This window comes from Pseudomonas xionganensis (assembly GCF_009763245.1).
GTDB lineage: Bacteria > Pseudomonadota > Gammaproteobacteria > Pseudomonadales > Pseudomonadaceae > Aquipseudomonas > Aquipseudomonas xionganensis.
The window spans coordinates 114,845-341,531 of record NZ_WKJZ01000003.1 but is presented as its reverse complement, the minus strand read 5'-3'; the positions used below and the strand labels follow the sequence as shown (position 1 = coordinate 341,531).

The window sequence follows — 226,687 nt, the reverse complement described above, 5'->3', positions numbered from 1 at the left end:
CCGGACGGCGAGTTCAGCACCGTGCTGAGCCAGATGCAGCCGGGGGCGGGCCTGCTGGTGGAGCGCCAGGCCTATGGTTTTCTGACCCTGGACCGCTTTGCCGATGGCGAGGATCTCTGGCTGCTGGCCACCGGCACGGGGCTGGCGCCCTTTCTGTCGATGTTGCAGGACCCTGAGGTCTGGCAGCGGTTTGCCCGCATCAAGCTGGTCTACTCGGTGCGTCATGCCCGGGAGCTGGCCTATCTTGAGCTGATTCGGGGGCTGACGGCGCGGGACTATCTGGCCGAGTTTGCCGGGCGTCTGCAGTTTATTGCGCTGCTTAGCCGCGAGCAGGCGCCGGGTTGCCTGCACGGGCGCCTGACCACGCTGCTGGACAGCGGCGAACTGGAGCGCGCCGCCGGCCTGACGCTGGACCCGGCGCGCTCGCGACTGATGCTCTGCGGCAACCCGCAGATGATCGAGGACATGCAGGCGCGCCTGAAACACCGTGGCATGCAGCTCAGTCTGAGTCGGCGGCCGGGGCAGCTGGCGTTGGAGAACTACTGGTAGGGGGCACGTCGCCGGCGCCCTCCGGTTCGTCCATGGGCGCGCAGATCGGCAGGCGGATGGCAAAGCGCGCGCCCCAGCCGAGCTGGCTGGCCACCTCCACCTTGCCGCCGAGCACCCCGGTGACCAGGTTGTGCACGATATTCAGCCCCAGGCCGCTGCCTCCCTGGCCCATGCGGGTGGTGAAGAAGGGGTCGAAAATCCGCGGCAGGTGTTCCTCGGCAATGCCGCGGCCGTTGTCGGACAGGGCCAGCTCAATCCAGCCGGGCTCATAGGTAAAGGCATACAGGCCGATCTTGCCGTGGTCCATGCCCTGCAGACCATGGATCAGCGCATTATTGATCAGGTTGACCAGCACCTGGCCGAGGGCGCCGGGGTAGCTGTCCAGCTCGATGCTGTCATCGATATTGCTGTCGATCACAAAGGGCGTTTTCTTCAGGGTGGGCCCCAGGGTGATCAGGATTTCCTTGATCACCTCGCTGAGCTGGAAGCGTCGGCGCTGCGAGCCGGCCTGATCCACCGCCACCTGCTTGAAACTGTTGATCAGCTCGCTGGCCTTGCGCAGGTTGCGTACCAGGATGTCGGTGGCGGTCTTGTTGTCCTCGATAAACTGCTCCAGGGTCGAGCGTTTCAGGGTCCCGGCGCTAACGGCTGCGGCAATCTCGCGGCCGTGGTCTTCCAGGGTGCTGGCGGCCATCAGGCTGTTGCCGACCGGGGTGTTGAGCTCATGGGCGATACCGGCGACCAGCGCGCCCAGGGCTGCCAGCTTCTCGCTCTGCACCAGCTCGTCCTGGGCATGCTGCAGGGTGCCCATGGCCTTGTTCAGTTCTTCGTTGCTGCGGGTCAGGGCATCGGTGCGTTCGGCGACCCGTTGCTCCAGGCTGGCATTGAGCTCGCGGTAGGCGATTTCCGCCTTTTTCTGCTCGGTGACATCTACATCCATGCAGACAAACAACTGCTGCCCCTCACGGCTTGGCAGCGCAAAGGTGGTGGCCAGGACGAATAACTGTCGGTTGTCTGGAAGATGGATCTCGCTTAAGTAAGGGCCAATACCAGCACCGCTGGTCGTTTCTTTAAGCATGGCCCTGAAAAGTCGCTCCTGCTCGACAGAGTAGAACAGCTTGTCTAGGGTCTGGCCCATTGCCTGGTCGCGGCTTACGCCATAGAGCGTCTCACTGGCATGGTTCCACATTACAACCCTGCCTTCTGCATCGAACCACTGGATAGCCACATTGGGTGTATTTTCCAGGGTCGCAAGTAACCGGTCTTCACTTTCGCGCAGGCTCTGGGCTGTGGCGAGCAGGGCTTCCTCCCGCTCACGAATCGCCCCTACCATGCGCTTGAGGCTGACGCTCAGCGTATTCAGCTCGCTGATTGAAGTGCTCTGTACCGGTAGGTCGTATCTCCCGTTGGCAATCTGCTTAACCTGGCGGCTGAAGAGTGAGATTTTCTTGGCCAAGCTCCAACTGGTGAGTGCAGCAATGCCTAGCGCCATGGCTAAGGTAGCAGCCAGTGACAAGAACAGGCGTTGCCAGGTCGAACTCAGCAGGGCATAGGCTTGTTCGCTGGGTTGAACAACCAGCACTTGCCAATCGGGGCCGCTGACAGTTCGTGACAGGCCAACCATTTCCTGGTTATCGATTTGCAGGCGCTGCACGCGAGGGCTTGTATGCTGGAAAACCGGTAGATGGCCGAGGTTCAGTTGCTGACTTGCCTCGGGGTTTTGCGAGCTGGCGATCAGTTGGCGCTGACGGTCAACAATCAAAACCTGAAGGGCTCCATCCTGGCTGAGTTGCTTGGCCAGCTCTGGCAGAGGGCTGATGGCCACCTCGCCGATCAGCACACGTTGGCCGAGCGGTCTGGCCAGGGCTACCGCCAGTCGTGAACTGACGGTGGACAGAAAACTGTTGGACCAAGCCCCAACCTGCTCCGCCTGAGCTTTTCGCACAAAGTCCCGGGCGGAGATATCCAGGCCGTAGAGATTTTGCCGTAGTCCGCGTTTGGCTGAAGGCATGCCGATCGCGCGGATGCGTCCCTGTTCGTCACTCAGGTAGATGGCCTCGTAGAAGTCCGAAGTGTCGGCATAGGCGTCGAGTAGTGTCTGTATCTGTGCTTCGCTGAGGTCTGCGGAGCTGTCAAACAGATTGGCCAAAGAGCCCAGTTCACGGTCTGCAATGGCAAAGTGGCGCTCCAGTTGACGCGCAATGTTATCGGCTGCAAATCCCTGGCGGGTATCGATATCCTCGAGTAGCAGAGGTTCGTAATACAGGCGAAACAAAAGAGCCACAGCCAGAATCGGCAAGGCAGCCACAATGATAAAGCGGCCTGCCAGAGTCAGTAGAAGTGGACGCGCCTTGAGCAGGTTACTCAGGACTGATAAAGCGACCATGCCTGACCACTCTCAAATAGATAAGGTTGTAGTTGTCGCCGAAGTCGTCAAAGACGATCGGTTGCTGCAAGCCCTCGAAGCGACGAATGCGTAACAGGGTCTGCTTGAGGTGCTCGTCAGGTTGGCGAGACGCAAGGGCATGCAGCAGTACTTGAGTGGCGTTGTAACCTGTGACTGCAGCGGTATCGACGTCCTGACCAAAGCGTGCCTGGTATTGGTCGCGGAAACTCTGGAAAAGCGGGTTTTTGTCCTCGATGTCAAAAACCTGGGCAGTGATCAAACCTTCAACCGCTTGACCACCCATTTCCAGCAGAGTGTCAGCGGCTGCCCAGGCCGGTGTTGCCAGAACCATGTCTGGTTTTTTCTGCCGTAGGTGTGAGGCGAGCATGGCGGTATCGAGTGCGCTGCTGACCAGCACCACGGCCTGTGTTTCCTGCTTTAGGGCGGTTTGAGCCAGGTCGGCATATGGCGCTTCGGCGCTGCGTTGAAAGACAACTGGGTCTGCGATTTCCCCTCCAAGTCCGGTGTAGTAACGGGTGAAATCCGCCACCCAGGGTGTTGTGAAGGTCGCGTTGCTTTGTTCGACCAACAAGCTGACCCGGTTGATGCCAAGGCGTTTGTGCAGATGGCTCGCAATGTCACGGGCATCAGGGTTTTGGTGGCCAAGAGTGCGAAAGAACATGTCATCCCTGCCAGCGAGCAGGGGCGAAAGGGGGGTAATGCCCATAAGCAGGATATTGGCTTCTGTGAAGGTTGGAGCCAGGGCTTCGGCAATCACGCTGGTCATCGGGCCCAGCACAGCGTCGACCTTGATATCGATCAGCTTGCGGGCGGCTTGCTTGGCCTGTTGCGGATCAAAGCCGTCGTCGTATTGGTGTATTTCAATAGGGCGCCCCTTAATGCCTCCTTTCTGATTGTGCTGTTCAATGGCCAGTTGCACACCATTACGCCCCGATATGCCAAGACTGGCGCTAGCTCCAGAGCTGTCGACGATCACTCCCAGGCGCACCGGTTGCACAGGCGGTGGCGGTTCATTACAGGCCACCAGTGTTGCAGCGATGAACAGGCTGGCAAGCGGGTATTTAATCCGCATGCAGGTACTGTCCCTTGTGAATACGAGTGATGAAGGTCGGGCTCTGGGTGTCACCGTAGGCGTCAAACTCGATAGGCCCCTGCAAACCGTCAAACCGCTGCAGGCGCAGCAGGGTTTGTTTGAGCGATTCATCGTCGCGCTGCTCGGCCAGACCCTTCAGAACCACACGGGTGGCATTGAACCCCGTCAAGGCTGGAAACCCGGGCTCTTCTCCAAAGCGTCTTGTGTAGGCCTGGCGAAAGGCTATAAAGGCTGCTCCGTTGTCCTCAGTGTTCATGTATTGAGGCACCAATACGCCTTCGACGGCATTGCCACCCAGTTCTATCAGCTTGCCAGTGCCCGCCCATTCCGCAGTGGCAATAAGCAGATTAGGTTGCAGTTGGCGTAGCTGATTGGTCAGCAGGGCCGCATCGAGTGCGCTGGTAATAAGCAGTACTACCTGAGGCTCTGCAGCGACGGCCTGGCTAGCCAGTTGTACATAGTCGAGTTCGGTGGAGGACTCGAATGTCGTGGTTTGTACAACCTGACCGCCCAGCGATTTGAAGTGGGTGGAGAAGTGCTCTGCCCATGATTCGCTGTAGGCCTTGTTGTGGGTGTCAAGAATAAGGCTGACCTTGTCGATGCTGTGTCGTTGATGAAGGTGTTCGGCCATCACGCGAGCGTGCTGATCATTGCTGCCGATGGTGCGAAAGAACTGGTCATCGCGGTTGTTGAGCAGGCCAGTGCTGACCGGACCACCCATCAGCAACACACCAGCCTCAGTAGCCTGTGGCGCGATAGCGACGGCGACGGCGCTGGTCATCGGGCCAATGACGGCATCGACGTGTTGCTCCAGCAGCTCTGCCAGTGCTTTCTTACCCTTCTCCGGACTGAGCTCATCGTCGCGAATGATCAGTTGCACAGGGCGGCCCGTTTTCCCTGTGGCGGCATTATGCTGCTCAATAGCCAATTGGACGCCATTGCGCGCGGTCAGTCCGAGATCGGCGTTGGCCCCGGACAACCCACCAATAAAACCAAGGCGAATGGGTTCGGGGTCGCTACAGGCAGTGCTTAGCAGCGATAGCGCAACAAGCACCAGATGTGATAGTCGAAGGTGGGCCATGGCTTATTCACTCGGATGCGCGGCGATAAAAGCAAGCAGTTCGGTTATCGACATGGGTTTGGCGAACAGATAGCCCTGTCCCTCATGACAGCCCATTTCTTTGAGCAAGGTGGCCTGGCTTTGCTGCTCAATGCCCTCGGCAATGACGTCAAGGTCCAGGTTATGAGCCAGCTGGATAATGGTTTCGACAATGCGCTTACTGCCCTCGCTCTGTTCCAGCTGACGAACAAAACTCAGATCGATCTTCAGTCGATCCACGTTCAGGCTCTCCAGGTAGCTGAGAGAGGAGAAACCTGTTCCGAAGTCGTCTACCGCCAGCGTCAGTCCCTGCGCCTTGATCTGCTCAATCAGCACGCTCATAAGGTCAGCTTCCAGCATGGCCATCGATTCGGTGATCTCAAGCTCGATGAGGTTCGCCGGCACACTGCTTTCCCTAAGCGCACTGCTGAGCATGCTGATGAAGTTGGGGTGGCGCAGTTGTGCAACGGAGACATTGACCGCCATGCGGAGCGGCCGCTTGCTGTGCTGGTTGATTGCGTTTAGATCATGGCAAGCAACGCGCAGAACCCATTCGCCCAGCGCGACGATCAAGCCTGAGCTTTCGGCCAGAGGAATAAACTCGGCAGGGGAGACGTAGCGGTTATCTTCGGTGCGCCAACGCAGCAGCGCTTCGAGCCCGACCAGTTGATTGTTCTGCAGGTTGTACTGGGGCTGGTAGGCAACGAATAGGCGTTCGCGTTCGAAGGCCAGGCGCAGGTCTTGCAGGAGTTGCACGCGTGCGCGCGTCTCGAATTCCATTTCGCGGCTGAAGTGGCTGATGCTTCCGCGTTGCTGCTGTTTCCCGTGCTTGAGTGCGATGCTGGCGGCCTTCAGGGCGTCGCTACCTTTGCCATCCACCTGATCCAGGCGTGTAAGGCCAATGGTGGCAGTAAAATGCTGGCATAGATCGGCAAACTGCAATGGATCCTGCAGGAGGTCTTGCAGACGGGTCGGTTCAAGCGTGCCGTGATCGGCAAGGATAGCGAACACATCACCATCAACTCGTGCAATCAGGCTACTGCTGGGCAGTTTTGTCTGTAAGCGAGTGCTCAGGGCTTGCAGCATGGCATCGCCAAGCTTGTGCCCGAGGGTGTCGTTGAACGCTGAAAAGCCATCGATATCAATCAGCGCCAGTGTGTACTGGCTGGCAGCGTCTCCCCCAAGCGCTTGATCCAGCGCATGAACCAGCCCCAGGCGATTTGGGATGTGGAGCAGTTGGTCGTTGTAAGCATGATCCTTTAGCTGGCTGAGCAGCAGAACGTTGTCCAGGGTGACGATGATATTGCTGCAGAACACCTCCAGCAGCTGTTTGTCCAGTTCGCCCAGTGGGCGCTCGGTCTGTAGGTAGGCGGCCATATGGTTATGACCCTGGCCCGGGAAGAACAGTGTTGTAGAGCTGTCGGTGAAGAGGCTGCTGCGCTCAGCCAGAGCCTGCTTGAGTGCTTCCGCCACCCGGCGATCCTGCAGTTCACCCAATTGCTTGTCGATGCAGCCGGTCAGGTTTCCAGCAGCGGCCACAATCAGTGCGCTAGCAGGCGAGGCTTCATGGTCATAGGCGCAAACCAGCCCCTCGGGAGGCAAACCGAGCAGGCCGCAGATCTGGGTGATGATGCCAGCGGCGAATTCGCTGACACCCTGGCGTGCCAGCAACTGGCTGCTGGCGCGAATGACCATGCCCAGGCCACGGCGGCTGGCGTTGATGGTATGGATCTGGTCATAGGAGCGGATGGCCGTGGTCAGGGCGGTATACAGCCGGTTGCGAGTCAGTTCGGATTTGGTCTTGTAGTCGTTGATGTCGTAATCACGAATGGCCTCCAGTTCAGGGGCGTAGCCCGGCTGGCCGGTGCGCAGGATGATACGTGTCTCGCTGTTATCCAGTTCCTTGCGGATGCGTCGCACCAGATGGAGTCCGGCATGTTCGGATTCCATCACCACATCCAGCAAGATCACGGCTACATGTGCCTGTTTGGCCAGGAGATCAATAGCCTCGCTGGCTGAGTAAGCGTGCAGAAACTTCAGTGGCCGGCCAAGGATCTGGGTGTTGGCCATGGCGAAACAGGTCGATTGATGGACATCCTGATCGTCATCGACGATCAGGACATACCAGCCTTCCTGGGCTCGGTCATCGTGTTCTGCGCGACCTTCGTCGTCGAAAGAGAATAATTCGTCGTCAGCAGTTTGGCTCATGGCAGGCCTTCAACTGGGCATATGTTGTCTGGTTGGCTTGGTCCAAATCCTTAGGACATCCTTATTCAACTTAACGGGCGTGCTCCAAGCGCTCGACTTTGCATGCGCATCTTTCATTGGTACGGCAGTGCAACGATTTCTAGCAGTTTAGGTGAAAATGGCTGGCCTGCTGAGCTGGGGCTTGGTCCCATCCGGCCTTTGTGCGGTGGGCCGCACGCAGGCCGTTGCGCGATCATCTAGGACGGTGTCTGCTGGTTTTTCAGCAGGTCGCGGATTTCGCTCAGCAGTTCCTGTTCCTTGGTCGGCGCAGGCGGTGCGGCGGGAGCGGCTTCTTCTTCGCGCTTGAGACGATTGATCACCTTGACCCCCATAAAGATGGCAAAGGCGACAATCAGAAAATCAATCACGCTCTGGATGAACTTGCCATAGGACAGGGTCACGGCGGCGACATCACCCTCGGCGGCTTTCAGCACAATGGCCAGGTCGGAGAAATCCACCCCGCCGATCAGCACCCCCAGAGGCGGCATCACGACGTCGCCGACAAAGGACGAGACGATCTTGCCGAAGGCCGCGCCGATGATAATGCCCACGGCCATGTCGACCACGTTGCCCTTGACCGCGAAGGCTTTGAATTCACTCAGAATGCTCATGCTGCTGTCCCTGATGGATGATGGTCGGCTGAGTGTAATCCAGCCGTCTGCTCTTGCCAGCGTCTATCACTCGGGGAAGCGCACCTCGGGCAGGGACTCGAAGCCTGGCTTGGCCAGCAGGTAACCCTGGAACAGCTCGACCCCCATGTCACGCAGGGCCTGCAACTCCCCCGGGGTTTCCACGCCCTCGCCGATCACCCGGATATTCAGCTTGCGGCACATCTGCAAGGTGGCTTCCACCAGGATCTGCCGCACCGGGTCCTGGTCGATGTTGCGGATCAGCTGCATATCCAGCTTGATCAGGTCCGGCTGGAAGTCGGCGAGCAGATTGAGCCCGGCGTAACCGGCGCCAAAGTCATCGATGGCGGTCATAAAGCCCTGTTTGCGGTAGGCCCGCAGGATATTGGTGAGGTGGTCGATATCCAGCACCTGCTCCTGTTCGGTGACCTCGAAAATGATCCGCGACAGCGGAAACTTGACCCGTTCGGCCGCCTCCAGCGTGGCTCGGATGCAGGTTTCCGGCTTGTACACGGCATTGGGCATGAAGTTGATCGAGATCTTGCCCGGCATCTGCAGCCGCGCCGCCCACTCCAGAGCCGTGACCCGGCAGGCCTGATCGAAGGGGTAGAGATTGTCACGGTTGAGTCGATCCAGCAGGCTGCCGGCCGATTCGCCTTCAGCGCCGCGAACCAGAGCCTCATGGGCAAACACCTGGCGGGTATTGATATCGACAATCGGCTGGAAGGCCATGCTGATGGGGAAGTCCAGTCCCTTGCCGTCACGGCAGGCGGAACAACCTGTGGGTTTGCTCATGCGCAGTCTCTGTACAAAGTGGTTTTTTGATCTTTGCAAACACCATAGCAGATCACTCGCACGATGCCCCCGGGCGATCTGCGGCAGATTCCAGAGCCTTGGGCTAGGCTCAAAACAGGCCGTCAAGAGGATGCCGCCATGCCATTGCAACACCATCCGCTGTCACGGGAGTTTCCCGAACTGAAGGACGCGCTGCGTCGCCTGATCGGTGAGGACGGGCACTTTGCCCGCCTGGCCGAAGAGTATGAAGAACTCGACAAGCGCATTTACGAGGTGGAGAGCGGCCGCGTGGCCATGGACGAGCTGATGCTGGCCGGCCTGAAGATGCAGCGGGTGAGCCTCAAGGATGAGCTGGCCGACAGGATGCGTGCCGCTGGATAGCGGGGCGTTGATCCCGGTCAACTGCGCAGGGCTGCCGACGGCATAGGCTTGAGGCATCTCTAGTGAGGAGTTGCCCTATGCACGTTGAACACCATGCCCTGGTCAAGGATTTCCCCGAGCTGCGCGAAGAGCTGCACGAGCTGCGTCAGCAGGACAATGCCTTCGCCCGTCTGGCCGAGAACTACGAAGCGCTGGACAAGCGTATCTGCCGCATCGAAGACGGCATCGAACTGCTCGCCGAGGGTGCCCTGGGCCAGCTCAAGCAGGAGCGCGTGGCCCTCAAGGACGAAGTGGCACGCCGGCTGAAAAAGGCGGCTGGGCAGTGTTGTGGGTGTGGCAACGGCTGCGGCAGCTGAGAGAGGGTTGATGACAACTGCGCCCTGGGTGTTCTGCCCTGGCTGCGACTCAATGGTCTTCAGGCTGTAAATATATCCAGTTATTTCGTATGATCCGGGCTCCGTTTTCCGAGGAGTCCGGCATGGCCAAGGCCAAACGCATCTACGGCTGCACCGAGTGCGGCGCGACCTTTCCCAAGTGGGCCGGCCAGTGCGGCGAGTGCGGGGCCTGGAATACCCTGGTGGAAACCCTGATCGAAGCCAATGCCGCCGCCCCCAGCGGGCGTGCCGGCTGGGCTGGCGAGCAGGCGCAGATCAAGACCCTGGCCGAAGTCAGCGTCGAGGAAGTACCGCGCTTTTCCACCGCCTCCGGTGAACTGGACCGGGTGCTCGGCGGCGGCCTGGTGGATGGCTCGGTGGTGCTGATCGGTGGCGACCCGGGCATCGGCAAGTCGACCATCCTGCTGCAGACCCTGTGCAATATCGCCACGCGCTTCCCTGCGTTGTATGTCACCGGTGAGGAATCCCAGCAGCAGGTGGCCATGCGCGCCCGTCGCCTGGGCCTGCCGGAAGACAAGCTCAAGGTGATGACCGAAACCTGCATCGAAAGCATCATCGCCACCGCCCGGGTGGAAAAGCCCAAGGTCATGGTCATCGACTCGATCCAGACCATCTTTACCGAACAGCTGCAGTCCGCCCCCGGTGGCGTGGCCCAGGTGCGCGAGAGTGCGGCGCTGCTGGTGCGCTTTGCCAAGCAGAGCGGTACGGCGATCTTTCTGGTCGGCCATGTGACCAAGGAAGGCGCCCTGGCCGGGCCACGGGTGCTGGAGCACATGGTCGATACGGTTCTCTATTTCGAGGGCGAGTCGGACGGCCGCCTGCGCCTGCTGCGGGCGGTGAAGAACCGCTTTGGTGCGGTCAACGAGCTCGGCGTGTTCGGCATGACCGACAAGGGCCTCAAGGAAGTCACCAACCCCTCGGCGATCTTCCTCACCCGCGCCCAGGAGGAAGTGTCGGGCAGCGTGGTGATGGCCACCTGGGAAGGCACCCGGCCGATGCTGGTGGAGGTGCAGGCGCTGGTCGACACCAGCCATATGGCCAACCCGCGCCGGGTGACCCTGGGGCTGGACCAGAACCGTCTGGCCATGCTGCTGGCCGTGCTGCACCGCCACGGCGGCATCCCCACCTACGATCAGGATGTGTTTCTCAACGTGGTGGGCGGGGTCAAGGTGCTGGAAACCGCCTCCGACCTGGCGCTCATGGCGGCGGTGATTTCCAGCCTGCGCAATCGTCCGCTGGCCCATGATGTGCTGGTGTTTGGCGAGGTGGGGCTGTCCGGTGAGATCCGCCCGGTGCCCAGCGGCCAGGAGCGCCTGAAGGAGGCGGCCAAGCACGGCTTCAAGCGCGCCATCGTACCCAAGGGCAATGCGCCGAAAGATCCGCCGCCGGGTCTGCAGGTGATCGCGGTGACGCGCCTGGAGCAGGCCTTGGATGCACTGTTTGACTAGGGCGTTGGTTTAGAGGAGCGCCCCTGGGGCACTGGCTGCGGCGTTCTGCCGCGACCGGGCTCTGGGAAAAATTGACCTGGGTCAATGGTTAGCAAGCTATCGGAGAGCAGCATAAAAGCGTATCCACATTAAGGAGACGCCAGCATGTTCTTGTTCTTCGATTTCTTTTCCCGCGCGTTCAACTTCGATGTTCAGGCCGTGCAGACCCGTGAGGCGCGCCGTGACATGCAGCGCCAGCGCTCACGTCGTCAGTAGGTCGCGCCGGGGGCGCTTCAGTCCTCTTCGCCGAGGGCAGCCAACTCCCGCTCCAGCAGACTCTCGTCGCCCAGGTTGAGTTCAACCAGGCGGCGCAAGTGGCTGATGGAGTCCAGGTCGATATGCCGGCAGACAAAGCCGAGCAGCTCGCCCTGGGTGCGGGTCAGCACCACTTCCATCTGTACCTGGGCTTCGTCGTTGAGGGTAATACGTACCTCGAAGGGCTGGTGTGGGTCGCCGTTCCAGCCCTTGGGCTGCTTGACCAGTACACCCTTGAGCGAGACGTCGTGCAGCGCCACCCTCCAGGTGCGTTCACCCTGGCTGATTTCGGTGGGCGCGTCGAAGGCGATACGTTGAAAACGTCGACGCTCGTTGGCTGTTGCGCTCATGCAAAAACTCCTGCTGGGTTTAATCCACTATAGCCAAGGCTGGCCTGGCTGGCGTGTTTTTATGACGTCAGCTTTGGCGGCTGCGGGCACAGTTTGTAAGGTGGGCAAGTCTTCGGTATGTCGCGCTCTGCGATGATCAGAATAAGGATTCTTGGCGGAGTCTTGAGGTATTGCTGTTTGACACCGGACTGGCAAGCTTGTGTGCGGCGTTGCTCGCGCCGTGGCATAGCCGATTGTCGCGTGTACTGGGCGTTTGGGTTGCGCCCCTCACGGGCGCGTCACTTTCTCTTGCTTGCCCAAGAGAAAGTAACCAAAGAGAAGGGCACCCGACATCCGGGTTTCGCTGCGCGAAACTCCCCTCGCTCCGGTGCTGCTCCGGGGGCCGGCTTACGAGGGCCATCCCTGGCCCTTTAAGCCTCGACCGGCCATCCAGGCCGGTCGTCCCCCTACGCACCACCTCCACTCGGCCTCCTGACGGGACCGGGTCGCGAGCTTGCAAAATTCTCTCCAGCACACACTGAGTGGCGTCTGTAGTGCTGGCCCGAAGGGTGAGCGCAGCGAATCAAGTGAGTCGCCCGAAAGGGGCGAAACCCATCAGATCAAACAAGCCGGTAATGGATAATGCCGCTTCATCATCAGCACACACCTAGTTGCCAGTCCGGTATCTAAAGTACCTTCCCCGCCGCAATACAGAGAGCCACAAAAAAGCCCGCCGGATGGCGGGCTCGATTGCGCTGCTGCTAGGGCTTAGTTGCCGTATACCGGGAACTTGGCGCAGACCGCCTTGACCTGCTCGCGCACGCGGGCTTCGACGGCTTCGTCGCCCAGGTTGGCGAGGATTTCGCAGATCCAGCCGGCCAGCTGGCGGCATTCCTCTTCCTTGAAACCGCGGGTGGTCACGGCCGGGGTGCCGATGCGCAGGCCCGAGGTGACGAAGGGCGAGCGCGGGTCGTTCGGCACGCTGTTCTTGTTCACGGTGATAAAGGCGCGGCCCAGGGCGGCGTCCGCGTCCTTGCCGGTGATGTCCTGCTTGATCAGCGACAGCAGGAACAGGTGGTTCTCGGTACCGCCGGACACCACGTCATAGCCATTGTCGATAAACACGCTGGCCATGGTCTGGGCGTTCTTGATCACCTGCGCCTGGTAGGCCTTGAACTCGGGCTGCAGGGCTTCCTTGAAGCACACGGCCTTGGCGGCGATGACGTGCTCCAGCGGGCCACCCTGGCCACCCGGGAAGACCGCGGAGTTGAACTTCTTCTCCAGGGCTTCGTTGGCACGAGCGAGGATCAGGCCGCCGCGCGGGCCGCGCAGGGTCTTGTGGGTGGTGGTGGTGACCACGTCGGCGAACGGTACCGGGTTGGGGTACAGGCCAGCGGCAACCAGGCCGGCAACGTGGGCCATGTCGACAAACAGGTAGGCACCGACCTTGTCGGCGATGGCGCGGAAGCGGGCAAAGTCCAGCACCTGGGAGTAGGCGCTGAAGCCGGCGATGATCATTTTCGGCTTGTGCTCGACGGCCAGGCGCTCGACTTCGTCGTAGTCGATCAGGCCAGCGTCGGTGATGCCGTACTGCACGGCGTTGTAGATCTTGCCGGAGAAGCTGACGCTGGCGCCGTGGGTCAGGTGGCCGCCGTGGGCCAGGCTCATGCCCAGCACGGTGTCGCCGGCATTGAGCAGGGCCATGTACACGGCCGAGTTGGCTTGCGAGCCTGAGTGCGGCTGGACGTTGGCGTAATCGGCGCCGAACAGTTCCTTGGCGCGGTCGATGGCCAGCTGCTCGACGATATCGACATATTCGCAGCCGCCGTAGTAGCGCTTGCCCGGATAGCCTTCGGCGTACTTGTTGGTCAGCACGCTGCCCTGGGCTTCCATCACCGCCGGGCTGGTGTAGTTTTCCGAGGCGATCAGCTCGATATGGTGCTCCTGGCGCTGGGCTTCCTGCTCCATCGCGGCAAACAATTCGGCGTCATAACGGGCAAGAGTCAAATCACGGCTGAACATGGCATTCCCCTGAGAAAAATCAGCTGGGCGGTAGAAAGAGGGGGCGAATTCTAACCCATCCGGCGCCGGCAGGCATATGAGCGCTGATCATCTGGCGGACAAGTGGGACTCATGGGGCAGCCTCAAACCTCAAGCCTCAAGCCTCAAGTAAGAGCAAAGGCTTAAGGGTGTCCGGCTAGCACCACACTGACTCGCTTGCAGCTTGCAGCTTGCAGCTTGCAGCTTGCAGCTTGCAGCTTGCAGCTTGCAGCTTTAGCTGAGCATAAACAGCGCGGTGCCGCTGAACAGGGCGGTGAACTGGGCGGCGGTCATGGGGCGGCCGAGCAGGTAGCCCTGTACCTCGTCGCAGTCGTGGCCGCGCAGGAAGTCCAGCTGGGCCAGGGTTTCCACACCCTCGGCGATCACCGTCAGGTTGAGACTGTGGGCCATGGCGATAATGGCCCGGGCGATCTGGCCGTCCTGCTCACCGTGGGGCAGGCCGTCGACGAAGCTGCGGTCGATCTTCAGCACGTCGATGGGGAATTCCTTGAGGTAGTTCAGCGAGCTGTAGCCGGTGCCGAAGTCGTCGATGGCGATGCACAGGCCCAGGCGTTTGAAGCTGGCCAGGGTCTGCATGGCGCTGGCCACGTCTTCCATCAGGATGCTTTCGGTCAACTCCAGCTCCAGGCAGGCGGCGGGGATGCCGGTGTCCTGCAGGATGGACGCCAGGCGCTGTTCCAGGTCACCTTCGCTGAACTGGCGGGCCGAGAGGTTGACCGAGATCTTCGGGATGCGAATCTTCGCCGCATGCCAGTCGCGCAGCTGCACGCAGGCCTGGCGCAGTACCCATTCGCCGACGTCCACCACCAGGCCGAGCTCCTCCAGCACCGGGATAAAGTCGCCGGGCGGCACCAGGCCACGGGTCGGGTGTTGCCAGCGCAGCAGCACCTCGGCGCCGGTCAGGCGCTTGCCGTCGCCGGAGAACTGCGGCTGGTAGTAGAGCAGGAACTGATCCTGTTCCAGGGCATGGCGCAGGTCGCTTTCCAGCTCCAGGCGGGCCAGGGCGCTGGCGTTCATGTCGGCCTGGTAGAACTGGAAGTTGTTCTTGCCGCGCTCCTTGGCGTGATACATGGCGGTGTCGGCGTTTTTCATCAGCTGGCTCAGCTCGTTGCCGTCCTGGGGGCTCAGGGCGATGCCGACACTGGCGCTGACGAAGAACTCGCGGCCTTCGAGAATAAAGGCCTCGGCCAGCCGGGCGAGGATCTGTTCGCCGACATGGATGGCGCGCGTCATGGCCGCCTCGCGGCTGGCCTGGGGCTGCAGCAGCAGGGTGAACTCGTCACCGCCCATGCGCGCCACGGTGTCGTCCTCGTCCACGCAACACAGCAGGCGCTGGGCCACTTCCTTGAGCATGCGGTCGCCGGCTGCGTGGCCCAGGGAGTCGTTGATCGGCTTGAAACGATCGAGGTCGAGGAACATCAACGGCACCCATTCGCCATGCCGCTCGCCATGCTGCAGGGCGCTGTGCAGGCGATCCTGGAACAGGGTGCGGTTGGGCAGCTGGGTCAGGCCGTCGTAGTAGGCCAGGCGGTGGATGCGCTGCTCACTGGCCTTGCGCTCGCTGATATCGCTGAAGAAGCACACATAGCTGACCAGATCGCCTTCTTCGTCCTGCACCGCGGTGATGCCGACCCAAGCGGGGAACTTGTCGCCGTTGCGGCGTTTGAGCCACACCTCGCCTTCCCAGCTGCCATGCTGGTTGAGCTGACGGATCACATACTGCAGGTGGCTGGCCTGCTGGGTGTCGGCCGTGAGCATGGCCGGCAGCTGGTCCAGCACCTCGGCGGCGGTATAGCCGCTGACCCGGCTGAAGGTGGCGTTGACCTGGACGATATAGCCGGCCGGGTCGGTGACCAGAATGGCCGCGGTGGAGTGTTCGAACACCGTGGCGGCCATGCGCAGGTCCTTCTCGGCGCGGCGTTGCAGGCTGGTGTCGCGGCCGACGCCGAGCAGGCCTTCGAAGTTGCCACGCTCATCCCACATGGGCGTCAGGCGCAGCTCCACCGGAATCTTGCGACCGTCGGCGCGCATGCAGTCAAAGTTGAATAGCCTGGGCTGCAGGGTGCGGCGCAGTTCGTTCAGGCGCTGTGGGCTGGCCAGGGCCTGGCGCACGCTGTCCATCAGCTCATAGACACCGGCCAGCTGGCGGGGATTGGCGGCCAGGCTGTGGAAGCCCTGCTGCAGGGCCCAGTCGCTGTCGTAGCCGAGCACGCTCTGCACCGAGGGGCTGACGTAGTTGAGCTGCAGGTCGCTGCCGGTGGAGAAGATCACGTCGCTGATGCTCTCGGCCAGCAGGCGGTAGCGCTGTTCGCTGGCGCGCAGGGATTCGCTGCTGTTGATCTGCTCGGTAATGTCCTTGGCCACACCGATCAGGCGGCTGACCCGGCCCTGGCTGTCGTGGCTCAGGGCCTGCTCGCGAATATCGAAGCTGTGCCAGCTGCCGTCGCGATGGCGCCAGCGCAGGACGAACTGCATCAGCTGGCGCGCGCCCAGCACCTGCTGAATGCTGCGCATGCGCTGGTACAGCTCGACATCGTCCGGGTGCAGAATTTTCTCCCACAGGCGCTCACCCATGGCCCGCAGTTCGGCCTTGCTGTAGCCCAGCTCCGGGCCCAGGTGGTTGTTGCTGTACATCACCCGCTTGCCGGGGATGTCATGCACATAGATGGTGTCCGGTACGCTCTTGACCACATCGGACCAGAACCGCTCGCGTTCGATCAGCGACAGCTCGATGCGTTTGCGGCTGGTGATATCGCTGATGCTCAGGGTCACGGCGTCGAGGTCGCGGGGGTCTTCCGGCAGGCGCAGCAGGGCCCAGAGGTGACGCTCATGGCCCTGGGGGGTGACGATGCGGGTTTCCACCTCGACCTGGCCGTGACCGTCGAGCAGGGCCGTCAGCAGGCGCATCAGCAGGCTGTCGCCATGGGCACTCGCGCCGTGCAGCAAGAGCCCGGCCACCTGGGCACTGGTCTCGACGCCGAGCGTGCGCTGGGCCACCTGATTGGTTTCGGTGACCCGCAACAGATTGGCCAGCGATTCCCAGGCCAGGGGCTGCGTGTTCAGCCATGCCTGCAGCTGCGCGCTCTGGCGCAGGCCCTGGGCATGCAGGTAGGGCCGCACGGCGCTGAGGTCGAGGACGCAGAGGGCGGTGCCGGTGCCTTCGAAGATGTCCTGATAGCGTCGGCGGGCCTGCTCCAGTACCTGGGTGGCGTGCTGTTCCTCGGTGACATCGCGCAGCACCCAGACATAGCCCTGGTGGCCGCTGTGCTCTCCCAGATCGCTGCGGCTGATGTCGAACAGGCGGGGGCAGCCGTTCTGGCGGATTTCCACCAGGTCCGCATGGACTTCCTGGTTGGCCTGGGTGTGCAGCAGCAGCGGATCCAGGCGCGGCAACAGCTTGAGTAGATGCCACTGCTGGGCGTCCTGGCTGCTCAGGCCGAACAGGGCCTCGGCCTGAGGGTTGAGGTATTGCAGCTGGCCCTTGGCATCGGTCACCAGCACGCGCTCTTCAATGGCGCCCAGCACGCTGGCGGCCTGGCGCAGGGAGCCCCGGGACATGAGGTTGAGCTGACGCAGCTGGCGCTGTTCGCGCAGCAGACGATACAGCGCCAGCAGGGCAAACAGGGCGCACAGGGTAAACAGCAGGAACTTGCTGGCCAGGTGTGGCAGTTGCTGGGCGCGGACTTTCTGTGGGTTGAACAGGGCGCGCAGTTGCCAGTCGCTGCCGGGCAGGGGGCGGATGAAAATGGTCTGGGCCAGGTTTTCCGCCGTCACCGGCGGGTAATAGGGGCGTGGCGTGCTGCCGCCATCGTCCTGGCGCACGATGGCGCGGCGGCTCGGGCGATCTTCCAGCAGCCAGCGATAGGGGCTCTGATGGTGTTCGTCGAACCAGCTCTGCAAGGCCGCACTGGCCAGGCGCAGTACCCAGAAGCCCGTGCCATCGGGTTGTTGCAGCAACAGGTAGAACTGGCCGTTGCCGACGGTGCTGAAGGCATAGTGGTAGGGGCGTTCCTGCAGCCTGGTCGGCAGCTCGGCGAGAAAGGCGGTGTCACGACTGGTGCCGCGACTGTCGCTCAGCAGCAGGCCGTCCTGGTTGAGCCAGGCCAGGCTGCGCAGGTTGGGGAACAGTTCGCCCAGTTGCTGGTGCAATTGCTGGCGACCTGAGACGCCACCCGGCTTCTGGCTGTGGGCCGCCAGGATGACCAGGGCCGCCTTGGCCTTGAGGTCCATGTTCAGATCGATATGGTTGCCCAGCTGCTCGGTGTAGACATGGCTCAGCTGGCGTTGGGCCTGTTCCAGTTGCCGGGCTTCCTGGCGCAGCTGCCACAGCAGCAGGGCCAGCATGAGCAGGACCAGGGCCACCAGCACGCCACGGGCCGGTCCGCGCCAGGCGGGCAGCGATCCCGCGTCGGGCGTGGAGGGCAGCGATGGGGGCGTGACTGTAGACAAGGCCAGGGTCCTGGTGTGAGTGCGAGCCGTTTCGACAAGTGTAAGTGGCGGCTGGGGCGGATTTGGCAGCGCGCAAGAATGCCATAACTGTGGCGAAGTGCCAGTTGTGACTGCTGTGCGGTTTGCCCGGTCGTCGCCATTGGGGTAGTTTGCCCGCGATATCGCATGCGCTCGGCGGACAATCCCCTGGCCAGCAGGCAGCCTGACCGCAGTGCCTATATAATGTGCCCCCTGTGCAGGTCGGCGGCCAGCAGGCGCGCCCTCTACCTCTTTATTCAACGTCACCAGAACCCGGGATATCCATGGCTCAATACGTCTACACCATGCATCGGCTGAGCAAAGTAGTGCCGCCGAAGCGGGAAATCCTCAAGAACATCTCCCTGTCCTTCTTCCCCGGCGCCAAGATCGGCGTGCTGGGTCTGAACGGCGCCGGTAAGTCCACCCTGCTGCGCATCATGGCCGGGGTCGACACCGAGTTCGATGGCGAGGCGCGGCCGATGCCGGGCATCAATGTCGGCTACCTGCCCCAGGAGCCGCAGCTGGATCCGAACAAGACCGTGCGTGAAGTGGTGGAAGAGGCGGTGAGCGTTATCAAGGACGCCCAGGCGCGCCTGGATCAGGTGTACGCCGCCTACGCCGAGCCGGACGCCGACTTTGATGCCCTGGCCGCCGAGCAGGCCAAACTGGAGGCCATCCTCCAGGCCAGCGACGGGCATAACCTGGAGCGCCAGCTGGAAGTGGCCGCCGACGCGCTGCGCCTGCCGGCCTGGGACGCCAAGGTGGCCGTGCTCTCCGGTGGTGAGAAGCGCCGTGTGGCCCTGTGCCGCCTGCTGCTGTCGGCCCCGGACATGCTGCTGCTGGACGAACCGACCAACCACCTGGACGCCGACTCGGTGGCCTGGCTGGAGCGCTTCCTCCACGACTTCCCCGGCACCGTGGTGGCCATCACCCACGACCGCTACTTCCTCGACAACGTCGCCGGCTGGATCCTCGAACTGGACCGCGGCGCCGGAATTCCCTACGAGGGCAACTACTCCGGCTGGCTGGAAGCCAAGTCCGAGCGTCTGGCCCAGGAATCCAAGCAGCAGTCCGCCCATGAAAAGGCCATGAAGGACGAACTGGAGTGGGTGCGCAAGGGCGCCAAGGCCCGTCAGTCCAAGTCCAAGGCCCGTCTTGCGCGCTTCGAGGAGATGCAGTCGCAGGAATTCCAGAAACGCGCCGAGACTAACGAGATCTATATCCCGGCCGGCCCGCGCCTGGGCGACAAGGTCATCGAATTCAAGAATGTCTGCAAGGGCTACGGCGACCGCCTGCTGATCGACAACCTGAGCTTCAGCATGCCCAAGGGTGCCATCGTCGGCGTGATCGGCGGCAACGGCGCGGGCAAGTCGACCCTGTTCCGCATGCTGATGGGCAAGGAAACCCCGGATTCGGGCAGCATCGAGATCGGCGATACCGTGCAGCTGGCCTGCGTGGACCAGAGCCGCGACGACCTGGACGGCAGCAAGACCGTGTGGGAAGCGGTGTCCGACGGTTTCGACATGATCAAGATCGGCAACTATGAAGTGCCCTCGCGCGGCTATGTCGGGCGCTTCAACTTCAAGGGCGGCGACCAGCAGAAGTTCGTCAAGGACCTCTCCGGTGGTGAGCGTGGCCGCCTGCACCTGGCTCTGACCCTGAAGCAGGGCGCCAACGTGCTGCTGCTCGACGAACCCTCCAACGACCTTGATGTGGAAACCCTGCGCTCCCTGGAAGAGGCCCTGCTGGACTTCCCCGGCGCCGCCATCGTGATCTCCCACGACCGCTGGTTCCTCGACCGCGTGGCTACTCACATCCTCTCCTACGAGGACGATGGCAGCGTGGTGTTCTTCGAAGGCAACTACACCGAGTACGAAGCCGACCGCAAGAAACGCCTGGGCGACGCGGCCAGCCAGCCGCACCGGGTGCGCTACAAGAAGCTGGCGTAACTACACAGGACGGAGCCGCAAGGCTCCGTTTTTGTTGGTGCGCTCGGGCGGGCGGTGCAAGAAAAGTTACAGAATTACTGACCGGCATCAGTGTCAGAGTCCATATCAGGATCACACTTGTACTCGTTAATACGAGGATTGCCCCATGCCCGTTTTCGATCCCCACGCCGCGCTCTATGCGCTACTCAACGAATACAGCGCCCGCGCCAATGCCATTCGCCAGGACCTGGCGCGCAGCCATTCCCCGGACTTCGCCGAACAGGCCAGTCAGCGGCAGAACGATGAAGTGCTCGAAGCCCTGCTGGCCGAAGCCGAGGCCGGTATGCGCCAGGTGGGTCTGGCCAAGCTGCGTCTGGCCGAAGGGCAATACGGCCTGTGCCTGCGCTGCGGTGAGGCGATCAACCCTTCGCGGCTGGAGGCGATGCCGGCCGCCGAGTATTGCCTGGGCTGCGCCGATCTGATCGAGCAGGGCTGATCAGCTCTGCAGCATGGCCTTGAGTCTGCAAGTCAGTACCCGCGAATTTCCCCCAGCAGGCGCCTGGCCGCCGTTTCCGCCGCATCGCTATAGGGCCGCAGCACGCTGGCGGCGCCGGCGCTTTCCAGGGCTTCGGCATCGCCGGTGCGAAAGGCGCTGAGGGTGATCTTGCCCTTGAAGCCATTGCTGCGCAGGGCCCGCAGCAGGATGGCATTGACCTCGCGCTGGGGGATGGTGCTGATCATGGCGCGGGCCTGGGTCAGCGGCAGGTGTTCGAGAAAGTCGTTGTCCTCGGCATCGCCATAGCAGGCGCTAAGCCCAGCCTGGCGCGCCTCGGCCAGGGCGCCGGGGTCGAAGTCCACGCCCAGTACGCGTAACCCGCCGGCTTCCAGCTGGTGGGCCAGCTGGCGGCCATAGCGGCCCATACCATAGATGATGACCTCGGCGTGGCTGTCCTGCGGGTCGCTGTCGTTGGCATTTTCCCGGTGCGGGATCTGCCGCTCGAAGAGGCCCAGCCAGGGCGCCAGGCGGTCGAACAACGGTTGCGAGTAGAGAATCATGTAGGTCGACAGGGTGATGGTGATCAGCCCCACCAGGGTGGTCAGGCCCAGGGCGTCCTGGCCGACATGGCCCAGGCCAATGCCCATGGCGACGAAGATGATGGAGAACTCGCTGATCTGCGCCACGGTCAGCCCAGCCATAAAACCGGTGCGTTTGCGATAGCCCATCCAGCCCATGATCGCCATGACGATCAACGGGTTGCCGATCAGCACGAAGGCCGACAGCAGCAGGGCGCTGCCGATCTGCCCATGGATATGGGCAAAGTCCAGTTGCAGGCCCAGGTGCAGGAAGAAGAACAGCAGGAGAAAATCGCGCAGGCTGGTCAGGCGGCTGGCCACCGCCTCGCGCAGGGAAGTGGAGGCCAGGGAGAAGCCGGCCAGGAAGGCGCCGATTTCCTTGGACAGGCCCAGGCTATCCGCCCCTGCAGCCAGCAGGATGCCCCAGGCCACCGCCATCAGCATGAGCAGTTCCGGCGAGCGCGCCATGCTGTCCAGCAGCCTGGGCAGGACATAGCGCATCAGCATGAACAACACGACCAGGCTGCCTAGCAGGGTAGCGGCCAGCAGCAGCGGATGCATGCCAGTCTGTTCGCCGTTGCTCGGTTGATACAGGTTGAGGCCAAGCATGGCCAGCACCACGGCAATGTCCTGCACGATCAGAAAGCCCATGGCGATGCGCCCGTGCAGGGAGTCGATCTCGCCTTTGTCCGAGAGCAGCTTGACGATGATGATGGTGCTGGAAAAAGTCAGGGCCACTGCCACATAGAGCGCGGTCATCAGTTGCAGGCCCAGCAGGTAGCAGAGAATAAATCCGAAAACGATGGTAAAGGTCAGTTGCCCCAGACCCGTGGCCAGCGCCACCGGGCCCAGGGTGCGGACCAGGCGCATATCCAGCTTGAGCCCGACCACAAACAGCAGCACGGTGATGCCGATTTCGGCGAGCAGTTCCAGGGGCGCGTTCTCGCTGCTAAGGCTCAGTACGGCCGGTCCGGCGAGGATGCCGACCAGGATATAGGCGATGATCAGCGGTTGGCGCAGCCTAACTGCGATCGCGCCGACCAGAGCGGACAATGCCAGCAGTACGGCCACTTCCTGGAACAGGCTCATTAGGCAACTCCCTGAAACTATGCCGGCATTGTAAAAAAACCGAGGGTAGGGCGCTTGCGATAGATCAAGCATACCGCTTGTGGATGCCGGCCGATGGGGCGATCATTTCATCAGCCTTCCCGCCTAAGGATTACCAATGCCTGACTCCGTTGCAGCCCATCTGCGGCTGGCGCCCGATGCCCTGACCCGCCCCTTCTCCCCCGAACAGTTCAATTTCACCAGTACCGATGACCTGGAGCCCTTCCGCGGCGTACTGGGCCAGGCCCGTGCGGTGGAGGCTCTGCAGTTCGGCGTGGCCATGCCGCGCCCCGGCTATAACGTATTCGTTATGGGCGAGCCGGGCACCGGCCGCTTCTCCTTTGTCAAGCGCTACCTCAAGGCCGAGGCCAAGCGTCTGCACACCCCGGCCGACCGGGTTTACGTCAATCATTTCGACGAGCCCCGCGAGCCGCGCGCCCTGGAATTGCCGGCCGGTAGTGCCAGTGACTTTATCGCCGATATCAATGGCCTGATCGACAACCTGCTGGCCACCTTCCCGGCGGTGTTCGAGCACCCCTCGTTCCAGCAGAAGAAGAACGCCATCGACCGCGCCTTCAACAAGCGCTACGACCAGGCCCTGGACGTGATCGAGCGCTTGTGCCTGGAAAAGAGCGTGGCCCTGTACCGTGACAGCAGCAATATCGCCTTCACCCCCATGCTCGACGGCAAGGCCCTGGACGAGGCGGAATTCGCCCAGCTGCCGGAGGCCGAGCGCGAGCGTTTCCATGCCGATATCGCGGCCCTGGAAGAGCGCCTCAACGAGGAGCTGGCCAGCCTGCCGCAGTGGAAGCGTGAGTCGAGCAACCAGTTGCGCCAGCTCAACGAGGAAACCATCACCGTGGCCCTGCAGCCGCTCTTGGCGCCGCTCTCGGAAAAGTATGCGGAGAATGCCGGGGTCTGCGCCTACCTGCAGGCGGTGCAGGTCAACCTGCTGAAAACCGTGGTCGACCAGCTGGTAGAGGTGGAGAAGGCCGATGCGCAGACGCGCAAGATGCTCGAAGAGCAGTACTGCCCCAGCCTGGTGGTCGAACACCATGCCCAGGGCGGCGCGCCGGTGGTCTTCGAGCCGCATCCGACCTACGACAACCTGTTCGGCCGCATCGAATACAACACCGATCAGGGCGCGCTCTACACCAGTTACCGGCAGCTGCGCCCAGGCGCGCTGCATCGGGCCAATGGCGGCTTTCTGATTCTCGAAGCGGAAAAGCTGCTGGGCGAGCCCTTCGTCTGGGATGCCCTCAAGCGCGCCCTGCACTCACGCCAGCTGAAGATGGAATCGCCCCTGGGTGACCTGGGCCGCATCGCCACCGTGACGCTGAACCCCCAGGTCATTCCGCTGCAGCTGAAAGTGGTGATCATCGGCTCGCGCCAGCTGTATTACACCCTGCAGGACCTCGACCCGGACTTCCAGGAGATGTTCCGCGTGCTGGTGGACTTCGACGAGGACATTCCCCTGGTCGAAGACAGCCTGGAGCAGTTCGCCCAGCTGATGAAAACCCGCACCTCGGAAGAGGGCATGGCGCCCATGACCGCCGCCGCTGTGGCGCGGGTGGCCACCTACAGCGCGCGCCTGGCCGAGCATCAGGGGCGTCTGTCGGCACGCATCGGTGATCTGTTCCAGCTGGTCAGCGAGGCCGACTTTATCCGCCAGCTGGCTGGTGAGCCGATGACCGATGCCGGTCATATCGAGCGCGCACTCAAGGCCAAGGCCACCCGCACCGGCCGCGTGTCGGCGCGGATCATCGACGACATGCTGGCCGGCATCATCCTCATCGACACCGCCGGCGCCGCCGTGGGCAAGTGCAACGGCCTGACTGTGCTGGAGGTGGGCGACTCGGCCTTCGGCGTGCCGGCGCGGATTTCCGCCACGGTCTACCCGGGTGGCAGCGGCATCGTCGATATCGAGCGCGAGGTCAACCTGGGGCAGCCGATCCACTCCAAGGGGGTGATGATCCTCACCGGCTACCTGGGTAGCCGCTATGCCCAGGAGTTCCCCCTGGAGATCTCCGCCAGCATCGCCCTGGAACAGTCCTACGGCTATGTCGACGGCGATAGCGCTTCGCTCGGCGAGGTCTGCACCCTGATCTCGGCCCTGTCGCGTACACCGCTCAAGCAGTGCTTCGCCATCACCGGCTCGATCAACCAGTTCGGCGAGGTGCAGGCGGTCGGTGGGGTCAACGAGAAGATCGAAGGCTTCTTCCGCCTGTGCGAGGCCCGCGGTCTGACCGGTGAGCAGGGCGTGATCATCCCGCACTCCAATGTCACCACCCTGATGCTCGACGAGCGGGTGCTGCAGGCGGTGCGCGCCGAGCAGTTCCATATCTATGCGGTGCGTCAGGTGGATGAGGCCCTCAGCCTGCTGGTGGGCGAGGATGCCGGCTCGCCCAACGCGCAGGGCCAGTTCCCCGCCGGCAGCGTCAATGCCCGGGTGGTGGAGCGTCTGCGCGATATCGCCGCCATGGGCATGGACGATGGCCATCCGGACGAGGCGAAGAAGGAAGCCGAGGCGCCGGCCAAGGTGAAAAAGCCGCGGGTGAAAAAGCCCGAGGCTTGACCCTCGCCGCCCCTCTCCCGCAGGTGGGAGAGGGGCGCAGAGGCGGGGCCAAGTCGCCCGGTGGCTGATCAGTCACTGAGCGAATCCCGTTGCGCTCCAGCCAGCGCCTGGCGCAGCCGCTTTTCCAGGCGCCATCCACAGAGTTATCCACAGTCCATGGGGATAACGCCCGGCTTCCCAGCCAGGCAAGTGTGGGTGTAGGCTGAAAGCCTGACCACGAGAGGGACGCCACCATGTCGCGTAGCCTCAGCCTCACCCGTCACTGCCTGGGCCTGGATACCCGCATCGAGTGCCTGGTACTGCCGCTGGCCGGCGATGTCGGTCTCTGGACCCTGATCTGCGCCGCCGGCATGAGTGGTGCGCAACCCTCGGCCATTCGTGCCCAGGGCCCATTCCACGGGCCGTTGGTGGCTGAAGGAGTGCTCGCCGGGATCGCCGACAGCCTGCAGCTGATGGGCTATGAACCCTGTCGCGATGTGCCGATCTGGCGCCTGCATATCCAGGCCGAGCTGCGCCGTCTGAATGGCGAGCGGGGGCGCAGCCTGGGCTGCTTTCAGTTCAAGCCCGAGCTCTAGGCGCCTGCCTGGTCAGCCTTTAACCGGCCTCCAGCAGGGCCCATGGCCAGTGGCGCGGCGCCATTCATCCTGAGCCTGCCCACAAGGTTATCCACAGTTGCCGTGGATAAACCTATTTATGCGGCTTGGTTTGTTTGCCCCGGTGCGCTGGGTATACTCGCCGGCAGTTTTTCCACCCTGGTGAGTCTCTGATGGAACGCTTTATCGAAAACGCCATGTACGCCTCGCGCTGGTTGCTGGCGCCCATCTACTTTGGTCTGTCCCTGGCCCTGCTGGCGTTGGCGCTGAAATTTTTCCAGGAGGTGTTTCATATCCTGCCCAATGTCTTCGCCATGGCCGAGGCCGACCTGATTCTGGTGCTGCTGTCGCTGATCGACATGGCCCTGGTCGGCGGCCTGCTGGTGATGGTGATGATTTCCGGTTACGAGAACTTCGTCTCCCAACTGGATATCAAGGAAGGCACCGAAAAGCTCAACTGGCTGGGCAAGATGGACTCCAGCTCGCTGAAGATGAAAGTGGCGGCCTCCATCGTGGCCATCTCCTCCATTCATCTGCTCAAGGTGTTTATGGATGCCAAGAACATCCCGGATACCAAGCTGATGTGGTATGTGCTTATCCACCTGACCTTCGTCGGCTCGGCCTTTGCCATGGGTTATCTGGACAAGCTGACCAAGCACGACTGATTCGCTGCAACCTTCGCCCCCGAGCCGCCCGGCCGTGATAAACGGACGGGCGGTTTGCATTTGGGCTTGTGCTTTCCTTGAGTTGTACAAGAATTGTTTTTGTATAGGTTTTTGTATAAATTCACTCGCCGGAGGCACCTGCCATGAACCTGCACGATCTATCCCACCACGCCCATGCCGGGCATATCGACGCGCTCAATCTGATTTCCATCGAGGGTGGTATCTACCTGCTTGAGGTGCATATGGACGGGGCCCCACAGCCGCTGCATGACGACAACGGCAAGACCCTGCACCTGCGCTCCGTGGAGCATGCCCGGGATCTGTTGCAGTCTCTGCCGCAGGTGCCCTTCCATTTAGTGCATGCGGTGGTGCATGACGAAATGTGCGGCATGCAGGATGGCACCCAGGACTGCCTGCGGGTGCCGATTGCCATGCGTTCATCCTGGTAGCTGCGCTTGCCCTCGACCCTGCCCACGGCCCTGGCCGTGATCGATATCAAGACCACCGGCCTGCATCCGCTGCGCGATGGCATCTGGGAGATCGGCCTGCTGCTGGTGGATCAGGATCAGGTGGTGACCCGCCAGCACTGGTTGCTTGACCCGGGCATGGCCCTGCCTGCCGGTATTTCCCGGGTCAGCGGCGTGCTGGCGGCCGAATTGCAGGGCCAGCCGCGCTTTGCCGATATCGCCGAGGCACTGGCTGCAGCCCTGCAGGGGCGGGTATTGGTGGGGCATAACCTGCGTTTCGCCCATGCCTTTCTGCGCCGCGCCTTTGCTCGGCTTGGCCTGCGACCGCGCTGGCGTCAGCTCTGTACCTTGCAGCTGGCGCAGTCGCTGTCGCCGCAGTTGGCCGACTACGGACTGGATGCCCTCTGTGCCGCGCGGCAGATTCCACGCTTTATCCGCCAGCGCGCCTTGCCCGATGCCGAGGCCGTCTGGCAGCTGCTGCAACAGCTACAGCGCGCGGCTCCAGGGGCGCAGGTCCGTGCGCAGCTGCGCAAAGCAGCGGTGCCGCGCTATCTGAATGCCGAGCGCCTGCGCGCCCTGCCTGAGCGGCCTGGGGTCTACTACTTCCATGGCGAGAACCAGGCCCTGCTCTATGTGGGCAAGAGCCGCAATCTGCGTCAGCGCGTGCAGTCGCACTTCCAGAATGACCACAGCAGCCGCCGCGCCCTGCAGATGGCCCAGCAGGTGCGCGATATCCGCGTACGGCCCACCGCCGGCGAGCTGGGTGCTTTACTGCTGGAGGCCGCTGAGGTCAAGCGCCTGTTGCCGCTGTACAACCGTCAGCTGCGGCGCCAGCGCGAGCTGCTGACCTGGGCGCTGCCCGCCACCGAGGCAGGCATCGCGCCGCAGCTAAACGGGCTGGAACAGTTGCCGGCCGGCATGGCCCATACTGGGTTGTTTCGCTCGCGGCGCCAGGCCCAGAGCTGGCTGCGGCAGATGGCCCGGGAACGCCAGCTGTGCTTGCAGCTGCTGGGCCTTGAGTCCGGCCAGGGAGGCTGTTTTGCCGCGCAACTGGGCCAGTGTCGCGGCGCCTGCTGTGGTCGCGAGCCGCGTGACGAGCATGATGCGCGCCTGCTTGAAGGCTGCGAGCGCCTGCGTCTGGCCAGCTGGCCCTGGGCCGGCCCAGTGGCCCTGGTGGAACGCGATACCCGCCATGATTACTGCCAGTGGCATGTGCTGGACCAGTGGCGCCACCTGGCCACCCTGGATGATCCGGCGCAGCTGGAAACGGCCCTGCAGCAGCCGGCCCAGCCCTTTAGCCTGGACGCCTATCACATCCTGCTCGGCCATCTGCGCCGTCACCCCGATACCGAGGTTGTACTGTTATGAGTGTTCGCCGCCTGGCCCTGATCCTGGGCGATCAGCTGTCCTTCGACCTGGCCAGCCTGCAGGCCCTGGACCCGCAGCAGGATGCCGTGCTGCTGGCCGAGGTGGCGGCGGAAACCGACCATGTGCCGCATCACCCGCAGAAGATCGCCCTGATCTTCAGCTCCATGCGCCATTTTGCCGAGGCCCTGCGTGGGTGCGGCTGGCGGGTGCACTACGTCAAGCTGGATGACCCGCATAACAGCGGCTCGCTGCCCGCTGAGCTGCAGCGTTGGACGACAAAATTGCAGGCCAGCGAAGTGCATCTCACCGAATGCGGCGACTGGCGTGTGGAGGATCAGCTCAGGCGCTGTGGCCTGCCGCTTATCTGGCATGCCGACAGCCGCTTTATCTGTGGCCGTGACGAGTTCGCTCGCTGGGCCGAGGGGCGCAAGCAACTGCGTATGGAATTCTTCTACCGCGAGATGCGGCGCAAGACCGGCTTGTTGATCAATGGCGACGGCACGCCAGTGGGCGGCGCCTGGAACTTCGATGCAGAAAACCGCAAGGCCCTGCCCAAGCAGATCAAGGCGCCCATGGCCGCGCGCTTTCCCGCCGATGCCATCACCCAGGAGGTGCTGGAACTGGTGGCGGCGCGTTTCAGCCATCACTATGGCAGTCTTGCAGCATTTGATTACCCGGTGACTCATGCCGAGGCCGAGGCGCTGTGGCAGCACTTTCTCGGCTTCGCCCTGCCGGCCTTTGGCGACTATCAGGACGCCATGGCCATTGGTGAGCCCTTTCTGTTTCATGCACGGATCAGCGCGGCGCTCAATATCGGCCTGCTGGATGTGCGCCGCCTGTGCGCCGATGTCGAGGCCGCCTACTGGCGCGGCCAGGTGCCGCTGAACGCCGCCGAGGGCTTTATCCGCCAGCTGATCGGCTGGCGCGAATATGTGCGCGGTATCTACTGGCTGCATATGCCCGAGTACGCCATGCGCAATGCCTTCGGCAATACCCGGGCGCTGCCCGAGTTCTACTGGACCGGCAAAACGCGGATGAAGTGTATGAGCCAGGCCATCGGCCAGACCCTGGAGCATGCCTATGCCCACCATATCCAGCGCCTGATGGTTACCGGCAACTTCGCCCTGCTGGCCGGTATTGCGCCCAGCCAGGTCTGCGACTGGTACCTGGCGGTCTACATGGACGCCTTCGACTGGGTCGAGCTGCCCAACACCTTAGGCATGGTCATGCACGCCGATGGCGGCTACCTGGGCTCCAAGCCCTATTGCGCCAGCGGCCAGTACATCAAGCGCATGTCCAACTACTGCGGCGACTGCGCCTACAAGGTCAGCGAAAGCGTCGGTGAGCAGGCCTGCCCCTTCAATGCACTGTACTGGCATTTTCTGATGCGCCATCGTCCGCAGTTATCGGGCAACCATCGCCTGGGGATGATCTACCGCGGCCTGGACAAGATGAGCGAGGCCAAGCAGCAGGGTCTGTGGGATCGTGGCGAGCAGCTGCTGGCGCGGCTGGATGCGGGTGAAATACTGTGAAACGAGCCGGTCTGTGCAGACAATCACGGGTAGGGTGCGCCGTGCGCACCGCTGTTGCCTGGTCAGGATTGCTGCGCACGGCGCACCCTACGGCAGTGCTTGGCGCCTGGCCATGAAAAAGGCCGATCTGCCGGTCAAGACCTGCAGGGTCTGCGGGCTGCCCTTTGCCTGGCGCAAGAAGTGGGCACGCTGCTGGGACGAGGTGAAGTATTGCTCCGAACGCTGCCGCCGGCATCGCTAGCAGGCCGTTGAAAAACTACCTGCGTTGCCATCGCGGCGTTAAAAGCAGGCTCACAGCCAAAGGCTGAACGTGCTTTAGCACGGCCCCGAAGGGGTGAGCGAAGCGAATCAATTGCTCATTTACAGCTCGTAAACTCCGCTTTTTCACCTGCTTTTGCCTTGCGCTGGCTGCCTCGCCTACGTTTTTCAGCAGCCCACTCGGGGGCGCCCGGCGGTTAGAGCGCCAGGGTGCTTTGTGCTAGGCTGGCCGACCTTTTTCAAGCCAACTAGCGGAGCTGTGCAATGTCCGAACTCGAATTTTCGACCGATGAATCCCGTGTCAGCTATGGCATCGGTCTGCAACTGGGCGGCCAGCTGCGCGACAACCCACCACCGGGCGCCAGCCTGGAGGCGATCATCGCCGGCATCAGCGACGCCTTCAACGGCCAGCCGAGCCGAGTGAGCGAAGCCGAGCTGTCCGCCAGCTTCAAGGTGATCCGCGAGATCATGCAGGCCGAAGCCGCTGCCAAGGCCGAAGCGGCTGCCGGTGCCGGGCGCGCCTACCTGGAAGAAAATGCCAAGCGCGAAGGCGTCACCGTACTGGCCTCCGGCCTGCAGTACGAAGTGCTGACTGCCGGTGACGGTGCCAAGCCGTCCCGCGAAGACAGCGTGCGTACCCACTACCACGGCACCCTGATCGACGGCACCGTATTCGACAGCTCCTACGAGCGCGGCCAGCCGGCCGAGTTTCCGGTCGGGGGCGTGATCGCCGGCTGGACCGAAGCCCTGCAGCTGATGAACGCCGGCAGCAAGTGGCGCCTGTATGTGCCGAGCGAGCTGGCCTACGGTGCCCAGGGCGTCGGTAGCATCCCGCCGCATAGCGTGCTGGTATTTGACGTGGAGCTGCTGGACGTTCTGTAAGCGCGTCGGTCTTGTCGGGCTTCAGCTCGCCAGATCTTAAGTTGCAGACTCACCTATCGCGGGCATGGCCCGCTCCTACAGGCTGTAGGAGCGGGCCATGCCCGCGATGCGTTTAAGCCTGGCGTCAGGGGCGCAAGGCCCGGGCGTAGCAGTAGAGAAACAGGTTGCGCACCAGCTCCTTGAGCACCAGCGGTTCGCTGGAGTTCAGTTCGTGCAGATCCAGATCGCCCTGGTCCCGCAGCTCGTCCAGCGCTTCTTCTTCCAGCACCGCGCACACCGCGCCGGTGTCGCGATTGAGAATACGCAGATAGGGTTGTGGCCGGTCCAGCCAGGCGTCGATTAGATAGGTCATGTCTCATCTCCCTTGATTGGTGTTGATGAGAATAATTCTTATTTTATTTATAGCAAGTGATAATCGTTGCCATTTGTCGCCTATGGTGCTGCGGCTGGCTGAGCGGTCAGTACTCAGCGGTTTCCTGTACTAAAACTAAATAGACCGGCCAACTGACCTACTCCTGTGCCAGGGCCTGTCGATATCTGCCCGGGGAGATCTGCCATGGCGCTTATCCGCTCTGTGATTTTGCTGCTGTGCCTCTGTGTGCTGCCTGTCCAGGCCCTGGCCGCGGATTTTCCCGAGCGCCCGCTGACCATGGTGATCGGTTATGCCGCCGGGGGCAGTACCGATATCCAGGGCAGGGTTCTGGCCGAAGTTCTCGGTGAGCTGCTGGGGCAACCGGTGCGGGTCAGCAATATTCCGGGTGCCGGTGGTGCGGTGGCGGCGGCCATGCTGGCCAGCAGCACGGAGCAGGGCCATGTGTTCCAGTACGGCATTTCCTCCACCATCAGTATCTCGCCGTTGCTGGCACCGGCTTCCTATGACCTGGACAGCTTTATCTATGTGGCCGGCCTGTCTCTGGATCAATCGGCCTATGTCACCAGTGGTCAGAGTGGTTTCCAGGACTGGCCCAGCCTGCTGCAGTACCTGCGTGACAATCCGGGCCAGGTGTATGTCACCCAGACCGCCGAGGATCGTCTGCTGACCCGTGCCATCGCCAAGCGCGAGGGGCTGGATCTGCGCATCGTACCGACCTCGGGCGGCGCCGGTATGGCGCCTCTGGTGCTCTCCGGGGAGGTGTTCTTTGCCTACAGTGGGGGCACCCATACCGCTTACACCGACTCCGGTCAGATGCGTGTACTGGCCAGTCTGGCCGAGGAGCGCCTGGTGGGTTATCCGCAGGCACCAACCCTGCGTGAACTGGGGTACGACCTGGCCCTGCATGCCGTGCGCGTGGTGACGGTGCCGGCCGACACCCCGGTCGAGCAGGTTGAGGTCTTGACCAAGGCGTTGGTGGCGGCAGCCCGTGATCCGCGTTTTATCGAGGTGACCGAGACGCGTATCCGTCAGCCCATCCGCTTTATGACGGGCGCCGAGGTCAGAACCATGCTCGACACTCAGGTGCAGGACTATCGCCGGCTGATCGAGGAAATTGGTTTGCAATAGCCTGGGGCGGTTGCCGTGAATCGTACCTATGCTCAATAGCGGGATTGCTGGTTGAACGGCAGAGGACTATCGACTGCTCAGGGTCATATGCAGGCCGGATGTACCTGCAGTTATTGAGGCAAGCGGGCTGATGAGTCGAACGGCCAAGACAGGCAAGGCATTACCCGTACGGGCGGCGCGTTGGGAACTGAAGTTCTCCACCCGCATTGCCCTGCTGTTCGGCATGCTCGGCATGGTCGCCATCAGCGTGGTGATGGTCTATTCCCTGCGCACCGCCCAGGACAACCTGCAGAGCGAAATCAAGAACAGCCTGGCCCAGCACCAGCGCAGCATCGTCAGCCTGATCGAGACGCGCCTGCAGCTGCTGGAGGTCTACCTGCACAGCGCCTCGGCGCGGCGTACGGTAACCGCCCTGTCCGAGCAGGCCCAGCCGGTGGAGCAGATTGCCGCCGACGTGGCCTTTATGTTTCAGGATGCCAATATCGACTCCAAGCTGGAGGTGTTCTTCCTCCTCGATCCGGCCGGCAAACTGGTGATGGACGCCGGTCTGCCGCTATTCGATATCGTGCCATTGGTGGCCGCCCTGCGTGCGCCCATCCACTATGCCCACGGCTGGAACCTGGTGCTGGCGGGCGAACAGAGCGCCCTGCTCAAGGCCACGCCGATCTTCGATCCGGCCACCATTCAGTTGCGTGGCTATCTTTTCGTCGGCCTGGCCCTGGGGCAGAACCGTCGCCTGGTGGCTGATCTGCTGGCCGGCAGCAACCTGGATCTGCTGGTGCTGGGGCATGCCCAGACACCGCTGGTGTGGCAGGGTGAAAGCCCGTTGGCCCTGCAGCCCGAGCGGCCCCTGGCGATCCTGGAACAGGATGACGACGGGCTCTATATCAAGCGCGCCGCCATCAGCCTGGGCGGTACCAACGAGCCGTTCTGGCTGACGCTGGGGGTGTCGGATAACCGCTTCGCCTCCATCTACTCGGCCTATTTCAACTCGTTCCTGTTGCTCTCGGCGGGTTTTCTGCTGCTGCTGGTGGTGGCGGCCTGGCTGCTGCGCATCAGTCATGACCGGGCCATCGGCCAGCTGCTCGGCTTTATCGAGGCGATCCAGGCCGGCGATCGCGGTCGGGCCTTTCGCCCCACCGGCATCTACGAGTACAACCGGGTCGGTTTTGCCATGCAGCGCATGGTCGAGGACCTGCATGTGGCGGCGGCGGTGTTTGATTCGGCCGAGGGCATGGCGGTGACCGATGCCCGCCATCAGGTGCTGCGGGTCAATCAGGCCTTTACCCGCATCACCGGCTACAGCGCCGAGGACGTGGTGGGCCATAGCCTGGACTTTATGCTGGTACAGGCGGGTAACGACATGCTGCGCGGGGCCATCCTGGCAGCTCTCGGTCAGCAGGGGGCCTGGCAGGGCGAGTTGCTCGGGCGGCGCAAGAACGGCCAGCAGTACCCGCAATGGGTGAGCATCACCGAGGTGCGCGGCGGGGGCGAGCGGCAGGTGCTCAACTATGTGATCACCCTGATCGACACCACCCAGCGCAAGGCCGCCGAGCAGCGCATCGAACAGTTGGCCTATTACGACCCGCTGACCAATCTGCCCAACCGCCGTTTGCAGCGCGAGCGCCTGGAAAAGGCCCTGCTGGCCAGCGCCGAGAGCGGCCAGTATGGCGCCGTGCTGTTTATCGACCTGGACGACTTCAAGACCCTCAACGACGCCCGCGGCCATGATATTGGCGATCTGTTGCTGCAGCAGGTGGCGGTGCGCCTGAGCGGCTGCGTGCGCCACAGCGACAGTGTGGCGCGTATCGGCGGTGACGAATTCGTGGTGCTGCTGGAAGAGCTCGGCAGCAATGAGACAAGCGCCGCGCAGCAGGCCGAGAGCATTGCCGACAAGATCCTGTTCAGTCTGCGCCAGCCCTTTCGCATCGGCCAGATGGAGCACTTCAGCACCCTGAGCATCGGCATCTCGGTGTTCCAGGGCGGCGCCCAGCAGGTGGACGAACTGCTCAAGCAGGCCGACCTGGCCATGTACCAGGCCAAGGCTGCGGGGCGTAATCAGCACTGCTTCTTCGCGCCTGAAATGCAGGCCAGGGTGCTGCAGCGGGCCAGCTTGGAAAGCGATTTGCGCCAGGGCTTGCTGAAAGGCGAATTTGTCCTCTACTACCAGGCGCAGATCGATCAGCAGGCCGGCCTGTATGGTGCCGAGGTCCTGCTGCGCTGGCAGCATCCCGAGCGAGGTCTGCTGGCGCCGGGGGAAATCATTCCCGTGGCTGAGGGCAGCGGCCTGATCCTGCCGCTGGGCGAATGGGTGCTGGAAACCGCCTGTGCCACCCTGGCGCAGTGGCGCCAGCGGCCGCAAACCCAGCATCTGAGCCTGTCGGTCAATGTCAGTGCCAAGCAGTTGCAGCAACTCGATTTCGTCGAGCAGGTACTGCATATCGTCAAACGCAGCGGCTGTGACCCGCAGCGCCTGAAACTGGAGATTACCGAGAGCATGCTGCTCGATGGTCGCGAGGCGGTGATTGCCAAGATGGCCCGGCTCAAGACCCATGGCCTGCGCTTCTCCCTGGACGACTTCGGGACCGGTTACTCGTCGCTGTCCTACCTCAAGAGCCTGCCTTTGGATCAGCTTAAAATCGACCGCTCCTTCGTCAACGACCTGCTCACCGACCCCCAGGATGCGGATATCGCCCGCACCATCGTGTCCCTGGCCAAGGCCCTGAAACTGGAGGTGATCGCCGAGGGGGTGGAGAGCCTGGAACAGTGCGAGCGTTTGAGCAGCTTCGGCTGCACGCGCTTTCAGGGCTACTACTTCGGCCGCCCGGTGCCGCTGGAGCAGCTGCTGACGGGTGAGGTGGTGGAGAGTCGTTAGCCAGCGTCAGGGCCAGGCGCGCAAGACGTAGCCGGATAAGCCCTGGCGCAATCCGGGCGCTACCCGGACGGTGCTGCGCTTGTCCAGGCTACCGAACGTAGGAGCGGGCCATGCCCGCGATGGGGTTCGCGGGCATGGCCCGCTCCTACGGTTAGACACAAACCGACTGGTGCAGGGGTTAGTGCGTAGCCCGGATAAGCCTGGGCGTAATCCGGGGACTGCCTGCTGCCAAACCCGGCATCAGGGCTTAGCGCAGAATCAACAACGCCGTGGTGCTGGTGCGCAGCAGCGCCGTGGTGGTACTGCCGACCAGGAACTGACGAATGCGCGAGTGGCCGTAGGCGCCCATGGCCAGCAGGTCGATCCCGTGGTCGGTCTGGTACTGGTGCAGGGTCGGTTCCACTTCGCCGGCGCAGATGCTCAGGTGCACTTCGCTGGCTGAGCCTTGCAGCTGGCGTTCGGCGCTTTTCAGCTGTTCCCAGTGGTCGGCTGTGTCGGCGCCAACCATCACCAGATGCGCCGGCAGGCCCTTGAGCAGCGGGCTGTCGGCGATCATCTGCAGGCTTTTCTGTGCCGTGGGGCTGCCATCGTAGGCCAGCATATAGCTCTGCGGTGCCTTGAACTCGCCGCAGCTGACCAGGATCGGCCGGTGCAGGGTGCGGATGACGTTCTCCAGGTGGCTGCCCACCAACTGGCTGAGGCTGTCGCTGGTCTTGCCCTGGCGGCCGATTACCAGCAGGCGGATGTCCGTCTCCAGCTCGTGCAGGCAGTCCACCAGATCGCCATGGCGCTGGCGCAGCTGGGCCGGCTCGACGCCATCGGCATGCACCCGCTCGCGGGCCGCGTCCAGCATCAGGCGGCCCTGTTCCATGGCCAGTTTGTGCCGCTGCTGGTCGAGCTGGGCCAGCTCGTCGAGCAGGTGCTCGCGGCTGCCCAGGCCAATACTGCCGGACAGGTCGGTGGTGTTCGGGTACTGCAACTCATCCAGTACATGCAGCAAGGTCAAGGGCGCCTGCAGGCGCTGGCTGGCCCAGGCGGCGTAGTCGCAGACCGCCGTGGTGGACTGGGAACCGTCGATACAGGCCATTACCTGGGTCATTGCATGCTCCTTATCAGTGGCCGGACAGCAGATCGGTGGCGTTCTCTTTGTCATGCACACCAAAGCGGTCGACGATGGTAGCGCTGGCCTGGTTCAGGCCCAGCACCTCAACCTCGGTGCCTTCGCGGCGCAGTTTGATCACCACCTTGTCCAGGGCGGCGACTGCGGTGATGTCCCAGAAGTGTGCGCGGGACAGGTCGATAATCACCTTATCAATGGCTTCCTTGAAGTCAAAGGCGGCGACGAACTTGTCAGCGGAGGCGAAGAACACCTGGCCCACCACCTTGTAGGTACGCTGACGATCCTCACGGTCGGTTTCCGAATTGATGTAGAGGAAGTGACCGATCTTGTTGGCAAAGAACATCGCTGCCAGCAGCACGCCGACAAATACGCCATAGGCCAGGTTATGGGTATAGACGGTGACGGCCACGGTGGCCAGCATGACGATATTGGTCGACAGCGGGAACTGCTTGAGATTGCGGATCGAGTCCCAGCTGAAGGTGCCGATCGACACCATGATCATCACCGCCACCAGGGCGGCCATGGGGATCTGGCTGACCCAGTCGGACAGAAACACCACCATCAGCAGCAGCACGCTGCCGGCCACCAGGCAGGACAGACGACCGCGGCCGCCGGATTTCACGTTGATCACCGACTGGCCGATCATGGCGCAGCCGGCCATGCCGCCCATCAGACCGGAGGCGATATTGGCCACGCCCTGGCCCTTGCATTCGCGGTTCTTGTCGCTGCTGGTATCGGTCAGATCATCGACTATGGTGGCGGTCATCATCGATTCCAGCAGGCCGACCACGGCCAGGGCGGCGGCGTAGGGGAAGATGATCGCCAGGGTTTCCAGGGTCAGCGGCACGTCCGGCCAGAGGAAGATCGGCAGGGTGTCCGGCAGTTCGCCCATATCGCCAACAGTGCGGATATCCAGGCCGAAATACATGGCCACGGCGGTCATCGACAGGATGCACACCAGCGGCGAGGGGATGACCTTGCCCAGCTTCGGCACATAGGGGAACAGGTAGATGATGCCCAGGCCCGTGGCGCACATGGCGTAGACCTGCCAGGTGACATCGGTCAGCTCCGGCAGCTGAGCTATAAAGATCAGAATCGCCAGGGCGTTGACGAAGCCGGTAACCACCGAGCGCGAAACAAAGCGCATCAGGCTGCCCAGCTTGAGGTAGCCGGCACCGATCTGCAGCACTCCGGTGAGCAGGGTGGCGGCCAGCAGGTATTGCAGGCCGTGTTCTTTTACCAGGGTCACCATGACCAGGGCCATGGCCCCGGTAGCGGCGCTGATCATGCCCGGACGGCCACCGACAAAGGCGATCACCACGGCGATACAGAAGGAGGCGTAGAGGCCGACTTTGGGGTCGACCCCGGCGATGATCGAGAAGGCGATGGCTTCCGGGATCAGCGCCAGGGCCACCACCAGACCGGCGAGCACGTCGCCGCGGATATTGAAGAACCAGGTGTTTTTCAGGCTTTGCAGCATGGGGCGTTCCAGGGTTGTGGTCCGCCAATGCTCGCGAGCCGCGAGGCGGACAGGGTTGACGACAAGGCAGATAAACCGGGCGTGGCGCCATTCGCTGTGGCGGCACGCGGCAGCGCGCCCGCTCAGCCAGACGGCTGCGCAGGCGCGCAAAAAAGGGGGGCGAAAACTTATGGCGGCGTAGGCTGCCAGCGGTACGGTTGAGTCCGGGTCATGGCGACCTGTCTATCCGTCGATTGCGAAAAGGGCGCGTACCTTAGCATGCCAGGTCGTCTCTGGCACCCGGCAGGGGACTGGCGGGGCTGGTGTCGTCAGCTCGGCAGAGGGTGCGCCCTGCACGCACCCTCTGCCGGTTGCAGGCTCAAGGCCACTGCATCTCGCCCTTGAGCACCTTGGCGCTCAGTTCCAGGCTGCTGGCGTCGAGCAGCTGCGGGTAGCGGGCCTTCATCGCCGCGATCAGTGCCTGGCTGTTCTCGGCCTTTGGCAGTTCGGCTTCAAGGCTGTGCAGGTAGTCGCGGGTAAAGCGCAGGTCATCCAGCTCCAGCGTCGGCTGGCCCATAAAGTGCCCCGGCACCAGGGTTTTCGGCTGCAGCGCTTCCAGTTCATACAGGGACTTAAGCCAGCTCTGGCGCGCCTGGGGTGTTTGCGCATCGGCAATCCAGGGGTGGATATTGGCGTAGGTCAGCACACCACCGACCACCGCCTGGATGCTCGGAATCCACAGGCTGGTGTGCTTGGGATCATGGCCGATCAGTTCGATACGCTGGCCTTCCAGCAACAGATGATCGCCTTGCAGCACCTCCGGCACCAGGGTGCGGGCGGGTGCGCTGTCCTTGAGGATCGGGCCCCAGTAAGCCAGCTTCGGTTCGCGGCTTTTTTCGATATAGGCGATGGTCTCGGCCGTGGCCAACACCTTGGCCTTGGGGAAGGCGCGGGTCAGGCTGTCCAGGCCGAAGTAGAAGTCCGGGTCGCCATGGCTGATAAAGATGGTGGTCAGGGTCTTGCCGCTGGCCTGGATGCGCGCGATCAGTTCATTGGCTTCGCGGGTGGAGAACTGCGCATCGACCAGGATGGCCTCGCGTTCGCCGCTGATCAGCGTCGAGGTCACCGGGAAGATGGCCTTGTCGCCCGGGTTGTAGACATCCAGGGTCAGGGGTTGGGCGATGGCGCTGGTGGCCAGGGTCAGCAGGCTGGCGCTGGCGAGCAGGCGGCGGAGGTGGTTGAGAATCGACATGATGATCTCCTGTTGAGTAAGTGAGGCGATCTTAGTTGCTTCAAATCGATCAAAAAGCCCTGTAATCTGCGCATATTTGTTGCGCTAAATGGGCTAATCATGGATCGCCTGACGGCTATGCGGGTCTTTGTCGAGGTGGTGGAGCGGGGCAGTCAGACGGCAGCGGCCGATGCGCTGGAGATGTCGCGGGCGATGGTGTCGCGTTATCTGGGCGAGCTGGAGGCCTGGGTCGGCGCGCGCCTGCTGCACCGCACCACGCGCAAGCTGAGCCTGACCGGTGCCGGCGAGCTGCTGCTGGGGCAGTGTCGCGAGATGCTGGCCGTGGCCGAGACCATGCAGGGCGTCGGTCGCATGGGGCAGGCCGCGCCGCGCGGCACTCTACGCATCGCCTGCAGCCAGTCGCTGGCCCAGGCCTGGCTGGTGCATGCGCTGGATGAGTTCACCCGCCTGTATCCGCAGGTCAGCATCGAGCTGGTGGTGGGCAGCCAGGCGGTCAATCTGGTGGAGGCGCGTATCGACCTGGCCCTGCGCATCACCAACCAGCTCGACCCGAACCTGATTGCCCGCCAGCTGGCGGTTTGCCGCTCGGTGGTGTGCGCCACTCCGGCCTATCTGGCCAGGCATGGTACGCCGCAACGGCCCGAGGAGCTGGCCCAGCACAACTGCCTGAGCTATGCCTATTTCGGGCGCAGCATCTGGGAATTTTCCCGCGCCGGTGAGCCGCAGGCCGTGGCGGTCAGCGGCAACCTCAGCGCCAATGAGTCCATGGTGCTGCTGGAGGCCGCGCTGGCCGATAGCGGCATCAGCCTGCAACCGCGCTATTCGGTTGCAGCGCACCTGCGCAGCGGCGCGCTGGTGCAGCTATTGCCTGACTACGAGCCGCAGCAGCTGGGTATCCACGCCCTGTACGGCACACGCCGGCAGATGCCAGCGGCACTGCGGGCGCTGCTGGATTTTCTGATCGAACGGCTGGCGGATAAGCCGGACTGGGACCTGTAAACCGAGCTACAGGGGCTTGCTGAACTGGATCAGGGCGACGCGCTGGCCTTTGGGGTCGCGCCGTTCGACCACGCCGCTTGGGGCATAGCCGAGCTTGGGGGAGAGCAGCAGGCCGGCGCTGTTGGCGTTGAAGCACGAGGCCTGCATGCGCTTGGCGTGGTAGTGCTCGCGCGCCAGCTGCTCCATCACCGCTACCAGGTAATGGGCCACGCCATGGCCACGGGCCCAGAGCGCGACCATCAGGTTGCCGAGGGCGCAGTGGTCGTCGTAGTGCCACTGGTAGAAGTTGGCAAAGCCGGCCACCCGACTATCGAGCAGCACCACGGTGCTGTCGCGGCGCTCGGCCATGGCCGCAGCCAGCTGGCCGACACTCAGTGGCCAATCAGCCTTGGGGTAGCAGAAGAACAGCTCATCGGCGTTCTGCGGGAAGCCGACGATCTCGGTCAGGTCAGCCGCCGTCGCGGGGCGGTGGCTGAGGTGTGCGTTGGTCTGCATACAACCGCCCTGTAGGTTAGTGGGGTGGGTACTGGTTGAGAATCTGTGTCACCGTGCGGCGGATCGAGGCTTCGCGCTCGCTGGGGCTGGGCTGGCGACTGCGCAGCACCTGTTCGGCACTACCGCGCCAGACCAGCTTGCCGTCCTGGCCGTCGAACAGGTCGATCTGCAGGGTGCCGACCTGGTAGTCCAGGGTGCGGGTTTCCACGTAGCTCGGCCCGCCCCAGAAACCGCCGTGCCAGGGGTCACCCCAGCCGCCGCCAACGTGGGTGCTGACCTGCTGCTGGCGGTTGTCGACGATCAGCCACACCTGCACCTTGAGATCGCCCGGCGTGTGCGCCGCCGCCGGACGCAAGCCGCGCTGATCCAGTTGCTCGCTGACGGCGCTGCGGATGCGCTGGCCGGTGAGGTCGCTGTTGATGCGTGGGTCATCGGGTTTGTATTGCACGGCCGGCTCCTGCCAGCTCCAGCTGCGGTAGGCGGCAAAGTCCCGGGCGGGGTCGAAGTCGCGCTGCAGTTGTGGAGTCTGGCAGGCGCTGAGAATCAGCAGCAGGGGCAGGAACAGCAGTGATGCACGCATGGTGCTCTCCTCGGGTCGGGTGCCGCCATCAGTTCGGTGGGTAGGTGGACAGGGCTTGCTGCATGGCCGTGCGCAGGGCGGCGGCACGTTCACTCGGGCTGCCCGCGCTGGGTGCTTCGGCGCTGGCACTCCAGACCAGTTGGCCATCGCGGCTGTCGAACAGCTCAATGCGCACCCGCATGACCTCTTCGGTATAGCTGCGTACCAGCGGCGCGCTGCCCCACAGTCCGTATTCATGGCCATAACGGCTATGACCGTAATGGCTGCCGTAGTGCTCAGTAACCTGGCGCACGCGCTGTTCCAGGCGCAGTTCGACGCTGACTCGCAGATCGTTGTCAGTGCCGGTGCGGTGGGGGCGCAGGCCGCGCTGGTCGAGGGCGTTGCTCAGGGCTTCCTGCACCTGCTCGCTGCTGGCCCAGGCCGTGCCGGCTGGCAGCTGCTGCCAGCTCCAGCTCTGATAGCGGCCATAGTCTCGCGGCGGCGCCGGGTAGGCGCTGAGGTCGAGCTGCTGGGCGGCGTGGCCAGGGGCCGGCGGCAGCGGCTTGCTGTCGGCGATATAGGGGTTGTGCGTCTGACAGGCGGCGAGGGCGGTCAGGAGCACAAGTAGGCCAAGTCGTTTCATCGAATCTTCCGCCTCCATTAAGAGGGCTGTCAGCGTGGCCGGCAGATCCAGTGCAGATAACGCCCCAGCCCGGCAAAACTGGGGTGGCGGCGGTAGGCCAGCTCCATTTCCAGCAGGTCGAGCAGCTCGGCCTTGGCCTGGAAGGGCTGCGGCATATAGTCGTGAAACACCCGCACGCCACTCTGGCTTTCGACCCGCCAATGCGCCTCAAGTTGCGCCGCCAGCTCGCGGGGATCAAGAGGCATCTGCGGGGTCAGGCTCTGCTTCTCCCCGGCGAACTCGGCCTTGCGCAGTTTGCGAAAATGCCCCTTGAGAAGGTTGCGGTAGATCAGCGCATCCTTGTTGTAGAAAGCCAGGGACAGCCAGCCATCCGGCGCACACAGCTGGTGCAGCACCGGCAGGATGCGCGCAGGCTCGGCCAGCCATTCCAGCACCGCGTGGCACAGCACCAGGTCATAGGGCTGCTCCAGCTGGCCGAGCAGGTCCTGCCAGGGCGCCTGGATAAAGGTGGCCTCTTGTCCTGCATCGGCAAAGCGTTCGCGGGCACCCTGGAGCATGGGCTCGGCGGGTTCGGCCAGGGTCACCCGGTGGCCGCGCTGGGCCAGCCACAGGCTCATATGACCGAGGCCCGCGCCCACATCCAGCACCCGCAAGGGGCGCTCGGGCAGGGCTTCGGCCAGATCGGCCTGGAGCACGGCCAGGCGGATGGCGCCCTTGGCGCCGCCGTAGATCTTCTCGGCAAAGCGCGTGGCCAGTTCGTCGAAGTGCCGGTCCGTCATGGCGTGCCCCCGAGAAAGCGCCGCTCACTGTCCGCCAGCTTGGCCCGCACCACCTGTTCCATATCCAGGCCCAGTTCGCTGCACAGCAACAGCAGGTAGAGAACGATATCGCCCACCTCCTGGCCGGCATGGGCCAGTTGCTCGGCAGGCAGGGCGCGGGACTGGTCCTCGCTGAGCCACTGGAAGATTTCCACCAGCTCGGCCATTTCCACGCTGGCGGCCATGGCCAGGTTTTTCGGGCTATGGAATTGGCGCCAGTCATTCTGGTCACGAATGGCGTGCAGGCGGGCGGTCAGTTCGTCGAGGTTCATGCGTAGCTCCGGTCAGGCGCATAGCTTCGGGGCTGGCGCCTGCCGGTGCAAGAGGGATCAGAGTGCTCGCCAGCTGCCGCGCATATGCAGCAGACCCTCGCGGCCCTGCAGTTGGAACTGGCCCTGGCTGGCGGGGGCGCTGGCCAGCAGCTGCACTGTGCCGGGCAGGCGCACCGGCTTGTGAAACTGCACACGGACGGCATGGCCGGCTGCCGGCAGGTGCTCACCCAACTCGGCCAGGGCCCGGGCCTTGTTCCACAGACCATGGGCGATGGCGCTGGGGAAGCCGAACAGCCTGGCGCTGGCGGCATACAGGTGGATGGGGTTGTAGTCGCCGGCGATGCGCGCATAGCGGCGGCCGATATCGGCCGGTGCCTGCCACTGGGCCAGCTCGTGCAGGGGCAGGTCTTGCTCTGTCTCTTGGGTGGGCGGGGCGCTGTCCAGGCGCAGGGCGCGGCAGAGGATGCGGCTGTCACCCTCCCAGAGCAGGCCGAGCTGGTCATGCAGGCGGTTGATCAGGCTGAAGGTCACGCCTTTTTCATGGGCTTGCAGGCCCTGCACCTCAACGCTGACTGTGAAGGGCCCCATACCGCCCAAGGGACGCAGTACGCGGATATGGTTCTCCAGGTGCACCAGACCCAGCAGGGGGAAGGGAAAGCGCCGATTGGTGAGCAGGCGCATCTGCAGAGCGAAGGCGAGCAGATGGGGGTAGGTGGCTGGCAGCAGGCCGTCGTCGGTAAAGCCGCAGATCTGCCGGTAGCGGGCCAGATGCTTCGGGTCCACGCTGAGCGAGCTGCGCAGACCGATCTCAGGCAGCTGGCGACCGCTGACACGGCGGCGCAGGGCGGCGCGGGCAAACAGGCCGGGCAGGGCCGGCGGGGTGGGCAGATCGAGCCAGTCGATGGCCATGGCATGCTCCTCAAGACAGGTGGCAGCAGCTTAGTCGCTGCGCCTGTCGCTGCATTGGCCGCCCTGCCCGGCCGTGCGGCAGGCCAGTCAATTGTTGAGCGCAGGCGGTAAAGCCGCCTAAGATGGCCGCGCCTCGGCAATAACAAGAATCCAAGAACCCATGCGTGACCTTACAGATGACGTGGCGCTGATGCGCCCGGTGATCGACGCCTTGCGCGCCAGCGGCCATGACCCGGACCGGGTGCTGGCCCGCGTTGGCCTGCCGCCTGGCACCCTGCCGGCCGGGCGCTTCCCGCATGCCGCCCAGGCGCTGTTCTGGCAGGCGGCCATGGCCGAATGCGGCGAAGAGCATGTGGGCCTGTACCTGGCCCAGCACCTGCCCGCCTTCCACGGCCTGCTGCTGGAGTACCTGTTTCTTTCCAGCGAAACCTTTGGCGAGGGCCTGCGCCATGCCCTGCGCTATGTTCGCCTGTTGTCCGACAGCCTCAACGCCAAGCTGGACGTGCAGGGCGAGCGGGCGGTGCTGACCCTGGGCCTGCAGCCGGGTACACCGCGGCATTTCCCGGAGATGCTGGCCGGGGCGGTGATCCGCCTGTTCGGCGCCCTGACCGAGGGTGATTTCACCCCCTTCGAGGTGCACTTCATGCACGGCGAAGGCGCTCCCGCCGAGCGCTATCGTCAGGTCTACGGCTGCCCGGCGCTGCTCGGCGGCGAGCGCTACTGCCTGGTGTTCAATGCCGCAGTGCTGGACAAGACCTCGCGCCACGCCGCCCCCGAACTGCTGCGCATGCATGAGTCCCTGGCCCGTCGTCAGCTGGCCGAGGTGGAGCGCCTGGACCTGGTACGCCAGGTGCGCGAGCTGATCGCCGAGCTGCTGGTGGACAGTGGCGCCACCCTGGAACAGGTGGCGGCGCGGCTGAATATGCCGGCCCGGCGACTGCGCGAACGCCTGGCCATGGCCGGGGTGCGCTTCAATGATCTGGTCACCGACTACCGCTGTCGCCTGGCCAAGAACCTGCTGCTCAATACCGATGAGCGCATCGAGGTGATCGTCGAGCGCACCGGCTTCTCCGAACCCAGTACCTTCTACCGCGCCTTCAAGCGCTGGGTGGGAGAAACGCCGGTGGAGTTTCGCAAGCGTGGCAAGGGCTGAGAACCTATTCAAAGCCTGCTGCGCGTCGGCCCTGCTGCGTTGAAAGCAGGCTCGGAATGCTCATTTACAGCCCGTAAACTCCGCTTGATTCGCTGCGCTCACCCTTCGGGTCAGCCGTTGGCTGTTACTTCGCTTCGCTGCGTTTCTCGCCTGCTTTCGCCTTGCATGGCTCTAGCTCGCGAGCCCTTGAATAGGTTCTACGGTTTCAGTGGGCGAAATAGGTGACCCAGAAGTAATAGCCACTCATCCCCGTACCCACCGCCAGCACCAGAAAACGCAGCAGGGACGCAGGTAGGCGCTGGCCGAGGGCGCCGCCGGCATAGCCGCCGAGGGTGGCACCGATCAGCAGGATCACCAGCTCATACCAGCTGACCCGCCCGGCGAAGATAAAGGTCAGGCTGGCAACGCTGTAGATCACGGCGGAAATCAGGTTCTTCAGGGCATTGGCGCGGGCCAGCGGGTGGCCCTCGATGGCGAAGGCGGCCAGCTGCAATATGCCCATGCCGGCACCGAAATAACCGCCATACACCGATACGCCCAGATGCGCGCCCAACGACAGCGGGGTGTGTGGTGGCTGTGCGGCTTCGGCGCGGCGCGCGGCCAGCCAGCGGCTCAGCCAGGGGCTGGCGGCGAACAGCGCGGTGGCACTGAGCAGCAGCCAGGGAATCAGCTGGGCGAAGATGGCATCGCCGCCCAGCAGCAGGAGCAGCCCGCCGAGCAGCCCGCCGCCCAGGCCCGCCAGCAGCAGGGGCAGCAGGTAGCGACCCAGGGGGCGCAGGCTGGCCCGGGCGGCCCAGGCGCCGGCCAGGCTCGCCGGCCACAGGGCCACGGCATTGGTGGCGCCGGCGGTCACTGGCGCCAGGCCGACGCCCAGCAGGGCCGGGAAGGAGAAGAAAGTGCCGCCACCGGCCAGGGCATTCATGGCGCCGGCAGCGAAGCCGGCCAGGGCCAGCAGGGCGATATCGAAGAGGGGCATGCGCGATCAGTGATCCAGGGGCTTGAGGCTGTACAGCATGCCATCTGGGCGCCGGGCCTGGCACTGTTCGGCCGGCTGTGGGCGCGAATAGTGAAAGCCCTGCAGGCTGGGGCAGCCATTGAGGCGCAGAAAGGCCGCCTGGCGTTCGTTTTCCACCCCTTCGGCCACCACATGCAGGCCCAGCTGCTTGGCCATGGTCAGGATGCCGCGTACCAGAGCCACCGAGTGTTCGCTGTCGGGCAGGCCCGCGACGAACTGGCGGTCGATCTTGATGCCGTCGAAGGGAAAACGCTGCAGGTAGGTGAGCGAGGCATAACCGGTGCCGAAATCGTCCAGCAACAGGGGGAAACCGGCGCTCTTGAGGCGTGCCAGGCATTGCTGCACCTCATCGCCGCTCTCCAGCAGGGCGCTTTCGGTGATCTCCAGCTCCAGCCAGTCGGCGCTGGCGCCTTCCTCGGCGAGGATCTGCAACAGGCTGCCGGCCAGATCGGCCTGACGGAAATCCAGGGGCGAGAGGTTGATGGCGATGCGCAGGCCGCGATTCTCCCGTTGCCACTGCAGGGCCTGGCGGCAGGCCTGGCGGAACACCCAGCGGGTGGCTTCGATGATCATGCCGCTTTCTTCCAGGATCGGAATAAAGTCGGCGGGCGAGACCAGGCCGCGGGTGGGCGAGTGCCAGCGCAGCAGCGCCTCGACAGCCTGGGGCTGGCCCTGGTTGTCCACCTGTAACTGGTAGTACAGGGCAAATTCCTGCTGGTCGATGGCCCGACGCAATTCGCTCTCCAGCTGGCGGCGCAGTTCTGCGTTGCTGGAGAGTTCGGCGCTGAAGCGGGCGATGCAGTTGCGCCCACGATCCTTGGCCGCATACAGGGCCAGGTCGGCCTGCTTGAGCAGTTCGCTGGCGCTGCTGCCGTGACCGTTGCTGTGGGTCAGACCGATACTGGGGCTGATAAAGCACTCGTACTGGCGCACCTGGAAGGGCGCGGCGAAATCCTCCAGCAGCCGCTCGGCCAAGGCCTGGGTTTCGCCCAGGCCCGCGCCTTCCAGCAGCACGATAAACTCATCGCCCCCGCTGCGCGCCAGCATGGCCAGCTTGGGCAGGTGCAGTTCCAGGCGTCCGGCGATTTCCACCAGCAGCTGGTCGCCGATTTCGTGGCCGAGGGTGTCGTTGATCCGCTTGAAGTGATCCAGATCCAGGTACAGCAGGCCCAGGGAGCAGTTGGCGATCAGCAGCTGTTCCAGGCGCTGGACCAGGGAGTGGCGGTTGGCCAGGCGCGTCAGCGGATCGAAATGGGCGAGAAAGCGCAGGCGCTGCTCGGCCTTGAGGCGATCGCTGATATCTCGCAGCAAGACCAGCGAGTAGGGCTGGCCATGACGTATGAACGGCGTGCAGGTGATTTCCAGGGGCACGTGCTGTTCACCGCGCCGTCCGGTCAGTTCAATGGCGATATTGGCGGGGGTTTGCTGCAGGCGCCGAACCGCATTGCTTTCTATCAGACGATCCTCCGGCAGGTTGCCCAGCAAGGCCTCGGTGTCACAGCCAAACAACGCCGCCGCCGCGGGGTTGGCCTGCTCTACGCGCAGCTCGTGATCCACCACCAGCATGCCCACCGGGGCGCTGTCGATCAGGCTGCGAAACAGCGCTTCGCTCTCGCGCAGCTCGTCCTGGCGCTGGTTGAGCTGGGTCATCATCTGGGCAACGCTGGCTGCCAGCTGGCCGATCTCGTCATCACCCCGAACCCGCATGGTGGGGATTACCTGGTCCTCGGCGAACTGCTTGGCCGCTTGCTCGATACGCGCCAGGCGCCGGGTCAGCAGCCGGCCATAGAGGTGGTTGAGCAGCAGGCCGAGGAGCAGCAGCAGGCCCAGGGTCTGGGCCAGGTGCAGCCAGGCGTCGCGCTTGGTTTGCCACAGCAGCGGGGCAAAATCCATTTCCACCAGCAGTGCTTCATGGTCGATAAGGCCGCTCTGGCGCACCCGCTCCAGGGGGTAGATGGCCAGGTAGCGCTGCCCGCTCAGTTCGATCCAGCTGGGCTGGCCGCTGGCGACGCGCATGCTCAGCTCCTGGCTGTCGATGTGGCCCAGCTGCTCCGGGTGCAGGCCCAGTCGGCTGGTGGCAATCACCTGCTGATCCTGGTCGATCACCATGGCCCAGCTGACCCCGCGCAGGCTGGCCAGATCGGACAGTTCGCTGGAGAGTTCCTCGTGGCGGTTCTGGCGCAGGTGATCGCGCAGGCTGCTCTGCAGCAGCAGCAGAATCTGGCTGCTGTGGGTGCGCCAGTTGTGCAGGGCGTCGTCCAGGCTGCGCGGCAGGTACAGGGTGGTCTGCAGCAGCGTGAAGACCAGGGCGAACAGGCCCAGCAGCAGGGGCAGGGATTTGCGCAGGGACAGGCGGGTCAGCATCCGCGCCTCCGACATTCGGCTGGGAGCATGGCCTCGGGTTGGCCGGGCTGCTTGAGCAGTTGGTAGTCGAGCATGTATTGATGGACCAGTTGCATGCGTTGCAGCAAAAGGCCGTTCTTGAACAGATACTGGTTGAGGGCCTGGTCGCCCATCACCAGCCCTTCCAGGGTGACCTGCAGGCTGCGTGGTTCCAGGCCCAGGCGCTTGTGCAGATAGGGGTCGGTGCTGGCGCGGTTGTGCTGCCAGTTGCCCAGGGCGTCGTACCACAGGCGCTTGATGCGTTCGCGGGCCTTGGCGTCGACCCGGCTGCGCTCGACCACCAGTACGTCGATGATTTCCTCAGGCATTTCCCGGCTATCAAAAATGCGTTTGGCGCCCAGGGTTTCCAGGGCCGGGCCTTCCGAGGCGAAGGTGATCAGGGCATCGATGCGCCCATCGCGCAGGGCGCCGACATGCTCATGTACCGGCAGGTCGATCACCTGCAGGTCGCTGCGTTCAAGACCGGCCTTGTCCAGCACGCGAGACAGAATAAAGGCGCCCAGGGCGGTATTTTCCACGCCGATGCGCTGGTTTTTCAGGTCACTGATGTGCTTGATCGGCTCCCGGGCGTACAGCGCGTCGGCCCCTGCGGAAATGTCGGTGACCAGCAGCAGCTCCAGATCATGGCCGCTGCTCTGCAGGGCCAGGGCTTCATCCAGGGTGAGCAGGGCAGCGTCCAGCAAACCGTTGCGAAAGCCGCGCAGCACCCCGGTGGCATTGGGGTACTCCACCAGGCGCAACCCGCCCGGCTGCATCCACTGCAGTTCATCGGCCAGGTAGAACGGGGCGTAACCGAGCCAGCGGTTGCCGCCGATGCGCAGCTCTTCCTGCTCGCTCTGGCAGGCCAGCAAACTCAGGCAGACAACGAGTAGAAGAATTCGGCGCATCAAGCCGCTCCCATGGCGCGAAACCCGAGGGTAGCGCAGTGCCATCGCCCGGGGAATCCCCATAAAGGCTAAGGCTTTTGCCAGGGCTGGGTCACAGGCATAAAAAAACCGGCTTGTGGCCGGTTTTTAGGGGGTAGTCAGGACTTATTTTTGATAAGCCGCGACCGCCTTAAGAATCAGGCCGCGGGCTTCTTCAGCGCCGCCCCAGCCTTCAACCTTGACCCACTTGCCCTTCTCCAGATCCTTGTAGTTCTCGAAGAAGTGCTTGATCTGCTCGATCAGCAGCGCGGGCAGGTCGGTGTATTCCTGAACGTCCTTGTACAGCACGGTCAGCTTGTCATGGGGTACGGCCACCAGCTTGGCGTCGCCGCCGGCTTCGTCGCTCATGTGCAGCACGCCCACCGGGCGAGCGCGGATCACCGAGCCTGGGGCTACCGGGTAAGGGGTGACAACCAGCACGTCCAGGGGGTCGCCGTCGTCGGCCAGGGTGTGCGGGATAAAACCGTAGTTGGCCGGGTAGAACATCGGGGTGGCCATGAAGCGGTCGACCATCAGGCAATCGCTGTCGTGGTCGATTTCGTATTTGATCGGCGCATGGTTGGCCGGGATCTCGATGGCAACGTAGATGTCGTTCGGCAGGTCTTTACCGGCTGGGATCTTGCTGTAGCTCATGGGGCGACTCCCGGGGGGTAGGGCAAAAAAGTGGCGCGATTATAGGCATATTCCCCCGGCGTTGCTACGACGCTTTAGCTAGCCATTGGTCGCGTCTGTGCTGTCTTCGGCCTTGACCCGGTAGTCGGGGTGTTCGGCCTGCAGACGTTGCAGGCGGGCCAGCGGGTCCTGGCGGTAGAACAGCGCCAGCTGGGCATACACCGCCGGAAAGGCCTCGGCCAGCAGGTCGGGGGCGCTGAAGAAGTATTCGCTGGTGACGGCGAAGAATTCCGCCGGGTTTTCCGCCGCGTAAGGGTCGATGGCGGTTGCGGCATCGGGGTCGGCGTCCAGTTCGGCGTTGAGCCGGTCGAAGGCGCTCTGCATGGCCTCGGCCCAGTTCTTGATGGACATATTGCCGTGCAGCGGCGGCAGGCCATTGGCGTCGCCGTTAAGCATGTCCAGCTTGTGCGCCAGTTCGTGGATCACCAGGTTGTAGCCGTCCCACTGGCCGCTGGCCTGCACTCCGGGCCAGGCCAGGATCACCGGGCCCTGCTGCCAGGCCTCTCCGCTGTGCTCGGCCTGCCACTCATGCTCCACGCCACTGGCGTCGCGGTAGCGCTGGGGGCTGAGAAAGTCGTCCGGGTACAGGACGATTTCATGAAAGCCCTGGTACCAGTTGAGCTCGGCCAGGTGCAGCAACGGCAGTTCGGCCTGCAGCGCCAGCAGCAGGCGGGCGTCGTCGTCCAGCGCGACCCCGGGCAGGGCGGTCAGGCGTTTGTGATGAAGAAACAGCACGGCGCGTTCGTGCAGGCGCTGCTGCTCATCCGGGGTGAGGCCATCGAGGATCGGCAGGCGCTGGTGCAGCGCGCGCCAGTGCTCGGCGCTGATCGGGTGACGGGCGAGGATGCGCCGGCGGCGCCAGGCGCGCAGTGACCACATGTCAGAAGCTCGCTATTCGGGGGTGGCCAACCTTAGCAGGTCATGGCCGCTCGCAGGCAAGTCGGCACAAAGGCTGCAGTGGCCTGCTCAAACCCCAATGGGAGGGCTGCCCCATGTCGATTGAACGTCTGGATCATCCCATCGCCAACCTGCTCTATGCCCAGGGTCTGGACCTGCCAAACCAGGCGGCGCGGGGCCGCAGCATCGGGTTGCCTGCCCAGGCGGGACAGGCGCCGGCGCTGTTGTTGGCACTGCTCTGGGGGCGCGGTTGCACCGATATGGTGCGCATATTGGAGCAATGCCTGGATAACCTGCTGGCCGACCTGCATTGCACCCCGGCCGCCTGGACCCCCGCCCAGGCGGCGCGGCAGGGGTTGGCGGTGCTCAATCAGCAGCTGTATCGCCAGCGCCGCAGTGGGCAGCAGCTGGGCGAGGTGCATGCTGCCCTGCTGCTGGTGCAGGCGGGAGAAGCACAGCTGTTGCAGGCCGGGGCCGTCGGCCTGTTGCGTTATCAGGGCGGCAGCCTGGAGAACCTGGCCGGCCGTGCGGGGCTGCAGCTGGGCGCTCAGGCCGAGCTGGCGCTGTTGCAGCATCGCTTACCGCTGCAGCACGGGCAGTGCCTGCTGCTGGCGCCCCAGGCGCTGCTCGATGTGGCGGATATGCAGTCGGTGCGTGAGGCCTGTGGCGCCCTGTGCGAGGCGGGCCCGCAGCCGTTGCTGGCACCCCTGCTCCGGGCGCCTGGGGCGGTGGCGCTGGTGCTGCCTGGGACCCTGGTGGCGGATCCGGTCGCGGCTGAGTCTGCGCGCTGGCCGGCCGTCAGCGAGGCCCGGCCCGGACTGCAGCTGGATGGCTGGACCCTGCTTGCGGCTTGCGCCTACGGCCCGCCGGGCAGGCTGTTCCATGCCGAGGATGAGCAGGGGCGTCGGGCGCTGCTGTGCCTGGCCGCCCGTGATGCCGACGAGGCTTACTGGCAGCGTGAGTGGGCCATGCGTCGCAGTCCGGTGAGCAGCCTGGCCCGGGTGATGTCCTCGGCGCGGCCACGCCGGCATGCTTTCAGCCTGCTGGCGGCGCCGCCGACCGGTACGCGCAGCCTGCAGGATTGGGCGGCTGCCCATGGCCCGCTGGATGCTGCGAGCCTGTTGGCCCTGCTGGAGCAGCTGATCGTCGCTGTGCGTGCCTTGCAGCGTCGCGGCATGCAGGGGCTATGGCTGGATCCGCGCAATATTCTGGTGGATGAGGGCGGGCGCCTGCAGCTGTGGGTGGAGCATGCGGCCCTGCTGCCGGGGGTGCCCCGCCAACCCCTGCCTGCCGATGCCCAGCCCCTGGCCCCGGAACTGCGTGCGGGGCGGGCAGTGGACGGGCGGGCCGATCAGTTTGCCCTGGCGGCTCTGGCGTACTGGTTGTTTTGCGGGCGCTGGCCGGAGGTGGCCCTGGCCGATGCGCCAGCAGCCTGCAACTACCTGCCCCTGGCCCACTTCAGTGCCCAGGTGCCGGCCGGTTGGGATGGTGTGCTGGCTCGGGCCCTGGCGCCGCGAGCGGAGGCGCGGTTCGAGGCACTGTCGGAGTTTCAGCAGGCGTTGCACAAACCCTGGCAGCATCGTCTGTCCACCTCGCGGCGCAGCCCGCGGGCGCAGTGGGGCTGGCGTATGGGGCTGGTGGTGGTGCTGGGGTTGCAGCTGCTCTCGGCACTGTGGCTGAGCCTGCTGCTGGGCTGAACGCAGGAACCCCGGCCAGGCCGGGGTTCCTTGCAGCGTTGCAGGATCAGGTCGCGGTGGGGTCTTCGGTCACGGGCAGAACGAAGTTCTTGAACTCGGTGTCCTCGGTAAAGCCGATTGACTCGTAGAGCTTGTGCGCCACCTCGTTGTTGACGCTGGAGGCCACGCGCAGGCGCACGGCGTTAGTCTCCTTGGCCATCTGCTTGGCAGCCTGGATCAGGCGGTCGGCCACCAGCTGGCGACGGGCGTCCTGGCAGACGTAGATGTCGTTGAGCACCCAGACGCGCTTGAGCGACAGGGAGGAGAAGCTGGGGTAGAGCTGGCAGAAACCGAGAATCTTGTCTTCGTCATCGGCCATGGCCAGATAGATCACCGACTCTTTACGGCTGATGCGCTTTTCCAGAAAGCTGCGCGAGGAATCCGGGTAGGGCAGCTGGCCGAACAGTTCGCGGTAGTCGACGAACAAGGGGGTCAGCTGATCCAGATGTTCCAGGGTGGCTTGAACAATGCGCATGGTGAGCCTCGACTTGATCAGGTGGATGGCTTCGGCAGCTCATTGCACTGCCAGCAAACGAACCCGATGCTGCCTAAAGCTTTTGGAAAGTGCAATCCAAACAAGCGTTTGGTTACTGTGCCTCAATCCAGCAGGAAATTCGCCACTCGGCTTGTGCCGCTTAAGTGCGGCACTTGCGCTTCATCCTTAAGCTGCACACCCGACAACTGGCGACGCCAGGCCTCGCGCATCAGATACAGCAGGCGGTGGCTGGCCATGGCATAGCTCAGGCCCTCCAGGCGTATGTTGGAGATGCAGTTGCGGCTGGCGTCGGTCAGGCCGACCCGCGGTGCATAGGTGAAGTACAGGCCCAGGCTGTCCGGCGAGCTGAGCCCGGGGCGTTCACCGAGCAGGATCACCACCATGCGCGCGCCGAGGCGCTCGGCCACCTCGTCGGCCACTGCCACCCGGCCCTGGGTGACCAGGCAGGTGGGGGCCAGGCGCCAGCCTTCGGCGTCGGCCAGCTGTTCGATGCGCTGCAGCATGGGCAGGGCATGGCGCTCCACGGCCAGGGCGGACAGACCATCGGCCACCACCAGGGCCAGGTCATAGCCCTCGGGATTATTGGCCCGGTGTTGGTCCAGTCGCTCGGCGCACTGCTGGCTCAGGCATCGGCCCAGGTCCGGGCGCTGCAGGTAGGTGTCGCGGTCCACGGCGGCGCTGTGCAGCAGCAGGCTGGGACCGGGCAGGCGCTCGGCCAGCTCGGCGGCGGCGAAGGGCAGGTGCACGGCGTCCCGGGCCTGGGCGTGGGCCAGCTGGAAGTCCAGCTGGGCGCGGGTCGGCAGGCTGGTGCCGGCACGGCCCAGGGCGATCCGCGCCGGAGTCAGGCGACGCAGGGGTTGCCAGGCGTCTTCGCGGGTGCAGGCCAGGGTGTGGGGCTGATGCATGGGCAAGTCCTCCCGGAGGGTTTCGATCAGTTGGCCTGGGCCAGCGCCTGGCGGAAGGCGGGGGGCAGGCTGTCGCCCAGGTGTGGACGGCCCTGGGGCTGGGTCATGATGCCCATACGCTGTAGCCAGGCCTCGAACTCCGGGGCCGGGCGCAGGCCCAGGGTCTGGCGGGCATAGAGGGCGTCGTGGAAGGAGGTGGTCTGGTAGTTGAGCATCACGTCGTCGGAGCCCGGAATGCCCATGATAAAGGTGCAACCGGCCACCCCGAGCAGGGTCAGCAGGTTGTCCATATCGTCCTGATCGGCTTCGGCGTGGTTGGTGTAGCAGATGTCGCAGCCCATCGGCAGGCCCAAGAGCTTGCCGCAGAAGTGGTCTTCCAGGCCGGCGCGGATGATCTGCTTGCCGTTGTACAGGTACTCCGGGCCGATAAAACCGACCACGGTATTGACCAGAAAGGGCTTGAACTGCCGGGCTACTGCATAGGCGCGGGCTTCACAGGTCTGCTGATCGACACCATGGTGGGCGTTGGCCGACAGGGCACTGCCCTGGCCGGTTTCGAAATACATCAGGTTATGGCCCAGGCTGCCACGTCCGAGGCTCAGACCGGCCTCGTAGCCTTCCTGCAGCAGCTGCAGATTGATGCCGAAGCTGGCGTTGGCCGCCTGGGTGCCAGCGATGGACTGGAACATCAGGTCCAGCGGCACGCCGCGGTTGATCGCCTCGATGGCGCTGGTGATATGGGTCAGCACGCAGGCCTGGGTGGGGATCTCGTAGCGCTGGATGATGCCGTCGAGCATGCGCAGCAGCTCGCAGATGCTGGCCAGGCTGTCGGTGGCCGGGTTGATCCCGAGCATGGCATCGCCGTTGCCATACAGCAGCCCGTCGAACAGGCTGGCGGCGATGCCGGCGGCGTCATCCGTGGGATGGTTGGGCTGCAGGCGGGTGCCCATGCGCCCGGCCAGGCCCTGGGTGTTGCGAAAACGGCTGACCACGCGGACTTTCTGCGCCACCAGGATCAGGTCCTGCAGGCGCATGATCTTCGCGACAGCGGCCACCATTTCCGGGGTCAGGCCCGGGGCCAGGGCGCCCAGGCTGGCCTCGTCGGCCTGCTCGCCGAGCAGCCAGTCGCGCAGATCACCCACGCACAGGTGGCTGATTGGAGCGAAGGCCGCGGTATCGTGGCTGTCGATGATCAGCCGGGTGACCTCATCCTGCTCGTAGGGGATCAGCGCCTCGTCGAGAAAGCGCTTGAGCGGCACTTCGGCCAGGCACATCTGCGCCGCCACCCGCTCACTGGCGCTCCTGGCAGCGAGGCCGGCCAGGTAGTCGCCGGAGCGCGCCGGGCTGGCCTTGGCCAGCAGCTGGCGCAGGCTGTCGAAACGGTAGGTCTGGCCGCCGACGCTATGGCTGTAACTGGGCATCGTATCTCCAGGGTGACAAGGCGGTTGTGCGCCAAAGCAGTGCCGCGCTGACGGCCGCTGCACCGTATCGGCTGAACCTGCGGCGCGTATTGCGGCCAAACAGCCTGTTAGAGGCGTTTGCCACCTGCTAACGCAACCCCTGTGCCAAAACCTGACGCAATGGCCAGGCGCTGCCGCCGCCCAGGCGCTGTGCTAACCTGCGGCCACTGTTGAGGCAGCCGCTCGTGCGGCACTTTGAGGACAATCATGCATATCCATATTCTCGGCATCTGCGGCACCTTTATGGGTTCGCTGGCGGTGCTGGCCAAGGAACTGGGGCACCGCGTCACCGGCTCCGACGCCAATGTTTACCCGCCCATGAGCACTCAGCTGGAGGCCCAGGGCATCGAGCTGATCCAGGGCTATGATCCGGCCCAGCTCGATCCGGCGCCGGATCTGGTGGTGGTCGGCAATGCCATGAGCCGCGGCAACCCGGCGGTGGAATATGTGCTGAACAAGGGGCTGCCCTATGTCAGCGGCCCGCAGTGGCTGGCCGACCATGTGCTGCAGGGCCGTTGGGTCATGGCCGTGGCCGGTACCCACGGCAAGACCAGCAGCTCCAGCATGCTGGCCTGGGTGCTGGAACATGCCGGCATGAGCCCGGGCTTTCTGATTGGCGGGGTGCCGCAGAACTTTGGCATCTCCGCGCGCCTTGGCGACACGCCGTTCTTCGTGGTGGAGGCCGACGAGTACGACAGCGCCTTCTTCGACAAGCGCAGCAAGTTCGTGCACTACCGCCCGCGTACCGCCATCCTGAATAACCTGGAGTTCGATCACGCGGATATCTTCCCGGACCTGGCGGCCATCGAACGGCAGTTCCACCACCTGGTGCGCACCGTGCCGAGCGAAGGGCTGATCATTCACCCGGCCAGCGAAACGGCGCTCCAGCGGGTGATCGGGATGGGCTGCTGGACCCCGGTGCAGACCACCGGCGAAGGCGGCCAGTGGCAGGCGCGCCTGCTCAGTGCCGATGGCTCGCAGTTCGAGGTGCTGTTCGATGGCAAGGCCGAAGGCGTGGTGCAGTGGGAGCTGACCGGCCAGCACAATGTGGCCAACGCCCTGGCGGTGCTGGCGGCGGCGCGGCATGTCGGCGTGGTGCCGGCGCTGGGCATTGAGGCCCTGGGCCGTTTTATCAATGCCAAGCGGCGCATGGAGAAGGTCGCCGAGGTGAATGGCGTGACCATCTTCGATGACTTCGCCCACCACCCCACGGCCATTGCCACCACCCTGGACGGCCTGCGCAAGCGCATCGGCGATGCCAGGCTGATCGCCATTGTCGAGCCGCGCTCCAATTCCATGAAGCTGGGCGCGCACCGTGATGGGCTGCCGCAGTCCGTGGTGCAGGCCGATTCGGTGTACTGGTACGCGCCGCCGAATCTCGGCTGGGATCTGGCTGGTACCGTGGCGACCTCGACCGTACCGACGCAGGTCTGTGATTCTCTGGAAACGATCATTGCCGGGGTCAAGGCCGAAGCCGCGCCGGGCACCCAGATCGTGGTAATGAGCAACGGCGGCTTTGGCGGCCTGCATGGCAAGCTGGCGGCGGCGCTGACGAACTGAGGCAGTGGTGGAAAAGCCTGCGGCGTTTTCCACCCTACTGACCATGCAAGCCCTGTAGGGTGGAAAACCGCGCAGCGTTTTCCACCACAACCGAGGAATCTCGATGAGCGGACCCGAACGTATTACCCTGGCTATGACCGGCGCTTCGGGCGCCCAGTACGGCCTGCGCCTGCTCGACTGTCTGGTACAGGAGGAGCGCGAGGTGCACTTTCTGATCTCCAAGGCCGCGCAGTTGGTGATGGCCACCGAGACCGACGTGGCCCTGCCGGGCAAGCCCCAGGCCATGCAGGCGTTCCTGAGTGAATACACCGGCGCCGCGCCCGGGCAGATTCGCGTGTATGGCAAGGAGGACTGGATGGCCCCGGCGGCCTCCGGCTCCGGTGCACCGACGGCCATGGTGGTGGTGCCCTGCTCAACCGGGACCCTCTCGGCCATTGCCACGGGGGCCTGCAACAACCTGATCGAGCGCGCCGCCGATGTGGCCCTGAAGGAGCGGCGCCAGCTGATTCTGGTACCGCGCGAGGCACCGTTTTCCAGCATCCATCTGGAAAACATGCTCAAGCTGTCCAACCTCGGCGCGACCATCCTGCCCGCCGCGCCGGGTTTCTATCACCAGCCGCAGACCATCGATGACCTGATCGATTTCGTCGTGGCGCGCATCCTCAACTGCCTGAATATTCCCCAGGACATGCTGCCGCGCTGGGGTGAGCATCATCTGAGCAGCAATGAGTAAGCGCGCGCTGCTGGTGCTGGCGGCATGGTCGCTCACCGGCTGCGCCACGGTGGCCACCCTGGACGCCGCCAAGCCGGGCGCGCCGCTGGTGTATGCCGGCAGCCGCCTGGATCTCTATGCCCTGCAGGGCGGCTGCTGCGCGCGTGAGCGCTTCGGCGCCGAGGCGCCGCGCTATCCGGGGTTGGATCTGCCGGCCAGCCTGCTGCTGGATACGGTGCTCTTGCCCTTTTCCTGCGCCGCAGCGCTGGGGTTGAATCTGGGCGTTAGCGGCGGGCTTTAGCAGGCTTTTGAAAAACTACCTCGGCTTTGGCTCCCGGCGTTGCCCTACCTCCTGCATCCATGCAGTCGTGCGTTGCCATTGCAGCGTTAAAAACAGGCTCAGAATGCTCATTTACACTTCGTAAACTGCGCTTCTTCGCCTGTTTTTGCCTTGCGCTGACTGCCTCGTCTACGTTTTTCAACGGCCTGCTAGCCGGCCTGGTGCGCACGGCGCACCCTACCCGCTCCCGTAGGGTGCGCTGTGCGCACCGATTCGCAACCGAGTTATTCGGCCAGTCCACGCACCTCCGTCTGGGTCTGTTCCAGACCATAACGACCCTTGGCATCGCAGATCACCCGGCCCATGGCCACGTCCGGGTCGTGGGTAAACACCAGGCGCCCGCCACGGCCGATCAGGTCCGCCAGCAGGGCTTCCTTCTCCTCGATCAGGCCTTCGGGAAAACGGTCGTAACCCATGGTGATGGGCAGGTGCACCCAGGGCGCGCCGGGGATCAGGTCGCCGGGAAACACCACCGGGCCACCGGCCATGGCCACTTCCGGCAGCAGCTGGCCCGGGGTGTGGCCGTCACTCCAGTGCAGGCGCCAGTCGGGGCCTAGCAGCTCGCAATGCTCGCTTTCATCGATCAGGTGCAGACGGCCGCTGGCTTCCAGCAGCTGCAGCAGCTCCGGGATATAGGAGGCGCGATCCCGTGCATGGGGTGCACAGGCGCGCTGCCACTGGCGGCGGCCGGTGATGAACTGGGCATTGGGGAACAGCAGGCGCGCGGGTTTCTCCTCTTCCCAGGCGGCGAGCAGGCCGCCAGCGTGGTCGAAGTGCAGGTGGGTCAGCACCACGATATCGATATCGGTATCGCTCAGGCCCGCCGCCGCCAGGCTATCGAGCAGCACATGACGCTCTTCCTGCACACCGAAGCGCTGTTTCAGCTCCGGGCTGAAAAAGGCGCCGATGCCGGTCTCGATCAGGATATTGCGCCCGGGCTCCTGCACCAGCAGGGCGCGGCAGCCGAGGTCGATGCGGTTCAGCTCGTCCGGCGCCATCCAGCGCTGCCACAGGGCCTTGGGCGCGTTGCCGAACATGGCGCCGCCGTCGAGTTTCTGGCTGTTGCCGGTGAGGGTGGTGAGGGTTCGCATAGGCTTCTCTGGTTCTTGTCCGGGGTCGCAGGTTGGATCGGTAAAGCCTGACCCACTTCAGGGGAATATGGCCATTGGACCAAGGGGTGATGGGGATGTTGATACCCATCGATTCCGGCCTGGTGGATCGGTGCAGCGTGATCCACCCTACGTGATGCCCGCATCGGGCGTAGGGTGGATGTCGCTTTTTACATCCACCGGCTCCCATGTTCCAGGCTAGCGTTCGATGACCAGCGCCACGCCCTGGCCACCACCGATACACAGGGTGGCCAGACCGCGGCGGGCGTCGCGGCGGATCATCTCGTGGATCAGGCTGACCAGGATACGGCAGCCGGAGGCGCCGATGGGGTGGCCCAGGGCGATGGCGCCGCCGTTGACGTTGACCTTGGCGCTGTCCCAGTGCAGTTCGCGGCCGACCGCGATGGCCTGGGCGGCGAAGGCTTCGTTGGCTTCGATCAGATCCAGCTGCTCCAGGCTCCAGCCGGCCTTTTCCAGGGCGCGGCAGGTGGCGAACACCGGGCCGATGCCCATGATCGCCGGGTCGACGCCGGCACTGGCGTGGGCCTTGATCCGCGCCAGCATCGGCAGGCCCAGGGCGGTGGCCTTGTCGGCGCTCATCAGCAGCACGGCGGCGGCGCCGTCGTTGAGGGTGGAGGCGTTGCCGGCGGTCACCGTGCCGTCACGCTTGAAGGCCGGGCGCAGCTGGCCCAGTGTTTCCGCACGGGTGCCGGGGCGTGGCTGCTCGTCCTGAGCGACGCGCAGTGGCTCGCCCTTGCGCTGGGGGATGTCGATGGGCGTGATCTCGCCGTCGAAGCGCCCGGCCGCAATGGCGGCGCTGGCGCGCTGCTGGGAGCGGGCGGCAAAGGCATCCTGCTCGGCACGGCTGATGCCGTACTGCTCGGCCAGGTTCTCGGCGGTGATGCCCATGTGGTAATCGTTGAAGGCATCCCACAGGCCATCGTGGATCAGGCTGTCGAGCAGCTGGCCGTGGCCCAGGCGCTGGCCATTGCGTGAGCCATTGAGCACATGGGGCGCCTGGCTCATATTTTCCTGGCCGCCGGCGATCACCACCTCGGCATCGCCACAGGCGATGCTCTGGGCGCCGAGAATCACCGCCTTGAGACCGGAGCCGCAGACCTTGTTCAGGGTCATGGCCGGGACCGTATGGGGCAGTCCGGCCTTGAGCGTGCTCTGCCGGGCCGGGTTCTGCCCACAGCCGGCGCTGAGCACCTGGCCGAGTATCACTTCGTCCACCTGCTCGGCGGCCAGGCCGCTATCGGCCAGCAGGCTGCGGATCACGGCGGCGCCGAGGTCCACGGCGGGCACACTGCTCAATCCTCCACCAAAGGCGCCGATGGCGGTGCGACGGGCGGCGACAATCACGACTTCACGCATAAAGAGTCCTCGCCGGATGGGTATTGAGCCCTCCGGTGCTGTATTCGGTGTGCACAGCCTGGTCGGCCCCACGACACCTTGCTGAATAAAAAGGCGCGGCGCCTCGGTGGGGGACGCCGCGCAAACGCTCAACGTGTAGGAACCGGTTCATGGCCTTGCGAGCTAGAGCCATGCAAGGCACAAACAGACGAGGGCGCGGAGTTTGCTGGTGCAAATGAGCAGGCCGAGTCTGTTTGTAACGCAGCAGGGCCGACGCGCAGCTGGCCATGAGTCGGTTCTCAGAACTGCTCGGCGGCCAGCCCATACAACGACTGCGCACCGGCACGAATACTGGCCTCCAGCCCCAGGCTGCGCGGCAGCAGGCGGGCGAAGAAGAACTCGGCGGTGGCCAGCTTGGCGCCGTAGAAGGCCGGGTCTTCGCTCAGTCTGCTCTGCGCCACGGCGGCCATACGCGCCCACATCCAGGCATAGGCGGTGTAGCCAAACAGGTGCAGGTACTCCACCGAGGCCGCGCCGGTTTCATCGGGGTTGCCGGCGGCGACCTGCTGCAGCCAGGCGCTGGTGTCTTCCAGGCGCTCGACTGCGGCAAGCAGCTGCGCGGCGTAAGGCGTGTCGGGTTGCTCGGCAAAGCGGCGAATCTCAGCGGTGAACTGGCGCAGCGCCACGCCGCCATTGGCGATGACCTTGCGCCCGAGCAGGTCGAGGGCCTGGATGCCGTTGGTGCCTTCGTAGATCTGCGCGATACGTACATCGCGCACCAGCTGCTCCTGGCCCCATTCGCGGATATAACCGTGGCCGCCGAACACCTGCTGGCCGTGGATGCAGCTCTCCAGGCCGTTGTCGGTGAAGAAGGCCTTGGCCACCGGGGTGAGCAGGGCGACCAGGGCCTCGGCAGCCTGGCGCTCGGCGGTATCAGGGCTGAACTTGGCCAGGTCCAGCTGCTGCCCGACATAGCAGGCAAAGGCCCGGCCGCCTTCGGTCAGGGCCTTGCTGGTGAGCAGCATGCGGCGCACATCGGCGTGCACGATGATCGGGTCGGCGGCCTTGTCCTGCGCCTGCGGGCCGGTGGCGGCGCGGCTTTGCAGGCGTTCGCGGGCATAACCGACGGCGGCCTGATAGGAAGCCTCGGCGCAGCCGATGCCCTGGATGCCGATGGACAGGCGCTCGTAGTTCATCATGGTGAACATGGCGGCCAGGCCCTTGTTCGGTTCGCCGATCAGGTAGCCGCTGGCGCCGTCGAAGTTCATCACGCAGGTGGCGGAGGCCTTGATGCCCATCTTGTGCTCGATGGAGCCGCAGCTCACGGTGTTGCGCGCACCCAGGCTGCCATCGTCACCCACCAGCACCTTGGGCACCAGAAACAGCGAGATGCCGCGGGCGCCGGCCGGGGCATCGGGCAGCTTGGCCAGCACCAGATGGATGATGTTCTCGGTCAGGTCCTGTTCCCCGCCGGTGATAAAGATCTTGCTGCCGCTGATGCGGTAGCTGCCGTCGGCCTGGGGTTCGGCACGGGTGCGGATCAGTCCCAGGTCGGTGCCGGCATGGGCCTCGGTCAGGCACATGGAACCGGCCCAGCGACCCTCGTACATGGGCGGCAGGTAGGTGTTTTTCAGGTCGTCACTGGCATGGGCGTCGATGGCCAGGCAGGCCCCGGAGCTAAGCGCCGAGTAGAGGGCGAAGCTGGAGCCGGCGCCGTAGAGCATTTCCTCGAAGGCCACGGCGAGCATCTTGGGCATGCCCATGCCGCCGTACTGCGGGTTGCCAGACAGGCCCACCCAGCCACCCTGGATATAGGTGGCGTAAGCCTGCTTGAACCCGGCCGGCGTGCGTACCTCGCCATCCGCCCACTGCGCCCCTTCCTCGTCGCCGCTGCGGTTGAGCGGGGCGATCAGGGTGCCTGTGACCTTGGCGGCTTCTTCCAGAATGGCGTCGGCGGTGTCGGCATCGACGGTCTCGGCCAGGGCCGGCAGGCGCGCCCACAGTTCGGGGGCGGCAAAGACTTCATGCAGGACAAAGCGCAGGTCGCGCAGCGGGGCGTTGTACTCGGGCATCGACAGCTTCTCGCAGGCAGGGCCGCGCTAGGCGCGGCAGGTGATAAAAAGGGCCCGCCGGAGCGGGCCGCAGGGTCAATCGGCCTCGGCTTGGCCGTTGACGGAGGTTTTCGTGGTGAACCTGAGCAGGTGGGTACGCTCCACCAGGATGTACAGCGCCGCACCGGCCGCCAGGCCCCAGCCGGCGCCGTACACGGCCAGGACCACACCCATGGTGCCGGCCACGCCGCGCTCGGTGTTGTTGCCCAGCTGCTCGAAGCCCACCATCAGGCAGATATAGCCGGTGAGGATCAGGGTCAGGGACAGGGCGATCGGCAAGACCGGCTGGAAGAAACTCACCAGCGGCAGGGCGAACAGGGCGATAAAGCCGGTGATCCAGAAGGTGCCGGCGCCGCTGTAGATCGAGTCCATGGCCTTGCGCCCGTACTTGTAACGCTCGGCCATGGTCGCCGCCACGGCGGTCCACAGCGGCCCGGCCAGGCCCGGGTAAGGGGCGAAGAAGGCGTGCAGGGCGTTGCGGATGGCAGTCACCAGGTGCACGCGGTCGATATTGTTCTCGATCACCTCGTCGGTGCGCAGCTCGTCGGCGCGCTGCATCAGGGACTGGCCGACGATGATGTCGCCGAAGGCAATCACATAGGCGATCACGGCGGTGGGCACGGCCAGCAGAAACACATCCAGGCCGGGGAAGCCTACGTTGAACGGCAGGTAGTTCCACATCTCGGCGAAGGCCGGCGCGGTGATGCCGAACTTCACGTCGGGCATCTTGTACTCGCCCACACCGATGCCGATAAAGATGGCGATCAGCATGCCCGGCACCATGCCGTAGTTGACGATCTTGCGCGCGAAGGGCAGGCGCTCGGTCAGGCCCTTGAACGACACCGAGAACATCAGGTAAAGGCAGATCAGGCTGCCCAGCACCAGGGAAATCGGCGTATTGGCCAGGCGTCCGCCGGTGGAAATCTCGCCCATCAGCGCGGCGATACCGGCGCCGATGATGATGCCGCCCTTCATCGAGTTGGGGATCAGCCGTACCAGGGTGCTGCCCAAACGGGTCACGCCGAGAATCAGGAAGATCACGAACACCAGAAACTGCAGGGCGAACAGCGCCTGGATCGCCGCAGGACCCGGCTCGAAGTTGCCGAGAAAGAGCAAGACCACGGGAATCCCCGGGGTGATCCAGCCGGGCACGAAGGGCACGCCGAGCAGCGCCGGCAGCATAAAGCCGATGCCGCACACCACCACATAGGCCAGGGCCACGTCATAGGGCAGGCCGAGGTACTTTTCCAGCAGCGGGATCATCGCCAGGCTGACCACGAACATGATCAGGGCCTGGAGCATTTCCGCGGTTTCCCAGCGGTAGTGCACGAAGGGCAGGCGTACCTTGAACGGGCCCAGGGGCCAGTGCGGTTGTTCGGCCCCGTCGGGGCGCTTGAAGATTTGCATGGGGGTTCTCCGTCGGCCCGGAGGCCGGTTCTTGTTGTTGTGCAAACGGTGTTATTCACGTCCCTCCGCCATAGGCGGCAGAGGGTTGAGAGAGGGATGATTCAGAGCGCCTTGGCCATATCGCGCAGGACGAACTTCTGGATCTTGCCGGTGCTGGTCTTGGGCAGCTGGGTGAAGACCACGGTCTTGGGCACCTTGAAGCCGGCCAGGTGTTCGCGGCAGAAGGCGATGATGTCGGCCTCGCAGGTCGCCTGCTGATCCACCTTGAGGGTGATAAAGGCGCAGGGGGTTTCCCCCCACTTCTCGTCCGGGCGCGCCACCACGGCCGCTTCCAGCACCGCCGGGTGGCGGTAGAGCACGCCTTCCACCTCGATGGTGGAGATGTTCTCGCCACCGGAGATGATGATGTCCTTGAGCCGGTCGCGGATTTCCACATAACCGTCCGGGTGGCACACCGCCAGGTCGCCGGTATGGAACCAGCCACCCTCGAAGGCCTCGCTGGTGGCGCTGGGGTTCTTCAGGTAGCCCTTCATCACGGTGTTGCCGCGCATGAAGATCTCGCCGATGGTTTCGCCATCGCGGGGCACCGGCTCCAGGGTCTTGGGATCGCCCACCATCACCCCTTCCAGGGTCGGGTAGCGCACGCCCTGGCGCGACTTGATGCGCGCCCGTTCATCCAGTGGCAGTTCATCCCATGCGGCATGCCAGGCGCATACGGTGACCGGGCCATACACCTCGGTCAGGCCGTAGACGTGGGTAACCTTGATGCCCATTTCCTCCACCGCGCCGATGACCTTGGCCGGTGGTGCCGCGCCGGCCACCATGGCATTGACCGGATGTTCGATGGCGGCCTTGGCCGCAGCCGGCATATTGACCAGGGCGTTGAGCACGATGGGCGCGCCGCACATATGGCTGACCCGATGCTCGCGGATCAGGTGCAGGATCTTCTGCGGATCGACGCGACGGAGGAACACATGCACCCCGGCCAGGGCGGTGATGGTCCAGGGGTAGCACCAGCCGTTGCAGTGGAACATCGGCAGGGTCCACAGGTATACCGGATGGTTGCCCATGGCCCAGGTCATCTGGTTGCCCAGGGAATTGAGGTAGGCGCCGCGGTGGTGGTAGACCACGCCCTTGGGGTTGCCGGTGGTGCCGGAGGTGTAGTTGAGGCTGATCGCCTGCCACTCGTCATCCGGCCACTGCCAGGCAAAGTCCGGGTCGCCTTCGGCCAGCAGGGCTTCGTAGTCGAGGTCGCTGACCGCCTGGCCTTCGCCGTATTCCGGGTCGTCCACGTCGATCACCAGTGGCGGGTGGTCGAGCATGCCGACGGCGGCGCGGATCACCTCATGGAACTCGCGGTCGGTGATCAGCACCTTGGCCTCGCCGTGCTGCAGCATAAAGGCGATGGCCTCGGCGTCCAGGCGTACGTTGAGGGTGTTGAGCACCGCGCCGATCATCGGCACGCCGAAGTGCGCTTCGAGCATGGCCGGGATATTCGGCAGCATCACCGCCACCGTGTCGCCCTTGCCGATGCCGCGGCCGGCCAGGGCCGAGGCCAGGCGTCGGCAACGCGCGTAGGTCTCGGCCCAGTCGCGGCGGATCGAACCATGGATCACGGCCGGGTAGTGTGGGTAAACGCTGGCGGTGCGCTCGATAAAACTCAGGGGCGAGAGGGCGATATGGTTGACGGCGGCAGGCGCAAGGCCCTGTTCGTAGATCGACATGCGAGTACCCACGGCAGATTGAATGCTCGGGAGCCTGCGTGGCTCCGCTATTGTTCTGGGTGGATTTTATAGATCAATTCATATTTTTATGGAAGTTAAACCATAGTTGTATAGAATAACTACTATATTTTTAGCGCGAGTCAGGCCTTGGTCGAGTTGCATTCATCGCCAGGGCCGCCGATGCTGGTTCGCCCCATGGAAGCCGATCGATGAATGACCTCAATGTGCAGCTCAACAGCTGGCTGCTGCTGCAGCGCGAGTGCCTGCCCCTGGGGGTACGCGCCGATGCCCTGCTGCGCACCCTGCAGGCTTGCCCCGAGGTGCGTCAGGCCTTTTACCTGAGCTGGCAGCCGGGCACCGCCATCTACAGCCACGAGGGCGGCGCGCCGCACCTGCCGCCGGGCTTTGGCGACCCGCTGCAGGCCAGCGATCAGCAACTGTTCGAGCGTTTGCAGGGCGAGCCGAGCCTGGACCTGGGCGAACTGCGCCAGCTCTCCTGCTGGCTGGCCGGGCGCCTGCGCCGGGCCGGCCTGAGCCAGGGCCGGGCTCTGGCCCTGGAGCTGGACAAGGGGCGCAGCGGGCTGCTGATCATCGAATTGCAGGAAGGCGTCGGAGATGCCTGGCTGGCCCTGCTCCACGGCCTGTTGCTGGCGCTGCTGGAAAGCCTGCCGCAGCAGCCCCGGGGCAGCCTGCTGCTGGGCAGCGACCCACAACCGAGCCTGCTGCTGGATGCCCAGGCACGGCCGCTGCAGCTCAACGCCGCCCTGCTGGCGCTGCTCGGGCCGCAGCCGCTGACGACGCTCAGGCACTGGCTGCCGGTGAATGCCGAGCAGCTGGTGCGCGCCTGCCTGCAGCAGGGGCGGGCCATCGAGGAAGTGGAGGCGCAGCATCAGGGCCAGGTGCTGATCTGGCTGTTTATGCCGGACCTGGCCGAGCAGCGGGTGCTGGCCCGGGCACGCCTGGCCACCGTCCAGGTGCAGGCCGAGCGCGAGGCGGCCAAGGCCAGCCGGCTGTATCGCCTGATCACCGAAAACACCACCGACCTGATTTCCCGGCATACGCCGGACGGGCTGTTTCTCGATGCCTCGCCGGCCAGCGGCACCCTGCTTGGCTACTGGCCGGAGAGCCTGCGCGGCACCCCGGTGCAGGCCCTGTTCCATGAGCAGGACCGTCAACACCTGGTGGACAGCGCCCGCGAAGCCCTGGAGCAGGATGGCTACCACACCATGACCTATCGCATTCGCCACCGTGATGGCCATTACCTGTGGTTCGAAACGGCCAGCCGCGCCATTCGCGAAACCTATACCGGCGCGGTGGTGGAGGTGGTCAGCGTATCCCGCGATATCACCGCCCGGGTTCTGGCCGAGGAAAACAAGCGGCGCCTGGCCGAGGTGGTGGAGGCCAACACCGATCTGGTGCTGTTTATCGACCCGGGCGGGCGCCTGACCCACCTCAACCCCTCGGCCCGGCATGCCCTGCATATCGATGAGCGCAAGCCCCTGCCGACCCTGGATACCCTGCTGGCCACGGATGATCTGCGCCGCCTGCATGACACGGGCTGGGCCTGTGCCGATGCGGCCGGGGTGTGGAGCAGCGAGGCACGTCTGCTGCCGCTGGGCGGCCTCGCGCCGCTGCCGGTGTCCCTGGTGCTGCTGGCGCACCGGGGCCGCGATGGCGAGCACTACTACTCCCTGGTGGCCCGCGACATGACCGAGCGCGAGCTGCGTGAGGCCCAGCAGCGCCGCCATCAGGACGAGCTGGCGCACACCGCGCGGCTGGTCACCCTGGGCGAGCTGGCGTCGGGTATCGCCCACGAGATCAACCAGCCCCTGGCGGCGGTGGTCAACTACGCCAGCGCCAGCCAGCGTTACCTCAAGCATCTGGGCGACAACCCCCAGGCCGCAGACAAGGTGGCCCAGGGCCTGGCGCGCATCACCGAGCATGCCAACCACGCCTCGGAAGTGATCAAGCGTCTGCGCGCCTTTCTGCGCAAGGGCCAGCGGCGTATGCAGGCCCTGGATATGGCCGAGGTGGCGCGCGAGGCCGTGCGCCTGTGCCAGTGGGAGGCCAGCAGCTGGCAGGTGACCATCATTGAGCAGTTGGACGACAATCTGCCGGCGGTTTACGCCGACCGGGTGCTGCTGGAGCAGGTGCTGCTCAACCTGCTGCGCAACGCCATCGAAGCCAACCGCGAACGCCATCCCGGCGCGGCCTCGCAGATTCGCCTGCACAGCCGCGAGGTGGAGGGCAGCCTGGCGATCCGGGTGATCGACCAGGGCCCGGGGGCCAGTGCCGAACAGCTGGGCAAGCTGTTCACCCCCTTCTACACCAGCAAGGCGGAAGGGCTGGGCCTGGGCCTGTCCATGAGCCGCAGCATCATCGAGGGCTTTGGCGGCGCCCTGGAGGCCAGCCCCGACTCCGGCGGTGGCCTGTGCCTGGAGTGCCGCCTGCCCCTGGGCCGCGGCGAAGACAATGAATAAACCGACAAGGAGCCGGGCATGAGCCTGCAGCAACAACTGGTGTATGTGGTCGATGACGATCAGGGCATGCTCGATTCGACCCTCTGGCTGCTGGAGTCGGTGGGCCTCAAGGCGCTGCCCTTTACCAGCGGCCGGGCCTTTCTCGATGCCTGCGAGCCCCAGGCCAATGCCTGCGTGCTGCTGGATGTACGCATGCCCGGCATGGGCGGCTTGAACGTGCAGGAGGAAATGCGTGCGCGCGGCATCGAGCTGCCGGTGATCTTCGTCAGCGGCCATGCCGATGTGCCCATCGTCGTGCGCGCGTTCAAGGCCGGGGCGGTGGACTTTATCGAGAAGCCCTACAACGAGCAGCTGCTGCTCGACAGCGTGCAGCAGGCCCTCGATCGTCAGGCGCCCAGGCCCCAGGCCGATCCGCGCCTTGAGTCCGTGCAGCAGCGCCTGGCCAGCCTGACCCCGCGCGAGCGCGACGTGCTGCTGCCCCTGGTGCGCGGCTACACCAGCCGCGAAGTGGCCGAACAGCTGCAGATCAGCGTGAAGACCGTCGACCTGTACCGCTCGCGGGTGATGAAACGCATGCAGGCCGAGACCCTGGCCGATCTGGTGGGCATGGCGATTGCCGCCGAGCTGGTGGATGCGCTGCAGCTGCGCCAGGCGTAACGCCCGCACAGAGGCTGACGAGTTGTAGCCTGTCGCTCACAGGGAGCGTCCAGTCGGCGCTATTGAATTGCCATCTACACTGACTGGGGCCACAGGCATGCCCCATGCTGTATACGCGGATTACCGAATGGTTCTGGAACTGATCAAAAATGTCACCCTGCTGATCACCCTGTGCTGGCTGCACGGCATGCTGATGCGCGGCCTGGAGGCGCGGCCCCTGCTCGGCAAGCTGGCGGCCGGGGCGCTGTTCGGCGCGGTCTGTATCGGCGGCATGCTGATGCCGATGGTGCTGGAGGACGGCCTGATCTTCGATGGACGCACCGTGGTGCTGAGCATGGCGGCCTTCTTTGGCGGCCCCCTGGTCGGCCTGGTCGCCGGGGCCATGGCCGGCGCCTATCGCGGGTGGCTGGGCGGCGTGGGCGTGGTGCCCGGCCTGCTCAATGTGCTGATGCCGGTGCTGCTGGGTCTGCTGTTTGCTTACCTGCATCAGCGCCGGCGGGTGCCGTTCAACGTCTTCTCCCTGCTGGTCTTTGCCCTGTTGCTGCAGGTGGTGCAGGTACTCAACCTGTTGCTGCTGCCGGCCGAGCACTTCGCCACGTTTATCCAGCATGCGCTGTTGCCTCTGGTTGCCGTGCTGGTGCCCTCGACCCTGCTGCTGGGGCTGTTGCTCAGGGATACCGAACGCCAGAGGCAGGCCCGCGAGGCCCTGCGCCAGAGCGAAGCGCAGCTGCGTGCCATCACCGAGGCGGTGCCTGATCTGTCTCTGGTGCTGGATGAAGACGGCCGCTACCTGAAGGTCAAGTCCCCGGACAGCCGCCTGCTCTATGCCGGCGAGCAGGGCTTGCTGGGGCGGCGCCTGCACGATGTGCTGCCGCTCAGCCAGGCCGATCTGTTTATGCAGTTCATTACCCGTACCCTGGCCAGTGACGACGCCCAGAGCCTTGAGTACGGCATGCAGACGGCGCTTGGTCACCGCACTTTCGAAGCCCGCGCGCGGCGCCTGGATACGCTGATCGAGGGCAAGCGCGCCGTGGTGCTGATGGCGCGTGACATTACCGAACGGGTGGCCCTGGAGCTGGACAAACGCATTGCCTCGATTGCCTTCGAGTCCCAGCAGGGCATGCTGATCACCGATGCCAAGACCCGTATTCTCAAGGTCAATCGCGCCTTTACCCAGATCACCGGCTACAGCGCCGAGGATGTGGTGGGTCAGCCCACCCGCATGCTCGGTTCGGGCCGCCAGGGCCCTGAGTTCTACCAGGAACTGTGGCAGACCCTGGCGCGGGAAGGGGTCTGGCAGGGCGAGATCTGGAACCGGCGCAAGAATGGCGAGGTTTTCCCCGAATGGCTGGCCATCAGCGCGGTGCGAGACGAACAGGGGCGGGTGACCAACTATGTGGCCTCGCTCACCGATATCAGCGAACGCAAGAGTGCCGAGCAGCAGATTCAGCACCTGGCCTTCTACGATCCGCTGACCGGCCTGCCCAACCGCCGCCTGCTGCGTGATCGCCTGCAGCAGGCCATGATCCAGTGCGACCGCAAGGGGCAGTATGCGGCGCTGATCTTCCTCGATCTGGACGACTTCAAGAACGTCAACGACCTCTATGGCCATCAGGTCGGTGATGAGCTGCTGTGCCAGGTGGCCGAGCGCCTGCGCAACAACCTGCGTGAACTGGATACCGTGGCCCGCCTGGGGGGTGACGAGTTCGTCATCCTGCTGGAGGGGCTTGAGCCCTTTGCCGAGGAGGCCGGGGCCCAGGTCGAGCATATCGGCAGCGGGCTGTTGCTGGCCCTGCGCGAGCCCTATGAGGTCTATGGCCAGCGCTTTCACAACAGCGCCAGCCTGGGGGTGGTGCTGTTCAACGATGAACTGCAGACGGTGGATGAGCTGATGCAGCGCGCCGATCTGTCCATGTACAGCTCCAAGGCAGCAGGCAAGAACGCCCTGAGCTTCTATGACCCACAGATGCAGGCGGCCGTGAGCATGCGCCTGAAACTGGAAGAGGACATTCGCCGTGGCCTCGACGCCGGTGAGTTCGTGGCGTTCCTGCAGCCCCAGGCCAACTGGCAGGGCGTCTGGTCGGGGGCCGAGGCCCTGGTGCGTTGGCAGCACCCCGAGCGGGGCCTGCTCGGCCCCGGGGCCTTTATCGAGATTGCCGAGCGCAGCGGCCTGATTGAACAACTGGACCTGGCGACCCTGCGCCAGGGCTGCCAGCTACTGGCCCGTTGGGCGGTGCGGGCGCAGATGAGCCATCTGAGCCTGGCGGTGAATATCAGTGCCCGACTGCTCTACAAGGAGGACTTTGTCGAGCTGATCCAGCAGATCCTGCAGGACACCCAGGCCAATCCGCGGCACCTGAAACTGGAAATTACCGAGACCCTGCTGCTCACCGACAAGGACAAGGCGGTGCAGCGCATGCAGGCGCTACGGGCCATGGGTATCCGCTTCTCCATCGACGACTTCGGTACCGGCTACTCCTCCATGGCCTATCTGCAGCAGTTGCCGCTGGATCAGCTGAAGATCGACCAGTCCTTTGTCCGTGACCTGCCGGAAAACCCCGGCAGCCTGGCGATTGTACGGGCCATTCTGGCCATGGCCGTTGGCCTGGGGCTGGAGGTGATTGCCGAGGGCGTGGAGACTCCGGAGCAGCAGGCGTGCCTGCGCGATAACGGCTGTCAGCACTTCCAGGGCTACCTGTTTGGCAAGCCCCTGGCTGTCGAGGCTTTCGAGGCCGCGGTGCTGCCGGCAGTGGACCTCTTGTAGGCGGCAGGGTGGCGCTTGCCGCCCCAGGCGCCGGCCCTGTTTCAGGCCATGCTATGCCAGTGCTGGAGGATCTCCGCCGGCCCCGGTTGGGCGAACAGATAGCCCTGGAATTTCTGGCAACCCATGCGCAGCAGCGCGTCGCGTTGCTCCTGGGTTTCCACCCCTTCGGCAGTGACGGCCAGACCCAGGTTGCTGCCCAGGGCCAGGATGGTACGCACGATGGCGGCGTCGCTGGGGTGATCGAGCAATTCGCGGACGAAGCACTGGTCGATCTTCAGCTGATTCAGCGGCAGGCGCTTGAGGAAGTTGAGCGAGGAGTAGCCGGTGCCGAAGTCGTCCAGGGAGAAGCGCACGCCATGGGCCTTGAGCTGCAGCATCTTGCTGATCAGCCCCTCCACATCTTCTACCAGCTGGCTCTCGGTCAGCTCCAGTTCCAGGCGGCTCGGGTTGGCGCCGGTTTCGGCCAGGATCGCCAGCACCTCATCGACAAAATCCGGGTGATGGAACTGGCGCGCGCTGACATTGATGGCCAGGCTCAGGTGGCTCATCTGCGGCTGCCCGCCCCAGGCCACCAATTGCTCGCAAGCGGCCTGCAGAATCCAGCGGCCCAGGGGCAGAATCAGCCCGGTGCTTTCCGCCAGGGGGATAAACTCGCCCGGTGATACCAGGCCGCGCTCCGGGTGTTGCCAGCGCACCAGGGCTTCGGCGCCGAGCAACTGACCATGGGCCCCCACCTGGGGCTGGTAGTGCAGGACAAAGTGGCCGGCACCCAGGCTCTGGCGCAGATCGTTCTCCAGACGGGCGCGGGCGCTGACCTCGGCCTGCATGTTCGGGTCGAAGAAGCGCAGGGCGTTGCGTCCGGCCGCCTTGGCCTGGTACATGGCCAGGTCGGCGCGTTTGAGGATGTCATCCACATTACACTCGCCATCGGGAAACAGGGCGACGCCGATGCTGGCCGTGCTGATATGGCTGTGGCCCTTGAGGTCGTAGGGGGCCGCCAGGGCCTGCACCAGCTTGTTGCCGACCACCTCGACCTGGCGGGCGGTGCGCATCGGATCGCTGCTCAGGCCTTCGAGCATGACCACGAATTCGTCGCCACCCAGGCGCGCCAGGGTGTCCTGGCTGCGCACATGCTGGCTCAGGCGCGCCGCGGCCTGCAGCAGCAGCTGGTCGCCCATGTCGTGGCCCAGGGTGTCGTTGAGGTCCTTGAAGTTGTCCAGGTCGATAAACAGCAGGGCGCCCTGTTGCAGGCCGCGGTCATGCTTGGCCAGGGCCAGTTGCAGGCGGTCGAGCAGCAGGCGGCGGTTGGGCAGGCCGGTCAGCGGGTCGTAGAAGGCCAGCTGGTTGATCTTCTCCAGGTTGCGCTTGTGCTCGGTGATGTCGGTGGAAATGCCGCACAGGGCGTAGATCTGGCCCTGGGCGTTGCGCAGCGGCAGTTTGATCGAGATAAAGGCGTGCTCCTCGTCCCCGTCGAGGCTGCGGTTGATTTCTTCGGCTTCCACCCGTTCGCCCAGGCTCAGCACGCGGCGATCATTTTCGTGCAGCTTGGCCGCGGTATCGATGTCGAAGAAGTACTCGTCGGTCTTGCCGATCACCTGCTCGCGGGGCTGGCCGAACAGCTCGCAGACCTTGCGGTTGGCATACTGGTAACGCAGGTCGGGGTCCTTGATGTAGATGTAGGCTTCGACACTGTCGAGGATGGTGTTGAGGCGCCGTTCGCTGCTTTGCAGTTTGCGGGTCTTTTCCGCCACCTGGCGGCGCAGCAGCACGGCGCCGCTGACGGCCATCAGCAGCAGCAGGCTGAGGCTGCCCAGGGCCCACCAGACCCCTTGTGGAATCAGCAGGCGCGGCTGTTCGCCGCCCCAGCGCTGCAGGGTCTGGTAGTAGAGGGAGCCGGGCGTGTTCTGCCAGTCCTGCAGGTGGCGGTCGATGGCGTTGAGCAGCTCGGCGTTATGGCCCTTGCTCGTGGCATAGAACAGCTGGGCCGGCTGGAACATGATGGGGGTGGCGATCAGATCGAAGCGTGGTGCGTGGAAGTCGCCGAAGCGCTGATTGGCCACCACCACATCGGCCTGGCCCACCTGAACCAGCTCGAAGCCCTGCATCAGGCTGCTGACGCTGACCAGTTGCCCCTTGAGGCCGAAGCTGTCGAGCAGGTCGCGCAGATAGCTCTGCTGCACCGAGCCTTCCAGTACGGCAATACTGCGGCCGTCAAGATCCAGCATCGACTCCAGGCGAACCCCGGGCTGGCTGTAGAGCTGCGACCAGCTGTACAGCGAGGGCACCTTATGAAAGTCCAGGGTCTGGGCGCGGGCCTCGTTGTAGGCCACATCCGGCAGCAGGTCGATTTCGCCGGCCTGGAGCAGTTCCAGGCACTGTTGCCACTGGCAGCTGACTGCGGCCAGCGTCCAGCCTTCGCGGCGGGCGATTTCGTCGAGCAGGTCACCGAGAATGCCCGAAGGGCGGCTGTTCTGGTCGAGCAGCAGCTTGGGCTCGTTGGGGTAGATGCCCACGCGCACCTCATGCTCGGCCAGAGCCTGCGGGCATAGCCAGGCCGCTGCCAGCCATAGGCACAGGGCACCGTAATAGCGAAGGGCGAGGCGCTTCATGCGTGGGTCGGCTTCCATCCGATAATCCTTGGCTTAACGATAGCCAGTAAAACCCTGCCGCGCCGGTTCAAGCGGCGGAGAATTTCACTCGGCCCAGCCCTGATAGATATAGGTCATGGGCCTGGGGCCCTTGAGGTAGCGATTTTCCAGGGCGCCGATCCGAAAGCCGCCGGCTTGCAGCAGGGCGGGGATGTCGCGATTGAGGTGGCAACCACCGGCCAGGGGCTTCCACAGCGGCGTCAGGCGGTGCTGCCAGCGCACGACGGGGGCGTCCGGGGCCAGGCCGTGCTCACAGAACAGCAGACGGCCGCCAGGTTTGAGCACCCGGCGCATTTCCTTGAGGGCGGCAACGGCGTCGGGGATGGTGCACAGGGTGAAGGTGCAGACGATGCTGTCGAAGCTGGCGGCCTCGGTCTGGATCTGACCCAGCTCCAGGGCCACCATCTCGACCGGGATGGCAGTGGCGGCGGCGCGCTGCTGGGCCAGCTTCTGCATCTCGGCGCTGGGGTCGACGCCGACGATGACGCTGACGCTGGCCGGGTCATAGAAACTCAGGTTGAGGCCGCTGCCGATGCCGATCTCCAGCACCCGGCCGTGGGCCTGGGGAACGATCTGCGAACGGGCCTTCATTACCTCGCCCATACCGCAGGCAAAGTCGATCAGGTGGGGCAGCAGGTAGCGGTCGTAGAGGCCCATGGGGTTCTCGTTATTGGCTGTCGTTGGCGCTGTTGTCCGGCTCGTCCTGATTGTCGCCACTGATGGCGGCAAAGCAGCGCAGGTGATGGGCCTGGTCTGCGCCGTGCAACGTCCAGCTTTCAGTATCGGCCTGATACTGGGCGGCCTGCACCTCGGCCAGGCTGAACTGCCATTTGCGCAGGGCGCGGCCATCCATGCATTCGATCTGCAGAAAGACCGCGCTGCTCGGCGCTTGCAGCTGCGCCTCGTCGAGGCTGAACTGCCAGGCGTGCAGGTCGTCGATCTCCAGCATGTCGGCCTGTTGCAGGGCGCTGAGCAGGTTGTCGGGTTGGCTCATAAGTCGGTCCTGTCGGGGGATCAGCGGCCGAGGCGGCGCAGTTGGTCGGATTCAACGATACGGCAGCCGCTGCCCTCTTCCAGCGCCAGGCGCCAGAGGGCGCGCGCCAGTACGGTGGCCTTGATGCCGCGGTATTTGCCCGGCAGCCAGCGCATCAAGGGCGCGGCCAGGCGCTCGCCCAGACGAAACTCCTGGCGCGCACCGAGCAGCAGGGACGGCCGTACGATGGTCAGCTGTGGCCAGCCCTGGCCCTGCAGGGCCTGCTCCATCTCGCCCTTGACCCGGTTGTAGAACACCGAGGACTTGGGGTCGGCGCCCAGGGCGCTGATCACCAGCAGATGGCGCGCACCCAGCTCACGGGCGCGCTGGGCGAAAGCCAGCACCAGGTCATGGTCGATGGCGCGGAAGGCTGCCTCGGAACCGGCCTGTTTAATGGTGCTGCCCAGGCAGCAGAAGGCGGTGTCCACCGGCCCCTGCAGCTGGGGCAGCAGCTCGCTGAGCTCGCCCACTGGATTTTGCAGGTGACTATGTGCGGCCAGCGGCCGACGTGTCGGCGCCAGCACGCGGGCCACGGTCGGCTCACTGAGCAGGCGGTCCAGCAGGTGCTCGCCGGTCAGGCCGGTGGCGCCGGCGAAAAGGATGTGCTGGGGCGTCAGGTACATGGGGCAGGTTCTCCACAGGTCAATTCGGTTATGGGAGCCCTATGGGGCTTCTCGGTCTTGTTGGGCCAGGGCCGTGCCCGCCGGACGGGGCGGCTGGCCGGCGAGCCACTGGCGCCATTGGGCGAGTACCGCCGGGGCTGCCCAGAGTTGTGGCTGCGACGCCTCGAAACCGTCCTCTTCCTCGCGCCGGCTGACCGCCGCGCTGGCCAGTTTGAAGGCTTCTTCCAGGTCGTCGGTCTGCTGCAGGGCTTCGGCGAAGAGGGCGCGGCCGAAATAGGTGAAGTCGTTTTCCTCCGAACAACCGAAGGACACCCGGTCGGCGCTGGCGGCGGTCATGATCAGGGTCTTGTCGTCCTTTAACGGTTCGATAAAACCGCCGGAGTAGCAGGCGGAAATCACCAGCACCTTGTGCCGCTCCTTGAGTGGCGCCAGGGCGGTGGCCAGTTCCGTGGCGGGCAGGTCGTTCAGTTCCAGGCGCGGTGTGTCCAGGTGCAGCTCATGGCCGGCCGAACCGTGGCTGGTCAGGTAGATAAAGATCAAGTCTTCCGGCCCGCTGCGCTCGGCCAGGGCCTGGGCGGTGCGGGCCAGGCTTTCGCGGCTGGCAATGGGGCGGTCGGCCAGGTGGTCGCGGTGGTTGATCAGGCTGATCCGGCCATGGGCGGCGAAGCGTTCACCCATCAGCCGGGCGACATAGTCGGCCTCGCGCATAAACACGCTCTGCTTGCCATCACCGGCCAGGGTCAGGGCATAGAGTTCGATGGCCGGGGTCGAGGCGGGCAGCGCGTCGAGGGCCTCCTGCAGCAGGCGGCCCTGTTCCAGCAGGCCGACTTCCAGCGGATCGGGCAGGCTGTTGCCGGCTGCATCGCGGATACGCTGGCCGCTCTGCCAGGTGCCTTGCAGCGCCTGACCTGTGGCCAGGGTCAACTGGCCATCGCCATGGAAGCGACCATGGGCGAAACGTCCCTGGTAACGGCTGCCGTCAGCCAGGCGCAGTTGCCCTTCGCCATGAAAGCGCCAGTTGCGCAGCTGCCCCTGGTAATGGCTGCCATCGACGCCCTTGAATTCACCTTCGCCGCTGGCGGCGCCCTGTTTGAACTGGCCATTCCAGACATCGCCGTCACTGCTCTGGTAGCGCCCCTGGCCATGGAAGCGGTCGTGCTTGAATTCGCCGCTGTAGAGGTCGCCATCACTGCTCTGGAAGGTGCCCTGGCCATTCAGCTGGCCCTGCTCGAACGAACCACTGAACTGGGCACCGCTGCTGTCGATGCGCACACCCTGGCCGTGGGGCTGGCCCTGCTTGAACTGGCCCTGGAAGCTGGAGCCATCGGCCCACTGCAGCAGGCCCTGGCCCTCGAACAGGTCGTCGGCGAATTCGCCGCTGTAGTCCAGGCCGCCCTGGACCAGTCGACCGTCACCCTGCATACGCCCGTGGATAAAGCGTCCTTCGTAGTAACTGCCGTCGCGGTAGTCGAGGCGGCCCTGGCCATGGAAGTCCCCCAGGGCGAATTCGCCTTCATAGCGTTCGCCGGCAGCCCCCTGCCAGCGGCCCTGGCCATGGGCCTGGCCGTCCTTGAAGCGGCCCTCGAACCAGCTGCCGTTGGGATAGTCCAGACGTCCAGGACCCTGGAGCAGGCCATCGACCACCTCACCGCGGTAGCGGCTGCCATCGGGCAGGGTGGCATTGGCTGGCAGCAGGGATTGGGCCTCGCCACAGGCGGTCAGCAGCAGGGCCAGGCCGAGAGGGGCCAGATGGTTGAGGTGCATGGCAGCTATCCGGGCTGAAAGGGCATGTTCAAGAGTATGCCGCAAATGCAGGGCGATGCTCTGCGACGGGCCCTGCACGAAGCAAAAAAGGCGCGCTAGGCAAAGCCTGCGCGCCTTTTCGAGCGTGCGTTGAACTCAGACGAAGCAGAGGGTCAGGGGTTCGGCGATATAGGCCGGTTTTTCCGAGCCTTCGATCTCCAGCACGGCCTTGGCCTTGAGCAGCCACTGGCCGGGGTTCTTCTCGGTGGCGTCGGTCAGGGTCACGACCAGACGTACCTTGGAATTGACCTTGACCGGCTGGATAAAGCGCACGCTGTCCAGGCCGTAGTTGACGGCCATCTTCAAGCCCTGGGGCATGACCATGATGCCTTCCATCAGCTTGGGGACCAGGGAAAGGGAGAGAAAGCCGTGGGCGATGGTGGTGCCGAAGGGGGTGAGCTTGGCTTTTTCCGGATCGACGTGAATGAACTGGTGGTCGCCGGTGCATTCGGCGAACTGGTTGATGCGGTCCTGATCAATGGTCAGCCACTCGGAACGACCGAGTTCCTTGCCCACATAGTTCTGCAGTTCCGCGACGGGTACCTGAGGCATGCTTTCTCCTTGAAACGCTTATGTTGTTATTGGGTGGCGCTAAATCCTTTATAGCCGTAGATCACCACGGCAGGCAGCCTCGGTCAAGTGGCAGATTGCCTGCGTGTGCGACCATCGGACTCGCTCAAGCCCGGTCGCTGCGCGGCTCATCTGCTTATAATGGCCAGCATTGCGCGCCCCATCATAAGCAACGGAGATTGACCCCTATGCTGCTTCGCGGCCTTTCCTGGCTGGTGTTGTGCCAGTTGCTCGGCACGGCCCTCAATGTGCTGCTGTTGCCCATGCTGCCGGGGCCGATCATCGGCATGCTGCTGCTGTTCGGCTTTCTGCTGCTGCGCGGCGAGGTGGGCGAGCCCCTGCATCAGGCCTCCAGCAGCCTGCTCAAGTACCTGCCACTGTTGCTGGTGCCACCGGCGGTGGGGGTGATGGCCTATGCCGAGGCGATTGCCGCCGATTTCTGGGCGGTGGCCGGCGCCTTGCTGCTGTCGCTGCTGATCTCCATCGTGTTTGCCGGCTGGCTGATGCAGAAACTGATCGATCGCCAGCAGCGCCGGGAGGATGTATGAGCCTGGAATGGCAGGCCGCCTGGCAGGCGGTGACCCACCATCCGCTGTTCGGCGTGGGCATTACCCTGGGCGCCTATCAGCTGGCCATGGCCGCCTACGAGAAGACCCGCTGGGTGTTCCTGCAGCCGGTGCTGGTGTCCATGCTCACGGTGATCGGCATCCTCCTGCTGTGTGGCCTGAGCTATGCCGAGTACCAGGGCAGCGTGGCCGCCCTGACCCTGTTTCTCGGCCCGGTCACCGTGGCCCTGGCGGTGCCGCTGTTTCTCAACCTGCGGCGCATCCGCCAGCTGCTCTGGCCGATCCTGATCACCCTGGCCGTGGCCGGGGTGTTCGCCACCGTGCTGGGGGTGGGGCTGGCCTGGCTGCTGGGCGCCGAGCAGATCATGCTGATGAGCATGGCGCCCAAGTCGGTGACCTCGCCCATTGCCATGCTGGTGGCCAGCCAGATCGGTGGCATCGCCGCCCTGGCCGCGGTATTTGTGATGATCACCGGGATTATCGGCGCCATCTGCGGCCCGGCCCTGCTCAAGCGCTTTGGCGTGCGCCATCAGGCCGCCCTGGGTATGGCGTTGGGCCTGACCGCCCATGCCGTGGGCACGGCCCGTGCCCTGCAGGAGAGTGAGGAGTGCGGCGCCTTCGCCGCCCTGGCCATGAGCCTGATGGGGGTGGTGACTGCCGTGCTGCTGCCCCTGGCGATCCTGATGCTGCTGTGAGGACTGCGTTGTGAATTTGCCGCTGTTTCCGCTCAAGATCGTGTTGTTTCCCGGCTGCATGCTGGATTTGCAGATCTTCGAGGCGCGCTACCTGGATATGATCAGCCGCTGCATGAAGCAGGGGGAGGGCTTCGGTGTGGTCTGCATCCTCGACGGCGAGGAGGCCGGGGAGGCCGCCGGTGAGTTCTCTGCCATCGGCTGTGAGGCGCTGATCCGCGATTTCGAGCAGCGCCCCAATGGTCTGCTGGGCATTCGCGTGGAGGGCGCCCGGCGCTTTCGCGTGGAGCAGGCCCAGGTGTTGCCCGATCAGCTGACGCTGGGGCAGGTGCACTGGCTGGCCGAAGCCGACGAGCAGCCGCTGCAGGCCGAACATGCCGACCTGTTGGCCCTGCATGGCGCTTTGAGTGCGCATCCGCTGGTGGCCAGCCTGGGCATGCAGCTGGAGCCGACCGGGCAGCAGGCCCTGGCCAATCAGCTGGCCTACCTGTTGCCCCTGGCGGCCGAGGACAAGCTGCATCTGCTGGCCCTGCCCGAACCCCTGCAGCGTCTGGAATATCTGCAGCATGTCTTGGAGCAGTTGCAGGAGCAGTTGGGGGGCTGACGCCTGGTGGCATAAGCGCCTATGCTGCGGCCATCTCCCTCGATTGCAAGGCGCCCCTATGCTGCTGGCTCGGCTGATTCTTACCCTGCAACTCCTGGCCCTGGCGGGCCTGGGCCTGGCCTACTTCGTTCAGCCGCACCAGATGACCCATCTCAGCGGCATGCTGCTGATGGCCCCGGCGGCGGTGACCGATGTGCGCGCCTATTATGGTGGCCTGCAACTGGGCCTGGCGGCCTATCTGGCCCTGGCCTTGTTGCGGGTGGAGCTGATTCGCCCGGCCCTGACTCTGCTGGTGCTGCTTTACAGCGCGCTGGCCCTGGCGCGGATCGGCGGCCTGTATCTGGATGGCGGCGCCCAGCAGACCTTCAACCTCTATGCCCTGCTGCTGGAAGTGGTATCCGCCGGGCTGTGCTTCTGGGCGCTGCGCGGTTTGCCGCGGCACTGATCAGAGTCGGGTGGCCTTGAAGGTGTCGCAGCGGCCGACATTGCCTTGCTCGAAACCCAGGGTGAACCAGCGCACCCGCTGCGCCGAGCTGCCGTGGGTAAAGGAGTCCGGCACCACCTGACCGCGACTTTGCTGCTGCAGGCGGTCATCGCCGATGGCATTGGCGGCGTTCAAGGCCTCTTCCAGATCGCCCGGCTCCAGCCATTGCAGGCGCTTCTGCGCATGGTGGGCCCAGACCCCGGCCAGGCAGTCGGCCTGCAGCTCCTGACGCACCAGCAGGCCCTGTTCACCTTCCATGCGCTCGCCGCGCTGGCGCGCCGCATGCACCTTGGCCGAGATGCCCAGCAGGTTCTGCACGTGATGGCCGACTTCGTGGGCAATCACATAGGCCTGGGCAAAATCCCCGGCGGCGCCGAAGCGTTGTTCCAGTTCGCGAAAGAAACTCAGGTCGATATACACCCGCTGATCACCGGGGCAGTAGAAGGGGCCGACGGCGGCATTGGCGAAACCGCAGGCGGAATTGACGCTGCCGCGAAACAGCACCAGGGTCGGATCGCGGTACTGGCGCTGACCCGCCTGGAACAGCTCGCGCCAGGTGTCCTCGGTATCGCCGAGGATGGCGCGGACGAACTCGCTTTCGGGGTCGTTGGCCGCGGGCGCAGTCTGGCTGGGGGCGGGCGTCTGCAGGGCCTGACCGGCCAGCTGGGTGAGGATCTGCAGGGGCTCCTGGCCGCTGAGCAGGCCGATCACCACCACGATGGCGATGCCGCCCAGGGTCAGCTTGCCGCCGGTGCGCCGACCACCACTGCGGGCATCCACAACATTGTCGCTACGGCGCGCCCGTTTCCAGCGCATGAGGCAGCTCCTTGGCTCGGTTTAGTTGCCAGGGTAGTCGCTAATCACCCGTTCGCCACCTTCGCGCTGCAGACCGAGCACCTGATAGGCATCACGGCGGTCACCATACTCCATACCGGGGGAGCCGGCCGGCATGCCCGGTACGGCGGCGCCGAGCAGGTCGGGCTGCTGGCGCAGCTTGAGGATATCCGCCGCCGGCACATGGCCTTCGACAAACTGCCCGTCGATCACCCCGGTATGGCAGGAGCTTAGGCGCGGCGGCACGCCCAGGCGCTGCTTGACCGCACTCATGTCGTCTTCCACATGGTCGTTGACGACAAAGCCGTTGCTTTGCAGATGCTCGATCCAGGCCTTGCAGCAGCCGCAGTTGGCGTCGCGGTGTACGTCGATGCTGAGTGGTTCGGCGGCCTGGGCCAGGCCACTTAAGGCGGTAAGCAGAGTCAGTGTCAGTAAGCGCATGGTTGCTCTCCAGATAGGGGTCAGCGCCGCTGCAGCAGCACCCCGGCCTCCATATGGTGGGTGTAGGGGAACTGGTCGAACAGGGCGCAGCGGCTGATCCGATGGCTATCATGCAGCTGGGCGATATTGGCCGCCAGGGTTTCCGGGTTACAGGAGATATACAGGATATTGTCGAAGCGCCGGGTCAGCTCGCAGGTGTCCACATCCATGCCGGCGCGGGGCGGGTCGACGAAGACGCTGCCGAACTGATAACTCTTGAGGTCGATATCGGCCAGGCGGCGGAACGGGCGCACCTCGTTGAGCGCCTCTGTCAGCTCCTCGGCGGACAGGCGCACCAGCCTGACGTTATCCACGCCGTTATCGGCCAGGTTGGCCAGGGCGGCGTTGACCGAGGTCTTGCTGATCTCGGTGGCCAGCACCTGACGCACCCGGGTGGCCAGGGGCAGGGTGAAGTTGCCGTTGCCGCAGTAAAGCTCCAGCAGATCGTCGTCGCGCTGGCCCAGGGCCTCGTAGGCCCAGCCGAGCATCTTCTGACAGACCGCGCCATTGGGCTGGGTAAAGGCGCCTTCCGGCTGGCGGTAGCGGAAAAGACGGCCGGCCACCTGCAGTTCTTCCTCGACATAATCCTTGCCGATCACCAGGCGCTTGCCCCGCGAGCGCCCGACGATGCTCACCTGCAGTTCACTGGCCAGCTGCTCGGCGGCGGCCTGCCAGGCCGCGTCCAGGGGGCGGTGGTAGCACAGGGTGATCAGCGCATCGCCGCTCAGGGTGGTGAGAAATTCCACCTGGAACAGCTTGAAACCCAGGGCCGGCGAGGCCTGCCAGGCGGCCTTCAGGCGTGGCATCAGTTCGTTGATGCGGCGGCTGGCGATGGGGAATTGCTCGAAGAAGATCGGCGTATGTTTGTCGCCCGCCTCGAACATGGCGTAGTGACGATCTTCGCCCTCGCGCCACAGGCGGAACTCCGCGCGCAGGCGGTAATGCTCGCGGGGCGAATCGAATACCTCGGGCTCCGGGGCGGCGAAGGGGGCCAGCAGCTCGCGCAGGCGCTGGGTCTTCTCGGCGAGCTGGGCGGCATAGGTGCTGGGGTCGAACTGGGGACGGCTCATGGCGGACTCGGTAACGGGGCAGGGGGCTATTTTTTCATCTTGGGCCCTAAAAAACGAGCGCCCATATAGGGCGCTCGCGGTGGCACAGGGTGAGGCGGATAAGTCAGGCAAAGAACGCCAGCTTCACAACAAACAGCGCCGACAGCACCCAGAGTGCCGGATTGAGTTCCTGCCAGCGCCCGGCCAGCACCTTGACCACGGTCCAGGTGATAAAGCCGAAGGCGATGCCGTTGGCGATGGAGAAGGTCAGCGGCATGGCCAGGGCGGCGACCACCACCGGGGCGGCGACGGTCATGTCGTCCCAGTCGATCTTGGCCAGAGCACTCATCATCAGCACTGCCACGAACAGCAGGGCCGGGGCCGTGGCGTGGGCCGGTACGGCGCCTGCCAGGGGCGCGAAGAACAGGCTGAGGAGGAACAGCGCCGCCACCACGCAGGCGGTCAGGCCGGTGCGCCCGCCGGCGCTGATGCCGGCCGCCGACTCGATATAGCTGGTGGTGGTGCTGGTGCCCAGGGCGGCGCCGGCCATGGTGGCGCCGCTGTCGGCCATCAGGGCGCGGCCCAGGCGCGGCATCTTGCCGTCCTTGTCCAGCAGGTCGGCCTTCTGCGCCACCCCGACCAGGGTGCCGGAGGTGTCGAACAGGTCGACGAAGAGGAAGGCGAAGATCACGCTGAGCAGGCCGATATCCAGGGCGCCCATGATGTCCAGCTGCAGCAGGGTCGGCATCACCGAGGGCGGCATCGACACCACGCCGCTCAGGGTGGACAGGCCCAGCAGGATGGACAGGCCGGTGACCAGCAGGATGCCGATCATCACCGCGCCGGTGACCTGGCGGTAGGCCAGGGCGGCGATCACGAAGAAGCCCAGGCAGGCCAGCAGGGCGCCGCCCTGGGTCATGTCGCCGAGGGTCACCAGGGTGGCGGGGTGATCGACCACGATGCCGGCGTTCTTCAGGGCGATGATCGCCAGAAACAGGCCGATACCCGCGGCGATGCCGGCGCGCAAGGCCAGGGGAATGCTGTTGATGATCCACTCGCGGATCTTGAAGATCGACAGCAGAAAGAAGATCACCCCGGACAGGAATACCGCGCCCAGGGCCACCTGCCAGGTATGGCCCATGGTCATTACCACGGTGTAGGTGAAGAAGGCGTTGAGGCCCATGCCCGGCGCCAGGGCAATTGGGTAATTGGCCAGCAGGCCCATGATCAGCGAGCCGATGGCCGCGGCCAGGCAGGTGGCGACGAATACCGCGCCATGGTCCATGCCGGTCTTGGCCAGCATCTCCGGGTTGACGAAGAGGATATAGGCCATCGTCAGGAAGGTGGTCAGGCCGGCTATGACCTCGCGGCGAACCGTGGTGTTATGTGCTTCGAGTTGGAACAGTTTTTCCAGCATGTGGAACTCCCCGTAACGGCTTCTATACCGTATTTATGCGTGACAAAAGCAAAGCACATTCCGGCGACAATGCAGGATTAGCGCATGATCTGCACAAAGTCGCGGATCATAGCAGCTCGCCTTCGTGGGTTGAATTTATGACCGATTGGACAGCTAAATTTTTATAGCAAGAAGGAGACCAGCATGAGCAAACGAGCCCTGATCACGGTGGCCGATGGGGTCGAAGACCTGGAATGCGTGACCCTGATCGACGTGCTGCGCCGCGCCGAGGTGGAGGTGGTGGTGGCCAGCGTCGAAGGCCGACGCATGGTCACCTGCGCCCGCGGCACCCGGCTGACCGCCGATACCATGCTGGTGGACGTGCTGGCCCAGGATTTCGACCTGATCGTACTGCCTGGCGGCATGCCCGGGGCCCAGCGTCTGGCCGAGCATGAGCCTCTGGCCGAGCGGGTGCGTCAGCAGGCCAGGGCTGGTCAGCTGTTCGCCGCCATCTGCGCCGCCCCGGCTGTGGCCCTGCAGCACTACGGCGTGCTCAAGCAGCGGCGCATGACCTGCTACCCGGCCTTTAGCGACCGTTTGAGTGGCTGCAGCTTTGTCGACCAGGCGGTGGTGGTGGACGGCAACTGCATCACCAGCCAGGGCCCGGGCACGGCCCTGGAGTTTGCCCTGACCCTGGTCGAGCAGCTGGCCGGCAAGGCCGTGCGCCGTCAGGTGGCACAGGCCATGCTGGTGCCCTGAATGGGCGCGGCAAATAACCACAGCGGCAAGAACGCCACCGCCTTCTTTACTCGAGTCCGGTTTCCTCGGCGTCATGCTGTTTAGGTGAAACCGCGTCGGTCTGGGACTGGAGTTCTTCGCCACGCTGATGGTGGCGAACGTTAAAACCCGACTAAGCCATCTGTCGCGGGTCCTTTAGAACAGAAAATAGCGTTGGGCCATCGGCAGCACCTCGGCCGGCTCGCACCAGAGCAACTGGCCGTCGGCCTTGACCTGGTAGGTTTGTGGATCGACCTCGATGTTCGGCAGGTAGCCGTTGTGGATCAGGTCGGTCTTCTGCACCGTGCGGCAGCCTTTGACCACACCGATTTTCTTCTTCAGGCCGAGCTGTTCGGGCACGCCGGCGTCGAACGCGGCCTGGCTGATAAAGGTCAGGCTGGTGGCGTGTAGGCTGCCGCCGTAGCTGGCGAACATCGGCCGGTAGTGCACCGGTTGCGGCGTGGGGATCGATGCGTTGGCGTCGCCCATCAGGCTGGCGGCAATCGCCCCGCCCTTGAGAATCAGCGTCGGCTTGACCCCGAAAAAGGCCGGGCGCCAAAGCACCAGATCGGCCCACTTGCCCTCTTCGATGGAGCCCACCTCGTGGCTGATGCCGTGGGTGATGGCCGGGTTGATGGTGTACTTGGCGATATAGCGTTTGACCCGGAAGTTGCTGTTGCCGGGGCCGTCGCCGTCCAGCGGGCCGCGCTGCTTGTGCATCTTGTCGGCGGTCTGCCAGGTGCGGGTGATGACCTCGCCGACGCGGCCCATGGCCTGGCTGTCGGAGCTGATCATGCTGAAGGCGCCGAGGTCATGCAGGATGTCCTCGGCGGCGATGGTTTCCCGGCGAATACGGCTCTCGGCGAAGGCCACGTCCTCGGCGATGCTCGGGTCGAGGTGGTGGCAGACCATCAGCATGTCCAGATGCTCGTCGATGGTGTTCTTGGTGAACGGCCGGGTTGGGTTGGTCGAGCTGGGCAGCACATTGGGAAAGCCGCAGGCCTTGATAATGTCAGGCGCATGGCCGCCGCCGGCACCTTCGGTGTGATAGGTGTGAATGGTGCGGCCCTTGAAGGCACCGAGGGTGGTTTCGACAAAGCCGGACTCATTCAGCGTGTCGGTATGGATCGCCACCTGCACGTCGTACTGGTCGGCCACGCTCAGGCAATTGTCGATGGCGGCCGGGGTGGTGCCCCAGTCCTCGTGCAGCTTCAGACCGATGGCGCCGGCCCTGACCTGCTCGATCAAGGGTTCCGGCAGGCTGGCGTTGCCCTTGCCGGTAAAGCCCAGGTTCATCGGGAAGGCGTCGGCGGCCTGGAGCATACGCGCCATATGCCAGGGGCCGGGGGTGCAGGTGGTGGCGTTGGTGCCGGTGGCCGGTCCCGTGCCGCCGCCGATCATGGTGGTGACGCCGCTCATCAGCGCCTCTTCGATCTGCTGCGGGCAGATAAAGTGGATATGGCTGTCGATGCCGCCGGCTGTGAGGATCATGCCTTCGCCGGCGATCACCTCGGTGCCGGCGCCGATGGCGATGGTCACGTCCGGCTGGATATCCGGGTTGCCGGCCTTGCCGATGGCGTGGATGCGGCCGTCCTTCAAGCCGACGTCGGCCTTGACGATGCCCCAGTGGTCGATGATCAGCGCGTTGGTGATCAGGGTGTCGACCACGTCGGCTGAGCAGAGCTGGCTCTGACCCATGCCGTCGCGGATCACCTTGCCGCCGCCGAATTTCACTTCTTCGCCGTAGGTGGTGAAGTCCTGCTCCACTTCTATCCACAGCTCGGTATCGGCCAGGCGCACCTTGTCGCCGACGGTGGGGCCGAACATATCGGCGTAGGCTTGGCGGGAGATTTTCATAAGCTGATTTCCTGTAGGGTGCGCCGTGCGCACCAATGCTGTCTGGGTCGTTTCTGGTGCGCGCGGCGCACCCTACGGGTTACAGGTCGCCCATTACCCGCCCGGCAAAGCCGAATATCCGGCGCGCGCCGGCCAGTTCGACCAGCTCCACCTCGCGGCTCTGCCCCGGCTCGAAGCGCACGGCGGTGCCGGCTGGGATATTCAGGCGCATGCCACGGCTGCTGGCGCGGTCGAAGGTCAGGGCATCATTGGTTTCAAAGAAGTGGAAATGCGAGCCGACCTGAATCGGCCGGTCGCCGCTGTTGGCCACGGTTAGGGCCAGGGTGCGGCGGCCGGCATTGAGTTCGATCTCGCCGTCCTGGATCTGGTATTGGCCGGGAATCATCTGGGGTGCTCCTGTGTTTCGGGCAGGATGAGTTGCATAAAGGTCAGATCCAGCCAGCGCTCGAACTTGCGCCCGACCTGGGGCATCTGCCCGGTGGTGACGAAGCCCAGGCGCTGGTGCAGGCGGATCGAGGCGGTGTTCTGCGACTCGATGGCGGCGACCATCACATGCAGGCCGGCGGCGCGGGCGCGTTCGATCAATGCCTGCAGCAGTGCCGGGCCGAGACCCTGGCCGCGTTGGTCTGTGCGCACGTAGACCGAGTGCTCGACGCTGTGGCGAAAACCCTCGATGCTGCGCCAGGTGCCGTAGCTGGCGTAGCCGAGCACCTCGCCGCCAGCCTCTCGCGCCACCAGCACCGGAAAGCCCGCGGCGTTGCGCTCGGCCAGCCAGGCGCGGCGGTTGGCGAGATCCACCAGGGTCTCGTTCCAGATCGCCGTGGTGTTGAGCACCGCGTCGTTGTAGATGGCCAGGATGCCGGATAGATCGGCTTCACCGGCGTCGTGTATCGAATAGGTCATGGCTTGGAGCCTGTTTACGATCTCGCGAGCTAGAGCCATGCAAGGCGCTACGTAGTAACAGCCTCCGGCTGGTCAAAGCGGCGAGAAAGCGGAGTTTACGGGTTGTAAATAAGCATTTTGATCGGACTCGCGCCCGAGCCTGTTTTTAACGCAGCAGGGCCGACGCGCAGCAGGTCGTAGACAGGCTCCTTATGCGATTGGCTGGTGGACGGTCACCAATTTGGTACCGTCGGGAAAGGTGGCCTCGACCTGGATCTCCGGGATCATCTCCGCGATACCCTCCATCACCTGGTCGCGGCTCAGCAGGGTGGTGCCGTAGTGCATCAGCTCGGCGACGCTCTGGCCGTCGCGGGCGCCTTCGAGCAAGGCGGCGCTGATATAGGCCATGGCTTCCGGGTAGTTGAGCTTGAGGCCACGGGCCAGGCGCCGTTCGGCCAGCAGGCCGGCGGTGAAGATCAGCAGTTTGTCTTTCTCACGAGGGGTCAGATCCATCACTTGCTCCAATTCGTTGGGCGGATGTCGCTTTGCACATCCGCCGTTCACAGGTGGAAAACGCGCACGCTTTCCCACCCTGCGGTTGTTGTTCGTTCAGGTGCTCCAGATGCGCGGAGGCACCGCTGCGCGCCCAAGCAATGCTGGGCGCAGCAGGTGCCAGAGCCCGATCAGCCAGGCGCGGGCATGCAGGGCCTCGCCGGCCAGGCAGCGCGCCACCAGCAGGCCGGGCAACTGGCTGAGGTCACCGCGCACGCCGTCGATCTTCAGTTCACGGCAGCGTTCCAGCACGTCGCCAGCGACTTCGCCGCTGATCAGCAGGGTGGCCAATACCGGCTGGCCATCCAGGCCGATGGGCGAGTCGAGCAGGCCGTCGTTACCTGCCACGCGCTGGCGCTCGTGCCAGAGTAGCTGGCCATCGCGGCGGATATTCAGGCGCGCTTGGAAGTGCCCGGCATCGAAACGCTCGCCGCTGGCGGGGCGGCCGAGGGCGACGATATCCCAGTACAGCAGCCGTGCATCGCCGAGCAGTTCGATATCGGTCTGCAGCTCGGCCTGGGCACCGGCATAGACGATGCTTTCCTGGGGCAGCCACTCCAGGGTGGCGCCGGCTGCCACGCGCAGCTTGAGGCTCTGGTAGGCCGGCCCGGAGGCGCGGTACCACTTGGCCGCACCGGGGCTGGTCAGTTGCGCCCAGGCGCCCGCGCCGACGTTGGCCGAGATATCCAGGCGATCACCGCCGGCAATCCCGCCGGGCGGATGCACGATGATGTGCTGGCACACCTCGGGGCCTTCGCCGTACAGGTGCTTCTGCACCCGCAACGGGCCCTTATGGCGGCGCAGCACCGGCCGGGTGGTCGCGCCGTCGCGGGCATAGCCCAGCTCCAGCTCGGCGTGCCAACTGGGGGTGAACAGGGTGGGGGTGAGGAGTGCGTTCATGGTCGAGGTTTTATCAGATCGCCACCAGGCCGCGTACGCCATCGGCCTCCATGGTTTCGCCACGGCCCTGCTGGACGATCTCGCCGCGGCTCATCACCAGGTACTGGTCGGCCAGTTCGGCGGCAAAATCATAGAACTGCTCCACCAGCAGGATGGCCATATCGCCGCGCGCGGCGAGTTTCTTGATCACCAGGCCGATCTCCTTGATCACTGAGGGCTGGATGCCTTCGGTGGGCTCGTCGAGGATCAGCAGGCGCGGCTGGCTGGCCAGGGCGCGGCCGATGGCCAGCTGTTGCTGCTGGCCACCGGACAGATCGCCGCCACGGCGCTGCTTCATTTCGCGCAGCACCGGGAACAGCTCGTAAATAAATTCCGGCACGGCCTTGGCCTGGCTGGCGGGGAAGCGCGACAGGCCCATCAGCAGGTTCTCTTCCACCGTCAGGCGACCGAAGATCTCGCGGCCCTGGGGCACGTAGGCGATACCGGCCTGTACGCGCTGGTGCGGCTTGTGGCCGGTGATGGCCTGGCCCTCCCACTGCACGCTGCCGTCCTTGGCCGGGATCAGGCCCATCAGGCATTTGAGCAATGTGGTCTTGCCCACGCCATTGCGCCCGAGCAGGCAGGTGACTTCACCGACCTTCACCTCGAACGACAGGCCACGGAGGATATGGCTGCCGCCGTAGTACTGGTGGAGTTGCTCAACTTGCAGCATATCGATGTCCTTGTTTATGCGTAGGGTGGATCGCGCTTTATCGATCCACCGTGCAGTGGCTGTGGTGGATGAGAAAAGCGTCATCCACCCTACGTTCTAGCGGCCGAGATAAACCTCGATCACTCGCTCGTCGTTCTGTACCTGTTCCAGTGAGCCTTCGGCCAGCACGCTGCCCTGGTGCAGCACGGTGACGTGGTCGGCGATGGAGCCGACGAAACCCATATCGTGCTCCACCACCATCAGCGAGTGCTTGCGCGCCAGGGACTTGAACAGCTCGGCGGTAAACTCGGTCTCGGCGTCGGTCATGCCCGCCACCGGCTCGTCGAGCAGCAGCAGGTGCGGCTCCTGCATCAGCAGCATGCCGATCTCCAGAAACTGCTTCTGGCCGTGGGAGAGCAGACCGGCCGGGCGGTGGCGCGAGGCATCCAGGCGGATGGTGGTCAGCACCTCGTCGATGCAGTCCTTCTGCTCGCCTGTGAGTGTGGCGCGAAGGCTGGCCCACACCGACTTGTTGGTCTTCTGCGCCAGTTCCAGGTTCTCGAATACCGAGAGCGCCTCGAACACCGTTGGCTTCTGGAACTTGCGGCCAATGCCGGCCTGGGCAATCTGCACCTCGCTCATGGCGGTCAGATCAAACTGCTCGCCGAAGTAGGCCACGCCGTTGTCCGGGCGGGTCTTGCCGGTGATCACGTCCATCATGGTGGTCTTGCCGGCGCCGTTGGGGCCGATGATGCAGCGCAGTTCGCCGACGCCGATATACAGGGTCAGGTCGGTCAGCGCCTTGAAACCGTCGAAGCTGACGTTGATCGCTTCCAGGGTAAGGATGGTGCCGTGGCGCACGTTGACGCCCTTGCCGACGGTCTTGCCGGTATCCAGCGCCAGGCCGGCGACACCTGCGGCCGCATCGAGCATGGCTTCGGGTATTGGGGCGGCTCTCATTGCTCCTTCTCCTTCTTCAACAGGCCGACGACACCACGCGGCAGAAACAGGGTGACGACGATAAACAGCGCGCCCAGGGCGAACAGCCAGTATTCGGGGAAGGCCACGGTGAACCAGCTCTTCATACCGTTGACCAGGCCGGCGCCGAGCAGCGGGCCGATCAGCGTGCCGCGCCCGCCCAGGGCGACCCACACGGCGGCTTCGATGGACTGGGTCGGCGCCATTTCGCTGGGGTTGATAATGCCCACCTGCGGCACATACAGCGCGCCGGCCAGGCCGCACAGCACCGCGCTGAGCACCCAGATAAACAGCTTGTAGCCGCGCGGATCGTAGCCGCAGAACATCAGGCGGTTCTCGGCGTCGCGCAATGCGGTCAGCACCCGGCCGAACTTGCTGCGCGCCAGTCTGAAGCCCAGGTACAGGCTGCCGACCAGCAGGGCCACGGTGGCGATAAACAGCGCAGCGCGGGTGCCGGCGGCGGTGATATCGAAGCCGAGGATGCGGGTGAAGCCGGTAAAGCCGTTATTGCCGCCAAAGCCGGTTTCGTTGCGGAAGAACAGGAGCATGCCGGCGAAGGTCAGCGCCTGGGTCATGATCGAGAAGTACACGCCCTTGATTCGCGAGCGGAAGGCGAAGAAGCCGAACACCAACGCCAGCAGGCCCGGCGCCAGCACCACCAGGCACAGCGCCCAGAGGAAATTGCTGGTGCCGTACCAGTACCAGGGCAGCTCGGTCCAGGCCAGAAAGCTCATAAAGGCCGGCAGCCCATCGCCCGCCGACTGGCGCATCAGGTACATGCCCATGGCGTAGCCGCCGAGGGCGAAGAACAGGCCGTGGCCCAGCGACAGCATGCCGGCGTAACCCCAGACCAGGTCCAGCGCCAAGGCGACTATGGCGTAGCAGAGGATCTTGCCCACCAGCGTCAGGCTGTAGGCCGAGACATGCAGGGCGTGGTCGGCCGGCAGCAGGTGCAGCAGCGGCATGGCCACGAGAATGGCCAGCACCAGCAGGCCAAGGGCCAGCGAAACCTGCGGGCCGAGCTTGGCCGTGGCGCGGGCCAGCAGCGTTTGATTGAGTGGCATGGTCATCAGTCGATCACCCTTCCTTTCAGTGCGAACAGACCCTGCGGGCGTTTCTGGATAAACAGAATGATCAGCGCGAGGATCAGGATCTTGCCCAGCACGGCGCCGATCTGCGGTTCGAGGAACTTGTTCAGCACGCCGAGGCCGAAGGCGGCGGTGACGCTGCCGGCCAGCTGGCCGACGCCGCCGAGCACCACCACCAGGAAGGAATCGATGATATAGCTCTGCCCCAGGTCCGGGCCGACGTTGCCGATCTGGCTCAGGGCTACGCCACCCAGGCCGGCAATCCCGGAACCCAAACCGAAGGCGAGCATATCGACGCGGCCGGTGGGCACGCCGCAGCAGGCGGCCATATTGCGGTTCTGCGTCACCGCGCGGACGTTGAGGCCCAGACGGGTCTTGTTCAGCAGCAGCCAGGTCAGGGCCACAACAAACAGGGCGAAGCCGATAATCACGATGCGGTTGTACGGCAGCACCAGGTTGGGCAGCACCTGCACGCCGCCGGACAGCCAGTAGGGGTTGGCCACCTCGACGTTCTGCGCGCCGAAGGTGACGCGCACCAGCTGGATCAGGATCAGGCTGATGCCCCAGGTGGCCAGCAGGGTTTCCAGCGGGCGGCCGTAGAGATGGCGGATTACCGTGCGCTCCAGGGCCATGCCGATGCAGGCGGTGACCAGGAAGGCGATGGGCAGGGCGAGCAATGGGTAGAGGGCCAGGTACTCGGGGGCCAGGCGCTGGAACATCAGCTGCACCATATAGGTGGTATAGGCGCCGAGCATCAGCATCTCGCCATGGGCCATATTGATCACCCCGAGCAGGCCGAAGGTGATGGCCAGGCCCAGGGCGGCCAGCAGCAGGATCGAGCCCAGGGACAGGCCGCTAAAGGCCTGGCCGAGCAGTTCGCCGACCAGCAGCTTGTTCTTGACCTGGGCCAGGCTTTTTTCGGCGGCGCTGCGCACGGCGGCATCGCTTTCTTCACCGGTCAGCAGGCTTTCCAGGCGGGTGCGCGCCAACGGGTCGCCAGTCTGGCCGAGGCGTTCCACGGCGGCCAGGCGCACGGCCGGGTCTTCGGCTGCCAGTTGCAGGTTGGCCAGGGCCAGAGTCAGTGCGTCCTGCACGCGCTCGTCTTCCTCGGCGGCCAGACGGCTTTCCAGCAGCGGGAGCAGGGCGGGCGGGGTATTGCGTTGCAGTTGCTGGGCGGCATCGAGGCGGACGGCGGCATCCTTGTCGAGCAACTGATGGCTGGCCAGGGCGGTGGCGGTCAGGCCGCGCAGGCGGTTGTTCAGACGCAGCTTGCGCGGCGTACCGTTGGGCTGCGCTTGGCCGTCTGCGGCCTGCCAAGCGTCGTTGCGTTGGATAAAGGCGCGCTTGTCGGCATCGCCGGCGACGCGGCCCTGTTGCAGCGCCTGCAGCAGCGGCAGGCGTTCCGGCACGGGCGCGGCGGCCCAGTCCTGCAGCAGTTTGGCCTGCTTGGCCGGGTTGGCGGCGACGAAGGCGTCGGCCTCATTGGCGCTGGCGGTGAGGGGCAGCAGTAACAGCAGGCCGAGCAGAATTCGGGTAAGGGCAGTGGGCATGGGTGATCCTTTGCGTCCGGCTACGTTTGCCCTCTCCCCAGCCCTCTCCCATAAATGGGAGAGGGAGCAGACCGAATAGGGCATGCTCGCGCGGACGTCTGCTCCCCTCTCCCGCTTGCGGGAGAGGGGCTGGGGGAGAGGAGCTTTTGCCTTAGTTCGACTTCACCGCGTAATCCGGCTTCTTGTCGTTGCCTTCGATATAGGGGCTCCACGGCTGGGCGCGGATCGGGCTGCTGGTTTCCCAGACCACGGAGAACTGACCGTCTTCCTGGATCTCGCCGATCATCACCGGCTTGTGCAGGTGGTGGTTGCTCTTGTCCATGGTCAGGGTGTAGCCGCTCGGCGCGTCGAAGGTCTGGCCATAGAGCGCTTCGCGCACCTTGTCGACATCGGTGGTGCCGGCCTTCTCCACAGCCTGGGCCCACATGTTGATGCCCACGTAGGTGGCTTCCATCGGGTCGTTGGTCACCGCCTTGTCGGCACCCGGCAGGTTCTGCGCCTTGGCGTAGGCCTTCCACTTGCTGACGAACTCGGTGTTGACCGGGTTTTCCACCGACTGGAAGTAGTTCCAGGCGGCCAGGTGGCCGACCAGCGGCTTGGTGTCGATGCCGCGCAGTTCTTCCTCGCCGACGGAGAAGGCCACCACCGGCACGTCGGTGGCTTCCAGGCCCTGGTTGGCCAGTTCCTTGTAGAAGGGCACGTTGGAGTCGCCGTTGACGGTGGAGATCACCGCGGTCTTGCCGCCGGCGGAGAACTTCTTGATGTTGGCCACGATGGTTTGATAGTCGCTGTGGCCGAAGGGGGTGTAGACCTCTTCGATATCCTTCTCGTCGACGCCCTTGCTGATCAGGAAAGCGCGCAGGATCTTGTTGGTGGTGCGCGGGTAGACGTAGTCGGTGCCGAGTAGGAAGAAGCGCTTGGCGGCGCCGCCGTCCTCGCTCATCAGGTACTCGACCGCCGGGATGGCCTGCTGGTTTGGCGCCGCGCCGGTGTAGAAGACGTTGGGCGACAGCTCCTCGCCTTCGTACTGCACCGGGTAGAACAGCAGGCCGTTGAGTTCTTCATAGACCGGCAGCACGGACTTGCGCGACACGCTGGTCCAGCAGCCGAAGGTGACGTCGACCTTGTCCTGGGTCAGCAGCTGGCGGCCGCGCTCGGCGAACAGCGGCCAGTTGGAGGCCGGGTCGACCACCACCGGCTCAAGCTGCTTGCCGAGTACGCCGCCCTTGGCGTTGATCTCGTCGATGGTCATCAGGGCCATGTCTTTGAGCGAAGTTTCGGAAATAGCCATGGTGCCGGACAGCGAGTGCAGGATGCCGACCTTGATGGTTTCGGCGGCCTGTACGGTGAACGGGAACAGACCGCTGAGCAGCAGGGCGCTGGCGGCGAAGGTGGATTTCAGAAAGGGACGACGTTTCATTGTTATGGCTCCGTGCGCAACGATTGGGAGAGACCAGAAGAGGGTCGTCAGTCCAATGGCAGCATCCGTGCCAAGATCTCCAAGCCATTGTTCTGCTTGGAGTTGTTTGATTTTTCAAGCGGCTCTTGGAAAGGGCCTTGCGCCGCTTTGGTGCGTGTGGCGAGGGATTGTGTGAAGTTGTCGGTGCGCTGCACCGCTTTAGAGCGACAGGTAGTTTTTCACCCCGGTAAAGATGATTTGCGCGGCCAGGGCGCAGACAAACAGGCCCATCAGGCGGCTGACGATCTGCAGGCCCTGATCGCCCAGCAGGCGCTCGAACTGGTTGGCCAGGTACAGCACCACGCCCACGGTCAGGCTGGCCAGGGCGATGGCGACCAGGGCCAGCAGCTTGTCGCTCCACTCCGGCTGGCTGGCGCCCATCAGCAGAAGGGCGCCGATGGTGCCAGGGCCGACGGTCAGGGGGATGGTCAGCGGCACGATGGTCACGTCCTGCTGCACGTTGTCGCTCTGCACCGCCGACTTGCCCTGGGCCATGCCCAGGGCCGAGATAAACAGCACGCTGCCCGCGCCGATGCGGAAGGCGTCGATGGTGATGCCGAACAGGGTGAAGATGTGCTTGCCGAACAGGTACAGCAGCACGCTGGCCACCAGCACCCCGGCGGCCACCTTCCAGGCCAGGCGCTTGCGCTCCTTGAGGGTGTAGCCGCGGCTGAGGCCGATAAAGCAGGACAGCACGAAGAAGGGGCTATAGAGCACCAGAAGTTTCAGATACAGGCTGGACAACTCGACGGCCATGGCAACTCTTTGGGTGTGATCAGGTGGGCTTAAAGGGGCAGGCTGGCGCGCTGACGGCGGACTTCCCGTTCGCCGATCCAGTATTCGATCAGGTCGCGCAGTTGCGACAGCTCCACCGGCTTGGACATATGGCCGTCCATGCCGACCTGGCGCGCGCGCTCCTTGTGTTCGGCGAGGATATGCGCGGTCAGTGCCACCACCGGGGTGCGCTCGCGCCGTTCGGCGGCTTCCCAGGCGCGCAGTTGTTCGGTGGCGGAGAAGCCATCGAGCACCGGCATCTCGCAGTCCATCAGCACCAGGTCGTAGTGCTGGGCCTTCATCGCGGTCAGGGCTTCCTCGCCGTTGCTGGCGGTATCCGGCTTGAGGTTGAGCTTGCCGAGCATGCCACGGATGACCTTGGTGGAGATGCTGTTGTCTTCGGCCACCAGAATGCGGAAGTCGCTCGGTACATTGAGCGGTTCGCTGACCTGGGTGGGGGTGAACTGGCTGGGGCTGCCGTTGCCGCGCTGGGCCAGTTCGTCGGCCAATGTGGCCTTGAGCGCATAGCCGGCCACCGGCTTGGCCAGGATGCGCTTGATCCCGGCGTTGCGCGCGATGATCTTGCTCGGCGCATTGCTGATGCCGGTGAGCATGATCACCAGGATGTCGTGGTTGAGGTTGGGGTCTTCCTTGATCCGCGCGGCCAGCTGCATGCCGCTCATGCCGGGCATGTCCTGATCCAGCAGCACGGCGTCGAAATACTCGCGCATATGCGCCTTGGTGCGCAGCAGGGCCAGGGCCTCCTTGCCCGAGGGCACGGCGCTGACCTGCAGGCCCCAGGCCGTGCACTGCTGCACCAGCACCTTGCGGCAGGTGTCGTTATCGTCCACCACCAGCAGGCGTGCGCCTTGCAGCGAGGTTTCCAGATCCGCGCTCGGCTGCTCCAGGCGCGCGGCATCCAGCGGCAGGCTGAGCCACAGGGTCGAGCCCTGGTTGCTGCTGCCCTGGATGCCGAACTCGCCTTCCATCAGACGCACCAGCTGGCGGGCGATGATCAGGCCCAGGCGACCGCCCAGCTTGGTGGCGGCGAGGAAGTCCTTGCTGTGCAGTTCGGCGTTGAGCAGGGCGTCACGCTCGTTGGCATCCAGGGGTTTGCCGCTGTCCTGCACGGCGATGCGCAGGCGCGGCTGGGCCTTGTCGGTCTCCAGGGCCACCACCAGCAGGATCTCGCCTTCGTCGGTCTGCTTGAAGGCATTGTCCAAGAGGCTCAGCACCACCTGACGCAGGCGGGTCGGGTCACCACTGATCACCCGGGGGACCTGGGGCTGGATAAAGCTGATCAGCTCCACCTTCTGCTGCTCGGCCTTGGCGCGGAAGATGTCCAGGCAGTCCTCGATCAGGGCATTGAGGTCGAACTGCACATCATCCAGTTCGATCTGCCCGGATTCGAGCTTGGAAATGTCGAGAATCTCGTTGATCAGGGTCAGCAGCTCATTACCCGAGCTGTGGATGGTCTGCACATAGTCGCGCTGCTTGGCCGACAGTGGCGTACCCAGGAGCAGCTCGGTCATGCCCAGCACGCCGTTCATCGGGGTGCGGATTTCATGGCTGATCTTGGCCAGGAACTCGGCCTTGGCCTTGAGCTCGGCAGTACTGGCCGCCAGGTCACGGCTGCTGCTGAACTGCTCCTGCATGATGCGCCGCTGGCGTTCGCTGAGGGCCATGCTGAGGATAAAACCACAGATCACCACAACCACCAGCAGGCCGTAAGCCAGCCAGTCGGCCTGAATGGCCCAGCGGCCGAAAAATACCGGCAGGGTGCCGACAAAGGTCACGCAGAACAGCAGTACAGCCAGGCTGAACAGGCGAGCGGGTCGGTAGCCGTGATGCCAGTGCAGCAGGGCCACCGTCAGGATGCTCAGTGCGGTGATGGCACTCAGCACATACACCAGCTGGTTGGACTGCAGATCGCTGGCCACCAGCAGCACCACGAACAGCGCTGCAATCAGCAGGGCTTCGGCATTGAGCAGGTGGCGGTGCAGGGTGGCGGGGCAGACCTGATGGAAGAAGCTGTTGGTAAAGCACAGGGCGCAGATCATCGCTGCCAGCATGGCCAGGTTGACGATCTGCGGCTGCAGGCTCTGCCAGTCGCTCAGCCAGGGGGTGCTGATGCCCAGCAGGCTGATGGCAGCCAGCAGCTGGCAGGCCTGGGTGGCGGCCAGCCACAGGCCGCTGGCGGCGCGGGTGTAGTAATAACGCACCAGGTTGTAGGCCAGCAGCATGGCCAGACAGCCGAGCAGCAGGCCGAAGAGCAGTGGGCGCGAGTCGTCGGCGGCGGCGCTGTGGCTACTCTGCAGGCTGATGCTGGGGCGCAGGGCATGTTCCGAGGCCAGGCGTAGATAGATATCCAGCGGCGCATCGGCCTGGGGCAGTGGCAGGAGGAAATCGCGGCTGGCCACGGGGCGGCTGGAGAAGGGCAGCTGGTTGCCGGTATGGGTCTGGCCAACCAGTTCGTCACCCTTCAGCACATAGAGGTCGAGGTAGGCCAGAAAGGGGGCAAATACCCGCAACAGCTGGGCTTCGGAATTGGCCGGCAGGCGGTGATGCAGCCACAGGGCGGCATTGTTGCCCGGGGTGTAGAGGTCATTGAGCTGGGTCGGGATAAAGCGTGCGGCTTGCCGTGGGGTGCGCACATCATCAAGCTGCAGGCGCGCTTCGGGATCGGCCAGCGCCGACCAGATAGCCTGTTCCTCGGCCTGGACGGGCACTGTGGCGAGTGCCATCAGCAGCAGGCTGATCAGCAGGTAGGAGGCGTTCCTCAGCCGGCGCACAGTGAATTCCCTTCGCAAGTTAGTGATCGGATTATAGCCAAGCTGCATGAGGCTTAAGTATGACAAAGGTGGCCAAATTGCCACCTTTGCATGCTTTACCGCCAGATTATCGATTAGAGCCTGATTACGATCGTGCGAGCTAGGGCCCTACAAGGCAAAAACGGGCGAGGAAGCGGAGTGTACTGGTGTACATGAGCATTTCGAGCCTGTTTTTAACGCAGTAGGACCGACGCACAGCCGGTCGTAAATAGGCTCTCAGGCCTCGCCGCGTTCGCGGGCAATGGCCCGATAGCCGATATCGTTGCGGTGGAACATACCCTCCCAGCGGATCTTCCCGGCCAGGCGATAGGCCTGCTCTTGGGCTTCGGCCACCGTGCGACCGATGGCGGTGGCGCAGAGTACGCGGCCGCCGGCGGTGACGATCTGGCCATCTTTCAGCGCGGTACCGGCATGGAACACCTTGCCGTCGAGCTGGGCGGCTTCATCCAGACCGATGATGACATCGCCCTTGGCGTAGTCGCCCGGGTAGCCACCGGCGGCCAGAACCACGCCGACAGTGGGGCGCGGATCCCAGGTGGCTTCGACCTTGTCCAGGGCCTTGGCCAGGGCCGCCTCGACCAGCAGCACCAGGGAGCTTTCCAGGCGGCACATGATCGGCTGGGTTTCCGGGTCGCCGAAGCGGCAGTTGAACTCGATGACCTTGGGCTTGCCGGCCTTGTCGATCATCAGGCCGGCGTAGAGGAAGCCGGTGTAGACGTTGCCTTCGCTGGCCATGCCGCGCACGGTGGGGTAGATGACCTCGTCCATGACCCGCTGATGCACCTCGGCGGTGACCACCGGAGCCGGCGAATAGGCACCCATGCCGCCGGTGTTGGGGCCGGTATCGGCGTCGCCGACGCGCTTGTGGTCCTGGCTGGTGGCCATCGGCAGCACGTTCTCGCCGTCGACCATCACGATAAAGCTGGCTTCTTCACCGTCGAGGAATTCTTCAATGACCACGCGCGAACCGGCTTCGCCAAAGGCATTGCCGGCGAGCATATCGCGCACGGCCTCTTCGGCTTCCTGCAGGGTCATGGCGACGATCACGCCTTTACCGGCGGCCAGGCCGTCGGCCTTGATCACGATCGGCGCACCTTTCTCGCGCAGGTAGGCCAGGGCCGGCTCGACTTCGGTGAAGTTCTGGTAATCGGCGGTGGGGATCGCGTGACGGGCGAGGAAGTCCTTGGTGAAAGCCTTGGAGCCTTCCAGTTGGGCGGCGGCGGCGGTGGGGCCGAAGATGTCCAGTCCGCGAGTGCGGAACAGGTCGACCACACCCTTCACCAGCGGCGCCTCGGGGCCGACGATGGTCAGCTGCACGTTCTGCTCGGCGAAGTCGGCCAACTGCTCGATGGCCAGCACGTCGATGGCGACGTTCTCGCACTTGGCTTCGGTGGCGGTGCCGGCGTTGCCCGGGGCGACGAAGACTTTTTCGACGCGCTTGTCCTGTGCCACTTTCCAGGCCAGGGCGTGCTCACGACCGCCGCTGCCGATGATCAATACGTTCATTGCATTCTCCTTCAGGAGGCGGGCCTGGGGCCCGTTTGGTGGATAAGCAAAGCGTTATCCACCCTACGAATTTCGAGGTCGCGATGAAGCGATGTAGGGTGGATGGCCGAAGCCATCCACCAGTCAATCAATGGCGGAAATGGCGCATGCCGGTGAACACCATGGCGATACCGGCTTCGTCAGCGGCGGCAATCACTTCCGCATCGCGCATCGAACCACCCGGCTGGATCACCGCGGTGATGCCGTTGGCAGCTGCGTTGTCCAGGCCGTCGCGGAAGGGGAAGAAGGCATCCGAGGCCATCACCGAACCAGCAACTTGCAGGCCGGCGTGCTCGGCCTTGATCGCGGCGATGCGCGCGGAGTTGACCCGCGACATCTGGCCGGCGCCGACGCCTATGGTCTGGCGGCCCTTGGCGTAGACGATGGCGTTGGATTTGACGAACTTGGCCACTTTCCAGGCGAACACCAGGTCGTGGATTTCCTGCTCGGTCGGCGCGCGCTTGGTCACCACCTTGAGGTCGGAGGCCTGGATCATGCCGATATCGCGGCTCTGCACCAGCAGGCCACCGTTGACGCGCTTGAAGTCCCAGCCGGCGGCACGTTCGGCCGGCCACTCGCCGCATTCCAGCAGACGCACGTTGGCCTTGGCGGCGACCACGGCGCGAGCTTCGGCACTGATTTTCGGGGCGATGATCACTTCGACGAACTGACGCTCGACGATGGCCTGGGCGGTGGCGCCGTCCAGTTCGCGGTTGAAGGCGATAATGCCGCCAAACGCGGATTCGGTGTCGGTGGCGTAGGCCAGGTCGTAGGCCTTGCGGATGCCGCCTTCCTCGTCGGTGGCCACGGCCACGCCGCACGGGTTGGCGTGCTTGACGATGACGCAGGCCGGCTTGACGAAGCTCTTCACGCACTCCAGCGCGGCGTCGGTGTCGGCCACGTTGTTGAACGACAGTTCCTTGCCCTGCAGCTGCAGGGCGGTGGACACGCTGGCTTCGCCGCGCTGGGCCTCGACGTAGAACGCCGCGCTCTGGTGCGGGTTCTCGCCGTAGCGCATTTCCTGGGCCTTGATGAACTGGCTGTTGAAGGTACGCGGGAAGGCGCCGCGGTCTTCGGTGGACAGGGTGTCGCGGCTCTGGTCGATGGTGCCCAGGTAGTTGGCGATCATGCCGTCGTAGGCAGCGGTGTGCTCGAAGGCCTTGAGCGCCAGGTCGAAGCGCTGGGCGTAGCTCAGGCCGCCGGCTTTCAGGCTTTCCACGATGCCGGCGTAGTCGCTGGCGTTGACCACGATGGCCACGTCCTTGTGGTTTTTGGCGGCGGAGCGGACCATGGTCGGGCCGCCGATGTCGATGTTCTCGATGGCATCGGCCAGGTCACAGCCCGGCTTGGCCACGGTGGCGGCGAAGGGGTAGAGGTTGACCGCGACCAGATCGATCGGCTTGATGCCGTGCTCGTCCATCACCGCGCCGTCGAGGGCGCGACGGCCGAGGATGCCGCCGTGGATCTTCGGGTGCAGGGTCTTCACCCGGCCGTCCATCATCTCCGGGAAGCCGGTGTAGTCGGCCACTTCCACGGCGGCCACGCCGTTGTCCTTGAGCAGCTTGTAGGTGCCGCCGGTGGAGAGGATCTCGACGCTCAGGGCTTCGAGCTCACGGGCGAACTCGAGGATGCCAGTCTTGTCGGAGACGCTGATCAGGGCGCGGCGAACGGGGAGGCGGGTGGTCTGGTCGGTCATTTCAGAGTCCATCAGAGCTGCAGAGGAAATATCAGCAAAAAAGGCGGCTCAGGTGGGCCGCCCTTTTCGGGAGTTCAGGGTCAGAGCAGGTCGTACTGCTTGAGCTTCTTGCGCAGGGTGCCGCGATTCAGGCCGAGCAGTTCGGAGGCCTTGGTCTGGTTGCCCTTGACGTAATTCATCACGCTTTCCAGCAGGGGCGCTTCCACTTCGCTGAGCACCAGGTTGTAAACGTCGGTGACGTCCGCGCCCTCAAGATGGGCAAAATAGTTATGCAGGGCCTTTTCCACTGCGCCGCGCAGGGTCTGACCCTCGTCGCTGGCGGTGCTCAGGTGCTGCTTCAAACTGCTGTTGTCACTCACGGGTGCACTTCCAATTACTAAAGTCTCGGTCATCAACGTCATGCGGCCACCCCTTCTCCGTTGTTATGGCGTTCGCGGAAAAACTGGCGAACGTTGGTGTACTGCGCGTCCGTACTGTCTAGACGGTTGAACTGGGCGCGAAACTCCCTGGCGCCCGGCAGGGTTGCGAGATACCAGCCGACATGCTTGCGGGCGATGCGCACGCCCATTACATCGCCATAGAAGGCGTGCAGTGCCGTCAGGTGCTCTAGCAGAATGTGTTCCACTTCGAGCAGGCTGGGTGCCGGCAGCTGCTGGCCGGTACGCAGGAAATGCTCGATTTCGCGGAAAATCCACGGCCGGCCCTGGGCGGCGCGGCCGATCAGCAGGCCATCGGCGCCGGTGGCGGCAAGCACGGCGCGGGCCTTGTGCGGTGAGTCGATATCGCCATTGGCCAGCACCGGAATCGACACCGCCTGTTTGATCGCGGCGATGGTGTCGTACTCGGCTTCGCCGGTGTACAGGTCGGCACGGGTGCGACCATGCACGGCCAGGGCCTGGATGCCGGCGTCTTCGGCAATTCTGGCTACGGTCACGCCGTTTTTGTTCTGGCGGTCCCAGCCGGTGCGGATTTTCAGGGTGACCGGTACGTCCACCGCGGCGACCACCGCCTGGACGATGTCGCGCACCAGGGCTTCGTCCTTGAGCAGGGCGGAGCCGGCGGCCTTGTTGCAGACCTTCTTGGCCGGGCAGCCCATATTGATATCGATGATCTGTGCGCCCAGTTCCACATTGCGCCGCGCCGCTTCGGCGAGCATCTCGGGGTCGCCGCCGGCGATCTGTACCGAGCGCGGTTCGGCATCGCCGCTGTGAATCATGCGCAGACTCGACTTGCGGGTGTGCCACAGGCGCGTATCACTGGTGACCATCTCCGACACCACCAGGCCGGCACCCAGGCGTTTGCACAGCTGGCGGAACGGCTGATCGGTGACGCCCGCCATGGGGGCGAGGATCAGCGAGTTGGGCAGTGTGTAGGGGCCGATGCATAGCGCCGACATAGGGCTTCCCTGCTCAAGAGACGTGCTGTTGAGACCAATAGGAGAGTTCGAAAAGGGGGGAGATCATACCTGCTCTGGATGACCGGATAAAGGCTGTTTTGAACAAATTCTGAACAGCTGTCGGCTTATGCCTGAGGGTTTGGACAGGCGGTCATCCCGGGTCTGGCGCGCACTATTCGGGGGAGTGGAAGCTCAGGCTGTAGTTCACCGCCTGGGCGCCAGGGTCGAGGATGTCCATGGAAATATGGATGGGCGTTTGCGGCGGCATCTGCGCCTGACCGGCCAGTTCACCGGCCAGGTATTCGCCCGGTTTGAAGCGGCGGCTGGCCAGCAGCTGGCCGTTGATATCGGCGAAGCGCATTTCCAGCAGCGGGAAGGGCTGGGTAAAGGGTGCGCGGTTATACAGGATGGCGTCGACCACCAGGGCGCCGGAGAACTGCGGGTGGCTGCGCACCACCAGGTTGCTGCTCTTGATCTGGCTGATATCGACCTTGGATGGCAGCTGGCAACCAATGGCCGGGCACAGCTGCTCGAACCAGGGGCGGTATTGATCCTGGCGCGCCAGCTGTTCGAAGTTGTAGGCCACATACTGGCCGGCCAGGGCGCTGGCACCCAGCAGGTTGAGCAGGCTCCAGCCCAGCCAGCGGCCCCAGGGCTTGCGCTGTTGCGGGCGCCAGTCGAGTTGCAGGGGTTCGTCGTCCAGTTCAAACAGATTGTCGTCACGCAGGGCCGGTTCGTTGCGCTGGGGCTTGTCGGGTGGCAGCGGGGCTGTTTCGTCCTCAACGTCATCATCTGCCTCGGGATGCTCTGGCAGGGCGTTCACGGGCGGTGTGTCGAAGCTGTGATCGGCGCGGCGGTCACTGATCTCGGCCGTCAGACCGAGCGTATCCAGGGGCTCTTGCCCGGGCGCGGCGGCACTAATGTTGCTGGCTGGGCGGTTAGTGGTTGCTGCGGGTACGGGTTTATCGTCGGCCGCTGGTGGCGGTGTGGGGTGCACTGTGCGTAATGGCGGGCTGGCCTTGATTGGCTCGGGGCTGTCGTGCAGCAGGGCCTGGGTCCAGCTTTCATCCACCACCGGCTCGGCCTCGCTGGCCCGCAGCAGACGCTCGGCAGGCTGAGGGGCGGCCTCGGTGGTGAGAAACTGGCGGGAAAACTCCTGTTCCTGAGCCTCCAGCTTGGCCAGTTCTTCATCCAAGTCGAGGTCGTCCAGATCCAGGTCGTCATGAATCCACAGGGTATCGTCGTTGGCCTTGGCTGGGTTGCCAGCCTGGCTTGGTGCGGGTGCGGGTGCGGGTGCGGCAGGTGGGCGAACGGGCGCGGCAGGCTTCTCTGGTGTCGGCGCCGGCTTGTTGACTGCCTGGGGGGCGGGTGCAGCAGGCAGTACGCCGCTTTCACGCAGCTGCTGGGCGGCATTGAACACATGCAGGCAGGCCCCGCAGCGCACCGCTCCATGGGCGGCGGCCAGCTGCGTCGGGTTGACGCGAAAGCTGGTGCGGCAATGGGGGCACTGGGTGACGTAACTCTGGGTCATGTGGCAATCCGGCCAGGCGAAGGTCGCGAGGGCCGACCGTGGGGTCGGCCGGCGCCTAGTCTAACGTATGTCCCTGAAAAAACGGCAGTCAGCGGCGAATACCGCTGATCCGTACCCAACCATCCTTTTCCGCCGTGGGGTCGAGGTCGAAGGCCGCCGCGTAGGCTGCGCGCACCTCTTCGGCCTGTTCGCCGAGGATCCCCGACAGGGCCAGGCGCCCGCCGGGCTTGACCAGCGCGGTGATCTGCGGCGCCAGCGCCACCAGCGGGCCGGCGAGGATATTGGCGACCACCACATCGGCGGGCTGCTGCGGCATATCCGCCGGCAGGTAGACCGGGAAACGTGCCGGCTCGATGCCATTGCGCGAGGCGTTGTCGCGGGAGGCTTCCAGTGCCTGAGGGTCGATATCGGTGCCCAGGGCCTGGGGCGCGCCGAGCAGCAGGGCGGCGATGGCCAGAATCCCCGAGCCGCAGCCAAAGTCGATGACGTTACAGTCGGTGAGGTTCTGGCCGTCCAGCCATTCCAGGCACAGCGCAGTGGTCGGGTGGGTGCCGGTGCCGAAGGCCAGGCCCGGGTCGAGCAGCAGATTGACCGCCTCAGGCTGCGGCGCGGCGTGCCAGCTTGGCACGATCCACAGGCGCTGGCCGAAACGCATGGGCTTAAAGCCATCCATCCAGCTGCGCTCCCAGTCCTGGTCGGCAATCACCTCGGCCTGGTGTTCCGGCAGCTCACTGCCGATCAGCAACTGCAGGTGAGCGAATACCGCGTTGGCATCGGTATCGGCCTCGAACAGGGCGAGCAGGTGGGTGTGCGACCACAGGGGTGTGGTGCCCAGATCCGGCTCGAAAATCGGTTGGTCTTCGGCGTCCATAAAGGTTACCGAGACGGCGCCCACTTCCAGCAGGGCATCCTCAAAGGTTTCCGCCTGTTCCGGAGTAATGGCGAGACGGACTTGTAACCAGGGCATGGCATACCTCGTGAACACTGTGGCGGACGGCGCAAATTGGCGCGCAGCTTACTTGATGGGGTAGGCGGCTTGCCAGTTCGGTCGCTGAAACGACAAGGGCTGCCGAATGGCAGCCCTTGTTGAGCATTTCAGTCATGACCTCGCGAGCTAGAGCGGAACAAGGCGCTACGTAGTAACAGCCTTTGGCTGGTCAAAGTGGCTGAGGAAGCGGAGTTTACATGTGTAAATGAGCATTCCTCGGCCACTTTTAACGCAGGGCCGCCGACGCGCAGCAGGTCATGGGTTTAGTGCTTATCCATACCCAGTTTCTTCTCCAGGTAATGGATATTCACGCCCCCTTTGACGAAACCCTTGTCGCGCACCAGGTCGCGGTGCAGGGGCACGTTGGTCTTGATGCCGTCGACCACGATCTCGTCCAGGGCATTGCGCATGCGCGCCATGGCTTCGTCGCGGTCCTTGCCGAAGGTGATCAGCTTGCCGATCAGCGAGTCGTAGTGCGGCGGTACGCTGTAACCGCTGTACAGGTGCGAGTCGACGCGCACGCCGTTGCCGCCCGGGGCATGGAAGTGCTTGACCTTGCCGGGGCTGGGCATGAAGTTGTCCGGGTCTTCGGCGTTGATCCGGCACTCGACCGAGTGACCGAGGATCTTCACGTCTTCCTGCTTGATCGACAGCTTGTTGCCAGCGGCGATGCTGAGCATCTCCTTGACGATATCGAAGCCGGTGATCATCTCGGTGACTGGATGCTCCACCTGCACGCGGGTGTTCATCTCGATAAAGTAGAAGCGGCCGTCTTCGTAGAGGAACTCGAAGGTGCCGGCGCCGCGGTAGCCGATTTCGACGCAGGCATCGACGCAGCGCTTGAGCACTTCGGCGCGGGCCTTTTCATCGATATAGGGGGCCGGAGCCTCCTCGATCACCTTCTGGTGACGGCGCTGCAGCGAGCAGTCGCGGTCGTACAGGTGAATGGCGTTGCCCTGGCCGTCGGACAGCACCTGGACTTCCACGTGGCGCGGGTTGCCGAGGAACTTTTCCAGATAGACCATCGGGTTGCCGAACGCGGCACCGGCTTCGGTGCGGGTCAGTTTGGCCGACTTGATCAGGTCTTCTTCCTTGTGCACCACGCGCATGCCGCGACCACCGCCGCCGCCGGCGGCCTTGATGATCACCGGGTAGCCCACTTCACGGGCGATGCGCAGGGCTTCTTCTTCGTCTTCCGGCAGCGGGCCGTCAGAGCCGGGCACCACCGGTACGCCGGTCTTGATCATGGCCTCTTTGGCCGACACCTTGTCACCCATCAGGCGGATGGTCTCGGCTTTCGGGCCAATAAAGGCGAAGCCGGAGTTTTCGATCTGCTCGGCGAAGTCGGCGTTCTCGGCGAGGAAGCCATAGCCCGGGTGGATGGCGGTGGCGCCGGTCAGCTCAGCGGCGCTGATGATGGCCGGGATATTCAGGTAGGACAGCGCGCCGGAGGCCGGGCCGATGCAGACGGATTCGTCGGCCAGGCCCAGGTGCATCAGTTCGCGGTCGGCGGTGGAGTGCACGGCCACCGTCTTGATGCCCAGTTCCTTGCAGGCGCGCAGGATGCGCAGGGCGATTTCGCCACGGTTGGCGATCAGGACTTTTTCCAGCTTCTGCATTGCAGGCTCCCCGCGCATCAAACGATGGTGAACAGGGGCTGGTCGTACTCAACCGGCTGGCCGTTTTCCACCAGGATGGATTCGATCACGCCGCTGGCTTCGGCCTCGATGTGGTTCATCATCTTCATGGCTTCGACGATGCACAGGATGTCGCCCTTCTTCACGGTCTGCCCCACTTCGACGAAGTTACCCGAAGTCGGCGAAGCCGCGCGGTAGAAAGTGCCGACCATCGGCGAGCGGGCCACGCTGCCGTTCAGCTTGGGTGCGGCCGGGGCGGCGTCAGCCACCGGGGCGGCGGCAGGGGCGGCTACCGGTGCGGCGGCCGGGGCCTGGGCGTACATCGGCTGCGGCGCATAGGCCGGCTGCTTGCTGTGGCGGCTGATGCGCACCGACTCTTCGCCTTCTTTAATCTCCAGCTCGTCGATACCGGACTCTTCCAGCAGTTCGATCAGCTTTTTGACTTTACGAATATCCATGAATGGTCAACTCCCAGAGGTGAGGTAGGGCTGTGTGGCTGTGCGTCGAGTCACTCGCGCGCAGCCAATTGTTCGAGTGCCGCTTCCAGGGCCAGGCGATAACCACTGGCGCCCAGACCGCAGATCACCCCGACTGCGACATCGGAAAAGTAGGAGTGATGGCGGAAGGCTTCACGTTTGTGCACGTTGGACAGGTGCACTTCGATGAATGGGATGCTCACCGCCAGCAACGCGTCACGTAATGCGACACTGGTGTGGGTAAAAGCGGCGGGATTGATCAGGATAAAGTCGACACCTTCGCCTTTTGCGGCGTGAATACGCTCGATCAGCTCGTATTCGGCATTGCTCTGCAGATGCAGCAGATGATGGCCGGCCTCGCGGGCGCGACGCTCCAGGTCCTGGTTGATCTCGCTCAGGGTGGTGGCGCCGTATTTATCCGGCTCGCGGGTGCCGAGCAGGTTGAGATTGGGGCCGTGCAGTACCAATAGGGTCGCCATGGCGATGCTTCCTTGTTTTTGCGCTGCGCAGGACTATGCCGCAGCTGGGCAGAGACTGTCCAGTTGCCTGCAGTAGCCAACACGATGGCCGCAGATTGCGTCAGATATATGACCGAGCGGCTTAGAAGCGTTCGCGGGCGTTACCCAGGCGAGCGGCAAAGGTTGCGGCGTCGATCTCCCCTACGACACGCAGATCGCGCCATTCGTCACCCTTGGCGTCGAACAGCAGGATGGCCGGCGGGCCGAACAGCTGGTAGCGGTCGAGCAGGGCGCGCTGTGCGGCGTTGCTTTCAGTGATATCGAAGCGCACCAGCTGGTAGCTCCCCAGCTGGCTGCTTACGCTCGGATCGCCCAGCACTTCACGTTCGATCACCTTGCAGCTGATGCACCAGTCGGCGTACCAGTCCAGCAAGAGCGGCTGGCCGGCCTGGCGGGCGCGGGCGAAGGCGGCGTCCAGTTCGGCTGGGGTGGTCAGGGTCTGCCAGTCGCTCTTGAGCGGTGCGCTGGCCTCGGCGACTGCGGTCATGCGCCCGAGGGGGCGCAGCGGGTCATCCTGGCCCTGCAGGGCGCCGAACCAGGCGACCAGGGCATAGACCAGCAGCGGCAGGCCGAGCAGTTGGGCGAGCTTCTGGTGATGGGTCTTGGGTGTCAGCTCCAGGGCGCCGAGCCACAGGGCCACGCCGCCTGCCAGCAAGCCCCACAGGGCCAGGCTGACCGGGCCGGGCACCACCCGCTCCAGCAGCCAGATGGCCACCGCCAGCAGCAGGGCGCCGAACAGGTTGCGCACGGTGAGCATCCAGGGGCCGGACTTGGGCAGCAGGGCGCCGCCGCCGACGGCAAACAGCACCAGGGGCGTACCCATGCCCAGGCCCAGGGCCAGCAGTTTCAGGCCACCGCCGAGTGCGTCACCGCTGGCGCTGATATACAGCAGGGCACCGGCCAGGGGCGCCGAGACGCAGGGCGAGACCAGCACGCTGGACAGCACGCCAAGGGCCGCAGCGCTGTAGATGGTGCCGCCATGCAGGCGCTGGCTGAGGCGCTGCAGGGGGGCGTCGATGGCGGCTGGCAGGCGCATCTCCAGAAAACCCAGGCTGGCGGCACCAAACAGGGCAAAGAACAGGGCGAAGGGCACCAGCACCCAGGGCGATTGCAGGCGCGCCTGCAGATTGAGTTCGGCGCCGAACAGGCCCATCAGCGCGCCAAGTACGGCAAAACTCAGGGCCATGGGCAGGACATAGGCCAGGGCCAGGGCCAGGCTGCGCGCTCCGCCTGGCTGTCCGCGCAGCACCACGCCGCTGAGGATCGGCAGCATCGGCAGTACGCAGGGGGTGAAAGTCAGGGCCAGGCCGCCGAGGAAGAACAGCGCCAGGTCACTCCAGCTCCAGGCGCTGCCCGGCGTAGCGGGCGCATTGCCGCCGGCTTCGCCTCCGATACGCAGCACCTCGGTTTCCGGCGGGTAGCACAGGCCCTTGTCGGCGCAGCCCTGATAGCCCACATGCAGGTCGAAGGGCTGGCCCTGGGGGCGATCACGGGGGATCTCGATATCGACGATGCCGTAGTAGACCTCGACATCGCCGAAGTACTCGTCGGTCTTGGGTGTGCCGGCGGGCAACCGTGCGTCACCCAGGCCGCTGTCGGCCGGTTCGCTGCGGAAGCTGAAACGATGCTGATAGAGGTAGTAGCCCTCGGCCGCGACGAACTGCAGCTTGATCGAGTCGGCACTGCTCTCCAGCAGGTTGAGACGGAAGGCTTCGCGCACCGGCAAAAAATCAGCGCTGTTGTTCAGCGGCTCACCGAACAATTGGGTCGAGGGAGCCTTGTCGAACAGGTTGGCGCCCGCAGGCAGGGCGCAGAGCAGCAGAAGCAGGCAGATCAGGCGGTGCATGACAGTCTCGCGAAGCGGATGTGCCCGCATCATACCCAAGTCCGCGCGCCGACCCCAGGCGACCGGGTGGCGCAGGGTGTCAGCGGATATTGCGGACGGACGGAAGGTTCGGCGCGGGCCCGCAGCGGTTACAGGCGAAAGGCCTGCACGGCGGTATTCAGCTGCCCACCCAGCTGCAGCAGCTGTTCACCCTGGTGGCGACCCTGGCCGATGCGTTGCAGGTTCTCCCCGCCTAATTGATGGATGCGCTCGCTATGGCCACGAATTTCCGTGGCGGCGCCGCTTTGCTGGGCGGTGGCGTCGGCGATGCGTTCGGCCATGCTGGCGATGGTGCGGATGGCGGCGACGATCTCGTCCAGGGCGCCGTCGGCGGCTTCGGCCTGGGTGGCGGTGGCCTCGGCATGCTCGACCTGAATGCGCATGGCCTGCACGGATTGCAGGGCGGCCTGCTGCAGGCGGGCGATCAGGTTCTGGATTTCCTCGGTGGCGCCGCTGGTGCGTTGCGACAGCGAGCGCACTTCGTCGGCCACCACGGCAAAGCCGCGCCCAAGCTCACCGGCTCGGGCCGCTTCGATGGCGGCGTTGAGCGCCAGCAGGTTGGTCTGTTCGGCGATGCCACGAATCACCGTGAGCACGTTGCCGATGGTGGTGGTTTCCTCGGCCAGGCGCTCGATGGCCTGGGCGTTGCCCTGCACCTCGTCGACCAGCGAATGCAGGCCGTCGAGGCTCTGGCGAATCACCCGCTGGCCCTTTTCCAGGGCGCGGTCGGCATCGCGACTGGCGTCGGCGGCCTGGCTGGCATCGCCGGCGACCTGGGCGATGGTGCCCTGCAGCTCACCAAGGGCATCGCGAATCTGTGCGGTGTCGCCGGCCTGGCGCTCGGCGCCCACATGCAAGCCGCCGCTGAGGTCGGCCAGGGTACGGCTGGAACCCACCACTTCCTCGGCGTGCACGCGAATGGTGCCGACCAAATCGACCAGATAGGCGCGCAGGCGGTTGAGCGAGGCCTCGATATCGCCCAGTTCGCGGATCTTCGAACCCAGGCGCACATCCGTGGCGAAATCGCCCTGGGCCCAGGCCGAGAGGGAGGGCACCAGGCGCGTGAGGATCTGGGTCAGGCGTCGCTGGATGCGGTCCACCACCAGGGCGATCAGCAGGATCAGGCCGATCATCAGGCCGAGGATCAGTTGCACTTCGCCCTGGATGCGCCCGTGTTCGGCGCGTACCAGGGGTTCCAGGGCCGCCAGCTGTTCCTGCACCTGGGTCAGTTGCTGGCGGGTGCTGCTGGCCAGCTGGCCGCGCTGCTCGATCAGTGCGCGGGTGCGTTGCAGCTCCGCCGGGTAGCGCTGGATCAGGCTGGCGAAATCGCGCTTGAGGGCCACGCCACGGTCTTCGGCCTGCTGCTCACTGCTGTCACTGTCCAGGCCGAGCAGGTCGGCGAAACTGCTGGCGGCGCTGGCGGTTTCCTCGACGCCGAGCAGGGGCAGGGTCTGCAGGCTTTCGGCCTGGCGCTGCAGGGCTGTCAGTTCGCGCTGTAGCTCGCTGGCCAGTTCGCTGCGGCCGCTGCTGATCAGGCGGTCGCGGGCATGGCCCAGGCGGGCCAAATGACGGGCGGCGTTGAACAGCGGGCGGCGGTAGTCGGCGGCGGCGCTGGCGTTGCTGCTGTCGGCATACTGGGCCAGCTGCTCCAGGGCGCCATCCATCTCCCGTTCGGCCTGCAGCAGCAGGCCTTGCGGGTCGCCGGAGAGCTTGCCGGCGGCGAGCAGCTGGTTGGCGGTAAAGCCCTGCAACTCGGCAAGGCTGGGGCGCAGGTTGGCGGCCAGCGAACTGGGCAGCTCGTCCAGCGCCTGCTCCAGCTCGCCCAGGGCCTGGACGGCGGCGCTATGGCGCAGGGCGTCGCCGCTGTCCAGGTAGCCGAGCACGTTATAGGACACCTGCTGCTGGAACTGCTGGGACAGCGTCAGGTAGCGCGCCATCAGCTGGTAGGGGCGCTCCAGGGCGCGCTGCGACCACCACAGGGTGACCGCCAGGGCGATGCACACGGTCACCAGCAGCAGGGTATTGAGATTGGTCAGGAATTTCAGGCGCATAGGGCTCGACCGATGGGTGGGGGCCGGTGCCGCCTGCCCGGATAGGGCGAGCGGCCGATGCGCTGAGGTTATTGCGGTTTGATTGCAGACTTATGACAGTGTGCGCGGCGTCACGTTATGCGCTGAACACATCCACCCGATTGCGCCCGCCATGCTTGGCCACATAAAGGGCCTGGTCGGCCTGCTGCGAGAGCAGCTTGCCGTCGAGGCCGGCACCGAGCTGAGCGATGCCGCTGCTAAAGGTGCAGGACAGGTCGTGGGGCTGGGCGGAGAACTGGATCTGGGCGAAGCGTTCGCGAATATCGTCCAGCACCCGCTTGGCGGTCTCGGCGTCGGTATCGGGCATGACCACGGCGAATTCCTCGCCGCCATAACGGCCGATATGGTCGCTCTTGCGCAGGCGCTGCTTGAGGAACAGGGCCAGGCTCTTGATCACCCGGTCGCCCATGGGGTGGCCGTAGGTGTCGTTGACCTTCTTGAAGTAGTCGATGTCGATCATGGCAAAGCTCAGCGGCTGGCCGTCGCGCTCGGCGCGCACGCGGGCGTCTTCCAGCAGCTGCAGGGTGTGGGTGTGGTTGTACAGGCCGGTGAGGCTGTCACGCACCATGCGCGCCTTGAGGCTGCGCGCGCGGGCGGCGCGGTTGCGCACGGTGGCGATCAGATGGCGCGGCTTGATCGGCTTGGTGAGGAAGTCGTCGCCGCCCTCGCTCATGGCGTCCAGCTGCTTGTCCAGGTCGTCCTCGGCGGACAGGTAGATGATCGGCACGCTGACATAGCGGTCGTTATGGCGAATCACCTTGGCCAGTTCCGGGCCGTTGCAGGCGGGCATATACATGTCGAGGATGATCAGATCCGGCTGGAAGTCGGCCAGCTGGTCCATGGCCTGCAGGGGCTCCAGCAGGGTGCGGGTGATGATCCCGGCGCTGTTGAGGACCCGCTCGGTGTGGGTCGCCTGGGCCTTGGAGTCGTCGATGATCAGCACCTTGTAGGGGTCGTACTGGGCCACATGGGTCAGTACCTCGATGCGCTCGAACAGGTTGGAGGCGTCCAGGGTGCCGGTAAAGAACTCCATGCCGCCGGCGCGCACGGCGGCCAGGCGGGTTGGGGTATCGGTGTCCTGATGGCTGAAGAACAGCAGCGGGATCTTCTGCTCCAGGCCTTCCTGCACGGCTTCGGCCAGCTGCAGGCCGAGGCCGGGGCCGGAGAAGTCCACTTCCATCAGGATGGCGGCCGGATGGCGTTCGAGCATGGCGCTGCGAAAGGCGTTGGCGCTGTCCAGGGCCACTGCGCTCATGCCGAAGAAGGCCAGGCGCTGGGCCAGCTGTTCGGCCTGCTCATGGTGTTGCAGGGCCAGATAGACCGGCTTGCGCAGGGGTGGCAGAACGGTCTGCTCGAACGTATCTCCATGGCGCAGGCCGGTGCGCGACAGGCGCTGCATCAGTTCGCTCAGTTGGCTGATCAGCTGGCTATTGAGGCGCCCGCGGTTGTCCGTGGCCAGTTGCAGGCACTGACCGATCTGTCGCGCCAGCTGGGCGTGTTCGACCTGCTCGAAACGCTCGGCGTAGCGTTGCAACAGCAGGCTGGCCTCGCCCAGTTCCAGCAGGCCGCTGTCGTGCCATTCGCTGCGCTGCAGGCGTTGCCAGACTTCCAGCACCTGGCGCGCCTGGTTGATCACGCGTTGGGCGAAGTGTTGCTTGAGGCGGTCGCGGCTGGGGTCTTCGTGCTCGGTCATGGCCCTGGTTTCGATGATGGCGCAGTGATGGCTCAGGTGTTCCGATGCTATCACTGCCCGGGACTTTTACCAGTGCCGTCGATCATCTGGCGCCAGCCATATGTCTACCTCTGCACAATTTTGGTACAAGTTTCACCAGGGCGCGCCCATGGGGCGCAGCGGCGAACGAGGCGGCAACAGACCCTTAGTTTGTCCAGGGGTAGTGCGCAGCATGGCGCCGCTTCACTTATAGTGGACAGGTATGGCGCAACCCTGCTGCCGGGTTGCGGTCGAATGGCCAGCGCGCGCTGTCGCCTGGCCCTGACAGACAGACAAAGGACACCCTCATGCTGGATTGGAAGAAGCGCACCGCGACCGCCCGCGATGGAGCGGCGAACTCGGTGGACAACGTACGCAGCTATTTTGCCGGTGGCTGGGCCGGGCGTGCCGTCGCCGCTGGCCTGGGCCTGTACCTGCTGCTGACCCTGGTGGTGGGCTGGTACTGGAGCCAGGAACCGGCGCCATTTTCGGTACAGCAGCATGCCGAAGCGGCTGCCCAGTCCCAGGGCCACCAGTTGGTCAAGGGCTATACCTCGGTGGAAACCCTCAAGGCCGTGGCCAGCACCCTGCTCAACAAGCCGGGTGGCTACCTGGCCAACGACCTCGCCCCGCCAGGGCTGTGGCTGGACAACATGCCCAGTTGGGAATTCGGCGTGCTGGTGCAGGTGCGTGATTTCTCCCGAGCTTTGCGCAAGGACTTTGCCCGCTCGCAGTCGCAATCGACCGAGGATCCCGACCTGGCCAAGGCCGAGCCGCTGTTTCATTTCGACCACAAGAGCTGGGCGCTGCCGGCCTCGGAATCCGAGTACGCGGCCGCCATCAAGCTGCTGGAGCGCTACCAGGGGCGTCTGGCCGATACCAGCCAGGCCAACGCACAGTTCTATACCCGTGCCGATAATCTGAGCAACTGGCTGGGCGATGCCACCACTCGCCTGGGTTCGCTGTCCCAGCGCCTGTCCGCCAGCGTCGGCCAGGTGCGCCTGAATACCGAACTGGTGGAGCCGGAGCATCTGCAAGGGGTGGAAAGCAGCGAGGGCAGCTACAAGACGCCCTGGCTGCAGATCGACAACGTGTTCTACGAGGCCCGTGGCCAGGCCTGGGCGCTGGCCCATCTGCTGCGCGCCATCGAGGTGGATTTTGCCGATGTACTGGCCAAGAAGAACGCCACCGTCAGCCTGCGTCAGGTGATCCGCGAGCTGGAGGCAGCCCAGGAAACCCTGTGGAGCCCCATGGTGCTCAACGGCAGCGGCTATGGCCTGCTGGCCAACCATTCGCTGGTGATGGCCAACTACATCTCCCGGGCCAATGCCGGTCTGATCGACCTGCGCCAGTTACTGAGCCAGGGTTGATTGATGAACTGGAGTGCAGCCGAGGCGGCCCACCGCGTCGCCTCCGATGCCGAGCGCATCGCTTGGGTCGATGAGCAGGATCGTCCGCTGGGCGGCGTGCTGCGCAGCGAGCTGCGTGAGCGCCGCCTGATCGGTCGTGGCAGCTATATCCTGCTGTTCAACTCGGCCGGCCTGCTCTGCGTGCATCGGCGTACCCTGAGCAAGGCGCTGTATCCCGGCTACTGGGACGTGGCCGCCGGCGGCATGGTGCTGGAGAACGAGAGCTATGCCGAGTCGGCCGCGCGTGAGCTGGCCGAGGAACTGGGCATCGTCGATGCGCCCCTGGTCGAGCATGCCCACTTCTTCTATGACGCGCCGGAAAGCCGCCTGTGGTGCATGGTTTATTCGGCGGTATCCGATGCACCCCTGGTGCTGCAGCCGGAAGAAGTGCTGGAGGCGCGCTTTATCAGCGTCGAGCAGGCCCTGGAGGAAACCCGTCGTCTGCCGTATTGCCCGGATTCCCTGGCGGCGTTGGAGCGTTACCTGGCTGCCCGGTAGGGTGCGCCGTGCGCACCGCCTGTCCCTGGCGCCGGGCTTCGGTGCGCATGGCGCAGCCTACGGCGTCGCGGATTCCGAGCGCTTTGTGCATGATGGCGAACGGCGTCGCCAAAGTGCCGCAGGATGACGCAAATCCATACTTAGCAAGGCGGTTTTTTGCCGTTACACTGCGCGACCTTTTTGGCGGACGCCAGTCCGCCTGCGCTGCCCCTGCCTGAGTGGGGCTTCGCGGTCGACTGCGGTCGGCCAGTCGCTATCCTGACCCCTACGAGGACAAGCCGGTGGTCAAGAAAGCTGCGTCACTTTCCGCCCTGGGCGGACTCGTCTACTCCACTGACAGCGGTCGGCATTGCCCGGACTGCGGCCAGCCTGTGGCCGCCTGTCTGTGCAAGCAGAGTCAGTTGCCCGCCGGTGACGGCATCGCCCGGGTGCGCCGGGAAAGCAAAGGCCGTGGCGGCAAGACGGTCACCACCATCAGCGGCGTGCCGCTGGCCGAGGAGCCGCTCAAGGAGCTGGCCAGTGCCCTGAAGAAACGCTGCGGCTGTGGCGGTGCCCTCAAGGATGGGGTGATCGAGATCCAGGGTGATCACGTCGAACTGCTGCTGGCCGAACTGAGCAAACGCGGCTTCCGGGCAAAGAAATCCGGCGGCTGAGCGGTCTTTTCCTAAACTTTGCACAGGCGCGCCGGTCAACCGCCGCGCAAGTGTCATCTCGCACCTCTATTTTTCTGTCGGGCCCCAGGCCTGCCTTGCTGATCCACACGGGAGACTTCAATGTCCGCACGACGCACACGCAAAGACGACGGCAGCCAATGGACAGTGGCCGACAGCCGCAGTGTCTATGGCATCCGCCACTGGGGCGCCGGTTACTTCTCGATCAACGATGCCGGCCGTGTCGAAGTGCGTCCCAATGGTCCGGACAGCGCGCCCATCGACCTCTCGGCGCAGGTCGATGAGCTGCGTCAGAGCGGTCTGTCGCTGCCGCTGCTGGTGCGTTTCCCGGATATTCTGCAGGACCGCGTACGGCGCCTGACCGGCGCCTTTGACGCCAGCATCGCCCGTCATGAGTACCAGAGCTGCTACACCGCCCTGTACCCGATCAAGGTCAACCAGCAGGAAGCGGTGGTGGAGAACATCATCGCCACGCAGAACGTCTCCATCGGCCTGGAGGCCGGCTCCAAGCCCGAGCTGCTGGCGGTGCTGGCGCTGGCGCCGAAGGGCGGCACCATCGTCTGCAACGGCTACAAGGACCGCGAATTTATCCGCCTGGCGCTGATGGGGCAGAAGCTCGGCCACAACGTGTTTATCGTGATCGAGAAGGAATCCGAGGTGCGCCTGGTGATCGAGGAGGCGGCCGAGCTCAAGGTTGCGCCGCAGATCGGCCTGCGCGTGCGCCTGTCGTCGCTGGCCTCCAGCAAGTGGGCCGATACCGGCGGCGAGAAGTCCAAGTTCGGTCTGTCCGCTGCGCAGATCCTGCAGGTGGTCGAGCGCTTCAAGGCTGCCGGGCTGGATCAGGGCATCCGCCTGCTGCATTTCCACATGGGCTCGCAGATCGCCAATATCGCCGACTACCGCAAGGGCTTCCGCGAGGCCATCCGCTATTACGGCGAGCTGCGTGCCCTGGGCCTGCCGGTGGATCATATCGACGTCGGTGGCGGCCTGGGGGTGGACTACGACGGCACCCACTCGCGCAACGCCAGCTCGATCAACTACGACATGCAGGACTACGCCGACGCCGTGGTCGACATGCTCAAGGAGTTCTGCGACCGCCAGGAAATCCCCCACCCGCATATCTTCTCCGAGAGTGGCCGGGCGATGACCGCGCACCACGCCGTGCTGCTGGTGCAGGTCACCGACGTGGAAAAGCACAATGACAAGGTGCCGGAGATCGACCTGGGCGCCGAGCAGCCGGAAATCCTCCAGGCGCTGATTGATCTGCTGGATGACAGCGACCCGGAAATGGTTGCCGAAACCTACTGGCGCGCCACCCATTACATCGAGGAGGTGGCCGCGCAGTACTCGGCCGGCAAGCTGAGCCTGGCGCAGAAGGCCCTGGCCGAGCAGTGCTACTTCGCCATCTGCCGGCGCCTGCACAACCAGCTCAAGGCCCGCCAGCGTTCGCACCGCGCGGTGCTCGACGAACTCAACGACAAGCTGGCGGACAAGTACATTTGCAACTTCTCGGTGTTCCAGAGCCTGCCGGACACCTGGGCCATTGGCCAGATCCTGCCGATCCTGCCGCTGTCGCGTCTGGACGAGGAGCCGCTGCGTCGCGCCGTGCTGCAGGACCTGACCTGCGACTCCGACGGCAAGATCCGCCAGTACGTCGACGAGCAGTCGATCGAGACCAGTCTGCCGGTGCATGAGCTGCGCGAGGGTGAGGACTATGTGCTGGGGATCTTCCTGGTCGGTGCCTACCAGGAAATTCTTGGCGACATGCACAACCTGTTCGGCGATACCGACTCGGTAAATATCTACCAGGGCGCCAATGGCAGCGTGGTGCATGCCGGCATCGAAACCCACGACACCATCGAGGACATGCTGCGCTATGTGCACCTGTCGCCCGAAGAGCTGATGACCCACTACCGCGACAAGGTGGCCAGCGCCAAGATCAGCGCCCGTGAACGCACCCAGTTCCTCGATGCGCTGCGTCTGGGCCTGACCCGCTCGTCCTATCTGTCGAGTTGAGGCAGCCGTAGGGTGGATGACGCTCTTTTCATCCACCACTGAGACCGCCAATGGTGGATGGGTAAAGCGTCATCCACCCTACGCCGCCGTCGAATCTGGATGCAGTCCGGGGGGGCTCAAGCCCCCAGCAGGCTCTGCCCGCAGACGCGCAGGACCTGGCCGCTGACTGCGCCGCTGCCCGGTTGGGCGAACCAGGCCACGGCTTCGGCCACATCCTGGGGCAGGCCGCCCTGGTTCATCGAGTTCATCCGCCGCCCGGCCTCGCGGATGGTCAGGGGGATGGCGGCGGTCATCTGGGTTTCGATAAAGCCGGGGGCTACCGCATTGATGCTGATGCCGCGCTTGGCCAGGCTTGGCGCCCAGGCCTGGGCCAGGCCGATCACTCCGGCCTTGCTGACTGCATAGTTGGTCTGGCCCAGATTGCCGGCGATGCCGCTGATCGAGGCAATCAGTACCACGCGGCCGTTGTCGCGCAGCGTGCCGGCGTCCAGCAGGGCCTGGGTCAGCACCTGCGGGGCATTCAGGTTGACCTTGATCACCGAGTTCCAGAAATCGTCGCTCATCTTCGCCAGGGTCTTGTCGCGGGTGATGCCGGCGTTGTGCACGACGATATCGATGCCGTCCGGCAGTGCCTCGATCAGCTGCGCAGCCGCATCCTCGGCACAGATATCCAGGGCCAGGCTGCGCCCGCCCAGGCGTGCGGCCAGTCCTTCCAGGGCCTGAGCTGCACCTGGCACATCCAGCAGCAGCACCTCGGCGCCGTCGCGGGCCAGGGTTTCGGCAATGGCCGCGCCGATACCGCGCGAGGCCCCGGTGACCAGTGCCTTCTTGCCGGCCAGGGGGCGGGTCCAGTCCTTGACCAGTTCGCCGCAGGCATTCAGGCGCAGCACCTGGCCGGAGACATAGGCGCTTTTCGGCGAGAGGAAGAAGCGCAGCGCGCCTTCCAGTTGCACCTCGCCACCTTTGCCCACGTAGATCAGCTGCACGTTACCGCCACGGCGGATTTCCTTGCCAAGGGAACGGCTGAAACCTTCCAGCGAGCGTTGCACGCTGGCGGAAATCGGGTCTTTCAGTGATTCCGGCGCGCGCCCCAGCACCACCACCCGTGGGCAGTTGGCCAGGCCCCTGAGCGCCGGCTGGAAGAAGTCGCGCAACTCGATCAGTTGCTCGAAACGGCTCAGGTGGCTGGCATCGAACACCAGGGCCTTGAGCCTGGGGCCGTGTTCGGCGGTCCAGCGTGGCAGTTCGAACTGGCCCTCGCGCGGAGCGAACAGGTTGTCGCTCAAGCGCTTGCCGAAACCGGCCACGGCGCTGGCCAGGCTGCCGTCTCCGCCGATCAACAGGGCGCCATCCACCACGCGATTGCGCCCGCTCTGCCAGCGCTCCAGGCGCAGCGGCGCCGGCAAGCCGAGGGCGCTGACCAGGCGGCGGCCGGTGGGGGAGTTGGCAAAGGCAAGGTAACGGTCGGACATGACGGGCTCCAGCACGGCTATCGAAAGTGCGCCCACTCTACGCAGGCGGCCGACAAGCGCAATTGACCCGGCCAGCCAGCGCTACTGGCAAGGCGGCCAATGTCAGGCGGTGGCGACAGGTTAGCCTGTGTGCCATTCATCTGATCAGGAGTCATCCATGACCCAGCCGCGCCGTGTCGCCATTGTCGGTGGCAACCGTATTCCGTTCGCCCGCTCCAATACCGTCTACGCCACCGCGAGCAACCAGGAGATGCTGACCAGCGCACTGGATGGCCTGGTCGAGCGCTTCAACCTGCATGGCGAGCGTCTGGGCGAGGTGGTGGCCGGTGCGGTGCTCAAGCATTCGCGCGACTTCAACCTGACCCGCGAATGCGTGCTCGGCTCGCGCCTGGCCCCCGAAACCCCGGCCTATGACCTGCAGCAGGCTTGCGGCACGGGCCTTGAGGCGGCGCTGCTGGTGGCCAACAAGATTGCCCTCGGGCAGATCGAATGCGGCATCGCCGGTGGCGTCGACACCACCTCGGATGCGCCGATCGGGGTCAACGAAGGGCTGCGGCAGATTCTCTTGCAGGCCAATCGTGGCAAGAGCGCCGGCGAGAAGATCAAGAGTTTGCTGCAGATTCGCCCGCGCCACCTGGCCCCGGCCATTCCGCGTAACGGCGAGCCGCGCACTGGGCTGTCCATGGGCGAGCACTGCGAGCTGATGGCGCAGACCTGGGCCATCCCCCGGGACGAGCAGGATCAACTGGCCGTGGCCAGCCACCAGAAGCTTGCCGCCGCCTACGCCGAAGGCTGGCACGACGACCTGCTCACCCCCTTCCGTGGCCTGACCCGTGACCAGAACCTGCGCGCCGATATCAGCCTGGACAAGCTCGCCACCCTCAAGCCCTGCTTCGAGCGAAGCCCACGTGGCACCCTGACCGCCGCCAACTCGACGCCGCTGACCGATGGCGCCTCCCTGGTGCTGCTGGCCAGTGAGGAATGGGCCAAGGCCCGCGGTCTGCCGATTCTGGCCTACTGGAAGGACGGAGAAGCCGCGGCGGTGGATTTCGTCGGCGGCAAGGAAGGCCTGCTGATGGCCCCGGCCTACGCCGTGCCGCGCCTGCTGGCGCGCAACCAGCTGAGCCTGCAGGACTTCGACTACTACGAAATTCACGAAGCCTTCGCCGCCCAGGTGCTGTGCACCCTCAAGGCCTGGGAAGACGCCGACTACTGCAAGACCCGCCTGGGCCTGGACGCGCCGCTGGGTTCCATCGACCGCAGCAAGATGAACGTCAAGGGCAGTTCCCTGGCCGCTGGGCACCCCTTTGCCGCCACTGGCGGGCGCATCGTCGCCAACCTGGCCAAGCTGTTGTCGGTGGCGCAGCAAGGCCGTGGTTTGATCTCGATTTGCGCGGCGGGCGGTCAGGGTGTGACCGCGATCCTGGAAAAGTAATCCAACACAGGTCGCTGCAGTTCTGCGCAGCGGTCATGATGTATGCAACTCCGTGATTTAGAGCGGCCCACGTAGGTGGTGCCGCTCTTTTTTTGGGTTTTTGCAAGCGCTCAGCTTTACCGCACAGGGGCTGTGCATTGCATCTGAGGGGCCGTGTGCGCCGGCAGGCTATGCCAAAGCCTGTGCGGATTATGGCGCTGTTTCGTCTTGCTCCCGTTCTCTCTGCAGCAGTGCGGCCTTGCGCTCCAGGCCCCAGCGGTAGCCGCTTAGGCCGCCGCCACTGGCCAACACCCGGTGGCAGGGCACCAGCAGGCCCAGGGGGTTGCTGGCGCAGGCCCGGGCCACGGCGCGCGGATGGCTGTCCAGGGCCTGCGCCAGTTCGGCGTAGCTGCGGGTCTGGCCGCTGGGAATCTGCTGCAGGGCCTGCCAGACCCGCTGCTGATAAGCCGTGCCGCGGATATCCAGGGGCAGCCGGGCGGCGCGCCGGGGTTCCTCCAGCTGCGTGATCACCCGCTCCAGCCAGCCGCTCAGGGCCTGATCGTCGCGTTGCAACTGGGCGGCGGCGAAGCGCTGGCGCAGCTCGCTTTCCAGATCACTTGCGCTGTTGCCGAACAGCAGGGCGCACGCCCCTTTCTCACTGGTGGCCAGCAGCAACAGGCCCAGGGGGCAGGGGGCGATGGTGTAGCGCAGTATTTCCCCGGCGCCACGCTGGCGTCGCTGCGCCGGGCTGAGGCCGTCGTTGCCCTGATACAGGGCGCGGGTGTCGGCATAGCCGGCTTGCTGAGCGGCTTGCAGGACGCTGTCGGCCTGGCCGAGCTCTGCGTCAAGGCGGGCGCGTCGGCGGCCCTGGCTCCAGGCCTTGGGGGTCAGGCCGGTGCGTGCCTTGAAGGCGCGGGCCAGGTGTGAGGCGGACAGGCCGATGCGTGCCGCCAGCTGTTCCAGGCTTAAGCCCTGGGGGTGCTGATCCAGCAGCCGACAGGCCGCCGTAACCAGTTGGTCGAGCTGTTCGGCCGGGCTCAGGCCCTGGGGCCAGCAGCGCCGGCAGGGACGAAAGCCGGCGGCTTCGGCGCTGGCGGCATCGGGGTAGAAGCTGACGTTGTGCCGCAGCGGCCGGCGTGCCGGGCAGCTGGGCCGGCAATAGATGCCGGTACTGCGCACGGCGAAGACAAAGCGTCCGTCAAAGGCGGCATCGCGCGTGCACAGGGCCTGCCAGCAGTGTTCTGAATCGAGCATGGTGCGTGGTCCTGAGGGCGTTGGGCAGATTGTCGGTGCTGGGCCGGGCGGCGCCAAGGCGAATCTGGCTTTCAAAGTGGGGGGATGCGGCAATAGTCGGGTTATCAGGCTGGGCGCTGCCAAAGGATTGCCGTATAACGGGCGGCAAACGCGCATCGGGCAACACAGGACCCCAGAGCAAAGCTGATGAAGACCCCCAAACGTATTGAACCCCTGGTCGAGGCCGGGTTGGTCGACGAGGTGATCCGCCCACTGATGAGCGGCAAGGAAGCGGCGGTCTATGTGGTGCGCTGTGGCGACGAACTGCGCTGCGCCAAGGTCTACAAGGAGGCCAACAAGCGTAGCTTCCGCCAGGCCGCGGAGTATCAGGAAGGCCGCAAGGTGCGCGGCAGTCGCCAGGCTCGGGCCATGGCCAAGGGCAGCAAGTACGGGCGCAAGGAGCAGGAGCAGGCCTGGCAGAATGCCGAAGTGGCGGCGCTGTTCCGTCTGGCGGCGGCCGATGTGCGGGTGCCCAAACCTTATGATTTTCTCGATGGCGTCCTGCTGATGGAGCTGGTCGATGATGGCGAAGGTGATGTGGCGCCCCGTCTCAACGATGTCGAGCTGCACCCCGAGGATGCTCGGGAATTCCACGCCTTTATGATCCAGGAGATCGTCAAGATGCTCTGCGCCGGCCTGGTGCATGGCGATCTGTCGGAGTTCAACGTGCTGCTCGGGCCCGATGGCCCGGTGATCATCGACCTGCCCCAGGCGGTGGATGCGGCCGGCAACAACCATGCGTTCAGCATGCTGGAGCGCGATGTGCGCAATATGGCCGAGTATTTTGGCCAGTTTGCCCCGGAGCTCAGGTACACCAAATATGCCAAGGAAATGTGGGCGCTGTACCAGGCCGGCAACCTGACTCCGCAGAGCGTGCTGACGGGTGAATTCGACGACCCCGAAGAGGCCGCCGATATCGACGCGGTGATGCGTGAGATCAAGGCCGCCCTGGCCGAGGAGGCGCGGCGCCAGGCCCTGCTAAACGCCGAAGACGAACCTGCGGGGGCTGAACCACCGCCGCCCTGGGCTCAGTAAAGATAGGCGAGCAGCTGTGCCGGCCATTGCCAGCCGGCGAGCAGAACGGGAGTCAGCAGGCTGGTCGGCAGCAGCCACCACCATAGGCGTGCCGACAGGGCTGGCAGCGGCCTGTGCCATTGCACCAGGCTCAGGCAGGCGGCACACAGGCAGGCGGCCAACAGGGCACCGGCGATCAGGTCGCTGGGCCAGTGCACCCCCAGATACAGGCGCGAGACGGCAATCGCCAGGGCCGGCAGGCAGGCCAGGACCACCCAGGTCATACGCATGCGCGCCGGTTGCTCGCGGCCGGCGAGAATGGCCAGGACGAAAAACAGGGCAAAACTGGCCGAGCTGTGGCCGCTGGGGAAGCTGAAGCTGCCCAGGGGCTCCAGCAGGGTATCCGGACGGCTGCGCGCAATCAGTTGCTTGAATAGCGCATTTGCCAGAGCGGTGCCGAGCAGGGTCAGGCCGGCAAAGACCGCCGCCCGCCATTGTCGTCCCAGCAGCAGAATGCCCAGCAGCGCGCTGGCGACTAGCAGCAGGCTGTGTCCGTCGCCCAGCTGGCTGAGCAGCAGCATGACGTTGTCCAGGGCCGGCTGGCGTTGCTGCTGCAGCAACTGCAGCAACCCTTGATCGAAGGCCTGTAGCCGGGCGTAGCCCAGGCTCAGGGCCGCGAGCAGCAGGGCGGCGCAGGCAGCGGCCAGCAGGCTGCTATGGCGCATTTCGCGCAGGCTGGCTTGCAGGCTCAGCACGCAGATGCCGGCAACGGCGGCCGCCACTATCCCGGCCTGGGGCCAGAAGCCTGGCGGCAGTGGCAGGCGCAGGGCGGCGCCCGTGGCCCAGCCTGGCAACAGGTAAGCCAGGGCCCAGCCGACCGAGGCCAGCAGGCTGACCAGCACAAAGCGCGGTGCCGGCATATCGAGCATGCCGGCAACCATCGGCAGCATGGGGCGTAGCGGGCCGATAAAGCGACCGACCAGCAGGCTGGCGATGCCGTAACGCTGGAAGTACAGGTCGGCGCCGGCCAGCCATTGCGGATGGTGGCGCAGTCCGGGCAGGCGGCGAATATCCTGGTGGAAGTAGCGTCCGGTGGCGTAGGACAGCAAATCCCCCAGCACCCCACCGCACCAGGCCAGCAGCAGGGTATGACCCAGGCTCAGAGCGCCGCTGCCCGCCAGCGCTGCCACTGCGAAGAGCAGCACGGTGCCGGGCACCAGCAGGCCAATGATGGCCAGGCATTCACCGAAGGCCAGAAGAAAAATCGCCAGCCCCAGCCACTCGGGATGAGCCGCCAGCCATAGGCTCAGGCTGTCGAACCAGGCGCTCATAAGCTGGTCTGCCCGTTGTCCAGCAGGTGATAGTGCTCCCCGATTCGCTGGCCACGGCGCAGCGGGTTGCGCGTGCAATGACGCGCGAAGGCGGCGTCGACGAAGCGGTAGGGCAGGTGCTCGTCGCGCCCGGCCGGGATGCCCAGGCGCGGGCATTGCACGACTTGCGCGGGGTACTCGCCGACATCCTCGACAAACAGCCGCTGCGGATCGAAGGCTTGGCCGTCCCAGTCCGGCACCTTCAGGCTCAGGGCCTTGCACAGCAGGGTCTGGCCGGCGCACAGGCGTTCGCGCGGGCGTGCCTGGCCATGGGTGTCTGGGTTGTTGGCCTGCATCCGCGCCAGGCTGTCCGCTGCCGAATGTTGATCCAGCCAGGGCAGGGCCGATTTGATCAGCACCGCATTGCCCGGCCCCTGGGCGCTGAAATTCAGCGAGTCGCCACCGCGGGCGTAGTACATGTAGATATGCCCGCCGTCCATAAACAGCGCGCGGCGTTTGTGGGTGTAACCGAGGGAGGCGTGGCTGCCTCTTTCCTCACGATAATAGGCTTCGGTTTCGATGATCCGTGCGCTCAGCCACAGGCCCTGGTGGTGATGGCGGATAACCTTGCCCAGCAGCTCGCGGGCCAGCAGGCAGGCGTCGCGGTCGAAGAAGCTCGCCGGCAGGGCGCGGCCGTCGGGCCAGGGCAAACTAAGGTTGGGTCGCTCTTGCATGGGCTGTCATGGCCTTCCGGCGGGGCATAGGCTGAGAGGGTGTTTACAAATTACTGCGCTCGGCCATGCTGCGTTGAAATCAGCCTCAAAATGCTCATGTACAGCTCGTACACTGCGCTTTCTCGGCTGATTTCGCCTTGCCTGACCGTCGCTCGCTACTTTTGTAAGCACCCTCTGAGGTGATGATAACAAGAAGAGCCTGACCCATGACTGAACGTGCCAGCAGTGCCCATATCAGCCCCAGTGCCCATTACACGGGATACGTCTGGTATCGCCATCGCCTGGCCGAGCCGGCCTTTGTGACCGGCTTCGGACGCTTCGTGCATGGTCTGCTCAGCCCCATCAGCTGGGCGGCGCGGGTCGGCTTTGACCTGGACATCGAACAGCTGTTGCTGCAACGCCATCTGCAGATCGACGCCCAGCTGACGGCCGCCATCGAGCAGGATGGCGTGACCCAGGTGGTGGAGATTGCCTGCGGGCTGTCGCCCCGGGGGCGGCGCTTTACCACGCGCTATCCGCAGCTGCGCTATCTGGAGGCGGATCTGCCGGCCATGGCCGCGCGCAAGCGTGGCTTGCTTGGCGCCCAGGGCTGGCTGGGTGCGCGGCATCGGGTGCGGGCGGTGGATATCCTCGCCGAACAGGGTGAGCAGAGCCTGGCGGCACTGTTCGCCGAGCTGGACCCAGAGCAGCCAGTGGTGGTGATTACCGAGGGCTTGGTCAACTACTTCCCCCTGGCGCTGATCGAGTCCTTCTGGGCCCGTCTGGCTGAACAGTTACGCGGTTTCCCGCAGGGGCGCTACCTGACCGAGCTGTATCCCGACCTCAAGGAGCACCCGCGTTATCGCCAGCTGCGTTGGGGTGTGGGGCTGATCGGCCGTCTGACCCGTGGTGACTATCCGCTGCACTACAGCAGCAATGAAGCCATAGCCGAGGGCTTTCAGCGCTGCGGTTTTCGTCAGGTGCAGGTGTTCGATCCCAGTCGCGACGCCCCGGCTCTGGGGCTGGCGCCCAGTCGCGCTGCCGGCCTGGTGCGGGTGATAGAGGCCAGAGCCTGATTCAGGCGCAGGCCGCCGCGGGCTGCAGCAGGGCCGCCAGGGCCAGGCTGCTCTGGGGCTCGCTGTGGGGCAGGACAAAGGCCAGCTGGCCGGGGTCCTGGCGCAAAGGCAGCAGCGGCAGTGCCGGCTGGCCGGCGATCAGCAGTTGCCAACCCCGGGGCGGCAGTTGGCCGGGCAGCTCCGCTGCCAACAGGCCGCCAAAGTAGCCCAGTTCGCACAGCTCCACTTTCCATTCCCCCCCGTCCGCGTGGCGCAGCCGTGCCTGGCGCTGCGCTGGCGGGCGGCGCGGTTCGTGACGTTTGTCCAGGGTCAGCAATTGCTCCGGCGCCAGCAGCTGGCTGCCGGGGCTCAGCAGCGGCAGGTCGTCGCCGCGCAGGAAGGGGTTGTAGAGCCGGGCGCAGGCGGCGCGTTGCTCGAACTGGGCCAGGTGGTCGGCGTTGTGGATCAGGGCGCAGTGGGCATGGGCGCAGGCGGCGGCGAACTGGGCATGTTCCCAGGGTTGGGTGAAATGATCATGCTCGCCGGCCAGCACCAGGGTCGGGCTGGCGGGGTGACAGCGGAAGCCGGTGAAGGCCAGCAGGCGCTGGCTGTTCTGTCGATAGCGCTCCACATCGCCGGGTGACAGGCGCTGGATCTGCCGCAGCAGGGCCTTGCGAAACACCGGGGAGACTCCGGTCTGGGCCAGGCGCAGGGGGTTGAGCAGACCGGTCAGGGCGCCGTGGGCGAAGGCCTCGGTCTGCCCCTCGGCCAGCAGGGCCAGGCCTTCCTGCAGGAGCAGGCGGGCGCCGGGGCGACCAAAGGCGGTAATGCCGGCCAGCAGCACCCGGGCGCAGCGTTCGGGGTGGCGGGCGGCGAACAGTGCGGCCAGAGCCGAGCCATATGACAGGCCGATGGGCATCAGGGGCGGCAGGCGCAGTTCATCGGCGAAGGCGGCGATCAGGTCGGCCAGCTGCTCCAGGCTCAGTTCCGGCGCCAGTTGCAGGTTGCCGCCCTGGCTGGGCAGGTCGAGCAGGATCACCGGATGTTCGGCCAGCAGCTCTTCCACCTCACTGGCAAAGGAGCGAAAGCTCTGGAAGGCGCCGCCCAGCAGCAGCACCGGGTTGCGGCGATCATCGGCATGGCGGGCGTAGGCCTGGTAATGCAGGCGCCAGGGGCCCAGCTGGAGGACCTCGGGGGCGTCGTTGAGGCGTCCCGGGTTGTAGTCGGTGCAGTAAGGCATGGTCACCCCCGGCGGTCGGCCGCCTGTTCTTGTTTCAGGCTGCAAGGTAAACATTTGCCCGGTTTTTGTTTACCTAACCTTCGGGCGGCGCGGGTGCGGGTTTGTCACTGTATCCCGCTAGCCGGTGCACAGGCTGGGGCTGCAGGCGTTACCGCGCAGGTGGCAGAACGGGCTGTCTACCCTGCAGCGGCGTTGCGTCATGTGGCGCCGGCGCGTCCGGCAGCGCTGGGCGCGGCGTGGCGCGGGCGCTATACTCAGCGACTTTTTCCAATTGCCAGACCTGCGTAGCCCATGACTGAGTCCGTGCTCGACTATATGACCCGCCTGGGGCAAGCCGCCCGCCAGGCTTCCCGCGTGCTTGCGCAGGCCAGTACTGCGCAGAAGAATCGCGCCCTGCAGGCCGCCGCGACCGCGCTGGACGCGGCCCGCAGCGAACTGACTGCCGCCAATGAGCTGGATCTGGCCGCCGGCCGGGCGGGTGGTCTGGAACCGGCCCTGCTCGATCGCCTGGCCCTCACCCCGGCCCGCATCGACGGCATGATCGAGGGCTTGCGCCAGGTCGCCAATTTGGCCGATCCGGTGGGTGCCATCCGCGACATGAGCTACCGCCCGTCGGGAATTCAGGTGGGCAAGATGCGCGTGCCCCTGGGCGTGATCGGCATCATCTACGAGTCGCGGCCCAACGTGACCATCGACGCCGCCAGCCTGTGCCTGAAATCCGGTAACGCCACCATCCTGCGCGGCGGTTCCGAGGCCATCCATTCCAACCGCGCCATCGCCGCCTGCATCCAGCAGGGCCTGGCCGAGGCCGGTTTGCCAGCCGCCTGCGTGCAGGTGGTGGAAACCACCGACCGCGCCGCTGTGGGGGCGCTGATCAGCATGCCGGAGTTCGTCGACGTGATCGTGCCGCGCGGCGGCAAGGGCCTGATCGAGCGCATCAGCAAGGACGCGCGGGTGCCGGTGATCAAGCACCTGGACGGCATCTGCCATGTCTATGTCGACGCCCAGGCCGACCTGGCCAAGGCCAGCGATATTGCCTTCAACGCCAAGACCTACCGCTACGGCATCTGCGGCGCCATGGAGACCCTGCTGGTCGACCAGGCCGTGGCGGCAGCCTTTTTGCCGGCCATGGCCGAGCGTTTCCGCGCCAAGGGCGTGGAGTTGCGTGGCTGCGCGCGGACCTGTGCACTGATCGAAGCTGTGCCGGCCACGGCCGAGGACTGGGACACCGAATACCTGGCGGCGATCCTGTCGATCCGCGTGGTCGACGGCCTGGAACAGGCCATCGAGCATATCAACCAGCATGGCTCACACCACACCGACGCGATTGTCACCGAGCACCAGGGCCATGCCCGACGCTTTATTGCCGAAGTGGATTCCGCCTCGGTGATGCTCAATACCCCGACCTGTTTTGCCGATGGCTTCGAGTACGGCCTGGGCGCGGAGATCGGCATCTCCACCGACAAGCTGCATGCCCGTGGCCCGGTCGGTCTGGAAGGGCTGACCTGCGAGAAGTATGTGGTGATCGGCGACGGTCAACTGCGCGGGCAGAATGGCTAGGCGCATCGGCATCCTCGGTGGCACCTTTGATCCGGTGCATATCGGTCATTTGCGCGGTGCCCTGGAAGTGGCCGAGTTTATGGCCCTGGATGAGTTGCGTTTGATTCCCAGCGCGCGCCCGCCCCATCGGGCGGTGCCGCAGGTGGCGGCCGCCGATCGTCTGGCCATGGTCGAGCTGGCGGTGGTGGGGGAGCCTCTGTTGCGGGTGGATGATCGCGAACTCAAGCGCGAAAAACCGTCCTACAGCATCGACACCCTAGAGTCGCTACGCGCGGAACTGGCGGCGGACGACCAGCTGTTTCTGTTGCTGGGCTGGGATGCCTTCTGCGGCTTGCCGAGCTGGCATCGCTGGCAGGCGCTGCTGGAGCATTGCCATATTCTGGTGCTGCAGCGGCCGGATGCCGACAGCGAAGCGCCCGAAGCCCTGCGCAATCTGCTGGCGGCGCGCAGCAACAATGACCCGCTCAGCCTGCAAGGGCCGGGTGGGCAGATTTCCTTTATCTGGCAGACCCCGCTTGCGGTGTCTGCTACCCAGATCCGCTCTTTGTTGGCGAGCGGCAAGTCGGTGCGTTATCTGCTGCCCGACACGGTGCTGACTTATATCCATGCCCACGGCCTTTACCGTGGCGCACATTGAACACGAGGCAAACGAGTTACTTATGACACAGGCAAAAATGTTGAGCGAAGAGCTGGTCAAACTGGCCATCGACGCGCTGGAAGAGATCAAGGCCCAGGACATCACCACCATCGATGTGCGCGGCAAGACCAGCATCACCGATTTCATGCTGATCGCCAGCGGCACCTCCAGCCGTCACGTCAAGTCGCTGGTCGACAACGTGCTGGAAAAGGCCAAGGAAAAGGGCGTACGCCCCCTGGGCAGTGAAGGCCTGGACACCGGCGAGTGGGCCCTGCTCGACCTGGGCGATATCGTCGTTCATGTGATGCTGCCCACCGCGCGCCAGTTCTATGACCTGGAGCGTCTGTGGCAGGGTGCCGAGCAGAGCCGTGCCCAGCACGCACCCGAGCCGGGCGCGGATCAGCAGTAAGGACGCCGGTTCGTGCGTATCAAACTGATCGCCGTTGGCTCGCGCATGCCGCGCTGGGTGGAAGAAGGCTGGCAGGAGTATGCCAAGCGCATGCCCGGCGAGCTGTCCGTCGAGCTGGTGGAAATTCCCCTGACCACCCGTGGCAAGAATGCCGACGTGGCGCGGATGATCCGTCAGGAAGGCGAGGCCATGCTGGCCAAGGTGCAACCCGGTGAACGCATCGTGACCCTGGAGGTCGAAGGGCGACCCTGGAGCACCGAGCAGTTGGCGGTGGAGCTGGACAAATGGCGCCTGGATGCGCGCACGGTCAACCTGATGGTCGGTGGCCCCGAGGGCCTGGCCCCGGAAGTCTGCGCGCGCAGTGAGCAGCGCTGGTCGCTGTCGCCGTTGACCTTGCCGCATCCGCTGGTGCGCATCCTGATCGGTGAGCAGCTGTACCGCGCCTGGACGGTCTTGTCCGGGCACCCCTATCACAAATAGTCAGCAGTAGCCGATGCCCCAGCCGATTCGCCTCAAGGATCATGAAAAGGACGCCCGTGTGGTGCGCAAGCGCGTGCTGGTCGGCGCCCTTTTCATCCTGCTGATGACGGCTGTGCTGATGCTGCGCATGTACTACCTGCAGGTGGTGCAGTACGAGCACCACTCGACCCTGTCGGAAAGCAATCGGGTGCATGTGCAGCCGATTCCACCGAATCGCGGACTGATCTATGACCGCAACGGGGTGATCATCGCCGACAACCGCCCCAGCTTCAGTCTGACCTTGACCCGCGAGCGTGCCGGCGACTGGCCTGCGGTGCTCGATACCATTGTCGAGGTGCTGGCGCTGGGCAGCGATGAGCGGGCCCTGTTCGAGAAGCGTGTGCGCCAGGGGCGTCGTCCCTTCGAGCCGGTACCGGTGCTGTTCGAGCTCTCCGAGGAGCAGATCGCGCGTATCGCCATCAACCAGTTCCGCCTGCCCGGCGTCGAGGTGGCGGCCCAGTTGGTGCGGCATTACCCCCAGGCCGAGCATTTTGCCCATTCGGTGGGCTATGTCGGGCGGATCAACGAGCAGGAGATGGAAAAGCTCGACAAGGTGGCCTACAGCGGTACGCACCATATCGGCAAGACCGGCCTGGAGCGTTTCTACGAGGAACACCTGCACGGTGAGGTGGGCTATCAGGAGGTGGAAACCAACGCCCGCGGTCGCGTGTTGCGCGTGCTCAAACGCACTGACCCGCTGCCGGGCAAGGACCTGCACCTGACCCTCGACGTCAAGCTGCAGGAAGCCGCCGAGCAGGCCCTGGCCGGGCGCCGTGGCGCGGTGGTGGCGATCCAGCCGGCCACCGGTGAGGTGCTGGCCATGGTCAGCCAGCCCAGTTTCGACCCCAATCCCTTCGTCACCGGCATCGGTTTCAAGGCCTACGCCGAGCTGCGCGACTCCATCGACCGGCCGCTGTACAACCGGGTGCTGCGCGGCCTGTATCCGCCGGGATCGACCATCAAACCCATGGTGGCGGTGGCCGGTCTGGACGCCGGGGTGGTGACGCCGCAAACCCGGGTCTTCGACCCCGGCTTCTACCAGCTGCCCAATCACAGCCACAAATACCGCAACTGGAACCGCAGCGGCGACGGCTGGGTGGATATGGAACTGGCCATTGCCCGCTCCAACGACACCTATTTCTACTCCCTGGCGCACAAGATGGGGGTCGATCGCATGCATGACTATATGACCCGCTTCGGCCTGGGGCAGCGCGTGGCCCTGGATATGTACGAGGAAACCGGTGGCCTGATGCCCTCGCGGGACTGGAAGCGTGAGCGTTACCGTCAGCCCTGGTACCCCGGTGAAACCCTGATTCTGGGGATCGGCCAGGGCTATATGCAGACCACGCCGCTGCAACTGGCCCAGGCCACGGTGCTGATGGCCACCCGCGGCAAGTGGATCCGTCCGCACCTGGCCAAGCGCATAGGCGATGAGCCGGTGCTCAATACCAACCCGCCACCGGATCTGGTGTTGCGTGACCCCAAGTACTGGGAGTACGGCATCCAGGGCATGGAGTCGGTGCTGCATGGGCCCCGCGGTACGGCGCGCAAGGTGGGTGACAGCGCGGTGTATCGGATTGCCGGCAAGAGCGGGACGGCCCAGGTGGTGGCGATCAAGCAGGGCGAGAAGTACGACCGCAACAAGGTCGCCGAGCGGCATCGTGACCATGCCCTGTTCGTGGCCTTCGCCCCGGCGGACAACCCGCAGATCGCCGTATCGGTGATGGTGGAGAATGGTGAGTCCGGTTCCGGCGTGGCCGCCCCCGTGGTCAAGCAGGTCATGGATGCCTGGCTGCTGGATGAAAGTGGTCAGCTCAAGGCTGAGTTCCGTACGCCGCAGTCGGGTGAGGAGGCACAGCCTTGAACAGCAATTTCGATCGCACCCTGTCCAACGAGGACCTGCTGCGCCGCCGCGCCAGCCTGCTGCAGCGTCTGCATATCGACGGCCTGCTCCTGTTGATCTTGCTGGTGATTGCCAGCGGCAGCCTGTTTATTCTGTATTCAGCCAGCGGCAAGAACGTCGATATGGTGATCAAGCAGGCCAGCTCCTTCGGCATTGGCCTGGTCGGCATGTTCGTGATTGCCCAGTTCGAGCCGCGCTTTATGGCTCGCCTGGTGCCCCTGGCTTATCTGGTTGGGGTGGCCCTGCTGGTGGCGGTGGACGTGATGGGCTACAACGCCATGGGCGCCACCCGCTGGATCAATATCCCCGGGGTGATCCGCTTTCAACCCTCGGAATTCATGAAGATCATCATGCCGGCGACCATTGCCTGGTACCTGGCCCGGCATAACCTGCCACCGCGCTTCAAACATATCGTGATCAGCCTGGTCATGATTCTGGTGCCCTTTGTGCTGATCCTGTTGCAGCCCGACCTGGGCACCTCCCTGCTGGTGCTGACTTCGGGGGCCTTCGTGGTCTTTATGGCCGGGCTGCAGTGGCGCTGGATCATGGGGGCGGCGGCGGCCCTGGTGCCGGTGGCGGTGGCCATGTGGTTCTTTGTGCTGCGCGAGTACCAGAAGCAGCGCGTGCTGACCTTCCTCAACCCGGAGAGCGATCCGTTGGGCAGCGGCTGGAATATCATCCAGTCCAAGGCGGCCATCGGTTCGGGTGGCATCTGGGGCAAGGGCTGGCTGTTGGGTACCCAGTCCCATCTGGATTTTTTGCCGGAAAGCCACACCGACTTTATTATCGCGGTGCTGGCTGAGGAGTTCGGCCTGGTGGGCGTCTGTTTGTTACTGCTGTTGTATATGCTGTTGCTTGCGCGCTGCCTGGTCATTACCGTGCAGGCGCAGACGCTGTTCGCCAAACTGCTGGCCGGCGCCTTGAGCATGACCTTCTTTGTCTATGTCTTCGTCAATATCGGTATGGTGAGCGGTTTGCTGCCGGTGGTCGGGGTGCCTTTGCCGCTGATCAGTTATGGCGGCACGTCACTGATTACCCTGTTGGCGGGGTTCGGAATCTTAATGTCGGTCCACACCCATCGGAAGTGGATGACGCAGGCTTGATCGGGATAACAAGTGCAATGCAGAAACTAGGTGGTTGGTCGGTATCCAAAGCCTGTGCCCTGGCCCTGGCAGGGCTGCTTGGCTGCGGCCCGCACGCCGTGGCGGCGGATTATCAGCAGTCCGCGCAGGTTGCCGAGTTTATCGAGGAGATGAGCCGCGACTACGGCTTTGTTAGCGAACAACTGACTGAACTGTTCGCCGGCGTGGAGCGCAAGCAGGCGATTCTCGACGCCATCTCGCGGCCGGCCGAGCGGGTCAAGCCCTGGAGCGAGTATCGTCCGATCTTTATCACCGACGCGCGCATCAGTCGCGGTGTGGACTTCTGGAAGCAGCATGAAGCGGCGCTGCAGAAAGCCGAGGCCGAATATGGCGTGCCGCCTCAGTTCATCGTCGCCATCATCGGCGTGGAAACCTTCTACGGTGGCAATACCGGCAGCTGGCGGGTGATGGATGCGCTGTCCACCCTGGCCTTCGACTATCCGCCGCGTGCGCCCTTTTTCCGCAAGGAACTGCGTGAGTTCCTTATGCTGACCCGCGAGGAGCAGGTCGAGCCCCTCAGTCTCAAGGGCTCCTACGCCGGTGCCATGGGGCTGCCGCAGTTTATGCCGAGCAGTTTCCGCGCCTATGCCGTGGACTTCGACGGTGATGGCCGCATCAATATCTGGACCAATCCGGTGGATGCCATCGGCAGCGTGGCCAGCTACTTCAAACAGCATGGTTGGCAGGCCGCCGGTCAGGTAGCCAGTCGTGCCCGCGTGCAGGGAGCTACCTTTGAACAGGGGCTGACGCAGGGGCTGGACCCGGTGAAGAACGTGGCCGAGCTTGAGACCCTGGGCTGGAGCAGTGATGATGGCCTGGCGTCTGATCTGCCGGTAACGGCCTTTCGCCTGGACGGCGCCGAGGGGGAGGAATACTGGATGGGGTTGCCCAATTTCTATGTGATCACGCGCTACAACCGCAGCGTGATGTACGCCATGGCCGTCAATCAGCTGGCTGAACTGCTGGTGGCTGCGCGGGGTTCCAACTGATGTTCAAGCGCGCCTTGCAACCTGTTGCCCTGGGCGGCCTGGCCCTGCTGCTGGTCAGCTGCTCCAGCTCGCGGCCGCCACAGCCTGTGGCTCCTGTCGGCCAGCCGAGCGGGGGTATCTCCGGGCCGGCGGACTTCAGTCGGCCCAACCGTGATGGTGCGCCCTGGTGGGATGTGGACGTATCACGTATCCCGGATGCCGTGCCGATGCCGCATTACGGCTCGGTCAAGGCCAGCCCCTATACCGTGTTTGGCAAGCAGTACTACCCGATTCAGGACGCGCGTCGTTATCAGGCCATCGGCCCAGCTTCCTGGTATGGCACCAAGTTCCACGGCCAGGCCACGGCCAACGGCGAAACCTACGATCTGTACGGCATGACCGCGGCGCACAAGACCCTGCCGCTGCCCAGCTATGTGCGGGTGACCAATCTGGAGAACGGCAAGAGCGTGGTGCTGCGGGTCAATGATCGCGGGCCTTTCTATTCCGATCGTATTATTGACCTGTCCTTTGCCGCGGCGAAGAAACTCGGCTATGCCGAGCAGGGCACGGCGCAGGTCAAGGTCGAGGGTATCGACCCCCATGAGTGGTGGGCCGAGCAGGGCAAGCCGGTGCCCATGGTCCTGGCTGCAGCCAAGCAGGCTGCACCGGTTACGGTCAGCACTCAGCCCGTGGCCAAGCCAGTCGAGCAGTACAATCCGCCTCCTCAGCAGCACGCCGCCGCCGTCCTGCCGGTGCAGATTGACGCAAAAAAAAACGCTTCAGTCGCAGCCTCTGGCCTGTATCTCCAGGTGGGCGCCTTCGCCAACCCGGACGCTGCGGAGCTGCTCAAGGCCAAGCTGAGCGATACGGTGAGTGCTCCGGTGTTCATCAGCTCAGTGGTGCGCAATCAGCAGATCCTGCACCGCGTGCGCCTGGGACCGTTGAGCAGTCAGGGCGAGGCTGAGCAGCTGCAGGACAGCCTGCGTCTGGCCAACCTGGGGCAGCCGGCCCTGGTCAAGGCGGATTGATCGGGCACTTATTCATTTCCCGCTGGACTAACGCACAACCCTGGCGGGTTTATGCCCGCCAGGGCATCGCAACCTATGGCCACCGAGCCTGTTCGACCATTAGCAATCTAGAGAGACGGATGAACATCACCAGCTTTGCGCAACGCATTTTCCTGTCACTGCTCCTGCTCGGCGCGCCGATTGCCTGGGCCAACCCGTCGGCTATTCCTGCAGCGCCCCAGCTTGCCGCCAAATCCTATGTGCTGCTGGATGCCGCCACCGGCCAGGTGCTGGTGGAAAACAACGGCGACCAGCGCCTGCCGCCGGCCAGCCTGACCAAACTGATGACCGCTTATATCGCCACCCTGGAAATCCGTAAGGGCAAGATCGGCGAGCAGGATCTGGTGCCTATCAGCGAGCACGCCTGGCGCACGGGCGGGGCGGCCTCCGGCGGCTCCACCATGTTTCTGCCGGTCAACAGCCAGGCCACAGTGGATGACCTGCTGCATGGCGTGATCATTCAGTCGGGCAACGATGCCAGCATTGCCCTGGCCGAGTACATCGCCGGCAGCGAAGATGCCTTCGCCGACATGATGAATGAAACCGCCGCGCGCCTGGGCATGCGTAACAGCCATTTCATGAACGCCACCGGGCTGCCGCATCCCGAGCATTACTCCAGTGCCCATGACATGGCCATTCTGGCTCGCGCCATTATCAATGAGGATCAGGAACACTACGCCATCTATGCGCAGAAGGAGTTTGTCTGGAACAACATCAAGCAGGGCAATCGCAACCTGCTGCTGTGGCGTGACAAAACGGTCGATGGCTTGAAAACCGGGCACACCGAGGAAGCCGGTTATTGCCTGGTAGCGTCGGCCGTGCGTGATGGCGCGCGCATGATTACCTCGGTCTTCGGCACTGTCAGCGAGTCGGCGCGGGCTGCGGAAACCCAGAAGCTGCTGACCTATGGCTTCCGCTTCTTCGAGTCCCGCACCTTCTATCAGCAGGGTCAGGAGCTGGCTCAGGCGCAGGTCTGGAAGGGCCAGGCGCGTCAGGTCAAGGCCGGCCTGGCCTCGGACCTGACCCTGACCCTGGCCAAAGGCCAGCTGGATAAACTGCAAGCTGCGATGGTGCTCAACCCTCAGCTCACCGCGCCGATCGCCCAGGGGGAAGTAATCGGCAAGGTCGAAGTTAAACTGGGTGAGGAAATAGTCCACAGTGCTGATCTGGTCGCTCTGGAGGCGGTTGAGCAGGGCAGTTTCTTCCGTCGCCTGTGGGATAGCATTCGCCTGTTCTTCTACGGACTGTTCAATTAACTGTTATGGCCCGCACCTATCCAGCGCGGGCCTTCTGGAGCGGGCCACAAGCCTCGAATGTTATGACCGATACCGACGTACAAGCCCCGAAAATCGATTTTCCCTGCGAGCGTTATCCGATCAAGGTGATCGGTACCGCAGGTGAAGGGTTCTCCGATCTGGTGATCGAGGTGATCCAGCGCCATGCCCCGGATCTGGATGCCTCCACCCTGGTCGTGCGTGACAGCCGCAATGGCAACTTCCTCTCGGTGCAGGTGCTGATCACCGCCACCGGGGTCGAGCAGTTGCAGGCCATTCACGTTGACCTGCGTGCCACAGGCCGCGTGCATATGGTGCTCTAGTGCCCGAACTGATCGTGCGCCAGCTGGGGTTGGCAGACTACTTGCCGACTCTGGAAGCCATGCGCCGCTTGACCGTCGAGCGCGATGAACACACCCCTGACGAAATCTGGCTGCTGCAGCATCCCAGGGTGTTCACCCAGGGCCAGGCCGGCAAGGCCGAACATCTGCTGGCACCCGGTGATATTCCGGTGGTGCAGGTCGAGCGCGGTGGTCAGGTGACCTATCACGGCCCGGGTCAGCTGGTGGCTTACCTGATGCTGGATCTGCGTCGTCTGGATCTGGGTGTGCGTGAGCTGGTGACCGCCATGGAGCAGAGCCTGGTGGATGTCCTGGCCGGCTATGGCATCGAGGCCGCGCCCAAGGCCGATGCGCCCGGGGTCTACGTCAAGGGCGAGAAGATTGCCTCCTTGGGGCTGCGGGTCAGCCGTGGCTGTTCCTTTCACGGCCTGGCGCTGAACGTCGACATGGACATGACGCCCTTCCAGCGCATCAACCCGTGTGGCTATGCCGGGCTGAAGATGGTACAGCTGCGCGATCTGCTGGATACGCCAGCGCCTCTGGACGAGGTGGCGCAGCGCCTGGAGCAGGCGCTGCGCAAGAGACTGGGCTACTCGTAGGGACGGCGAGTAACCTGGGGCAGTCCGTAGGGTGGATGACGCTCTTTTCATCCACTCTGTGTAGCGTCTGGTGGATGGATAAGGCGTTATCCACCCTACGGGGTTGACCAGTCTGGGGATCAGCTCAGGTTCAGCGTCGGAATCAGGCTGGAATCGACTTCCTGTCCAGGCACCGGAACAGGTGCGGCCAGGCCCAGGTTGTTCTTCTCGAATACCCGGTCGGCGCGGTAGCTGGAGCGTACCAGCGGGCCGGCGGCCACTTCCATAAAGCCCTTTTCCAGGCCGATATCGCGAAAGCGATTGAACTCTTCCGGGCTGACCCAGCGCTGCACCTTGAGGTGGTTACGGGTCGGCTGCAGGTACTGGCCCAGGGTGAGGATGTCCACGCCGATGGCGCGAAGATCATCCATGGTCTGCAGTACTTCCTCGTCGGTTTCGCCCAGGCCCAGCATCAGGCTGGTCTTGGTCAGTACGTCCGGGCGATGGCGCTTGGCGTGGGCCAGTACGTTGAGGGTCTTTTCGTAGCCGGCTCGGGGGTCGCGCACTTCGTGGGTCAGGCGCTTGACTGTCTCGACGTTCTGCGCGAACACCTCAAGGCCGGAGTCCACCACCCGCTCGATGGCTTGCAGGTCGCCGTCGAAGTCCGGGGTCAGGGCCTCCACCACCACCTGCGGGGTGTTTTCCTTGATGGCCCGCACGCAGGCGGCATAGTGAGCTGCGCCGCCGTCGTCCAGATCGTCACGGTCCACCGAGGTCAGGACGATATAGCGCAGCGCCATCAGTTCCACCGACTTGGCGGTGTTCAGCGGTTCTTCCAGATCCAGCCAGCCATTGGGATTGCCGGTGTCCACCGCGCAGAAGCGGCAGGCGCGGGTGCACACCGAGCCCATCAGCATGATGGTGGCCGTGCCGTTGGACCAGCATTCGCCCATATTCGGACAGTGCGATTCCTGGCACACGGTGCTCAGGCGATGTTCGCCGACATTGCGTTTGACCGCTTCGAAGCGGCTGCCGCCCGGTGCCTTGACCCGCAGCCATTTGGGCTTGGGTTCGAACACCTGTGGTTCGGCAGATGCGCGGCGTTTCTGACCATCCTTGATCGCAGTGATGCCCTGGGTGGTGCGGAATTTTTCACCACTGGCAACGGATTTGGGCGAGGGAGTATCGGACATCGGCAATCTGGGCTCCGCTAGAGGCTCCGTGGACGGGTCGGCTTGTGGCCGGCGCGCAGTTTATCACAGAAGCTGACTGCTCAGTCCGCAGGGCATCCGATGCTCGCTGAGCATTGCAGGGATATCAGTGATGCAACTGGCTGGCGAACTGCTCCACCGCCTGCACCACCTGTTTGGCGCCTTCCTGAATCTCCACAATCACGGTACCCGCCTCGTTGGCCAGGCCCAGGCCCTGTTCGGCCTGCTGGCGGCTGCTGGCCATGCTGCCCACCGCCTGTTGAGCCAGTTGCTGGTTCTTCTGCACCACATCGACGATTTCCTCGGTGGCCTGGCTGGTGCGGCCGGCCAGTTGCCGCACTTCGTCGGCCACCACGGCAAAGCCGCGGCCCTGATCGCCCGCCCGGGCCGCTTCGATGGCCGCATTGAGGGCCAGCAGGTTGGTCTGGTCGGCAATGCCGCGGATGGTCTGCATGATGGTGCTGATCAGCTGCGACTGCTTGTCCAGGGCCTCTATGCCATCGCTGGCCTCCTGCATCTGGCGGGCGATGCGCTGCATCACGTCCACTGTCTGGCTGACCACACTGGCGCCCTTGTGGGCGCTGGCATCGGTCTGTTGGGAGATGCTGTAGGCCATCCTGGCCGCTTCGGCCACCGCGTTCTCCTGATTGATCTGGTCGGTGATCACGGTGGCGAACTTGACCACCTTGTACAGTCTGTTGTGGCTGTCGACTATGGGGTTGTAGGAGGCCTCCAGCCAGACGGTACGTCCGGCACTATCCACCCGTTTGAAGCGCCCGGCCACATACTCGCCGCGGTTTAGACTGGCCCAGAAATCGTGATAGGCCTGTGAGTTGTACTCTTGCGCCTCGCAGAACTGTCGATGGTGCTTGCCCTGGATCTGTTCGAGACGATAGCCCATGCCGTCAAGAAAACGCTGGTTGGCGGTCAGTACCTCCCCGTCCAGGTTGAACTCGATGACTGCTGTGGAGCGCAGCAGGGCGCCAATCAGGCCCTCGTGTTCGCGGGAGGTCGCAATGGTGCGGGTCAGGTCGGTGGCAAAACAGGCGAAGTAGAGCAATTCGCCGCGGCCATTCAGTACCGGCTGCCAGACGGCCCGCAGCCAGGCTTCTTGGTCGTTGCCACGCAGCAGGCGAAAGGCACCACATAGATGCTCGCGCTGGTGCAGGGCCTGTTGCAGTTTCTGGTAGTTGGCTTCGCCACGGAAGGAGTCGGGGATCAGTGAGTCCAGGCTGCGTCCCAGCAACGCGTCGCGGCTATAGTGCATTTCGCTGAGAAAGTCGTCGTTGGCAAAGCGGATCTTGCCATCGGCCTCGATCTCCAGAACCAGCATCTCGCTGTAGATCGAGTCGCGGATCTGCCGCAGGCTGGCCAGTTCTTCACGCATCTGGGCCAGCTCTTCTTTTAGTTTCTTATTGAACATCGCAAGGCACCTTTAGCCGCTAAAGGAGGGCGCACCTGTTCAATGGCCCGGTGACCGGGCTATCGGCAGCAGGCGCCGTTGCTCAAGTGTAGTCGGCAGGCAAGGGTGCGGATGATGGCCAGCGTTGCGCGCATGGGCGCAACGCTGGCCATGGGGCGGCTATTGCAGTTGCAGCAGCAGGGCAGGGGTAGGGTAGCCGTCAGGCGGCAGGCCGAGGCTCTGCTGGAAGGCGCGAATTGCACGGCGCGTATTGGCGCCGATGATCCCGTCGGCGGGGCCGGGGTCGAAGCCGCGGGCATCAAGGCCAGTCTGCAGGGCAATGCGTTCGCTGCGATTTAGCTGGCGCTCGTGTCGAGGCCAGTCGGCTTGTACCCCGGGGTTACCGTCCAGCGCGTCAGAGAGCAAGCCAATGGCCAGGGCGTAAGCCGTGGAGTTGTTGTACTTGAGAATGCTGCGGAAGTTGTTCAGCAGCAGGAAGGCAGGACCACGGTGTCCGGCAGGGAGAAACAGGGTCGCCAGACTCTGCTCTTTGGCCTTGACGGCTCTGAGCGGGTTGACCCCGAGCGCGCGCCATTCGCTCAGGCTGCGGCGGATGTCCGGGTCGGCCTGGGCATAATCGAAACCCGCTGGCAGGCTGACTTCAAAGCCCCAGGGTTGGCCATTTTCCCAGCCCGATGCCTGCAGGTAATGGGCGGCGGACGCCAGGGCGTCGGGGGTGGAGTTCCACAGGTCGCGGTGGCCATCGCCATCAAAGTCCACGGCATGTTGATTGAAAGTGGTCGGCATAAACTGGGTCTGGCCCATGGCGCCTGCCCAGGAGCCGATCAGCCCCTGCGCCGGGCCGTCACCGGCCTGCAGGATCTGCAGCGCGGCCAGCAGCTGGCTGCGCCAGAACACCTGGCGACGGCCATCGTAGGCCAGGGTGGTGAGGGAGCGGATCACGTTGTGGCTGCCGATATTGCTGCCGTAATTGCTTTCCATACCCCAGATGGCAATCAGTACTTCATGGTCAACGGCATAGGCGCTGCGGATGGCTTTTAGCGTCGGCCGGTGCTGGGCCTTGAGCAGGCGGCCCTGGGCAATACGGGAGACGGAAACGGCGCCGTCGATATAGTCCCAAATCGGACGGGTGAATTCCGGTTGGCTGCTATCGGCGGCGATGACCTTGGGATCCAGGCTGATAGTGGCGAAGGTGCGGTCAAACAGCTCGGCATCGATGCCGGCGGCGATGGCATCGCTGCGCAGCAGCATGCGCCATTCGGCAAAACTCAGTAGCGGTGTTGGGCTGATGGGTTGGCTGGCGGCTGTGGTGGCAGGTTCTGGGCTTGCAGTGGTCGTCGCGGCGGCAAGGGTTGACGCAGGTACCTCAGCGCAGGCAGTGAGCAGGAGCAGGGCGCAGGCCGTGGCACTGTTGATCAGGCCACGAAGAAACAGATGGGGCATGGCGGTCTCGGCAGGTTTTGCAGGCCCTTACCTTAGCATGAAAGGCCATCCGGGCGAGCTGTGGCGGTGCTTTCACGCCGCCAGAAAGCAAGAAGCCTCCCAGTTTTGCTGGGAGGCTTCGCGGCGGTAGCTGCCTTTGCCTTTGGCCGGTTTTTCCTGTCGACAACGGAACAGAGGGTGTGTGATCAGGGACTTGGCCTGGTTGAGGCCTTTCTTGCGTTGCTTGGCCATGAGGATTCCTCTAAGTGATTGCACGGCATGGTGCGCAGATCATGCGCTGCCGTTGCACAGCTGTCCAGCTGACGCGAGCTGCGACCTATTTGAGGCGCAGGCGCTGGCCGCAGATCGCCAGGGTCAGCAGGCTCAGGCCGCTCCAGGGGGCGCCCTGGGCCTGCCCCTTGATCTGGGCGTCGATCTGCTGGGCATCGCGCAGCAGGTGTGCCCAGCGGGCGGCCGAGTGGCGTTGCAGGGCCTTGCTGACCAGCGGGCGGCGTTTGTCCCAGACTGGCGGGCGGGCCGAGCTGAAGGCTTTCTCCAGTGGGGTGCCCTGGCTGTATTGCTGGGCGATACTGGCCAGCAGGCGCACCTCACGAGCCAGGGCCCAGAGGATGACCGGCGCTTCCACGCCTTCACCGCGCAGGCCTTCGAGCATACGCAGGGCATGGCTGGCTTCGCCATTTAGGGCGCAGTCGATCAGACCGAAGACGTCGAAGCGGGCGCTGTCGGAAACCGCGGCCTGTACCGTGGCCAGGTCCACCTGGTTGCCCTCGGCCAGCAGTTTGAGTTTCTCGATTTCCTGGGCGGCCGCCAGCAGGTTGCCTTCCACGCGGATGCTGATCATATCCACCGCTTCGGCACTGGCACTGAGGCCGGCCTGGCTCAGGCGCTGGCGAATCCACTGTGGCAGTTGACCCGCGTCTACCGGCCATATCTGCAGAAACTGGCAGTGGGCACCTTCGATCAGGCTCTTGGCCCATTTGCTCTTCTGGGTGCTGCCATCCAGTTTCGGCAGGCTGATCAGCAGCACGGTATCTTCGGCCGGGCGGGCCAGATATTCCAGCAATGCGGCGCCCTTGTCGCTGGGCTTGCCGGTGGGCATGCGCAGCTCCAGCAGGCGTCTTTCGGCGAACAGCGAAAGGCTGGCACTGGCCTGTAGCAGGTGCCCCCAGTCGAACTGGTTGTCGGCATTGAATACCTGCCGCTCGCTGAAACCCTGCTGGCGGCAGGCCTGGCGAATGGCGTCGCAGGCTTCCTGGCAAAGCAGCGGTTCATCGCCGCTGACCACATAGACAGGCGCCAGGTTGCCTTGCAGGTGTTTACCGAGTTGCGCGGGGTTGAGCTTCATAGGTAGGGCCGGGGCTGCTTGCGCAGCCCCGCAACCTTACTGCACGGGAAAGGCTTGAATGGGCGATTGCTGCGGCTGGTCGGCCTGCTGCTGGCGTGCCGCCTCCAGCGCGTCGGCTTCGGCCTGGGCCTTGGCCTCGGCGGTTTGTTGCAGCAGCTCAAGCTGCTCGGGGGTAAGGTTCTGTAAGCGCATAAGCAACTGCTGAGTCAGCTCGCGGCGCATTTCACTGCGAATCTGGTTTGCTTCCTGGTCGTTACCAATCAGATTGTTATTGTCCTTGGTATAGAAGCCTTGTACCTGCACTTTGTCGCTGAGCAGCAACATATCCTTTTGGCTACGGATTTCGTAATCAAGGTCTAAGATTAGCTCATATTCGGCGGCACGGGCCGAGCTGGTAAAACTCACGGCGCGGCGAGTCTCATCTTCCCTAGCCAGGTGAAGCTGATAGGGCGCTCCAGGATAGACGCGCACACCATTGTTTTGCAGCATTTCGCGAACATCGTTGAGGGTTTCGCCATAGGCGTTGCGGGCACTGACATTCAGTTCCTTGAGGGCCAGGTCGGCCGTCAGGCTGCCGGTTCCGCGCAACTGAAAGCCACAGGCGCCCAGCAGGGTGGCCAGACCGATTACCAACAGATTCCGTTTGAGCATGTTTTTCCCCTTGGCGAACACTCCGGCACGCTTTGCGCGCGTGCCGGGTTTTTATCAGTTGGCGACGATATTGACCAGCTTGCCCGGCACCACGATGACCTTGCGAATCGCCAGTCCTTCGGTGAAGCGTTGCACGTTCTCGTTGGCGCGGGCGGCGGCCTCGACGTCCTCGCGGGAGGCCGAGGCCGGCACTTCGATCAGTCCGCGCAGCTTGCCGTTGACCTGCACCACCAGGGTCAGGCTGTCCTGTACCAGAGCGGATTCATCGACCTGCGGCCACTGCGCGTCGATGATCGCGCCGTTCTGACCCAGGCGCTGCCACAGCTCGTGGCTGATATGGGGGGTGATCGGCGCCAGCAGCAGGGTGACGATCTCCAGACCTTCCTGCACCAGCGCGCGATCCTGTTCGGTCGCGGTGGCGGCTTTTTCCAGCACGTTCATCAGGGTCATCACCTGGGCGATGGCGGTGTTGAACTTGTGGTGTTGGCCGATATCGTTGCTGGCCTGCTTGATCGCCAGGTGAATGGCACGACGCACGGCCTTCTGCTCGTCGCTCAGGCTGGTGACATCCAGCTTGCCCGGCAGGCCGGCGCTGACGTGCCCCTGAGCCAGGCGCCAGACGCGGCGCAGGAAGCGGTTGGCGCCTTCAACGCCGGCGTCCGACCATTCGCAGCTCATATCCGGGGGGGATGCGAACATCATAAACAGGCGGCAGGTGTCGGCGCCGTACTGGTCGATCATCGACTGCGGGTCGACACCATTGTTCTTTGACTTGGACATCTTCTCGGTGCCGCCGATTTCCACCGGCAGGCCGTCGGATTTCAGCTTGGCGCTGATGACCTTGGCCTTGGCATCGCGCTCCAGCTCGACATCGGCTGGGTTGAACCAGTCCTTGCCGCCGTTTTCTAGTGTACGGTAGTAGGTCTCGGCGACCACCATGCCCTGGGTCAGCAGGTTCTTGAACGGTTCGTTGGAGGACACCAGGCCCTCGTCGCGCATCAGCTTGTGGAAGAAACGCGCGTACAACAGGTGCAGGATGGCGTGCTCGATGCCGCCGATGTACTGATCCACCGGCAGCCAGTGGTTGGCCGCTTGCGGGTCGACCATGCCGCCGGTGTAATTCGGCGAGGCGTAGCGGGCATAGTACCAGGAGCTTTCCACGAAGGTGTCCATGGTGTCGGTTTCGCGCTTGGCCGGGCTGCCGCATTTCGGGCAGCTGCACTCATAGAACTCGGGCATCCTGGCCAGTGGCGAGCCGGCGCCGTCCGGCACCACGTCTTCGGGCAGTACCACCGGCAGCTGGTCTTCCGGCACCGGCACGTCGCCGCAGCTCGGGCAGTGGATGATCGGGATCGGGCAGCCCCAGTAGCGCTGGCGGCTGATGCCCCAGTCGCGCAGGCGGAACTGGGTCTTGCGCGCGCCGTGAGCGCTGGCTTCCAGGTCGGCGACTATGGCGTCGAAGGCGGCGCTGAAATCCAGGCCGTCGTACTTGCCGGAGTTGATGGTGATTAGGCCGGTCTTGTCGCCGTACCAGTCCTGCCAGGCACTGGCGTCGTAGTCCTTGCCTTCGCCGGTGTAGACCTGCTGGATCGGCAGGCCGTACTTGCCCGCGAATTCGAAATCGCGCTCGTCATGGGCCGGTACGGCCATCACCGCGCCTTCGCCGTAGCCCCACAGCACGTAGTTGGCGACGAATACCGGAAGCAGATCGCCGGTCAGCGGATGGATGACGAACTGGCCGGTGGCCACGCCCTTCTTCTCCATGGTCGCCATATCGGCTTCTGCGACCGATCCTGCCTTGCATTCGGCAATGAACGCAGCGATGGCCGGATTGGTTTCGGCAGCGCGCTGCGACAGCGGGTGCTCGGCTGCCACGGCCACGTAGGTGGCGCCCATCAGGGTGTCGGGGCGGGTCGAGTAGACCTTGAGTTGGCCTTCAATGCCGACGCTGGCGACGTCGTAGTCGAACACGATATCGGCACCAAAGCTCTTGCCGATCCAGTTGCGCTGCATGGTCTTGACCTGCTCGGGCCAGCCATCCAGCTCGTCCAGGCTACTCAGCAGCTCTTCGGCGTAGGCGGTGATCTTGAAGTAGTACATCGGGATTTCGCGCTTCTCGATCAGCGCGCCCGAACGCCAGCCGCGGCCGTCGATGACCTGCTCGTTGGCCAGCACGGTCTGGTCGACCGGGTCCCAGTTGACGCTGCCGTTCTTGCGGTAGATCACGCCCTTCTCGAACAGACGGGTGAACAGCCACTGCTCCCAGCGGTAGTAGTCCGGCTTGCAGGTGGTGACTTCGCGCGTCCAGTCCACGGCCAGGCCCAGGGATTTGAGCTGGCTCTTCATGTACTCGATGTTTTCGTAAGTCCATTTGGCCGGCGCCACCTGATTCTTCATCGCGGCGTTTTCTGCCGGCATGCCGAAGGCGTCCCAGCCCATGGGCTGCAGCACGTTCTTGCCCTGCATGCGCTGGTAGCGGGCGATCACGTCGCCGATGGTGTAGTTGCGCACATGGCCCATGTGCAGCTTGCCGCTCGGGTAGGGAAACATCGACAGGCAATAGAAGGTTTCCTTGCCTGGCTGCTCGCTCACTACAAAGGATTTCTGCGCGTCCCAGTGGGACTGCGCGGCGGCTTCGATCTCGCGGGGCTGATACTGTTCGTGCATGGCTACCGGCGCTAAAAATAGGGGCTTGCGGGAAACGCCGTAGCATACATGACCCCCCCTTGGTGAGGGAAACCCTGATTGTGCCTGGCGTGGGCCCATGCCGTTGGTCGCAGCGCCCTGCCGGGCGGTTACCGGCCGCTAAGCTTGCTATAGGACCTGAGTAAAGGGGCCGGGTGCGAGGTGTTTGATGGCCGAGTTGCAGCGTGCGGAGGACTCTGGCGGGCTCTATGAGCGCCTGCTGCAGCGCCTGGCTCTGGCCCTGGACGAGGCCGAGGGGCTGAGCCGGTTTTCCGGCGAAGCCGGCCTGGAGCTGGAACTGCGGGGGCTGACCTCGGCAGAGTTGGAATTGATCCATGCCTATCTCAATCGTGATCTGGACTGGTTGCGCGGCTGGCATGCCGCGGCCCGGGAGATGGCGCAAATCCGCCAGCTGCCAGGGGCGCGTGGGCGCATTACACGAGTACCGCACAAGGCGTTAGCGCGCGCGCCGGGCAAAACCAAGCCCCTGCTCAAACGCCGCATGCTGTTGTGCTGTGCCCTGTGCGGCACCCAGGCCGGCTGGCGCAATGGCGTTGGCGTGCAGGCCTGTAGCGTGTGCGGTTCACAGCTGTTTCGGGCGAGCAATCCCCGTTAGGCTTGCGGCATCCTGGAGGTGCCGATGCCGTTTCGCTATATCTTCAAACAATTGCTGATGCCGCCGGGCGTTTTGCTGCTGCTGTTGCTGCTGGGCTGGGGCCTGCGCAAGCGCTTTCCGCGGCTGGCCCTGGTGTGCCTGTTGGCTGGCTTCTCTGGATTGTGGCTCAGCAGTCTGCCGGTTGTGGTGCAGCAGGGCGCACGCTGGCTGGAAAGCGAGCCGGCCCTGGCCCAGGAGCAGTGGCCAAACCTGGCTGAGCGCGCGGAGGTGATCGTGGTGCTGGGTGGTGGGCGAGAGCAGAATGACCCGGGCTGGGGCGGGGATCAGCCCAGTCTGCTGGCCCTGGAACGGATACGCTATGCCGCGCGCCTGGCCAGGGCCTCGGGCTTGCCGCTGCTGACTTCAGGCGGCCTGCATTACGGTCAGCCGCCCAGTGAGGCGGCGCTGATGGCGAGCGTGCTGGCCGAGGACTATGGCCTGCAGGTGCGCTGGCAGGAGGGCGCCAGCCGTACCACCTGGGAAAATGCTCTGTATAGCGCGGCTATGCTGCAGCAGGCCGGGATCAAACGGGTGCTGCTGGTGACCCAGGCCTGGCATATGCCGCGGGCGCGCTGGTGTTTCGAGCAAATAGGGCTTGAGGTGGTGGTGGCCCCCGTTGGCTTTCTTGGCGTGGCCCATGGCCGCCCGGCAGGCGGTTGGCTGCCGGAGAGCAAGGCGCTGTGGCAGAGCGGTCTGTTACTCAATGAAGCATTCGGCCTGATGCTTTATCCATTGGCCTACGGCCAGCCTTAGGCTAAAGGCTGCTGTGCCCTAGGGTGGGCTGTGCGCACCAACTTCCCAGTCAATTGCGCAAGTTGACACCAGGGTGCTTGCATCCGGTGCGCACGGCGCACCCTACAGTGTCTTGGCCATACGGCTGGCCAGCAGGGTCCAGCCCAGAATCAGACTACACAGAATCAGCAGCGGCCAGGCGCGCCAGCGCAGATAAGGGGTCAGCCCCTGCATCGGGGTGACCTGGCCATGCAGCACGCCTTGCTCGAACTGCGGCAGTTGCTGGCTGATACGGCCAAAGGGGTCGATCAGCGCCGTGACCCCGTTATTGGTGCCGCGAATCATCCAGCGCCCCGCCTCCAGGGCGCGCATCTGGGCCATCTGCAGATGCTGCAGGGGGCCGATGGAGCGGCCGAACCAGGTGTCGTTGCTGATGGTCAGCAGCAGCTCGCTCTGCGCCGCCAGGCCGGCGGCAAACTCCGGGTAGACCACTTCGTAGCAGATATAGGCGGCAATCCGGTAACCCTGGGCCTGCAGCAGTGGTTGTGCGCTGGAGCCGCGGGCGAAATCCGACATGGGCAGATCGAAGAAGGCGATCAGCCCGCGCAGCACTTCCTGCAGCGGCACGTATTCGCCGAAGGGCACCAGCTTCTGCTTGAGGTAGTCGCCGCTGCCCTGGCCGACCACGCTGATGCCGTTGTAGTAGCGCGGCTCGCCGCGCTCGTTGGCCTGGCGAATGGGGACGCCGGTGATCAGTGCGGACTGGCGCTCATTGGCGAAGCGGCCCATGCCGTCCAGATAGCCCAGGGCATATTCCTTGAGCACCGGCACGGCGGTCTCCGGCCAGACGATCAGGTCGCTGCGCGGGGCGTTGAGGGTCAGGTCACGGTACAGCAGCAATTGGGCATTGAGCTGGGCCGGGTCCCACTTGAGGTTCTGCTCGATATTGCCCTGCATGGCGCTGACGCTGAGCGGCTGGCCGGCGGCCTGGGTCCAGGCGCGATCTTTGAGTGCCAGGCCGCTGACCCAGGGCGCCAGCAGCAGAAGTACGGCTGCCGTACAGAAGAGCTTGTGCTGGCGCAGGCGCGGCAGGTTGACCAGCAGCGCTGCACTGAGTGCCAGGGCAAAGGACAGCAGCCACACTCCGCCCAGCGGCGCCAGGCCCGCCAGCGGGCCGTCCAGTTGGCTGTAACCGGCGTAGAGCCAGGGAAATCCGGTAAGAAACCAGCTGCGGAAGGCTTCCTGGGCCAGCCAGAAGGCGGCAAAGGCCAGGGCGTCGGCCAGGGGTGCTTCCACCCGGCGCAGCCAGCGCGCCCACAGCCAGGCGGCCAGGGCGAACAACAGACCAAGGCCGGCGACGAACAGCAGGGTCAGAAAGGCGGCCAGGGGCGGGGAGGCGGCGCCGTAGTCGTGGATGCTGACATACACCCAGCTGGTGCCGGCCAGAAACAGGCCGAAGCCATAGCACCAGCCGCGCACTGCCGCCTGGCGGGGCAGCAGATCACGCAGGCCCAGGTAGAACAGGGCAATGCTGAGCAGGGCCAGGGGCCAGAGATCGAAGGGGGCGAGGGCCAGTGGGGTGATGGCGCCAGCGGCCAGGGCGATCAGATGGCCAGGCCAGCCGGGTTGCGTGATCCAGCGCATGGTGCGTCCTTGAACGGAAATTCTGGCCGGCAAGGGTACTGCAAAGGTGCGGGCCCCGGAAGCGGGGCAGGAGAATGGGCTGGGCCTGTTCGTCTAGGTGGATGGCTGCGGCCAGCCACCCTACCAATGACGGTGTGCGAGCCTGGCTTAGCGGCTGATCGGCGACAGGCGCAGCAGATGGATACGGCGGCTGTCGGCATTCAGCACGCGGAAACGGAACTCGCCGATCTCGGTCACTTCGTTGCGCTTGGGCAGGTGGCCGAAGGCACTCATTACCAGGCCGCCGACGGTGTCGAATTCGTCGTCGGAGAATTCGGTGTCGAAGGCTTCGTTGAAGCTGTCGATGGGGGTCAGGGCCTTGATCAGATAGTCGCCGGACGGCAGCGGCTTGACGTAGCTGTCTTCCTCGACGTCGTGCTCATCTTCGATATCACCGACGATCTGCTCCAGCACGTCCTCGATGGTCACCAGACCGGCCACGCCGCCGTATTCGTCGATGACCACGGCCATATGGTTGTGGTTGGCGCGGAATTCGCGCAGCAGCACGTTGAGGCGCTTGGACTCGGGCACGAAGGTGGCCGGGCGTAGCAGGTCCTTGATATTGAAGCCGGGCTGGTCGCCCTCAAGGATCAGCGGCAGCAGATCCTTGGCCAGGAGGATGCCGATCACATCGTCCAGGCTCTCGCCGATCACCGGATAGCGCGAGTGCGCGGCCTCGATGATCGAGGGCAGGAATTCCCTGGGGTGCTGACCAGCCTTGATGCTGATCATCTGCGAGCGCGGCACCATGATGTCGCGTACCTGCAGGTCGGCTACCTGGATGGCGCCCTCGACAATGGCCAGGGCCTCGCTGTCGAGCAGTTTGTTCTGGTGGGCTTCGCGCAGCACCTCCAGCAGTTCTTGACGATTCTTGGGCTCATGAGCAAAAGCCTGGGTCAGTCGGTTGAACCAGGACTTCTGCTCGTTGCTCGATCGGTCTTCGCTCATGGTGGTTACTCAGGAACCTTTTCTGATGTCAGTTGGAGAATCATTCGTGGTCGGCGTAGGGGTCGGGATACCCCAGTTCGGCAAGCAATGCGCGTTCCAGTGCTTCCATTTCCTCGGCCTCGGCGTCAAGGATATGGTCGTAACCGAGCAGATGCAGGCAGCCGTGGATGACCAGATGGGCCCAGTGGGCTTCCAGGCTTTTGCTCTGTTCCTGGGCCTCGCGCACCACCACGGAGACGCAGATCACCAGATCGCCCAGCAAGGGGATATCCAGTAACTCGTCCGGCACGTCGGCGGGGAAGGACAGCACATTGGTGGCGTAGTCGCGCTGGCGGTAGGTGTGATTGAGCTCGCGGCCTTCGGCCTCGTCCACCAGGCGGATGGTCAGTTCGGAGTCGGCCGTGCGCTGGCGCAGGGCGAGTTCGCACCAGGTGCGAAACTGGGCTTCGCTCGGCAGGTCTGGCGCGCAGCTGGCGAGCTGCAGATCAAGCTCAAGCATTGGGCTCATCCTGCTCGTCGATCAGCTTGCCGTGCATGCGGCTGTCATAGCGCTCGTAGGCTTCGACGATGCGCTGCACCAGGGGGTGGCGCACCACATCCTTGGGCTTGAAGTGGGTAAAGCTGATGCCTGGCACCTCGCGCAGCACGTCGATCACATGGGTCAGGCCGCTCTTGGTGCCACGGGGCAGGTCGACCTGGGTGATATCGCCGGTGATCACCGCGGTGGAGCCGAAGCCGATGCGGGTGAGGAACATCTTCATCTGTTCCAGGGTGGTGTTCTGGCTTTCGTCGAGGATGATAAAGCTGTTGTTCAGGGTGCGCCCGCGCATATAGGCCAGCGGCGCGACCTCGATCACCTGCTTCTCGATCAGCTTGGCTACCTGCTCGAAGCCGAGCATCTCGTACAGCGCGTCGTACAGCGGGCGCAGGTAGGGGTCGATCTTCTGCGACAGATCCCCGGGGAGAAAGCCCAGCTTTTCGCCGGCTTCCACCGCCGGGCGCACCAGCAGGATGCGGCGGATCTGCTCGCGCTCCAGGGCGTCCACGGCGCAGGCCACTGCCAGGTAGGTCTTGCCGGTACCGGCCGGGCCGATGCCGAAGTTGATGTCGTGTTCGAGTATGGCCTTGACGTAGCGCTGCTGGTTCGGCCCGCGGGGGCGGATCAGGCCCTTGCGAGTGCGCAGGGTGACGCTGGACTCGACGGTTGGGTTGACCAGCTCCTCGATCCCGGACTCCTGCAGGAACAGATGGACCATGTCCGGCGACAGTTCCGTGCTCTGGGTTTCCCGGTACAGGCGCTGCAGCAGCTGTTCGGCCGCCTTGGTCTTGTCATGGGCACCGAGCAGTTCGAACTGATTGCCACGGTTGCGGATCTCGATGCCCATGCGCTGTTCGATCAGGCGCAGGTGTTCGTCGAGTTGGCCGCACAGGTTGGCGAAACGACGGGCTTCGAAGGGTTCGAGGATAAAGCGCAGGGGAGCTGTGGGTGTGTTCAAGGTCGTGTGATGGCCGCCAGTCGGCTGGGGTAGTGGGCGAAGAATAACGCCAGGTGTCGGGATGGGAAAGCTCGCTTTGTCAGACTTTAGCCGCGTCTTATAACGCGCCGGCTGCCGACCCCGTGGCCGGCAGCCGCTCGTTTGGCTTGCGTGGGGTGGATGGCGCCTCGCTCATCCACCCATCATGCCGCCAGGGTGGATGTAAAAGGCGACATCCACCCTACAGCAAGCGGCCGCGCAGGGAGTGGGGCAGAGCCTCTTCGATCAGCACGTCGACGAACTGGCCGATCAGGCGCGGATTGTCGCAGGGGAAGTTGACGATGCGGTTGCTCTCGGTGCGGCCCTGCAGCTTGCCCGGGTCCTTCTTCGAGTAGTCGGTGACCAGGATGCGCTGGGTGGTGCCGGCCATGCGCCGGCTGTTCTCGAAGCCCTGCTGATTGATGCGGTTCTGCAGAATGGCCAGGCGCTGCCTCTTCACCTCGTCCGGGGTGTCGTCGGCCATGTCGGCGGCCGGGGTGCCAGGGCGGGCGCTGTAGACAAAGGAGTAGGAGAAGTCGAACCCCACGTCTTCGATCAGCTTCATGGTCTGCTCGAAGTCCTTTTCGGTTTCGCCGGGGAAGCCGACGATAAAGTCCGAGCTGATCAGGATATCCGGCACCGCGGCGCGCAGCTTGCGGATGCGCGACTTGTATTCCAGGGCGGTGTGGTTGCGCTTCATCGCCGCAAGGATGCGATCCGAGCCGGACTGCACTGGCAGGTGCAGGTACTTCACCAGCTGCGGGATCTCGGCATGGGCGGCGATAATCGCGTCGGAGAACTCCAGCGGGTGGCTGGTGGTGTAGCGGATGCGTTCGATGCCGTCCAGTGCCGCCACCGCATGCAGCAGCTCGGCGAACTCGACGATGCGCCCGTCCGGCGCTGTACCACGATAGCCGTTGACGTTCTGCCCGAGCAGGGTGACTTCCTTGACGCCTTTGTCGGCCAGCTGGGTGATTTCCAGCAGCACATCGGCCAGCGGCCGGCTGACTTCTTCGCCGCGGGTGTAGGGCACCACGCAGAAGGTGCAGTACTTGCTGCAGCCTTCCATCACCGAAACGAAGGCGCTGGGGCCGTCGACCCGCGGCTCGGGCAGGCGGTCGAACTTCTCGATCTCGGGGAAGCTGATGTCCACTTGGGCGGTCTTGGTGGTGCGCGCGGCGTCGATCATTTCCGGGAGCCGGTGCAGGGTCTGCGGGCCGAAGACCACGTCGACATAGGGCGCGCGGTCGCGAATCGCCGCGCCTTCCTGGCTGGCCACGCAGCCGCCGACGCCGATCACCAGATCCGGATTGGCCAGCTTCAGTTCACGCCAGCGGCCGAGCTGGGAGAACACCTTGTCCTGGGCCTTCTCGCGGATCGAGCAGGTGTTGAGCAGGATGATGTCGGCATCCGCTGCCTTCTCGGTGACTTCCAGGGCTTGATGTTCGCCCAGCAGATCGACCATGCGCGAGCTGTCGTACTCGTTCATCTGGCAACCGTGGGTTTCGATATAAAGCTTCTTGGTCATGCGCGCTCAACAAGGGTGCTCAAAGAACCGCGCATTATAGGGGGCAAGTGCCTGGGTTCCTAGCGTTGCCTGCCGGGTGGCTATGCTATGATCCGCGCCCCGCACATTTAATCCAACGGTACGAACTGCATAGCCATGAGCAAGCGCGAACCCATCTACAAGGTGATCTTCCTCAACCAGGGACAGGTTTTCGAGATGTATGCCAAGCAGATCTTCCAGAGTGATCTGTGGGGCTTCCTGGAGGTGGAGGAGTTCGTCTTCGGCGAGCGCACCCAGGTGGTGGTCGACCCCAGCGAAGAAAAGCTCAAGGCGCAGTTCGATGGCGTGGTGCGCAGCTTTATCCCCATGCACGCGATTATTCGCATCGACGAGGTGGAGCGCCTGGGCACGCCGAAGATCAGCGAGGCCAAGGGCGGTGGCAATATCATGCCGTTTCCCATGCCGATGCCGGATAAATAGGCTGCAAGCGCGCAGGGTGGATGTCGCTTTTTACATCCACCGCTCGTAGTCCGCGCGGTATTCGGTTAAGGCTACTGGTGGACAACCCGGCGTGGCTTTTCACGGGGTGGTCATCCACGCTACCGCTAAGGTGCGAAGGGTGACAGGTTGTCGCTGCTCTGCAACTCCAGCAGGTAGTTGCGGAAGATCTGCCCCAGTACCTGGCCGGCCAGCTCCAGCTGCTCGCGGGGCATCTGCTCGGCAATCATATCGGCGCTGTCCATGGCCTCGTCGGAGCCATTGACCGCCGCCATCTTCAGAATGATATAGGCCTGTACGCTGTTGGCCGGTACGGCCTCGCCGCGGAAGAACATCATGCCGAGGCGGTACTGGGCCTGGGCATGGCCCTTGAGCGAGGCCTGTTCAAACCACTTCAGCGCCTGGTCGAAGTCGCGCTCGGTGCGTTTGCCGTCATAGTAGAACTCACCCAATTCGTATTCGGCCTGCAGGTCGCCATTTTCGGCGGCCAGCTGGCAGGCGGCCACCGCGTCGGCCAGGTCTTCGGGGGCGCTATTGAGTGAGCAGGTGCCGGGAGCGGGGATGAGCAGGGTGTTGCCGCCCGCCTGGGCCAGCAGCGGAAGCAGGAGCAACAGGCAGCCCAGAGACAGGGTGCGGCCGGTGCTTTTCATGAAAATCCGTTTACCTCGGGGTGCGGAGCGGCTTGGTGGCCGGCCGACAAACTGTGTCGGCCGGCACATTATGAAATAAGCCGTGGCCTTCTTACAAAGTCTTTGCCGGGTTTTCGTCCCGGGTGTGTGCCTGGTTGCTGCCCGGCAGGCTCAGCAGCAGCCAGGCCAGCAAGGGATAGGTCGGAGTCAGCAGGCCGTGGAACAGGTCGACCCGGCGCAGCGGGCCGATAAAACCCTCGGTGCCCACGGCGATACCAGCGGTCAGAAACAGCCCCACCACGGCCAGTGCCGCGACCAGGGGCAGACGCCGGGGCCACTGCACCGCCCCGGCATAGAGGATCAGCGCCAGGGTGGCCAGATTCAGGGCCAGGCGGTAGTCCTCCATATGGCCCATCTGCCGGAACAGTTCGAAGAAGGCGCACAGGCCGAGAATGATCCGCCCCCAGTTCGGTCGGCTCCAGGCCCAGCCGCGGCCCAGGGCCAGTGCCGCGGCGCCGAGCAGGGGCAGGGCAAGAAAGCTGCTGGCCTGGCTGAGCCACAGATGGGCAGACTGCCACTCAGGATCGACGCCATAGCGTACGACCCCTACCGTTGCAGCGGCCGCCGGCAGCAGAAAGCCCAGCAGGGCGCAGAACAGCGCGGGCTGGTCGGCCTCACCATAGTGGCGCCGCGCCCGGCCGACAAACCAGACGCAGGCGGCGCAGGCCAGGGCCAGCAGGGCGTCACTCAAGGCGGTGCTGTACTGCATGATTCCGGTTCTCTTGTGTGGCTATGGCCGGGCGTCAGGCTTTTTTCAGTTCGGCAAAGGCGCGCTCGGCGGCGTTCAGGGTGATTTCCAGCTCCTTGTCGCCATGGGCGATGGAGGTGAAGCCGGCCTCGAAGGCGCTCGGTGCCAGGTACACGCCGCCGTCCAGCATCAGGTGGAAGAAACGCTTGAAGCGCTCGGCATCGCTGGCCATCACGTCGTCGAAGGTGACGATATCGTCCGCACCGCTGAAGTACAGGCCGAACATGCCGCCGGCCTGGGTGGTGACAAAGGGGATGCCGGCGGCATCGGCGCGCTGCTGCAGGCCGTCGAGCATGCGCGTGGTGTAGTCGGTCAGCTCGGCGTGGAAGCCCGGGGTGCTGATCAGTTTCAGGGTGGTCAGGCCGGCGGCCATGGCCAGCGGGTTGCCGGACAGGGTGCCGGCCTGGTAGACCGGGCCCAGCGGGGCGATGCAGGACATGATTTCGCGCTTGCCGCCAAAGCAGCCCACCGGCATGCCGCCACCGATGATCTTGCCGAAGGTGGTCAGGTCCGGGGTGACCCCGTAGTGGGCCTGGGCGCCGCCCAGGGCGACGCGGAAACCGGTCATCACCTCGTCGAAGATCAGCACCACGCCGTGCTTGTCGCACTGCGCGCGCAGGCCTTCGAGAAAGCCCGGCGCCGGCGGCACGCAGTTCATGTTGCCGGCCACCGGCTCGACGATGATACAGGCCACGCTCTGGCCCACTTCGCCGAGCATCTGCTCGACCGCGGCCAGGTCGTTGAAGGGCAGGGTCAGGGTGTGTTTGGCAAAATCCGCCGGCACCCCGGCCGAACTGGGCACGCACTGGGTCAGCAGGCCCGAACCGGCCTTGACCAGCAGGCTGTCGGAATGGCCGTGGTAGCAGCCCTCGAACTTGATGATGGCGTCGCGGCCGGTATAGCCACGGGCCAGGCGGATGGCACTCATGGTCGCCTCGGTGCCGGAGCTGACCATGCGCACCATGTCCATGGACGGCACCAGGGAGCAGACCAGGTCGGCCATCTCGGTTTCCAGGGCGGTCGGTGCGCCATAGGACAGGCCGTGCTGCAACTGGCGGCGCACGGCGTCGAGCACCTCCGGATGGCCGTGACCGAGAATCATCGGGCCCCAGGAGCCGACATAGTCCACATAGCGCTTGTCGTCTTCGTCCACCACATAGGCGCCCTCGGCATGCTTGAAGAACAGCGGGGTGCCGCCGACGCTCTTGAAGGCGCGCACCGGCGAGTTGACGCCGCCGGGGATGTGCTTCTGGGCATGGCTGAAGAGGATTTCGGAACGGGACATGGCAGGGCCTCTCAATAGGTGAGTGGGGCGAGCGGGCTCGCCCGGAAAATATCAGTGCTTGGCGAACAGCTCGCTAAAGGCGCGGGCGCGACGCTCGACTTCGCTGGCCGAGTTGGCGGCGAACAGGGCGTGGATCACCGCCACCATGCTGGCGCCGCGTTCGATCAGGGCCGGGGCGTTGGCCAGGGTCACGCCGCCAATGGCGACGATGGGCAGGTTGAGCTGGTGCCTGGCCTGCTCCAACAACTCGACCGTGGCCGCCGGGGCGCCGGGCTTGGTCTGGGAATCGAAGAAGCGGCCGAAGGCCACATAGCTGGCACCTTCGGCCGCGGCAGCCTCGGCCAGCGGCAACTGGGCATGACAGGTGGCGCCGATAATGGCCTTGCGTCCGAGCAGGGCGCGGGCGGCAGCCAGGGAGCCGTCGCCCTGGCCCAGGTGCAGGCCGACGCCCAGGCGAGCAGCCAGTTCGGCGTCGTCATTGATGATCAGGCTGGCGCCGTAGCGGTTGCATAATTCGCCCAGGGCCTGGGCCTCGCGCAGACGGCGGGCCTCGTCGCTGGATTTGTCGCGGTACTGCAGCAGGGTCGCGCCGCCCTTGAGCGCCGCTTCGACATAGGGCAACAGGCGGCCTTTGAGTAGCTGGCTGTCGGTGATGGCATACAGGCCACGCAGTTTCATCAGGGACTCCATCGGCGGCTGTCTATCAACAAGCATCCAGCGGCAGGCGCCGTGGAATGTACTGGCCATGGCCCGGCTGCTCGGCATCACGCAGGGTGCGCCAGGTGTAATCGAGGGCCAGTTCCACGGCGCTGACCAGCTCCTGGCCGATGGCCAGGCGGCCGGCCAGGGTGCTGGCCAGGGTGCAGCCGGAGCCATGGTAGTTGCCGGGCAGGCGTTGGCAGACGAAGGTGTGGCAGCTGCCGTCGCGGCTATACAGTCGGTTGTGCACTTCGTGCTCGTCGCCATGGCCGCCGGTGATCAGCAGATGCTGAATATAGGGCAGCAACTTCTCGGCACATTCATCGGCCGTGCCTTCGGGCAGTTCGGCCAGGATGCGCGCTTCCGGCAGATTGGGGGTGGCGATAGTGGCGATGGGCAGCAGGCGCTCGCGCATGGCATAGCCCACCTCGTCCTTGCCCAGGGCGCCACCGCCGCCGGCGCGCAGTACCGGGTCGCAGACCAGCGGTATACCCGGCAGACGTTGCATGATTTCCAGCACGGTTTCGACCATCTCGACCGAGCCGAGCATACCGAGTTTGACCGCTTCAACCGGCAGGTCGCTGATCACCGCATTGGCCTGGGCCATTACCCAGTCGCGGTCGAGCACGCGAAAGTCACGGACGTTGACCGTGTCCTGCACGGTCAGGGCGGTTACCGTCGGGGCGGCATGACAGCCCTGGGCCAGCAGGGCTTCGATATCGGCTTGCAGGCCGGCACCCCCACTGGGGTCGTGACCGGACAGACAGAGCACTACGGGGCGGGAGGTAGGCGTTTTCATGGGGGGCGAGCTTACCATCAAAGCCACTATTGCAGCCCGTGCCTTTGCATGATGGTTTTTAATTCGCCACTGTCTTTGAGGGTGCGCAACCCTCGGTTGAAGGCCTCCATGGTGGCCTGTGACTGAGGTCGGTGGCGGGGCATGATCAGGTGCAGGGTGGGCTGGAGCAGGGCTGGCTCGATGCGCTCGAAGGCTGCCGCCTGTTCGGCAAAGGTCCGCTCAATGAGGTACTGAGCCACACTGAAATCAATGAAGATCAGATCGACTCGCCTGCTCAGCAGCCTGTCGAGGTTGTGCAGGTCATCCCGGGCATAGCTGCGCTTGATAAGCGGGGTATTGTCCAGCGCGGGGTGGTTGACATAGCCGCGTACCAGGCCCAGGCGCAGGCCTGCCAGGGCCGCGACCGCGCTATCGATATCTGCGAGTGTGATGGCTGGAACCGCCGGATTGTCTCGCAGCTTCAGCAGCCCCGCGGCGCCTGACGGAAACGCTTCGGAGAACAGCATGTCCTGGCGCACCTGCGGTGCATGGTACTCGGGGAAGACGCCGTCGACCTTGCCCAGCTCGGCCATCTGCAAGGCTCGGGCCCATGGGTAGAAGCGGATGGCCGTTTCCAGGCCGACCAGGTCAAAGGCACGTTTCACCACTTCGTGGGCATAGCCATGCTGGTCGAGCTGGCTGCCGGTGTAGGGTGGCCATTCCAGTGTGCTGAGTACGATCTGGCGGGGTTCGGCCTGGAGAGGTGTGGAGATAAGCAGCAGTGCGATAAGGATAATGCGTCGCATGGTGCAGTGACCTTTGCCGGATTCGTCACTAACTGTAGTCGCAGTGGCCGTCTCCGGGGTGTTTTGCATGGGCGCTGCCCCGGCTGCGTGTGCCTGCGCATATGCTAGAGTGCCTGCTGTTTGATAACCCCCTCGCCTGCAACCCCTTTCTGCGCTTTGGCTGGCTTGAATGCACTACATCCTGATTGGTCTTCTGATGCTTCTGCCGGCCTTGGCCGGTGCCGTGGTCTTTGATGACGACACCCGGCGTCTGCCTCTGGGGCAAGCCATGTATGTATTCGAGGATGTGCGTGGCGACGCCAGTATCAAGGAAATCAGCTCGCCAGCCCTGCAGGACAGTTTCCGCCGGCATGACAAGGCGGTACTCAACGCCGGCTATTCCCGGTCGGTATTCTGGTTGCGCCTGGATCTGCGCTACCAGCCGGCGCAGCCGAGCGGTATGCGGCCCTGGCTGCTGGAGCTGGCCTACCCGCCGCTGGATCATCTGGAACTCTATGTGCCGGACGATGAGGGTGGCCTGCGTCTGGCCCAGCGCACCGGTGATGCCCTGCCGTTTGCCAGCCGCCAGGTCAAGCAGCACAACTATGTGTTCGAGTTGCAGCTGCCGCCCTGGGAGGTACAGCGGGTCTATCTGCGCCTGGAGAGCCAGGGCTCGATCCAGGCACCCCTGACCCTGTGGGCGCCCAATGCCTATATCGAGGCGCAACCGGCGCGCATCTATGTGCTGGGCATTATCTACGGCGTGCTGCTGGTGATGCTGGTGTACAACCTGTTTATCTTCCTCAGCGTGCGCGATACCAGCTACCTCTACTACATCCTCTACATTGCCTCCTTCGGCCTGTATCAGCTGTCGGTCAATGGCGCCGCCATCGAGTATTTCTGGCCCGACAGCCCCTGGTGGGCCAATGCCGCCACCCCCTTTATGATCGGTGCGGCGGCGCTGTTCGGCTGCCAGTTTGCCCGCAGCTTCCTGCATACCGACGAGCACAGCCCCTGGGTCGACCGCCTGCTGTTGCTGTTGATGCTCTGCGGTGTGCTGGTGATGACCCTGGCCCTGACCAGCAGCTATGCCGTGGCCCTGCGCCTGGCCACTTACCTGGCGCTGATCTTCACCGTGGCAATCTTCGCCGCCGGTGTGCTGGCCTGGCTGCGCGGCATGCGCGTGGCCCGTTATTTCATCATCGCCTGGAGCGCCTTTTTGCTCGGTGGGGCGATCAACACCCTGATGGTGCTGGGTTACCTGCCCAATATGTTCCTCACCATGTACGCCAGCCAGATCGGCTCGGCGCTGGAGGTGGGGCTGCTGTCCCTGGCCCTGGCCGACCGCATCAACGCCATGAAGGAAGAGCGCACGCGCATCCTGCAGCAGGCCGGCGACAAGCTTGAAGCCCTGAACCAGGAGCTGGCCGACAGCAACCGCCTCAAGGACGAGTTCCTCGCCACCGTGACCCATGAGCTGCGTACGCCGATGAACGGGGTGATCGGCTCCCTGGAGCTGATGGAAACCCTGCCCCTGGAAGGCGAATTGGCCCAGTACCAGAAGACCGCTGCCAATTCGGCGCGGGACATGATGCGCATGGTCAACGACATCCTCGCCCTGACCGAACTGCAGGCCGGCAAACTTTACCCCCTGCGCGAGCCTTTCAGCCTGCGTGGCTTGCTCGATGGCCTCAAGGTGCAGTTCGCCCCCCGGGCGCAGGAGAAGGGGCTGAGTTTCAGCCTGGAGCTGGATGAAAACCTGCCCGATGTGCTGGAAGGCGATGCCGACAAGATCAGCCGGGCCCTGGCCTGCCTGCTCGACAATGCCATCAAGTTCAGCGCCCAGGGCGGCGTGATCCTGCGCGTCAGCCAGGTGCCCCAGGTCGAGGCGGGGCTGCCGCTGTTGTTTGAGGTGGTAGACAGTGGCGTGGGCTTTAGCGTGCCCATCCCCGCTGGCCTGTATCAGCAGTTTCAGCAACTCGACGGCTCCATGACCCGTCGCTACGGCGGCCTGGGCATCGGCCTGGCCATCTGCCGGCAACTGGTCGAGCTGCTCGGCGGCAGCCTGGGCCACGAATCACAACCGGGGCAGGGCAGTCGCTTCCATCTGCAGCTGACCCTGGCCTTGCCGGTGCACGCGCCGGCCATGGCGGCGCCGATGCGCCGGGCCATCAGCCCGGCCCTGAGGCAGCCGCAGCAATGCAAGATCCTGGTGGTTGAGGATGACCCCATCAACCAGCTGGTGCTGCGCGGCATGCTGCTCAAGCTCGGTTATCAGGTGTGTACCGCCGACAACGGCACCGAGGCCCTGGAACTGCTGCGCGAGAGCCCGGTGGATGCCGTGCTGCTGGATTGTCAGATGCCGGTGATGGACGGTTTTGCCACCTGCCGTGCCCTGCGTTGCCTGCCAGGCTGCGCCGAATTGCCGGTGCTGGCGGTCACCGCCAACAGCCACAGTGGCGACCGCGAGCGCTGCCTGGCCGCAGGCATGAGCGACTATATGGCCAAGCCGGTGAAGTTCGAGGAGCTGCGCCATCTGCTGCATCACTGGGTGCTGAGTCGCGAAGCCTGAGCTGACTCGGATATAAGCGTCAGTCTGTGGCGCTTATGCCCTGCTTTATGCCCCGAATCCCGCTTTTTCCAAGGTCTGAATCCTGATTCACTGAGTAAATAGTGAATCAGGATTCAGCTTATGGCTTATCGCACCACCGCCTTGCGCATCGACCGTGATCAGGCCCTGCGCACCCGCATTCTCGCCTGTGCCCTGCAGCGAGTGGCCAGCGGCGGTTTTACCGCCCTGACCATGCAGGCCCTGGCCGAGGACGTCGGCATCGCCACCGGCAGCCTGTACCGGCACTTTCGCAGCAAGGGCGAGCTGGCCGCCGAGGTCTTCAGCCTGGCCAGCCAGCGCGAGGTTGATGCCCTGGGTGAAATCCTGCGCGGCCCGGGTGAGCCTCTGGAGCGCCTGCAGCTGGGGCTGCAACGTTTTGCCGAGCGGGCCTGGCACAGTCGCCAATTGGCCTTTGCCCTGATCGCCGAACCGGTGGAGCCGGAGGTGGACGAGCGCCGCCTGCGCTACCGCGAAGCCTATGCAGCGCTGTTCGCCGAGCTGCTGGAGGCGGGCAACCGCCTGGGCCAGTTTCAGGTGGCCCAGGTCAACCTGATTGCCGCCTGCCTGGTCGGCGCCATTGCCGAGGCCCTGGTCGGCCCCCTGTCGCCCCAGGCCCGCGCCGCCCGCGAGGCCGGTCAGCCCGCCTTGAGTCTGTCCCAGGTCAGCCAAAGCCTGATCACCTTCTGTCTACGCGCCGTCGGCGCCCCATTGCCCCAGAAAGAGGAGCCGCAGCCATGAATGCCAGCCAGCACGCTGAAACCCACCAAGTGTTCAATCAGGTACCGCCGCTGGACGGCGCCAACCTCTATCGCCTCGACCTGCCCCTGCAGGAATGGACCCGCCGCTTTGGTGGTGCCTGGGCCGAAGACAAACTGGATGCCTATGGCGCCCTGGCCGGCGGCGAGCTGATGGCGGCGGGGTTTCTCGCCAACGAAAACAAACCGGTATTCAAGAGCCATGACCGCTACGGTCATAGGGTCGATCTGGTGGAGTTTCATCCGGCTTATCACCAGTTGATGAGCACGGCCATCGAGCACGGCATTCCCTCCATGCCCTGGACCGACCCACGCAGCGGTGCCCAGGTGGCCCGCGCCGCGCTTAACTACCTGCATAACCAGGCCGAGGCCGGCAACGCCTGCCCGCTGACCATGACCTACGCCGCGGTGCCGGCGCTCAAGTTGCAGCCGGAGCTGGCCGAAAAATGGCTGCCGAAAATCCTCTCGACCCAGTACGACCCGCGCAACCTGCCTATGGAGCAGAAGAGCGGGGTGACCATCGGCATGGCCATGACCGAGAAGCAGGGCGGCACCGACGTGCGGGCCAACACCACCCGTGCCTACCCGGTGGGCATCGGTGGCCCGGGGCAGGCCTATGAGCTGGTGGGGCACAAGTGGTTCTGCTCGGCGCCCATGTGCGATGCCTTCCTCACCCTGGCCCATACCGACAAGGGCCTGTCCTGCTTCCTGCTGCCGCGCCACCGCCCGGATGGCAGCCGCAACGAGTTCTATATCCAGCGCCTGAAGAACAAGCTGGGCAACTGGGCCAACGCCTCCAGCGAGGTGGAATACCGTGGCGCCCTGGCCTGGATGGTGGGCGAGGAGGGGCGCGGCGTGCCGACCATCATCGAGATGGTGTCGCTGACCCGCTTCGACTGCATGATCGGCTCCAGCAGCCTGATGCGTCAGGCCCTGACGCAGGCCGCGCACCACTGCGCCCATCGCCAGGTGGGTGGACGGGTGCTGGCCGAGCAGCCACTGATGCAGAACGTACTGGCCGATCTGGCCCTGGAAAGCGAGGCGGCCCTGGCCCTGACCCTGCGCATGGGCAAGGCCCTGGACAACCCCCATGATGAGCAGGAAGACAAGTTCGCCCGCCTGGTCACTGCCATCGGCAAGTACTGGATCTGCAAGCGGGCGCCGGCCATGATCAACGAGGCCCAGGAATGCATGGGCGGCGCCGGCTATGTCGAGGAAACCATCCTGCCGCGCCTGTACCGCGAAGCGCCGGTCAACTCCATCTGGGAAGGTTCGGGCAATGTGCAGTGCCTGGATGTGCTGCGTGCCCTGTCCAAGGAGCCCGGTGTGCTCGATGCGCTATTTGCCGAGCTGGGCGATGGCCATGGCGACGCGCGCCTCAAGGCGCATATCGGCAAACTGCAGGCGGATTTCCGTGATACCGCCGATATCCAGTATCGCGCCCGCCAGCTCACCGAAGATGTGGCCCTGGCCCTGCAGGCCAAGCTGCTGCTGGAGGCCGGCAACGCCACTGTATCCGATGCATTTATCGTCAGCCGCCTGGGTGAGGGTGGGCGGGTCTATGGCACCCTGCCGCGTGGTCTGGATGTCGAAGCGCTGGTGGCGCGGAGTACGCCGCATCTGGTCTAAGTCGGGCCTAGCAGGCTGCTAGCGTCTATACCAGACCATCCGCCCAGTATTGCTTTCGGTCACCAGGTATTGCTCGCTGAAGTGGTAGCGGGCGGCTGGCTGGAAGTCGCTGTGGCCGAGTAGCTGCACCTGCAGCAGACCATCGCGGCTTTGCCACTGGCCGCGGTATTGCAGCTCGCCGGGGCTGTCGGCGCTCCAGTTCTGCCCGCCGGCCTGGGTACGGTTCCACTGGCTGACGCTGCCGTCGGCATTCAGTTGCAGAATCTGCAGGCTGGTCATGGAGGCGTAGCTGGCGCTGGCACTGGTGATGATCTGCTCATGTACCCAGGTGCCGATCAGGCTCGGGTCGCGTAGCGGGTCCACCTCGGGGGTGGGAATGGGCGCAGGGGGCGGTGTATAGCGCTGGAACAGGGCATCGCGCTCCAGCACCTCGCCGGTTGCCGGGTTGCGTGCGGCGATGCGGGTGTTGAGCTGGTCGTTGGCATAGCTGGCATTGAGGTTGGCCAGGTGCTGGCCGGACTGCGCATCGTGGATGGCGGCGCTCAGCAGTTCACCATCGAACTGGCCCTTGAGTTGCAGGCGCAGCTGGCCGTTCTCCACATACTCCCCCGTCACCTCCTGGCCCTGGCTGTGCAGGATCAGTTCGCTCGGTACCTCGTCGAGCAGCGCCCGGTAGTGGCCATCCAGTTCGCTGGCCAGCAATGCGCCAGGCAGCATATAGAGCAGGCAAAGTGCAAACAGGCGTGACATTCAGGGCTCCTTGCTGACGCTGCACAAGGCAAGCGTAGCCTCTTGACCTGGGGGCCGCCCGCAGCTTGCAGACTGTGCCGGTCATTTATTTCAGGAGTGCCGTCATGACCCGTTCCCAAGCCTTTCACCATGAGCTGCAACAGGCGCGCATCCAGCGTCGAGGTGGTGATGCATTCGCCGAGCTGAATCATCTGGAGCGCGCCCATATCCTCGGCCAGCCGAGTTTTCTGCAGCACGGCTACAGCCACTGGCTGATGCTGCTGTGGGCCTGGCGTCAGCATGACTGGGCCGAGGCCGGCGCGCAGCTGCTGCGCCTGCCCGGCAGTGTCGGCTCGCTGCTGGGGCTGTATCCCCTGGGCAATCCCGGCACGCGCCGGGTCGGCCCCCTGACCCCGCAACCGCTGCCCGAGGATCTGGCCCGACTGCTGCAATGACGGCTATCCCGGCTGGCTGCGAGCAGGCAAGATAGAGCCCGTGTGCTCAACCAGGAAGGTGTCTTGTGAATCCCTGTGCCGATGATTTCGTGGTGGCCCATACGGCCGAAGAAGCAGTGGACCGGCTTGCCGAGCTGCATCAGCAGGCCAGCACGGCCCTGAGCCAGGCGCTCAAGCGCTATCTGAAAACCCGCAGCAAGCCGGATGCCGCCGAGCAGTGCCAGTTCCGTTACCCGGAGCTGCGCCTGACCTACCTGTGCCAGGGCGAGGTGCCCACCACTGTGCGCGCCTACGCCAAGGTGCAGGTGCCGGGTACCTACAGCGTCACCGTGACCCAGCCGGCGGCCTTTCGCAAATACCTGCTGGAGCAGTTGCAGCCCCTGATGAGCGACTTCACCGTGCGGGTGGAAGTGGGCATGAGTCAGCAGAACATCCCCTATCCCTATGTGGTCGAGCAGGGCGACGAACTGGCCGGCAGCGGGGTGACCGCCGCCGAGCTGGCGCGGGTGTTCCCCAGCACCGACCTGTCCGCCGCCACCGACGGCACCGCCGATGGCCTGTACGACTGGGAGAACACCGACCCGCTGCCGCTGGCACTGTTCGATGCGGCGCGGGTGGACTTCTCCCTGCGCCGCCTGGTGCATTACACCGGCAGCGACTGGCGCCATGTGCAGCCGTGGATTCTGCTGACCAACTACCACCGCTACGTCGACCAATTTATCCGCTATGGCCTGGACATGCTGGTGGGTGAATCGCGTTTCACCCGCATGGTGCTACCGGGCAATGTGGTGATCGAGCGCGGCATGGCCGAAGGCGAGATGCAGGCCATCATCGAGAACGTCATCTGGCACCGCTACCAGATGCCGGCCTACCACCTGCAGGCCGAAGACGGCCATGGCGTGACCCTGGTCAATATCGGCGTCGGCCCCTCCAACGCCAAGAACATCACCGACCACCTGGCCGTGCTGCGCCCGCACTGCTGGCTGATGATCGGCCACTGCGGCGGCCTGCGTCAGTCGCAGACCATCGGCGACTACGTGCTGGCCCACGCCTATATGCGCCGCGACGGCATCCTCGATCGGGTGTTGCCGCCGAACATTCCGTTGCCGGCCCTGGCCGAGGTGCAGCAGGCGTTGCAGGAGGCGGCCCGGCAGGTTACCGGGGAGCAGGGCGACGAGCTGAAGAAGCGCCTGCGCACCGGCACCGTGCTGACCTACGACGACCGCAACTGGGAGCTTCGCTGGGCCCAGGAAAGGCCGCTGATCAACCTGTCCCGCGCCGTGGCGGTGGACATGGAAAGCGGCACCATCGCAGCGCAAGGCTATCGCCTGCGGGTACCCTACGGCACCCTGCTGTGCGTATCCGACAAGCCCCTGCACAGCGAAATCAAACTGCCCGGCGCGGCCGGGGCCTTCTACGAACGCGCCGTGACCCAGCACCTGCACATCGGCATCGCCGCCCTGGAACTGATGCGCAACCAGCTCGACTCGCTGCACTCGCGCAAGCTCAGGAGCTTCGACGAGCCGCCGTTCCGCTGAGTCAGGCTGCGGCCGGCGCTTCGTCGCGCAGCAGTTCGGCCAGCGCCGTGCGGTCGATATTGGCGCCGCTGAGCACCACGGCCACGCGTTGGCCGGCGTTGTGTTCGCGCTCCTGCATCAGGGCGGCCAACGCTGCTGCGCCGGCACCTTCGGCTAGGTTGTGGGTGTCCTCGTGATAGGCGCGGATGGCGGCGCGGATTTCCTCGTCGTCCACCCGCACGATGCGCGCGGCGCCGGCGCGGATGATGTCCAGCGCCAGCTGCTGCGGCTGACGGCAGGCCATGCCGTCGGCCAGGGTGTCGGCGCGTTCGGTCTGCACCAGGCAGCCCTGTTCGAAGCTTCGCGCATAGGCGTCGGCGCCGCTGGCCACCACGCCGATTATCTCGGTGTCGAGGCCGAGCAGGTCACGGGTGCGAATCATCCCGCAGATGCCTGAGCCGAGGCCGATGGGCACATACACCCGACGCAGGTTCGGTACCGCTTCCAGCAGTTCCAGGGCATAGGTGGCCACGCCGCGCACCAGATCCTCGTGCAGGGATGGCACCCAGTGCAGGCCATCGCGTTCGGCCAGGCGTACAGCCTCGGCGCGCGCTTCGTCGAAGTCGCGGCCGTGCTCGATCACCTCGGCGCCGAGGGCGCGCATCGCAGCGTTCTTCTCGCGGGCATTGCCGTGCGGCACCACAATGCGGATCGTCAGACCCGCCGCGCGCGCTGCCAGCGCCAGGCTCTGACCGTGGTTGCCGCGGGTGGCGGTGACCAGCCCGCGCACCTGCGGCTCACGGCGCCGCAGGGCGTCGATATAGACCAGCCCGCCGCGTACCTTGAAGGCGGCGGTGGGGGCGTGGTTCTCGTGCTTGACCCATGTCTCGCAACCCAGGCGCTGGGCCAGTAATGGCCAGGCCAGTTGCGGCGTGGCTGCCATATGGCGGTGAACCAGTTCAGCGCTCTGGCGCAGTTGGGCGAGGTCAAACATGACGGGCACTCCGGGTGGCGTTGACCTCGATGCTAGTGCGGTGCATTGTATGGGTAAATATTTATATTGCATGGCAAGCAATGTGGCTTCCTGACCTGTCCAGCAGTTCCTTGCCCACCTACTTGGCCTTGGTCGAGGCCATCGCTACCGCCATCGGCCGCGGCGAGCTCAAGCCCGGTGAGCGCCTGCCGCCGCAGCGCCGCCTGGCCTGGACGCTGGGCATCAATCCGAGCACGGTGATGCTCGCCTACCGCGAGGCGGCGCGTCGGCATCTGGTGTCCGGCGAGGTCGGCCGTGGCACCTACGTACTGGCCGGCAGCCGTGAGGCCAGCCTGTTTCGTCTCAAGCAACCGGCTGCGCAGGGCGAGTTGATCGACCTGTCGACCAACGTGCCGGTGCATGATCCGGATAACCATGATTTATCCGCCAGCCTCGCCGCGTTGGCTGCACGGGGCGAGCTGGATGCGCTGCAGGCCTACCCCTCGGCGTCGTTGGTCGAGCGCGCGCACCTGGCCGGCGCCACCTGGCTGCGCCGCCGTGGCCTGGAACTGGCGCCGAACGGCCTGCTGCTCTGCGCCGGCGCCCAGCAGGGCGTGTCAGCGGCGCTGCTGGCGCTGTGCGAGGCCGGCGAGCCGGTGTTGGTGGAGCGCTTCACCGCGCCGGGGATCAAGGCCGCTGCACGTCAGTTGCGCCTGCCGCTGCATGGTGTGGCGATGGACGAATGCGGCATCCTGCCCGACGACCTCGACCGCCAGGCACGCGCTACCGGCGCCCGCGTGGCGGTGCTCACGCCCTGCCTGCAGAACCCCACCGGCGCCAGCCTGGACGCCGAGCGCCGCGCCGCCATCGCCGAGGTGGCGCGGCGCCGTGGTTTGTGGATCGTCGAGGATGATGTCTACGGCGTGCTCGGCAGCGAGGCGCCGCTGGCGGTACAGGCGCCCGAGCGCTGCCTGCTGATCAGCAGCCTGTCCAAGAGCGTCGCCCCGGGCTTGCGCCTGGGCTTTATCGCCGGCGCGTCGGAGCTGCTCGAACGCATCGATCCCGAAGCCCAGGCCACCCGCTGGGCGGTGGCGCCGCTGAGCCTGGTGCTGGCCTGTGAATGGATCGAAAGCGGCGTCGCCGAACAGCGCCTGGCCTGGCAGATCGAGGAATTGCAGCAGCGCTGGCGCCTGGCCGCGCGCGTGCTCGGGCCGCGCATACCGCAGGGCAGGGCTGCAGCGCCGCATCTGTGGCTGGATAGCGCGCCACCGGCCGGCCTGGCCGAGGCCTGCCGGCAGCACGGTGTGGAGGTGGTGCCGGCCGAGGTGTTCGCCATTGAGGCCAATCCGGGGCACGCGGCGCGCGTCAGCCTGGCCGCCGCGGCCAGTCGCGCCGAGCTCAAGCGTGCCCTGGAAGGCATCGTGGCAGCCTGGCCGCTCGCCTGAGTCTCAGCGGCTGGCGTCCAGCACCACCCGGTAGCGCGCCTTGCCGCTGCGCAGGTGGTCGATGGCGTCGTTGACCCGGCTCATGGGGAAGTGCTCGACCTGGGGCAGGATCTGATGACGGGCGCAGAACTCCAGCATGGTCGCCATGCTCGAAGGCGAGCCCACCGGCGAGCCGGACAGGCTCTTCTGCTGCGGGATCAGGCTGAACACATGCACTGGAATGGCGCTCGGCACGATGCCAACAAAATGCAGGCGGCCCTTGCCGCTCAGGGTGCCGAGCATGGCATTCCAGTCCAGGTCGGCGCTGGCGGTCACCAGGAGAAAATCCAGGCTGCCCGCGATGGCCTTGAGCGCGGCGCTGTCGGTGGAGGCCACCACCTTGTGCGCGCCCAGGCGCTTGGCTTCGTCCTGCTTGTTCAGGGAAGAGGTAAAGGCCGTCACCTCGCAACCCCAGGCATTGAGAAAGCCCAGGGCCAGATGGCCGAGACCGCCGATGCCGACCACACCGACCCGGTCGGTGGGTTTGACGCCGAACTCCAGCAGCGGGCTGAACACCGTGGAGCCAGCGCAGAACAGCGGGCCGACCAGGGCCGGGTCGAGGCCGTCCGGCAGCGGGATGGCCCAGGCCCAGTGGCTGCGCAAGCGGTCGGCAAAGCCGCCGTGGCTGCCGACTATGGTGGGTTTGACCGTGCCGCATAGCTGGTGCGAACCCTCCATGCAGGAGCCGCAGTGCATGCAGCTGCCCTTGTACCAGCCGATGCCGACCCGCTGGCCAAGCTTGAGGCCGCGCACCTGGGCGCCGACGCGCACGATGGTGCCGACCACCTCATGCCCAGGGATAAAGGGGTAGCGGCTCATGCCCCATTCGTTGTCGATCATCGACTGGTCGGAGTGGCAGATGCCGCAGTATTCCACCGCCACTTCCACCTCCTCGGCGCCGAGCGGGCCGGGGTCGTAGCTGTGCGGTTCGAGGGGGGCACCGGGGGCGGTGGCGGCCCAGCCGGTAAAGGTATCGACGACGGATTCGGACAAGCTCATGCAAACAGCCTCGCAGAAAGACATAACCCAGCCAGCATAGCCGCCCCGCGGGCTTCCGGGCGCTGGATAAGTGTTGCTGATAATGGCGCTGCGCTTTGCCTGGTGCTGGCAGCCTGCGAACTGGCCGCTGGGCTCGGTTACACTGGCCGCCCCTGTCAGCCTCTGCCGGATCGCCCATGTCTCGCCCGTCCCGTCCCGCTCCCCGCCGTCCCGCCGGCAAGCCGGCCCCGCGCCGCGTGGCCAAGGCACCGCCGGCCGAGCCGCGACTGATCCTGCTGAACAAACCCTTCGATGTGCTGACCCAGTTCAATGATGACCAGGGCCGCGCCACCCTCAAGGACTTTGTCGACGTGCCTGGCGTTTATCCGGCCGGGCGTCTGGACCGCGACAGCGAAGGCCTGCTGCTGTTGACCAATGATGGCGGCCTGCAGGCGCGTATCGCCGACCCCAAGCACAAGCTGGCCAAGACCTACTGGGTGCAGGTGGAGGGTGAGCCGAGCGCGGCGCAGCTGCAGCAGCTGCGCGAGGGCGTCACGCTGAACGACGGGCCGACCCTGCCGGCCGAAGCGCGCCTGCTGGAGACGCCACAGTTGTGGGAACGCAATCCGCCAGTGCGCTTTCGCAAGAGCGTGCCCACCGCCTGGCTGGAGCTGGTGATCCGCGAGGGGCGCAACCGCCAGGTGCGGCGCATGACTGCCGCCGTGGGCCTGCCGACGCTACGTCTGGTGCGCGTGGCCATTGGCCCCTGGCGCCTGGACGGCCTGCAGCCGGGGCAGTGGCGCGAGGTGCCGGCGCGGCTGGAGTGACAGGCGGTTCAAGCGGTGCTGAGGCTCAGTAGCCGGCCTTGATCACCGAGATGCCCTTGTTCAGCACTTCGCGCCAGGCCAGGCGGGTGTCGCTGCAGCACTGCGGGTCATGCTCGCCGATGGTCAGCAGCAGGGCGTCCTGCCACAGATCGTACAGCTCGGGGCGGATATCGAACCCCGTGCGCGAGTGCGACTGGCCGAGGGCGCGCAGTTTACTGTCGGGCATGCCGCGGGCAAACATCACCAGGTTGAGGATGCCCTGGCGCAGCAGTTGTTTCTGTCCGCTCATCTCGGTTTTGGCGAACTTCTCGCGAATGGCCGGTGAGCTGGCCAGGAAGTGGCGGTAGAAACTGTCGAAAAAATCCGGGCTGGCGCAGCAGCGCCCGTAGCTCTGCATGACGCGGTCGGTGGCTTTCATTGGAACTCCAGCAAAACACAGCCCGGCCGCCCTGTTTGGGCGGCCGGGAGAAATAAAATGAGGAAGAGTCTATTCAGGGGCTTGCGCGCTAGCGTCATGCAAGGCAAAAACAGAGGAGCAAGCGCAGTGTACTTTTGTACATGAGCATTACTCGCTCCGCTCACCCCTTCGGGGCCGCACTGAAGTGCGTTAGCCGCAAGCGGCTTTCCGAGCCTGTTCTTAACGCAGCAGGGCCGACGCGCAGCAGACTGTGAATAAGTCCTTAAACGCCTTCGAGGCCGGCAATCACAAAGGTCTTGATGATAAAACCGAGCACGCCCAGGCCCAGGCCGAGAAACAGAATCATGCTGCCGAAGCGTCCGGCCTTGGACTTTTTCGCCAGGTCCCAGACGATAAAGGCCATAAACAGCACCAGGCCGCCCACCAGCACGGTCATCATCAGTTCTTCAAAGACTTCGGGTTCCATCGCAACCTCTTGGGCAAGACGATGCTGTGCAGCCGCAAAGGGCAGCAGGTGGGCAAGGCAGCTTGTTGTTCTATGAGCGCAGGGCTCTTATGGCGGGCCACACAAGGCACAGCAAAATGGCCGCGATTATACCCGCGCCGCCGTGTTTGTCAGCGTTCTGGCGCCCGCGTCACCTTGTCACAGGCTGCTGCGCAGATGCTGCAGGGGCAGCTGGGTGGTGGACAGGATCTGCTGCAGGACAAAGCTGGAACGTACGCTGGATACGCCCTCGATCCGGGTCAGGGTGCCGAGCAGAAACTTCTGGTAGTGATCCATATCCGGCACCACCACCTTGAGCTGGTAGTCGGCATCCATGCCGGTGACCAGGCTGCACTCCAGCACCTCGGGGCAGCGGCGAATCTGCTCCTGAAAGTGCTCGAAGCGCTCGGGCGTGTGCTTGTCCATGCCAATCAGCACATAGGCGGTGAGGGTCAGGCCCAGCTGTTTGCGGTCAAGCAGGGCCACCTGGCCGAGGATATAGCCGTCGTCCTGAAGTTGTTTGACCCGCCGTGAGCAGGGCGAGGGTGACAGGCCGATGCGCTCGGCCAGTTCCTGGTTGGACAGGCCGGCATCGCGCTGCAGTTCGGCAAGAATATTCAGGTCGTAGCGGTCGAGTTTGTTCATTGTTGACGCTCTTTTATCTTCTGATTGCCGTCAATGATTATGTATTGGTGGATAATTGCGCAAGTGATGGGTATTTAAGCAATATTCGCAATCATCTGTCGTCACCGCTGGCTTAAGCTTTATCCCAGCTTCAAGGCCCGGACCACAAGTCCAGCCGCCGTACCCAATCAGGTCGGTGGCCGCCGGCGGTCTTATCGGATCGTCCCGGCAGCCGGGTCCGCACTGCTCAACCAGGCAGGCGAGGAAAGGACGCTATCCGCGTCGCAATGACGGACATGCAAAAAAGGGAGGCCCCCCAGCGGCCTCCCTTTTTTGTGCGCGTTGCGTTATCAGCCCAGCAGGCCGGCGAACTGCAGCAGCCACCAGGCGAGGATGGCCAGTTGCACGAAGAAGGCGGCAAAGCGCAGCCAGACAAACACCGGGGCTGTACTGATCAGGTGTACCAGGCTTTGCAGCAGGCGCGCGCCAAGCAGCGCCAGGGCCAGTGAGTCGGTGAGCGCGGTCTGGGCGGTGGCAATGGCATAGAGCAGCAGCGCGGCCTGCAATGGCAGGTTCTCCAGGCAGTTGGCATGGGCGCGTACCAGGCGTTGGCCGAAGCTGCCGGGGGTATTGCTGCCATCGGGCTTGAAGGCGTTGACCGCCATCTTGCCGCCGAGTACCAGCAGGCCGCGCTGGTTGACCATCAGCACGACCAGTAGCAGGGGCCAGGCGACCAGGCCCAGCAGGGCGATTGCAGTGGCAGTCAGGGTCATGGGTGTGCACCTCGAATCTTGTTGTTGTGGGTAAGCGAGGTGAGCTTAGAAGATTTAGAGTATTTGCTCTATTTTTATTTGTGAAGGCTGTGTGGCGTGCCCTGGCAGGGGTCGGCATGCACCAGCACCTCGGCGCGCGGGTATTCGCTGCGGATCGCCGCTTCCGCCTGCTCGCACAGGGCATGGGCCTTTTCCAGGCTAAGCTCGCCGGGCAACTCCAGATGCAGTTGCACGAACCAGTGGGTGCCGGACAGCCGGGTGCGCAGATCGTGGGCGCCCAGCACGCCGGGTACGGCGCAGGCCAGGGCATGCATGCGGGCGCTGATCCGTGGGTCGAGTTCCTGGTCCATCAGCACTGCGGCGGCCTCGCGCACGATCTGGATGGCGCTCCAGAAGATATACAGGGCGATGCCCACGCCGAACACGGCATCCAGTTGTGGCCAGCCGAGGTGTGCCAGCAACAGGGCCAGGAGAATGCTGCTGTTGAGCAGCAGGTCGGAGCGATAGTGCAGGGAATCGGCACGAATGGCGGTCGAGCCGGTCAGCTTCACCACATGGCGCTGAAACAGCAGCAGGGCGATGGTCAGCAGCAGCGACAGCAGCATGACGGCGATGCCCAGGCTGGTGGCGCCGATGGGCTGGGGTTGCAGCAAGCGATCAACGGCATGGATGGCCACCAGCAGTGCGCTGGCCCCGATAAACAGCGCCTGGCCCAGGCCCGCCAGGGCCTCGGCCTTGCCATGACCGTAACGGTGATCCTCATCGGCCGGACGCAGCGCGTAATGCACGGCGAGCAGGTTGAGCAGTGAGGCCGCGCCATCCAGCAGCGAATCGGTCAGCCCCGCCAGCAGGCTGACCGAGCCGCTCAGCCACCAGGCGATGGCCTTGGCCAGCGCCAGGGTCAGGGCCGTGGCCAGGGCGGCAACGGTGGCCAGGCGCATCAGGCGGGCGTGGTGCTGGGGGACGCTCATGTCATTAATGACCTGTGTGAGAAGTTAGGCTCCGGCGCGGCCGCGAACGAAACGGCAACAGACCCTAGGCGCAAGGTTAGTTCAGTCGCGCGGCTTGTTTCGTGACCCGTGGCGAGCGGGTAGCTCGGATAAGTCCTGGCGCAATCCGGGAGCCTCTGAGCCGATGATGTCATAACAAAACCCGGACGGTACTGCGCTTGTCCGGGCTAGCACTGAACGCATCATTCAGCCGTATTCAGGCGGCCGGGCGCAGGCCATGGGCCGCCAGTTGCTCGGCGCTGGCGCTGCTGCGGATCAGGCGCAGGTCGTCCAGGGGCAGGTTGTGGCCGGTCTGCTGCAGGATCAGGGCCTTGAGCTTGATCGGATCGATCTGCCCATCGGCATCTGCCAGGTTGTGCAGATCCTGCGGGTCGACCTGGGCATTCAGGCCGCCTGGCAGGTAGATGGCGCCGGTGGCGAAGTCGATGGCAAAGGCGATCAGCCCGGGGATGACATAGAACAGCACGCCGACGGCGTTCAGAGCCGCCACCGCGGGGTCGATACGGCCTTCGATCTGGCCGCGGCGATCCGGGTAGAACAGGGTGCCGCAGGCGCTCAACTGGACGGTCAGGGTGGCGACAAGCAGGCCGCCGACAAGGCGTTTGTGCAGGTGCATGACAGGTCTCCTGGAAAAATTGGCGCGACTATAGCAATCCATTCGTGGCAATGCTGCTGTCAGCTGCATCAGACAGTCCCAGGGGCTGCGCGGTTCACCGCTATAATCGCCGGCCCAGCCTGGAGAGCCCATGACTTCACTGCCCATCGATGCCCTGTTACCTGCACTGTGCGAGGCCCTGGCCGAGCGCCATGAGGCGGTGTTGGAGGCACCACCCGGTGCCGGCAAGACCACGCGCGTGCCCCTGGCCCTGCTCGATCAACCCTGGCTGGCCGGGCAGCGCATCATCATGCTTGAGCCGCGGCGCTTGGCGGCGCGGGCGGCAGCCGAACGCCTGGCCTGCGAGCTGAATGAGAAGGTCGGGGAAACGGTGGGCTACCGCATCCGCCTGGACAGCAAGGTCGGCCCGAATACTCGCATCGAGGTGGTCACCGAGGGCATTCTGGCCCGCCGTCTGCAGTATGACCCGGCGCTGGAAGGGGTCGGTCTGGTCATCTTCGACGAGTTTCACGAGCGCAGTCTGGACGCCGATCTAGCGCTGGCCCTGTGCCTGAACGGCCGCGCCATGTTCCGCGGCCAGGACAGTGGCGAGGCGCCGCTGAAAGTGCTGCTGATGTCCGCCACCCTGGAAGGCGAGCGCCTGGCGACGCTGCTGGGGGAGGCGCCGGTGCTGCGCAGCGAGGGACGCATGTTCCCGGTGGATATCCGCTGGGGCGCGCCGTTTCAGGTGGGTGAGTGGGTCGAACCGCGGGTATTGCAAACGGTGCTGCAGGCCTTGAGCGATGAGCCGGGCAGCCTGCTGGTGTTTCTCCCGGGGCAGGCCGAGATTCGTCGGGTCGCCGAGCAGTTGGCCGAGGCCCTGGGCGGGCGCCGGGACATTCTTCTCTGCCCCCTGCATGGCGAGCTTGAGCTGAGCGCTCAGCGCGCCGCCATCGAGCCGGCGCCGGCCGGCATGCGCAAGGTGGTGCTGGCGACCAATATTGCCGAAACCAGCCTGACCATCGACGGCGTGCGGGTGGTGGTGGACGCCGGCCTGGCACGGGTGCCGCGCTTCGATCCGGCCAGTGGCATGACCCGTCTGGATACCCAGCGCATCTCCCGCGCATCCGCCACCCAGCGTGCTGGGCGCGCCGGGCGTCTACAGCCTGGGGCCTGCTACCGCCTGTGGTCCCAGGCGCAGCACGAACAACTGGCCGCCCATGGCGCAGCGGAGATGCTCCAGGCCGACCTGGCCGGTCTGGCTCTGCAACTGGTGCGTTGGGGTGTGCAGCCGGATGAACTGATCTGGCTCGACCCGCCACCACCTGCCGCCTATGCCCAGGCCCTGGAGCTGCTGGCGCGTCTGGGCGCACTGAATGAGCAGGGCGGCCTGACGGCCCATGGCCAGGCCATGGCCGAACTGCCGGCGCATCCGCGTATCGCCCATCTGCTGCTGCGCGGCCAGGCCCTGGGGTTGGGCCAGTTGGCCTGCGAGCTGGCGGCGCTGTTGTCCGAGCGGGATATCCTGCGTGGCGCTGGTGCCGACCTGCACAGTCGCCTGGCTCTAGTCAGTGGTGAAAGCCGTGCAGCCCGCTCGGCGCAGGGAAGCGCCGCCCGAGGTGGCGTGCAGCGCGCACGGCAGCTGGCCCGGCAGTTTCAGGCTTACCTCAAACGGCAGCCCGTTTGCCAGCCGGTAAGCGATCCCGAGCACCCCAGTTGGCTGGGTTGCCTGCTGGCCTTTGCCTACCCGGATCGAATCGCCCAGCAGCGCAGCCCGGGGGGCGCCGACTACCGCCTGGCCAATGGCCGCGCCGCCCAGTTTGCCGAAGCCGACGCCTTGATGAAGCATGCCTGGCTGGTGGTGGCCGACCTGGGCAGCCGCCAGGGCCAGCGTGAAGAGCGCATCTACCTGGCTGCGGAGCTCGATCCGCAGCTGTTCGAGGGCGTGTTGGCCGAGCAGGTCCGCCAGCAGGAGGTGCTGGAGTGGGATGAGCGCGAAGGGGGCTTGCGCGCCGAACGCCAGCGCAAGGTCGGCGAACTGATCCTGGCGCGCGAGGCCCTGCGCGACCCGGATGCACAGCAACGCAGCCGTGCCCTGCTCGGCCTGGTGCGGCGCAAGGGCCTGGCCCTGCTGCCCTGGACCCCGGAGCTGCGTCAGTGGCAGGCGCGGGTAGCCCTGTTGCGTCAGCTTGATCTGCAGCAGCAGGGCGCCAGCGACTGGCCGGACCTGTCCGATAGCGCGCTGCTGGCCAGCCTGGAGCACTGGCTCGAACCCTATCTGGGCAAAGTCAGTCGCCTGAGCCATTTCGCCAACCTGGATCTGCCCGGGCTACTGCTCAACCAGCTGCCCTGGCCCCTGCCGCAGCGCCTGGACGAGCTGGCCCCGCGCAGCCTGCAGGTGCCCTCTGGCTCGCGCATCAGCATTGACTACAGCGAGCAGCCGCCGGTGCTGGCGGTGCGCCTGCAGGAGTTGTTCGGCCTGGCCGAGACGCCGCGCATCGCCGGCGGCCGCCTGGGGCTCAAGCTGCACCTGCTGTCGCCGGCGCGTCGGCCGGTGCAGGTGACCCAGGATCTGGCCAGCTTCTGGGCCACTACCTATGCCGAGGTGAAGAAGGACCTGAAGGGGCGCTACCCCAAGCATTACTGGCCTGATGACCCGCTGATCGCCGAGCCCACCGCACGGGCCAAGCCCCGTAAGTAAGCGGAACGCGAGGGGCTGGTCAGGGCAGGTGCAGATCCACCCCGGCCGCCAGCAGCTCCTGGTAGGCGCGATCCAGGGCGTCGCGCAGGGCTTCGGCGCCTGGGGCATGGCGCGACACGATCAGGTGCAGGGGGATGCGTTGCAGCTGGATAAAGGGCAACTCCCGCAGACCCAGTTGCTGGCGGGCTTGTTCAACCGGCGTCTGATAGTCGAGCAGATAGTCTGCGCGGCGCCGCTGTAGCATCTGCAGGGCCGAGGTATGGCTGCTGGTGCGGTGCTGCTCGATGGCCAGATGCGGGTCGTTGAGCCACTGGTTGACCGGCTGCCAGTAGGTGTAACCGGTGATCATGATCAGGCCGCGCCCCTGCAAGTCTTCCGGTAGGCGCGGCATCAGGGTGTCGCGGCGGAAATACAGGTTGAGCACGATCTCGCCCAGTCGGGTAGCGCTTTCCAGGGTGTGTCCGGCCAGCTCGGCCTTGCCCGGCGCCCCTGGCCAGAGTTGCACGCTGCCATCCTGCAGGGCGCTGTACAGGCGGGCGCTGGGGTAGGAGCGGATCTGCGCCTGGTAGCCGGCGTGTTCCAGCAGCCTGGCGGTCAGTTCCAGGATGGCGCCCCGGGGACGGCCCTGTTCATCGCTGTAGGAGTAGGGCGGGAACTCATAGAAACCCACCTGCACCAGCGGCTTGTCCGTGGCGACCTGGGGGGCGGCAAGGCTTGCACTGCTGCCCAGGGCAGCGGCAAGCGCGAGGCAGATGGCTTTAAGCATGAATGGTTACTGTTGCGGCTATGCGCCGTCTTTTCGTTATAAAACTGTCACATTGAGTGAGCATGGCGAAAGGCTATCCGTTTTGTCCAGTCACGATTTGTCTGTCTGGAGGTGCTGGCGACCCAAGGCGATGGGTCTGCGGCATGGCTTCAATATAGCGGCTGACGCGCTGTAGCGCCTGTTCTGCGGCGTCAGGTCTGCGACCCGACGCGGGCGGAGCTGTCGGCTGGACTATGCTGGAAGAAACACCCAGGCAGGAGTGCAGCATGAGCGAGCCCACCATCGCCCAGCGCGGGCCATATCGAGTCGAGGTTCAGGCCGGACAGGATTATTTCTGGTGCCGCTGCGGGCGTAGCGGCAAGCAGCCGTTCTGTGATGGCCAGCACAAGGGCACAGGCTTCACCCCACTGAAGTTCCATGCGCAGCAGGATGAAACCCTGTTCTTCTGTGGCTGCAAGCACAGCCAGACACCGCCCTGTTGCGATGGCAGCCATAACAGGTTGTAGTACGGCCATCACAGCCGCAGCCGAGGATTGCCATGTATCGCAAGGTGTTCGCCAATAAGGTATTCGATCGCAAGGTGGTGGTGATCACCGGGGGCTGTGCCGGTATCGGTCGCGCCCTGGCCATGCGCCTGGCCCAGGCCGGGGCGCGCCTGGTGATTTTCGATCTGCAGCAGCAGGCGCTGGACAGCCTGGTGCAGCACCTGGCCGATCATCACAATGCCGAGGCCTTGGGCGTGCTCTGCGACGTGGCCGACAGTGAGGCGGTGCAGCGCGCCATGGCCCTGACCGTCGAACGTTTTGGCGGTATCGACGTGCTGGTAAACAATGCCGGCATCACCCACCGCAGCAGTTTTGCCGACACCGAGCTGGGCGTGTTCCAGCGCATCATGGCGGTCAACTACTTCGGTGCCCTGCATTGCACCAAGGCCGCCTTGCCCAGCCTGATCGCCCGGCGCGGACAGATCATCGTGCTCAGCTCGCTGTCCGGCTTTGCGCCGCTGCTCTATCGCAGTGCCTATAACGCCAGCAAGCATGCCCTGCACGGCCTGTTTGAAACCCTGCGTTATGAGCTCAAGGGTTCCGGGGTCAATGTCATGCTGGTCTGCCCCGGCTTTACCGCCACCGATCTGCGCAAGAACGCCCTGGTCGGCGATGGTTCGGTGGCGCCGCAGCCGCCCCTGGCCATGGGCAAGGTGGCCTCGCCCCAGGATGTGGCCGAAGCCATCTTCCAGGGTGCCCTGAAGCGCCGCCGCCTGCTGGTGCTGTCCAATGTCGACTGGCGGGCTCGGGTACTGGCGCGTTTCTTTCCGCGCTTGTTCGAGCGTGTACTGTTGCCGCGGCTCTCCGGGCTAAAACCGGGGCGGAGCGGATGAAACGCAGCGGCTGGCTGGGCTTGTGCCTGCTGGGCGCCAGCGTGCTGGCAGAGCCCAGGCCGCCCCTGGTGGTGATGACGGATATCTGGCCACCGTTTCGCATGCTGAATCCGCAAGGGGAGCTGGTCGGCCTGGATATCGACTTGCTGGATCAGCTTAGCCAGCGCACCGGCCTGCGTTTCGAGGTACGCCGTGCCCCCTGGGCCCGCGGCCTGGCGGCCTTGCAGCAGGGCAAGGCCGACCTGATGACCGGGCTGGCGAAAACCCCGGAGCGTGAGCAGTACATCGAGTACCTGCCTAGGCCCTATCACGCCTGCTCGCCAAGGTTTTACGCCGCTCCGGTACAGGCGCAATACCTGCGCGACTATGCCCAGTTGGCGATGCTGAAGATCGGTTATGTGCTGGAGTCGGCCTACTTCGAGCCCTTTGATTCCGATGCGCAGCTGCGCAAGGTTGCAGTAAACAATGAGCAGCAATTACTGGAGATGCTGATGCGTGGGCGCTTGCAGGCGATTATCGGCACCGATTGTCAGGTGGATTACGCCCTGCGCGATCCCCGCTGGCATGGGCATATCGTCAAGGCTGCCCTTACTCCTGCAGCCCATACCGATTTGTATATCGGCTTCTCGCGCCAGCGCCAGCGCTCGTCTGAATATCAGCTGCTGAGTCAGGCGCTGAGCGCGCTGGAACAAGAGGGCTGGGTCGCCGCGGCGATGCGCGCCTACCAGGCGGAGTCTCCCTGAGCCTGGACTGCGCTGCGACGGTCAGTGTTCATGGCCCTGTTCCGTATCCCAGAAGGTCGCTTCAATCTTGTGCCCGTCAAGGTCTCGCACAAAGCAGCCGTAATAGGGCGCGCCATATTCCTCCCGCGGCCCGGGCTGGCCTTCATCGGTGGCGCCAGCCGCCAGGGCCGCCTGGAAAAAATCATGCACGGCAGCCCGGGATGGGGCGACAAAGCCGATATGGCTGCCATTGCCAACGTTGGCAGGGCGTCCGTCTAGGGGTGTCTGCACCCAGAACTCCGGGTATTCGCGGCCATAGGCCACGGCGCCGGGATGGGCGAGAACGCGTTTACAGCCGAGGGTGGGCAGCACCCGGTCATAGAAAGCCAGTGCTTGCTCGAACTGGTTGGTGCCGATGGAAATATGGGACAGGATGCTGGGGTTGCTGTCTGTCATGCTGCCTTCCTCCTTGAATGCCTGTGTGCTGTTGGGTGACGCGGCTGAGTATCGGTAAACGAAACCCGGCGAAAGATGAGAATAGCGGCTCGGTGCGATTGATGCAGCCCCGCGGCCAACGGCTGCCGCCTGGTGCTGGCCTGGGCATTTAACAGGCTGTTAGCGCCGGCGAAGCAACGCCTTCTGGCATACTGGCCGGCGTTTAGCCTTTTGAGGATTGCCGGTGAAGAAGATCGCCGTATTCGCCGATGTCCAGAACCTCTACTACACGGTGCGCCAGGCCTATGGCTGCCACTTCAACTACGCCGCCCTGTGGGCCGATATCAGCCAGCACGGGCAGATAGTCGAAGCCTATGCCTATGCCATCGATCGCGGCGATGCCAAGCAGCAGCAGTTTCAGCAGATCCTGCGCAACCTGGGTTTTAACGTAAAGCTCAAGCCCTATATCCAGCGCAGCGACGGTTCGGCCAAGGGCGACTGGGACGTGGGCATTACCATCGACCTTATGGAAGCCGCCGCCCGGGTCGATCAGCTGGTTCTGGCCTCCGGTGACGGTGACTTCGATCTGCTTCTGGAGCATGTGCGCAGCCGCCATGGCGTCGAGGCCGTGGCCTATGGCGTGCCGGGGCTGACCGCGCAATCGCTGGTGCGTGCCGCCAGTCGTTATGTGCCCATCGAGGGCAACCTGTTGTTGAGAAACTGACCCATGCTGGCCGACTCCATCGCCGTACTCGACTTCGAAACCACCGGCCTGTCACCGGCGCAACAGGCCCGTGCCACCGAGATCGGCGTGGTCATAGTCGAGGGTGGGCAGATCGTCGCGCGCTACCAGAGTCTGATGAACAGCGGCGCCTGGGTGCCGCCCTTTATCGAGCAACTTACTGGTATCAGTAACGCCATGTTGCGCAGCGCCCCGCCAGCCGCTCAGGTGATGGCGGAGGTGGCGGACTTCGTCGGCGAGCGCCCGCTGCTGGCACACAATGCCAGTTTCGACCAGAAGTTCTGGGATGCCGAGCTGACTCGGGTGCATCGGCGTCGGTTGCAGCCTTTCGCCTGTTCGCTGCTGCTGGCGCGGCGTCTGCTGCCCCAGGCCCCCAGCCATAAGCTGGGCAACCTCAATCAGTGGCTCGGCCTGCCCAGTACCGGCCAGGCTCACCGCGCTCTGGCCGATGCGGAAATGGCGGCCAATCTGACCTGTTTTATGGCCACCTTGCTACGCGAGCAGCACGGTATTGCCGAGGTGAGTCACGACCTGCTCTGCAGTCTGCAGAAAGTCCCTGCAGCGAAGATGGCCCAGGCGCTGGAAAAGCTACGCGGGCAGCCGCACAGCTGATTTATTGCCTTGTTACATCTGTGCCCTGCGGCGCCTGCGCCCATGTCTTAAGCTGCCCTGGCGCCTATGTCGGCGTGAGCGATGAGGCATGCAGCATGTTCAGTTGGTTCAAGCGCGACCCGGTGAAAACCCTGCGCAAGCAATACAGCGCCAAGTTGGAAGAAGCCATGCAGGCCCAGCGCAATGGCGATATCCGCAGTTACGCCATGCTCAGCGAGGAAGCCGCAGCCTTGTGGGCGCAACTCGAAACCCTGGAAAAAGCTGCGGCCGAATCCTGATGCCCTGCGTTTAGCCTCCGGCCTGACGCGGTCAGTCCCCTCGACCCTTGGAGGAGAGGGGGCTGTATTGAGTTTCTGAATGTAGGCATCCGAACCTTTCCGGCACCCGCAATTGAACGGCGCGATGGCCTGCCAGGCAGGATAAACTGTGCCCTATCATCTTCTGGTTTTCTGCGGTAACCCCTATGACCTTTGCCTCCCTCGGCCTGATCGAGCCTCTGCTGCGCACCCTCGATGGCCTCGACTACACAACTCCCACGGCGGTACAGGCCCAGGCTATCGGGCCGATTCTCAAGGGCCGTGACCTGATGGCGGCCGCGCAGACCGGTACCGGCAAGACCGCAGGTTTTGCCCTGCCAGTGCTGCAGCGCCTGATGCAGGAAGGCCCCCAGGTGGCCAGCAACTCGGTGCGCGCCCTGGTGCTGGTGCCGACCCGTGAGCTGGCCGAGCAGGTACAGCAGAGTATCCAGACCTATGGTCAGCACCTGCCTCTGCGCAGCTATTCGGTGTATGGCGGGGTCAGCATCAACCCGCAGATGATGAAGCTGCGCAAAGGCCTGGATGTGCTGGTGGCCACGCCGGGGCGCTTGCTCGACCTGTACCGGCAGAATGCAGTCAAGTTCAATCAGCTGCAGGTGCTGGTGCTGGATGAGGCCGATCGCATGCTCGACCTGGGCTTCTCCAAGGAGCTGGATGAGCTGTTCTGCGCCCTGCCGAAAAAACGCCAGACCCTGCTGTTTTCCGCCACCTTCTCCGAGGCCATTCGCGGCATGGCGCGCCTGATGCTGCGCGACCCGCTGTCCATCGAGGTCAGCCCGCGCAACGCTGCAGCCAACACTGTCAAGCAATGGCTGGTGCCGGTGGACAAAAAGCGCAAGAGCGAGCTGTTTCTGCATCTCTATCAGAGCAAGAAGTGGAGCCAGGTACTGGTGTTCGTGAAAACCCGCAAGGGTGTCGACGAGCTGGAGGCCTATCTGCAGCAGCACGGCATCAGTGCCGATGCCATTCATGGCGACAAGCCCCAGGCCACTCGCCTGCACGCGCTGCAGCGCTTCAAGGATGGCGAGATCAAGGTGCTGGTAGCCACCGATGTGGCAGCCCGCGGCCTGGATATCGACGATATGCCTTTGGTGGTCAACTTCGACCTGCCGATAGTCGCCGAAGACTATGTGCACCGCATCGGCCGCACCGGGCGCGCGGGGGCCACAGGCCAGGCCGTGTCGCTGGTGTGTGCCGATGAAGTGCAGCACCTCTCGGCGATTGAAAGCCTGATCCAGCAGGTGTTGCCCAGGGTCGACGAACCTGACTTTATCCCCGATCACCGCGTGCCGCAGACGGTGGCAGGCGGTCTGGTGGTGAAGAAGCCGAAAAAACCGAAAAAGCCCAAGGTAGTCGGCGGCGGCAAGGGCGGCAGCCTGGGCCGCTGGCTGGAGGCCGATGAGCCAGCTGCGCCCGCAGTCAAAGCCGTGCGCAAGGTGCCAAGCTTTGGCGGCAAGCCCAAGGCTGGGCGCAAGTAAAGGAAGGCGCCTTGCTGGGTGCAGGAGCCAGCTTGCTGGCGATCAAAGCGGGCCAGGAGTCGATTCATCGGGTTGTCAGCCCAATAATGTGACCACGCCACGACCAACACCCTCTCCCGTTTACGGGAGAGGGTTGGGGAGAGGGGCTTTTGATCCAGGCCGGGCTCGGCTTAGCGCATGAGGTTTTAACGAAACCCCACCACCTGCAGATAACCCGCAGTGATCTGCTCACCCCAGAGCAGCGCAATCCAGCCGGCGATGGCCAGGTACGGGCCAAAGGGAATTGGTGTGCTGGTATCACTGTTGCGCAGCCGCAGCATGATAATGCCCAGCACCGCGCCAACCAGGGAAGACAGCAGAATGGTCAGCGGCAATACCTGCCAGCCGCCCCAGGCGCCGAGCATGGCCAGCAGCTTGAAGTCGCCATAGCCCATGCCTTCCTTGCCGGTAATCAGCTTGAACAGCCAGTACACCGACCACAGACTCAGGTATCCGGCTACTGCGCCCCACAGGGCGTCTTCCAGACTGGTAAACAGAGCAAAGCTGTTGACGATCAAGCCCAGCCACAAAAGCGGCAGCACCAGGGTATCAGGCAGCAACTGGTGATCGGCATCGATCAGGCTCATGGCCAGCAGGCCCCAGGTCAGCAGCAGCATGGCCCCAGCCTGCCAAGAAAAGCCGAAATGCCAAACCACATAGGCCGACAGCAGCCCACAGGTCAGTTCCACCAAGGGGTAGCGCAGGCTGATGGGGCTCTTGCAACTGGAGCACTTGCCGCGCAAAAAGAGGTAGCTCAGTAGCGGGATATTCTCCCAGGGCCGGATCTTATGGCCACAGTGCGGGCAGCGGGAATCGGGTAACACCAGATTGAAGGTTTCGCCTTGCGCTTCAGCCGGCAGCTCCAGTATTTCCCGGGCCTGCACCCGCCAGTCCCGCTGCATCATGATAGGTAGGCGGTAGACCACTACGTTAAGGAAACTGCCAAGCAACAGGCCCAGCACCAGCCCAACAAAAACCAAGGCCGGCAAATTGCCGGCCAGGAATTCTATGATCATCAATTAGCCTACCACTGCACCCAGCTGGAAGATCGGCAGGTACATGGCCACGATCAGGCCGCCGACCAGCACGCCCAGAACCGCCATGATCATGGGTTCCATCAGGGTGGTCAGGTTGTCCACGGCGTTATCCACCTCGGCCTCGTAGTATTCGGCAGTCTTGTCCAGCATTTCGTCCAGGGAGCCGGCCTCTTCACCGATGGCGGTCATCTGTATTGCCATGCTGGGAAACACGCCGGTGGTACGCATGGAGAAGTTAAGCTGGGTGCCGGAGGAGACATCGTTGCGAATCTTGGCCACCGCCTGGCGAAAGACCACATTGCCGGTGGCGCCTTCCACCGATACCAGGGCCTCAACCAGCGGGACACCGGCTGAGAAGGTGGTGGACAGTGTGCGGGCAAAGCGCGCGACCACAGCCTTGTAGAGAATATCGCCCACGATAGGGGCCTTTAGCAGGCTGCGGTCAATAAAGTCGCGAAATTTTTCCGAACGTTTATGGGCTTCTTTGTAGCTAAAGCCTATTAGGAAAAAGCCTAGAAGATACAGGTACCAGACCTCTTGCAGATTGCGCGACATATTTACAACAACCTGGGTAAAAGCCGGTAACTCGGCACCAAAGCCCTGGAATACCGCCTCAAACTGCGGCACCACCTTGATCAGCAAAATGGCGGTCACAATAATCGCCACAACGATAACCGAAATGGGGTAGGTCATGGCCTTTTTGATCTTGGCCTTGAGTGCTTCGGTCTTTTCCTTATAGGTGGCGACTCGGTCCAGCAGGGTTTCCAGGGCGCCGGATTGTTCGCCTGCGTCCACCAGGTTGCAGTACAGATCATCGAAAAACAGTGGGCGGGTACGCAGTGCGGTGGCAAAGCTGTTACCGGCGGCTACCTCCTGTTTGATATCGTCAATCAGCTTGCGCATATTGGGGTTTTCAAAGCCCTCGCCGATAATATCGAAGGACTGCAGCAAGGGCACACCGGCCTTCATCATGGTCGCCATCTGCCGGGTAAACAGGGCGATATCCATGGGCGTAATTTTTTTGCCTGCGCTAAACAGCGGCTTGGGCTTTTTCTTGACCTTTAGCGGGTTGATGCCCTGCTTGCGTAGCTGAGCCTTGACCAAGGCCGGGTTCTGGCCATTGAGCTCGCCCTTGATTCTGGCGCCTTTTTTATCGGTGCCTTCCCAGGCAAACACGCTTGTGGTTGGAGCTTTGGCCGCCATGGGTTAGTCCTTGGTTACGCGGTTGACTTCTTCAAGGCTGGTAATGCCCTGCATGGCCTTGAGCAGCGCCGAGGTTCTTAGGTCATTAAAGCCGTCTTTGCGCATCTGCATTGAAATATCAATGGAGTTGCCTTCTTCCATAATAATCCGTTGCAGGGCAGGCGTGTTTTTAACCACTTCATAAATACCGACACGGCCCTTGTAGCCGTTATTGCAGTTTTCACAGCCTACCGGCCCGTAAAGCTTGAACTTGCCGATCTGATCCTCCGGGAATCCCTCCTCAAGCAGGGCTTCCTTGGGAATCTGCACTTCCTTCTTGCAGCTGCCGCACAGCTTGCGCGCCAGGCGCTGGGCGATAATCAGGTTGACCGAGGTCGCGATGTTAAAAGAAGGCACGCCCATATTGCGCAGGCGGGTCAGGGTTTCTGCTGCGCTATTGGTGTGCAGGGTGGACATCACCATGTGTCCGGTTTGCGCCGCCTTGACCGCAATGGAGGCGGTGTCCAGGTCGCGGATCTCGCCGACCATGATAATGTCCGGGTCCTGACGCAAAAAGGCTTTCAGCGCTGCGGTAAAGTCCATGCCCTGCTTGGGGTTGACGTTAACCTGGTTGATGCCCTCCAGGTTGATCTCTACCGGGTCTTCGGCGGTGGAGATATTCACGTCGACAGTGTTGAGGATATTCAGGCCGGTATACAGGGAGACCGTTTTGCCTGAGCCGGTGGGGCCGGTGACCAGAATCATGCCCTGGGGCTGTTTGAGGGCGGTCATATACAGGTCTTTCTGCGACTCTTCATAGCCGAGGGCGTCGATGCCCATCTGCGCACTGGCCGAGTCAAGAATTCGCATCACGATCTTCTCGCCCCACAGTGTGGGGCAGGTGCTCACGCGAAAGTCGATGGATTTGCTTTTGGAGATGCGCATTTTAATGCGCCCGTCCTGGGGCTTGCGCCGCTCGGAGATATCCAGGCCGGCCATGACCTTGAGGCGTGCAGAGATACGCGGCGCCAGCTGGATCGGTGGGCGGGCAATCTCCCGCAAAATACCGTCGGTACGAAAACGCACTCGATAGCTTTTCTCGTAGGGCTCAAAATGCAAGTCCGATGAGCCGCTTTTAATGGCGTCCAAAAGCATCTTATGGACAAAGCGCACCACCGGCGCATCGTCTGCAGAATTACCATCGCCTACATCCTTGTCATCCTCGGAGACAGCCTCGACATCCATGCCATCCAGGTCAACATCGGCCAGATCTTCCATGCCGCTTGAGCCACCATCGAAAAACTTCTCGATGGCATCACCCAGCTTATCGTCCTCCACCAGCAGCGGTTCGGTGGTCATGCCGGTGGAAAACTGAACGTCGGTGACCGCCTGGTGGTTAGTTGGGTCGGAGACGCCAACAAACAGCTTGTTGCCACGCTTGAATAATGGCAGCACCCGATGCTGGCGAATCAGCTTTTCGCTGACCAGATCCCTGGGTTGGCTTTCCTTATCCAGGGCGTGAAGGTCCAGGTAGGCCATGCCGAATTGCTCGGCAGCCACCTCGGCTACGGCGCGGCTGGTGGCCAGCCTGTTCTGCACCAGGTAAGACACCAAGGGGATTTTATTACGCACAGCCTGGGCATGGGCCTGGGTGGCGGCGCTTTCGCTAAGCAATTCGGCATTGACCAGTTGCCGGGCTAGGCCGGTTAGATTGGGGGCGTCGCTCATAGTTATACGGTGCTTATAAGCTAGATTGGATTGCTGTGTTATAGCTCATATTCTGATGCAGCCCAAGCAGGCTGGAGTGGGGTGACAAAAAAGGGCGGTTCTGGGCGCTCAGTGGTTGGGGGCTTTTTGCCATCAATGTCTAAGGCCGCTACCAGGCGCTGATTGCAGTGTTGGCACGCTATGTGCTGGTAAGAAATCAGGTCGCTGACCTTAACCACAATATGGAGTTCACTCAATGAAGTCTCTCAAAAAGCAAAAGGGTTTTACCCTGATCGAGCTGATGATTGTAATCGCCATCATCGGTATTCTGGCCGCCATCGCTATTCCGCAGTTTAACGAATATCGTGCTAAAGCCAACGATACAACTGCAACTGCAGACGCGAAAAACAACATCACAGCAGTTATTTCTAACCTGCGCTAAGCCTGGGTAGATATAGGAGATAGACCATGAAAAAATTTATTTTGGCGGCTGCTGGTGTGTGTGCTTTGGTAGGTTCTGGTGCGGCTTCTGCGATTGACTTGGGTGGTGGTACCAACGAAATCCTGATGACGGATTGCACACTTCTTGCTAATGACATCAATCTTATTGTTTCTAATAATGTTGTTGGTGCTGTTATTTGTGACGCTGGTACTGGTTTCGCCGCTGTTAGCTTGTGCCATACCAATGGTCAGACTAACTCGCGTAGCGCGGTCGTAACAGCCGATGCAGATGGTAATACTACCTGTACGATTACTGCTGATGAAGACTGTGTAGAAACTGTAGAGGGCTCCTTGTTCCCAAGTGCATCTTCCCGTTTCGGCACCGTTAGCGGCCAGTTTCCGGGTGCTGCATGTGCGGTAGCAGCTGCTACTGGGATTGCAACCACGCAAGCAGCAAATGCTGATTGATGTGTGATTTCCAGTGAGTGTAGGTGTATCTTATAGATAGCCTGTTTTAGTAGAAAAAAGGGAGGGCGCAGCCTTCCCTTTTTCTATAGCTGCCTGTTGTTTTTAAAGATGGCCATTTAGTGTTTTAAATTTTTATTTTGTAGGCGTTATTTTGGGGTTTCTGCTTGAGTGTTTAGTATGAGTGGTTTTTATAGTGCGATTTCTCTGGCTCTTAAGGCAAGGTTTATTTTTTTAGCTTTTGGTACTTTCCTTGTTGTCGCTTTGGCAATGTTGATGTCGTCTTTATTTAGTGGACGACAACCTGCAACCGTGGCTTTGGATGTTGGGTTGTCAATTACCCGTTTGCTTTTTCCTTTGTTGATTGTACTGCTGGTTCAAGAGCTGCTTTCGAGGGAGTTTGATAAGCGCTACTATCTTACTTCGCTGAGTTATCCTCATGCGCGAAATCATATTTTATTTGCACGAGTAGCTGCAGTGATATGCTTGGTGTCAGGCGCGCTTTTGTCATTGGGCTTGTTTCAAATATTTCTGATGCGATTCTTTGAGGCTATCTATCCGCAGGCCACTCAGGTTGATTTGGGGGTGGCATACTGGACTGTGATTGCCTTTGTTTTTGTGGACTTTTTAGTTTTGATTGCGGTTGCAAGCTTATTGGCTGTGGTGGCCTCGACGCCCAGTTTTGTACTGATTGGCACCTTCGGGTTTATGCTTGTGGCCCGCTCTTATGGTGCAATAATTGAATTACTTGGAAGTGGAGCAGGGCTAGTTGCTGATCCGGATGCATATCGAGCAGGTCTTGGCGTGCTAGGTTACTTATTTCCGGATCTGGGGGGCTTAGATGTGCGTATGTTGGCCCTTTATGGTAAGTCGGAATTTCTTCCTTCAGACTGGCATTGGTTGATTCTGAGCTGTTTGGGCTATGCCATTGCGCTTTTGGCTATGGCAGTGTGGGCGTTACAACGTAAGCGTTTTGCCTGATATGCGTAATTATCGACATTGGTCTCTATTTCCGGTTGTATTGGGCTTTTTTATTTTCTCCGCTTTTTCTCAGTTGCGTGCTTACTCACCTAATTTTGTCGAGCCTGTTGCTGGGGGGCGTGTAGTTATTGTGGCGCCCGTTTTACTGGCGTTATTTGGTGGGGATCGCTTTTTGGCTGCCAATTTGGAAACCTTTCGGCTGGCCGCCACGGGCGTCGGTTGGGGGCAAGCTGATACTGGCTACCTTGTTCGTGCTCAGTATGAAGTGGCGCGTTTAAATGCATGCCATGAGGACAACTACTACCTGGCCAATGGCTTGCTGACATGGGGGGGCGCTGAGCGTGAGGGCAATGCAGTACTTAAGCGTGCCAGTAACTGCCGCTTCTGGGATGAACTTCCGCCATTTTTCTATGGCTTTAATAAGTTCTTTTTTGAGCGTGACAAGAAAACTGCTGCCGAGTATTTGAACATGGCTGCGCAGCGTTCCACGCGCAATGCGGCCGGCTTTCGTAAACTCGCCATTATGCTGAAGGTCGAAGATATTCAGGATGAGCGAGTTGCTCTTGAGTTTTTGCAGGGCGAGCGCGACCAGGCCAAAGACCCCAAGTTGAAGGATATGCTAAGCAAGCGTGCAGTTCGCCTGGAGGGTTTGGTGGCATTGCGTGAGGCGCAGCGCCAATATGAAAAACAAGGGGCTGTGCTACAGGACCCACAACAATTGCTGGACGCTGGTTTGTTGCAAGCCTTTCCAGAAGATCCGCTTAGGCTCGGTTACGAATTTATTGATGGGCGCTTTATGCTGAAAAAGCTGAAGGTCGCTGGTGTGGAGGATCGGTAGTGTCGGCGGCTCTTGAGTTCCATGGCGTCAGCCATACCTTTCGCGGCAAGGGCAAGGAGGTTCACGCTCTGCGCGATGTCAATCTAAGCGTCACCGAGGGCGAAGTCTTTGGTTTTGTTGGGCCTAATGGTGCAGGCAAGTCCACCACCATCAAGGTGATGCTGGACATTATCAATGACTATCAGGGCAAGGTAACGATCTACGGCGTAGACGCGCGCAAGGCCGAAGCTCGCCAGCCGTTGGCCTTTGTGCCGGAGGCGCCGGCGCTGTATGAGCAGTTTACCCCGCTGGAAATTCTGCGCATGGGCCTGTCCATGTATGGCATCAAGCGCCGCGATGCTGATGCCTGGTGTATGCAGTGGCTGGAGCGGTTTTCCGTGGCGCAGAATGCCAAGCGACGCATTCGTGAGTTGTCCAAGGGCAATGTGCAGCGCGTGGCCCTGGCCCATGCCATGGTGGTGCAGCCGAAATTGCTGGTGCTGGATGAGCCGCTGTCGGGCCTAGACCCGGTAGGGCGCAAGGATGTGGTGGATATCCTGACCGAGTTCAAGCAGCAGGGTGGCGCCATCTTCTTTACCTCCCATGTACTACATGATGTGGAGCGTATTGCCGATCGCTTTGGTTTTATCAACAAGGGCGAGCTGCTGACCGTGCGCTCGCCCCGGGAGCTGGCCGCCGAGCGGGCGGATCAGATGCTGGTGCGTTATCACGCCGAGCACCCGCTAAGCGCCGATGGCCAACAGCTACGCCTGGGGGAGTATGAGTGTGAGGTGATGCAGCAGGCGCTGCCAGGCTTTATTGAACACCTGAATCAGCAGGGTGGTCATTTGCTTACGGTTAAGCCTGCGGTATCTCTGGAAACCGTCTTCTTCAATATCCTCGATCAGGCTGCTGCCCATAAGCAGTCAGCCTGATTGCCTGCTGTAAGAGAGTATTGTGTAGGGCGGATAGCGCGCAGCTTATCCACCCCTTGGCGCAGATGGGTGCGCTTACAGGCTTAGGCGCATCGACAGATCAATCGCCTTCACATCCTTGGTCAGCGCGCCGATGGAGATATAGTCCACGCCGGTTTCTGCGACGCTGCGCAGCGTCTGGTCATTGATGCCGCCAGAGGCTTCGAGCTTGGCGCGGCCGTTGGTGATGGTCACGGCTTCACGCATTTCATCCAGGCTCAGCTCATCCAGCATGATGATATCGGCGCCAGCGTCCAGGGCCTGGCGCAGCTCGTCGAGGCTTTCCACTTCCACTTCCACCGGCTTGCCCGGGGCGATCTGCTGGGCGGTGTGTACTGCCTGGGCGATACCGCCGCAGGCGGCGATATGGTTTTCCTTGATCAGAAAGGCATCAAACAGGCCGATGCGGTGGTTATGGCAGCCACCGCAGGTGACGGCGTATTTCTGCGCCAGGCGCAGGCCGGGCAGGGTCTTGCGCGTGTCGAGCAGCTTGACCCCGGTGCCCTGCACCAGGTCGGCGTAGTGTCGACAGCGGGTGGCCACGGCGGACAGGGTCTGCAAAAAGTTCAGGGCGCTGCGCTCGCCGCTGAGCAGGGCGCGGGCCGGGCCTTCCAGGGTGAAAAGCTTCTTGTCGGCACTGACCTGCTCGCCATCCTGTACATGCCAGTGCACGGCAACCCGCGGATCGAGCTGACGGAAGACTGCATCAACCCAGGCTGTGCCGGCGATCACCGCGGCTTCGCGGGTGATGATGGTGGCCTGGGCCAGACGGCTCTCGGGGATCAGCTGGGCGGTGATATCGCCGCTGCCGATATCTTCCGCCAGGGCGTGGCGGACATTGGCTTCGATCTCTTGGCCGAGCTCGGCGAGGGTCAGGTTGGGCATGGCGACTCCGGCGCTGGCGGGCGCAGCTCTGTAGAGGTATGCGCCGGCGGGGTAAGGACAATGGCGGGATTATAGGGGGTCGTGTTGTTCACTGCAGCGGCTTTGCGGGCTGATGGCTCGGCCGCCTGCCCGCAGCTATGCTGCATGGGTGTGGTTCTTCTGCTGCTAGCGGATTCCCGGTTGGGTGGTTTGCCGTTGGGAAGCTGGGTGAGCCTATCTGTGACCTGGGTCATGTCTGTGAGCAAAGTCGGCTTGGTGTGGGCAGGTGCAGCCCTATAATGACTTTACTTTTTTGGTTGTTGACGCCAGGCCTTTGACGTTACGGATGACGCCCAGTGGATCGTTGTGCAGACCGCAGTGCCCAGGCAGGGGCTGTTTGCAGGAGAATCGCAATGAAGACTGATGCGAATGTGGTGCCCCTGACCAAGGCGGCCCCTGAGCATTCCTCCAACCCAGTGGTAGGAAGACTGCCTGTGGCGCTTATTCAACTGCGTGACAAATCAGCACTCCAGCTCAAGGCGGCGCTGCAGGCACTGTTCGATAATGCTGATGACACGCTGTTTGATATGGCGGATCGGGCCACCAGCAACAATGAGCAGAACGCCTATTTCGAGACCATGCGTGACCTGCGCTTGAAGCGCAAAAATATCGAACGGGGTTTTCTGCAGAAGCTTTTTGAGTCCTTTACCGCCTTGACCCAGTATGAGGTCGAGAAACCACCTGTGTTGACGGCCATGTCCTTCGACAGCCTGTCGCTGGTGCGTGAGGATGAGCTGGAAGAATCTGTGGCGCTGGAAGCCATGGTAGCCAAGGTGCTGAGCCGTGATGGTACGGCGCTGGGGCAGTTGACCACTCGGATCAATACACTGATCAGCAAACCGCTGGATGAGAAGACGAACCCGATCGGCCCTAATGCGCTTTGCGGCTTCTTCATCGAGGCATGCAGCAGCCTGGGAGTGGAGATTCGGGTCAAGCTGATCATTCTCAAGTTGTTTGAGAAGTACGTGTTGGGTGATCTCGACCAACTGTATGCCGATGCCAATCAGACGCTGGTGGCTGCGGGTGTTTTACCTGAGCTACCGGCGGTGGCAACGCAGCGGCGCAATCCGGGACGTACTGCGTCTGGCAGTACTCGTGAGGCCGATGCGCCTGCCAGCCCTGGGGCAGTGGGGGGCGGGGACTACAGCGAGCAAGACGTGCATGAGGTGTTTGGAGCCTTGCAGGGGCTCTTGGCTAATGCGCGCGGGGGCGCTTTGCCGCGTCGCGAGCGTCCAGTCGATGCCATGCCGATCAGCAGCAGCGATCTGATGCGCCTACTGTCCCATATGCAGCAGCGTGCGCCGGCTCAGGCCAGTGATGATTTCGATCTGCGTGAGCAGCTCGAGCAGCTGCTTACACGCGCCAGTGCCAAGAGCGGCAAGACGCGAGTGGTCGGTGAGGTGGATGAAGATGTCATCAATCTGGTGTCGATGCTCTTTGAGTTCATCCTGGATGACCGCACCTTGCCAGATTCGCTCAAGGCCCTGATCGGACGCTTGCAGATCCCCATGCTGAAGGTGGCGGTGATCGACAAGACCTTCTTCAACCGTGGCAGTCATCCGGCCCGGCGTCTGCTCAACGAGATCGCCTCGGCTGCACTGGGCTGGGTCGATCAGGACGATGCCAAGCGTGACAGCCTGTATCAGAAGATCGAGCAGGTGGTGCAGCGACTGCTTAATGACTTCGTCGATGATCCGCTGATTTTCTCTGAGCTGCTGGCGGACTTTATCGCCTTTACCGGTGATGAGCGGCGCCGCAGCGAGTTGCTCGAACAGCGTACCCGTGATGCCGAAGAGGGCAGTGCCAAGGCCGAAATGGCCCGGCGCGAGGTGGAGCAGGCGCTTAATGAGCGGTTGCTCGGCAAGACCCTGCCCGAGGTGGTGGTGCGCCTGCTGCAGGAAGCCTGGAGCAAGGTGTTGATGCTGGCCTGTCTCAAGCATGGCGTGCACTCGGATGAGTGGCGCGCGGTGCTGGCCACCATGGATGATCTGATCTGGAGCGTGGAGCCCCATGATGATCCCGAAGCCCGTATGCGCCTGCTGGAGCTGGTTCCTGGACTGCTCAAGGCACTGCGCGAGGGTATGGCCAGTGCGGCATTCGACCCCTTTGCCACGGGTGAATTCTTCAATCAGCTGGAAGTGCTGCATGTGCAAGCCTTTCAGCGTTTCAAGCGCAACCTGGCGGAGGATCCGGCCGAGGCGACGGCCCATGTCGCTGAGCCTGAGTTGAAGCAGGTTCAGCCTGAAGTTGCCGCTGTGCTGCCGTTGTTGGAGTTGCCACCTGAAGTTGTCGAGCAAGAGCCTGCCATGCTGGAAGTGGTCGAGGAGATCGTCCTGTCCGCGCCAGGGGCCAAAGCAGAGTCGGAACCCGAGCCGAGTTTGGCCGATGACGATGAGTCCCTGTTGCAGGTAGATGCCCTGCATGTCGGCAGCTGGGTGGAGTTTCAGGAGGATGAGGAACACAAGCTGCGCTGCAAGCTGGCTGCCGTGATCAAACCCACCGGCAAGTACATCTTCGTCAACCGCACCGGCATGAAAGTGCTGGAGAAGACCCGCATGGGGCTGGCGGTGGAGTTCCGTCGGCAGGCCATTCGCCTGCTGGATGACGCATTGCTGTTTGATCGTGCCCTGGAGTCGGTGATCGGCAATCTGCGCAAGCTCAAGGGGGCTTGAGCCTGATGTAGGCGCCAGCTTGCTGGCGACGTACTCACCCATCACCAGCAAACGGGCTCCTGCAATCGTCGTTGAAACGCTTGGCCTGCGCAGCATGCTTTTGTTGCCAGGTTTTTTCGCCGCGCCATGCCAGGCTGCGGGCTGCTAAAGTGGGGCCTTGTTCAGGGAGCCTCTATGCAGCTTGATCCTCTCAGTGGCTGGGTGAGCGATATCCGTCACTGCCCATCCCCCAACTTCAATGCCCGGCCCCAGGGGGAGGTATCCCTGCTGGTGCTGCACAACATCAGCCTGCCGCCCGGGCAGTTCGGCACGGGCCAGGTGCAGGCGTTCTTTCAAAACCGCCTGCCAATTGCCGAACATCCTTATTTCGCCACCATTGCCGAGCTGCGGGTGTCCGCGCATTTTCTGATCGAGCGCGATGGCCAGGTTATCCAGTTCGTCTCCTGTAATGACCGCGCCTGGCATGCCGGGCAGTCACGTTACGGCGAGCGGGAGAATTGCAATGACTTCTCCATTGGTATCGAACTGGAGGGCACCGATGACTTGCCCTATGGTGACGCCCAGTATGCGGCGCTGACGCAGCTGATCCAGACATTGCAACTGGCCTATCCTGCTTTGAGCAATCAGCAGATCTGTGGCCATGTGGATATTGCGCCGGGCCGCAAGACCGATCCGGGCCCCGCATTTGATTGGCCGCGCCTGTTGGCGGCATTACAGGATGTACAGGAGGAAGCATGAGTTTTCTGGTATTGCTGCTGGTGCTGTGGGTCGAGAAGTTTTCCGCCTGGCGCCAGCGTGTGCAGCAGGATGGCCCCTGGTTGAAGCTGCTGGTGCACTGTGAATCACGCTGGTCGGGCAGCCCCTGGTTGGCACTGGCGCTCCTGGTACTGGGGCCGCTGCTGGTATTGGCGCTGGCTCTGCTGCTGCTCGACCCCTTGGCCTATGGCTGGCTGGCCCTGCCCGTGCACCTGTGGGTGGTGATCTACAGCCTGGGGCGGGGCGACCTGCAGGCGGCCCTGGGGCCGTTTCGCGACAGCTGGCGGCGCAGTGATGCCGAGGCGGCTTACCTAGTGGCGCGGCGCGACCTGAATGTCGATGCAGACAGCGAGAGTGAATTGCTGCAACGGGTTCAGGGGCATCTGTTGTGGCAGGCCTATCAGAGCTTCTTTGCGGTGATCTTCTGGTATGCCCTGCTTGGGCCCCTGGCGGCACTGGCCTATCGCCTGCTGGCCCTGAGCGCTGAGCATGCCGGTCAGGAGGCGCTGCGTGAACGAGCCGTGCAGCTGCGCCATGCCATGGACTTTTTACCTGTGCGGGTACTGGCAGCGGCCTTTGCCCTGGTGGGCAATTTCTCCGCAGTCAGCCGCGCGCTGCTGCACGAGGTGTTGAGCTGGGATATTTCTGCCGCGCAGCTGGTGATCAGAGCCGGCCGCGCGGCCGATGAAACCCCGGAGCCTCGCCTGGGCGAGGAGGGGGTCAGTACCCTGGATGGTTTGTGGCAGCTGCTGGTGCGTTCGGCGGTGCTCTGGTATGCGCTGCTGGCGGTCTGGACTCTGCTGATCTAGCAGGCCTCCGCGAGGGGCCACAGCCAGGCGGCGCCCCGAACGCCGCTTGAATCACCATGCCTGGCCTGCAGCAGGCGCGTATTGACCTGATCCGAGAATACATAACGGCCAAGCAGAGGCGGCACTTCCCGGTACAGGGCCTGGATGTTCGACAGGCCGCCGCCCAGCACGATGACCTCCGGGTCGATCAGGTTGATCACCGAGGCCAGCCCCCGCGCCAGTTGATCGCAATAGCGCAGCAGTGCCTGGCGTGCGACCGGCTCCTGCTCTGCGGCGCAGGCCAGCGCCGATGCATCCAGGCCGACGCCGCTGCGGGCGGCCCAGCCGGGGCCGCTGAGAAAGGTTTCGATGCAGTCCTCCTTGCCGCAATAGCAGCGCCGGCTCGGGCCATCACTGACGGTACGCCAGGGCAGGGGGTTATGGCCCCATTCGCCGGCAATGGCATTGGGGCCGCTGAGCAACTGGCCGTGCAGCACCAGGCCGCCGCCCACACCCGTGCCGAGAATGACGCCAAACACGCTGCTGGCTCCTGCCGCGGCACCGTCGCGGGCCTCCGACAGCGCGAAGCAGTCGGCATCATTGGCCAGGCGCACCGGGCGCTGCAGACGCTGCTCAAGATCACCCTGCAAATCGTGGCCGATCAGGCAGGTGGAGTTGGCGTTCTTGATTCGTCCGTGATCCGGTGAGCGGGTGCCGGGGATGCCAACGCCGACAGTGCCGCGGGCGTTCAGCTGGCGCTCGGATTCTTCGACTAAGCTGGCAATAAGCGCCAGGGTTTGCGGGTAATCGCCCTGGGGTGTGGGCGCGCGTTTACGCAGACAGGGCTGGCCGTTGCGCAGGGCGATGATCTCGACCTTGCTGCCACCCAGGTCAATACCGAGATTGAGAGTTGTGCGCATCATTAACCTTAAGTTACAGAGGTGAGAGTCGATAAGAGGTATATATGGCACCCAGCTCGGCCGTATTTTTGTGACATGGGTCACGGTTATCTGCCTATATTAACCGTGCCTATCTGGGTGCCACAGGTCGAGCGGCAAGGGACAAAGAAAAGCCGCTCTGCGATTCTAGACGGCCCTGCATGCCCCCTTGCATGACAATAATTAGAACTGGAGACGTCCTGTGAAGACCGTGTTGTATCCGGCCATCGCGCTTATGAACCGCCTGAGTTTTGGGATGAAATTCACCCTGATCAGTGTGCTGTTCTTTCTGCCCATGTTCGTCACCAACTTCTATCTGGTGCGCGACTCCTACCGCCAGTTTGTCAATACCCAGGCCGCTCTGGAAAGCATCGACCTGCTGGGTGAAAGCCTGACGCTGCAACGCAGTCTGCAGGACTTTGCCGACCTGGTCGAAATCAATGCCATGATCGGGCAGTCCGGTCAGGCCGGGGATCTGGAAAGCCGGATTACCAAGCTCCAGGGACAGATTGCCGAAACCTTGCAGAATCTTGCCCCCGTGGCTCGGGACGCCGAGCAGGTTGCTGAATTCAATGAGCTGCGCGAAGCCTTGCAGGCCGAGCTGCGCGCGGTGCAGAACGAAACCTCGTTACAGGGCAAGATCGCCCTGGCGGAGAAGCTGCTGGGCAGCTCCCAGGTGTTTATCAAACTGGTTGCCAGCCAGGCCGGTCTCAGCCAGGACCGCCAGCGTGAGGTGCGCCAGCTGACCGAGCTGGTAACCGTGGTGACGTCTCAGGTTACTGCCGCGCTTAGCGAGGGGCGTGTGCTGGGGGCCTATTCCCTGGGGCAGGGCTTCCTCAACTCCTCGGCCAGCACCAAGTTCGACGAGTTGCTGCTGGAACTGGAAAAACTCCATGGCAGTTATGGTCTGGCCCTGCAGGAGTCCCTGGCCAGTAGCCCGGAGGCCCGTAGTGCGCTGAGCACCCTGGCCAACGACAGCCAGCAGACCCTCAAGGACAGCGCGGTAATGTTCGAGGATCAGGTGGTGATCGCCGATTCCCTGGACACCCCCTGGTTGCAGTTCTACGAGGCGGTCAGCGCCTCCATGGCCAAGACCTATGCGCTCAATGATGCGGTGCTGGTGCTGCTGGATAAGCAGCTGGACGTGCGCCTGGAAGAAAATCGCGTGCAGATGATGCTGCTGGTGGTGGCTCTGGTGGTGGTGTTCCTGCTGATTGTCTACCTCTATGGCGGTTTCTTCGTCTCCACCCGCACCACGCTGCATAGCCTGGGTCGGGTGATGAACCAGGTGGCGGCCGGCGATATGACCGTCAGCTTCAAGCCGCAGAGCCAGGATGAACTGGGCGAGCTGGGGCAGGTATTCAACGAGACCGTGGTGAAGATCAATCACCTGATTCAGCGGGTCGGGCAGACCGTGGTCGAGGTCGAGCACCAGTCCGGGCGGGTGGAGCAGGTGTCGGCCGAGAGCAACCAGGCGGTGACCGGGCAGCGCAGCCAGATCGAGCAGGTGGCCACCGCCATGAACGAAATGTCCGCCACCGCTCAGGAAGTGGCACGCAGCGCCGCCGCTGCGGTGGACAGCGCCCAGAGTGTGAATGACGAAACCGTGACCGGCCGCGCCCTGGTTGAATCCCAGGTCGGCAGCATCCAGCGGCTGGCCGGTGAGATCGATCAGTCGGTGGCGGTGATCAACCAGCTGGCCACGGACAGTGCATCCATTAGCCAGGTGCTGGATGTGATCAAGGGCATTGCCGAGCAGACCAACCTGCTGGCGCTGAATGCCGCCATCGAGGCGGCGCGGGCCGGTGAGCAGGGCCGTGGTTTCGCCGTGGTGGCCGATGAGGTGCGCAATCTGGCCAAGCGTACCCAGCAGTCCACTGAAGAAATTGAAGCGATGATCAGCAAGCTGCAGGGCGGTGTCGGTGCAGCGGTGAAAGCCATGGGCGCCAGCCACAAGATGGCTGACAGCACCGTCAGCGAGTCGTCCAAGGTGCAAGCGGCCCTGGACAATATCCTCGGCGCGGTGGGCATGATCGTCGATCAGAACCAGCAGATCGCCACTGCGGCCGAAGAGCAGACCGCGGTGGCCCAGGATATCGACCAGAATATCGTCGAGATCAATCAGGCCGGTGAACAGGCTGCCGAAGGCGCCAGCCAGACGGCCCAGGCCAGCCGTGAGCTGTCGCTCCTGGTCAGCCGTCTGAAGGAGCTGATTGGCGCGTTCCGCGTGTAAATCGCGCGATACCTTGACGAAGCCCGCCATTTGGTGGGCTTCGTCGTTTCAGGGCCAGCCGAACAGGGTGCGGGCGTTCTGGCTGCTAGCCTCGGCCAGCTCGTCCGGGCTTATGCCGCGTAGCTCGGCCAGGGCGGCGCAGATAGCGGGCAGGTATTCCGGGCTATTGCGCTGGTTGGGGTACATGGCCGGGGCCATGTCCGGCGAATCGGTTTCCAGTACCAGGGCCTCCAATGGCAGTTGCGCCACTACCTTGCGCAGGCGCAAGGCCTGGGGCCAGGTGGGTGCACCGCCCAGGCCGAGCTTGAAGCCCAGCTTGATATATTCGCGGGCCTCCTCAAGGCTGCCGGAAAAGGCATGGATGATGCCGCCGCGCGCTGGCTTGAGGCGCTTGAGGGTGGCGATGGTTGCAGCATGGGCGCGACGCACATGCAGCAGGGCGGGCAGTTCGAGCTCCATGGCGAGCCTGAGCTGGGCTTCGAACAGCTGTTGCTGCTGGCTGCGATCCAGTTGTTCGAGAAAGTAATCCAGGCCGAATTCGCCCACCGCGCACAGTTTTGGCTGGCCGGCCAGGCGCTGCAGCCAGTCGTGCAGCTCATGCAGGTGTGCCGGTTGGTGTTGGTCGAGATAGACCGGGTGCAGGCCAAAGGCGGCATACAGGTCATCCTCGGCCTGCACCAGATCCCACAGGCGCTGCCAGTTGGCCTGATAAACCCCCAGTACCACTAGCTTCTCCACCCCCTGCGCCCGGCTGCGCGCCAGCACCGCGGTGCGGTCGGCATCGAAGTCGGGGAAGTCCAGGTGGGTGTGGGTATCGATCAGGTGCATGGGCTAGGGTTATCCGTAAAGGACGCTGTGCAGGGAGCAGGGTAGCTTATGGACAGGCTGTTGCGGGAGCGCGCCAGGGCGCTGCGGCGAGAAATGACGGATGCGGAGGGTTGTCTGTGGCGGCAACTGCGCGGTCACCGCTTTATGGGGCTGAAGTTCAAGCGGCAAAAGCCTTTGGGTCGTTACATCGTGGACTTCGCTTGCCTGGAGATAGGTCTGATCATTGAACTGGATGGTGGTCAGCATACTGGGCAGGTGGCTTATGACCAGCGGCGTGATTTATGGCTACAAGAGCAGGGGTTTACCGTGCTGCGCTGCTGGAATCATGAGGTGCTGCAGCAAATGGATGCGGTTCTTGAGCAATTGCGGTTATGGGTGGAGCAAAAGCAGCCCTCTCCCCCAGCCCCTCTGCCGCAAGCGGGCGAGGGGAGCTAATCTCGGTGCTTGTGGGATTGGCGGGTAGGCCAAGGATCGTGAGGTTGATCGGCTCTCGATGGCTTACAGCACCCGCAGGCGGGCGAGGGGAGCTAATCGCGTTGTTTGTGGGGAGCGGCGGTTTAGCCAAAGTCCGCGAAGTTGATCGCGGATTGAAGGTTTGTCGCGGTTGGCCCCCTCTCCCGCTGGCGGGAGAGGGTTGGGGAGAGGGTGCGGTTAGTGATGCTCGCGCGTGGCGCGGAACTTCACATCTGGCCAACGCTCTTCCATCAGGCTCAGGTTGACCCGGGTCGGGGCCAGGTAGGTGAGGTGGCCGCCGCCGTCGATGGCGATGTTTTCCACGGCCTTGTTCTTGAATTCTTCCAGCTTCTTCTTGTCGTCGCACTCGATCCAGCGCGCCGACCAGACGCTGATGGGCTCATAGGCACACTCCACCTTGTACTCCTCCTTGAGGCGGCTGGCGACCACGTCGAACTGCAGCACGCCCACGGCGCCGAGGACGATGTCGTTGCTGCGCTCGGGGAAGAACACCTGGGTGGCGCCTTCCTCGGCCAGTTCCTGCAGGCCCTGGCGCAGCTGCTTGGATTTCAGCGGGTCCTTCAGGCGCACGCGGCGGAACAGTTCCGGGGCGAAGTGCGGGATGCCGGTAAAGCCCAGCACTTCGCCTTCGCTGAAGGTGTCGCCGATCTGGATGGTGCCGTGGTTGTGCAGGCCGATGATGTCGCCGGCGAAGGCCTCGTCCAGGTGCTCTCGCTCGCTGGAGAAGAAGGTCAGGGCATCGGCGATCTTCAAATCCTTCTTGATCCGCACATGGCGCATCTTCATGCCCTTTTCGTACTTGCCCGAGCAGATGCGCATGAAGGCGATGCGGTCGCGGTGCTTGGGGTCCATGTTGGCCTGGATCTTGAACACGAAGCCGGTGAACTTCTCCTCGGTCGGCTCCACCACCCGCTCGTGGGCGGCGCGGGCCAGCGGGCGCGGGGCCCAGTCGACCACGGCGTCGAGCACCTGATCGACACCGAAGTTGCCCAGGGCGGTGCCGAAGAACACCGGGGTCATCTCACCCTTGATAAAGGCTTCCTGGTCGAACGCGTGGCAGGCGCCCTGTACCAGCTCCAGTTGCTCGACAAAATTGTCGTACAGGTCGCCCAGGTGGGCGCGGGCCTCATCCGAGTCGAGTTTCTCGATCACCTGGGTCGCGGTGCGCTCGTGGCCGTGGCCCGGGGTGTAGACGATGATCTTGTCCTGGCTGAGGTGGTACACGCCCTTGAAGTCGCGGTAGCAGCCGATCGGCCAGGTGATGGGCGCGGCCTTGATATTGAGCACCGCCTCGATCTCGTCGAGCAGTTCGATCGGGTCGCGGATATCGCGGTCCAGCTTGTTGATAAAGCTGACGATGGGCGTGTCGCGCAGGCGGCACACATCCATCAGGGCGATGGTGCGTGGCTCCACACCCTTGCCGCCGTCGAGCACCATCAGGGCGCTGTCCACCGCGGTCAGGGTGCGGTAGGTGTCTTCGGAGAAGTCTTCGTGACCGGGGGTGTCGAGCAGGTTGATCATGTGCTCGCGGTAGGGGAACTGCATCACCGAGGTGGTGATGGAGATGCCGCGCTGCTTTTCCATCTCCATCCAGTCGCTGGTGGCGTGGCGGTCGGATTTGCGCGACTTCACCGTGCCGGCGACCTCGATCGCCTTGCCCATCAGCAGCAGCTTCTCGGTGATGGTGGTCTTACCGGCGTCCGGGTGGGAGATGATGGCGAAGGTGCGGCGCTTGGCGACTTCGGCGGCCTGAATGCTCATGTGGGAAACCTGTCGACGCTGTAGTCGGTCTGTCAAAAAAGGCGGCGATTATAACGGTAAACGCGGCGCCGCGCCGGACGCTATGGCCAGGCGGTCGAGCCGGCCGGAAACGGGCTTTTGTGCAGCATTCCCGGACGTTTTGTGTTGAATATAAAACGATCAATCGGGTAGGCGACAAAACCCTGTAAAAGCCCGGCATTTTTGGTTGATCTACGCTGCGCATGGTCTTAAAGTCCGCGCCCGAACGTCCATGCTGGCAACGATCCATCCGGCTCAAGTACTGACGACGAGAGGTTGCGGCTCTGCCTGATAAAGAGCGGCAATCATCGGCGACATGCCTTGGGAAGTAGGCGAACCAAAGTGGGGAAACTGATCAGACGTTCTGCCCGTGCGGGTTAACCGCCGAGCCACCCCCGACACGTAATGGAACCTGTGCCCGGTTCCATTGCCCGAATCAATGTGTTTCTGGTTTTGCCACTGGAGTGACCGCATGTCGATCAAGATCGAAGATTTCTACGCACCCGCCACTTTTAACCGCATGAAGGCCTTTGCCGATCAGCACGAAACCCCCTTCGTGGTGATCGATACCCAGATCATCAGCAAGGCCTACGATGACCTGCGCGCCGGTTTCGACTTCGCCAAGATCTACTACGCAGTCAAGGCCAACCCGGCGGTGGAGATCATCAACCTGCTCAAGGAAAAGGGCTCCAGCTTCGATATCGCCTCCATCTACGAGCTGGACAAGGTGATGGGCTGCGGCGTTGGCCCCGAGCGCATCAGCTACGGCAACACCATCAAGAAGTCCAAGGACATCCGCTACTTCTATGAGAAGGGCGTGCGCATGTTCGCCACCGACTCGGAAGCCGACCTGCGCAATATCGCCAAGGCCGCGCCAGGCTCGAAGGTCTATGTGCGCATCCTCACCGAAGGCTCCACCAGCGCCGACTGGCCGTTGTCGCGCAAGTTCGGCTGCCAGACCGATATGGCCATGGACCTGTTGATCCTCGCCCGCCAGCTGGGCCTGGAGCCCTATGGCGTGTCCTTCCATGTGGGCAGCCAGCAGCGCGATATCGGCGTGTGGGACGCGGCCATCGCCAAGGTCAAGGTGATCTTCGAGCGCCTCAAGGAAGAAGACGGCATCGTCCTCAAGATGATCAATATGGGCGGCGGCTTCCCGGCCAACTACATCACCCGCACCAACAGTCTGGAAACCTATGCCGAGGAAATCATCCGCTTCCTCAAGGACGACTTCGGCGACGACCTGCCGGAAATCATCCTGGAGCCGGGCCGCTCGCTGATCTCCAACGCCGGCATCCTGGTCAGTGAAGTGGTGCTGGTGTCGCGCAAGTCGCGCACCGCCGTGGAGCGCTGGGTCTTTACCGACGTGGGCAAGTTCAGCGGCCTGATCGAAACCATGGACGAGGCCATCAAGTTCCCCATCTGGACCGAGAAGAAGGGCGAGATGGAGGAGGTGGTGATCGCCGGCCCGACCTGCGACAGCGCCGACATCATGTACGAGCACTACAAGTACGGCCTGCCGCTCAACCTGGCCATCGGTGACCGCCTCTACTGGCTGTCCACCGGCGCCTACACCACCAGCTACAGCGCGGTGGAGTTCAATGGCTTCCCGCCACTGAAGGCCTTTTACCTCTAAGGCCTGAAGAAGGCCTGAGGTCATCCGTAGCGCCCTGCTTGTACGCAAGCAGGGCGTTTTCATTTGGCCGGCTGATATTGGCGAGTGCGGGGCTGTCCTGAAGCCTATTCATTATTTAGAATCATTTTCATTTGGTGCGTGCTTATGCACGCCTCACCGAGGATGTTCTGAACATGATGCTTCACATTGCCGATGTGCTCAGCCCCGAGCAGGTGCGTCAGTGCCGCAGCGCGTTGGACCAGGCCAGCTGGCAGGATGGGCGGCAAACCGCCGGCCACCAGGCGGTGCAGGTCAAGACCAACCAGCAGCTGGCCCAGGACGACCCGCTGTGCCAGCAGCTGGGAGATTTCGTCCTCGCCCAGCTGGCTCAGCACCCGCGTTTTATGGCCGCCGCATTACCGCTCAAGGTGGTGCCGCCACGCTTCAACCGTTATGCCGATACGGGCCACTATGGCGACCATATCGACAATGCGGTGTTCAGCGTGCCGGGTAGCGCCCATCGCATCCGCGCCGACCTGTCGGCCACCCTGTTCTTCAGTGAGCCGGATGAATACGAAGGCGGTGAGCTGGTGGTGCAGGATCATTTCGGCAGCCACCGGGCCAAGTTACCGGCCGGGCACCTGCTGCTCTACCCCAGCGGCAGCCTGCATCGGGTCGAGCCGGTGACCGGCGGTGCGCGGCTGGCGGCCTTCTTCTGGATTCAGAGCCTGGTGCGCGAGGACACCCAGCGCAGCGTGCTGCTGGAGCTGGATGACAGCATCCAGGCCCTGCGCCGAGAGGTGCCGGACAGCCCCGAGCTGGTACGCCTGACCGGCATCTACCACAACCTGGTGCGCCAGTGGTCGCAGACATGAGCGCGCCCCTGCCCAAGCTGCAGCAGATACCGCCGCAGATCGCCGCAGTGGCCGACTATGAAGCCTACGCCCGCGCGCGCATGACGCCCGAGGCCTGGGCCTATATGAATGGCGGCGCGGCAGACGAGCTGACCCTGGCCGACAACCTGGCCGCCTTTCGCCGGATCCGTCTGCGCAACCGCGTGCTGGCCGACCTCAGCCAGGGCCATACCCTGCTGGAGCTGTTTGGCCAGCGCTTTGCACACCCGATCTTCCTGGCCCCGGTGGCCTACCAGAGCCTGGCTCACCCCGAGGGCGAGCTGGCCGCTGTGCTGGGCGCCTCGGCGCTGCAGGCCGGCATGGTGGTCAGCACTCAGGCCAGCCACAGCCTGGAAGCGATCGCCGCCCAGGCCCACAGCCCGTTGTGGTTTCAGCTGTATATCCAGCCGGACCGGGCCTTTACCGAGGCCCTGGTGCGGCGCGCCGAAGCGGCGGGCTACCAGGCCCTGGTGCTGACGGTGGATGCGCCGGTCAGCGGGGTGCGTAACCGCGAGCAGCGTGCCGGTTTCCTCCTGCCGCCTGGAGTGGAAGCGGTCAATCTGCGGGGCATGCGGCCTCTGCAACATGAGGCGCAGGCGGGGCAGGGCAGCCTGCTGCTGGGTGGCCCCCTGCTGGCGGCTGCGCCCACCTGGGCCGATCTTGCCTGGCTGCGCTCGCTGACCCGGCTGCCGATCCTGCTCAAGGGCGTGATGGGCGCCGAGGATGCCAGTCGGGCGGTGGCCGAGGGGGCTGACGGCCTGATCGTCTCCAACCATGGGGGGCGGACCCTGGATGGCCTGCCCGCGACCATCGAGGTGCTGGCGGAAGTCGCGGCTGCAGTGCAGGGACGGGTGCCGCTGCTGCTTGACGGCGGTATTCGCCGCGGCAGCGATGTGTTCAAGGCCCTAGCCCTGGGCGCGCAGGCGGTGCTGGTGGGGCGGCCCTTCATCCATGGCCTGGCCACCGCCGGCGCGGTGGGAGTGGCCCATGTGCTGCAGTTGTTGCGCGCCGAGCTGGAAGTGACCATGGCGCTGTGCGGCTGCCCTTATCTGCGCGATATCGACAGCAGCCGGTTGTTTTTCCCGGCCCTGTAGAAAAGTCTCGGGCAGGGGAACTTTCTCAGCAATGATGAAAATAACTGTTGCATGAGAATATTTATCAAATAGAATCACGCCTCGTTTTTATTGGAGGCTTGTTCTCATGCGTGCATCTTCTGTCAAGGCGGCCCGTCTGCCGCAGCGTCAACTCCTGGCCACCGCCATCGGTCTGACCGTGGCTTCCTGGGCCGCAGTCGCGGTCGCCGAACAGGCCCCGAGCCAGCCTGCCAAGCGCGCGGTTGAGCTGGACAGCGTCACCGTTACCGGCACGCAGGCCGAGGGCTACAAGACCTCCACCTCGGCGTCGCCCAAGTACACCGCGCCGCTGCTCGATACCCCGCAGACCATCAGTGTGGTGCCGCAGAAGGTGATCGAAGAACAACAGGCCCTGAGCCTGCGTCAGGTGCTGTCGAATGTCTCCGGCATCACCTTCACCGCCGGCGAGGGCGGTGGTGGCTCGGGCGACAGCATCAATATCCGCGGCTTCGGCGCCAACGCCAACATGCAGATCGATGGCCTGCGCGACAGCACCCAGACCAACCGCACCGACACCTTCAACATCGAGGCGGTGGAAGTCATCAAGGGCCCCAATTCGGTGTTCGGCGGCAGCGGCACCACCGGCGGCAGCATCAACCAGGTCACCAAGCAGCCTTTGGGCCGCGATTTCACCCGCATCGGCGGCAGCCTGGGTACCGACAACTACCACCGCCTGACCCTGGACAGCAACCAGACCCTGGATGGCGTCGGCACCGACAGCGCCATGCGCCTCAACCTGATGCTGCATGAGAATGATGTACCCGGCCGTGACAAGATCGACCGCGAGCGCTGGGGGTTCGCGCCTTCCCTGGCCCTGGGCCTGAGCGATGATACGCGCCTGACCCTGAGCTATTTCCACCAGAGCGATGACATCCTGCCCGATTACGGCGTGCCGGCCCGTGACGGCAAGAAGCTCGCCGGTGTCGACCGTGACGACTACTTCGGTTTCAGCAACCTGGACAAGGACGAGATCGAAACCGATTCCTTTACCGTCAAGCTGGAGCACCGCTTCAACGACAGCCTCAGCCTGCAGAACCTGACCCGTTACAGCCAGATCGATCGCAACACGGTGATCTCCGCCTCCCACGCCAACACCACCGGCGTGCCGGCGGGCAACTACAAGCCGGCCGGCCCCCAGGCCTACGGTCGTGACGTCAACAGCGAACTGTGGATCAACCAGACCAACCTGAGTGCCGACTTCGACACCTTCGGCCTGGCGCACAGCCTGGCGGCCGGGGTCGAGATCTCCCGCGAGGACTACGAGCGCGTCACCTACAACCATGGCCTGGGCGCTGCACTCTATCCGGCCGACGGCTATGAGCTCGGCAACCCGCCGGGTTACTGGAGCGGCCCGATCAACAAGACCCGCACCGCCGACACCTCGACCCAGCTGGAGAACCAGGCACTGTATGTCTTCGACACCGTCGCCCTGGCACCCGAATGGGACCTGAATCTCGGCCTGCGTTACGACTGGATCGACGGCGAGTACAAGAACGTCGCCCTGCCAGCCGGTACCCTGACCAAGCTCGACACCCGCGACGAGATGTTCAGCGGCCGTGTCGGCCTGGTGTACAAGCCGGCCGAGAACGGGCGCATCTATGTGGCCTACGGCACCTCGTTCAACCCCACGGCCGAGTTCCTCGCCACCACCGGCAGCGGCATCAATGAGAACACCGCCGACCTGTCCCCGGAGAAGAACAAGACCTGGGAACTGGGGACCAAGTGGGAGCTGTTCGACCGTCGCCTGGAGCTGGATGCCGCGGTGTTCCGCGTCGAGAAAAGCAACGCCCGGGAAACCATGGCTGACGGCAGCAGCCAGCTGGCCGGCGAGCAGCGCGTGCAGGGTGTCGAACTGGGCGTGACCGGGCATATCACCGAGCAGTGGGATGTCTTCGCCAACTACACCTTCCTCGACAGCGAAACCCTCAAGGCTGCCGATACCGCCGCCGGGATCGCCCGTGAAGGCCAGGCGCTGGCCAATACACCGCCGCGCTCGTTCAACCTGTGGACCTCCTACGAATTGCCGGCTGGCTGGACCCTGGGCTACGGCGCCCGCTATGTCAGCGAGCGCAACGTCAGCACCAGCAGCCGCGCCAAGCTGGATGCCTACTGGCTGCATAACGCCATGGTCGGCTATCAGCTGAGCAACAACCTGGAGCTGCAGTTGAACCTCAACAACCTGTTCGATCAGGACTATGTTGAGCGGGTGCGCCAGACCCCGGGCACCGATGCGCGTTCCTCGGCCATCGAATACGGCGACGGTCGCTCGGCTGTGCTGTCGGCCACCTACAGCTTCTAAATTCCACCCCGCTGAACCCACAGACCCCGTTCGCGCCCAGCGCGGCGGGGTCTGCTGTTGTGTGGCTGTGTAAATAAGGCGTAAAGACGCCTGCCAGCCCATCAATCGAAACTGATTCTCAAATAGAATTGCGTCGCACTGGCGGCCGTGGTGGCCGTCATTTCTTTCAGGTGGCTTCTCGTGGGCAAGAAACTTCTCTTTCAACTGCACTGGCTGCTGGGCATCAGCGCCGGACTGGTGCTGGCGCTGATGGGCGTGACCGGCGCCGCCTATTCGTTTCAGGACGAGTTGCTGCGACTGCTCAACCCCGAGGTGCTGCAGGTCGAGGTGCGTGACACGGGCGTCCTGCCGCCGGCTGAGCTGATACCGCGTATCGAGCGCGCCAGCCAGCAGCGCGTGGTGGGCCTGACCCTGGAACTCGACAGCGGCCACGCCGCACGGGCCCATCTGGCGCCGGCACCCGGTGAGCGCCGTGGCCCTTCGGTGTATGTCGACCCCTACAGCGGTGACGTGCTGGGCACCCCGGACGGCCAGGCGTTCTTCGACCTGATGCTGCGCCTGCACCGTTTCCTGGCCATGGGTGATACCGGCAAGCAGATCACCGCCGCCAGTACCCTGGCGTTGATCTTCTTCTGCCTGTCCGGGCTGTACCTGCGCTGGCCGCGCCAGGCGCTGAACTGGCGCGCCTGGCTGACCCTGGACTGGGCCAGGCGGGGTCGGTCGTTCAACTGGGACCTGCACGCCGTGGCAGGTACCTGGTGCCTGCTGTTTTACCTGTGCGCGGCCCTGACCGGCCTGTACTGGTCCTACGACTGGTACCGTGAAGGCCTGACCCGGCTGCTCAGCAGTGAGCCGGCGGGGCAGGAGCGTGGCCGTCGCGGCCCGCCACCTGCAGGTGGCGAGCGTCCCGAGGTCAATTACCCGGCCGTCTGGGCCCGCCTGCAGGCGGCCGCAGGCCCGGGTCTGAGCGCTTACAGCCTGCGCCTGCCGGGCGCCCCCGGGCAGCCGCTGACGGTCTTCTACCGGCTGGCAGACGCCGCCCATGAACGCGCCCTCAATCAACTGGGCCTGGAGCCGTCGAGTGGCGCCGTGACTCACCACCAGCGCTATGCCGAACGGTCCTTTGGCGATCAGTTGCTGGCCAGCGTCTACGCCCTGCATGTGGGCAGTTACTTCGGCCTGAGCGGGCGCATCCTGATGTTCCTGACCAGCCTGGCCATGCCGCTGTTTGCCATCACCGGCTGGCTGCTGTACCTCGACCGGCGGCGCAAGCAGCGCGCTGCGGCAGCCGCCCGCCAGCGTCTGGCGCCAGTGGGGCAGGGGGCAGACAGCTGGCTGGTCGGTTTCGCCAGCCAGAGCGGCTTTGCCGAGCAACTGGCCTGGCAGGCCGCCGGCCACCTGCAGGCCGCGGGGCTGGCGGTCAGCGTGCAGCCGCTGGCCCGGCTCGATGAGCAGGCCCTGCGGCAGACGCGCAATGCCCTGTTCGTGCTCAGCACCTTTGGCGATGGCGAGGCGCCGGACAATGCCCGGGGCTTTGAGCGCAAGCTGCTCGGGCAAAGCCTGGGGCTGGAGCATCTGCGCTATGCCATGCTGGCCCTGGGCGACCGTCAGTACCAGCAGTTCTGCGGTTTTGCCCAGCGCGTGCAGGGCTGGTTGAGCCAGCAGGGCGCGCGGAGCCTGTTCAGCCCGGTGCAGGTGGACAACGGCGATGCGGCGGCCCTGGCCGACTGGCAGCGCCAGCTGGCTGACCTGACCGGCATCAGGGAATACGCCGTGCAGCCCCAGCCGTTTGGCGAGTGTCGCCTGCTTGGCCGCGAGTGCCTGAACCCGGGCAGCGCGGGCGCGCCGACCTTTCTTCTGCGTCTGCAGCCTGCACCGGGTATGACCTGGCAGGCCGGGGATATTCTCCAGGTGCTGCCGGGCCAGGCCGATGAACAGGCGTGCCGCGACTATTCCATCGCCTCCCTGCCCACTGAAGGCGTGCTGGAGTTGATCGTACGGCAGCAGCGCCAGGCCGATGGCACCCTCGGCCTGGGCTCCGGCTGGTTGACCGAGCAGGCGCCGCTGCAGGGCGTGGTGCGGGCCCGGGTGCGGCACAACCGCCAGTTTCATGGGCCGGATGATGATCGGCCGCTGATCCTGATCGGCAATGGCACCGGCCTGGCCGGCTTGCGCAGCCTGCTCAAGGCGCGCATCACCCAGGGTCACAGGCGCAACTGGCTGCTGTTTGGCGAACGCAATGCGGTGCATGACTTCTACTGCCGGGCGCAAGTGCAGGACTGGCTGGCCACGGGTGGGCTGGCGCGCCTGGATCTGGCCTTCTCCCGCGACCAGGCGCAAAAGCACTATGTGCAGGATGCGCTGGGCGAGGCGGCCGAGCCCCTGCGTGAATGGCTGGCGCAGGGGGCGTCGATCTATGTCTGCGGCAGCCTGCAGGGCATGGCCGCCGGTGTCGATGCCGTACTGCGCGACGTGCTGGGCGATGCGGTGGTCGAGGCGCTGCTAGAGGATGGGCGCTACCGGCGCGATGTCTACTGAGGCTCGGGGCGCTGGTATCGCCCTGGCTGTGGCTCTAAGCTTGTGGGCATGAAAACGATCCTGCTCAACTGCGATATGGGTGAAAGCTTCGGCGCCTGGCGCATGGGTGACGATGCCCATGCCATGGCCCTGGTCGATCAGGCCAACCTGGCCTGCGGCTTTCATGCTGGCGACCCGCTGACCATGCAGCACAGCGTTGCGCTGGCCTGCCAGCATGGCGTCAGCATCGGTGCCCACCCCGCCTACCCGGACCTGCAGGGCTTCGGCCGTCGGCATATGGCCTGCGCGCCGGAGGAGGTCACGGCCATGCTGCTCTATCAGCTCGGCGCCCTGGAGGCCTTCTGCCGGGTGGCCGGCACTGAACTGGCCTATGTCAAACCCCATGGCGCCCTGTACAACGACATGCTGGCCGATGATGTGCTCTTCGCCGCCGTGCTGGAGGCCTGCGCCCGCTACCGGGCGGGTTTGCCGCTGATGACCCTGGCCCTGGCCGATAACAGCCGCGAGCGGCGTTTGGCCGAGGCAGCCGGGGTGCCGCTGATTTTCGAGGCCTTTGCCGACCGCGCCTACCTGGCCGATGGGCGTCTGGCGCCGCGGCGGTTGGCCGGCGCGGTGCATCACGAGCCGCAACGCATCCTCGATCAGGCCCTGGCCATCGCCCAGGGCGAAGCCTTCCCCGACATCGACGGCAAGCCCCTGCGCCTGCAGGCCGACAGCCTCTGCGTGCATGGCGACAATGCCGAGTCCCTGGCCGTGCTGCGGCGCCTGCGCGCGCAGCTGGACACGCTGTCGTGAGCGCCGGGCAGCCGCGATGATCCGTATCGAGCCTGCCGGCGCCGAGTCTCTGTTGCTGGTGCTGGCCGAGGAACCGGATGCCGAGCTGCCAGGGCGCATCGCCCAGTTGGCCGAGCAGATCGACCAGCGCCTGGGCCATCTGCTGCTGGATCGGGTGCCGGGCTGGACCAGCCTGCTGCTGCACTATGACCTGAGCCGCACCGACCACCTGGCCCTGGCCGAGCAGCTCAAACCGCTGCTGGAAGCCTGGTTGGCGCAGCCCGGCTTGCACAGCCCTGGTCGGGTGCATGAATTGCCGATTCTGTATAACGGCGAGGATCTCTTTGAGGTGGCGCGCCTGTGCCAGCTGAGTGTGGCCGAGGTGATCGGGCTGCATGCCGCAGGTGAGTACCGGGTGGGCGCCATCGGCTTCGCCCCGGGCTTTGCCTACCTGGGCCAGCTGCACTCGCGTCTGGTATTGCCACGTCGGGCCACGCCGCGCCTGCATGTGCCAGCCGGCAGCCTGGCCATCGCCGAGCGCCAGACCGCCATCTACCCGCATGCCTCGCCCGGAGGCTGGCACCTGCTGGGACGCTGCCCCTGGCCGCTGTTCGATCTGAGCCGCACGCCACCCTGCCCGCTGAATCAGGGCGATCGGGTGCGGTTTCGCCCAATAGATGAGGCGACCTTTAGCGCCGAAGGCGGCCAGCCATGAAAGGCCTGCGCGTGCTCAAGCCGGGCCCGCAGAGCCTGCTGCAGGATGCTGGGCGCTATGGCTGGCAGCACCTGGGGGTGTCCCCCTCCGGGGTGATGGATCTGCAGGCCGCTGCCTGGGCCAATCGCCTGCTGGATAACCCCTGGGGCACGCCGCTGCTGGAAATTGCCCTGGGCGATGTGCAACTAGAGGCTGAACGGGATACCTGGGTGGCCCTCTGCGGGGCCGACGTGCCGCTGTCTATCGATAAGCAGCCCATGCCGCTGTGGACCCGGTTGCCGTTGCGTCGTGGCCAGGTGCTGCGCCTGGGTTTTGCCCGCAGCGGCCAGCGCCTGTACCTGGCTGTGGGCGGGGGCTTTGCCGGCAAGGCGGTGCTGGGCAGCGTCAGCAGTCAGATGCGCGAGGGACTGGGCGGTGTGGATGGGGCCGGCCGGCCATTGCAGGCGGGGGATCGGCTGGCCTGTCGGCCGGCCAGCTTCCTGCGACGGGTCAGTGTGCCCTGGCCCTTTCAGCCGGATTACCAGGCCAAGCCGCTGCTGCGGGTGATCACCGGCGGCGATGCCGCCAGCTTCGAGGAGGATCAGCTGCAGGCCTTCTTCGCCCAGGTCTGGCAGCTCAGCCCCCACTCGGATCGTATGGGCGCCCGCTTGGAAGGGGAGGCGCTGCAGGTGCCACGCCGGCAATGGTCTTTGGGCGTCAGTCGTGGCGCCATCCAGGTGCCGCCGGATGGCCAGCCGATCATCCTTCAGGCCGACCACCAGACCATGGGCGGCTACCCTCTGCTGGGCTGGCTGCACCCGCTGGATCAGGGCCGGTTGGCCCAGTGTCCGGCCCATCATCCGCTGCGTTTTACCCCGGTCAGCGTCAGCGATGCCCAGGCCGAGATGCGCGAGTTCTATCGCTTCTTCGGTCGGGGCTAGACTCAGGGCATCATGACCTCGATCACCCCATCGGCACTGACGCTCACCTGGCTGCTGCCGGCTTCGACCTCCGGGGTGACCGCCGCTTCCATCATCATGGCCGCGCCCTTCATCGCCGCCATGCGTGGCATGGGGCTGTGGAAGCCGCCGCTGTTGAGATTCAGGCTGACCAGCTTGTAGCCGCTGCCACCCAGGGCCTCGGTGGCCAGCTGGGCGCGGGCCTTGAAGGCGGCCACGGCGTCCTTGAGCAGCGCGTCTTCCTCGGCCTTGCGGGTAGGGCTGGCGATGCTGAAGTGCATGCCGGCCATCTTCAGGCTCTGCAGCATTTCCCCGGTGAGGGTGGAGAGGGCGCCGAAGTCGGCGCTTTCCAGACGCAGTTCGGCGCGCTCGCGCCAGGCAGTGATGCGCTGGCCCTTGTCGTCATACACCGGGTAGCTGTGGCGGCTGCCCAGGGCCACCTGCACGCCCTTGACGCTGCGGGCCAGACCCATGGCCTGGTTGAGTTCGGTGGTGATCTGCGCGGCCAGCTTGGCCGGGTCCTTGTCCTGAGCTTCGCTGTAGAAGGTCACATGCATCAGGTCGTGGGCGATTTCCCGGTTGACCTCGGCGCGCAACGCGACCTGGTTATAGCGCGGCTCATTGGCTTGGGCGCCCAGGCTTAGCAGGCTCAGGGAGGCAGCAGCAAAGAGAGTGGTGAGGGTCTGGCGATTGAGCATAAGGGAGTCCTTGCAGTGGTTGGCGCCGCAGCGCGGCGTGATTTCCCGAGAGTAGACGAAGCCATCTGACCGAACGGGTTAAGCAAGGTTGCAGATTTTTTTTGCGGGCGAGGGTGGCGCTGTAGGGTGAAAAGCCGCGCAGGGTTTTCCACCGCTGTTGGTGGGCAAGCTTCGCGTTGCACATCCTACGAGTGTGGTGGATGGATAAAGCGCCATCCACCCTAGGGTTAAAGGCTTAGCGTGGTGGTGGCGTGAGGCCGCAGCCCTTGAGGATGATTGTCACCAGGTTGTCGCTGGCCGCGGCGAAGTCTTCCTTGGTCAGGCGCGTGCGGCCGGTAAAGCGGCAGATCTGCGAGGCGAAGTCGGCGTAGTGCTGGGTGCTGCCCCACAGCAGGAAGATCAGGTGCACCGGATCCACCGGGTCCATCTTGCCGGCCTGGATCCAGGCCTCGAATACCGCGGCGCGGCCACGCAGCCAGTCCTGGTAGTCCTGGTCGAAGAAGGTCGACAGGTGCTTGCCGCCGCTGATCACTTCCATGGCGAAGATGCGCGAGGCCTTGGGATGGCGGCGGGAGAACTCCATCTTGGCGCGGATATAGCCGGCCAGGGCGGTGGCCGGGTCGTCATCGACGCTCAGGTTGCTGAAGGCGTTGTCCCACAGGTCGAGGATATTGCCCAGCACCGCCAGGTACAGGCCCAGCTTGTTATTGAAGTAGTAATGCAGGTTGGCCTTGGGCAGCCCCACCGCCTGGGCGATGCTGTTCATGCTGGTGCCCTTGAAACCGTGCAGGGCGAATTCGTCCTCGGCGGCCTTGATGATCGCGGCCTGGTTTTTCTGGCGGATGCGGCCAGCAGGTTTGCCGCTGGCAAGCTCGTGGGGCAGGGGGACTTCGGCAGTCATTGAGGGTTCCACAGGGTGTCGGTTTTTTAGATGACGCAGAGATACCCCAGAGTCCCTATGGAGACAAGCCGAAACGCCGAAAACTTCGCTGAAAGCTGCGCCAGATCAGGCTCTTGCACTTTTTAGGGGCAAAAAACCTGACCGTTTTTGTGCTGGTCTAGACCGCCTTGTCGGGCGTCAACAGGCAGGGTCTGGTCAAGGTCTGTGGGCGATGCGAGGGGGCTGTGTGAGGTAGGGGCGCCGTGCGCACCAACGGCCGAAAACCCCATCGGTGCGCATGGCGCACCCTGCTGCAGCCCGTTCAGGTCGAAGCGGCCAGGGCCTCCAGAAAGCTTTCCAGCACCAGATGGGGACGGCGGCCCTTGCGCGTGACCGAGGCCAGGCTGATGTCGTAGTAGCGGCTGGCCGGCTTGAGCACACGCAGGCGGCCCTGTTGCACCCAGGCTGCGGCGTAGTGGTCGGGCAGGTAGCCGATATAGCGCCCGGTGAGGATCAGAAAGGCCATGCCCTCGCGGTCCGAGGCGCTGGCCGTGCAGTTCAGCGCCTGGTAATGGCTCTGCACCTCGGGCGGCAGGCGGAAGGTGGGGGCGATGGCCTCCTGGGCATTCAGGCGCGCGTCCTCCAGTTGCAGATCATCCACATAGAACAGCGGGTGGCCCACGGCGCAGTAAAGTAGCGAGCGTTCCTCGTACAGCGGCTGATAGTCCAGGCCGGACAGGGCGCTGACCTGGGGCACCACGCCGACATGCAGGCGCCCGTCCAGCACGCCCTGTTCCACCTCGCTCGGTGGGGTCATGCGGATATGGATATGCACATCCGGGCCACGCTCCTTGAGCCGCGCCAGGGCGTGAGTGATGCGCATATGGGGCACGGTGACCAGATTGTCGGTCAGGCCGATATTCAGCTCGCCGCGCAGGTGCTGGTGCAGGCCGTTGACCTCGGTGCGAAAACTCTCCAGGGCGCTGAGCAGCTGCAGGGTGCTCTGGTACACCTCACGGCCTTCCTCAGTCAGGGCGAAGCCGGCGCGGCCGCGCTGACACAGGCGCAGACCCAGGCGCTGCTCCAGGTCACTCATCTGCTGGCTGATGGCCGAGCGACCAATCCCCAGGGCGCTTTCTGCGGCGGAAAAGCCGCCGCACTCCACCACGCTGCGAAACAGCTTGAGCAGGCGGATATCGAAGTCACTGACCTGAGCCAGAGGTTCACTGCGGCGGGTGCTCATTGTTTAGTGCTCGGTTAACTAAAGATAAGAAGAGTCGTGTTTTCCTGACTCTAAGCCCGTGGCACCTTTGCTGGCAACAGATAGGCTTCTTTATGCGAAGCCACCCCATGGATTGCACAACACGCCGCCAGCCCGAGGCCACCATGAATATGCCGCAGACCGCCACCCCGTCCCTGGCCAGCCAGCTCAAGCTGGATGCCCACTGGATGCCGTTTTCCGCCAATCGCAACTTCAAGCGCGACCCGCGTCTGATCGTCGGTGCCGACGGCAACTACTTTATCGACGACCAGGGCCGCCGCGTGTTCGACAGCCTGTCCGGCCTGTGGACCTGCGGTGCCGGGCATAACCGCAAGGAAATCCAGGAAGCCGTGGCCAAGCAGCTCGGCACTCTCGACTATGCGCCGGGCTTCCAGTACGGCCACCCGCTGTCCTTCCAGTTGGCCGAGAAGCTTGTCGAGCTGACCCCGGCCGGCCTCGATCATGTGTTCTACACCGACTCCGGCTCCGAGTGCGCCGACACCTCGGTGAAGATGGCCCGCGCCTACTGGCGCCTGAAGGGCCAGCCGAGCAAGACCAAGTTTATCGGCCGTGCCCGTGGCTACCATGGCGTCAATATCGCCGGCACCAGCCTCGGTGGCATCGGCGGCAACCGCAAGATGTTCGGCCAGATGATGGACGCCGACCACCTGCCACACACCCTGCAAGCGCATCTGGCCTACACCAAGGGTATGGCGGCGACCGGCGGCGTGGAGCTGGCCAACGAACTGCTGAAACTCATCGAACTGCACGACGCCTCCAACATCGCCGCAGTGATCGTCGAGCCGATGTCCGGCTCCGCTGGCGTGATCGTGCCGCCGCAAGGCTACCTGCAGCGCCTGCGCGAGATCTGCACCCAGCACAATATCCTGCTGATCTTCGATGAAGTGATCACTGCGTACGGGCGCATGGGCAAGTGGACCGGTGCCGAGTACTTCGGCGTCACCCCGGACATCATGAACACCGCCAAGCAGGTCACCAACGGCGCCATCCCCCTGGGTGCGGTGATCGCCTCCAGCGAGATCTACAACACCTTTATGCAGCAGGCCACCCCTGAGCACATGGCCGAATTCGGCCACGGCTACACCTACTCCGGCCACCCGGTCGCCTGCGCCGCCGGCCTGGCAACCCTGGAACTGCTCAAGCGTGACCACCTGATCGAACAGTCCGCCGCCCTGGCGCCGGTGTTCGAAGAGAAGCTGCACAGCCTCAAGGGCAGCCAGCATGTGGTCGACATCCGCAACTGCGGCCTGGCCGGCGCCATCCAGCTGGCCCCGCGCGATGGCGACGGCGTGATCCGCCCGTTCGAGGCCGGCATCAAGCTGTGGAAGGCCGGTTTCTACGTGCGCTTCGGCGGCGACACCCTGCAGTTCGGCCCGACCTTCAACACCCAGCCCGAGCAGCTGGACAGCCTGTTCAATGCCGTGGGCGACGTGCTCAACACGCTGGACTAGGCAAACACCGATTACCCGTAGGGCGGATGACGCTTTTTTCATCCGCCACAGCCAAATCCGCCAGGTGGATGAAAAAAGCGTCATCCACCCTACAGCCCGAATACCCCTTTGGAGACTTTTATGAACATCGTTCCACACCTGATCAACGGCCAGCATGTCACCAGCAGTGGTCGCACCGCCGATGTCTTCAACCCGTCCACCGGCGAAGTCACCAAGCAGCTGGCCCTGGCCGATCGTGCCACCATCGACCAGGCCATCGCCGCTGCCAAGGCTGCCTTCCCGACCTGGCGCAACACCCCGCCGGCCAAGCGCGCGCAGATCATGTTTCGCTTCAAGCAGCTGCTGGAGCAGAACGAGGGGACCATCGCCCGCTTGATCAGCGAAGAGCACGGCAAGACTATCGAAGACGCCATCGGCGAGCTTAAGCGCGGCATTGAGAACGTCGAGTTCGCCTGCGCCGCCCCGGAAATTCTCAAGGGCGAGTACAGCCGCAACGTCGGCCCGAATATCGACGCCTGGAGCGATCTGCAGCCCCTGGGCATCGTCGCCGGCATCACCCCGTTCAACTTCCCGGCCATGGTGCCGCTGTGGATGTACCCGCTGGCCATCGTCTGCGGCAACTGCTTTATCTTGAAGCCGTCCGAGCGCGACCCCAGCTCCACCCTGTATATCGCCGAACTGCTGCTCGAAGCCGGCCTGCCTCAGGGCGTGATGAGCGTGGTGCACGGCGACAAGGAAGCCGTGGATGCCCTGATCGAAGCGCCGGAAGTCAAAGCCCTGAGCTTTGTCGGCTCCACCCCCATCGCTGAGTACATCTATAGCGAAGGCACCAAGCGCGGCAAGCGCGTGCAGGCCCTGGGCGGCGCCAAGAACCACGCCGTGCTGATGCCCGACGCCGACCTGGACAACGCCGTCAGCGCCCTGATGGGTGCGGCCTACGGCTCCTGCGGCGAGCGCTGCATGGCCATCTCGGTGGCCGTGTGCGTGGGCTACCAGATCGCCGACGCCCTGGTGGAAAAGATCAGCCCGCAGATCAAGGCCCTGAAAATCGGCGCCGGCACCTCCTGCGGCCTGGACATGGGCCCGCTGGTCACCGCCGCGGCGCGGGACAAGGTCAAGGGCTATATCGACGCCGGTGTCGCCCAGGGCGCCAAGCTGGTGGTCGATGGCCGCGATCTGGTGGTGGCCGGTCACGAGAATGGCTACTTCGTCGGCGGCACCCTGTTTGACCAGGTGACCCCGGAGATGACCATCTACACCGACGAAATCTTCGGCCCGGTGCTGTGCATCGTCCGCGTCGGCAGCCTGGAACAAGCCATGCAGCTGATCAACGACCACGAATACGGCAACGGCACCTGCATCTTCACCCGCGACGGTGAAGCCGCACGGCTGTTCTGCGACGAGATCGAAGTGGGCATGGTCGGCGTCAACGTACCCCTGCCGGTGCCGGTCAGCTACCACAGCTTCGGCGGCTGGAAGCGCTCGCTGTTCGGCGACCTGCACGCCTACGGCCCGGACGGTGTGCGCTTCTACACCCGCAAAAAAGCCATCACCCAGCGCTGGCCGCAGCGCGCTTCCCATGAAGCGGCGCAGTTCGCCTTCCCGAGCAATGGCTAAGTAACAGGGGGCTGATCGCAGGATCAGCCCTTTTTTTGATGTATGTAACGACCTGTAGGAGCCAGCTTGCTGGCGATGCTTTTAGCGAGCATTGGCCAGGATGCATCACCCACAGACGCAATGATCCCGTAGGAGCGGGCCATGCCCGCGATCAAGTCCAGCACCGAATCGCGGGCATGGCCCGCTCCTACAAAAGCATCACCGCAACAGCTTTACGCAACAAACCAGCCGCGCGGGCGCGGCGTTGGTGCAGTGCCCGGCCTGGCCGGTTACGGCACCCCTTGGGCGAGTGGGTTCACCGCAGCAGTGACCCGCAAGCCCGCTCCCCCAAGGGCAGCCCACTTCAATCAACGATGAAGAGGACTTGCTATGACAAAACCCCTGATTGGTCTCCCCTTGTGCCGCTGGCAACTGACCGACCGTGATATCGGCTGGTTTCATCTGGTGGGCGAGAAATATATCCAGGCGGTCACCGGCTTCGGCGCCTTCCCCCTGATGATCCCGGCCTTTGCCGACGATCTGGATATGGATACCGTGCTCGACAGCGTCAGCGGCATCATGTTCGGCGGCTCGCTGTCCAACGTGCACCCCAGTTTCTACGGCGATGAACACCCCGGCCTGGGTCTGGCTGACAAACCCCGCGATGCCACCGTACTGCGCCTGATGCGCGCCTGCATCGACCGCGGCATCCCCTTTCTCGGCATCTGCCGCGGCGTGCAGGAACTTAACGTGCTGCACGGCGGCACATTGCACCGCGAAGTGCACGAAGTCGACGGTCGCCTTGACCACCGTGAACGCAAGGGCGTGCCGGACGACGTGGCCTACGGCCCCATGCATAACGTGACCCTGACCGAAGGCGGTGTGCTGCATCAGGTGATTGGTGAGCGGCAGATCAAGGTCAACTCCCTGCACGGCCAGGGCATCGACCGTCTGGGCGAGGGGCTGCAGATCGAAGCCGTGGCCGAAGATGGGCAGATCGAGGCGGTCAGCGTGATCGGCGCCAAGGCCTTTGCCGTGGGAGTGCAGTGGCATCCCGAATATCGCTATTGGGAAAAGGCGGATTACAACGCGCTGTTGGCGGCGTTTTATCAGGCAGCGGGGGAGTATCAGGCAAAAAAGTCTGAACGCCGGGATGAGCTCGCGATGGCCTGAGGCGAGGGCTGTGCCTGAGCGGTAAGCAAAGGCCCCGTCAAATGACGGGCCTTTGCTTAGGCGCTGGTCCGGCAATTCGTTGCATCGCTGGGTCGATCTGAACCTGCTGTGCAGAGACAATGGTGCGCAGGGGCGTCTTGCGCACTAGGTCGCGTATCCCCTGATTGGCCTCGCTTATGTTTTCAACGGCCTGTTAGGGTCTTGCCATTTTTCGCAGCAATGCGCCTCGCAATGAAACGGCAACAGACCCTAGTGCCCGCCCGGATAAGGACATGTCATGTTTGTCACCGATTGGCTCCGTCATCATCCACAGCATTACGATGTTCTCTCCGGCTGGCTGTATCGGCAGTTTCCCTACGAGTTCAGCGCGCAACCGCTGGCTGACTGGCAGGCCGAGTTTGCCGCCGGCCAGCGCAACGGTGACTGGCTGATGCGTATTGCGCTGCAGGGCGGGGCACCTATAGGTTGTGCCGGTCTGGCCAGAGATGATCTGCCGCAACGCCCCGATCTTGGACCGTGGCTGGCCTGTGTCTATGTGCGTCCCGAGGCCCGTGGCCAGGGCCTGGCCGAACACCTGATTGACGAAGTCTGCAACGCGGCGCGCGCCCGAGGCCATGCTCGCCTGTACCTGCATACCCATGATCGCGCCGATTATTACGCCCGGCGTGGCTGGAACCTGCTGGAGCACTTTCAGGCCTGGGGTGCTACTCAGCACCTGATGCTCAGGGAGCTCTGACTGAATCAATGCAGGGGCTTGCTTGCAGTTTGTAGGGTGGGCAACCGCGTAGCGTTGCCCACCACTTACCCGCGCTTGTGAATCACCCCAGGTTTGGTGCCGGGGTCGTTTGAACTGGTTTTGTAAGCTGCTGATTATTAGAGATAATTAATATTGTAGTTCTTTGTGGGATACATGCAGGGATACAAGGTGCCGCTTGCTAGGCCTGAATCCTAACTACGTTTCGCGCTCATGGGGGGAACCTGCAACTGAGCGCAGCAATGTCCGCTCCTGGGCTGCCCAAATCTTCGGTGCGGCATAACCGACGATGAATGATAGGGCCCAAACCTTCGCAAAGGTTGCCGGCGTCTCGTGAAGTGTCCCCACGAAGTAAAGGCCAAACACGAACCCTAGGATGCCGCCCAGTACCAGGCGCATGGCTATCCATGCGCCTCTAGCCTCCTGTAGTGCAGGGGAAGCGAAGTGCATGACGCCTTCCTTGTTGGGCGGGCCGTCCGGGTGAATCGTAGCCACTATCGCCTGAGCGAAGCTCCCCACTATCGCACCAAAGGTACAGGCCACCAGTAACGCAATGTCATAGCCGGTGAAACCAACAATGTTGAAGTTCATCCTGATCGGTCCCTTGATCTTGTAGTGGGGGTTCAGCACCACTTTCGTTCGAAAGCTTTCTTCACTACTCGCCCGATGTAGCTGTTCAGGCCTTGGCCGGCTCTTGCTAGGCGCTGCATCTCTGCAACTTGAGCTGCCCCGGTGCTTCGGACTGTGTAGAGGTAATTCATTCCGTCGCCGAACTGAACTGTGATGGAGCCGGCCCCTATCTCAAAGGCCACCACATTCGAATTTCCACTGAGGTTCCTATAACGCTCCATGTCCGCTTGTTCCTATACGAGAGAGAGGGGGCTACTGCTTTGCCATCATACTGCGGTTTCGTGCGGGTTCGTGCGGTATGGCATAGACAAAAGGTCGTATCGCTCCAAGCGAGATGGATCACGTCACGATTAGTCCGACATGGAGACCTGATTTTTTTATTTCGCGGCTGTGTGAAAACGACTGGGCGTCCGGTGGCGAGGGTTTAAAGCTGTAGGGATTTGACCACCCCTCCCCAATGACGCTGAAACCCAACAAATACGGGCCATGTTGCAGGTTTTGCTATGGTCGTCACGCTCACAGTGTCCACCTTGCCACCTTTATTTAGGGTAGCCGATGTGAGCGAAATCAGTATGTTACGCACATGATTTGGACGTTTTTTAGTCAAAAAGGTGGACAAAGGGCAGTGATTTGGCCGGAGTGAAAAATTCGCGAACCGTGCGGGCCTGCTGACCGTAGTTAATTGCACCAGGCGCCAAAGGACCCAAGGTAGTTGATCGTCGAAGATGTTGGCTGCTTAGCAGGGGTTACCGGGGGGCGGGGCGAGGCCACTAGCTGTCGCCGAAAAGGCTAGGGCAGTGCGTAAGTCTGGTATGTCCAGATTTTAAGCGAGTGGTTATTTCTATTTCCAAAGCCCGCAGGTAATAGTGCTTTTCCCGCGAGAATAGTAGTGGCACTTCATCTTATTTTTACAGCCATTATGTTGGTCCTGTAAAAAGTTTGGATTTGCGATCAGGTCTCTGCATGTGCCGATATGAACATTTTTTGGCATCTCGGTACTCGTTAGTGCAAAAGATTTTCCTGAGGCTATGAAGCTGTTGTTTGGGTTTCTGAGAGCGATGTTTTTTGTTCTTTCAATTCGCGCAGCTAGGATTTCATTTAAGGAGGGATAAATTAGTTTTTTATCAATATTGTAGAAGCCCTCTGATATGTCGTGGTAATCAAATGGAATGCTTGTTAGATCCTCTATGAAGGAGCTTTCAATAGAGTCGAATTGGTGGGCGCCCGTGAGGGTTGAGATTCTTATAGATGTTTCTATACCGTCGGGGATGGTGTTGCCTAGCCAATGTTGTGTTAACTCTGATGCTAGTTGGTGGTGCTTGGAGAACCTGCTGTCGAGGATTAGGTTAAAGAAATAACCGTGTGCTGCGTGAAGTTGGATGTGCTTGAAACCGCAGTCAATAGCTGTTTTCGTTGCCTCTTCAAGTGAACGGTATTGTGCTCTTATGTGAGCTTGCTCAAAGTTTGAAGCGATTCTCTTATAGTTGGATATTTCTTCTTCCGGTGTTTTGCTTATAAATCTCTTGTTTCCGCTGTATCCTAGCCAAGTCGCACTCAGTTGTATTCCTGGTAGCGCGCCTTTATCTGATATGGCTTCTGCTATCTCTTTCCATATTTTCAGCTTTTCTATTTTTGGCGTATTGACGTTAGTGCCGTGGCCATTGGGTATGGCAACATTGCCAACTATTGCGCAGTGTAGGCCGTTACCGCTTCTTTCAGCGTAGAACTCTAGGAATCGGCGGTCCGGGATTCCATTTTTTGTGTATCCCGTGTTGACTGCTAAAAAGAAGATGCGCCTATCAGTGCTCGGTAGTTCCATATTTAATTTTATTTTTTTCGATTTTTGTCAGGGTTTCTGTTGTTAAGTCAATTTCGAGTATGTTTGCAATTCTGATTATATAAATTAGAGAGTCGGCTAGCTCTTCCTTTAGGTTGTTTTCTGCTTGTTTTGTGTCTAATTCGTAGCTTTCGTTTCTTTCTATTTTTATGTTGATTTTTTTTACGATATTGGCGAACTCTCCAACTTCACCAAGTAGGCCGACTAAGTCTTTGGTGATTTGATTGTATTTTTCCAGTTGGTTGTCGAACTTCACTGGGAATCCGTGCTTCTCGTCAAGCACTTTGCATAGCCCCATAAGGTCATTAAGCTCCACTATTTAGCTCTCCGTAGAAAAGTGAAGACAGAAACAAGGGCTTGGGATATTAGGTTTATTATTATTGCGGTAGCCGTTTCAATTGGCTTTTCTGGGAGTATTGCAAAGACGAGTGTTAAGGCGTTTATTGCTAAGAGGGCGATAATTCCTGTGTTGACTCTTCTTTGTTTTCCGACCAGGGATACTATTACTTGAGATACATCTCTTGGCAGGACTTTGTATGCTTCGTCAAGTTCGGGGTCGACTCGGCGATCAGATGCTACTTCGCTATGTTGCTTCTGTAGGGTGGTGTCTATGGGCCAAATATTGCTTTGGAAGCCATGTTGGCCGTTATAAGGTTTGGTGCTTTCGCTAGATAGCAACGAAAAGTCAATTTTTGCTATTGCTTGGCCTTGATCTATTTTGATGTATTTGTCACTAAAATTTTGGGTGACTATCCCTAGCTGACCTTTGAAGCCAGGGTCTGCCTGTGTACATACGGCGCTCAGTCCAACGCTGAACCAAGAGCCCTTGCTAACAACTCTTGCTAGAATGTTGTTTGGTATTTCAAGGCTTTCGTGAGTGAGAATAACAACTCGATGCCAGGGTTTAATTATTATGAATTCTCTTGAAGATAGGTCGATTCGCGAGTTGTTTTCAGTGAGGTCGAAATATGTTTTTCCTGCTCTAAGCTCATAGCATGCTGCGCCAATTTGTTTGGCAATGCCATTTTTTATCAGCTTGCCTTGAGCTATAAGCTCTTCTATTTCAATATTTGAAAGTACTGTCATTTTATTTTTCTGAGATGACGGTTAGTAGGTCTTGCTCAATTGTTGCTATAGGCCGTATTGCTGTGGTCGGAAGACTCAGTAGCTTGCTACATTCTTCGAGATTGGTTTTTAGTTTGTTTCTTAGGCTTTCCAGGCCTAGTTCGGATGGTTCAATTTTGGTGTACCCCAGGCAGGTGATGACCAGTTTCAATGCCTGCACGTCGTCTAAATCTTTGACTTCATGTCTAATATTTGATTCGGGTCTTAGGGCGATGTCTTTAATTTTTCCGGATATGTGGAGTTTGTTTTTTGTGATTTCGTTTACCACGTCGCAAAAGCTATCTGGCGCGGAGTAAAGTAGGTTGGGTATATGTGTCACGATTAGCTCACTTATTGATAAAGTTTTAGTGTGGTATCTAGTATTTTTTCGTGTATTGTTTTTATTGGGTCGTTGGCTGGTATTTGAATAACTTTCCCTGTGTAGCTTTCAATTGCTCTTCTGTAATTGTTTTTGGCTTGGTTTAGCTTGGTTTCATTTTCATAAGAGTCTTTGAATTTTCTTGC

The 226,687-nt window shown here is 63.8% G+C and carries 203 protein-coding genes and 4 pseudogenes (2 of these 207 cut by a window edge); 90 read left to right on the top strand and 117 right to left on the bottom strand.

From position 1 onward, the window contains the following. On the top strand, positions 1–549 hold the 3' portion of the coding sequence (locus GJV18_RS16410) for a ferredoxin--NADP reductase (protein ID WP_160347572.1). The gene continues 228 nt to the left of window position 1, outside the view; only the last 549 of its 777 coding nucleotides appear in the window; its start codon lies off the left edge, out of view; the stop codon is at positions 547–549. Here the strand turns inward: GJV18_RS16410 and GJV18_RS16405 are convergent. From GJV18_RS16405 to GJV18_RS16380, 6 genes are all read right to left on the bottom strand, one after another. Further along, the gene (locus tag GJV18_RS16405) at positions 500–2,935 is read right to left on the bottom strand and encodes an ATP-binding protein (protein ID WP_160347571.1); all 2,436 of its coding nucleotides are present in this window, start codon (positions 2,933–2,935) and stop codon (positions 500–502) included. The genes GJV18_RS16410 and GJV18_RS16405 overlap by 50 nt on opposite strands. Beyond that, positions 2,910–4,028, bottom strand: a complete 1,119-nt coding sequence (locus tag GJV18_RS16400; protein ID WP_160347570.1) for an ABC transporter substrate-binding protein — start codon at positions 4,026–4,028, stop codon at positions 2,910–2,912. The genes GJV18_RS16405 and GJV18_RS16400 overlap by 26 nt, the downstream gene beginning before the upstream one ends. Then, complete coding sequence (locus GJV18_RS16395; RefSeq protein WP_160347569.1) at positions 4,018–5,130, bottom strand: ABC transporter substrate-binding protein; 1,113 nt, start codon at positions 5,128–5,130, stop codon at positions 4,018–4,020. Before GJV18_RS16395 ends, GJV18_RS16400 begins: the two co-directional genes overlap by 11 nt. 3 nt (positions 5,131–5,133) lie before the next feature. After that, positions 5,134–7,356 (bottom strand): putative bifunctional diguanylate cyclase/phosphodiesterase, encoded by a 2,223-nt coding sequence (locus GJV18_RS16390; protein ID WP_218572146.1) that lies wholly within the window; start codon positions 7,354–7,356, stop codon positions 5,134–5,136. Positions 7,357–7,592: 236 nt separating this feature from the next. After that, positions 7,593–8,006 (bottom strand): large-conductance mechanosensitive channel protein MscL, encoded by a 414-nt coding sequence (gene mscL / locus GJV18_RS16385; RefSeq protein ID WP_160347568.1) that lies wholly within the window; start codon positions 8,004–8,006, stop codon positions 7,593–7,595. 66 nt (positions 8,007–8,072) lie between these two features. Further along, complete coding sequence (locus GJV18_RS16380) at positions 8,073–8,819, bottom strand: EAL domain-containing protein (RefSeq protein ID WP_160347567.1); 747 nt, start codon at positions 8,817–8,819, stop codon at positions 8,073–8,075. Between the two features lie 138 nt (positions 8,820–8,957). On the opposite strand from GJV18_RS16380, the gene GJV18_RS16375 reads away from it, so the two are divergent. The 3 genes from GJV18_RS16375 (at position 8,958) to radA (ending at position 11,043) form a co-directional block, all read left to right on the top strand. After that, the gene (locus GJV18_RS16375) at positions 8,958–9,200 is read left to right on the top strand and encodes a YdcH family protein (protein WP_160347566.1); all 243 of its coding nucleotides are present in this window, start codon (positions 8,958–8,960) and stop codon (positions 9,198–9,200) included. Between the two features lie 77 nt (positions 9,201–9,277). Continuing rightward, complete coding sequence (locus GJV18_RS16370; RefSeq protein ID WP_160347565.1) at positions 9,278–9,556, top strand: YdcH family protein; 279 nt, start codon at positions 9,278–9,280, stop codon at positions 9,554–9,556. A gap of 122 nt (positions 9,557–9,678) precedes the next feature. Next, positions 9,679–11,043: a DNA repair protein RadA gene (gene radA / locus GJV18_RS16365; protein ID WP_160347563.1), complete on the top strand. Its 1,365-nt coding sequence runs from the start codon at positions 9,679–9,681 to the stop codon at positions 11,041–11,043. Positions 11,044–11,315: 272 nt separating this feature from the next. On the opposite strand, the gene GJV18_RS16360 is transcribed toward radA, so the two are convergent. The 3 genes from GJV18_RS16360 to GJV18_RS16350 form a co-directional block, all read right to left on the bottom strand. Continuing rightward, complete coding sequence (locus GJV18_RS16360; RefSeq protein ID WP_160347561.1) at positions 11,316–11,687, bottom strand: PilZ domain-containing protein; 372 nt, start codon at positions 11,685–11,687, stop codon at positions 11,316–11,318. A 747-nt stretch (positions 11,688–12,434) separates the two neighbouring features. Continuing rightward, positions 12,435–13,688 (bottom strand): serine hydroxymethyltransferase, encoded by a 1,254-nt coding sequence (glyA, locus tag GJV18_RS16355; RefSeq protein WP_160347559.1) that lies wholly within the window; start codon positions 13,686–13,688, stop codon positions 12,435–12,437. A gap of 252 nt (positions 13,689–13,940) precedes the next feature. After that, positions 13,941–18,071: a sensor domain-containing protein gene (locus tag GJV18_RS16350; protein WP_160347685.1), complete on the bottom strand. Its 4,131-nt coding sequence runs from the start codon at positions 18,069–18,071 to the stop codon at positions 13,941–13,943. 407 nt (positions 18,072–18,478) lie between these two features. On the opposite strand from GJV18_RS16350, the gene ettA reads away from it, so the two are divergent. After that, positions 18,479–20,143, top strand: coding sequence for an energy-dependent translational throttle protein EttA (gene ettA / locus GJV18_RS16345; RefSeq protein ID WP_160347557.1), 1,665 nt, complete (start codon positions 18,479–18,481; stop codon positions 20,141–20,143). A 145-nt stretch (positions 20,144–20,288) separates the two neighbouring features. Further along, on the top strand, positions 20,289–20,618 hold the full coding sequence (locus GJV18_RS16340) for a TraR/DksA family transcriptional regulator (protein ID WP_160347555.1): 330 nt from the start codon (positions 20,289–20,291) through the stop codon (positions 20,616–20,618). Between the two features lie 32 nt (positions 20,619–20,650). Here GJV18_RS16340 and GJV18_RS16335 read toward each other — a convergent pair whose 3' ends face one another. After that, positions 20,651–22,285, bottom strand: coding sequence for a cation:proton antiporter (locus GJV18_RS16335; protein WP_160347553.1), 1,635 nt, complete (start codon positions 22,283–22,285; stop codon positions 20,651–20,653). 136 nt (positions 22,286–22,421) lie between these two features. On the opposite strand from GJV18_RS16335, the gene GJV18_RS16330 reads away from it, so the two are divergent. From GJV18_RS16330 to GJV18_RS16295, 8 genes are all read left to right on the top strand, one after another. Next, a complete protein-coding gene (locus GJV18_RS16330; RefSeq protein ID WP_160347551.1) occupies positions 22,422–24,878 on the top strand; it encodes a Lon protease family protein in 2,457 nt (818 codons plus the stop codon). Positions 24,879–25,111: 233 nt separating this feature from the next. Then, positions 25,112–25,453, top strand: coding sequence for a PA4575 family protein (locus tag GJV18_RS16325; RefSeq protein WP_160347549.1), 342 nt, complete (start codon positions 25,112–25,114; stop codon positions 25,451–25,453). A 191-nt stretch (positions 25,454–25,644) separates the two neighbouring features. Continuing rightward, positions 25,645–26,136, top strand: a complete 492-nt coding sequence (locus GJV18_RS16320) for a TIGR00645 family protein (protein WP_160347547.1) — start codon at positions 25,645–25,647, stop codon at positions 26,134–26,136. A 143-nt stretch (positions 26,137–26,279) separates the two neighbouring features. Further along, complete coding sequence (locus tag GJV18_RS16315; protein ID WP_160347545.1) at positions 26,280–26,585, top strand: DUF6482 family protein; 306 nt, start codon at positions 26,280–26,282, stop codon at positions 26,583–26,585. A gap of 6 nt (positions 26,586–26,591) precedes the next feature. Beyond that, positions 26,592–27,971, top strand: a complete 1,380-nt coding sequence (locus GJV18_RS16310) for a 3'-5' exonuclease family protein (RefSeq protein WP_233280200.1) — start codon at positions 26,592–26,594, stop codon at positions 27,969–27,971. Next, a complete protein-coding gene (locus GJV18_RS16305; protein WP_160347543.1) occupies positions 27,968–29,503 on the top strand; it encodes a cryptochrome/photolyase family protein in 1,536 nt (511 codons plus the stop codon). Before GJV18_RS16310 ends, GJV18_RS16305 begins: the two co-directional genes overlap by 4 nt. Positions 29,504–29,615: 112 nt before the next feature. After that, positions 29,616–29,744 carry a DUF2256 domain-containing protein gene (locus tag GJV18_RS16300; protein ID WP_160347541.1) on the top strand — a complete coding sequence of 43 codons (129 nt, stop codon included), beginning with the start codon at positions 29,616–29,618 and terminating at the stop codon, positions 29,742–29,744. A 281-nt stretch (positions 29,745–30,025) separates the two neighbouring features. Next, a complete protein-coding gene (locus tag GJV18_RS16295; RefSeq protein WP_160347539.1) occupies positions 30,026–30,643 on the top strand; it encodes an FKBP-type peptidyl-prolyl cis-trans isomerase in 618 nt (205 codons plus the stop codon). A gap of 124 nt (positions 30,644–30,767) precedes the next feature. Here GJV18_RS16295 and GJV18_RS16290 read toward each other — a convergent pair whose 3' ends face one another. After that, positions 30,768–30,995, bottom strand: a complete 228-nt coding sequence (locus tag GJV18_RS16290; RefSeq protein WP_160347537.1) for a PA4570 family protein — start codon at positions 30,993–30,995, stop codon at positions 30,768–30,770. A gap of 204 nt (positions 30,996–31,199) precedes the next feature. Between GJV18_RS16290 and GJV18_RS16285 the strand changes: the two genes are divergently transcribed. After that, positions 31,200–32,144: a tripartite tricarboxylate transporter substrate binding protein gene (locus GJV18_RS16285; RefSeq protein ID WP_160347535.1), complete on the top strand. Its 945-nt coding sequence runs from the start codon at positions 31,200–31,202 to the stop codon at positions 32,142–32,144. A 130-nt stretch (positions 32,145–32,274) separates the two neighbouring features. After that, complete coding sequence (locus GJV18_RS16280; RefSeq protein WP_160347533.1) at positions 32,275–35,019, top strand: EAL domain-containing protein; 2,745 nt, start codon at positions 32,275–32,277, stop codon at positions 35,017–35,019. A 247-nt stretch (positions 35,020–35,266) separates the two neighbouring features. Here GJV18_RS16280 and GJV18_RS16275 read toward each other — a convergent pair whose 3' ends face one another. The 3 genes from GJV18_RS16275 to GJV18_RS16265 all read right to left on the bottom strand — a co-directional run bounded on the left by GJV18_RS16275 (position 35,267) and on the right by GJV18_RS16265 (position 38,850). Then, entirely contained in the window at positions 35,267–36,118 is an 852-nt protein-coding gene (locus GJV18_RS16275; protein ID WP_160347532.1) for a universal stress protein, read from the bottom strand. A 13-nt stretch (positions 36,119–36,131) separates the two neighbouring features. Then, entirely contained in the window at positions 36,132–37,619 is a 1,488-nt protein-coding gene (locus GJV18_RS16270; RefSeq protein ID WP_160347530.1) for a SulP family inorganic anion transporter, read from the bottom strand. A 358-nt stretch (positions 37,620–37,977) separates the two neighbouring features. Next, complete coding sequence (locus GJV18_RS16265; protein ID WP_160347528.1) at positions 37,978–38,850, bottom strand: MBL fold metallo-hydrolase; 873 nt, start codon at positions 38,848–38,850, stop codon at positions 37,978–37,980. A gap of 99 nt (positions 38,851–38,949) precedes the next feature. Here GJV18_RS16265 and GJV18_RS16260 point away from each other — a divergent pair, with 99 nt between their 5' ends. After that, positions 38,950–39,849 (top strand): LysR family transcriptional regulator, encoded by a 900-nt coding sequence (locus GJV18_RS16260; protein WP_160347526.1) that lies wholly within the window; start codon positions 38,950–38,952, stop codon positions 39,847–39,849. Positions 39,850–39,855: 6 nt separating this feature from the next. On the opposite strand, the gene GJV18_RS16255 is transcribed toward GJV18_RS16260, so the two are convergent. Genes GJV18_RS16255 through GJV18_RS16230 form a run of 6 tightly spaced genes read right to left on the bottom strand, consistent with a single transcriptional unit; the run spans position 39,856 to position 43,545 of the window. Beyond that, positions 39,856–40,344 carry a GNAT family N-acetyltransferase gene (locus GJV18_RS16255; protein ID WP_160347524.1) on the bottom strand — a complete coding sequence of 163 codons (489 nt, stop codon included), beginning with the start codon at positions 40,342–40,344 and terminating at the stop codon, positions 39,856–39,858. Positions 40,345–40,360: 16 nt separating this feature from the next. Then, positions 40,361–40,924 (bottom strand): DUF4136 domain-containing protein, encoded by a 564-nt coding sequence (locus GJV18_RS16250; protein WP_160347522.1) that lies wholly within the window; start codon positions 40,922–40,924, stop codon positions 40,361–40,363. 28 nt (positions 40,925–40,952) lie between these two features. After that, positions 40,953–41,546 carry a DUF4136 domain-containing protein gene (locus GJV18_RS16245; protein ID WP_160347521.1) on the bottom strand — a complete coding sequence of 198 codons (594 nt, stop codon included), beginning with the start codon at positions 41,544–41,546 and terminating at the stop codon, positions 40,953–40,955. A gap of 29 nt (positions 41,547–41,575) precedes the next feature. Beyond that, positions 41,576–42,325, bottom strand: coding sequence for a methyltransferase domain-containing protein (locus GJV18_RS16240; RefSeq protein WP_160347519.1), 750 nt, complete (start codon positions 42,323–42,325; stop codon positions 41,576–41,578). After that, complete coding sequence (locus GJV18_RS16235; protein ID WP_160347517.1) at positions 42,322–42,636, bottom strand: MazG-like family protein; 315 nt, start codon at positions 42,634–42,636, stop codon at positions 42,322–42,324. The genes GJV18_RS16240 and GJV18_RS16235 overlap by 4 nt, the downstream gene beginning before the upstream one ends. Positions 42,637–42,693: 57 nt before the next feature. Further along, a complete protein-coding gene (locus GJV18_RS16230; protein ID WP_160347515.1) occupies positions 42,694–43,545 on the bottom strand; it encodes a MaoC family dehydratase in 852 nt (283 codons plus the stop codon). Positions 43,546–43,705: 160 nt separating this feature from the next. On the opposite strand from GJV18_RS16230, the gene GJV18_RS16225 reads away from it, so the two are divergent. Continuing rightward, positions 43,706–44,698 (top strand): AraC family transcriptional regulator, encoded by a 993-nt coding sequence (locus tag GJV18_RS16225; RefSeq protein WP_160347513.1) that lies wholly within the window; start codon positions 43,706–43,708, stop codon positions 44,696–44,698. 205 nt (positions 44,699–44,903) lie between these two features. Here GJV18_RS16225 and GJV18_RS16220 read toward each other — a convergent pair whose 3' ends face one another. The 5 genes from GJV18_RS16220 to GJV18_RS16200 form a co-directional block, all read right to left on the bottom strand. Further along, entirely contained in the window at positions 44,904–45,674 is a 771-nt protein-coding gene (locus tag GJV18_RS16220) for a sulfite exporter TauE/SafE family protein (protein ID WP_160347511.1), read from the bottom strand. 6 nt (positions 45,675–45,680) lie between these two features. Further along, positions 45,681–48,077 carry a putative bifunctional diguanylate cyclase/phosphodiesterase gene (locus tag GJV18_RS16215; protein WP_160347509.1) on the bottom strand — a complete coding sequence of 799 codons (2,397 nt, stop codon included), beginning with the start codon at positions 48,075–48,077 and terminating at the stop codon, positions 45,681–45,683. After that, entirely contained in the window at positions 48,071–49,006 is a 936-nt protein-coding gene (locus tag GJV18_RS16210; protein ID WP_178113465.1) for an ABC transporter substrate-binding protein, read from the bottom strand. Before GJV18_RS16210 ends, GJV18_RS16215 begins: the two co-directional genes overlap by 7 nt. Positions 49,007–49,147: 141 nt before the next feature. Then, positions 49,148–49,675, bottom strand: coding sequence for an inorganic diphosphatase (gene ppa, locus GJV18_RS16205; RefSeq protein WP_160347505.1), 528 nt, complete (start codon positions 49,673–49,675; stop codon positions 49,148–49,150). Positions 49,676–49,753: 78 nt separating this feature from the next. After that, positions 49,754–50,593, bottom strand: coding sequence for a M90 family metallopeptidase (locus GJV18_RS16200; protein ID WP_160347503.1), 840 nt, complete (start codon positions 50,591–50,593; stop codon positions 49,754–49,756). Positions 50,594–50,706: 113 nt separating this feature from the next. On the opposite strand from GJV18_RS16200, the gene GJV18_RS16195 reads away from it, so the two are divergent. Next, positions 50,707–52,308 (top strand): protein kinase family protein, encoded by a 1,602-nt coding sequence (locus GJV18_RS16195; RefSeq protein WP_160347502.1) that lies wholly within the window; start codon positions 50,707–50,709, stop codon positions 52,306–52,308. Positions 52,309–52,354: 46 nt separating this feature from the next. Here the strand turns inward: GJV18_RS16195 and GJV18_RS16190 are convergent, their stop codons facing one another. The 3 genes from GJV18_RS16190 to GJV18_RS16180 form a co-directional block, all read right to left on the bottom strand. After that, a complete protein-coding gene (locus GJV18_RS16190; protein WP_160347500.1) occupies positions 52,355–52,822 on the bottom strand; it encodes a GNAT family N-acetyltransferase in 468 nt (155 codons plus the stop codon). Between the two features lie 122 nt (positions 52,823–52,944). Further along, on the bottom strand, positions 52,945–53,748 hold the full coding sequence (eutC, locus tag GJV18_RS16185; RefSeq protein ID WP_160347498.1) for an ethanolamine ammonia-lyase subunit EutC: 804 nt from the start codon (positions 53,746–53,748) through the stop codon (positions 52,945–52,947). A gap of 26 nt (positions 53,749–53,774) precedes the next feature. Beyond that, complete coding sequence (locus GJV18_RS16180; RefSeq protein WP_160347497.1) at positions 53,775–55,169, bottom strand: ethanolamine ammonia-lyase subunit EutB; 1,395 nt, start codon at positions 55,167–55,169, stop codon at positions 53,775–53,777. Between the two features lie 246 nt (positions 55,170–55,415). On the opposite strand from GJV18_RS16180, the gene mpl reads away from it, so the two are divergent. From mpl to GJV18_RS16165, 3 genes are all read left to right on the top strand, one after another. Beyond that, a complete protein-coding gene (gene mpl, locus GJV18_RS16175; protein ID WP_160347495.1) occupies positions 55,416–56,768 on the top strand; it encodes a UDP-N-acetylmuramate:L-alanyl-gamma-D-glutamyl-meso-diaminopimelate ligase in 1,353 nt (450 codons plus the stop codon). Positions 56,769–56,871: 103 nt separating this feature from the next. After that, positions 56,872–57,501, top strand: coding sequence for a flavin prenyltransferase UbiX (gene ubiX, locus GJV18_RS16170; protein WP_160347493.1), 630 nt, complete (start codon positions 56,872–56,874; stop codon positions 57,499–57,501). Beyond that, complete coding sequence (locus tag GJV18_RS16165) at positions 57,494–57,781, top strand: YceK/YidQ family lipoprotein (protein ID WP_160347491.1); 288 nt, start codon at positions 57,494–57,496, stop codon at positions 57,779–57,781. Before ubiX ends, GJV18_RS16165 begins: the two co-directional genes overlap by 8 nt. 263 nt (positions 57,782–58,044) lie before the next feature. On the opposite strand, the gene GJV18_RS16160 is transcribed toward GJV18_RS16165, so the two are convergent. The 5 genes from GJV18_RS16160 to GJV18_RS16140 all read right to left on the bottom strand — a co-directional run bounded on the left by GJV18_RS16160 (position 58,045) and on the right by GJV18_RS16140 (position 65,527). Next, positions 58,045–58,911, bottom strand: a complete 867-nt coding sequence (locus GJV18_RS16160) for an MBL fold metallo-hydrolase (RefSeq protein ID WP_160347489.1) — start codon at positions 58,909–58,911, stop codon at positions 58,045–58,047. A 216-nt stretch (positions 58,912–59,127) separates the two neighbouring features. Continuing rightward, positions 59,128–60,306, bottom strand: a complete 1,179-nt coding sequence (locus GJV18_RS16155) for an acetyl-CoA C-acetyltransferase (protein ID WP_160347487.1) — start codon at positions 60,304–60,306, stop codon at positions 59,128–59,130. Between the two features lie 278 nt (positions 60,307–60,584). Next, positions 60,585–62,357, bottom strand: coding sequence for an acyl-CoA dehydrogenase C-terminal domain-containing protein (locus GJV18_RS16150; RefSeq protein WP_160347485.1), 1,773 nt, complete (start codon positions 62,355–62,357; stop codon positions 60,585–60,587). A gap of 75 nt (positions 62,358–62,432) precedes the next feature. Further along, positions 62,433–63,803 carry a solute carrier family 23 protein gene (locus GJV18_RS16145; RefSeq protein ID WP_160347483.1) on the bottom strand — a complete coding sequence of 457 codons (1,371 nt, stop codon included), beginning with the start codon at positions 63,801–63,803 and terminating at the stop codon, positions 62,433–62,435. 101 nt (positions 63,804–63,904) lie between these two features. Continuing rightward, positions 63,905–65,527, bottom strand: a complete 1,623-nt coding sequence (locus tag GJV18_RS16140; RefSeq protein ID WP_160347481.1) for an acyl-CoA synthetase — start codon at positions 65,525–65,527, stop codon at positions 63,905–63,907. 209 nt (positions 65,528–65,736) lie between these two features. Between GJV18_RS16140 and GJV18_RS16135 the strand changes: the two genes are divergently transcribed. From GJV18_RS16135 to GJV18_RS16125, 3 genes are all read left to right on the top strand, one after another. Continuing rightward, positions 65,737–68,007 carry a PAS domain-containing sensor histidine kinase gene (locus GJV18_RS16135; RefSeq protein ID WP_160347479.1) on the top strand — a complete coding sequence of 757 codons (2,271 nt, stop codon included), beginning with the start codon at positions 65,737–65,739 and terminating at the stop codon, positions 68,005–68,007. 18 nt (positions 68,008–68,025) lie between these two features. Next, on the top strand, positions 68,026–68,664 hold the full coding sequence (locus GJV18_RS16130) for a response regulator transcription factor (RefSeq protein ID WP_160347477.1): 639 nt from the start codon (positions 68,026–68,028) through the stop codon (positions 68,662–68,664). Positions 68,665–68,791: 127 nt separating this feature from the next. After that, positions 68,792–71,428, top strand: a complete 2,637-nt coding sequence (locus tag GJV18_RS16125) for an EAL domain-containing protein (RefSeq protein WP_160347475.1) — start codon at positions 68,792–68,794, stop codon at positions 71,426–71,428. Positions 71,429–71,469: 41 nt separating this feature from the next. On the opposite strand, the gene GJV18_RS16120 is transcribed toward GJV18_RS16125, so the two are convergent. From GJV18_RS16120 to GJV18_RS16095, 6 genes are all read right to left on the bottom strand, one after another. Next, positions 71,470–74,055, bottom strand: a complete 2,586-nt coding sequence (locus tag GJV18_RS16120; RefSeq protein WP_218572145.1) for an EAL domain-containing protein — start codon at positions 74,053–74,055, stop codon at positions 71,470–71,472. Positions 74,056–74,121: 66 nt separating this feature from the next. Further along, positions 74,122–74,733 (bottom strand): class I SAM-dependent methyltransferase, encoded by a 612-nt coding sequence (locus tag GJV18_RS16115; protein ID WP_160347473.1) that lies wholly within the window; start codon positions 74,731–74,733, stop codon positions 74,122–74,124. A gap of 10 nt (positions 74,734–74,743) precedes the next feature. After that, the gene (locus tag GJV18_RS16110; protein WP_160347472.1) at positions 74,744–75,070 is read right to left on the bottom strand and encodes a DUF5629 family protein; all 327 of its coding nucleotides are present in this window, start codon (positions 75,068–75,070) and stop codon (positions 74,744–74,746) included. A 20-nt stretch (positions 75,071–75,090) separates the two neighbouring features. Then, positions 75,091–75,732, bottom strand: coding sequence for an oxidoreductase (locus tag GJV18_RS16105; RefSeq protein ID WP_160347470.1), 642 nt, complete (start codon positions 75,730–75,732; stop codon positions 75,091–75,093). Positions 75,733–75,771: 39 nt separating this feature from the next. Continuing rightward, on the bottom strand, positions 75,772–77,496 hold the full coding sequence (locus tag GJV18_RS16100) for a C13 family peptidase (protein ID WP_160347468.1): 1,725 nt from the start codon (positions 77,494–77,496) through the stop codon (positions 75,772–75,774). 135 nt (positions 77,497–77,631) lie between these two features. Continuing rightward, the gene (locus tag GJV18_RS16095) at positions 77,632–78,087 is read right to left on the bottom strand and encodes a MaoC family dehydratase (RefSeq protein ID WP_160347466.1); all 456 of its coding nucleotides are present in this window, start codon (positions 78,085–78,087) and stop codon (positions 77,632–77,634) included. Between the two features lie 206 nt (positions 78,088–78,293). On the opposite strand from GJV18_RS16095, the gene GJV18_RS16090 reads away from it, so the two are divergent. The 4 genes from GJV18_RS16090 to GJV18_RS16075 are packed head-to-tail and all read left to right on the top strand — an operon-like array spanning position 78,294 to position 80,412. Further along, on the top strand, positions 78,294–78,653 hold the full coding sequence (locus tag GJV18_RS16090) for a CidA/LrgA family protein (RefSeq protein WP_160347465.1): 360 nt from the start codon (positions 78,294–78,296) through the stop codon (positions 78,651–78,653). 2 nt (positions 78,654–78,655) lie between these two features. Then, a complete protein-coding gene (locus GJV18_RS16085) occupies positions 78,656–79,366 on the top strand; it encodes an LrgB family protein (RefSeq protein WP_160347682.1) in 711 nt (236 codons plus the stop codon). Positions 79,367–79,376: 10 nt separating this feature from the next. Further along, positions 79,377–79,967 carry an LON peptidase substrate-binding domain-containing protein gene (locus GJV18_RS16080; protein WP_160347463.1) on the top strand — a complete coding sequence of 197 codons (591 nt, stop codon included), beginning with the start codon at positions 79,377–79,379 and terminating at the stop codon, positions 79,965–79,967. A 58-nt stretch (positions 79,968–80,025) separates the two neighbouring features. Then, positions 80,026–80,412: a DUF4345 family protein gene (locus GJV18_RS16075; RefSeq protein ID WP_160347461.1), complete on the top strand. Its 387-nt coding sequence runs from the start codon at positions 80,026–80,028 to the stop codon at positions 80,410–80,412. On the opposite strand, the gene ypfJ is transcribed toward GJV18_RS16075, so the two are convergent. From ypfJ to GJV18_RS16055, 4 genes are all read right to left on the bottom strand, one after another. Then, positions 80,413–81,267, bottom strand: coding sequence for a KPN_02809 family neutral zinc metallopeptidase (gene ypfJ / locus GJV18_RS16070; RefSeq protein ID WP_160347459.1), 855 nt, complete (start codon positions 81,265–81,267; stop codon positions 80,413–80,415). Between the two features lie 21 nt (positions 81,268–81,288). Then, on the bottom strand, positions 81,289–81,726 hold the full coding sequence (locus GJV18_RS16065; protein ID WP_160347457.1) for a DUF411 domain-containing protein: 438 nt from the start codon (positions 81,724–81,726) through the stop codon (positions 81,289–81,291). 20 nt (positions 81,727–81,746) lie between these two features. Further along, a complete protein-coding gene (trmA, locus tag GJV18_RS16060) occupies positions 81,747–82,835 on the bottom strand; it encodes a tRNA (uridine(54)-C5)-methyltransferase TrmA (RefSeq protein WP_160347455.1) in 1,089 nt (362 codons plus the stop codon). Positions 82,836–82,938: 103 nt separating this feature from the next. Continuing rightward, positions 82,939–84,231: an NCS2 family permease gene (locus GJV18_RS16055; RefSeq protein ID WP_160347453.1), complete on the bottom strand. Its 1,293-nt coding sequence runs from the start codon at positions 84,229–84,231 to the stop codon at positions 82,939–82,941. Positions 84,232–84,414: 183 nt separating this feature from the next. Between GJV18_RS16055 and GJV18_RS16050 the strand changes: the two genes are divergently transcribed. Both GJV18_RS16050 and GJV18_RS18965 read left to right on the top strand, forming a co-directional pair. Further along, positions 84,415–84,969, top strand: coding sequence for a DJ-1 family glyoxalase III (locus GJV18_RS16050; RefSeq protein WP_160347451.1), 555 nt, complete (start codon positions 84,415–84,417; stop codon positions 84,967–84,969). Positions 84,970–85,018: 49 nt separating this feature from the next. Then, positions 85,019–85,105 (top strand): annotated as a pseudogene (locus tag GJV18_RS18965) (hypothetical protein); the annotation flags it as partial. A gap of 38 nt (positions 85,106–85,143) precedes the next feature. On the opposite strand, the gene ureC reads toward GJV18_RS18965, so the two are convergent. The 24 genes from ureC to GJV18_RS15930 form a co-directional block, all read right to left on the bottom strand. Beyond that, the gene (gene ureC, locus GJV18_RS16045) at positions 85,144–86,844 is read right to left on the bottom strand and encodes an urease subunit alpha (RefSeq protein ID WP_160347449.1); all 1,701 of its coding nucleotides are present in this window, start codon (positions 86,842–86,844) and stop codon (positions 85,144–85,146) included. A gap of 79 nt (positions 86,845–86,923) precedes the next feature. Beyond that, positions 86,924–87,229, bottom strand: a complete 306-nt coding sequence (locus tag GJV18_RS16040; RefSeq protein WP_160347447.1) for an urease subunit beta — start codon at positions 87,227–87,229, stop codon at positions 86,924–86,926. After that, positions 87,226–87,747: a GNAT family N-acetyltransferase gene (locus GJV18_RS16035; protein ID WP_160347437.1), complete on the bottom strand. Its 522-nt coding sequence runs from the start codon at positions 87,745–87,747 to the stop codon at positions 87,226–87,228. The genes GJV18_RS16040 and GJV18_RS16035 overlap by 4 nt, the downstream gene beginning before the upstream one ends. Before the next feature lie 189 nt (positions 87,748–87,936). Then, on the bottom strand, positions 87,937–88,239 hold the full coding sequence (ureA, locus tag GJV18_RS16030) for an urease subunit gamma (protein ID WP_160347435.1): 303 nt from the start codon (positions 88,237–88,239) through the stop codon (positions 87,937–87,939). A gap of 96 nt (positions 88,240–88,335) precedes the next feature. After that, positions 88,336–89,178 carry an urease accessory protein UreD gene (locus tag GJV18_RS16025; protein ID WP_160347433.1) on the bottom strand — a complete coding sequence of 281 codons (843 nt, stop codon included), beginning with the start codon at positions 89,176–89,178 and terminating at the stop codon, positions 88,336–88,338. Between the two features lie 13 nt (positions 89,179–89,191). Next, a complete protein-coding gene (gene urtE, locus GJV18_RS16020; protein WP_160347431.1) occupies positions 89,192–89,890 on the bottom strand; it encodes an urea ABC transporter ATP-binding subunit UrtE in 699 nt (232 codons plus the stop codon). Between the two features lie 96 nt (positions 89,891–89,986). Beyond that, entirely contained in the window at positions 89,987–90,829 is an 843-nt protein-coding gene (gene urtD, locus GJV18_RS16015) for an urea ABC transporter ATP-binding protein UrtD (protein WP_160347429.1), read from the bottom strand. Continuing rightward, positions 90,826–91,917, bottom strand: a complete 1,092-nt coding sequence (urtC, locus tag GJV18_RS16010) for an urea ABC transporter permease subunit UrtC (protein ID WP_160347427.1) — start codon at positions 91,915–91,917, stop codon at positions 90,826–90,828. Before urtC ends, urtD begins: the two co-directional genes overlap by 4 nt. Next, a complete protein-coding gene (gene urtB / locus GJV18_RS16005; protein ID WP_160347425.1) occupies positions 91,917–93,485 on the bottom strand; it encodes an urea ABC transporter permease subunit UrtB in 1,569 nt (522 codons plus the stop codon). The genes urtC and urtB overlap by 1 nt, the downstream gene beginning before the upstream one ends. A gap of 151 nt (positions 93,486–93,636) precedes the next feature. Further along, positions 93,637–94,905 carry an urea ABC transporter substrate-binding protein gene (gene urtA, locus GJV18_RS16000; protein WP_160347423.1) on the bottom strand — a complete coding sequence of 423 codons (1,269 nt, stop codon included), beginning with the start codon at positions 94,903–94,905 and terminating at the stop codon, positions 93,637–93,639. Between the two features lie 198 nt (positions 94,906–95,103). Beyond that, positions 95,104–95,700: a MarC family protein gene (locus GJV18_RS15995; RefSeq protein ID WP_160347421.1), complete on the bottom strand. Its 597-nt coding sequence runs from the start codon at positions 95,698–95,700 to the stop codon at positions 95,104–95,106. Between the two features lie 29 nt (positions 95,701–95,729). Further along, positions 95,730–98,510 carry a hybrid sensor histidine kinase/response regulator gene (locus tag GJV18_RS15990; RefSeq protein ID WP_160347419.1) on the bottom strand — a complete coding sequence of 927 codons (2,781 nt, stop codon included), beginning with the start codon at positions 98,508–98,510 and terminating at the stop codon, positions 95,730–95,732. Positions 98,511–98,765: 255 nt separating this feature from the next. After that, entirely contained in the window at positions 98,766–100,055 is a 1,290-nt protein-coding gene (purD, locus tag GJV18_RS15985; RefSeq protein WP_160347417.1) for a phosphoribosylamine--glycine ligase, read from the bottom strand. 127 nt (positions 100,056–100,182) lie between these two features. Beyond that, positions 100,183–101,790, bottom strand: coding sequence for a bifunctional phosphoribosylaminoimidazolecarboxamide formyltransferase/IMP cyclohydrolase (gene purH, locus GJV18_RS15980; RefSeq protein WP_160347415.1), 1,608 nt, complete (start codon positions 101,788–101,790; stop codon positions 100,183–100,185). An 80-nt stretch (positions 101,791–101,870) separates the two neighbouring features. Continuing rightward, positions 101,871–102,191 (bottom strand): DNA-binding transcriptional regulator Fis, encoded by a 321-nt coding sequence (gene fis, locus GJV18_RS15975; RefSeq protein WP_160347413.1) that lies wholly within the window; start codon positions 102,189–102,191, stop codon positions 101,871–101,873. Then, positions 102,188–103,186 carry a tRNA dihydrouridine synthase DusB gene (gene dusB, locus GJV18_RS15970; protein ID WP_160347411.1) on the bottom strand — a complete coding sequence of 333 codons (999 nt, stop codon included), beginning with the start codon at positions 103,184–103,186 and terminating at the stop codon, positions 102,188–102,190. The genes fis and dusB overlap by 4 nt, the downstream gene beginning before the upstream one ends. A gap of 172 nt (positions 103,187–103,358) precedes the next feature. Continuing rightward, entirely contained in the window at positions 103,359–104,717 is a 1,359-nt protein-coding gene (locus GJV18_RS15965) for a DUF3426 domain-containing protein (protein WP_160347409.1), read from the bottom strand. A gap of 88 nt (positions 104,718–104,805) precedes the next feature. Further along, the gene (gene prmA / locus GJV18_RS15960; protein ID WP_160347407.1) at positions 104,806–105,684 is read right to left on the bottom strand and encodes a 50S ribosomal protein L11 methyltransferase; all 879 of its coding nucleotides are present in this window, start codon (positions 105,682–105,684) and stop codon (positions 104,806–104,808) included. A gap of 284 nt (positions 105,685–105,968) precedes the next feature. Beyond that, the gene (accC, locus tag GJV18_RS15955; RefSeq protein ID WP_160347405.1) at positions 105,969–107,324 is read right to left on the bottom strand and encodes an acetyl-CoA carboxylase biotin carboxylase subunit; all 1,356 of its coding nucleotides are present in this window, start codon (positions 107,322–107,324) and stop codon (positions 105,969–105,971) included. 17 nt (positions 107,325–107,341) lie between these two features. Continuing rightward, positions 107,342–107,800, bottom strand: a complete 459-nt coding sequence (accB, locus tag GJV18_RS15950; protein ID WP_160347403.1) for an acetyl-CoA carboxylase biotin carboxyl carrier protein — start codon at positions 107,798–107,800, stop codon at positions 107,342–107,344. 50 nt (positions 107,801–107,850) lie between these two features. Then, entirely contained in the window at positions 107,851–108,297 is a 447-nt protein-coding gene (gene aroQ / locus GJV18_RS15945; protein ID WP_160347401.1) for a type II 3-dehydroquinate dehydratase, read from the bottom strand. Positions 108,298–108,418: 121 nt separating this feature from the next. Then, positions 108,419–110,182, bottom strand: coding sequence for a protein-disulfide reductase DsbD (locus tag GJV18_RS15940; protein WP_160347399.1), 1,764 nt, complete (start codon positions 110,180–110,182; stop codon positions 108,419–108,421). A 128-nt stretch (positions 110,183–110,310) separates the two neighbouring features. Continuing rightward, positions 110,311–111,354 (bottom strand): methyl-accepting chemotaxis protein, encoded by a 1,044-nt coding sequence (locus tag GJV18_RS18960; protein ID WP_407692370.1) that lies wholly within the window; start codon positions 111,352–111,354, stop codon positions 110,311–110,313. 1,033 nt (positions 111,355–112,387) lie between these two features. Further along, positions 112,388–114,004, bottom strand: coding sequence for a diguanylate cyclase (locus GJV18_RS15930; RefSeq protein ID WP_160347395.1), 1,617 nt, complete (start codon positions 114,002–114,004; stop codon positions 112,388–112,390). A gap of 326 nt (positions 114,005–114,330) precedes the next feature. Between GJV18_RS15930 and GJV18_RS15925 the strand changes: the two genes are divergently transcribed. The 4 genes from GJV18_RS15925 to speA all read left to right on the top strand — a co-directional run bounded on the left by GJV18_RS15925 (position 114,331) and on the right by speA (position 118,616). Next, complete coding sequence (locus GJV18_RS15925) at positions 114,331–115,392, top strand: DUF2333 family protein (RefSeq protein WP_160347394.1); 1,062 nt, start codon at positions 114,331–114,333, stop codon at positions 115,390–115,392. A 3-nt stretch (positions 115,393–115,395) separates the two neighbouring features. Next, positions 115,396–115,929: an NUDIX hydrolase gene (locus tag GJV18_RS15920; protein ID WP_160347392.1), complete on the top strand. Its 534-nt coding sequence runs from the start codon at positions 115,396–115,398 to the stop codon at positions 115,927–115,929. Between the two features lie 281 nt (positions 115,930–116,210). Then, entirely contained in the window at positions 116,211–116,582 is a 372-nt protein-coding gene (locus GJV18_RS15915) for a translation initiation factor Sui1 (RefSeq protein ID WP_160347390.1), read from the top strand. A gap of 120 nt (positions 116,583–116,702) precedes the next feature. Then, the gene (gene speA / locus GJV18_RS15910; RefSeq protein ID WP_160347388.1) at positions 116,703–118,616 is read left to right on the top strand and encodes an arginine decarboxylase; all 1,914 of its coding nucleotides are present in this window, start codon (positions 116,703–116,705) and stop codon (positions 118,614–118,616) included. Between the two features lie 116 nt (positions 118,617–118,732). Here speA and GJV18_RS15905 read toward each other — a convergent pair whose 3' ends face one another. Beyond that, positions 118,733–120,088, bottom strand: a complete 1,356-nt coding sequence (locus GJV18_RS15905; RefSeq protein ID WP_160347386.1) for a 3-oxoacyl-ACP reductase — start codon at positions 120,086–120,088, stop codon at positions 118,733–118,735. Between the two features lie 157 nt (positions 120,089–120,245). Here GJV18_RS15905 and GJV18_RS15900 point away from each other — a divergent pair, with 157 nt between their 5' ends. After that, on the top strand, positions 120,246–121,523 hold the full coding sequence (locus GJV18_RS15900; protein ID WP_160347384.1) for an acetyl-CoA C-acetyltransferase: 1,278 nt from the start codon (positions 120,246–120,248) through the stop codon (positions 121,521–121,523). Positions 121,524–121,712: 189 nt separating this feature from the next. Here the strand turns inward: GJV18_RS15900 and ada are convergent, their stop codons facing one another. After that, positions 121,713–122,756: a bifunctional DNA-binding transcriptional regulator/O6-methylguanine-DNA methyltransferase Ada gene (gene ada, locus GJV18_RS15890; protein ID WP_160347382.1), complete on the bottom strand. Its 1,044-nt coding sequence runs from the start codon at positions 122,754–122,756 to the stop codon at positions 121,713–121,715. A 186-nt stretch (positions 122,757–122,942) separates the two neighbouring features. On the opposite strand from ada, the gene GJV18_RS15885 reads away from it, so the two are divergent. Beyond that, positions 122,943–123,830 carry a PA4780 family RIO1-like protein kinase gene (locus GJV18_RS15885; protein WP_160347381.1) on the top strand — a complete coding sequence of 296 codons (888 nt, stop codon included), beginning with the start codon at positions 122,943–122,945 and terminating at the stop codon, positions 123,828–123,830. On the opposite strand, the gene GJV18_RS15880 is transcribed toward GJV18_RS15885, so the two are convergent. After that, positions 123,824–125,140, bottom strand: coding sequence for a bifunctional DedA family/phosphatase PAP2 family protein (locus GJV18_RS15880; protein ID WP_160347379.1), 1,317 nt, complete (start codon positions 125,138–125,140; stop codon positions 123,824–123,826). The genes GJV18_RS15885 and GJV18_RS15880 overlap by 7 nt on opposite strands. Continuing rightward, on the bottom strand, positions 125,137–125,853 hold the full coding sequence (locus GJV18_RS15875; RefSeq protein ID WP_160347377.1) for a DNA-3-methyladenine glycosylase: 717 nt from the start codon (positions 125,851–125,853) through the stop codon (positions 125,137–125,139). The genes GJV18_RS15880 and GJV18_RS15875 overlap by 4 nt, the downstream gene beginning before the upstream one ends. Before the next feature lie 206 nt (positions 125,854–126,059). Between GJV18_RS15875 and GJV18_RS15870 the strand changes: the two genes are divergently transcribed. After that, complete coding sequence (locus GJV18_RS15870) at positions 126,060–126,908, top strand: class I SAM-dependent methyltransferase (RefSeq protein WP_160347375.1); 849 nt, start codon at positions 126,060–126,062, stop codon at positions 126,906–126,908. A gap of 1 nt (position 126,909) precedes the next feature. Here GJV18_RS15870 and GJV18_RS15865 read toward each other — a convergent pair whose 3' ends face one another. Then, the gene (locus GJV18_RS15865) at positions 126,910–128,127 is read right to left on the bottom strand and encodes an alpha/beta fold hydrolase (protein WP_160347373.1); all 1,218 of its coding nucleotides are present in this window, start codon (positions 128,125–128,127) and stop codon (positions 126,910–126,912) included. A gap of 291 nt (positions 128,128–128,418) precedes the next feature. Here GJV18_RS15865 and GJV18_RS15860 point away from each other — a divergent pair, with 291 nt between their 5' ends. From GJV18_RS15860 to lipB, 11 genes are all read left to right on the top strand, one after another. Further along, entirely contained in the window at positions 128,419–129,687 is a 1,269-nt protein-coding gene (locus tag GJV18_RS15860; RefSeq protein ID WP_160347371.1) for a glutamate-5-semialdehyde dehydrogenase, read from the top strand. Beyond that, the gene (gene nadD, locus GJV18_RS15855; protein ID WP_160347356.1) at positions 129,680–130,324 is read left to right on the top strand and encodes a nicotinate-nucleotide adenylyltransferase; all 645 of its coding nucleotides are present in this window, start codon (positions 129,680–129,682) and stop codon (positions 130,322–130,324) included. Before GJV18_RS15860 ends, nadD begins: the two co-directional genes overlap by 8 nt. 37 nt (positions 130,325–130,361) lie before the next feature. Continuing rightward, positions 130,362–130,733: a ribosome silencing factor gene (gene rsfS, locus GJV18_RS15850; protein ID WP_160347680.1), complete on the top strand. Its 372-nt coding sequence runs from the start codon at positions 130,362–130,364 to the stop codon at positions 130,731–130,733. 12 nt (positions 130,734–130,745) lie between these two features. Beyond that, positions 130,746–131,213 carry a 23S rRNA (pseudouridine(1915)-N(3))-methyltransferase RlmH gene (gene rlmH, locus GJV18_RS15845; RefSeq protein WP_160347354.1) on the top strand — a complete coding sequence of 156 codons (468 nt, stop codon included), beginning with the start codon at positions 130,746–130,748 and terminating at the stop codon, positions 131,211–131,213. A 13-nt stretch (positions 131,214–131,226) separates the two neighbouring features. Next, positions 131,227–133,116: a penicillin-binding protein 2 gene (gene mrdA, locus GJV18_RS15840; protein ID WP_160347352.1), complete on the top strand. Its 1,890-nt coding sequence runs from the start codon at positions 131,227–131,229 to the stop codon at positions 133,114–133,116. Positions 133,117–133,154: 38 nt separating this feature from the next. After that, entirely contained in the window at positions 133,155–134,258 is a 1,104-nt protein-coding gene (gene rodA / locus GJV18_RS15835) for a rod shape-determining protein RodA (RefSeq protein WP_178113468.1), read from the top strand. A gap of 17 nt (positions 134,259–134,275) precedes the next feature. Further along, the gene (gene mltB, locus GJV18_RS15830; protein WP_160347349.1) at positions 134,276–135,286 is read left to right on the top strand and encodes a lytic murein transglycosylase B; all 1,011 of its coding nucleotides are present in this window, start codon (positions 134,276–134,278) and stop codon (positions 135,284–135,286) included. After that, the gene (locus tag GJV18_RS15825; protein ID WP_160347347.1) at positions 135,286–136,293 is read left to right on the top strand and encodes a septal ring lytic transglycosylase RlpA family protein; all 1,008 of its coding nucleotides are present in this window, start codon (positions 135,286–135,288) and stop codon (positions 136,291–136,293) included. Before mltB ends, GJV18_RS15825 begins: the two co-directional genes overlap by 1 nt. Positions 136,294–136,412: 119 nt before the next feature. Then, positions 136,413–137,588, top strand: coding sequence for a D-alanyl-D-alanine carboxypeptidase family protein (locus GJV18_RS15820; protein WP_160347345.1), 1,176 nt, complete (start codon positions 136,413–136,415; stop codon positions 137,586–137,588). A 62-nt stretch (positions 137,589–137,650) separates the two neighbouring features. Further along, positions 137,651–137,929 carry a DUF493 domain-containing protein gene (locus GJV18_RS15815; RefSeq protein WP_160347343.1) on the top strand — a complete coding sequence of 93 codons (279 nt, stop codon included), beginning with the start codon at positions 137,651–137,653 and terminating at the stop codon, positions 137,927–137,929. After that, the gene (gene lipB, locus GJV18_RS15810) at positions 137,929–138,546 is read left to right on the top strand and encodes a lipoyl(octanoyl) transferase LipB (RefSeq protein ID WP_160347341.1); all 618 of its coding nucleotides are present in this window, start codon (positions 137,929–137,931) and stop codon (positions 138,544–138,546) included. The genes GJV18_RS15815 and lipB overlap by 1 nt, the downstream gene beginning before the upstream one ends. A 119-nt stretch (positions 138,547–138,665) precedes the next feature. Here lipB and lipA read toward each other — a convergent pair whose 3' ends face one another. The 8 genes and pseudogenes from lipA to leuS form a co-directional block, all read right to left on the bottom strand. Further along, positions 138,666–139,718, bottom strand: a complete 1,053-nt coding sequence (gene lipA, locus GJV18_RS15805) for a lipoyl synthase (protein ID WP_160347339.1) — start codon at positions 139,716–139,718, stop codon at positions 138,666–138,668. Positions 139,719–139,842: 124 nt separating this feature from the next. Beyond that, positions 139,843–140,277: pseudogene (locus tag GJV18_RS18955) on the bottom strand (methyl-accepting chemotaxis protein); the annotation flags it as partial. A gap of 105 nt (positions 140,278–140,382) precedes the next feature. Next, a pseudogene (locus GJV18_RS18950) lies at positions 140,383–141,123 on the bottom strand (PAS domain-containing protein); the annotation flags it as partial. A 195-nt stretch (positions 141,124–141,318) separates the two neighbouring features. Further along, positions 141,319–142,602, bottom strand: a complete 1,284-nt coding sequence (locus tag GJV18_RS15795; RefSeq protein ID WP_160347336.1) for a lytic murein transglycosylase — start codon at positions 142,600–142,602, stop codon at positions 141,319–141,321. A 72-nt stretch (positions 142,603–142,674) separates the two neighbouring features. Next, positions 142,675–142,833 carry an alternative ribosome rescue factor ArfA gene (arfA, locus tag GJV18_RS15790; protein ID WP_160347333.1) on the bottom strand — a complete coding sequence of 53 codons (159 nt, stop codon included), beginning with the start codon at positions 142,831–142,833 and terminating at the stop codon, positions 142,675–142,677. 85 nt (positions 142,834–142,918) lie between these two features. Further along, positions 142,919–143,947 carry a DNA polymerase III subunit delta gene (gene holA / locus GJV18_RS15785; protein WP_160347331.1) on the bottom strand — a complete coding sequence of 343 codons (1,029 nt, stop codon included), beginning with the start codon at positions 143,945–143,947 and terminating at the stop codon, positions 142,919–142,921. Positions 143,948–143,983: 36 nt separating this feature from the next. Then, entirely contained in the window at positions 143,984–144,598 is a 615-nt protein-coding gene (locus GJV18_RS15780; RefSeq protein WP_160347679.1) for an LPS-assembly lipoprotein LptE, read from the bottom strand. A 54-nt stretch (positions 144,599–144,652) separates the two neighbouring features. After that, positions 144,653–147,265, bottom strand: a complete 2,613-nt coding sequence (leuS, locus tag GJV18_RS15775; protein WP_160347329.1) for a leucine--tRNA ligase — start codon at positions 147,263–147,265, stop codon at positions 144,653–144,655. Positions 147,266–147,452: 187 nt separating this feature from the next. Here leuS and GJV18_RS15770 point away from each other — a divergent pair, with 187 nt between their 5' ends. Together GJV18_RS15770 and GJV18_RS15765 are read left to right on the top strand one after the other, a co-directional pair. Then, positions 147,453–147,899, top strand: coding sequence for a hypothetical protein (locus tag GJV18_RS15770; RefSeq protein ID WP_160347327.1), 447 nt, complete (start codon positions 147,453–147,455; stop codon positions 147,897–147,899). Between the two features lie 24 nt (positions 147,900–147,923). Next, complete coding sequence (locus GJV18_RS15765) at positions 147,924–148,691, top strand: YdcF family protein (protein ID WP_160347325.1); 768 nt, start codon at positions 147,924–147,926, stop codon at positions 148,689–148,691. A gap of 102 nt (positions 148,692–148,793) precedes the next feature. On the opposite strand, the gene lnt is transcribed toward GJV18_RS15765, so the two are convergent. From lnt to miaB, 5 genes are all read right to left on the bottom strand, one after another. Next, a complete protein-coding gene (gene lnt, locus GJV18_RS15760; protein WP_160347323.1) occupies positions 148,794–150,314 on the bottom strand; it encodes an apolipoprotein N-acyltransferase in 1,521 nt (506 codons plus the stop codon). Between the two features lie 147 nt (positions 150,315–150,461). Next, positions 150,462–151,301 carry an HlyC/CorC family transporter gene (locus tag GJV18_RS15755; protein ID WP_160347321.1) on the bottom strand — a complete coding sequence of 280 codons (840 nt, stop codon included), beginning with the start codon at positions 151,299–151,301 and terminating at the stop codon, positions 150,462–150,464. A 40-nt stretch (positions 151,302–151,341) separates the two neighbouring features. Further along, entirely contained in the window at positions 151,342–151,800 is a 459-nt protein-coding gene (gene ybeY, locus GJV18_RS15750) for an rRNA maturation RNase YbeY (RefSeq protein WP_160347319.1), read from the bottom strand. Next, entirely contained in the window at positions 151,793–152,797 is a 1,005-nt protein-coding gene (locus GJV18_RS15745; protein WP_160347318.1) for a PhoH family protein, read from the bottom strand. Before GJV18_RS15745 ends, ybeY begins: the two co-directional genes overlap by 8 nt. A 220-nt stretch (positions 152,798–153,017) precedes the next feature. After that, a complete protein-coding gene (gene miaB, locus GJV18_RS15740; RefSeq protein ID WP_160347316.1) occupies positions 153,018–154,343 on the bottom strand; it encodes a tRNA (N6-isopentenyl adenosine(37)-C2)-methylthiotransferase MiaB in 1,326 nt (441 codons plus the stop codon). Positions 154,344–154,478: 135 nt separating this feature from the next. Here miaB and GJV18_RS15735 point away from each other — a divergent pair, with 135 nt between their 5' ends. Beyond that, positions 154,479–154,802 (top strand): DUF1820 family protein, encoded by a 324-nt coding sequence (locus tag GJV18_RS15735; protein WP_160347314.1) that lies wholly within the window; start codon positions 154,479–154,481, stop codon positions 154,800–154,802. Between the two features lie 125 nt (positions 154,803–154,927). Here GJV18_RS15735 and GJV18_RS15730 read toward each other — a convergent pair whose 3' ends face one another. The 6 genes from GJV18_RS15730 to GJV18_RS15705 form a co-directional block, all read right to left on the bottom strand. Further along, positions 154,928–155,470 (bottom strand): tetratricopeptide repeat protein, encoded by a 543-nt coding sequence (locus tag GJV18_RS15730; RefSeq protein WP_160347312.1) that lies wholly within the window; start codon positions 155,468–155,470, stop codon positions 154,928–154,930. A 91-nt stretch (positions 155,471–155,561) separates the two neighbouring features. Continuing rightward, entirely contained in the window at positions 155,562–156,218 is a 657-nt protein-coding gene (locus GJV18_RS15725; RefSeq protein ID WP_160347310.1) for a hypothetical protein, read from the bottom strand. A gap of 34 nt (positions 156,219–156,252) precedes the next feature. Next, a complete protein-coding gene (gene hemL, locus GJV18_RS15720) occupies positions 156,253–157,542 on the bottom strand; it encodes a glutamate-1-semialdehyde 2,1-aminomutase (RefSeq protein WP_160347308.1) in 1,290 nt (429 codons plus the stop codon). Positions 157,543–157,593: 51 nt separating this feature from the next. After that, positions 157,594–158,220 carry a thiamine phosphate synthase gene (gene thiE, locus GJV18_RS15715; RefSeq protein WP_160347306.1) on the bottom strand — a complete coding sequence of 209 codons (627 nt, stop codon included), beginning with the start codon at positions 158,218–158,220 and terminating at the stop codon, positions 157,594–157,596. Positions 158,221–158,245: 25 nt separating this feature from the next. Next, the gene (locus GJV18_RS15710; RefSeq protein ID WP_160347304.1) at positions 158,246–159,040 is read right to left on the bottom strand and encodes a hydroxymethylpyrimidine/phosphomethylpyrimidine kinase; all 795 of its coding nucleotides are present in this window, start codon (positions 159,038–159,040) and stop codon (positions 158,246–158,248) included. 26 nt (positions 159,041–159,066) lie between these two features. Further along, entirely contained in the window at positions 159,067–159,825 is a 759-nt protein-coding gene (locus GJV18_RS15705; RefSeq protein ID WP_160347302.1) for a substrate-binding periplasmic protein, read from the bottom strand. Positions 159,826–159,994: 169 nt separating this feature from the next. On the opposite strand from GJV18_RS15705, the gene GJV18_RS15700 reads away from it, so the two are divergent. The 3 genes from GJV18_RS15700 to GJV18_RS15690 all read left to right on the top strand — a co-directional run bounded on the left by GJV18_RS15700 (position 159,995) and on the right by GJV18_RS15690 (position 164,799). Next, positions 159,995–162,376, top strand: coding sequence for a hybrid sensor histidine kinase/response regulator (locus tag GJV18_RS15700; RefSeq protein WP_160347300.1), 2,382 nt, complete (start codon positions 159,995–159,997; stop codon positions 162,374–162,376). Between the two features lie 120 nt (positions 162,377–162,496). Continuing rightward, complete coding sequence (locus GJV18_RS15695) at positions 162,497–163,153, top strand: TetR/AcrR family transcriptional regulator (RefSeq protein ID WP_160347298.1); 657 nt, start codon at positions 162,497–162,499, stop codon at positions 163,151–163,153. Next, positions 163,150–164,799, top strand: coding sequence for an acyl-CoA dehydrogenase family protein (locus GJV18_RS15690; RefSeq protein WP_160347296.1), 1,650 nt, complete (start codon positions 163,150–163,152; stop codon positions 164,797–164,799). The genes GJV18_RS15695 and GJV18_RS15690 overlap by 4 nt, the downstream gene beginning before the upstream one ends. 18 nt (positions 164,800–164,817) lie before the next feature. On the opposite strand, the gene GJV18_RS15685 is transcribed toward GJV18_RS15690, so the two are convergent. Then, positions 164,818–165,549, bottom strand: a complete 732-nt coding sequence (locus GJV18_RS15685; protein WP_160347294.1) for a hypothetical protein — start codon at positions 165,547–165,549, stop codon at positions 164,818–164,820. Positions 165,550–165,653: 104 nt separating this feature from the next. Here GJV18_RS15685 and GJV18_RS15680 point away from each other — a divergent pair, with 104 nt between their 5' ends. Continuing rightward, entirely contained in the window at positions 165,654–165,983 is a 330-nt protein-coding gene (locus GJV18_RS15680; protein WP_160347292.1) for a DUF3703 domain-containing protein, read from the top strand. Positions 165,984–166,048: 65 nt separating this feature from the next. Beyond that, positions 166,049–167,521 (top strand): AMP nucleosidase, encoded by a 1,473-nt coding sequence (gene amn / locus GJV18_RS15675; RefSeq protein WP_160347290.1) that lies wholly within the window; start codon positions 166,049–166,051, stop codon positions 167,519–167,521. A 1-nt stretch (position 167,522) separates the two neighbouring features. Here amn and GJV18_RS15670 read toward each other — a convergent pair whose 3' ends face one another. After that, on the bottom strand, positions 167,523–168,494 hold the full coding sequence (locus GJV18_RS15670; protein WP_160347288.1) for a threonine dehydratase: 972 nt from the start codon (positions 168,492–168,494) through the stop codon (positions 167,523–167,525). 80 nt (positions 168,495–168,574) lie between these two features. On the opposite strand from GJV18_RS15670, the gene GJV18_RS15665 reads away from it, so the two are divergent. Then, positions 168,575–169,918, top strand: coding sequence for an aminotransferase-like domain-containing protein (locus GJV18_RS15665; RefSeq protein ID WP_160347286.1), 1,344 nt, complete (start codon positions 168,575–168,577; stop codon positions 169,916–169,918). 3 nt (positions 169,919–169,921) lie between these two features. Here GJV18_RS15665 and ahr read toward each other — a convergent pair whose 3' ends face one another. Further along, positions 169,922–170,956 (bottom strand): NADPH-dependent aldehyde reductase Ahr, encoded by a 1,035-nt coding sequence (ahr, locus tag GJV18_RS15660; RefSeq protein ID WP_160347284.1) that lies wholly within the window; start codon positions 170,954–170,956, stop codon positions 169,922–169,924. Between the two features lie 236 nt (positions 170,957–171,192). On the opposite strand from ahr, the gene GJV18_RS15655 reads away from it, so the two are divergent. After that, positions 171,193–171,762, top strand: a complete 570-nt coding sequence (locus GJV18_RS15655; protein WP_160347678.1) for a pseudouridine synthase — start codon at positions 171,193–171,195, stop codon at positions 171,760–171,762. A gap of 25 nt (positions 171,763–171,787) precedes the next feature. On the opposite strand, the gene GJV18_RS15650 is transcribed toward GJV18_RS15655, so the two are convergent. From GJV18_RS15650 to GJV18_RS15625, 6 genes are all read right to left on the bottom strand, one after another. After that, positions 171,788–172,180: a globin gene (locus GJV18_RS15650; protein ID WP_160347282.1), complete on the bottom strand. Its 393-nt coding sequence runs from the start codon at positions 172,178–172,180 to the stop codon at positions 171,788–171,790. Between the two features lie 262 nt (positions 172,181–172,442). Further along, positions 172,443–172,646: a DUF2788 domain-containing protein gene (locus tag GJV18_RS15645; protein WP_160347280.1), complete on the bottom strand. Its 204-nt coding sequence runs from the start codon at positions 172,644–172,646 to the stop codon at positions 172,443–172,445. A gap of 177 nt (positions 172,647–172,823) precedes the next feature. Beyond that, the gene (locus tag GJV18_RS15640; protein ID WP_160347278.1) at positions 172,824–173,309 is read right to left on the bottom strand and encodes an Lrp/AsnC family transcriptional regulator; all 486 of its coding nucleotides are present in this window, start codon (positions 173,307–173,309) and stop codon (positions 172,824–172,826) included. 329 nt (positions 173,310–173,638) lie between these two features. Next, complete coding sequence (locus tag GJV18_RS15635; protein WP_160347276.1) at positions 173,639–174,061, bottom strand: MAPEG family protein; 423 nt, start codon at positions 174,059–174,061, stop codon at positions 173,639–173,641. A 74-nt stretch (positions 174,062–174,135) separates the two neighbouring features. After that, positions 174,136–175,032 (bottom strand): cation diffusion facilitator family transporter, encoded by an 897-nt coding sequence (locus GJV18_RS15630; protein ID WP_160347274.1) that lies wholly within the window; start codon positions 175,030–175,032, stop codon positions 174,136–174,138. Between the two features lie 235 nt (positions 175,033–175,267). Next, a complete protein-coding gene (locus tag GJV18_RS15625) occupies positions 175,268–175,687 on the bottom strand; it encodes a polyribonucleotide nucleotidyltransferase (RefSeq protein ID WP_160347272.1) in 420 nt (139 codons plus the stop codon). A 130-nt stretch (positions 175,688–175,817) separates the two neighbouring features. Here GJV18_RS15625 and hrpB point away from each other — a divergent pair, with 130 nt between their 5' ends. Further along, positions 175,818–178,367 (top strand): ATP-dependent helicase HrpB, encoded by a 2,550-nt coding sequence (hrpB, locus tag GJV18_RS15620; protein WP_160347270.1) that lies wholly within the window; start codon positions 175,818–175,820, stop codon positions 178,365–178,367. A 19-nt stretch (positions 178,368–178,386) separates the two neighbouring features. On the opposite strand, the gene GJV18_RS15615 is transcribed toward hrpB, so the two are convergent. After that, positions 178,387–179,133 carry a substrate-binding periplasmic protein gene (locus GJV18_RS15615; RefSeq protein ID WP_160347268.1) on the bottom strand — a complete coding sequence of 249 codons (747 nt, stop codon included), beginning with the start codon at positions 179,131–179,133 and terminating at the stop codon, positions 178,387–178,389. A 266-nt stretch (positions 179,134–179,399) separates the two neighbouring features. On the opposite strand from GJV18_RS15615, the gene GJV18_RS15610 reads away from it, so the two are divergent. Genes GJV18_RS15610 through GJV18_RS15600 form a run of 3 tightly spaced genes read left to right on the top strand, consistent with a single transcriptional unit; the run spans position 179,400 to position 181,254 of the window. After that, positions 179,400–179,639 carry a CDGSH iron-sulfur domain-containing protein gene (locus tag GJV18_RS15610; RefSeq protein WP_160347266.1) on the top strand — a complete coding sequence of 80 codons (240 nt, stop codon included), beginning with the start codon at positions 179,400–179,402 and terminating at the stop codon, positions 179,637–179,639. Between the two features lie 32 nt (positions 179,640–179,671). Next, entirely contained in the window at positions 179,672–180,511 is an 840-nt protein-coding gene (locus tag GJV18_RS15605) for an SDR family oxidoreductase (RefSeq protein WP_160347264.1), read from the top strand. After that, on the top strand, positions 180,508–181,254 hold the full coding sequence (locus tag GJV18_RS15600; RefSeq protein ID WP_160347262.1) for a substrate-binding periplasmic protein: 747 nt from the start codon (positions 180,508–180,510) through the stop codon (positions 181,252–181,254). Before GJV18_RS15605 ends, GJV18_RS15600 begins: the two co-directional genes overlap by 4 nt. 21 nt (positions 181,255–181,275) lie before the next feature. Here GJV18_RS15600 and GJV18_RS15595 read toward each other — a convergent pair whose 3' ends face one another. After that, on the bottom strand, positions 181,276–181,689 hold the full coding sequence (locus GJV18_RS15595; RefSeq protein WP_160347260.1) for a VOC family protein: 414 nt from the start codon (positions 181,687–181,689) through the stop codon (positions 181,276–181,278). Positions 181,690–181,912: 223 nt separating this feature from the next. Here GJV18_RS15595 and GJV18_RS15590 point away from each other — a divergent pair, with 223 nt between their 5' ends. The 4 genes from GJV18_RS15590 to GJV18_RS15575 all read left to right on the top strand — a co-directional run bounded on the left by GJV18_RS15590 (position 181,913) and on the right by GJV18_RS15575 (position 184,817). After that, positions 181,913–182,392 carry a LabA-like NYN domain-containing protein gene (locus tag GJV18_RS15590; protein ID WP_160347258.1) on the top strand — a complete coding sequence of 160 codons (480 nt, stop codon included), beginning with the start codon at positions 181,913–181,915 and terminating at the stop codon, positions 182,390–182,392. Positions 182,393–182,395: 3 nt separating this feature from the next. Continuing rightward, complete coding sequence (locus GJV18_RS15585; protein ID WP_160347256.1) at positions 182,396–183,022, top strand: 3'-5' exonuclease; 627 nt, start codon at positions 182,396–182,398, stop codon at positions 183,020–183,022. Between the two features lie 95 nt (positions 183,023–183,117). Then, on the top strand, positions 183,118–183,300 hold the full coding sequence (locus GJV18_RS15580) for a DUF6435 family protein (RefSeq protein WP_160347254.1): 183 nt from the start codon (positions 183,118–183,120) through the stop codon (positions 183,298–183,300). A 185-nt stretch (positions 183,301–183,485) separates the two neighbouring features. Further along, positions 183,486–184,817, top strand: a complete 1,332-nt coding sequence (locus GJV18_RS15575; protein WP_160347252.1) for a DEAD/DEAH box helicase — start codon at positions 183,486–183,488, stop codon at positions 184,815–184,817. 185 nt (positions 184,818–185,002) lie between these two features. Here GJV18_RS15575 and GJV18_RS15570 read toward each other — a convergent pair whose 3' ends face one another. From GJV18_RS15570 to pilB, 3 genes are read right to left on the bottom strand one after another with little or no spacing between them, the layout of a single operon-like run. Further along, positions 185,003–185,872, bottom strand: a complete 870-nt coding sequence (locus GJV18_RS15570) for a prepilin peptidase (protein ID WP_407692367.1) — start codon at positions 185,870–185,872, stop codon at positions 185,003–185,005. A 3-nt stretch (positions 185,873–185,875) separates the two neighbouring features. After that, positions 185,876–187,096: a type II secretion system F family protein gene (locus tag GJV18_RS15565; RefSeq protein WP_160347248.1), complete on the bottom strand. Its 1,221-nt coding sequence runs from the start codon at positions 187,094–187,096 to the stop codon at positions 185,876–185,878. A gap of 3 nt (positions 187,097–187,099) precedes the next feature. After that, positions 187,100–188,803 carry a type IV-A pilus assembly ATPase PilB gene (pilB, locus tag GJV18_RS15560; protein WP_160347246.1) on the bottom strand — a complete coding sequence of 568 codons (1,704 nt, stop codon included), beginning with the start codon at positions 188,801–188,803 and terminating at the stop codon, positions 187,100–187,102. A gap of 235 nt (positions 188,804–189,038) precedes the next feature. Here pilB and GJV18_RS18785 point away from each other — a divergent pair, with 235 nt between their 5' ends. From GJV18_RS18785 to GJV18_RS15535, 5 genes are all read left to right on the top strand, one after another. Further along, positions 189,039–189,224 carry a prepilin-type N-terminal cleavage/methylation domain-containing protein gene (locus tag GJV18_RS18785; protein WP_160347244.1) on the top strand — a complete coding sequence of 62 codons (186 nt, stop codon included), beginning with the start codon at positions 189,039–189,041 and terminating at the stop codon, positions 189,222–189,224. 26 nt (positions 189,225–189,250) lie between these two features. Continuing rightward, positions 189,251–189,691: a hypothetical protein gene (locus GJV18_RS15550; RefSeq protein ID WP_160347241.1), complete on the top strand. Its 441-nt coding sequence runs from the start codon at positions 189,251–189,253 to the stop codon at positions 189,689–189,691. A 177-nt stretch (positions 189,692–189,868) separates the two neighbouring features. After that, positions 189,869–190,669 carry a hypothetical protein gene (locus tag GJV18_RS15545; RefSeq protein WP_233280199.1) on the top strand — a complete coding sequence of 267 codons (801 nt, stop codon included), beginning with the start codon at positions 189,869–189,871 and terminating at the stop codon, positions 190,667–190,669. Position 190,670: 1 nt separating this feature from the next. After that, positions 190,671–191,507 carry a hypothetical protein gene (locus GJV18_RS15540; RefSeq protein WP_160347676.1) on the top strand — a complete coding sequence of 279 codons (837 nt, stop codon included), beginning with the start codon at positions 190,671–190,673 and terminating at the stop codon, positions 191,505–191,507. Continuing rightward, entirely contained in the window at positions 191,507–192,421 is a 915-nt protein-coding gene (locus GJV18_RS15535) for an ABC transporter ATP-binding protein (protein WP_160347239.1), read from the top strand. Before GJV18_RS15540 ends, GJV18_RS15535 begins: the two co-directional genes overlap by 1 nt. Before the next feature lie 75 nt (positions 192,422–192,496). On the opposite strand, the gene nadC is transcribed toward GJV18_RS15535, so the two are convergent. Further along, positions 192,497–193,345 carry a carboxylating nicotinate-nucleotide diphosphorylase gene (gene nadC / locus GJV18_RS15530; RefSeq protein ID WP_160347237.1) on the bottom strand — a complete coding sequence of 283 codons (849 nt, stop codon included), beginning with the start codon at positions 193,343–193,345 and terminating at the stop codon, positions 192,497–192,499. Between the two features lie 392 nt (positions 193,346–193,737). Between nadC and GJV18_RS15525 the strand changes: the two genes are divergently transcribed. The 3 genes from GJV18_RS15525 to ampE all read left to right on the top strand — a co-directional run bounded on the left by GJV18_RS15525 (position 193,738) and on the right by ampE (position 197,621). Next, a complete protein-coding gene (locus GJV18_RS15525; RefSeq protein WP_160347235.1) occupies positions 193,738–196,056 on the top strand; it encodes a DUF1631 domain-containing protein in 2,319 nt (772 codons plus the stop codon). Positions 196,057–196,230: 174 nt separating this feature from the next. Further along, positions 196,231–196,794 carry a 1,6-anhydro-N-acetylmuramyl-L-alanine amidase AmpD gene (gene ampD, locus GJV18_RS15520; protein ID WP_160347233.1) on the top strand — a complete coding sequence of 188 codons (564 nt, stop codon included), beginning with the start codon at positions 196,231–196,233 and terminating at the stop codon, positions 196,792–196,794. Then, positions 196,791–197,621, top strand: coding sequence for a regulatory signaling modulator protein AmpE (ampE, locus tag GJV18_RS15515; RefSeq protein WP_160347231.1), 831 nt, complete (start codon positions 196,791–196,793; stop codon positions 197,619–197,621). The genes ampD and ampE overlap by 4 nt, the downstream gene beginning before the upstream one ends. Here the strand turns inward: ampE and GJV18_RS15510 are convergent. Next, positions 197,618–198,520, bottom strand: a complete 903-nt coding sequence (locus GJV18_RS15510; RefSeq protein ID WP_160347229.1) for an ROK family protein — start codon at positions 198,518–198,520, stop codon at positions 197,618–197,620. The genes ampE and GJV18_RS15510 overlap by 4 nt on opposite strands. A 253-nt stretch (positions 198,521–198,773) precedes the next feature. On the opposite strand from GJV18_RS15510, the pseudogene GJV18_RS18945 reads away from it, so the two are divergent. Beyond that, positions 198,774–199,907 (top strand): annotated as a pseudogene (locus GJV18_RS18945) (HAMP domain-containing protein); the annotation flags it as partial. A 150-nt stretch (positions 199,908–200,057) separates the two neighbouring features. Then, the gene (locus GJV18_RS18940; RefSeq protein WP_407692369.1) at positions 200,058–200,771 is read left to right on the top strand and encodes a methyl-accepting chemotaxis protein; all 714 of its coding nucleotides are present in this window, start codon (positions 200,058–200,060) and stop codon (positions 200,769–200,771) included. A 48-nt stretch (positions 200,772–200,819) separates the two neighbouring features. On the opposite strand, the gene GJV18_RS15500 is transcribed toward GJV18_RS18940, so the two are convergent. After that, positions 200,820–201,599, bottom strand: coding sequence for a TatD family hydrolase (locus tag GJV18_RS15500; RefSeq protein WP_160347219.1), 780 nt, complete (start codon positions 201,597–201,599; stop codon positions 200,820–200,822). 48 nt (positions 201,600–201,647) lie between these two features. Between GJV18_RS15500 and GJV18_RS15495 the strand changes: the two genes are divergently transcribed. Further along, a complete protein-coding gene (locus tag GJV18_RS15495) occupies positions 201,648–202,034 on the top strand; it encodes an endonuclease domain-containing protein (RefSeq protein ID WP_178113464.1) in 387 nt (128 codons plus the stop codon). A 216-nt stretch (positions 202,035–202,250) separates the two neighbouring features. Here the strand turns inward: GJV18_RS15495 and GJV18_RS15490 are convergent, their stop codons facing one another. Next, on the bottom strand, positions 202,251–203,834 hold the full coding sequence (locus GJV18_RS15490; protein ID WP_160347217.1) for a peptide chain release factor 3: 1,584 nt from the start codon (positions 203,832–203,834) through the stop codon (positions 202,251–202,253). A gap of 490 nt (positions 203,835–204,324) precedes the next feature. Between GJV18_RS15490 and GJV18_RS15485 the strand changes: the two genes are divergently transcribed. The 8 genes from GJV18_RS15485 to GJV18_RS15450 all read left to right on the top strand — a co-directional run bounded on the left by GJV18_RS15485 (position 204,325) and on the right by GJV18_RS15450 (position 214,739). After that, positions 204,325–205,488 (top strand): type III PLP-dependent enzyme, encoded by a 1,164-nt coding sequence (locus tag GJV18_RS15485; protein WP_160347215.1) that lies wholly within the window; start codon positions 204,325–204,327, stop codon positions 205,486–205,488. 173 nt (positions 205,489–205,661) lie between these two features. Continuing rightward, the gene (locus GJV18_RS15480) at positions 205,662–206,342 is read left to right on the top strand and encodes a Fe2+-dependent dioxygenase (RefSeq protein WP_160347213.1); all 681 of its coding nucleotides are present in this window, start codon (positions 205,662–205,664) and stop codon (positions 206,340–206,342) included. After that, the gene (locus GJV18_RS15475; protein WP_160347211.1) at positions 206,339–207,454 is read left to right on the top strand and encodes an alpha-hydroxy acid oxidase; all 1,116 of its coding nucleotides are present in this window, start codon (positions 206,339–206,341) and stop codon (positions 207,452–207,454) included. The genes GJV18_RS15480 and GJV18_RS15475 overlap by 4 nt, the downstream gene beginning before the upstream one ends. Positions 207,455–207,560: 106 nt before the next feature. Continuing rightward, positions 207,561–209,792, top strand: a complete 2,232-nt coding sequence (locus tag GJV18_RS15470) for a TonB-dependent receptor (protein WP_160347209.1) — start codon at positions 207,561–207,563, stop codon at positions 209,790–209,792. Between the two features lie 180 nt (positions 209,793–209,972). Beyond that, complete coding sequence (locus tag GJV18_RS15465; protein WP_160347207.1) at positions 209,973–212,330, top strand: PepSY domain-containing protein; 2,358 nt, start codon at positions 209,973–209,975, stop codon at positions 212,328–212,330. A gap of 48 nt (positions 212,331–212,378) precedes the next feature. Further along, a complete protein-coding gene (locus GJV18_RS15460; RefSeq protein WP_160347205.1) occupies positions 212,379–213,125 on the top strand; it encodes a 5-oxoprolinase subunit PxpA in 747 nt (248 codons plus the stop codon). Between the two features lie 16 nt (positions 213,126–213,141). After that, positions 213,142–213,819 carry a 5-oxoprolinase subunit PxpB gene (gene pxpB, locus GJV18_RS15455; RefSeq protein WP_160347203.1) on the top strand — a complete coding sequence of 226 codons (678 nt, stop codon included), beginning with the start codon at positions 213,142–213,144 and terminating at the stop codon, positions 213,817–213,819. Continuing rightward, positions 213,816–214,739: a 5-oxoprolinase subunit C family protein gene (locus tag GJV18_RS15450; protein ID WP_160347201.1), complete on the top strand. Its 924-nt coding sequence runs from the start codon at positions 213,816–213,818 to the stop codon at positions 214,737–214,739. Before pxpB ends, GJV18_RS15450 begins: the two co-directional genes overlap by 4 nt. Positions 214,740–214,741: 2 nt before the next feature. Here the strand turns inward: GJV18_RS15450 and GJV18_RS15445 are convergent, their stop codons facing one another. The 3 genes from GJV18_RS15445 to GJV18_RS15435 all read right to left on the bottom strand — a co-directional run bounded on the left by GJV18_RS15445 (position 214,742) and on the right by GJV18_RS15435 (position 217,578). Then, positions 214,742–215,455: an SIMPL domain-containing protein gene (locus tag GJV18_RS15445; RefSeq protein ID WP_160347199.1), complete on the bottom strand. Its 714-nt coding sequence runs from the start codon at positions 215,453–215,455 to the stop codon at positions 214,742–214,744. A 235-nt stretch (positions 215,456–215,690) separates the two neighbouring features. Beyond that, complete coding sequence (locus tag GJV18_RS15440) at positions 215,691–216,356, bottom strand: TetR/AcrR family transcriptional regulator (RefSeq protein ID WP_160347197.1); 666 nt, start codon at positions 216,354–216,356, stop codon at positions 215,691–215,693. Positions 216,357–216,657: 301 nt separating this feature from the next. After that, entirely contained in the window at positions 216,658–217,578 is a 921-nt protein-coding gene (locus GJV18_RS15435) for a LysR family transcriptional regulator (protein WP_160347195.1), read from the bottom strand. A gap of 143 nt (positions 217,579–217,721) precedes the next feature. Here GJV18_RS15435 and GJV18_RS15430 point away from each other — a divergent pair, with 143 nt between their 5' ends. The 4 genes from GJV18_RS15430 to GJV18_RS15415 all read left to right on the top strand — a co-directional run bounded on the left by GJV18_RS15430 (position 217,722) and on the right by GJV18_RS15415 (position 222,573). Further along, positions 217,722–219,068 (top strand): aspartate aminotransferase family protein, encoded by a 1,347-nt coding sequence (locus GJV18_RS15430; protein ID WP_160347674.1) that lies wholly within the window; start codon positions 217,722–217,724, stop codon positions 219,066–219,068. Positions 219,069–219,188: 120 nt separating this feature from the next. Then, positions 219,189–220,685, top strand: a complete 1,497-nt coding sequence (locus GJV18_RS15425) for a CoA-acylating methylmalonate-semialdehyde dehydrogenase (protein WP_160347193.1) — start codon at positions 219,189–219,191, stop codon at positions 220,683–220,685. Between the two features lie 369 nt (positions 220,686–221,054). Continuing rightward, positions 221,055–221,837, top strand: a complete 783-nt coding sequence (locus tag GJV18_RS15420; protein ID WP_160347191.1) for a gamma-glutamyl-gamma-aminobutyrate hydrolase family protein — start codon at positions 221,055–221,057, stop codon at positions 221,835–221,837. A gap of 277 nt (positions 221,838–222,114) precedes the next feature. Beyond that, entirely contained in the window at positions 222,115–222,573 is a 459-nt protein-coding gene (locus GJV18_RS15415) for a GNAT family N-acetyltransferase (RefSeq protein WP_160347189.1), read from the top strand. A gap of 216 nt (positions 222,574–222,789) precedes the next feature. Here GJV18_RS15415 and GJV18_RS15410 read toward each other — a convergent pair whose 3' ends face one another. From GJV18_RS15410 to tmk, 5 genes are all read right to left on the bottom strand, one after another. Further along, positions 222,790–223,182: a hypothetical protein gene (locus GJV18_RS15410; protein WP_160347188.1), complete on the bottom strand. Its 393-nt coding sequence runs from the start codon at positions 223,180–223,182 to the stop codon at positions 222,790–222,792. An 880-nt stretch (positions 223,183–224,062) separates the two neighbouring features. Further along, positions 224,063–225,040: an oxidoreductase gene (locus tag GJV18_RS15405; protein WP_160347186.1), complete on the bottom strand. Its 978-nt coding sequence runs from the start codon at positions 225,038–225,040 to the stop codon at positions 224,063–224,065. Further along, a complete protein-coding gene (locus GJV18_RS15400; RefSeq protein WP_160347184.1) occupies positions 225,021–225,374 on the bottom strand; it encodes a MazG nucleotide pyrophosphohydrolase domain-containing protein in 354 nt (117 codons plus the stop codon). Before GJV18_RS15400 ends, GJV18_RS15405 begins: the two co-directional genes overlap by 20 nt. Beyond that, a complete protein-coding gene (locus GJV18_RS15395) occupies positions 225,374–226,144 on the bottom strand; it encodes a dCTP deaminase (RefSeq protein WP_160347182.1) in 771 nt (256 codons plus the stop codon). The genes GJV18_RS15400 and GJV18_RS15395 overlap by 1 nt, the downstream gene beginning before the upstream one ends. A 369-nt stretch (positions 226,145–226,513) precedes the next feature. Further along, a protein-coding gene (tmk, locus tag GJV18_RS15390; RefSeq protein WP_160347180.1) for a dTMP kinase crosses the window boundary here: on the bottom strand, positions 226,514–226,687 show its end. It continues 471 nt past the right edge of the window; only the last 174 of its 645 coding nucleotides appear in the window; the start codon falls outside the window, past its right edge; the stop codon is at positions 226,514–226,516.

Bases quoted from the DNA above. Each gene is read 5' to 3' on its own strand.
- GJV18_RS16405 (WP_160347571.1), bottom strand. From the start codon at position 2,935: ATGGTCGCTTTATCAGTCCTGAGTAACCTGCTCAAGGCGCGTCCACTT.
- GJV18_RS16400 (WP_160347570.1), bottom strand. From the start codon at position 4,028: ATGCGGATTAAATACCCGCTTGCCAGCCTGTTCATCGCTGCAACACTG.
- GJV18_RS16395 (WP_160347569.1), bottom strand. From the start codon at position 5,130: ATGGCCCACCTTCGACTATCACATCTGGTGCTTGTTGCGCTATCGCTG.
- GJV18_RS16390 (WP_218572146.1), bottom strand. From the start codon at position 7,356: ATGAGCCAAACTGCTGACGACGAATTATTCTCTTTCGACGACGAAGGT.
- mscL (WP_160347568.1), bottom strand. From the start codon at position 8,006: ATGAGCATTCTGAGTGAATTCAAAGCCTTCGCGGTCAAGGGCAACGTG.
- GJV18_RS16380 (WP_160347567.1), bottom strand. From the start codon at position 8,819: ATGAGCAAACCCACAGGTTGTTCCGCCTGCCGTGACGGCAAGGGACTG.
- GJV18_RS16375 (WP_160347566.1), top strand. From the start codon at position 8,958: ATGCCATTGCAACACCATCCGCTGTCACGGGAGTTTCCCGAACTGAAG.
- GJV18_RS16370 (WP_160347565.1), top strand. From the start codon at position 9,278: ATGCACGTTGAACACCATGCCCTGGTCAAGGATTTCCCCGAGCTGCGC.
- radA (WP_160347563.1), top strand. From the start codon at position 9,679: ATGGCCAAGGCCAAACGCATCTACGGCTGCACCGAGTGCGGCGCGACC.
- GJV18_RS16360 (WP_160347561.1), bottom strand. From the start codon at position 11,687: ATGAGCGCAACAGCCAACGAGCGTCGACGTTTTCAACGTATCGCCTTC.
- glyA (WP_160347559.1), bottom strand. From the start codon at position 13,688: ATGTTCAGCCGTGATTTGACTCTTGCCCGTTATGACGCCGAATTGTTT.
- GJV18_RS16350 (WP_160347685.1), bottom strand. From the start codon at position 18,071: ATGCTGGCCCTGCTGCTGTGGCAGCTGCGCCAGGAAGCCCGGCAACTG.
- ettA (WP_160347557.1), top strand. From the start codon at position 18,479: ATGGCTCAATACGTCTACACCATGCATCGGCTGAGCAAAGTAGTGCCG.
- GJV18_RS16340 (WP_160347555.1), top strand. From the start codon at position 20,289: ATGCCCGTTTTCGATCCCCACGCCGCGCTCTATGCGCTACTCAACGAA.
- GJV18_RS16335 (WP_160347553.1), bottom strand. From the start codon at position 22,285: ATGAGCCTGTTCCAGGAAGTGGCCGTACTGCTGGCATTGTCCGCTCTG.
- GJV18_RS16330 (WP_160347551.1), top strand. From the start codon at position 22,422: ATGCCTGACTCCGTTGCAGCCCATCTGCGGCTGGCGCCCGATGCCCTG.
- GJV18_RS16325 (WP_160347549.1), top strand. From the start codon at position 25,112: ATGTCGCGTAGCCTCAGCCTCACCCGTCACTGCCTGGGCCTGGATACC.
- GJV18_RS16320 (WP_160347547.1), top strand. From the start codon at position 25,645: ATGGAACGCTTTATCGAAAACGCCATGTACGCCTCGCGCTGGTTGCTG.
- GJV18_RS16315 (WP_160347545.1), top strand. From the start codon at position 26,280: ATGAACCTGCACGATCTATCCCACCACGCCCATGCCGGGCATATCGAC.
- GJV18_RS16305 (WP_160347543.1), top strand. From the start codon at position 27,968: ATGAGTGTTCGCCGCCTGGCCCTGATCCTGGGCGATCAGCTGTCCTTC.
- GJV18_RS16300 (WP_160347541.1), top strand. From the start codon at position 29,616: ATGAAAAAGGCCGATCTGCCGGTCAAGACCTGCAGGGTCTGCGGGCTG.
- GJV18_RS16295 (WP_160347539.1), top strand. From the start codon at position 30,026: ATGTCCGAACTCGAATTTTCGACCGATGAATCCCGTGTCAGCTATGGC.
- GJV18_RS16290 (WP_160347537.1), bottom strand. From the start codon at position 30,995: ATGACCTATCTAATCGACGCCTGGCTGGACCGGCCACAACCCTATCTG.
- GJV18_RS16285 (WP_160347535.1), top strand. From the start codon at position 31,200: ATGGCGCTTATCCGCTCTGTGATTTTGCTGCTGTGCCTCTGTGTGCTG.
- GJV18_RS16280 (WP_160347533.1), top strand. From the start codon at position 32,275: ATGAGTCGAACGGCCAAGACAGGCAAGGCATTACCCGTACGGGCGGCG.
- GJV18_RS16275 (WP_160347532.1), bottom strand. From the start codon at position 36,118: ATGACCCAGGTAATGGCCTGTATCGACGGTTCCCAGTCCACCACGGCG.
- GJV18_RS16270 (WP_160347530.1), bottom strand. From the start codon at position 37,619: ATGCTGCAAAGCCTGAAAAACACCTGGTTCTTCAATATCCGCGGCGAC.
- GJV18_RS16265 (WP_160347528.1), bottom strand. From the start codon at position 38,850: ATGTCGATTCTCAACCACCTCCGCCGCCTGCTCGCCAGCGCCAGCCTG.
- GJV18_RS16260 (WP_160347526.1), top strand. From the start codon at position 38,950: ATGGATCGCCTGACGGCTATGCGGGTCTTTGTCGAGGTGGTGGAGCGG.
- GJV18_RS16255 (WP_160347524.1), bottom strand. From the start codon at position 40,344: ATGCAGACCAACGCACACCTCAGCCACCGCCCCGCGACGGCGGCTGAC.
- GJV18_RS16250 (WP_160347522.1), bottom strand. From the start codon at position 40,924: ATGCGTGCATCACTGCTGTTCCTGCCCCTGCTGCTGATTCTCAGCGCC.
- GJV18_RS16245 (WP_160347521.1), bottom strand. From the start codon at position 41,546: ATGAAACGACTTGGCCTACTTGTGCTCCTGACCGCCCTCGCCGCCTGT.
- GJV18_RS16240 (WP_160347519.1), bottom strand. From the start codon at position 42,325: ATGACGGACCGGCACTTCGACGAACTGGCCACGCGCTTTGCCGAGAAG.
- GJV18_RS16235 (WP_160347517.1), bottom strand. From the start codon at position 42,636: ATGAACCTCGACGAACTGACCGCCCGCCTGCACGCCATTCGTGACCAG.
- GJV18_RS16230 (WP_160347515.1), bottom strand. From the start codon at position 43,545: ATGGCCATCGACTGGCTCGATCTGCCCACCCCGCCGGCCCTGCCCGGC.
- GJV18_RS16225 (WP_160347513.1), top strand. From the start codon at position 43,706: ATGCGTGACCTTACAGATGACGTGGCGCTGATGCGCCCGGTGATCGAC.
- GJV18_RS16220 (WP_160347511.1), bottom strand. From the start codon at position 45,674: ATGCCCCTCTTCGATATCGCCCTGCTGGCCCTGGCCGGCTTCGCTGCC.
- GJV18_RS16215 (WP_160347509.1), bottom strand. From the start codon at position 48,077: ATGCTGACCCGCCTGTCCCTGCGCAAATCCCTGCCCCTGCTGCTGGGC.
- ppa (WP_160347505.1), bottom strand. From the start codon at position 49,675: ATGAGCTACAGCAAGATCCCAGCCGGTAAAGACCTGCCGAACGACATC.
- GJV18_RS16200 (WP_160347503.1), bottom strand. From the start codon at position 50,593: ATGTGGTCACTGCGCGCCTGGCGCCGCCGGCGCATCCTCGCCCGTCAC.
- GJV18_RS16195 (WP_160347502.1), top strand. From the start codon at position 50,707: ATGTCGATTGAACGTCTGGATCATCCCATCGCCAACCTGCTCTATGCC.
- GJV18_RS16190 (WP_160347500.1), bottom strand. From the start codon at position 52,822: ATGCGCATTGTTCAAGCCACCCTGGAACATCTGGATCAGCTGACCCCC.
- eutC (WP_160347498.1), bottom strand. From the start codon at position 53,748: ATGCATCAGCCCCACACCCTGGCCTGCACCCGCGAAGACGCCTGGCAA.
- GJV18_RS16180 (WP_160347497.1), bottom strand. From the start codon at position 55,169: ATGCCCAGTTACAGCCATAGCGTCGGCGGCCAGACCTACCGTTTCGAC.
- mpl (WP_160347495.1), top strand. From the start codon at position 55,416: ATGCATATCCATATTCTCGGCATCTGCGGCACCTTTATGGGTTCGCTG.
- ubiX (WP_160347493.1), top strand. From the start codon at position 56,872: ATGAGCGGACCCGAACGTATTACCCTGGCTATGACCGGCGCTTCGGGC.
- GJV18_RS16165 (WP_160347491.1), top strand. From the start codon at position 57,494: ATGAGTAAGCGCGCGCTGCTGGTGCTGGCGGCATGGTCGCTCACCGGC.
- GJV18_RS16160 (WP_160347489.1), bottom strand. From the start codon at position 58,911: ATGCGAACCCTCACCACCCTCACCGGCAACAGCCAGAAACTCGACGGC.
- GJV18_RS16155 (WP_160347487.1), bottom strand. From the start codon at position 60,306: ATGCGTGAAGTCGTGATTGTCGCCGCCCGTCGCACCGCCATCGGCGCC.
- GJV18_RS16150 (WP_160347485.1), bottom strand. From the start codon at position 62,357: ATGCCCGAGTACAACGCCCCGCTGCGCGACCTGCGCTTTGTCCTGCAT.
- GJV18_RS16145 (WP_160347483.1), bottom strand. From the start codon at position 63,803: ATGCAAATCTTCAAGCGCCCCGACGGGGCCGAACAACCGCACTGGCCC.
- GJV18_RS16140 (WP_160347481.1), bottom strand. From the start codon at position 65,527: ATGTCGATCTACGAACAGGGCCTTGCGCCTGCCGCCGTCAACCATATC.
- GJV18_RS16135 (WP_160347479.1), top strand. From the start codon at position 65,737: ATGAATGACCTCAATGTGCAGCTCAACAGCTGGCTGCTGCTGCAGCGC.
- GJV18_RS16130 (WP_160347477.1), top strand. From the start codon at position 68,026: ATGAGCCTGCAGCAACAACTGGTGTATGTGGTCGATGACGATCAGGGC.
- GJV18_RS16125 (WP_160347475.1), top strand. From the start codon at position 68,792: ATGGTTCTGGAACTGATCAAAAATGTCACCCTGCTGATCACCCTGTGC.
- GJV18_RS16120 (WP_218572145.1), bottom strand. From the start codon at position 74,055: ATGGAAGCCGACCCACGCATGAAGCGCCTCGCCCTTCGCTATTACGGT.
- GJV18_RS16115 (WP_160347473.1), bottom strand. From the start codon at position 74,733: ATGGGCCTCTACGACCGCTACCTGCTGCCCCACCTGATCGACTTTGCC.
- GJV18_RS16110 (WP_160347472.1), bottom strand. From the start codon at position 75,070: ATGAGCCAACCCGACAACCTGCTCAGCGCCCTGCAACAGGCCGACATG.
- GJV18_RS16105 (WP_160347470.1), bottom strand. From the start codon at position 75,732: ATGTACCTGACGCCCCAGCACATCCTTTTCGCCGGCGCCACCGGCCTG.
- GJV18_RS16100 (WP_160347468.1), bottom strand. From the start codon at position 77,496: ATGCACCTCAACCATCTGGCCCCTCTCGGCCTGGCCCTGCTGCTGACC.
- GJV18_RS16095 (WP_160347466.1), bottom strand. From the start codon at position 78,087: ATGCCTCAGGTACCCGTCGCGGAACTGCAGAACTATGTGGGCAAGGAA.
- GJV18_RS16090 (WP_160347465.1), top strand. From the start codon at position 78,294: ATGCTGCTTCGCGGCCTTTCCTGGCTGGTGTTGTGCCAGTTGCTCGGC.
- GJV18_RS16075 (WP_160347461.1), top strand. From the start codon at position 80,026: ATGCTGCTGGCTCGGCTGATTCTTACCCTGCAACTCCTGGCCCTGGCG.
- ypfJ (WP_160347459.1), bottom strand. From the start codon at position 81,267: ATGCGCTGGAAACGGGCGCGCCGTAGCGACAATGTTGTGGATGCCCGC.
- GJV18_RS16065 (WP_160347457.1), bottom strand. From the start codon at position 81,726: ATGCGCTTACTGACACTGACTCTGCTTACCGCCTTAAGTGGCCTGGCC.
- trmA (WP_160347455.1), bottom strand. From the start codon at position 82,835: ATGAGCCGTCCCCAGTTCGACCCCAGCACCTATGCCGCCCAGCTCGCC.
- GJV18_RS16055 (WP_160347453.1), bottom strand. From the start codon at position 84,231: ATGCTGGAAAAACTGTTCCAACTCGAAGCACATAACACCACGGTTCGC.
- GJV18_RS16050 (WP_160347451.1), top strand. From the start codon at position 84,415: ATGAGCAAACGAGCCCTGATCACGGTGGCCGATGGGGTCGAAGACCTG.
- ureC (WP_160347449.1), bottom strand. From the start codon at position 86,844: ATGAAAATCTCCCGCCAAGCCTACGCCGATATGTTCGGCCCCACCGTC.
- GJV18_RS16040 (WP_160347447.1), bottom strand. From the start codon at position 87,229: ATGATTCCCGGCCAATACCAGATCCAGGACGGCGAGATCGAACTCAAT.
- GJV18_RS16035 (WP_160347437.1), bottom strand. From the start codon at position 87,747: ATGACCTATTCGATACACGACGCCGGTGAAGCCGATCTATCCGGCATC.
- ureA (WP_160347435.1), bottom strand. From the start codon at position 88,239: ATGGATCTGACCCCTCGTGAGAAAGACAAACTGCTGATCTTCACCGCC.
- GJV18_RS16025 (WP_160347433.1), bottom strand. From the start codon at position 89,178: ATGAACGCACTCCTCACCCCCACCCTGTTCACCCCCAGTTGGCACGCC.
- urtE (WP_160347431.1), bottom strand. From the start codon at position 89,890: ATGCTGCAAGTTGAGCAACTCCACCAGTACTACGGCGGCAGCCATATC.
- urtD (WP_160347429.1), bottom strand. From the start codon at position 90,829: ATGAGAGCCGCCCCAATACCCGAAGCCATGCTCGATGCGGCCGCAGGT.
- urtC (WP_160347427.1), bottom strand. From the start codon at position 91,917: ATGACCATGCCACTCAATCAAACGCTGCTGGCCCGCGCCACGGCCAAG.
- urtB (WP_160347425.1), bottom strand. From the start codon at position 93,485: ATGCCCACTGCCCTTACCCGAATTCTGCTCGGCCTGCTGTTACTGCTG.
- urtA (WP_160347423.1), bottom strand. From the start codon at position 94,905: ATGAAACGTCGTCCCTTTCTGAAATCCACCTTCGCCGCCAGCGCCCTG.
- GJV18_RS15995 (WP_160347421.1), bottom strand. From the start codon at position 95,700: ATGGCCGTCGAGTTGTCCAGCCTGTATCTGAAACTTCTGGTGCTCTAT.
- purD (WP_160347417.1), bottom strand. From the start codon at position 100,055: ATGAACGTATTGATCATCGGCAGCGGCGGTCGTGAGCACGCCCTGGCC.
- purH (WP_160347415.1), bottom strand. From the start codon at position 101,790: ATGACCGACCAGACCACCCGCCTCCCCGTTCGCCGCGCCCTGATCAGC.
- fis (WP_160347413.1), bottom strand. From the start codon at position 102,191: ATGACGTTGATGACCGAGACTTTAGTAATTGGAAGTGCACCCGTGAGT.
- dusB (WP_160347411.1), bottom strand. From the start codon at position 103,186: ATGTCGGCGCTATGCATCGGCCCCTACACACTGCCCAACTCGCTGATC.
- GJV18_RS15965 (WP_160347409.1), bottom strand. From the start codon at position 104,717: ATGACCCAGAGTTACGTCACCCAGTGCCCCCATTGCCGCACCAGCTTT.
- prmA (WP_160347407.1), bottom strand. From the start codon at position 105,684: ATGCCCTGGTTACAAGTCCGTCTCGCCATTACTCCGGAACAGGCGGAA.
- accC (WP_160347405.1), bottom strand. From the start codon at position 107,324: ATGCAGAAGCTGGAAAAAGTCCTGATCGCCAACCGTGGCGAAATCGCC.
- accB (WP_160347403.1), bottom strand. From the start codon at position 107,800: ATGGATATTCGTAAAGTCAAAAAGCTGATCGAACTGCTGGAAGAGTCC.
- aroQ (WP_160347401.1), bottom strand. From the start codon at position 108,297: ATGGCGACCCTATTGGTACTGCACGGCCCCAATCTCAACCTGCTCGGC.
- GJV18_RS15940 (WP_160347399.1), bottom strand. From the start codon at position 110,182: ATGCACCGCCTGATCTGCCTGCTTCTGCTGCTCTGCGCCCTGCCTGCG.
- GJV18_RS18960 (WP_407692370.1), bottom strand. From the start codon at position 111,354: ATGATCGGCCTGATCCTGCTGATCGCCCTGGTGGTGGACCGCATCCAG.
- GJV18_RS15930 (WP_160347395.1), bottom strand. From the start codon at position 114,004: ATGACCGAGCACGAAGACCCCAGCCGCGACCGCCTCAAGCAACACTTC.
- GJV18_RS15925 (WP_160347394.1), top strand. From the start codon at position 114,331: ATGCTGGATTGGAAGAAGCGCACCGCGACCGCCCGCGATGGAGCGGCG.
- GJV18_RS15920 (WP_160347392.1), top strand. From the start codon at position 115,396: ATGAACTGGAGTGCAGCCGAGGCGGCCCACCGCGTCGCCTCCGATGCC.
- speA (WP_160347388.1), top strand. From the start codon at position 116,703: ATGTCCGCACGACGCACACGCAAAGACGACGGCAGCCAATGGACAGTG.
- GJV18_RS15905 (WP_160347386.1), bottom strand. From the start codon at position 120,088: ATGTCCGACCGTTACCTTGCCTTTGCCAACTCCCCCACCGGCCGCCGC.
- GJV18_RS15900 (WP_160347384.1), top strand. From the start codon at position 120,246: ATGACCCAGCCGCGCCGTGTCGCCATTGTCGGTGGCAACCGTATTCCG.
- ada (WP_160347382.1), bottom strand. From the start codon at position 122,756: ATGCTCGATTCAGAACACTGCTGGCAGGCCCTGTGCACGCGCGATGCC.
- GJV18_RS15885 (WP_160347381.1), top strand. From the start codon at position 122,943: ATGAAGACCCCCAAACGTATTGAACCCCTGGTCGAGGCCGGGTTGGTC.
- GJV18_RS15880 (WP_160347379.1), bottom strand. From the start codon at position 125,140: ATGAGCGCCTGGTTCGACAGCCTGAGCCTATGGCTGGCGGCTCATCCC.
- GJV18_RS15875 (WP_160347377.1), bottom strand. From the start codon at position 125,853: ATGCAAGAGCGACCCAACCTTAGTTTGCCCTGGCCCGACGGCCGCGCC.
- GJV18_RS15870 (WP_160347375.1), top strand. From the start codon at position 126,060: ATGACTGAACGTGCCAGCAGTGCCCATATCAGCCCCAGTGCCCATTAC.
- GJV18_RS15865 (WP_160347373.1), bottom strand. From the start codon at position 128,127: ATGCCTTACTGCACCGACTACAACCCGGGACGCCTCAACGACGCCCCC.
- GJV18_RS15860 (WP_160347371.1), top strand. From the start codon at position 128,419: ATGACTGAGTCCGTGCTCGACTATATGACCCGCCTGGGGCAAGCCGCC.
- nadD (WP_160347356.1), top strand. From the start codon at position 129,680: ATGGCTAGGCGCATCGGCATCCTCGGTGGCACCTTTGATCCGGTGCAT.
- rsfS (WP_160347680.1), top strand. From the start codon at position 130,362: ATGTTGAGCGAAGAGCTGGTCAAACTGGCCATCGACGCGCTGGAAGAG.
- mrdA (WP_160347352.1), top strand. From the start codon at position 131,227: ATGCCCCAGCCGATTCGCCTCAAGGATCATGAAAAGGACGCCCGTGTG.
- mltB (WP_160347349.1), top strand. From the start codon at position 134,276: ATGCAGAAACTAGGTGGTTGGTCGGTATCCAAAGCCTGTGCCCTGGCC.
- GJV18_RS15825 (WP_160347347.1), top strand. From the start codon at position 135,286: ATGTTCAAGCGCGCCTTGCAACCTGTTGCCCTGGGCGGCCTGGCCCTG.
- GJV18_RS15820 (WP_160347345.1), top strand. From the start codon at position 136,413: ATGAACATCACCAGCTTTGCGCAACGCATTTTCCTGTCACTGCTCCTG.
- GJV18_RS15815 (WP_160347343.1), top strand. From the start codon at position 137,651: ATGACCGATACCGACGTACAAGCCCCGAAAATCGATTTTCCCTGCGAG.
- lipA (WP_160347339.1), bottom strand. From the start codon at position 139,718: ATGTCCGATACTCCCTCGCCCAAATCCGTTGCCAGTGGTGAAAAATTC.
- GJV18_RS15795 (WP_160347336.1), bottom strand. From the start codon at position 142,602: ATGCCCCATCTGTTTCTTCGTGGCCTGATCAACAGTGCCACGGCCTGC.
- arfA (WP_160347333.1), bottom strand. From the start codon at position 142,833: ATGGCCAAGCAACGCAAGAAAGGCCTCAACCAGGCCAAGTCCCTGATC.
- holA (WP_160347331.1), bottom strand. From the start codon at position 143,947: ATGAAGCTCAACCCCGCGCAACTCGGTAAACACCTGCAAGGCAACCTG.
- GJV18_RS15780 (WP_160347679.1), bottom strand. From the start codon at position 144,598: ATGCTCAAACGGAATCTGTTGGTAATCGGTCTGGCCACCCTGCTGGGC.
- leuS (WP_160347329.1), bottom strand. From the start codon at position 147,265: ATGCACGAACAGTATCAGCCCCGCGAGATCGAAGCCGCCGCGCAGTCC.
- GJV18_RS15770 (WP_160347327.1), top strand. From the start codon at position 147,453: ATGGCCGAGTTGCAGCGTGCGGAGGACTCTGGCGGGCTCTATGAGCGC.
- GJV18_RS15765 (WP_160347325.1), top strand. From the start codon at position 147,924: ATGCCGTTTCGCTATATCTTCAAACAATTGCTGATGCCGCCGGGCGTT.
- lnt (WP_160347323.1), bottom strand. From the start codon at position 150,314: ATGCGCTGGATCACGCAACCCGGCTGGCCTGGCCATCTGATCGCCCTG.
- GJV18_RS15755 (WP_160347321.1), bottom strand. From the start codon at position 151,301: ATGAGCGAAGACCGATCGAGCAACGAGCAGAAGTCCTGGTTCAACCGA.
- ybeY (WP_160347319.1), bottom strand. From the start codon at position 151,800: ATGCTTGAGCTTGATCTGCAGCTCGCCAGCTGCGCGCCAGACCTGCCG.
- miaB (WP_160347316.1), bottom strand. From the start codon at position 154,343: ATGACCAAGAAGCTTTATATCGAAACCCACGGTTGCCAGATGAACGAG.
- GJV18_RS15735 (WP_160347314.1), top strand. From the start codon at position 154,479: ATGAGCAAGCGCGAACCCATCTACAAGGTGATCTTCCTCAACCAGGGA.
- GJV18_RS15730 (WP_160347312.1), bottom strand. From the start codon at position 155,470: ATGAAAAGCACCGGCCGCACCCTGTCTCTGGGCTGCCTGTTGCTCCTG.
- GJV18_RS15725 (WP_160347310.1), bottom strand. From the start codon at position 156,218: ATGCAGTACAGCACCGCCTTGAGTGACGCCCTGCTGGCCCTGGCCTGC.
- hemL (WP_160347308.1), bottom strand. From the start codon at position 157,542: ATGTCCCGTTCCGAAATCCTCTTCAGCCATGCCCAGAAGCACATCCCC.
- thiE (WP_160347306.1), bottom strand. From the start codon at position 158,220: ATGAAACTGCGTGGCCTGTATGCCATCACCGACAGCCAGCTACTCAAA.
- GJV18_RS15710 (WP_160347304.1), bottom strand. From the start codon at position 159,040: ATGAAAACGCCTACCTCCCGCCCCGTAGTGCTCTGTCTGTCCGGTCAC.
- GJV18_RS15705 (WP_160347302.1), bottom strand. From the start codon at position 159,825: ATGCGACGCATTATCCTTATCGCACTGCTGCTTATCTCCACACCTCTC.
- GJV18_RS15700 (WP_160347300.1), top strand. From the start codon at position 159,995: ATGCACTACATCCTGATTGGTCTTCTGATGCTTCTGCCGGCCTTGGCC.
- GJV18_RS15695 (WP_160347298.1), top strand. From the start codon at position 162,497: ATGGCTTATCGCACCACCGCCTTGCGCATCGACCGTGATCAGGCCCTG.
- GJV18_RS15690 (WP_160347296.1), top strand. From the start codon at position 163,150: ATGAATGCCAGCCAGCACGCTGAAACCCACCAAGTGTTCAATCAGGTA.
- GJV18_RS15685 (WP_160347294.1), bottom strand. From the start codon at position 165,549: ATGTCACGCCTGTTTGCACTTTGCCTGCTCTATATGCTGCCTGGCGCA.
- GJV18_RS15680 (WP_160347292.1), top strand. From the start codon at position 165,654: ATGACCCGTTCCCAAGCCTTTCACCATGAGCTGCAACAGGCGCGCATC.
- GJV18_RS15670 (WP_160347288.1), bottom strand. From the start codon at position 168,494: ATGTTTGACCTCGCCCAACTGCGCCAGAGCGCTGAACTGGTTCACCGC.
- GJV18_RS15665 (WP_160347286.1), top strand. From the start codon at position 168,575: ATGTGGCTTCCTGACCTGTCCAGCAGTTCCTTGCCCACCTACTTGGCC.
- ahr (WP_160347284.1), bottom strand. From the start codon at position 170,956: ATGAGCTTGTCCGAATCCGTCGTCGATACCTTTACCGGCTGGGCCGCC.
- GJV18_RS15650 (WP_160347282.1), bottom strand. From the start codon at position 172,180: ATGAAAGCCACCGACCGCGTCATGCAGAGCTACGGGCGCTGCTGCGCC.
- GJV18_RS15645 (WP_160347280.1), bottom strand. From the start codon at position 172,646: ATGGAACCCGAAGTCTTTGAAGAACTGATGATGACCGTGCTGGTGGGC.
- GJV18_RS15640 (WP_160347278.1), bottom strand. From the start codon at position 173,309: ATGAACAAACTCGACCGCTACGACCTGAATATTCTTGCCGAACTGCAG.
- GJV18_RS15635 (WP_160347276.1), bottom strand. From the start codon at position 174,061: ATGACCCTGACTGCCACTGCAATCGCCCTGCTGGGCCTGGTCGCCTGG.
- GJV18_RS15630 (WP_160347274.1), bottom strand. From the start codon at position 175,032: ATGAGCGTCCCCCAGCACCACGCCCGCCTGATGCGCCTGGCCACCGTT.
- GJV18_RS15625 (WP_160347272.1), bottom strand. From the start codon at position 175,687: ATGCACCTGCACAAACGCCTTGTCGGCGGCCTGCTTGTCGCCACCCTG.
- hrpB (WP_160347270.1), top strand. From the start codon at position 175,818: ATGACTTCACTGCCCATCGATGCCCTGTTACCTGCACTGTGCGAGGCC.
- GJV18_RS15615 (WP_160347268.1), bottom strand. From the start codon at position 179,133: ATGCTTAAAGCCATCTGCCTCGCGCTTGCCGCTGCCCTGGGCAGCAGT.
- GJV18_RS15610 (WP_160347266.1), top strand. From the start codon at position 179,400: ATGAGCGAGCCCACCATCGCCCAGCGCGGGCCATATCGAGTCGAGGTT.
- GJV18_RS15605 (WP_160347264.1), top strand. From the start codon at position 179,672: ATGTATCGCAAGGTGTTCGCCAATAAGGTATTCGATCGCAAGGTGGTG.
- GJV18_RS15600 (WP_160347262.1), top strand. From the start codon at position 180,508: ATGAAACGCAGCGGCTGGCTGGGCTTGTGCCTGCTGGGCGCCAGCGTG.
- GJV18_RS15595 (WP_160347260.1), bottom strand. From the start codon at position 181,689: ATGACAGACAGCAACCCCAGCATCCTGTCCCATATTTCCATCGGCACC.
- GJV18_RS15585 (WP_160347256.1), top strand. From the start codon at position 182,396: ATGCTGGCCGACTCCATCGCCGTACTCGACTTCGAAACCACCGGCCTG.
- GJV18_RS15580 (WP_160347254.1), top strand. From the start codon at position 183,118: ATGTTCAGTTGGTTCAAGCGCGACCCGGTGAAAACCCTGCGCAAGCAA.
- GJV18_RS15575 (WP_160347252.1), top strand. From the start codon at position 183,486: ATGACCTTTGCCTCCCTCGGCCTGATCGAGCCTCTGCTGCGCACCCTC.
- GJV18_RS15570 (WP_407692367.1), bottom strand. From the start codon at position 185,872: ATGATCATAGAATTCCTGGCCGGCAATTTGCCGGCCTTGGTTTTTGTT.
- GJV18_RS15565 (WP_160347248.1), bottom strand. From the start codon at position 187,096: ATGGCGGCCAAAGCTCCAACCACAAGCGTGTTTGCCTGGGAAGGCACC.
- pilB (WP_160347246.1), bottom strand. From the start codon at position 188,803: ATGAGCGACGCCCCCAATCTAACCGGCCTAGCCCGGCAACTGGTCAAT.
- GJV18_RS18785 (WP_160347244.1), top strand. From the start codon at position 189,039: ATGAAGTCTCTCAAAAAGCAAAAGGGTTTTACCCTGATCGAGCTGATG.
- GJV18_RS15550 (WP_160347241.1), top strand. From the start codon at position 189,251: ATGAAAAAATTTATTTTGGCGGCTGCTGGTGTGTGTGCTTTGGTAGGT.
- GJV18_RS15545 (WP_233280199.1), top strand. From the start codon at position 189,869: ATGAGTGGTTTTTATAGTGCGATTTCTCTGGCTCTTAAGGCAAGGTTT.
- GJV18_RS15540 (WP_160347676.1), top strand. From the start codon at position 190,671: ATGCGTAATTATCGACATTGGTCTCTATTTCCGGTTGTATTGGGCTTT.
- nadC (WP_160347237.1), bottom strand. From the start codon at position 193,345: ATGCCCAACCTGACCCTCGCCGAGCTCGGCCAAGAGATCGAAGCCAAT.
- GJV18_RS15525 (WP_160347235.1), top strand. From the start codon at position 193,738: ATGAAGACTGATGCGAATGTGGTGCCCCTGACCAAGGCGGCCCCTGAG.
- ampD (WP_160347233.1), top strand. From the start codon at position 196,231: ATGCAGCTTGATCCTCTCAGTGGCTGGGTGAGCGATATCCGTCACTGC.
- ampE (WP_160347231.1), top strand. From the start codon at position 196,791: ATGAGTTTTCTGGTATTGCTGCTGGTGCTGTGGGTCGAGAAGTTTTCC.
- GJV18_RS15510 (WP_160347229.1), bottom strand. From the start codon at position 198,520: ATGCGCACAACTCTCAATCTCGGTATTGACCTGGGTGGCAGCAAGGTC.
- GJV18_RS18940 (WP_407692369.1), top strand. From the start codon at position 200,058: ATGAACGAAATGTCCGCCACCGCTCAGGAAGTGGCACGCAGCGCCGCC.
- GJV18_RS15500 (WP_160347219.1), bottom strand. From the start codon at position 201,599: ATGCACCTGATCGATACCCACACCCACCTGGACTTCCCCGACTTCGAT.
- GJV18_RS15495 (WP_178113464.1), top strand. From the start codon at position 201,648: ATGGACAGGCTGTTGCGGGAGCGCGCCAGGGCGCTGCGGCGAGAAATG.
- GJV18_RS15490 (WP_160347217.1), bottom strand. From the start codon at position 203,834: ATGAGCATTCAGGCCGCCGAAGTCGCCAAGCGCCGCACCTTCGCCATC.
- GJV18_RS15485 (WP_160347215.1), top strand. From the start codon at position 204,325: ATGTCGATCAAGATCGAAGATTTCTACGCACCCGCCACTTTTAACCGC.
- GJV18_RS15480 (WP_160347213.1), top strand. From the start codon at position 205,662: ATGATGCTTCACATTGCCGATGTGCTCAGCCCCGAGCAGGTGCGTCAG.
- GJV18_RS15475 (WP_160347211.1), top strand. From the start codon at position 206,339: ATGAGCGCGCCCCTGCCCAAGCTGCAGCAGATACCGCCGCAGATCGCC.
- GJV18_RS15470 (WP_160347209.1), top strand. From the start codon at position 207,561: ATGCGTGCATCTTCTGTCAAGGCGGCCCGTCTGCCGCAGCGTCAACTC.
- GJV18_RS15460 (WP_160347205.1), top strand. From the start codon at position 212,379: ATGAAAACGATCCTGCTCAACTGCGATATGGGTGAAAGCTTCGGCGCC.
- pxpB (WP_160347203.1), top strand. From the start codon at position 213,142: ATGATCCGTATCGAGCCTGCCGGCGCCGAGTCTCTGTTGCTGGTGCTG.
- GJV18_RS15450 (WP_160347201.1), top strand. From the start codon at position 213,816: ATGAAAGGCCTGCGCGTGCTCAAGCCGGGCCCGCAGAGCCTGCTGCAG.
- GJV18_RS15445 (WP_160347199.1), bottom strand. From the start codon at position 215,455: ATGCTCAATCGCCAGACCCTCACCACTCTCTTTGCTGCTGCCTCCCTG.
- GJV18_RS15440 (WP_160347197.1), bottom strand. From the start codon at position 216,356: ATGACTGCCGAAGTCCCCCTGCCCCACGAGCTTGCCAGCGGCAAACCT.
- GJV18_RS15435 (WP_160347195.1), bottom strand. From the start codon at position 217,578: ATGAGCACCCGCCGCAGTGAACCTCTGGCTCAGGTCAGTGACTTCGAT.
- GJV18_RS15430 (WP_160347674.1), top strand. From the start codon at position 217,722: ATGAATATGCCGCAGACCGCCACCCCGTCCCTGGCCAGCCAGCTCAAG.
- GJV18_RS15425 (WP_160347193.1), top strand. From the start codon at position 219,189: ATGAACATCGTTCCACACCTGATCAACGGCCAGCATGTCACCAGCAGT.
- GJV18_RS15420 (WP_160347191.1), top strand. From the start codon at position 221,055: ATGACAAAACCCCTGATTGGTCTCCCCTTGTGCCGCTGGCAACTGACC.
- GJV18_RS15415 (WP_160347189.1), top strand. From the start codon at position 222,115: ATGTTTGTCACCGATTGGCTCCGTCATCATCCACAGCATTACGATGTT.
- GJV18_RS15410 (WP_160347188.1), bottom strand. From the start codon at position 223,182: ATGAACTTCAACATTGTTGGTTTCACCGGCTATGACATTGCGTTACTG.
- GJV18_RS15405 (WP_160347186.1), bottom strand. From the start codon at position 225,040: ATGGAACTACCGAGCACTGATAGGCGCATCTTCTTTTTAGCAGTCAAC.
- GJV18_RS15395 (WP_160347182.1), bottom strand. From the start codon at position 226,144: ATGACAGTACTTTCAAATATTGAAATAGAAGAGCTTATAGCTCAAGGC.